This is a genomic window from Streptomyces sp. NPDC102278 (assembly GCF_044766345.1).
Classification (GTDB): domain Bacteria; phylum Actinomycetota; class Actinomycetes; order Streptomycetales; family Streptomycetaceae; genus Streptomyces.
The window spans coordinates 111,576-337,279 of record NZ_JBIWLV010000009.1 but is presented as its reverse complement, the minus strand read 5'-3'; the positions used below and the strand labels follow the sequence as shown (position 1 = coordinate 337,279).

General features: G+C 72.4%; 198 protein-coding genes, 1 tRNA gene, 3 pseudogenes and 1 riboswitch (1 of these 203 only partly in view). Of the genes and pseudogenes, 122 read left to right on the top strand and 80 right to left on the bottom strand.

Annotated elements, in window-relative coordinates; all coding sequences use genetic code 11:
* Nucleotides 1-255: 255 nt before the first annotated feature.
* The 3 genes from ACIRO3_RS23140 to thiO all read right to left on the bottom strand — a co-directional run bounded on the left by ACIRO3_RS23140 (nucleotide 256) and on the right by thiO (nucleotide 2,470).
* The gene (locus ACIRO3_RS23140; RefSeq protein WP_366000559.1) at nucleotides 256-1,050 is read right to left on the bottom strand and encodes a thiazole synthase; all 795 of its coding nucleotides are present in this window, start codon (nucleotides 1,048-1,050) and stop codon (nucleotides 256-258) included.
* 5 nt (nucleotides 1,051-1,055) lie between these two features.
* Nucleotides 1,056-1,256 (bottom strand): sulfur carrier protein ThiS, encoded by a 201-nt coding sequence (gene thiS, locus ACIRO3_RS23135; protein ID WP_361974150.1) that lies wholly within the window; start codon nucleotides 1,254-1,256, stop codon nucleotides 1,056-1,058.
* On the bottom strand, nucleotides 1,253-2,470 hold the full coding sequence (gene thiO / locus ACIRO3_RS23130; RefSeq protein WP_404139616.1) for a glycine oxidase ThiO: 1,218 nt from the start codon (nucleotides 2,468-2,470) through the stop codon (nucleotides 1,253-1,255). The genes thiS and thiO overlap by 4 nt, the downstream gene beginning before the upstream one ends.
* Nucleotides 2,468-2,580, bottom strand: a riboswitch (TPP riboswitch). Its footprint overlaps the gene before it by 3 nt.
* A gap of 91 nt (nucleotides 2,581-2,671) precedes the next feature.
* Between thiO and ACIRO3_RS23125 the strand changes: the two genes are divergently transcribed.
* From ACIRO3_RS23125 to ACIRO3_RS23105, 5 genes are all read left to right on the top strand, one after another.
* Nucleotides 2,672-3,892, top strand: a complete 1,221-nt coding sequence (locus ACIRO3_RS23125) for an NAD(P)/FAD-dependent oxidoreductase (protein WP_404139613.1) — start codon at nucleotides 2,672-2,674, stop codon at nucleotides 3,890-3,892.
* A 117-nt stretch (nucleotides 3,893-4,009) separates the two neighbouring features.
* The gene (locus tag ACIRO3_RS23120; RefSeq protein WP_361774014.1) at nucleotides 4,010-4,375 is read left to right on the top strand and encodes an Rv2175c family DNA-binding protein; all 366 of its coding nucleotides are present in this window, start codon (nucleotides 4,010-4,012) and stop codon (nucleotides 4,373-4,375) included.
* Between the two features lie 80 nt (nucleotides 4,376-4,455).
* The gene (gene thiE, locus ACIRO3_RS23115) at nucleotides 4,456-5,094 is read left to right on the top strand and encodes a thiamine phosphate synthase (protein ID WP_404139611.1); all 639 of its coding nucleotides are present in this window, start codon (nucleotides 4,456-4,458) and stop codon (nucleotides 5,092-5,094) included.
* A 73-nt stretch (nucleotides 5,095-5,167) separates the two neighbouring features.
* Nucleotides 5,168-6,082, top strand: a complete 915-nt coding sequence (gene metF / locus ACIRO3_RS23110; RefSeq protein ID WP_404139608.1) for a methylenetetrahydrofolate reductase [NAD(P)H] — start codon at nucleotides 5,168-5,170, stop codon at nucleotides 6,080-6,082.
* Between the two features lie 50 nt (nucleotides 6,083-6,132).
* Nucleotides 6,133-7,089: a hypothetical protein gene (locus tag ACIRO3_RS23105; RefSeq protein WP_404139606.1), complete on the top strand. Its 957-nt coding sequence runs from the start codon at nucleotides 6,133-6,135 to the stop codon at nucleotides 7,087-7,089.
* A gap of 21 nt (nucleotides 7,090-7,110) precedes the next feature.
* On the opposite strand, the gene ACIRO3_RS23100 is transcribed toward ACIRO3_RS23105, so the two are convergent.
* From ACIRO3_RS23100 to ACIRO3_RS23080, 5 genes are all read right to left on the bottom strand, one after another.
* Nucleotides 7,111-8,523 (bottom strand): phytoene desaturase family protein, encoded by a 1,413-nt coding sequence (locus ACIRO3_RS23100; protein ID WP_404139603.1) that lies wholly within the window; start codon nucleotides 8,521-8,523, stop codon nucleotides 7,111-7,113.
* A 97-nt stretch (nucleotides 8,524-8,620) separates the two neighbouring features.
* Nucleotides 8,621-9,247, bottom strand: coding sequence for a DUF4126 domain-containing protein (locus tag ACIRO3_RS23095; protein WP_404139601.1), 627 nt, complete (start codon nucleotides 9,245-9,247; stop codon nucleotides 8,621-8,623).
* Between the two features lie 96 nt (nucleotides 9,248-9,343).
* Entirely contained in the window at nucleotides 9,344-9,745 is a 402-nt protein-coding gene (locus ACIRO3_RS23090; RefSeq protein ID WP_053676024.1) for a DUF3040 domain-containing protein, read from the bottom strand.
* Between the two features lie 265 nt (nucleotides 9,746-10,010).
* On the bottom strand, nucleotides 10,011-10,769 hold the full coding sequence (locus ACIRO3_RS23085; protein ID WP_361773995.1) for a methyltransferase: 759 nt from the start codon (nucleotides 10,767-10,769) through the stop codon (nucleotides 10,011-10,013).
* A 72-nt stretch (nucleotides 10,770-10,841) separates the two neighbouring features.
* A complete protein-coding gene (locus ACIRO3_RS23080) occupies nucleotides 10,842-11,330 on the bottom strand; it encodes an SAV_6107 family HEPN domain-containing protein (RefSeq protein WP_404139597.1) in 489 nt (162 codons plus the stop codon).
* Nucleotides 11,331-11,604: 274 nt separating this feature from the next.
* Between ACIRO3_RS23080 and ACIRO3_RS23075 the strand changes: the two genes are divergently transcribed.
* The 3 genes from ACIRO3_RS23075 to ACIRO3_RS23065 are packed head-to-tail and all read left to right on the top strand — an operon-like array spanning nucleotide 11,605 to nucleotide 15,276.
* Nucleotides 11,605-12,549 carry an ATP-binding cassette domain-containing protein gene (locus tag ACIRO3_RS23075; RefSeq protein WP_404139594.1) on the top strand — a complete coding sequence of 315 codons (945 nt, stop codon included), beginning with the start codon at nucleotides 11,605-11,607 and terminating at the stop codon, nucleotides 12,547-12,549.
* On the top strand, nucleotides 12,521-14,614 hold the full coding sequence (locus ACIRO3_RS23070; protein WP_404139592.1) for a YhgE/Pip family protein: 2,094 nt from the start codon (nucleotides 12,521-12,523) through the stop codon (nucleotides 14,612-14,614). The genes ACIRO3_RS23075 and ACIRO3_RS23070 overlap by 29 nt, the downstream gene beginning before the upstream one ends.
* 29 nt (nucleotides 14,615-14,643) lie before the next feature.
* Entirely contained in the window at nucleotides 14,644-15,276 is a 633-nt protein-coding gene (locus ACIRO3_RS23065) for a TetR/AcrR family transcriptional regulator (protein WP_053676019.1), read from the top strand.
* Nucleotides 15,277-15,597: 321 nt separating this feature from the next.
* Here ACIRO3_RS23065 and ACIRO3_RS23060 read toward each other — a convergent pair whose 3' ends face one another.
* The 4 genes from ACIRO3_RS23060 to ACIRO3_RS23045 form a co-directional block, all read right to left on the bottom strand.
* A complete protein-coding gene (locus ACIRO3_RS23060) occupies nucleotides 15,598-18,012 on the bottom strand; it encodes a transglutaminaseTgpA domain-containing protein (protein ID WP_404139589.1) in 2,415 nt (804 codons plus the stop codon).
* Complete coding sequence (locus ACIRO3_RS23055) at nucleotides 18,009-19,373, bottom strand: DUF58 domain-containing protein (protein ID WP_404139586.1); 1,365 nt, start codon at nucleotides 19,371-19,373, stop codon at nucleotides 18,009-18,011. The genes ACIRO3_RS23060 and ACIRO3_RS23055 overlap by 4 nt, the downstream gene beginning before the upstream one ends.
* Entirely contained in the window at nucleotides 19,373-20,383 is a 1,011-nt protein-coding gene (locus tag ACIRO3_RS23050) for a MoxR family ATPase (RefSeq protein ID WP_361773976.1), read from the bottom strand. The genes ACIRO3_RS23055 and ACIRO3_RS23050 overlap by 1 nt, the downstream gene beginning before the upstream one ends.
* A 158-nt stretch (nucleotides 20,384-20,541) precedes the next feature.
* Nucleotides 20,542-21,126 carry a beta-class carbonic anhydrase gene (locus ACIRO3_RS23045; RefSeq protein ID WP_404139583.1) on the bottom strand — a complete coding sequence of 195 codons (585 nt, stop codon included), beginning with the start codon at nucleotides 21,124-21,126 and terminating at the stop codon, nucleotides 20,542-20,544.
* A 305-nt stretch (nucleotides 21,127-21,431) separates the two neighbouring features.
* Between ACIRO3_RS23045 and rsmH the strand changes: the two genes are divergently transcribed.
* The 16 genes from rsmH to ACIRO3_RS22965 all read left to right on the top strand — a co-directional run bounded on the left by rsmH (nucleotide 21,432) and on the right by ACIRO3_RS22965 (nucleotide 39,458).
* Nucleotides 21,432-22,361: a 16S rRNA (cytosine(1402)-N(4))-methyltransferase RsmH gene (gene rsmH, locus ACIRO3_RS23040; protein ID WP_404139638.1), complete on the top strand. Its 930-nt coding sequence runs from the start codon at nucleotides 21,432-21,434 to the stop codon at nucleotides 22,359-22,361.
* On the top strand, nucleotides 22,358-22,861 hold the full coding sequence (locus tag ACIRO3_RS23035) for a hypothetical protein (RefSeq protein ID WP_361773967.1): 504 nt from the start codon (nucleotides 22,358-22,360) through the stop codon (nucleotides 22,859-22,861). Before rsmH ends, ACIRO3_RS23035 begins: the two co-directional genes overlap by 4 nt.
* A 108-nt stretch (nucleotides 22,862-22,969) precedes the next feature.
* On the top strand, nucleotides 22,970-24,994 hold the full coding sequence (locus tag ACIRO3_RS23030) for a peptidoglycan D,D-transpeptidase FtsI family protein (RefSeq protein WP_404139580.1): 2,025 nt from the start codon (nucleotides 22,970-22,972) through the stop codon (nucleotides 24,992-24,994).
* A 37-nt stretch (nucleotides 24,995-25,031) separates the two neighbouring features.
* Nucleotides 25,032-26,747 (top strand): UDP-N-acetylmuramoyl-L-alanyl-D-glutamate--2,6-diaminopimelate ligase, encoded by a 1,716-nt coding sequence (locus ACIRO3_RS23025; RefSeq protein ID WP_404139578.1) that lies wholly within the window; start codon nucleotides 25,032-25,034, stop codon nucleotides 26,745-26,747.
* Nucleotides 26,744-28,168, top strand: coding sequence for a UDP-N-acetylmuramoyl-tripeptide--D-alanyl-D-alanine ligase (murF, locus tag ACIRO3_RS23020; protein WP_361773960.1), 1,425 nt, complete (start codon nucleotides 26,744-26,746; stop codon nucleotides 28,166-28,168). The genes ACIRO3_RS23025 and murF overlap by 4 nt, the downstream gene beginning before the upstream one ends.
* Entirely contained in the window at nucleotides 28,165-29,235 is a 1,071-nt protein-coding gene (mraY, locus tag ACIRO3_RS23015; RefSeq protein ID WP_361773958.1) for a phospho-N-acetylmuramoyl-pentapeptide-transferase, read from the top strand. The genes murF and mraY overlap by 4 nt, the downstream gene beginning before the upstream one ends.
* Entirely contained in the window at nucleotides 29,217-30,644 is a 1,428-nt protein-coding gene (gene murD, locus ACIRO3_RS23010) for a UDP-N-acetylmuramoyl-L-alanine--D-glutamate ligase (RefSeq protein ID WP_404139575.1), read from the top strand. Before mraY ends, murD begins: the two co-directional genes overlap by 19 nt.
* Nucleotides 30,645-30,712: 68 nt before the next feature.
* Nucleotides 30,713-32,101, top strand: coding sequence for a putative lipid II flippase FtsW (gene ftsW, locus ACIRO3_RS23005; RefSeq protein WP_361773953.1), 1,389 nt, complete (start codon nucleotides 30,713-30,715; stop codon nucleotides 32,099-32,101).
* A gap of 6 nt (nucleotides 32,102-32,107) precedes the next feature.
* Nucleotides 32,108-33,202: an undecaprenyldiphospho-muramoylpentapeptide beta-N-acetylglucosaminyltransferase gene (gene murG / locus ACIRO3_RS23000; protein WP_404139572.1), complete on the top strand. Its 1,095-nt coding sequence runs from the start codon at nucleotides 32,108-32,110 to the stop codon at nucleotides 33,200-33,202.
* Nucleotides 33,203-33,232: 30 nt separating this feature from the next.
* Nucleotides 33,233-34,075, top strand: coding sequence for a cell division protein FtsQ/DivIB (locus tag ACIRO3_RS22995; RefSeq protein WP_404139569.1), 843 nt, complete (start codon nucleotides 33,233-33,235; stop codon nucleotides 34,073-34,075).
* A gap of 279 nt (nucleotides 34,076-34,354) precedes the next feature.
* A complete protein-coding gene (gene ftsZ, locus ACIRO3_RS22990) occupies nucleotides 34,355-35,560 on the top strand; it encodes a cell division protein FtsZ (protein WP_361773949.1) in 1,206 nt (401 codons plus the stop codon).
* Nucleotides 35,557-36,291 (top strand): peptidoglycan editing factor PgeF, encoded by a 735-nt coding sequence (gene pgeF, locus ACIRO3_RS22985; protein WP_361773947.1) that lies wholly within the window; start codon nucleotides 35,557-35,559, stop codon nucleotides 36,289-36,291. The genes ftsZ and pgeF overlap by 4 nt, the downstream gene beginning before the upstream one ends.
* Nucleotides 36,292-36,294: 3 nt before the next feature.
* Nucleotides 36,295-37,014 carry a YggS family pyridoxal phosphate-dependent enzyme gene (locus ACIRO3_RS22980; RefSeq protein WP_361773944.1) on the top strand — a complete coding sequence of 240 codons (720 nt, stop codon included), beginning with the start codon at nucleotides 36,295-36,297 and terminating at the stop codon, nucleotides 37,012-37,014.
* Nucleotides 37,015-37,180: 166 nt separating this feature from the next.
* Nucleotides 37,181-37,789 (top strand): cell division protein SepF, encoded by a 609-nt coding sequence (locus ACIRO3_RS22975; protein ID WP_361773941.1) that lies wholly within the window; start codon nucleotides 37,181-37,183, stop codon nucleotides 37,787-37,789.
* Nucleotides 37,790-37,849: 60 nt separating this feature from the next.
* Nucleotides 37,850-38,146 (top strand): YggT family protein, encoded by a 297-nt coding sequence (locus tag ACIRO3_RS22970; RefSeq protein WP_030155988.1) that lies wholly within the window; start codon nucleotides 37,850-37,852, stop codon nucleotides 38,144-38,146.
* An 82-nt stretch (nucleotides 38,147-38,228) separates the two neighbouring features.
* Nucleotides 38,229-39,458 carry a DivIVA domain-containing protein gene (locus ACIRO3_RS22965; protein WP_361773937.1) on the top strand — a complete coding sequence of 410 codons (1,230 nt, stop codon included), beginning with the start codon at nucleotides 38,229-38,231 and terminating at the stop codon, nucleotides 39,456-39,458.
* A 284-nt stretch (nucleotides 39,459-39,742) separates the two neighbouring features.
* Here ACIRO3_RS22965 and ileS read toward each other — a convergent pair whose 3' ends face one another.
* Nucleotides 39,743-42,889, bottom strand: a complete 3,147-nt coding sequence (ileS, locus tag ACIRO3_RS22960; protein WP_404139564.1) for an isoleucine--tRNA ligase — start codon at nucleotides 42,887-42,889, stop codon at nucleotides 39,743-39,745.
* Nucleotides 42,890-43,461: 572 nt separating this feature from the next.
* Here ileS and ACIRO3_RS22955 point away from each other — a divergent pair.
* The 5 genes from ACIRO3_RS22955 (at nucleotide 43,462) to ACIRO3_RS22935 (ending at nucleotide 48,067) form a co-directional block, all read left to right on the top strand.
* On the top strand, nucleotides 43,462-44,238 hold the full coding sequence (locus ACIRO3_RS22955) for a TraR/DksA C4-type zinc finger protein (protein ID WP_361773931.1): 777 nt from the start codon (nucleotides 43,462-43,464) through the stop codon (nucleotides 44,236-44,238).
* Nucleotides 44,239-44,358: 120 nt separating this feature from the next.
* A complete protein-coding gene (gene lspA, locus ACIRO3_RS22950) occupies nucleotides 44,359-44,919 on the top strand; it encodes a signal peptidase II (protein ID WP_361773928.1) in 561 nt (186 codons plus the stop codon).
* 53 nt (nucleotides 44,920-44,972) lie between these two features.
* Nucleotides 44,973-45,914: an RluA family pseudouridine synthase gene (locus tag ACIRO3_RS22945; protein ID WP_361773926.1), complete on the top strand. Its 942-nt coding sequence runs from the start codon at nucleotides 44,973-44,975 to the stop codon at nucleotides 45,912-45,914.
* A gap of 38 nt (nucleotides 45,915-45,952) precedes the next feature.
* On the top strand, nucleotides 45,953-46,375 hold the full coding sequence (locus ACIRO3_RS22940) for a GNAT family N-acetyltransferase (protein ID WP_361774041.1): 423 nt from the start codon (nucleotides 45,953-45,955) through the stop codon (nucleotides 46,373-46,375).
* Nucleotides 46,376-46,474: 99 nt separating this feature from the next.
* The gene (locus tag ACIRO3_RS22935; RefSeq protein ID WP_404139559.1) at nucleotides 46,475-48,067 is read left to right on the top strand and encodes a Na+/H+ antiporter; all 1,593 of its coding nucleotides are present in this window, start codon (nucleotides 46,475-46,477) and stop codon (nucleotides 48,065-48,067) included.
* Nucleotides 48,068-48,097: 30 nt separating this feature from the next.
* Here the strand turns inward: ACIRO3_RS22935 and ACIRO3_RS22930 are convergent, their stop codons facing one another.
* Nucleotides 48,098-49,141, bottom strand: coding sequence for a mechanosensitive ion channel domain-containing protein (locus tag ACIRO3_RS22930; protein ID WP_366000598.1), 1,044 nt, complete (start codon nucleotides 49,139-49,141; stop codon nucleotides 48,098-48,100).
* 56 nt (nucleotides 49,142-49,197) lie between these two features.
* Here ACIRO3_RS22930 and ACIRO3_RS22925 point away from each other — a divergent pair, with 56 nt between their 5' ends.
* A complete protein-coding gene (locus ACIRO3_RS22925; RefSeq protein ID WP_361773920.1) occupies nucleotides 49,198-49,767 on the top strand; it encodes a dienelactone hydrolase family protein in 570 nt (189 codons plus the stop codon).
* Nucleotides 49,768-49,830: 63 nt separating this feature from the next.
* On the opposite strand, the gene ACIRO3_RS22920 is transcribed toward ACIRO3_RS22925, so the two are convergent.
* From ACIRO3_RS22920 to ACIRO3_RS22900, 5 genes are all read right to left on the bottom strand, one after another.
* A complete protein-coding gene (locus ACIRO3_RS22920) occupies nucleotides 49,831-50,829 on the bottom strand; it encodes a zinc metalloprotease (protein ID WP_404139557.1) in 999 nt (332 codons plus the stop codon).
* 178 nt (nucleotides 50,830-51,007) lie between these two features.
* Entirely contained in the window at nucleotides 51,008-52,669 is a 1,662-nt protein-coding gene (locus ACIRO3_RS22915) for an alkaline phosphatase D family protein (RefSeq protein WP_404139554.1), read from the bottom strand.
* A 122-nt stretch (nucleotides 52,670-52,791) separates the two neighbouring features.
* Nucleotides 52,792-53,586, bottom strand: coding sequence for a DsbA family protein (locus ACIRO3_RS22910; protein WP_404139552.1), 795 nt, complete (start codon nucleotides 53,584-53,586; stop codon nucleotides 52,792-52,794).
* A 44-nt stretch (nucleotides 53,587-53,630) separates the two neighbouring features.
* Nucleotides 53,631-54,320 carry a hypothetical protein gene (locus ACIRO3_RS22905; RefSeq protein ID WP_361773908.1) on the bottom strand — a complete coding sequence of 230 codons (690 nt, stop codon included), beginning with the start codon at nucleotides 54,318-54,320 and terminating at the stop codon, nucleotides 53,631-53,633.
* Nucleotides 54,321-54,382: 62 nt separating this feature from the next.
* Nucleotides 54,383-55,708, bottom strand: coding sequence for a DUF2252 domain-containing protein (locus ACIRO3_RS22900; protein ID WP_361773905.1), 1,326 nt, complete (start codon nucleotides 55,706-55,708; stop codon nucleotides 54,383-54,385).
* Nucleotides 55,709-55,878: 170 nt separating this feature from the next.
* On the opposite strand from ACIRO3_RS22900, the gene dnaE reads away from it, so the two are divergent.
* On the top strand, nucleotides 55,879-59,421 hold the full coding sequence (dnaE, locus tag ACIRO3_RS22895) for a DNA polymerase III subunit alpha (RefSeq protein ID WP_361974234.1): 3,543 nt from the start codon (nucleotides 55,879-55,881) through the stop codon (nucleotides 59,419-59,421).
* Nucleotides 59,422-59,555: 134 nt separating this feature from the next.
* Here dnaE and ACIRO3_RS22890 read toward each other — a convergent pair whose 3' ends face one another.
* Entirely contained in the window at nucleotides 59,556-59,726 is a 171-nt protein-coding gene (locus tag ACIRO3_RS22890; RefSeq protein ID WP_361773899.1) for a hypothetical protein, read from the bottom strand.
* Nucleotides 59,727-59,948: 222 nt separating this feature from the next.
* Here ACIRO3_RS22890 and ACIRO3_RS22885 point away from each other — a divergent pair, with 222 nt between their 5' ends.
* Genes ACIRO3_RS22885 through ACIRO3_RS22870 form a run of 4 tightly spaced genes read left to right on the top strand, consistent with a single transcriptional unit; the run spans nucleotide 59,949 to nucleotide 63,759 of the window.
* On the top strand, nucleotides 59,949-61,232 hold the full coding sequence (locus ACIRO3_RS22885; RefSeq protein WP_404139636.1) for an NYN domain-containing protein: 1,284 nt from the start codon (nucleotides 59,949-59,951) through the stop codon (nucleotides 61,230-61,232).
* Nucleotides 61,233-61,260: 28 nt separating this feature from the next.
* Complete coding sequence (locus ACIRO3_RS22880; protein ID WP_404139547.1) at nucleotides 61,261-62,301, top strand: ABC transporter ATP-binding protein; 1,041 nt, start codon at nucleotides 61,261-61,263, stop codon at nucleotides 62,299-62,301.
* Nucleotides 62,277-63,068 carry an ABC transporter permease gene (locus tag ACIRO3_RS22875; protein ID WP_404139634.1) on the top strand — a complete coding sequence of 264 codons (792 nt, stop codon included), beginning with the start codon at nucleotides 62,277-62,279 and terminating at the stop codon, nucleotides 63,066-63,068. Before ACIRO3_RS22880 ends, ACIRO3_RS22875 begins: the two co-directional genes overlap by 25 nt.
* Before the next feature lie 34 nt (nucleotides 63,069-63,102).
* Nucleotides 63,103-63,759 (top strand): hypothetical protein, encoded by a 657-nt coding sequence (locus tag ACIRO3_RS22870; RefSeq protein WP_366000590.1) that lies wholly within the window; start codon nucleotides 63,103-63,105, stop codon nucleotides 63,757-63,759.
* 52 nt (nucleotides 63,760-63,811) lie between these two features.
* Here the strand turns inward: ACIRO3_RS22870 and ybaK are convergent, their stop codons facing one another.
* From ybaK to ACIRO3_RS22855, 3 genes are read right to left on the bottom strand one after another with little or no spacing between them, the layout of a single operon-like run.
* On the bottom strand, nucleotides 63,812-64,303 hold the full coding sequence (gene ybaK, locus ACIRO3_RS22865) for a Cys-tRNA(Pro) deacylase (RefSeq protein ID WP_361773884.1): 492 nt from the start codon (nucleotides 64,301-64,303) through the stop codon (nucleotides 63,812-63,814).
* Nucleotides 64,303-65,040, bottom strand: a complete 738-nt coding sequence (locus ACIRO3_RS22860) for an LON peptidase substrate-binding domain-containing protein (RefSeq protein WP_366000591.1) — start codon at nucleotides 65,038-65,040, stop codon at nucleotides 64,303-64,305. Before ACIRO3_RS22860 ends, ybaK begins: the two co-directional genes overlap by 1 nt.
* A gap of 34 nt (nucleotides 65,041-65,074) precedes the next feature.
* Nucleotides 65,075-66,673 (bottom strand): oxidoreductase, encoded by a 1,599-nt coding sequence (locus ACIRO3_RS22855; protein ID WP_404139542.1) that lies wholly within the window; start codon nucleotides 66,671-66,673, stop codon nucleotides 65,075-65,077.
* Nucleotides 66,674-66,799: 126 nt separating this feature from the next.
* Between ACIRO3_RS22855 and hisD the strand changes: the two genes are divergently transcribed.
* Genes hisD through ACIRO3_RS22810 form a run of 9 tightly spaced genes read left to right on the top strand, consistent with a single transcriptional unit; the run spans nucleotide 66,800 to nucleotide 73,724 of the window.
* Nucleotides 66,800-68,122: a histidinol dehydrogenase gene (gene hisD / locus ACIRO3_RS22850; RefSeq protein ID WP_404139540.1), complete on the top strand. Its 1,323-nt coding sequence runs from the start codon at nucleotides 66,800-66,802 to the stop codon at nucleotides 68,120-68,122.
* Nucleotides 68,119-69,225, top strand: a complete 1,107-nt coding sequence (locus ACIRO3_RS22845; RefSeq protein ID WP_361773872.1) for a histidinol-phosphate transaminase — start codon at nucleotides 68,119-68,121, stop codon at nucleotides 69,223-69,225. Before hisD ends, ACIRO3_RS22845 begins: the two co-directional genes overlap by 4 nt.
* A complete protein-coding gene (hisB, locus tag ACIRO3_RS22840) occupies nucleotides 69,222-69,815 on the top strand; it encodes an imidazoleglycerol-phosphate dehydratase HisB (protein ID WP_361773869.1) in 594 nt (197 codons plus the stop codon). The genes ACIRO3_RS22845 and hisB overlap by 4 nt, the downstream gene beginning before the upstream one ends.
* Nucleotides 69,816-69,817: 2 nt before the next feature.
* Nucleotides 69,818-69,985: a hypothetical protein gene (locus ACIRO3_RS22835; protein WP_351385945.1), complete on the top strand. Its 168-nt coding sequence runs from the start codon at nucleotides 69,818-69,820 to the stop codon at nucleotides 69,983-69,985.
* A gap of 5 nt (nucleotides 69,986-69,990) precedes the next feature.
* The gene (gene hisH / locus ACIRO3_RS22830; protein ID WP_361774035.1) at nucleotides 69,991-70,632 is read left to right on the top strand and encodes an imidazole glycerol phosphate synthase subunit HisH; all 642 of its coding nucleotides are present in this window, start codon (nucleotides 69,991-69,993) and stop codon (nucleotides 70,630-70,632) included.
* Nucleotides 70,632-71,360, top strand: coding sequence for a bifunctional 1-(5-phosphoribosyl)-5-((5-phosphoribosylamino)methylideneamino)imidazole-4-carboxamide isomerase/phosphoribosylanthranilate isomerase PriA (priA, locus tag ACIRO3_RS22825; RefSeq protein WP_404139536.1), 729 nt, complete (start codon nucleotides 70,632-70,634; stop codon nucleotides 71,358-71,360). Before hisH ends, priA begins: the two co-directional genes overlap by 1 nt.
* Nucleotides 71,357-71,752 (top strand): RidA family protein, encoded by a 396-nt coding sequence (locus ACIRO3_RS22820; protein ID WP_267800845.1) that lies wholly within the window; start codon nucleotides 71,357-71,359, stop codon nucleotides 71,750-71,752. Before priA ends, ACIRO3_RS22820 begins: the two co-directional genes overlap by 4 nt.
* Nucleotides 71,749-72,504, top strand: a complete 756-nt coding sequence (gene hisF, locus ACIRO3_RS22815) for an imidazole glycerol phosphate synthase subunit HisF (RefSeq protein WP_361773859.1) — start codon at nucleotides 71,749-71,751, stop codon at nucleotides 72,502-72,504. The genes ACIRO3_RS22820 and hisF overlap by 4 nt, the downstream gene beginning before the upstream one ends.
* 17 nt (nucleotides 72,505-72,521) lie before the next feature.
* Complete coding sequence (locus tag ACIRO3_RS22810) at nucleotides 72,522-73,724, top strand: MFS transporter (RefSeq protein WP_404139533.1); 1,203 nt, start codon at nucleotides 72,522-72,524, stop codon at nucleotides 73,722-73,724.
* Nucleotides 73,725-73,753: 29 nt separating this feature from the next.
* Here ACIRO3_RS22810 and ACIRO3_RS22805 read toward each other — a convergent pair whose 3' ends face one another.
* Nucleotides 73,754-74,386, bottom strand: a complete 633-nt coding sequence (locus ACIRO3_RS22805; RefSeq protein ID WP_361773853.1) for a TIGR03085 family metal-binding protein — start codon at nucleotides 74,384-74,386, stop codon at nucleotides 73,754-73,756.
* Nucleotides 74,387-74,478: 92 nt separating this feature from the next.
* Between ACIRO3_RS22805 and hisI the strand changes: the two genes are divergently transcribed.
* From hisI to lgt, 11 genes and pseudogenes are all read left to right on the top strand, one after another.
* Nucleotides 74,479-74,835, top strand: coding sequence for a phosphoribosyl-AMP cyclohydrolase (gene hisI, locus ACIRO3_RS22800; RefSeq protein ID WP_267800838.1), 357 nt, complete (start codon nucleotides 74,479-74,481; stop codon nucleotides 74,833-74,835).
* Between the two features lie 14 nt (nucleotides 74,836-74,849).
* Entirely contained in the window at nucleotides 74,850-76,340 is a 1,491-nt protein-coding gene (locus tag ACIRO3_RS22795) for an anthranilate synthase component I (protein ID WP_404139529.1), read from the top strand.
* A 14-nt stretch (nucleotides 76,341-76,354) separates the two neighbouring features.
* Nucleotides 76,355-77,020, top strand: coding sequence for a TIGR02234 family membrane protein (locus ACIRO3_RS22790; RefSeq protein ID WP_404139526.1), 666 nt, complete (start codon nucleotides 76,355-76,357; stop codon nucleotides 77,018-77,020).
* Nucleotides 77,021-77,120: 100 nt separating this feature from the next.
* Complete coding sequence (locus ACIRO3_RS22785) at nucleotides 77,121-77,372, top strand: HGxxPAAW family protein (RefSeq protein WP_361773842.1); 252 nt, start codon at nucleotides 77,121-77,123, stop codon at nucleotides 77,370-77,372.
* 59 nt (nucleotides 77,373-77,431) lie between these two features.
* Nucleotides 77,432-77,938: a DUF2752 domain-containing protein gene (locus ACIRO3_RS22780; protein ID WP_404139524.1), complete on the top strand. Its 507-nt coding sequence runs from the start codon at nucleotides 77,432-77,434 to the stop codon at nucleotides 77,936-77,938.
* Nucleotides 77,939-78,110: 172 nt separating this feature from the next.
* Nucleotides 78,111-78,920, top strand: a complete 810-nt coding sequence (gene trpC / locus ACIRO3_RS22775) for an indole-3-glycerol phosphate synthase TrpC (RefSeq protein WP_361773836.1) — start codon at nucleotides 78,111-78,113, stop codon at nucleotides 78,918-78,920.
* Nucleotides 78,921-78,926: 6 nt separating this feature from the next.
* Nucleotides 78,927-79,136: a tryptophan biosynthesis modulator TrpM gene (gene trpM / locus ACIRO3_RS22770; RefSeq protein ID WP_365999418.1), complete on the top strand. Its 210-nt coding sequence runs from the start codon at nucleotides 78,927-78,929 to the stop codon at nucleotides 79,134-79,136.
* A gap of 192 nt (nucleotides 79,137-79,328) precedes the next feature.
* Nucleotides 79,329-80,603 (top strand): tryptophan synthase subunit beta, encoded by a 1,275-nt coding sequence (gene trpB / locus ACIRO3_RS22765; protein WP_361773833.1) that lies wholly within the window; start codon nucleotides 79,329-79,331, stop codon nucleotides 80,601-80,603.
* Entirely contained in the window at nucleotides 80,600-81,439 is an 840-nt protein-coding gene (gene trpA, locus ACIRO3_RS22760) for a tryptophan synthase subunit alpha (RefSeq protein WP_404139520.1), read from the top strand. Before trpB ends, trpA begins: the two co-directional genes overlap by 4 nt.
* Before the next feature lie 95 nt (nucleotides 81,440-81,534).
* Nucleotides 81,535-82,329, top strand: a pseudogene (locus ACIRO3_RS22755) (DsbA family protein); the annotation flags it as partial.
* Between the two features lie 358 nt (nucleotides 82,330-82,687).
* Nucleotides 82,688-83,734 carry a prolipoprotein diacylglyceryl transferase gene (lgt, locus tag ACIRO3_RS22750; protein ID WP_404139517.1) on the top strand — a complete coding sequence of 349 codons (1,047 nt, stop codon included), beginning with the start codon at nucleotides 82,688-82,690 and terminating at the stop codon, nucleotides 83,732-83,734.
* Nucleotides 83,735-83,826: 92 nt separating this feature from the next.
* Here the strand turns inward: lgt and ACIRO3_RS22745 are convergent, their stop codons facing one another.
* The 7 genes from ACIRO3_RS22745 to ACIRO3_RS22715 form a co-directional block, all read right to left on the bottom strand.
* Nucleotides 83,827-84,642 carry an HpcH/HpaI aldolase/citrate lyase family protein gene (locus tag ACIRO3_RS22745; RefSeq protein WP_404139515.1) on the bottom strand — a complete coding sequence of 272 codons (816 nt, stop codon included), beginning with the start codon at nucleotides 84,640-84,642 and terminating at the stop codon, nucleotides 83,827-83,829.
* Complete coding sequence (locus tag ACIRO3_RS22740; RefSeq protein ID WP_404139512.1) at nucleotides 84,639-85,919, bottom strand: CaiB/BaiF CoA transferase family protein; 1,281 nt, start codon at nucleotides 85,917-85,919, stop codon at nucleotides 84,639-84,641. The genes ACIRO3_RS22745 and ACIRO3_RS22740 overlap by 4 nt, the downstream gene beginning before the upstream one ends.
* Nucleotides 85,916-86,881 carry a ribokinase gene (rbsK, locus tag ACIRO3_RS22735; RefSeq protein WP_404139510.1) on the bottom strand — a complete coding sequence of 322 codons (966 nt, stop codon included), beginning with the start codon at nucleotides 86,879-86,881 and terminating at the stop codon, nucleotides 85,916-85,918. The genes ACIRO3_RS22740 and rbsK overlap by 4 nt, the downstream gene beginning before the upstream one ends.
* The gene (locus tag ACIRO3_RS22730) at nucleotides 86,878-88,344 is read right to left on the bottom strand and encodes an ADP-ribosylglycohydrolase family protein (protein ID WP_404139507.1); all 1,467 of its coding nucleotides are present in this window, start codon (nucleotides 88,342-88,344) and stop codon (nucleotides 86,878-86,880) included. Before ACIRO3_RS22730 ends, rbsK begins: the two co-directional genes overlap by 4 nt.
* Nucleotides 88,341-89,495, bottom strand: coding sequence for an ADP-ribosylglycohydrolase family protein (locus ACIRO3_RS22725; RefSeq protein ID WP_404139504.1), 1,155 nt, complete (start codon nucleotides 89,493-89,495; stop codon nucleotides 88,341-88,343). Before ACIRO3_RS22725 ends, ACIRO3_RS22730 begins: the two co-directional genes overlap by 4 nt.
* Nucleotides 89,492-90,826 (bottom strand): ADP-ribosylglycohydrolase family protein, encoded by a 1,335-nt coding sequence (locus tag ACIRO3_RS22720; protein ID WP_404139631.1) that lies wholly within the window; start codon nucleotides 90,824-90,826, stop codon nucleotides 89,492-89,494. The genes ACIRO3_RS22725 and ACIRO3_RS22720 overlap by 4 nt, the downstream gene beginning before the upstream one ends.
* A 296-nt stretch (nucleotides 90,827-91,122) precedes the next feature.
* A complete protein-coding gene (locus ACIRO3_RS22715) occupies nucleotides 91,123-92,109 on the bottom strand; it encodes an ADP-ribosylglycohydrolase family protein (protein WP_361773809.1) in 987 nt (328 codons plus the stop codon).
* Between the two features lie 258 nt (nucleotides 92,110-92,367).
* On the opposite strand from ACIRO3_RS22715, the gene ACIRO3_RS22710 reads away from it, so the two are divergent.
* The 3 genes from ACIRO3_RS22710 (at nucleotide 92,368) to ACIRO3_RS22700 (ending at nucleotide 99,500) form a co-directional block, all read left to right on the top strand.
* Nucleotides 92,368-93,099: a VIT1/CCC1 transporter family protein gene (locus ACIRO3_RS22710; protein ID WP_361773806.1), complete on the top strand. Its 732-nt coding sequence runs from the start codon at nucleotides 92,368-92,370 to the stop codon at nucleotides 93,097-93,099.
* Between the two features lie 337 nt (nucleotides 93,100-93,436).
* Nucleotides 93,437-98,047 (top strand): glutamate synthase large subunit, encoded by a 4,611-nt coding sequence (gene gltB, locus ACIRO3_RS22705; protein ID WP_404139501.1) that lies wholly within the window; start codon nucleotides 93,437-93,439, stop codon nucleotides 98,045-98,047.
* Nucleotides 98,040-99,500, top strand: coding sequence for a glutamate synthase subunit beta (locus ACIRO3_RS22700; RefSeq protein WP_361773800.1), 1,461 nt, complete (start codon nucleotides 98,040-98,042; stop codon nucleotides 99,498-99,500). The genes gltB and ACIRO3_RS22700 overlap by 8 nt, the downstream gene beginning before the upstream one ends.
* A gap of 139 nt (nucleotides 99,501-99,639) precedes the next feature.
* On the opposite strand, the gene ACIRO3_RS22695 is transcribed toward ACIRO3_RS22700, so the two are convergent.
* On the bottom strand, nucleotides 99,640-102,567 hold the full coding sequence (locus ACIRO3_RS22695) for an AAA family ATPase (protein WP_404139498.1): 2,928 nt from the start codon (nucleotides 102,565-102,567) through the stop codon (nucleotides 99,640-99,642).
* A 146-nt stretch (nucleotides 102,568-102,713) separates the two neighbouring features.
* Here ACIRO3_RS22695 and ACIRO3_RS22690 point away from each other — a divergent pair, with 146 nt between their 5' ends.
* Complete coding sequence (locus ACIRO3_RS22690; protein WP_404139496.1) at nucleotides 102,714-103,397, top strand: hypothetical protein; 684 nt, start codon at nucleotides 102,714-102,716, stop codon at nucleotides 103,395-103,397.
* A gap of 399 nt (nucleotides 103,398-103,796) precedes the next feature.
* Complete coding sequence (locus ACIRO3_RS22685; RefSeq protein WP_404139493.1) at nucleotides 103,797-105,089, top strand: glycoside hydrolase domain-containing protein; 1,293 nt, start codon at nucleotides 103,797-103,799, stop codon at nucleotides 105,087-105,089.
* A gap of 8 nt (nucleotides 105,090-105,097) precedes the next feature.
* Here ACIRO3_RS22685 and ACIRO3_RS22680 read toward each other — a convergent pair whose 3' ends face one another.
* The 4 genes and pseudogenes from ACIRO3_RS22680 to ACIRO3_RS22665 form a co-directional block, all read right to left on the bottom strand.
* Complete coding sequence (locus ACIRO3_RS22680) at nucleotides 105,098-105,625, bottom strand: pyridoxamine 5'-phosphate oxidase family protein (RefSeq protein WP_404139490.1); 528 nt, start codon at nucleotides 105,623-105,625, stop codon at nucleotides 105,098-105,100.
* 36 nt (nucleotides 105,626-105,661) lie between these two features.
* Nucleotides 105,662-106,390: a VWA domain-containing protein gene (locus ACIRO3_RS22675; protein ID WP_404139487.1), complete on the bottom strand. Its 729-nt coding sequence runs from the start codon at nucleotides 106,388-106,390 to the stop codon at nucleotides 105,662-105,664.
* Nucleotides 106,387-106,632, bottom strand: a pseudogene (locus tag ACIRO3_RS22670) (acyl-CoA dehydrogenase); the annotation flags it as partial. The pseudogene ACIRO3_RS22670 and the gene ACIRO3_RS22675, both read right to left, overlap by 4 nt.
* Nucleotides 106,633-106,642: 10 nt before the next feature.
* Nucleotides 106,643-107,230 (bottom strand): PadR family transcriptional regulator, encoded by a 588-nt coding sequence (locus tag ACIRO3_RS22665; RefSeq protein WP_404139484.1) that lies wholly within the window; start codon nucleotides 107,228-107,230, stop codon nucleotides 106,643-106,645.
* A gap of 122 nt (nucleotides 107,231-107,352) precedes the next feature.
* On the opposite strand from ACIRO3_RS22665, the gene ACIRO3_RS22660 reads away from it, so the two are divergent.
* From ACIRO3_RS22660 to ACIRO3_RS22645, 4 genes are read left to right on the top strand one after another with little or no spacing between them, the layout of a single operon-like run.
* Nucleotides 107,353-108,483, top strand: a complete 1,131-nt coding sequence (locus ACIRO3_RS22660) for an LLM class flavin-dependent oxidoreductase (RefSeq protein WP_404139481.1) — start codon at nucleotides 107,353-107,355, stop codon at nucleotides 108,481-108,483.
* 3 nt (nucleotides 108,484-108,486) lie between these two features.
* Nucleotides 108,487-109,212 carry a glucose 1-dehydrogenase gene (locus tag ACIRO3_RS22655; protein WP_365999332.1) on the top strand — a complete coding sequence of 242 codons (726 nt, stop codon included), beginning with the start codon at nucleotides 108,487-108,489 and terminating at the stop codon, nucleotides 109,210-109,212.
* The gene (locus ACIRO3_RS22650; protein ID WP_404139478.1) at nucleotides 109,209-110,216 is read left to right on the top strand and encodes an alpha/beta hydrolase; all 1,008 of its coding nucleotides are present in this window, start codon (nucleotides 109,209-109,211) and stop codon (nucleotides 110,214-110,216) included. Before ACIRO3_RS22655 ends, ACIRO3_RS22650 begins: the two co-directional genes overlap by 4 nt.
* 40 nt (nucleotides 110,217-110,256) lie before the next feature.
* Nucleotides 110,257-110,991: a class I SAM-dependent methyltransferase gene (locus ACIRO3_RS22645; protein ID WP_404139475.1), complete on the top strand. Its 735-nt coding sequence runs from the start codon at nucleotides 110,257-110,259 to the stop codon at nucleotides 110,989-110,991.
* Between the two features lie 70 nt (nucleotides 110,992-111,061).
* On the opposite strand, the gene ACIRO3_RS22640 is transcribed toward ACIRO3_RS22645, so the two are convergent.
* From ACIRO3_RS22640 to ACIRO3_RS22630, 3 genes are read right to left on the bottom strand one after another with little or no spacing between them, the layout of a single operon-like run.
* Nucleotides 111,062-112,051, bottom strand: a complete 990-nt coding sequence (locus ACIRO3_RS22640) for an acyl-CoA dehydrogenase family protein (RefSeq protein ID WP_404139472.1) — start codon at nucleotides 112,049-112,051, stop codon at nucleotides 111,062-111,064.
* Nucleotides 112,051-113,196 carry an acyl-CoA dehydrogenase family protein gene (locus ACIRO3_RS22635; RefSeq protein WP_404139469.1) on the bottom strand — a complete coding sequence of 382 codons (1,146 nt, stop codon included), beginning with the start codon at nucleotides 113,194-113,196 and terminating at the stop codon, nucleotides 112,051-112,053. Before ACIRO3_RS22635 ends, ACIRO3_RS22640 begins: the two co-directional genes overlap by 1 nt.
* Complete coding sequence (locus ACIRO3_RS22630) at nucleotides 113,196-113,753, bottom strand: enoyl-CoA hydratase-related protein (protein WP_404139466.1); 558 nt, start codon at nucleotides 113,751-113,753, stop codon at nucleotides 113,196-113,198. The genes ACIRO3_RS22635 and ACIRO3_RS22630 overlap by 1 nt, the downstream gene beginning before the upstream one ends.
* 115 nt (nucleotides 113,754-113,868) lie before the next feature.
* On the opposite strand from ACIRO3_RS22630, the pseudogene ACIRO3_RS22625 reads away from it, so the two are divergent.
* The 6 genes and pseudogenes from ACIRO3_RS22625 to ACIRO3_RS22600 form a co-directional block, all read left to right on the top strand.
* Nucleotides 113,869-114,217 (top strand): annotated as a pseudogene (locus tag ACIRO3_RS22625) (acyl-CoA dehydrogenase family protein); the annotation flags it as partial.
* Nucleotides 114,214-114,996, top strand: coding sequence for an SDR family oxidoreductase (locus ACIRO3_RS22620; RefSeq protein ID WP_404139463.1), 783 nt, complete (start codon nucleotides 114,214-114,216; stop codon nucleotides 114,994-114,996). The pseudogene ACIRO3_RS22625 and the gene ACIRO3_RS22620, both read left to right, overlap by 4 nt.
* Before the next feature lie 15 nt (nucleotides 114,997-115,011).
* Nucleotides 115,012-115,626, top strand: a complete 615-nt coding sequence (locus ACIRO3_RS22615) for a TetR/AcrR family transcriptional regulator (RefSeq protein ID WP_404139460.1) — start codon at nucleotides 115,012-115,014, stop codon at nucleotides 115,624-115,626.
* 19 nt (nucleotides 115,627-115,645) lie between these two features.
* Nucleotides 115,646-116,803 (top strand): acetyl-CoA C-acetyltransferase, encoded by a 1,158-nt coding sequence (locus ACIRO3_RS22610; RefSeq protein ID WP_361773761.1) that lies wholly within the window; start codon nucleotides 115,646-115,648, stop codon nucleotides 116,801-116,803.
* A 223-nt stretch (nucleotides 116,804-117,026) separates the two neighbouring features.
* Nucleotides 117,027-117,233 carry a cold-shock protein gene (locus ACIRO3_RS22605; RefSeq protein ID WP_030707191.1) on the top strand — a complete coding sequence of 69 codons (207 nt, stop codon included), beginning with the start codon at nucleotides 117,027-117,029 and terminating at the stop codon, nucleotides 117,231-117,233.
* A 103-nt stretch (nucleotides 117,234-117,336) separates the two neighbouring features.
* The gene (locus tag ACIRO3_RS22600) at nucleotides 117,337-119,007 is read left to right on the top strand and encodes a DEAD/DEAH box helicase (protein ID WP_404139456.1); all 1,671 of its coding nucleotides are present in this window, start codon (nucleotides 117,337-117,339) and stop codon (nucleotides 119,005-119,007) included.
* A gap of 100 nt (nucleotides 119,008-119,107) precedes the next feature.
* Here ACIRO3_RS22600 and ACIRO3_RS22595 read toward each other — a convergent pair whose 3' ends face one another.
* From ACIRO3_RS22595 to ACIRO3_RS22575, 5 genes are read right to left on the bottom strand one after another with little or no spacing between them, the layout of a single operon-like run.
* Nucleotides 119,108-120,067, bottom strand: a complete 960-nt coding sequence (locus tag ACIRO3_RS22595; RefSeq protein ID WP_404139453.1) for a tyrosine-protein phosphatase — start codon at nucleotides 120,065-120,067, stop codon at nucleotides 119,108-119,110.
* 31 nt (nucleotides 120,068-120,098) lie between these two features.
* On the bottom strand, nucleotides 120,099-121,193 hold the full coding sequence (locus tag ACIRO3_RS22590) for an NAD(P)H-dependent flavin oxidoreductase (RefSeq protein ID WP_404139450.1): 1,095 nt from the start codon (nucleotides 121,191-121,193) through the stop codon (nucleotides 120,099-120,101).
* 4 nt (nucleotides 121,194-121,197) lie between these two features.
* Complete coding sequence (locus tag ACIRO3_RS22585) at nucleotides 121,198-121,947, bottom strand: CoA-transferase subunit beta (RefSeq protein ID WP_404139447.1); 750 nt, start codon at nucleotides 121,945-121,947, stop codon at nucleotides 121,198-121,200.
* Nucleotides 121,944-122,810, bottom strand: a complete 867-nt coding sequence (locus ACIRO3_RS22580) for a CoA-transferase (protein ID WP_361974334.1) — start codon at nucleotides 122,808-122,810, stop codon at nucleotides 121,944-121,946. The genes ACIRO3_RS22585 and ACIRO3_RS22580 overlap by 4 nt, the downstream gene beginning before the upstream one ends.
* Entirely contained in the window at nucleotides 122,807-123,556 is a 750-nt protein-coding gene (locus tag ACIRO3_RS22575) for an enoyl-CoA hydratase family protein (RefSeq protein ID WP_404139444.1), read from the bottom strand. The genes ACIRO3_RS22580 and ACIRO3_RS22575 overlap by 4 nt, the downstream gene beginning before the upstream one ends.
* A 56-nt stretch (nucleotides 123,557-123,612) precedes the next feature.
* On the opposite strand from ACIRO3_RS22575, the gene ACIRO3_RS22570 reads away from it, so the two are divergent.
* The 4 genes from ACIRO3_RS22570 (at nucleotide 123,613) to ACIRO3_RS22555 (ending at nucleotide 126,511) form a co-directional block, all read left to right on the top strand.
* Nucleotides 123,613-124,377, top strand: coding sequence for an SDR family oxidoreductase (locus ACIRO3_RS22570; RefSeq protein WP_404139441.1), 765 nt, complete (start codon nucleotides 123,613-123,615; stop codon nucleotides 124,375-124,377).
* A 1-nt stretch (nucleotide 124,378) separates the two neighbouring features.
* Complete coding sequence (locus ACIRO3_RS22565; protein ID WP_361773735.1) at nucleotides 124,379-125,287, top strand: SDR family oxidoreductase; 909 nt, start codon at nucleotides 124,379-124,381, stop codon at nucleotides 125,285-125,287.
* 155 nt (nucleotides 125,288-125,442) lie between these two features.
* Nucleotides 125,443-126,291 carry a Scr1 family TA system antitoxin-like transcriptional regulator gene (locus ACIRO3_RS22560; protein WP_404139438.1) on the top strand — a complete coding sequence of 283 codons (849 nt, stop codon included), beginning with the start codon at nucleotides 125,443-125,445 and terminating at the stop codon, nucleotides 126,289-126,291.
* Nucleotides 126,251-126,511 carry a DUF397 domain-containing protein gene (locus ACIRO3_RS22555; protein ID WP_404139435.1) on the top strand — a complete coding sequence of 87 codons (261 nt, stop codon included), beginning with the start codon at nucleotides 126,251-126,253 and terminating at the stop codon, nucleotides 126,509-126,511. Before ACIRO3_RS22560 ends, ACIRO3_RS22555 begins: the two co-directional genes overlap by 41 nt.
* Nucleotides 126,512-126,720: 209 nt before the next feature.
* On the opposite strand, the gene ACIRO3_RS22550 is transcribed toward ACIRO3_RS22555, so the two are convergent.
* Nucleotides 126,721-127,608, bottom strand: coding sequence for a hypothetical protein (locus tag ACIRO3_RS22550; RefSeq protein ID WP_404139432.1), 888 nt, complete (start codon nucleotides 127,606-127,608; stop codon nucleotides 126,721-126,723).
* Between the two features lie 86 nt (nucleotides 127,609-127,694).
* On the opposite strand from ACIRO3_RS22550, the gene ACIRO3_RS22545 reads away from it, so the two are divergent.
* The 7 genes from ACIRO3_RS22545 to ACIRO3_RS22515 all read left to right on the top strand — a co-directional run bounded on the left by ACIRO3_RS22545 (nucleotide 127,695) and on the right by ACIRO3_RS22515 (nucleotide 136,021).
* Nucleotides 127,695-128,516 (top strand): serine protease, encoded by an 822-nt coding sequence (locus ACIRO3_RS22545; protein ID WP_404139430.1) that lies wholly within the window; start codon nucleotides 127,695-127,697, stop codon nucleotides 128,514-128,516.
* Nucleotides 128,517-128,760: 244 nt separating this feature from the next.
* Entirely contained in the window at nucleotides 128,761-129,423 is a 663-nt protein-coding gene (locus ACIRO3_RS22540; protein WP_404139427.1) for a response regulator, read from the top strand.
* 386 nt (nucleotides 129,424-129,809) lie between these two features.
* A complete protein-coding gene (locus tag ACIRO3_RS22535) occupies nucleotides 129,810-130,148 on the top strand; it encodes a hypothetical protein (RefSeq protein ID WP_404139424.1) in 339 nt (112 codons plus the stop codon).
* Nucleotides 130,145-130,465 (top strand): chorismate mutase, encoded by a 321-nt coding sequence (locus ACIRO3_RS22530; protein WP_266946961.1) that lies wholly within the window; start codon nucleotides 130,145-130,147, stop codon nucleotides 130,463-130,465. Before ACIRO3_RS22535 ends, ACIRO3_RS22530 begins: the two co-directional genes overlap by 4 nt.
* 34 nt (nucleotides 130,466-130,499) lie before the next feature.
* Nucleotides 130,500-133,013, top strand: coding sequence for an aminopeptidase N (gene pepN, locus ACIRO3_RS22525; protein WP_404139421.1), 2,514 nt, complete (start codon nucleotides 130,500-130,502; stop codon nucleotides 133,011-133,013).
* Nucleotides 133,014-133,217: 204 nt separating this feature from the next.
* Nucleotides 133,218-134,615, top strand: a complete 1,398-nt coding sequence (locus tag ACIRO3_RS22520) for a pyridoxal phosphate-dependent decarboxylase family protein (protein WP_404139418.1) — start codon at nucleotides 133,218-133,220, stop codon at nucleotides 134,613-134,615.
* Nucleotides 134,612-136,021, top strand: a complete 1,410-nt coding sequence (locus ACIRO3_RS22515; protein WP_404139415.1) for a lysine N(6)-hydroxylase/L-ornithine N(5)-oxygenase family protein — start codon at nucleotides 134,612-134,614, stop codon at nucleotides 136,019-136,021. The genes ACIRO3_RS22520 and ACIRO3_RS22515 overlap by 4 nt, the downstream gene beginning before the upstream one ends.
* A gap of 52 nt (nucleotides 136,022-136,073) precedes the next feature.
* On the opposite strand, the gene ACIRO3_RS22510 is transcribed toward ACIRO3_RS22515, so the two are convergent.
* Nucleotides 136,074-137,876: a 5'-nucleotidase C-terminal domain-containing protein gene (locus ACIRO3_RS22510; protein WP_361773711.1), complete on the bottom strand. Its 1,803-nt coding sequence runs from the start codon at nucleotides 137,874-137,876 to the stop codon at nucleotides 136,074-136,076.
* 290 nt (nucleotides 137,877-138,166) lie between these two features.
* Between ACIRO3_RS22510 and ACIRO3_RS22505 the strand changes: the two genes are divergently transcribed.
* The 4 genes from ACIRO3_RS22505 to ACIRO3_RS22490 all read left to right on the top strand — a co-directional run bounded on the left by ACIRO3_RS22505 (nucleotide 138,167) and on the right by ACIRO3_RS22490 (nucleotide 142,633).
* The gene (locus tag ACIRO3_RS22505) at nucleotides 138,167-139,447 is read left to right on the top strand and encodes a ricin-type beta-trefoil lectin domain protein (RefSeq protein WP_404139412.1); all 1,281 of its coding nucleotides are present in this window, start codon (nucleotides 138,167-138,169) and stop codon (nucleotides 139,445-139,447) included.
* A gap of 192 nt (nucleotides 139,448-139,639) precedes the next feature.
* Nucleotides 139,640-140,338, top strand: coding sequence for an SIMPL domain-containing protein (locus ACIRO3_RS22500; RefSeq protein WP_404139409.1), 699 nt, complete (start codon nucleotides 139,640-139,642; stop codon nucleotides 140,336-140,338).
* Between the two features lie 273 nt (nucleotides 140,339-140,611).
* Nucleotides 140,612-142,039, top strand: coding sequence for a pyruvate kinase (gene pyk, locus ACIRO3_RS22495; protein ID WP_361773702.1), 1,428 nt, complete (start codon nucleotides 140,612-140,614; stop codon nucleotides 142,037-142,039).
* Between the two features lie 135 nt (nucleotides 142,040-142,174).
* Entirely contained in the window at nucleotides 142,175-142,633 is a 459-nt protein-coding gene (locus tag ACIRO3_RS22490; RefSeq protein WP_404139406.1) for a MarR family transcriptional regulator, read from the top strand.
* Between the two features lie 34 nt (nucleotides 142,634-142,667).
* Here ACIRO3_RS22490 and ACIRO3_RS22485 read toward each other — a convergent pair whose 3' ends face one another.
* Together ACIRO3_RS22485 and ACIRO3_RS22480 are read right to left on the bottom strand one after the other, a co-directional pair.
* Nucleotides 142,668-143,429: a transcriptional regulator gene (locus tag ACIRO3_RS22485; protein ID WP_404139404.1), complete on the bottom strand. Its 762-nt coding sequence runs from the start codon at nucleotides 143,427-143,429 to the stop codon at nucleotides 142,668-142,670.
* Nucleotides 143,430-143,538: 109 nt separating this feature from the next.
* Nucleotides 143,539-143,613, bottom strand: a tRNA-Leu gene (locus ACIRO3_RS22480).
* 99 nt (nucleotides 143,614-143,712) lie between these two features.
* Between ACIRO3_RS22480 and ACIRO3_RS22475 the strand changes: the two genes are divergently transcribed.
* Nucleotides 143,713-144,366: an ANTAR domain-containing response regulator gene (locus ACIRO3_RS22475; protein WP_404139402.1), complete on the top strand. Its 654-nt coding sequence runs from the start codon at nucleotides 143,713-143,715 to the stop codon at nucleotides 144,364-144,366.
* Nucleotides 144,367-144,433: 67 nt separating this feature from the next.
* On the opposite strand, the gene ACIRO3_RS22470 is transcribed toward ACIRO3_RS22475, so the two are convergent.
* From ACIRO3_RS22470 to ACIRO3_RS22435, 8 genes are all read right to left on the bottom strand, one after another.
* Nucleotides 144,434-145,150, bottom strand: coding sequence for an ABC transporter ATP-binding protein (locus ACIRO3_RS22470; RefSeq protein ID WP_053684897.1), 717 nt, complete (start codon nucleotides 145,148-145,150; stop codon nucleotides 144,434-144,436).
* Nucleotides 145,147-146,031 carry an ABC transporter ATP-binding protein gene (locus ACIRO3_RS22465; RefSeq protein WP_361773692.1) on the bottom strand — a complete coding sequence of 295 codons (885 nt, stop codon included), beginning with the start codon at nucleotides 146,029-146,031 and terminating at the stop codon, nucleotides 145,147-145,149. Before ACIRO3_RS22465 ends, ACIRO3_RS22470 begins: the two co-directional genes overlap by 4 nt.
* Before the next feature lie 3 nt (nucleotides 146,032-146,034).
* On the bottom strand, nucleotides 146,035-147,855 hold the full coding sequence (locus ACIRO3_RS22460; RefSeq protein ID WP_404139398.1) for a branched-chain amino acid ABC transporter permease: 1,821 nt from the start codon (nucleotides 147,853-147,855) through the stop codon (nucleotides 146,035-146,037).
* 5 nt (nucleotides 147,856-147,860) lie between these two features.
* Nucleotides 147,861-148,790: a branched-chain amino acid ABC transporter permease gene (locus ACIRO3_RS22455; RefSeq protein WP_053684891.1), complete on the bottom strand. Its 930-nt coding sequence runs from the start codon at nucleotides 148,788-148,790 to the stop codon at nucleotides 147,861-147,863.
* 116 nt (nucleotides 148,791-148,906) lie between these two features.
* Complete coding sequence (locus ACIRO3_RS22450; protein WP_361773685.1) at nucleotides 148,907-150,139, bottom strand: branched-chain amino acid ABC transporter substrate-binding protein; 1,233 nt, start codon at nucleotides 150,137-150,139, stop codon at nucleotides 148,907-148,909.
* 300 nt (nucleotides 150,140-150,439) lie between these two features.
* Entirely contained in the window at nucleotides 150,440-151,084 is a 645-nt protein-coding gene (locus ACIRO3_RS22445) for a Tat pathway signal sequence domain protein (protein ID WP_404139394.1), read from the bottom strand.
* Between the two features lie 106 nt (nucleotides 151,085-151,190).
* Nucleotides 151,191-151,649 carry a hotdog fold thioesterase gene (locus ACIRO3_RS22440; protein WP_365999361.1) on the bottom strand — a complete coding sequence of 153 codons (459 nt, stop codon included), beginning with the start codon at nucleotides 151,647-151,649 and terminating at the stop codon, nucleotides 151,191-151,193.
* Between the two features lie 58 nt (nucleotides 151,650-151,707).
* Nucleotides 151,708-153,978, bottom strand: a complete 2,271-nt coding sequence (locus tag ACIRO3_RS22435) for an FdhF/YdeP family oxidoreductase (RefSeq protein ID WP_404139391.1) — start codon at nucleotides 153,976-153,978, stop codon at nucleotides 151,708-151,710.
* A gap of 169 nt (nucleotides 153,979-154,147) precedes the next feature.
* Between ACIRO3_RS22435 and polA the strand changes: the two genes are divergently transcribed.
* On the top strand, nucleotides 154,148-156,868 hold the full coding sequence (gene polA, locus ACIRO3_RS22430) for a DNA polymerase I (RefSeq protein ID WP_404139388.1): 2,721 nt from the start codon (nucleotides 154,148-154,150) through the stop codon (nucleotides 156,866-156,868).
* 33 nt (nucleotides 156,869-156,901) lie between these two features.
* On the opposite strand, the gene ACIRO3_RS22425 is transcribed toward polA, so the two are convergent.
* On the bottom strand, nucleotides 156,902-157,753 hold the full coding sequence (locus ACIRO3_RS22425) for a DUF4184 family protein (protein ID WP_404139385.1): 852 nt from the start codon (nucleotides 157,751-157,753) through the stop codon (nucleotides 156,902-156,904).
* 217 nt (nucleotides 157,754-157,970) lie between these two features.
* Between ACIRO3_RS22425 and ACIRO3_RS22420 the strand changes: the two genes are divergently transcribed.
* From ACIRO3_RS22420 to ACIRO3_RS22410, 3 genes are all read left to right on the top strand, one after another.
* A complete protein-coding gene (locus ACIRO3_RS22420) occupies nucleotides 157,971-159,287 on the top strand; it encodes a lytic murein transglycosylase (RefSeq protein ID WP_404139382.1) in 1,317 nt (438 codons plus the stop codon).
* Nucleotides 159,288-159,365: 78 nt separating this feature from the next.
* Entirely contained in the window at nucleotides 159,366-159,506 is a 141-nt protein-coding gene (locus tag ACIRO3_RS22415) for an SPW_0924 family protein (protein WP_404139379.1), read from the top strand.
* 12 nt (nucleotides 159,507-159,518) lie between these two features.
* Nucleotides 159,519-160,511: a DUF3068 domain-containing protein gene (locus ACIRO3_RS22410; RefSeq protein ID WP_404139376.1), complete on the top strand. Its 993-nt coding sequence runs from the start codon at nucleotides 159,519-159,521 to the stop codon at nucleotides 160,509-160,511.
* A gap of 9 nt (nucleotides 160,512-160,520) precedes the next feature.
* On the opposite strand, the gene ACIRO3_RS22405 is transcribed toward ACIRO3_RS22410, so the two are convergent.
* Both ACIRO3_RS22405 and ACIRO3_RS22400 read right to left on the bottom strand, forming a co-directional pair.
* Nucleotides 160,521-163,154, bottom strand: coding sequence for an ATP-dependent RNA helicase (locus ACIRO3_RS22405; RefSeq protein ID WP_404139373.1), 2,634 nt, complete (start codon nucleotides 163,152-163,154; stop codon nucleotides 160,521-160,523).
* Nucleotides 163,155-163,158: 4 nt separating this feature from the next.
* Nucleotides 163,159-164,007 carry a class I SAM-dependent methyltransferase gene (locus tag ACIRO3_RS22400; RefSeq protein WP_361773655.1) on the bottom strand — a complete coding sequence of 283 codons (849 nt, stop codon included), beginning with the start codon at nucleotides 164,005-164,007 and terminating at the stop codon, nucleotides 163,159-163,161.
* 409 nt (nucleotides 164,008-164,416) lie between these two features.
* On the opposite strand from ACIRO3_RS22400, the gene rpsA reads away from it, so the two are divergent.
* The 4 genes from rpsA to ACIRO3_RS22380 all read left to right on the top strand — a co-directional run bounded on the left by rpsA (nucleotide 164,417) and on the right by ACIRO3_RS22380 (nucleotide 168,379).
* The gene (gene rpsA, locus ACIRO3_RS22395) at nucleotides 164,417-165,937 is read left to right on the top strand and encodes a 30S ribosomal protein S1 (RefSeq protein ID WP_361773652.1); all 1,521 of its coding nucleotides are present in this window, start codon (nucleotides 164,417-164,419) and stop codon (nucleotides 165,935-165,937) included.
* A 261-nt stretch (nucleotides 165,938-166,198) separates the two neighbouring features.
* The gene (locus ACIRO3_RS22390) at nucleotides 166,199-167,137 is read left to right on the top strand and encodes a PAC2 family protein (protein ID WP_404139369.1); all 939 of its coding nucleotides are present in this window, start codon (nucleotides 166,199-166,201) and stop codon (nucleotides 167,135-167,137) included.
* An 84-nt stretch (nucleotides 167,138-167,221) separates the two neighbouring features.
* Nucleotides 167,222-167,827, top strand: coding sequence for a dephospho-CoA kinase (coaE, locus tag ACIRO3_RS22385; protein ID WP_404139367.1), 606 nt, complete (start codon nucleotides 167,222-167,224; stop codon nucleotides 167,825-167,827).
* Nucleotides 167,828-167,962: 135 nt separating this feature from the next.
* The gene (locus ACIRO3_RS22380; protein WP_361773643.1) at nucleotides 167,963-168,379 is read left to right on the top strand and encodes a tetratricopeptide repeat protein; all 417 of its coding nucleotides are present in this window, start codon (nucleotides 167,963-167,965) and stop codon (nucleotides 168,377-168,379) included.
* A 183-nt stretch (nucleotides 168,380-168,562) separates the two neighbouring features.
* Here ACIRO3_RS22380 and ACIRO3_RS22375 read toward each other — a convergent pair whose 3' ends face one another.
* Both ACIRO3_RS22375 and ACIRO3_RS22370 read right to left on the bottom strand, forming a co-directional pair.
* Nucleotides 168,563-168,820 carry a DUF6343 family protein gene (locus ACIRO3_RS22375; RefSeq protein WP_404139363.1) on the bottom strand — a complete coding sequence of 86 codons (258 nt, stop codon included), beginning with the start codon at nucleotides 168,818-168,820 and terminating at the stop codon, nucleotides 168,563-168,565.
* A 55-nt stretch (nucleotides 168,821-168,875) separates the two neighbouring features.
* Nucleotides 168,876-169,487, bottom strand: coding sequence for a hypothetical protein (locus ACIRO3_RS22370; protein WP_404139360.1), 612 nt, complete (start codon nucleotides 169,485-169,487; stop codon nucleotides 168,876-168,878).
* A gap of 172 nt (nucleotides 169,488-169,659) precedes the next feature.
* On the opposite strand from ACIRO3_RS22370, the gene ACIRO3_RS22365 reads away from it, so the two are divergent.
* The 3 genes from ACIRO3_RS22365 to ACIRO3_RS22355 all read left to right on the top strand — a co-directional run bounded on the left by ACIRO3_RS22365 (nucleotide 169,660) and on the right by ACIRO3_RS22355 (nucleotide 175,301).
* Nucleotides 169,660-171,084 carry a helix-turn-helix domain-containing protein gene (locus tag ACIRO3_RS22365; RefSeq protein ID WP_404139357.1) on the top strand — a complete coding sequence of 475 codons (1,425 nt, stop codon included), beginning with the start codon at nucleotides 169,660-169,662 and terminating at the stop codon, nucleotides 171,082-171,084.
* A gap of 165 nt (nucleotides 171,085-171,249) precedes the next feature.
* A complete protein-coding gene (locus ACIRO3_RS22360; RefSeq protein ID WP_404139354.1) occupies nucleotides 171,250-174,096 on the top strand; it encodes an SNF2-related protein in 2,847 nt (948 codons plus the stop codon).
* Nucleotides 174,093-175,301 (top strand): SWIM zinc finger family protein, encoded by a 1,209-nt coding sequence (locus ACIRO3_RS22355; protein ID WP_404139351.1) that lies wholly within the window; start codon nucleotides 174,093-174,095, stop codon nucleotides 175,299-175,301. Before ACIRO3_RS22360 ends, ACIRO3_RS22355 begins: the two co-directional genes overlap by 4 nt.
* A gap of 646 nt (nucleotides 175,302-175,947) precedes the next feature.
* Here the strand turns inward: ACIRO3_RS22355 and ACIRO3_RS22350 are convergent.
* Entirely contained in the window at nucleotides 175,948-176,502 is a 555-nt protein-coding gene (locus ACIRO3_RS22350) for a hypothetical protein (protein ID WP_404139348.1), read from the bottom strand.
* 163 nt (nucleotides 176,503-176,665) lie between these two features.
* On the opposite strand from ACIRO3_RS22350, the gene ACIRO3_RS22345 reads away from it, so the two are divergent.
* Nucleotides 176,666-177,367, top strand: a complete 702-nt coding sequence (locus ACIRO3_RS22345) for a chaplin (RefSeq protein WP_404139345.1) — start codon at nucleotides 176,666-176,668, stop codon at nucleotides 177,365-177,367.
* Here the strand turns inward: ACIRO3_RS22345 and ACIRO3_RS22340 are convergent.
* Nucleotides 177,364-178,050: a DUF2293 domain-containing protein gene (locus tag ACIRO3_RS22340; protein ID WP_404139342.1), complete on the bottom strand. Its 687-nt coding sequence runs from the start codon at nucleotides 178,048-178,050 to the stop codon at nucleotides 177,364-177,366. The genes ACIRO3_RS22345 and ACIRO3_RS22340 overlap by 4 nt on opposite strands.
* A 139-nt stretch (nucleotides 178,051-178,189) precedes the next feature.
* On the opposite strand from ACIRO3_RS22340, the gene ACIRO3_RS22335 reads away from it, so the two are divergent.
* Nucleotides 178,190-178,558 carry a cupin domain-containing protein gene (locus ACIRO3_RS22335; RefSeq protein WP_404139340.1) on the top strand — a complete coding sequence of 123 codons (369 nt, stop codon included), beginning with the start codon at nucleotides 178,190-178,192 and terminating at the stop codon, nucleotides 178,556-178,558.
* 52 nt (nucleotides 178,559-178,610) lie between these two features.
* Here the strand turns inward: ACIRO3_RS22335 and ACIRO3_RS22330 are convergent, their stop codons facing one another.
* Nucleotides 178,611-180,056, bottom strand: a complete 1,446-nt coding sequence (locus ACIRO3_RS22330; RefSeq protein ID WP_365999378.1) for a WGR domain-containing protein — start codon at nucleotides 180,054-180,056, stop codon at nucleotides 178,611-178,613.
* A gap of 94 nt (nucleotides 180,057-180,150) precedes the next feature.
* Here ACIRO3_RS22330 and ACIRO3_RS22325 point away from each other — a divergent pair, with 94 nt between their 5' ends.
* On the top strand, nucleotides 180,151-180,795 hold the full coding sequence (locus tag ACIRO3_RS22325; protein ID WP_404139337.1) for a uridine kinase: 645 nt from the start codon (nucleotides 180,151-180,153) through the stop codon (nucleotides 180,793-180,795).
* Nucleotides 180,796-180,960: 165 nt separating this feature from the next.
* Nucleotides 180,961-181,632 carry a hypothetical protein gene (locus ACIRO3_RS22320; protein ID WP_404139335.1) on the top strand — a complete coding sequence of 224 codons (672 nt, stop codon included), beginning with the start codon at nucleotides 180,961-180,963 and terminating at the stop codon, nucleotides 181,630-181,632.
* A gap of 83 nt (nucleotides 181,633-181,715) precedes the next feature.
* Here the strand turns inward: ACIRO3_RS22320 and ACIRO3_RS22315 are convergent, their stop codons facing one another.
* Both ACIRO3_RS22315 and ACIRO3_RS22310 read right to left on the bottom strand, forming a co-directional pair.
* Nucleotides 181,716-182,627, bottom strand: coding sequence for a carbohydrate kinase family protein (locus ACIRO3_RS22315; RefSeq protein WP_404139332.1), 912 nt, complete (start codon nucleotides 182,625-182,627; stop codon nucleotides 181,716-181,718).
* Nucleotides 182,624-183,622 (bottom strand): pseudouridine-5'-phosphate glycosidase, encoded by a 999-nt coding sequence (locus ACIRO3_RS22310; RefSeq protein WP_404139329.1) that lies wholly within the window; start codon nucleotides 183,620-183,622, stop codon nucleotides 182,624-182,626. The genes ACIRO3_RS22315 and ACIRO3_RS22310 overlap by 4 nt, the downstream gene beginning before the upstream one ends.
* Nucleotides 183,623-183,919: 297 nt before the next feature.
* On the opposite strand from ACIRO3_RS22310, the gene ACIRO3_RS22305 reads away from it, so the two are divergent.
* Nucleotides 183,920-184,297: a cupin domain-containing protein gene (locus ACIRO3_RS22305; protein WP_361774894.1), complete on the top strand. Its 378-nt coding sequence runs from the start codon at nucleotides 183,920-183,922 to the stop codon at nucleotides 184,295-184,297.
* Between the two features lie 45 nt (nucleotides 184,298-184,342).
* Here the strand turns inward: ACIRO3_RS22305 and ACIRO3_RS22300 are convergent, their stop codons facing one another.
* The 3 genes from ACIRO3_RS22300 to ACIRO3_RS22290 all read right to left on the bottom strand — a co-directional run bounded on the left by ACIRO3_RS22300 (nucleotide 184,343) and on the right by ACIRO3_RS22290 (nucleotide 187,458).
* Nucleotides 184,343-185,647, bottom strand: coding sequence for an MFS transporter (locus ACIRO3_RS22300; protein ID WP_404139628.1), 1,305 nt, complete (start codon nucleotides 185,645-185,647; stop codon nucleotides 184,343-184,345).
* Between the two features lie 277 nt (nucleotides 185,648-185,924).
* Nucleotides 185,925-186,488 (bottom strand): methylated-DNA--[protein]-cysteine S-methyltransferase, encoded by a 564-nt coding sequence (locus ACIRO3_RS22295; RefSeq protein ID WP_404139325.1) that lies wholly within the window; start codon nucleotides 186,486-186,488, stop codon nucleotides 185,925-185,927.
* 61 nt (nucleotides 186,489-186,549) lie between these two features.
* Nucleotides 186,550-187,458 (bottom strand): glycerophosphodiester phosphodiesterase family protein, encoded by a 909-nt coding sequence (locus ACIRO3_RS22290; RefSeq protein WP_361974441.1) that lies wholly within the window; start codon nucleotides 187,456-187,458, stop codon nucleotides 186,550-186,552.
* Nucleotides 187,459-187,680: 222 nt separating this feature from the next.
* On the opposite strand from ACIRO3_RS22290, the gene uvrB reads away from it, so the two are divergent.
* The 4 genes from uvrB to ACIRO3_RS22270 all read left to right on the top strand — a co-directional run bounded on the left by uvrB (nucleotide 187,681) and on the right by ACIRO3_RS22270 (nucleotide 193,770).
* Nucleotides 187,681-189,831, top strand: coding sequence for an excinuclease ABC subunit UvrB (uvrB, locus tag ACIRO3_RS22285; protein ID WP_404139322.1), 2,151 nt, complete (start codon nucleotides 187,681-187,683; stop codon nucleotides 189,829-189,831).
* A gap of 90 nt (nucleotides 189,832-189,921) precedes the next feature.
* Nucleotides 189,922-190,500: a TerD family protein gene (locus ACIRO3_RS22280; RefSeq protein WP_361774909.1), complete on the top strand. Its 579-nt coding sequence runs from the start codon at nucleotides 189,922-189,924 to the stop codon at nucleotides 190,498-190,500.
* Between the two features lie 50 nt (nucleotides 190,501-190,550).
* On the top strand, nucleotides 190,551-192,512 hold the full coding sequence (locus tag ACIRO3_RS22275; protein ID WP_404139318.1) for a TerD family protein: 1,962 nt from the start codon (nucleotides 190,551-190,553) through the stop codon (nucleotides 192,510-192,512).
* Nucleotides 192,513-192,786: 274 nt separating this feature from the next.
* Nucleotides 192,787-193,770 (top strand): TerC/Alx family metal homeostasis membrane protein, encoded by a 984-nt coding sequence (locus ACIRO3_RS22270; protein WP_404139316.1) that lies wholly within the window; start codon nucleotides 192,787-192,789, stop codon nucleotides 193,768-193,770.
* A gap of 25 nt (nucleotides 193,771-193,795) precedes the next feature.
* Here the strand turns inward: ACIRO3_RS22270 and ACIRO3_RS22265 are convergent, their stop codons facing one another.
* The 3 genes from ACIRO3_RS22265 to ACIRO3_RS22255 form a co-directional block, all read right to left on the bottom strand.
* Nucleotides 193,796-195,115 carry an MFS transporter gene (locus tag ACIRO3_RS22265; protein WP_361775220.1) on the bottom strand — a complete coding sequence of 440 codons (1,320 nt, stop codon included), beginning with the start codon at nucleotides 195,113-195,115 and terminating at the stop codon, nucleotides 193,796-193,798.
* A gap of 249 nt (nucleotides 195,116-195,364) precedes the next feature.
* Entirely contained in the window at nucleotides 195,365-196,021 is a 657-nt protein-coding gene (locus ACIRO3_RS22260) for an MBL fold metallo-hydrolase (protein ID WP_361974451.1), read from the bottom strand.
* Between the two features lie 9 nt (nucleotides 196,022-196,030).
* Nucleotides 196,031-196,729: a maleylpyruvate isomerase family mycothiol-dependent enzyme gene (locus ACIRO3_RS22255; RefSeq protein WP_365999386.1), complete on the bottom strand. Its 699-nt coding sequence runs from the start codon at nucleotides 196,727-196,729 to the stop codon at nucleotides 196,031-196,033.
* A gap of 187 nt (nucleotides 196,730-196,916) precedes the next feature.
* Between ACIRO3_RS22255 and uvrA the strand changes: the two genes are divergently transcribed.
* On the top strand, nucleotides 196,917-199,919 hold the full coding sequence (gene uvrA, locus ACIRO3_RS22250) for an excinuclease ABC subunit UvrA (protein ID WP_404139311.1): 3,003 nt from the start codon (nucleotides 196,917-196,919) through the stop codon (nucleotides 199,917-199,919).
* 111 nt (nucleotides 199,920-200,030) lie between these two features.
* Here the strand turns inward: uvrA and ACIRO3_RS22245 are convergent, their stop codons facing one another.
* Nucleotides 200,031-200,681: an NAD(P)-dependent oxidoreductase gene (locus ACIRO3_RS22245; RefSeq protein ID WP_404139309.1), complete on the bottom strand. Its 651-nt coding sequence runs from the start codon at nucleotides 200,679-200,681 to the stop codon at nucleotides 200,031-200,033.
* 68 nt (nucleotides 200,682-200,749) lie between these two features.
* Here ACIRO3_RS22245 and ACIRO3_RS22240 point away from each other — a divergent pair, with 68 nt between their 5' ends.
* Complete coding sequence (locus ACIRO3_RS22240) at nucleotides 200,750-201,355, top strand: TetR/AcrR family transcriptional regulator (protein ID WP_404139306.1); 606 nt, start codon at nucleotides 200,750-200,752, stop codon at nucleotides 201,353-201,355.
* Nucleotides 201,356-201,448: 93 nt separating this feature from the next.
* On the opposite strand, the gene ACIRO3_RS22235 is transcribed toward ACIRO3_RS22240, so the two are convergent.
* Nucleotides 201,449-202,318, bottom strand: a complete 870-nt coding sequence (locus ACIRO3_RS22235; RefSeq protein ID WP_404139303.1) for a carbohydrate kinase — start codon at nucleotides 202,316-202,318, stop codon at nucleotides 201,449-201,451.
* Nucleotides 202,319-202,439: 121 nt separating this feature from the next.
* Here ACIRO3_RS22235 and ACIRO3_RS22230 point away from each other — a divergent pair, with 121 nt between their 5' ends.
* Nucleotides 202,440-202,871, top strand: coding sequence for a Rieske (2Fe-2S) protein (locus ACIRO3_RS22230; RefSeq protein WP_361774933.1), 432 nt, complete (start codon nucleotides 202,440-202,442; stop codon nucleotides 202,869-202,871).
* A gap of 50 nt (nucleotides 202,872-202,921) precedes the next feature.
* On the opposite strand, the gene ACIRO3_RS22225 is transcribed toward ACIRO3_RS22230, so the two are convergent.
* Nucleotides 202,922-203,860, bottom strand: a complete 939-nt coding sequence (locus ACIRO3_RS22225; RefSeq protein ID WP_361774936.1) for a hypothetical protein — start codon at nucleotides 203,858-203,860, stop codon at nucleotides 202,922-202,924.
* A 251-nt stretch (nucleotides 203,861-204,111) separates the two neighbouring features.
* Between ACIRO3_RS22225 and ACIRO3_RS22220 the strand changes: the two genes are divergently transcribed.
* From ACIRO3_RS22220 to pgi, 13 genes are all read left to right on the top strand, one after another.
* Nucleotides 204,112-204,702 carry a papain-like cysteine protease family protein gene (locus tag ACIRO3_RS22220; protein WP_365999390.1) on the top strand — a complete coding sequence of 197 codons (591 nt, stop codon included), beginning with the start codon at nucleotides 204,112-204,114 and terminating at the stop codon, nucleotides 204,700-204,702.
* Between the two features lie 4 nt (nucleotides 204,703-204,706).
* Nucleotides 204,707-205,525: a hypothetical protein gene (locus ACIRO3_RS22215; RefSeq protein ID WP_404139298.1), complete on the top strand. Its 819-nt coding sequence runs from the start codon at nucleotides 204,707-204,709 to the stop codon at nucleotides 205,523-205,525.
* A gap of 230 nt (nucleotides 205,526-205,755) precedes the next feature.
* Nucleotides 205,756-207,771, top strand: coding sequence for an excinuclease ABC subunit UvrC (gene uvrC / locus ACIRO3_RS22210; RefSeq protein WP_404139295.1), 2,016 nt, complete (start codon nucleotides 205,756-205,758; stop codon nucleotides 207,769-207,771).
* Nucleotides 207,768-208,715: an RNase adapter RapZ gene (gene rapZ, locus ACIRO3_RS22205; protein ID WP_053681595.1), complete on the top strand. Its 948-nt coding sequence runs from the start codon at nucleotides 207,768-207,770 to the stop codon at nucleotides 208,713-208,715. Before uvrC ends, rapZ begins: the two co-directional genes overlap by 4 nt.
* On the top strand, nucleotides 208,712-209,758 hold the full coding sequence (yvcK, locus tag ACIRO3_RS22200) for a uridine diphosphate-N-acetylglucosamine-binding protein YvcK (RefSeq protein WP_361774948.1): 1,047 nt from the start codon (nucleotides 208,712-208,714) through the stop codon (nucleotides 209,756-209,758). Before rapZ ends, yvcK begins: the two co-directional genes overlap by 4 nt.
* Nucleotides 209,749-210,744, top strand: coding sequence for a DNA-binding protein WhiA (gene whiA / locus ACIRO3_RS22195; RefSeq protein WP_053681599.1), 996 nt, complete (start codon nucleotides 209,749-209,751; stop codon nucleotides 210,742-210,744). The genes yvcK and whiA overlap by 10 nt, the downstream gene beginning before the upstream one ends.
* Before the next feature lie 153 nt (nucleotides 210,745-210,897).
* Nucleotides 210,898-213,861 carry a M14 family zinc carboxypeptidase gene (locus tag ACIRO3_RS22190; RefSeq protein WP_404139290.1) on the top strand — a complete coding sequence of 988 codons (2,964 nt, stop codon included), beginning with the start codon at nucleotides 210,898-210,900 and terminating at the stop codon, nucleotides 213,859-213,861.
* Between the two features lie 220 nt (nucleotides 213,862-214,081).
* Nucleotides 214,082-215,086: a type I glyceraldehyde-3-phosphate dehydrogenase gene (gap, locus tag ACIRO3_RS22185; protein ID WP_361774955.1), complete on the top strand. Its 1,005-nt coding sequence runs from the start codon at nucleotides 214,082-214,084 to the stop codon at nucleotides 215,084-215,086.
* A 151-nt stretch (nucleotides 215,087-215,237) separates the two neighbouring features.
* Entirely contained in the window at nucleotides 215,238-216,449 is a 1,212-nt protein-coding gene (locus ACIRO3_RS22180; protein ID WP_361774958.1) for a phosphoglycerate kinase, read from the top strand.
* Between the two features lie 5 nt (nucleotides 216,450-216,454).
* Nucleotides 216,455-217,231 (top strand): triose-phosphate isomerase, encoded by a 777-nt coding sequence (gene tpiA, locus ACIRO3_RS22175; protein ID WP_361774961.1) that lies wholly within the window; start codon nucleotides 216,455-216,457, stop codon nucleotides 217,229-217,231.
* Between the two features lie 135 nt (nucleotides 217,232-217,366).
* Entirely contained in the window at nucleotides 217,367-217,597 is a 231-nt protein-coding gene (gene secG, locus ACIRO3_RS22170; RefSeq protein WP_351759472.1) for a preprotein translocase subunit SecG, read from the top strand.
* A 171-nt stretch (nucleotides 217,598-217,768) separates the two neighbouring features.
* Entirely contained in the window at nucleotides 217,769-218,104 is a 336-nt protein-coding gene (locus ACIRO3_RS22165) for an RNA polymerase-binding protein RbpA (RefSeq protein WP_007263454.1), read from the top strand.
* Between the two features lie 176 nt (nucleotides 218,105-218,280).
* Nucleotides 218,281-219,936, top strand: coding sequence for a glucose-6-phosphate isomerase (gene pgi / locus ACIRO3_RS22160; RefSeq protein WP_404139624.1), 1,656 nt, complete (start codon nucleotides 218,281-218,283; stop codon nucleotides 219,934-219,936).
* Nucleotides 219,937-219,994: 58 nt separating this feature from the next.
* Here pgi and pgl read toward each other — a convergent pair whose 3' ends face one another.
* The 5 genes from pgl to tkt form a co-directional block, all read right to left on the bottom strand.
* On the bottom strand, nucleotides 219,995-220,777 hold the full coding sequence (gene pgl / locus ACIRO3_RS22155; protein WP_361774964.1) for a 6-phosphogluconolactonase: 783 nt from the start codon (nucleotides 220,775-220,777) through the stop codon (nucleotides 219,995-219,997).
* 98 nt (nucleotides 220,778-220,875) lie between these two features.
* Nucleotides 220,876-221,925, bottom strand: a complete 1,050-nt coding sequence (opcA, locus tag ACIRO3_RS22150; protein WP_404139284.1) for a glucose-6-phosphate dehydrogenase assembly protein OpcA — start codon at nucleotides 221,923-221,925, stop codon at nucleotides 220,876-220,878.
* Nucleotides 221,922-223,448 (bottom strand): glucose-6-phosphate dehydrogenase, encoded by a 1,527-nt coding sequence (gene zwf, locus ACIRO3_RS22145; protein ID WP_361774970.1) that lies wholly within the window; start codon nucleotides 223,446-223,448, stop codon nucleotides 221,922-221,924. Before zwf ends, opcA begins: the two co-directional genes overlap by 4 nt.
* A 5-nt stretch (nucleotides 223,449-223,453) precedes the next feature.
* Nucleotides 223,454-224,572: a transaldolase gene (gene tal, locus ACIRO3_RS22140; RefSeq protein WP_361774973.1), complete on the bottom strand. Its 1,119-nt coding sequence runs from the start codon at nucleotides 224,570-224,572 to the stop codon at nucleotides 223,454-223,456.
* A gap of 34 nt (nucleotides 224,573-224,606) precedes the next feature.
* Nucleotides 224,607-225,704, bottom strand: the 3' portion of a protein-coding gene (gene tkt / locus ACIRO3_RS22135; RefSeq protein WP_404139280.1) for a transketolase. It continues 990 nt past the right edge of the window; only the last 1,098 of its 2,088 coding nucleotides appear in the window; its start codon lies beyond the right edge, outside the window — the gene reads right to left on this strand; the stop codon is at nucleotides 224,607-224,609.

The following is a 225,704-nucleotide window of genomic DNA, read 5'->3' as shown; positions in this document are numbered from 1 at the left end:
GGGGGGGGGGGGCGGGGGGGCGGGGGGCCCCCCCCCCCCCCCCGCCCCCCCCCCCCCGGGGGGGGGGGCCCCCCCGGGGTCCGGGGCGGTGCCCCAGGTAACCCCGGCTCCGCCGGGCACCGGGCTCCGCCCGGACCCGCGCCTCAAGTGCCGGCGAGGCTGGAGGTGGGCCCGCGCCTCGAACGCCGGCGAGGCTGGAGGTGGGCCCGCGCCTCGAACGCCGGCGAGGCTGGAGGTGGGCGACGGAGCCGGAGGCTAGAAGGCCGGGCGTTCCGGGTCGAGGGTGGCGCGGCCCTCGGTGGGGGAGGAGGCCTCGGCGAAGCGCCGCTGGGGGATGCGTCCCGCGCGACGGGCGAGCCGCCCCGCCGAGACGGCGTCCCGCATCGCCGCCGCCATCAGCGCGGGCGACTGCGCCCGGGTGACGGCCGACGCCAGCATGACGGCGGCGCACCCCAGCTCCATGGCCAGCGCCGCGTCCGAGGCCGTGCCGGCGCCCGCGTCCAGGATCACCGGAACCCCGGCCCGTTCCACGATCAGCTCGAAGTTGTGCGGGTTGCGGATGCCCATGCCGGAGCCGATGGGGGAGCCCAGCGGCATGATCGCCGCGCAGCCCACGTCCTCCAGCTTCCGCGCCAGCACCGGGTCGTCGTTGGTGTACGGGAGCACGGTGAAGCCCTCGTCCACCAGGGTCTCGGCGGCGTCGAGCAGTTCGACCCCGTCCGGGAGCAGGGTGCGCTCGTCGGCGACGACTTCGAGCTTGACCCAGTCCGTGCCGAGCGCCTCGCGGGCCAGCCGGGCGGTCAGCACGGCCTCGCCGGCCGTGAAGCAGCCCGCGGTGTTCGGCAGGACCGCGATGCCCAGCCGGGAGAGCACGGACAGGACCGAGCCCTGCACGGTCGGGTCCAGGCGGCGCATGGCCACGGTGGTCAGTTCCGTGCCGGAGGCGACCAGGGCGCGCTCCAGGACGTCCAGGCTGGGGGCGCCGCCCGTGCCCATGATCAGGCGGGAGGTGAAGGTCCGGCCGCCGAGGGTGAAGAGGTCGTCCGCCATCGCCGTCAGCCTCCCTGGACCGCGGTGAGGACCTCGACCCGGTCGCCTTCGCCGATCTCGGTGTGCGGCCACCGGCCGCGCGGCACCACGGTCTCGTTGAGCGCCGCCGCGACCCCCTTGTGGGCCCGGGTCAGGGTGGCGACCACCGCGTCGAGGGTGGTTCCGGCCGCGACCTCGCGCGGTTCGCCGTTGACGGAGATGGTCATGCGTACGACTCCTGACGTGCCTGGGTGAATCGGCGCGGGGTGAAGGGGCGGGCGACCTCCGGCATGGTGCCGGTGGCCAGCAGTTCCGCCATCACGTCCCCGGTGAGCGGGGTCAGCAGCACCCCGTTGCGGTAGTGCCCGGTGGCCAGGTGCAGGCCGGGCAGCTCGGTGGGCCCGAGCAGCGGGGCGTTGTCGGGGGAGGCCGGTCGCAGGCCGGCCCGGGTCTCGGTCAGCGGGAGTTCGGTGATGCCGGGCACGAGCTCGTGGGCGTCGCGCAGCAGCTCGTAGACCCCGCCGGCGGTGACGGTGGTGTCCCAGCCGAGTTCCTCGCTGGTGGCCCCGACGACGAGTTCGCCGTTCTCGCGCGGCACCAGGTAGACGTGGCTGCCTCGGACGACGGCCCGTACGGTCCGGGAGAGGAACGGCGCGTACGAGGCCGGCACCGTCAGTCGCAGCACCTGGCCCTTCACCGGCCGTACCGGGACCCGCACCTGCGGTGGCACGCCCGCCAAACGGCCGCTGAGCGAGCCCGCCGCGAGCACCACCTGGTCGGCGCGCAGCTCCGTACCGTCGTCGAGCACGGCCCCCGCGGCCCGGTCGTGCAGCACGGTCAACCGGTCGGCGTTGGCCCGGTGGACGCCCACCCCGGCCCGTTCGCAGGCGGCCAGCAGCGCGGCGGCGAGCCGGCGCGGGTCCACCTGGTGGTCCCCGTCGACGCGCAGGCCGCCCCGTACGCCCGGGGCCAGCATCGGTTCCAGGCGCCGGCACTCGCGGCCGGTCAACCACTGTGACTCCAGCCCGCAGCGACGCTGGAGCGCGTGCAGCTCGCGCAGGTGCAGGCGGTCGTCGGAGTCCAGGGCCACGGCGAGGGTGCCGCAGGCGCGGTAGCCGATCTCCAGCCCGCCGGCGGCCTCGGTGAGTTCGGCGGCGAACTCCGGATAGCGGGCGGCGGAGGCCACGTTGAGCCCGAGCAGGGTCTCCTCGCCGTAGTGCAGCTCGGTGACGGCGGCGAGCATCCCGGCCGCGACCTGGGCCGCGCCCCCGCCGGGGTTCGGATCGGCCAGTACGGTGCGCAGCCCGCGCCGGGCCGCCCGCCACGCGACGACCAGGCCGATGACGCCGCCGCCGATGACGAGGACGTCGTGGACGTCGTGACCCGCTTGTCGTGACGAGTGCGATGAACGTGCGGAGTGCGATGAACGCGATGAGTGCATGGGTGTCCAGCCCCTCCCTTCGCCGGCATGACCCGGATCAGGTTCGTACGGTCGGAGGCCGGTCAGCCTCCCTCTCAGCCCGGTGCGCCCGGACTCCCGCGATAGGTACGGTGGCCAGACTAACCCCGGGGCCGGTGCCGGGTAAGGCTGCCTCCCCGCCCGCCATTCCTGACGGAGCGTCAGAAGATTAGGGTGGGTGACGTGAGCGAGCAGACGGAACACACTCAGAGCGGCGTCGTCATCGTGGGCGCCGGAATGGCCGGCGTGCAGACCGCGGTGGCCCTGCGCGAACAGGGCTTCACCGGCCCCCTGACCCTGTTGGGCGCCGAACCCCACCAGCCCTACGACCGGCCCCCGCTCTCCAAGGCGGTCCTGCTGGGCAAGGCCGAGGACTCCGCGTTCGACGTGGACTTCGAGGGGCTCGACATCCGCCTTCGACTGGGGACCGAGGTCACCGGCCTGCGCGCGGGAGCGCGCGAACTCGACACGGAGGCCGGCCCGGTCCCCTACGAGGCCCTGGTCCTGGCGACCGGCGCCGAACCGCTGACCCTGCCCGGCTCCGAGGGAGTCCGGGGCGTCCACCTGCTGCGTACCCTCGACGACGCCGCGCGACTGCGCCCGGTCCTCGCCGCCGCGCCGGCCGTGGTCGTGGTCGGGGCCGGCTGGATCGGCGCGGAGTTCACCACCGCCGCCCGGGAGGCGGGCTGCGCCGTCACCGTCGTCGAGGCGGCGGACCGGGTCCTGGCGGGCGCCCTGCCCGAGGCGGTCGGGGAGGCGATGGGCCGCTGGTACGCGGAGGCGGGCGCGACCCTGCTGACCGGCGCGCGGGTGGCCTCGGTGGAGCCCGGCCGGGTCCTGCTGGCCGACGGCCGGGAACTGGCGGCGGGCGCGGTGATCGTGGGCATCGGGGCCCGCCCCGCCACCGCGTGGCTGGCGGACTCGGGGATCGACCTGGGACCCGACGGCTCGGTCACGGCGGACGCCTGGCTGCGGACCTCGCTGGAGGACGTGTACGCCGTGGGGGACTGCGCCTCGTTCCCCTCGGCCCGCTACGGGGCCAGGCTGCTGGTCCACCACTGGGACAACGCCCTCCAGGGCCCCAGGGTGGTCGCGGCCGACATCCTGAGCGGCGGAACGGACCGCGCCTACGATCCGGTGCCGTACTTCTGGTCGGAGCAGTTCGGGCGCTTCGTGCAGTACGCCGGGCACCACGACGCGGCGGACGAGACGGTGTGGCGGGGCGATCCGAGCGACCCGGCGTGGTCCGTCTGCTGGCTCCGCGACGGGATCCTGGTCGCCGTCCTTGCCGTGGGCCGTCCCCGCGACCTCGCCCAGGGCCGCCGCCTGATCGAATCCGGCGCGCCCCTGGATCCGACCAAGGTCGCCGACCCCGGCACCCCCCTGAAGTCCGCCGCGGCCTGAACCGGAGACGGACACGAGGCGCCGCCGATCCGAGCCGGGGCCGGGCGGCGCCTGCCCCGGCGCCCGGACGGACGGCCCGGGTACCGGCGGCCGGCCCGAGATGGCAGGCTTGTCCCCGTGACCGAGATTGACGCAAAGATCGATGCCCTTGTTCCCGCCTGGCTCTACCTCCCCGACATCGCGGAGATGCTCGACATCGAAGTGACCCGGGTCCGCCAGCTGGTCAAGGAAGGTCAGCTGCTCGCCGTGCGCCGCGGCGAGAACCGCTCCCTCCAGGTACCCGCCCCCTTCATCGACGGCGACAAGGTGGTCAAGGGCCTGGTCGGCCTGCTGACGGTGCTCCGCGACGACGGCTTCTCCGACGCGGAGATCCTGGAGTGGATGTTCACCCCGGACCCCACCCTGCCCGGCACCCCCGCGCAGGCGCTGAGCGAGAATCGCGGCACGGAGGTGAAGCGCCGCGCTCAGGCGCTCGCCCTCTGACCGGCTGATTCGCCGAACCAACCGGTGTACGGGCCGAGCGCGCGGGCCCGTACACCGCCACGACCACGGGGGGTACACCCATGCAGCAGCTGTCCGACGCCCGGCTCTACCTGTGCACGGACGCCCGCAAGCGACAGGGTGACCTCCCCGAGTTCCTCGACGCCGTCCTGGCCGGCGGGGTGGACATCGTCCAGCTCCGCGACAAGGGCATGGAGGCGGGGGAGGAACTGGAGCACCTCCAGGTCTTCGCCGAGGCTGCCCGCCGCCACGGCAGGCTGCTGGCGGTCAACGACCGCGCCGACGTCGCGCACGCCATCGGCTCCGACGTCCTACACCTCGGCCAGGGGGACATCCCCGTTCCCGCCGCCCGCGCGATCCTCGGCCCCGACGTCCTGATCGGCCGCTCCTGCCACTTTGAGTCGGAGGTCGACGCGGCCGTCGCCGAGCCCGGCGTGGACTACTTCTGCACCGGCCCCTGCTGGCCCACCCCCACCAAGCCCGGCCGGCACGCCCCCGGCCTCGACCTCGTGCGCCACGCCGCCTCCCTCACGCAGGACCGGCCCTGGTTCGCCATCGGCGGCATAGACGCCGGCAACCTGGACGAGGTCCTCGACGCCGGGGCCACCCGAGTCGTGGTCGTACGCGCCCTCACCGAGGCGTCCGATCCGGGGGCGGCCGCCGCCGAACTGGCCAAGCGGGTCCGCGCCCGTCTCGTGTAGCCGGGTGTCCAAAAACGTGTCCAATGGGCGGACAGCGCTTCGGCGTCCGCCGGCACGCGTCTAACCTGCCGGTATGGCCCTTGGCACCGCTTCCACCTGGTCGGACCGCGCACACACGGTCCGCGACCTCATCGCGTCCGGGCGCTCGTACTCCTTCGAGTTCTGGGCGCCCAAGACCGAGAAGGGCGAACGCAACCTCTGGAACGCGCTCCGCCGCATCGAGGCGGTGGGCCCCAGCTTCGTGTCCGTCACCTACGGGGCCGGCGGCTCCACGCGCGGAGGCACCGTACGGGCCACCGAGGCGATCGCCGCGAACACCACCCTCACCCCCGTCGCGCACCTCACCGCCGTGGACCAGTCCGTCGCGGAGCTGCGTCACGTCATCGGCCAGTTCGCCGACGCCGGCATCCGCAACATGCTCGCTTTGCGCGGGGACCCGCCGGGCGATCCCATGGCCGACTGGGTCAAGCACCCCGACGGCGTGGACTACGCGGCCGACCTGGTCCGGCTGCTCAAGGAGTCCGGCGACTTCTGCGTCGGCGTCGCGGCCTTCCCCGAGATGCACCCGCGTTCGGACGACTGGGACACGGACATCCGGCACTTCGTGGACAAGTGCCGCGCGGGCGCCGACTATGCGATCACCCAGATGTTCTTCGATCCGGAGAATTATCTGAGGCTCCGCGACAGCGTCGCGAAGGCGGGTTGTGAGACCCCGATCATCCCCGAGGTCATGCCTGTTGTGGGCATCAAGCAGTTGGACCGGCTGCCCCAGCTCAGTACCGCGGTCTTCCCCTCGGCGGTAAAAGACCGCATGCTCGCCGTCAAGGACGATCCGGCCGCTGTACGCTCCATTGGCATCGAGTTCGCCACGGAGTTCTGCGCGCGGCTGCTGTCCGAGGGTGTTCCGGGGCTGCACTTCATCACGCTGAACAACTCCACGGCGACTCTCGAAATCTACGAGAACCTGGGCCTGCACCAGCGGGCCTGAGCGGCCGTCCCCCGTTCCCGCGCCGGCGGCCGCACCGAGAGGGGCCACGCATGGGAATGACGGTCCTCTACACCGCGTTCGGTTTCGTCGCGTTGTGGCTGCTTGCCGAGGTCCTGATGCAGTACAAGGCCCGGCTCCGCTGGCGCCTGCTCGCCTTCGCCGGTTTCGCCGGCGTGGTCGCCGGGGTGGTGCTGCCGTCGGTGCTCGTCATCGCCGTCGGCGCGACCGCGTTCGCGATCGGCCAGACCCTGGTGACGCTCTCCTTCCGCAAGGGCTTCGTGGCCGGTTGGGCGCTGCGCCGGGCCGGAGAACCCGTACGGAAGCAGAGCGGCCGGCGCCGGGGCGCGGGCGGTGCGCGCCCCGAACGCCCGGCGCCCACGCTGGAGGTGACGGGGCTGGAGTACGACGACCGGACGGCCGCCGCCGGCCGCCGCGACGGCGCGGACGCCCCCGACGACTTCGACGACGCGGAAACGAACGTCTTCACCCCGCAGCCGGTCCCCGAGGACACCGGCTCGTACGGTATACAGAGCTTCGCCCCCCAGTACGGCGACCAGCGCGGGTACGCGGACCAGTCGGGGTACGCGGGCCAGTCGGGCCAGGCGGCCGAAACGGCCGCGTTCGCCTCGCCGTTCACCAACGGCGGGCAGGACGGCACGTACGCCCCGCAGTACGACGCGCAGCCCCAGGGCGGCTACGACTACTCCACCGGCTACCCGACGGGTGAGCAGCAGGTCTACGCGGCCTACTCGGACCCGTACATCGGCACCGGCGGCGGCGTCACCCCGTCCCAGACGCAGGACTACGCGCCCTACGCGGACTACAGCGGGCAGCAGTACTCGATGGACACCCCGCCCGGTGGGGTCTGGGTACCGCAGCAGCGGTCCACCGACGAGTACGCCCAGCAGCCCTACCCGACGGACGAGCAGTACCAGCAACAGCAGCAACAGCAGCAGCAGTACCCGTACCAGGGCGGCAGCGGCGAGTACGAGCAGTACCGCTACTGACCGGCCCGGCGCCCGGCCCGGTCAGCGGGAGCCGCGGAAGTCCGCGCCCTCCACGATGAGTCCGGCCACCAGGGCGCCGGTCATGCCCGCGTGGGGGAGTCCGCCGCCGGGGTGGGCCCAGCCGCCGGCGAGGTACAGCCCGGGCAGACCCGTGGTGTTCGCGGGGTGGAGCAGCCGGCCGCCGACTCCCGCGAGCGCGGGCGGCGGCACGGCCCCGTCCAGGGCGCCCGTCGCCCCGGCGATGTCGGCCGGGGTGCGCAGCTCGTGCCACAGCAGCCGCTCCCGCAGACCCGGCACGGCCGGGGCCGCCGCGGCGAGCAGGTCCTGCGCCGAAGGCGTCGTGCCGGGTTCCACCACCGCCTGGACGGTGACGGCCTCGTGTCCGGCGTCGGGCAGGGCGGCGGGGTCGTCGGGCCGAAGCACGGTCAGGTCCGCTCCGACCAGCGTGCGGTGCACGGCGTCGGCGGGTCGGGGCCCGCCGAGGGCCAGGAACAGGGTGTACCGGCCGGGGAGACCCGCCGGCGGGGCGGGAGCCGGGCCGGGCGCCGGCGGGATCGCGAGCGCCCTCGGATCGACCCCGCAGACCACGGCGTCGGCCTCCACGGTGTCGGCGCCCACCGCGCTCGTGCCGGCCAACGAGAGGCCGGCGGCCCGGCCGTCCCGTTCCACGACCCCCCGCACGTCCGCGTCGAAGACGAAGGTCACCTTCCGCTCCAGGCAGCGTTCGTACACGGCCGTGGCCAGCTCCCGGAGGCCACCGCGCACGTACCAGCTGCCGAAGGTCTGCTCCATGTACGGGAGGACCGCCGCCGAGGCGGGCGCGTCCGTCGGACGCAGGCCGTACGCGCGCACCCGCGCGGTCAGCAGTTCCCCGAGCGGCCCGCCCAGTTCCCGTTCGGCCACCTCGGCGAGGGTCGGCGGGCGCCGCCGCAGCAGGCCGCTCTTGCGCACCGCCGGGTAGGGGTCCGCGCCCAGCACCTGCCAGTCGGGGCGCAGCGGCTCCTCCAGCAGCGGGCGGCGGGTGGCGTTCCAGGCGTCGCGGGCGCGCCCGAGCACCCCGTTCCAGCGGTCCCCGGCGCCCGCGCCGAAGGTCTCGTCGAGAACGGCGGCGGCGCCCCCGCGGGAGGCGTTGGGAAGGGTGAGCGAGGTGCCGTCGGGCAGCAGGTGCCGGACGGCGGGGTCCACCTGGACGAGCGCGACGCACTCCTCCAGCGGCTTCCTGCCCGTCTTCACGAACAGGTCGCGGTAGACGGCGGGCAGGTGCAACAGCCCCGGGCCGGTGTCGAAGGCGAAACCGTCGCGCTCGTACCGACCCACGGCGCCGCCGTACGTGGAGCCGCGCTCGTACACCGTCACCCAGTGGCCCGCCACGGCCAGCCGGGCCGCCGTCGCCATCGCGCCCATCCCGGCGCCGATCACCGCAATTCGTGCCATGCGGCTGAGCCTATCGAGCGAACCGGGGGTCCGGGTCGGGGAGGTCGTACGAGGTCAGGGCGGGCGGCGGAGTCCGGTCGGCGCCGGCGCCGGGCGGTCAGCGGGGTGGCGCGCCGGAGGTGTGACGCACCTCGGCGGCCATCCGTTTCTCCTCGCGGCGTTGGGCCCGCCGCCGGCGGTAGCGGCGGATCCGGCTCCAGAGGAAGAACAGCATCGTCAGGCCCGCCGCCAGCAGCACGGCCGCGATGATCGCGGCGGCCTGGGGGTTGAACATGGCGAAGGTGACGATGCCGGCCACCCCGAGGTCCTCGGCGGTGCTGACGGCGATGTTGGTGAACGGTTCCGGCGAGGCGTTGACCGCCATCCGGGTGCCGGCCTTGACGAAGTGGCTGGCCAGCGCGGTGGAACCGCCGACGGCGCCGGCGGCGAGGTCGGGGAGCGAGCCGCTCTGCCCGGCCAGCAGGGCCCCGACCACCGCGCCCGCCACGGGGCGGATCACGGTGTGGAGGGTGTCCCACACCGAGTCCACGTAGGGGATCTTGTCGGCGACCGCCTCGCAGAGGAACAGCACACCGGCGACGATCAGGACGTCGGGGCGTTGCAACGACGCCGGGACCTCGTCCGTGAGCCCGGTCGCGCCGAAGAGGCCGAGCAGGAGGACCACGGCGTAGGCGTTGATCCCGCTGGCCCAGCCGCTGGTGAAGACCAGGGGCAGCACAGTCATTCGGTCATCATGCCGCAGGACGGGTGATCCGTCAGGGAGAAAGGCGAGGGGACGGCCGCCCGTCGGCGGCCGTCCCCTCGCTCATGTCCTGGGGGGCTACTGCCCCTGTTCGTCACGGCGGCGCTGCCACCGTTCCTCGATGCGGGTCATCATCGACCGACGCTGCCGGTTCCGGCCACGGGCCGAACCGCCTGCACTGTCGGAGACGGGCTGCTCGCCGGGCTTGGGTGCCTTGCGCCAACCGGTGACCACGAGAACCGTACAACCCAGCATGACGAGGAAGCCCACCACGCTGATCCACAGCACGTTCGGCACGATCACACCGGTCATGAGGAGCGCGATGCCCACCACAATGCCCGCGACTGCCTGGTAGACCCGTCGCCGGGTGTACGTGCGCAGTCCGCTTCCCTCAAGCGCTGTCGCGAACTTGGGATCTTCGGCGTACAGCGCTCGCTCCATCTGCTCGAGCATTCGCTGCTCGTGCTCCGAGAGCGGCACGGGAGTCCTCCTCATCCGTCGGTCGCGAAGGGTAGCGACCAGGGGTCCCCTTCAGGATAGGCGGGGAATCGCCCCCGTGATACCCGCCCTCTACGCCACGTTCGAAAAAAGCCCTGCGTACAAACCGTACCGTCGCCCGGGCGGTCACTGAGGCGCTTATTCCCCAATGGTCCGTCCGCCATGCCGGCCGGTGTCCTCGATCATACGGGGCCGGCGGCCGGTTCACAGGGTGTCCGCGCATCCGCGTGCGCGGACGCGCCGCAGATCAGGCGCTCTTCTCGCCCAGGACGTGCAACTGCGTGGCGACCGCGTGGAAGGCCGGCAGCTCGGCGGCGGCCTCCTCCAGACGCATCAGCGCCTCCACCGCGCCGGGCTCGGTGTCGACCAGGACGCCGGGCACGAGGTCCGTGAAGATCCGTACACCGTGCACCGCTCCGACCTCCAGGCCGGCTCCACCCACCAGCTCGGTGAGCTGCTCGGCGGTGAACCGGCGCGGGACCGGGTCGCCCGATCCCCAGCGGCCCGCCGGGTCGGTGAGCGCGGTACGGGCCTCGGTGAAGTGCCCCGCCAGCGCGCGGGCCAGCACGGCTCCGCCGAGTCCGGCGCCGAGCAGGCTCAGGATCCCGCCGGGGCGCAGGGCCGCGACCGCGTTGGCCACGCCCTCGGCCGGGTCGTCCACGTACTCCAGCACGCCGTGACACAGCACCACGTCGTACGCGTCCCGGTCGACGACGTCCAGCAGACCCTGGGCGTCGCCCTGGACCCCGCGCACCAGGTCGGCGACTCCGGCCTCGGAGACCCGACGCTCCAGCCCGAACAGCGCGTTCGGGCTGGGGTCGACCACGGTGACCCGGTGGCCCAGCCGGGCCACCGGGACGGCGAACTTGCCGGTGCCGCCGCCGGTGTCCAGCACGTCCAACACGTCCCGCCCGGTCGCCTTCACCCGGCGGTCGAGGGCCTCCTTGAGGACCTCCCACACCACGGCGGTGCGGAGGGAGGCACGGGGGCGGGAAGTGTCCGACACGGCTGATGGCTCCTCGGCGCGGTAAGGGTGAGCGGGCGTGCCCCACCCTATTGCCTCAGGCCGCCGACCAGCTCATCCCGCGTGCGGACGCTCAGGTCGGGGCTGCGGCAGGCCCTGCGTCGGGGTCACCGGTCGCAGGGACAGCATCCGCTCGACCAGGCGCAGGAACATCCCCACCTCGCGGACCAGGTCGTCCGCCTCCCGGCCGGTCGCGGCGTCCGGTATCCCGGCCTCGGCCCGGGCCCGGCGGTCGGCACCGGCGGCGAACAGGGCGCTCCACTCCGTCAACTCCGGCGCTATCTCCGGCAGCACCTCCCACGCGCTGCGGATCCGGGGCCGTCGGCGCGGGTTGGCCGGCTCGGGCCGCCCGCGCGCGGCCAGTACGGCCGCGGCCGCGCGCAGCGCCGCGAGGTGGGCGGTGGCGTAGCGCTCATTGGGCCGGGACAGCCCGACCGCCTCGGTCAGGCCGCGGTGGGCCTTGGCGAGCAGATCGAGGGCGGCCGGCGGTGCCGACGACTTCCTCGGGACGGGGTGGACAGGGGACGGGGACGGTGTGGCCATGACGAACCTCCTGTCGATGCGTGCTGCTTCTGATGCCGGGTACTCGGTCACTGCCTTTCGGGTACTGCCTGTTCGGGTACCGCCGTCGGGTGGTGCTGCCGTGCCGCCGCGTTGTCGCGCTGCGTGAGTCCATCGTGACGCCCGCCACTGACAATCACGGTGACCTGCACTTTTACCCCCGGTTGGGGATCTTCATCCCCCTCTGTGCAACCGGATCCCGCGGAACCTGCTAGTTTTTTGAACTGACCGGTCAGTTCAAAAGAAGGGGGGCGGCGTGGAGAGCTCACACGGGGCGGCCGTCAAGGCCGAGGACTTCGGACTCAAGGGCCCGCGCGGCTGGGTCTTCCGGGGCGTGGGGATCGACGCCGCGCCCGGCTCGCTCATCGCACTCGAAGGCCCCTCCGGCAGCGGCCGGACCTGCCTGCTGCTCGCCCTCACGGGTCGGATGAAGCCCTCCGAGGGCCACGCCGAGATCGGCGGGCACCGACTGCCGAAGAAGATGACCGCGGTGCGGCGGATCGCCGCCCTCGGGCACGTGCCCGGGGTCAACGACCTCGACGAGGCGCTCACCGTCGCCGAGCAACTGCGCGAGGGAGCCATGCTCCAGCGCCGTTACGAGGGTCCCGTGCGGGCCCTGCTGCGCCCGCGCGCGGAGCGCCGCGCCACCACCGCGACCCTGATCGAGCAGGCCCTCGCGGCCGCCGGGCTCGACCCGGCGACCCTGCCCAAGGGACCGCGCACCTCCGTACGCGACCTGGAGCGCCTGGAGGCCGTCCGGCTGTCCGTGGCCATCGCCCTGCTGGGCGGACCCCGACTGCTGGCCCTCGACGACACCGACCTGAAGCTATCGACCGCCGAGCGCGCCGAACTGTGGGCGCTGCTCCGCTCGATCGCCGACCGGGGGATCACCGTCATCGCGGTGTGCGACGAGGCGCCTGAGGGGGTCCTGGTGCTGCGCACGGTCCAGGCCGCGACCGAGCCCCCCGCCGAACCCGACCCGGACCCCGAACCCGACCCGGACCCCGAACCCGACCCGGACCCCGAACCCGAGCCGGACCCCGAGGCCAAGCCCGAGCCCGAGGCAGAGGCCAAGCCCGAGTCCGAGGCCGAGGTCAAGCCCGACACCGACACCGGCGACACCGACACCGCCGACACCGCCGACACCGACGACGACACGAAGGGGGCGGACGATGCGCTCGCCGAAGCTCGCCGCGCTTGAGCTGAAGCGGTTCGGGCGGGGGAAGCTGCCCCGGGCCGCCCTCGTCGCGCTGCTCCTGCTGCCGCTGCTCTACGGGGCCCTGTACCTCTGGTCCTTCTGGAACCCCTACGGCAACCTGAACAAGGTTCCCGTGGCCCTCGTCAACTCCGACCGCGGCGCGACCGTGGACGGCAAGCGCCTCGCCGCGGGCGACGAGATCACCAGGAAGCTGCGCGACAGCAAGACCTTCGACTGGCGCGAGGTCGACGCCGACGAGGCGGCCGAGGGCCTGGAGGAGGGGAAGTACTACCTGTCCCTGACCATGCCCGCCGACTTCAGCGCGAAGATCGCCTCCAGTTCCGGCGCGGACCCCGCCACCGGGGCGCTCCAGGTCCGCACGAACGACGCGAACAACTACATCGTCGGCTCGATCTCCAAGACCGTCTTCTCCGAGGTCCGTTCCGCCGCGTCCTCCAACGCCTCCCGCGGCTTCCTCGACAAGATCTTCGTCAACTTCTCCGACCTGCACGACAAGACCGCCGAGGCCGCCGACGGCGCCGACAAGCTCAAGGACGGCGCCGGCAAGGCCAAGCAGGGCGCCAAGGACCTCGCCGACGGCCTCGACACGGCCAAGGAGAAGACGGGCGAGCTCAACGGCGGGCTGAGGAAGCTGAACACGGCCGCCGGGCAGTTGGAGACCGGGTCCAAGGACCTCGCCGCCGGCACCCAGACCCTCGCCGACAAGGTCAACGGGGCCGCCGCCAAGGCCAAGCCCTTCGTCAGCGACCCGAAGTCCCTGGCCGCCACCGCCGAACTCGTCGCGGACACCGCCCAGGTGGTCAACAAGCACCTGGACTCCTTCGCCAAGAACGCCCCGGCCGCCGCCGCCGTCACCCGGCGGGCCGCGACCGGTGCGGACAAGTACTACACCGCCCACTGCGTCACCCCGGGCGCCGAACCGCACCTGGCCTCCTGCCCGGACCTGAAGCGGGTCAAGGACGACATCGCCGAGGGCGCCGTGCTGGCCGGTGACGTCAACGACGTCGTCAAGGCCTCCGGCACCGACCTGGGCAAGCTCCGCGGTCAGCTGACCGACCTGGAGGACAAGGCCCGCGAGCTGGCCGACAAGGCCCCCGGCCTCTCCTCCGACCTCGACGCGGCCGTCGCCAAGGTCAACGCCCTGAACACCGGCGCCCAGAAGGTCGCCTCCGGCATGGCGCAGCTGCACACCGGCCTGGGCACCGCCTTCACCGGCTCCGGCGCCCTGACCGAGGGCGTGGGCAAGCTCGGGGACGGCGCGCACACCCTCGACAGCGGCATGTACAAGCTGGTCGACGGCAGCGGCGAGCTCGCCGGCGGCCTGCACGACGGCGCCGGCAAGATCCCGGACTACGACCAGCAGGCGCGCGACGCCCGCACCCAGGTCATGGCCGACCCCATCCGGCTCGCCAACCAGTCCCTGCACAAGGCGCCCAACTACGGCACCGGCTTCGCCCCGTACTTCATCCCGCTCTCCCTGTGGGTCGGCGCGATGGTCGCCTACATGCTGATCGCCCCGCTGAACCGGCGGGCCCTGGCCGCCGGCGCCTCGTCCTGGCGGGTCGCCCTCGCGGGCTGGCTGCCCGTGGCCGGCATCGGCTTCGCACAGGTCGCCCTGCTGATGTCGGTGCTCCACTGGGCCCCGGGCCTCGGCCTGGAGATGGCCCGGCCCGCGCTGACCATCGCCTTCCTGATGCTGGTCACCGGCTGCTTCGCGGCGATCGTCCAGTGGCTCAACGCCAAGTTCGGGGCGGCCGGACGCATCCTGGTCCTCGCCGTCCTGATGCTCCAGCTGACCTCGGCGGGCGGCACGTACCCCGTTCAGACCAGCCCGGCCTTCTTCAACTGGGTCCACCCGTACCTGCCCATGTCGTACGTCGTCGAGGGTCTGCGCCGCCTCATCACCGGCGGTGACCTCGCCCCGGTGTGGCGGGGTTCCCTGGTCCTGCTGGCCTTCACGATCGGAGCCCTGGCCCTGACGGCGCTCGCCGCCCGCGGCAAGCAGGTGTGGACGATGAGTCGACTGCACCCGGAACTGAGCCTGTAGAGAGCTGTTGACCTGTGAGAATCAGCGCCATGGAAAGCAGCAGCACCGGTACGGCCGCCGGCGGCGGTCGACGTCAGGCCACCCGGCAGAAGCTCTACGAGGCGGCCGTCACCCTCATCGCCGAACAGGGCTTCTCCGCGACCACGGTCGACGAGATCGCCGAACGGGCGGGCGTGGCCAAGGGCACCGTCTACTACAACTTCGCGAGCAAGAACGACCTCTTCGAGGAGCTGCTGCGGCACGGGGTGGGGCTGTTGACCGTCTCCCTGCGCACGGCGGCCGAGGAGACGGAGGCGCGGGGCGGCACCCGGATCGAGGCGCTCGACGCGATGATCCGCGCGGGCCTGGTCTTCATCGACCGGTACCCGGCCTTCACCCAGCTGTACGTCGCCGAGCTCTGGCGGACCAACCGCACCTGGCAGTCCACGCTGATGGTGGTCCGGCGCGAGGCGGTGGCGGTGGTCGAGGACGTGCTGCGGGAGGGGGTCGAGCGGGGCGAACTCAGCGCCGAGATCGACGTTCCGCTCACGGCGGCGGCGATGGTGGGCATGGTGCTGGTGGCCGCGCTGGACTGGCAGTCCTTCCAGAGCGAGCGGTCCCTGGACGACGTCCACTCGGCCCTGTCGCTGCTGCTGCGGGGCCGGGTGAGCGGCAGCCGCTGACCCCCGGTCGGCGGTGCCGCCCGGGAACGGACCCGGCGTAGAACTGAGTATCCGTACCCAGACCTCCGGATGAGTACGAGTACGGATGGGTTCCCGGCTGCGCGCACAGCAGACTGGGGGCACGGACCGGGCGCCCGGTCCCGCACCGCGGACACGGGGCCGCGGAGCGGGACCGGGCCCTCGTTCCGCGCCGGGAGGAGCACGGGGGACCCGGCGCGACACGAACGCCGGTGCGGCGGGGCTCGGGGGGAACGAGCCCCGCCGCACCGGCGTTCTCGCGTACCCGGGCCCGGAGCCGACCCCGAGGGGTCGGCGGCCGGGTCAGCCCCGGTCGCGCAGCGGGAGCCGGATCCGACCGGAGAGCGCGGCGCCCCGGGCGGTCACGCCCGACCAGCGGGTCGAGGCGGCCCAGGAGAGCCGGACCAGGGACCGGGGCAGCAGCAGGGCCCGTACGCGGGTGCTCCGCGAGACGCTCGCCAGCAGCGCCGAGTGCGCCAGGAGGACGTCGTCCGCCATGCCCTCGTACGCGGTGTCCGCGCCCGGCGGGGCGTACAGGGCCCGTTCCACCGCGCCCGCGACCCGGTGCACGGCCTGCGCCGGCGCGTCCTCCAGCCGACCCAGGACGACCACCCGCCCCGCCGCCCGGCGGGGGGACAGGGCCTCGTCCGGCGGGATGTTCACGTCCCAGGCCGCGTCGCCCAACTCGCGCCAGGCGAGCAGCACGTCGCCGGCCGCCAGCCGCCGCGCCCGGATCCCGCGCCGCCACAACAGGGGGAGCAGGGGCAGCCCCAGGACGAGGATCCCCGCGCCGGTCCAGCCCAGGACGGACAGGAGCGTCACGCCGTCGCCGGCGTCCCCGCCCGGCGCCGGCACGGGCCCGCCGCACTCGCCGAGCTTCTTCAGTTCCGGCGGGCAGTCCTGCGCCTTCGACGGGGCCGACGACGGGGCGGACGCGCCCGGCGAGGGCAGCGCCGCCGGGGCGGACGGCTGCGCGGTCGGCGTCGCGGCCCGGCTGTAGTCCGGTACCGAGATGCCGGACCGGGGGGTCGGCTCGAACCGGGTCCAGCCCACGCCCTCGAAGTACAGCTCGGGCCACGCGTGCGCGTCCCGCAGGGACACGTTCACGCTGCCGTCGGCCTGCCTGGTGCCGGGGGTGAACCCGACCGCCACCCGCGCCGGGATGTTCAGCGAGCGGGCCATCGCCGCCATCGAGAACGAGAAGTGGACGCAGAAGCCCTCCTTGTCGTTCAGGAACCGGGCGATGGCCTGCGAACCCGAACCGGAGCTGACCGTGGTGTCGTAGCGGAACCCGCCGTTCACCGCGAAGAAGTCCTGGAGCTTCACGGCCCGCGTGTAGTCGTCCGTCGCACCCCGGGTGACCCGCCGGGCCGTCTCGGCGACGACCGGCGGCAGGTTGTCCGGCAGCTTCGTGTACTCGGACCGGACCTCGGGGTCCGGCGCGGGGGCCTCGCGCAACCGCGAGGCCGTCGGCCGGAGCAGCAGGCTGCGCACCGTGTACTGGGCGCCCTGCACGTTCTGGAAGCGGTCCTTGCCCAACTGGTCCCCGACCAGGGTCCGGCCGGCCGGTTCGAACCGCCACTTCCCGCCGATGTCCACCCGCGTCGCCGGGTACGGCATCGGCAGGTAGCGCTGCGCGTACGTCTGGGCCGCCGAGACGGTCGTCCGGACCTCCGCCGCGTCCTGCTCCACCGGACCGCCGAGACCCTGCGGCGTCGGCAACCGCTCCGGCACGTCCGTCAGGGGGCGCCCGGAGGCCTCCCACTTGACCCCGTTGAACTCGTCGAGCGCCAGGATCCGCAGGTACTGCTCGGACTGCTGCGGGCTGTCCGTCCGGTACCGCAGCACCACCCGGTTGTCCTGCGCGTTCAGGCTGCCCTGCAGCGACACCAGCGGGTTGACCGCCGAGATCGTCCCGCCGCCCGCGCCGCTGCCCGCACCACCGTCGTCCCCGGCCCCGACCATGCCGCCGCCGAGCGACGGCAGCACCGCCGGCACGGCCAGTGCCAGACCCAGCGTGACCACACCGATCCGCCGGCCGGTGCGCACGGGGGCCACCGCCCGGGTGCCGTCCTTGCCGCCGCCGTAACCGGAAGCGGCCGAGACGCGCCCGTCCGGCGCCGCGCCGAAGACCCGACCCCACTGCGCGAGCCGGTCCCGGCCCTCGGTCAGCAGCAGCATCAGGAAGCCGCAGCCCGCCAGCAGGAAGGAGAACCAGGCGCCGCCCTGTCCGGCCGACAGCCCGGCGGCCACCGAGTACAGCGCCAGCAGCGGCAGCCCGGCCGCCGCGGCCGTCCGCATCGTGACGGCCAGCATGTCCACCAGCAGCCCGATCAGCAGCACCCCGGAGAGCAGCAGCAACCGGATGCCGTCCGTCAGCGGCGCCGGTATGGCGAACTCGCCGACGTCGCGCACGCCCTGCTGGAACAACGACCCGAAGTCCGTGACCAGGTAGCCCAGCAGCCCGCCTGAGGGGGTCTCGGCCTTCCCCGCGAAGAGGAACGCGAGCAGCAGCAGTGTCACCAGGAGCTGCGCCGCCACCGTCAGCGACCGCGCCAGCGGGATCCGCCGGGCCCCGGCCCCCACGGCGCTCTGCACGCCGAGCAGCACCGCGGCCTGCACCAGCCAGCCGGAGGACTCCACCAGCGGGGCCAGTGACCAGGAGGTCAGCAGTGTGGCCAGCATCGCGAAGAGCGTCAGTCGCGCGCGCCCGCTCATCCCCAACCTCCGGAAGTCGCCGTGCCGAGCGGGGCGTTGCCGGCCTGCCGCCACAGATCGCCGAAGGCCACCCCGGGTGGGGCGGCCAGTGCCGTCCAGCCCGCGTCGCGCAGCCGGCCCAGCCGTGTCTCCACCCGCGTGGGCCCGCCCGTCCAGGCCGCGGAGTCCAGTACGAACGCCACCGCGCCCCCGCTGCGCTGCCGCATCCTGCTCGCCATCTCGGTCTGTACGTCGTCCAGGTCGCCCAGGAAGGCGACGAGGAGCCCGTCGGAGCCACCGCCGCCGAAGCCGCCACCCGCCCCGCCGCCGCGGAGCGCGTCGTGGGCCTTGGACAGCCCGCTCTCGTCGGAGTGCCCGACGACCGCGAGGGTGTCCAGCATCAGCCCGGCCGCCTCGGCGGGATCGTGCCCGCCGGAGGAGAATCCGCCGCCGGCGTCACCGGGGACCGAGGTGCCGTTGTCGGTCAGCAGCCGTACCGAGAACCCCTGCTCCAGCAGGTGCACCAGGGTGGAGGCGGCCGCCGACACGGCCCACTCGAAGGCGGAGTCCGGGCCGGCGCCCCGATAGGCGTCCGCCCGGGTGTCCAGCAGGACGGTGGCCTTCGTGCGCTGGGGCTGCTCCTCGCGGCGCACCATCAGCTCGCCGTAGCGGGCGGTGGAGCGCCAGTGCACCCGACGCAGGTCGTCGCCGCGCCGGTACTCGCGCGGGATCACGTCGTCGTCCCCGGCCAGGGCCAGGGAACGCCGGCTGCCGTCACCGTGGCCGTTGGCCTCGCCGGTCAGTCGGACCGCGGGCAGGGCCTCGGTGCGCGGGATGACGGTGAGGGTGTCGTAGGTGCTGAAGGAACGGGTCAGCTCGACCATCCCGAAGGGGTCGGTCAGCCGGAGCTGGAGCGGACCCAGCGGGTAGCGGCCGCGCAGGTCGGAGCGGACCCGGTAGGACACCTCGCGGCGCCCGCCGGGCTCGACCCGGTCCAGTACGAAGCGGGGCCGCGGCCCCAGCACGTACGGAACCCGGTCCTGGAGCATCAGCAGCCCCGTGGGCATCCTGGAGGTGTTGTCCATGCGCAGCCGTACCCGGGCCTCACCGCCCGCGGGCACCCGGCCCGGGGTCAGCCGGCGGCTGCCGGAGACCCGGTGGCGGGTGCGGTGCAGGGCGAGGACGCAGATCAGGGGGAGCAGGGCCAGCAGCAGTCCCACCCGCAGCAGTTCGCCCTGCCCGAGTACGTACGCGCAGGCGGCGGCCGCGATCCCGGCGGCCAGGAACGAGCGGCCGCGCGTGGTCAGCCCCGACAGCGAGGCGCGCAGGCCCGCCCCGCCCCCTCCGGCGCCACCGGCGCCGTCCGGGGCACCGGTGCTCATCAGAAGCCCCGGATGCCCGCGCCGGGCGGCATCTCGCCGCGGGCGTGCGCGGCCGGCACGGGGGTGCGCTGCAGGATGTCGGCGACGACCTGCTCGGCGGTCCGCCGGCTCAGCTGGGCCTGCGCGGTCGGCAGCAGCCGGTGCGCGAGGACGGGGGCGGCCAGCGCCTGGACGTCGTCGGGCAGGACGTAGTCCCGGCCGGCCAGCGCGGCGGACGCCTTCACGGCGCGCAGCAGGTGCAGGGTGGCGCGGGGCGAGGCGCCCAGGCGCAGGTCCGGGTGGCTGCGGGTGGCGGAGACCAGGTCGACCACGTAGCGGCGCACGGGCTCGGCCACGTACACCTCGCGGACGGCCTCTATCAGCTTGACGATGTCGTGGGCGTGCGCGACGGCCTGGAGGTCGTCCAGCGGGGAGAGCCCGCCGTGCACGTCCAGCATCTGGAGCTCGGCCTCCGGGCTGGGATAGCCGACCGAGACGCGGGCCATGAAACGGTCGCGCTGGGCCTCGGGGAGGGGGTAGGTGCCCTCCATCTCCACCGGGTTCTGGGTGGCGACCACCATGAAGGGGCTCGGCAGCGTGTAGGTCGTGCCGTCGATGGTGACCTGGCGCTCCTCCATCGACTCCAGCAGCGCGGACTGGGTCTTGGGGGAGGCGCGGTTGATCTCGTCGCCGATGACGATCTGGGCGAAGATCGCGCCGGGCTTGAACTCGAACTCGCGGCGCTGCTGGTCGTAGATGCTGACACCGGTGATGTCGGACGGCAGCAGGTCCGGCGTGAACTGGATGCGCTGCACCGAGCAGTCGATGGACTTGGCGAGCGTCTTGGCCAGCATGGTCTTGCCGACGCCGGGCACGTCCTCGATCAGCAGGTGCCCCTCCGCGAGCAGGACGGTCAGCGCGAGGCGGACGACCTCTGGTTTGCCCTCGATCACGCTCTCGACCGAGTGGCGGACCCGCTCCGCAGTGCTGGTCAGATCCGCGAGGCTCGCTCGGTCGTCATACGTGGTCACCTGGTTCTCCTCGGCCCTTTCTCCGGGCCGATCACGCTCTTGACGCATGAACCGGCCCACCCCGACACCTCTGAATCGCGAGAGTGCGGACGCCGGCCCGGGAACACTCCCGGGTGGCGTCACCCCGCATTCTTGACGGCGTTAAGGCCTTGTGTCACTCAAGAGGCGGGATCGATCTCCCGCAGGAGCCCGGTGTGCACGTCGAAGACGAAGCCTCGCACATCGTCGCGGTAGGGCAGGAAGGGGTTCGTCCGTACCCGCTGCATCGACTGGCGCACGTCCTGGTCCACGTCCCGGAAGGCCTCCACGGCCCAGGCGGGGCGCTGGCCGACCTCGTCCTCCAGCTCGTGCCGGAAGTCCTCGGTGAGGCTTTCGAGGCCACAGCCGGTGTGGTGGATGAGTATCACCGCGCGGGTGCCGAGCGCCCGCTGGCTGATGGTGAGCGAACGGATCGTGTCGTCGGTGACCACACCACCCGCGTTGCGGATCGTGTGGCAGTCGCCCAGCTTCAGCCCGAGGGCGGCATGCAGGTCGAGGCGGGCGTCCATGCAGGCCACGACGGCGACCTGGAGCACCGGGCGGGCGTCCATGCCGGGGTCGCCGAACGCGGCGGCGTACCGCCGGTTCGCCTCGACCAACCGGTCGGTGACGGACCCACCGGCGGACGCCTGGGCTGCGGACTCTGCGGGAGATGCGGAAGTCGTCATGCATCCGACGTTAGTGGTCACCGCTGGGGGAGGCATGGAGTGAGGAGGGACAAAGAAGGTCAACCGGCCTTGTTGTGAGCTAACCCACAAGGGTGGGCGGGACGCGGCTGTTCGGGTGATTCGCGGCATTCGCGGGTTCCGTACGAGCGGAGCGGACGGCGCGCCGGGCGGTTCGTTGACCGCGGGGACCGTTGCACTAAAGTGACGCGAACCGGCCGGAGCCCGGCCCTCACCGGCCGCCCGGCCCCCTGGTAAAACTCCGCGTGCGCGGCGCGGCGTACGCCTGCCGCGCCGTTATCTGAGAGGGCGCTTTGACTAGCGAGTCCCGACACGTCCCGGTGATGCTCCAGCGGTGCCTGGACCTGTTGGCCCCGGCGCTGGAGAGGCCGGGGGCCGTCGTAGTCGACTGCACCCTCGGTCTCGGCGGCCACAGCGAGGCCCTGCTGACCCGGTTCCCCGAGGCACACCTGATCGGCCTCGACCGCGACAAGGAGGCCCTGCGGCTCTCCGGGGAGCGCCTGGCGCCCTTCGGCGACCGGGTCACCCTGGTCCACGCGATCTACGCCGACCTGGCCGAGGTGCTCGACGGCCTGCGCATCCCCACCGTCCAGGGCATCCTCTTCGACCTGGGCGTCTCCTCGATGCAGCTGGACGAGGCCGACCGCGGGTTCGCGTACGCCCAGGACGCCCCTCTGGACATGCGCATGGACCAGACGACCGGCATCAGCGCCGCAGAGGTCCTCAACACCTACGCCCCCGGCGAGCTGGTCCGCATCCTGCGCCAGTACGGCGAGGAGAAGCAGGCCAAACGGATCGTCTCGGCGGTGGTGCGGGAACGGGACAAGGAACCCTTCACCAACAGCGCCCGGCTGGTCGAGCTGATCCGCGACTCGCTGCCCCAGGCCGCGAAGCGGACCGGGGGCAACCCGGCCAAGCGCACCTTCCAGGCGCTGCGCATCGAGGTCAACGGCGAGCTGTCCGGCCTGGAGCGCGCCATCCCGGCCGCCGTGGACCGGATCGCCGTCGGCGGCCGGATCGCGGTGCTGTCGTACCACTCGCTGGAGGACCGCCTGGTCAAGCAGGTCTTCGCGGCGGGGGCCGCCTCCACGGCGCCGCCCGGACTGCCGGTGGTGCCGGAGAAGTACCAGCCCAAGCTCAAACTCCTCACGCGCGGCGCCGAACTCCCCACGGAGGAGGAGATCGCCGAGAACCGGCGGGCGGCCCCCGCCCGGTGCCGCGGAGTCGAACGGATCCGCGAGGCGCGACTGTGATCAAGCGCGGGGGACGGCTGCGGCCCGGCGTCGCGGCAGGCGGCGGAACCGGTCAGGCGGCCCGGATGCCGTTCGTGCTGTTGGTCGTCGCCCTGCTGGGCGGCGGCCTGATCAGCCTGCTGTTGCTGAACTCCGCGCTGAACCAGGGCTCCTTCCAGCTCACCCAGCTGAAGAAGGAGACCCTCGTCCTGACGGACGAGGAGCAGGCGCTCCAACGGGACGTGGACGGCTACTCGGCCCCCGACGCCCTCCAGCGGCGGGCGCACGAACTGGGCCTGGTGCCGGGCGGCAGCCCCGTCTTCATCGGCCCGGACGGGAAGGTCGCGGGCACCGCCTCGCAGGCGCAGGCGCCGCCCCCGCCGCCCCCCGCGCCGGTCGCGCAGCCGGCGGTGTCCGCAGCGCCCTCCGGCGCCCCGTCCGCCGCGGCGAGCGGCCCGGCCGCGCCGAACCCGGCCGCGTCGAGCGGGACCCCCCAGCCCAGCCAGACCCCTGGAAGGTGACGTCGTGACGCGGACCCCCGCGGGGCTTCTCCCCAGCCCGCCCCCGACTCGTCCGCCGGGCGGCGCCCCGGCCGGAGCCGTCGCGGCGACCGTGTCGGCGGTGGACGCGTGAGCCCCCAGGAGCCGCCCCGGCGGCGGGTACCGGGTCCCGGCCGGCCCCGGCCCACCGTTGGTGACCGGGCCAGGGCCACGGCGCGCCCCGCCTCCCGTCCCGTCACCCGCAGGCCGGCCCCGTCCCGCACGGCCCACACCATCCGGCTCGGGAACCCCAAACCCCGACTGCGCCTCGTCGGCGTCGGGCTGACCCTGGTCATGCTCGCGTTCGTCGTACGGCTGCTCCAGGTCCAGGCCGTCGACGCCTCCGCCTACTCCGCCAAGGCCTCCGAGAACCGCTTCACCAGCTACACCCTGGCCGCCGAACGCGGGGAGATCACCGACCGCAAGGGCGTGGCCCTCGCCACGAGCGTCGACGCGTACGACATCACCGCCGACCCGAAGATGTTCACCGCGCAGGAGAGCAAGGCCCCGGACGCCCCCGCGCAGGCCGCGGCCCTCCTCGCGCCGATCCTCGGCAAGGACGCCAAGGAACTCGCCAAGCTCCTGGAGACCAGGAACTCCCGCTACGTCATCCTCGCCCACCGCCAGACCCCCCAGGTCTGGAACCAGATCAAGGACCTCAAGAAGGTCTTCGCGGACAAGGCGGCCGCGGACAAGAGGAACAACGGCCCCGGCGCCAACGTCATCGCGGGGGTGTTCAAGGAGGACAGCAGCAAGCGCGTGTACCCGAACGGCGACCTCGCCGCCGGGATACTGGGTTACGTCAACGCCGAGGGCAAGGGCGGCGGCGGCCTGGAGTCCTCCCTGGACAAGAAGTTGTCCGGCAAGGACGGCAGCCTCACCTACGCCCAGTCCGGCGGTCGGCGCGTCCCCACCGCGGAGTCCAGCGAGAAGGCCGCCGTGCCCGGCGAGGACATCGAGCTGACCATCGACCGCGACATCCAGTGGGCCGCGCAGAGCGCGATCACCGAACAGGTCGAGAAGTCCGGCGCGGACCGCGGCTACGTCGTCGTCCAGGACACCCGCACCGGAGAGGTGTTGGCCATGGCCAACGCCCCCGGCTTCGACCCCAACGACCTCTCGAAGGCCCGCTCCACCGCCATGGGCAACGCCGCCCTCCAGGACGTCTACGAGCCCGGCTCCACCGCCAAGGTGATGTCGATGGCCGCCGTCCTGGAGGAGAAGAAGGCCACCCCGGCGACCCCCGTCGAGGTTCCCAACCGCCTCCACCGCGGCGACCGCCTCTTCAAGGACGACGTGGACCACCCCACCTGGTACCTGACCCTGAACGGGGTGCTCGCCAAGTCCTCCAACATCGGGACCATCCTGGCCACCGGCCGGCTCGGCGCCACCCAGCCCGAGGCCAACAAGGTCCTGTACGGATACCTGACCAAGTTCGGCATCGGGCAGCCCACCGGCCTGGACTACCCCGGCGAATCCCGGGGCATCCTCGCCAAGCCCGAGGCCTGGTCCACCTCCCAGCAGTACACGATCCCCTTCGGCCAGGGCCTGTCCCTCAACGCCGTCCAGGCGGCCTCCGTGTACTCCACCATCGCCAACGGCGGGGTCCGCATCGAGCCGACCCTGGTCCGTGGCAGCAGGGGACCCGACGGCCGCTTCACCCCGGCACCGGCCCCCGAGCAGACCCCCGTGATCAGCCAGGACACCGCCAAGACCCTCGCCGCGATGCTCGAATCCGTGGTCGACGACCAGGAGGGCACCGGCACCAAGGCGCGCATCCCCGGCTACCGCGTCGGCGGCAAGACCGGTACCTCCAACCGGGTCGACCCGGCGACCGGCCGCTACAAGGGGTACACCGCCTCGTTCGCCGGCTTCGCGCCCGCCGACAGCCCGCGCGTCACCGTGTACTGCGCCATCCAGAACCCCACCAAGGGCAGTTACTTCGGCGGACAGATCTGCGGACCCATCTACAAGAAGGTCATGGAGTTCGCCCTCAAGACCCTCCAGGTCGCCCCCACCGGCACCGCCCCCGCCGGACTGCCGGTCACCTTCGAACCGGGCCCGCAGCCCGCCCCGCAGCCGAGTACCCGGCCCGGCCCGCAGCCCGGCCAGTGAACCCGCCGCCCAGCCAGAAATGCGTGAGGCACCATCAGTGACAACGATCACCCCGAAACCCGGGAACCAGTCGGCCACCGGCCCCGCGGCCGGGACCTCGCTTCGCGACGGGGCCACCGCGCCCGGTACGCTCACCGCCGTGTCCCACGCTGATCAGCCCAGAACCACCCGGAAAGACGCCCCGGCAGTGCCGCCGGGAGCGCCCCGCCCCGTGTCCGTGTGCCCCACCCCGCTGCCCGAGCTCGCGGCCCTGGTGGACGTCGAAGCCACCGGCGAGCCGACGGGTCCGCGGATCACCGGCATCACGCACGATTCCCGTGCGGTGCGCCCCGGCGACCTGTACGCGGCCCTCCCCGGCGCCAAGGCGCACGGCGCGGACTTCGCCGCCCAGGCGGCCGCCCTCGGCGCCGCCGCCGTGCTGACCGACCCCGCCGGCGCCGAACGCGCCGCCGCGACCGGACTGCCGGTGCTCGCCGTCGCCGACCCGCGCGCCCGGATGGGCGAGCTGGCCGCCGCGATCTACGGCCGGCCGGGCGAGGCCCTCCTCCAACTCGGCATCACCGGGACCTCGGGCAAGACCACCACGGCGTACCTCGTCGAGGGCGGCCTGCGCGCCGCCGGCCGGGCCACCGGACTCGTCGGCACCGTCGAGATGCGCATCGGCGACGAACGCATCAAGTCCGAGCGCACCACCCCCGAGGCCACCGACCTCCAGGCCCTGTTCGCCGTCATGCGCGAACGCGGGGTCGAGGCCGTGGCCATGGAGGTCTCCAGCCACGCGCTCGTGCTGGGCCGGGTCGACGGCTGCGTCTTCGACGTCGCCGTCTTCAACAACCTGAGCCCGGAACACATGGAGTTCCACTCCGACATGGAGGACTACTTCCAGGCCAAGGCGCAGCTCTTCACCGAGCGCCGCGCCCGCCTCGGAGTGGTCAACGCCGACGACGAGTACGGCCGCCGCCTCGCCAAGGAGGCGACGATCCCGATCGTCACCTTCTCGGCCACCGGTGACCCGGCCGCCGACTGGCGCGCCGAGGACGTGGTGCTGGGCGCCGCCGACTCCACGCTGACCCTCGTCGGCCCGGACGGACAGCGCGTACGCGCCACCGCACCGCTGCCCGGCCCGTTCAACGTCGCCAACACCGTCGCCGCGATCGTCACCCTCGCCGCCGCCGGCCTCGACCCGCAGACCGCCGCCGACGGCGTCGCCGCGGTCCCCGGGGTGCCCGGCCGGCTGGAACGCGTCGACGCGGGGCAGCCGTTCCTCGCCGTCGTCGACTACGCGCACAAGACCGACGCCGTCGAATCGGTGCTGCGCGCCCTGCGCGAGGTCACCGAGGGCAGGCTGCACATCGTGCTCGGCTGCGGCGGCGACCGCGACACCACCAAGCGGGCCCCGATGGGCGCCGCCGCCGCGCGGTTCGCCGACGTCGCCGTGCTCACCTCCGACAACCCCCGCTCCGAGGACCCCCTCGCCATCCTGGCCGCGATGTTCGAAGGCGCCGTCTCCGTGCCGCCCGCCGAACGGGGCGCCGTCCTCGTGGACGCCGACCGCGCCGCGGCGATCGCCGCGGCCGTCGCGCGCGCCCGGCCCGGCGACACGCTGCTGGTCGCGGGCAAGGGCCACGAGCAGGGCCAGGACACCGCGGGCGTCGTACGCCCCTTCGACGACCGCGAGGTCCTCCGCGCGGCCATCGAGGCGCGCACCGCGGCCCCGCACCACGCAACCACGCAGGCCGAGGTGAACCAGTGATCGCCCTTTCCCTCGCCGAGATCGCCGACATCACCGGCGGGCGGCCCCACGACATACCGGATCCGTCGGTGCGGATCAGCGGGGCCGTGGTCATCGACTCCCGCCAGGTGGAGGCCGGCAGCCTGTTCGCCGCCTTCGAGGGCGAACACGTCGACGGCCACGACTACGCGGAGCGCGCGGTCGCGGCCGGCGCCGCCGCCGTCCTCGCCGCCCGGCCCGTCGGCGTACCCGCGATCGTCGTGCCCGACGTGGAGAAGGCGCTCGGTGCCCTCGCCCGGGCCGTCGTCGAACGCCTCGGCACCGACGTGGTGGCCCTGACCGGCTCGGCCGGCAAGACCTCCACCAAGGACCTCATCGCCCAGGTGCTCCAACAGCACGCCCCCACCGTGTGGACGCCCGGCTCCCTCAACAACGAGATCGGCCTGCCGCTCACCGCCCTGACGGCCACCGAGGACACCCGGCACCTGGTGCTGGAGATGGGTGCCCGCGGAATCGGCCACATCGCCTACCTCACCGGCCTGACCCCGCCGCGCATCGGCCTGGTGCTCAACGTCGGCACCGCCCACATCGGCGAGTTCGGCGGCCGCGAGCAGATCGCACAGGCCAAGGGCGAGCTGGTCGAGTCCCTGCCGTCCGAGGCCGACGGGGGCGTCGCCGTCCTGAACGCCGACGACCTGCTCGTACGCGCCATGTCCGCCCGCACGAAGGCCCGTACGGTCCTCTTCGGCGAGGCCGAGGACGCCGACGTCCGGGCCACGGACGTACGGATGACGGCCGGCGGAACGCCCGCCTTCACACTCCACACACCCTCCGGGTGCGGCGAAGTGACCTTGCGGCTGTACGGTGAGCACCACGTGTCGAACGCGCTCGCCGCGGCCGCCGTCGCCCATGTACTGGGCATGTCCACTCCAGAGATCGCCACCGCGCTCTCCGGGGCGGGCACGTTGTCCCGGTGGCGGATGGAGGTCACCGAGCGAGCGGACGGCGTGACGATCGTCAACGACGCCTACAACGCGAACCCCGAGTCCATGCGGGCCGCTCTGCGCGCGCTTGCCGCGATGGGCGGCCCCGCGCGGGCCGAGGGGGGACGCACGTGGGCGGTGCTCGGTCCCATGGCCGAGTTGGGTGACGCATCGCTGGCCGAGCACGACGCGGTGGGACGGCTCGCCGTCCGGCTCAACGTGAGCAGGCTCGTCGCAGTCGGGGGCAGGGAAGCGTCCTGGCTGCAACTGGGCGCATATAACGAGGGTTCGTGGGGTGAGGAGTCGGTGCTCGTGTCCGACGCGCAGGCGGCGGTCGACCTGTTGCGCAGTGAACTGCGCCCGGGTGACGTCGTGCTGGTGAAGGCTTCCAGGTCGATCGGCCTGGAGCGGGTCGCGCTTGCGTTGCTGGAGCGCGAGGGCGAGGTCGCCGACCGATGAGGCAGATTCTCTTCGCCGGTGTCATCGGTCTGTTCCTGACCCTCATCGGCACCCCTCTCCTGATCAAGCTGCTGGCCCGCAAGGGCTACGGCCAGTTCATCCGCGACGACGGCCCCCGCGGCCACGCCGGGAAGAAGGGCACACCCACCATGGGTGGCATCTCCTTCATCCTGGCGACGCTCATCGCGTACGCCCTGACGAAGGTCATCACCGGTGAGGCGGTGAGCTTCTCGGGCCTGCTCGTCCTCTTCCTGATGGCCGGCATGGGAGTCGTCGGCTACCTGGACGACTACATCAAGATCGTCAAGAGGCGCTCGCTCGGCCTGCGGGCCAAGGCCAAGATGTCCGGCCAGCTGATCGTCGGCATCGCCTTCGCGGTGCTCGCCCTCCAGTTCAAGGACTCGAAGGGGCTGACCCCGGCCTCGACGAAGCTGTCGTTCGTCACGGACTTCGGCTGGTCGATCGGGCCGGTGCTGTTCGTCGTCTGGGCCCTGTTCATGATCCTGGCGATGTCCAACGGCGTGAACCTGACCGACGGCCTGGACGGACTGGCCACCGGCGCCGCCGTGATGGTCTTCGGCGCCTACACCTTCATCGGCGTCTGGCAGTACCAGGAGTCCTGCGCCAACGCGCAGACCCTGACCAATCCGGCCGCCTGCTTCGAGGTGCGCGACCCGCTGGACCTCGCGGTCGTCGCCTCCGCCCTGATGGGCGCCTGCTTCGGCTTCCTGTGGTGGAACACCTCGCCCGCCAAGATCTTCATGGGCGACACCGGTTCGCTGGCCCTCGGCGGCGCGCTCGCCGGCCTCGCCATCTGCTCCCGCACGGAGTTCCTGATGGCGCTCCTCGGCGGCCTCTTCGTGCTCATCACGATGTCGGTCGTCATCCAGGTCGGCTCCTTCAAGCTGACCGGCAAGCGCGTCTTCCGGATGGCGCCACTCCAGCACCACTTCGAACTCAAGGGATGGTCCGAGGTCCTCGTGGTCGTCCGCTTCTGGATCATCCAGGGCATGTGCGTGATCGTGGGTCTCGGTCTCTTCTACGCGGGATGGGCAGCCGACAAGTGACCTCCTGGCACGGCAAGAACATCACCGTCGCCGGCCTCGGCGTGAGCGGCATCAGTGCCGCCCGCGCCCTGGCCGGCCTCGGCGCTTCGGTGACCGTCGTCGACGGCGGCGACAGCGAGGGCCACCGGGCCCGGGCGGCGGAGCTGGAGGCCGCGGGGATCTCCGTGCGCCTCGCGGACGCCACGACCCTGCCCGAGGGCACCGACCTGGTCGTCACCTCGCCCGGCTGGAAGCCCGACAGTCCGCTGTTCGCGGCGGCCGCCGAGGCCGGTGTCGAGGTCGTCGGGGACGTGGAGATCGCCTGGCTCCTGAGGGGCCCCGACGCGGCCCCCTGGCTCGCGATCACCGGTACGAACGGCAAGACCACGACCACCCAGATGCTCGCGTCGATCCTGCGGGCCGCGGGCCTGAAGACCGCGGCCGTCGGCAACATCGGCACCCCGATCATCGACGTGGTGACCGGCGGGGAGGCGTACGACGTCCTCGCCGTCGAGCTCTCCAGCTACCAGCTCCACTGGGCGCCCTCCGTGCGCGCCCACTCGGCGGTCGTCCTCAACCTGGCCCCCGACCACCTCGACTGGCACGGCTCGATGGAGGCGTACGCCGTCGACAAGGGCCGCATCTACGAGGGCAACACGGTGGCCTGCGTCTACAACGTCGCGGACCGGGCCACCGAGGACCTCGTCGTGGAAGCCGACGTCGAGGAGGGCTGCCGGGCGATCGGCTTCACCCTCGGCGCCCCCGGCCCCTCCATGCTGGGCGTGGTCGACGGGATCCTGGTGGACCGGGCCTTCGTGGAGAACCGGCAGAAGAACGCCCAGGAACTCGCGCAGGTCGAGGACGTCAACCCGCCCGCCCCGCACAACATCGCCAACGCGCTCGCCGCGGCGGCCCTGGCCCGCGCCTTCGGCGTCGAACCGCGCGCGGTCCGTGACGGTCTGCGCGACTTCCGGCCGGACGCCCACCGGGTCGCGCACGTGGACGAGGTGGACGGGGTGACGTACGTCGACGACTCCAAGGCCACCAACACCCACGCGGCGGAAGCCTCGCTGGCGGCCTTCGAGCCGGTCGTGTGGATCGCCGGCGGCCTCGCCAAGGGCGCGACCTTCGACGAGCTCGTGCGCAAGTCGGCCGAGCGGCTGCGGGCCGTCGTCCTGATGGGCGCAGACCGGGCCCTGATCGCGGACGCGCTGGCGCGACACGCGCCGCAGGTACCGGTCGTGGACCTCGACCGGACCGACACTGGGGCGATGCTCGCGGCGGTCCGGGAAGCGGCCCGTCTCGCCGAGCGCGGCGACACGGTCCTGTTGGCACCTGCCTGTGCCTCGATGGACATGTTCGCGAACTACAACGAGCGTGGGGACGCATTCGCCGACGCGGTGCGCGAACTGGCCGCCGAGAGCGCCTAGGTCGAACCAGGGCAGGTGTCCTTCCCGACCGGCTGCTCGCCTCGCACGAGTGGAGGGGAAGATCACAGATGCCGGCCAAGCAAGTGCTGCCGGGGCGGCGGCCGTCCGCCGCGAAGGCAGTCAAAGTCGTCAAGGCCGTCAAGGCGCAGGGGCGCAAGCGCCCGGTGATCGGTGGGAAGCGGCCCGGCGGGCGCGGGCCGCTCGCCGGGCTTCGGCGTACGCAACAGCAGTTGCGCAAAGCCTGGGACCGTCCACTCACGGCGTATTACCTGATCTTCGGCAGCTCGCTGCTGATCACCGTGCTCGGCCTCGTGATGGTCTACTCGGCTTCCATGATCAAGGCCCTCCAGCTCGGCCTGGGGGACGCGTACTTCTTCAAGAAGCAGTTCCTGGCCGCCCTCATCGGCGCCGTCCTGCTGCTGGCCGCCTCGCGGATGCCCGTCAAGCTGCACCGGGCGCTGTCCTACCCGGTGCTGGCCGGGACCCTCTTCCTGATGGCCCTGGTGCAGATCCCCGGGATAGGGGTGTCGATCAACGGCAACCGGAACTGGCTCTCCCTCGGCGGCCCGTTCATGCTCCAGCCCAGCGAGTTCGGCAAACTGGCGCTGATCCTGTGGGGGGCCGACCTGTTGGCCCGCAAGGGCGACAAGGGGCTGCTGAGCCAGTGGAAGCACCTGCTGGTGCCGCTGGTCCCCGTCGCCTTCCTGCTGCTCGGACTCATCATGATCGGCGGCGACATGGGCACCGCGATGATCCTGGGGGCCATCCTCTTCGGCCTGCTGTGGCTGGCGGGGGCGCCCACCCGGATGTTCGTCGGGGTTCTCGCGTTCGCGGGTGTGATCATCGCACTGCTGATCAAGACCAGCCCGCACCGCATGGACCGGCTCGCCTGCCTCGGTGCGACAGAACCGGGCAAGAACGACCTTTGCTGGCAGGCCGTCCACGGAACCTACGCCCTCGCGTCCGGGGGATGGTTCGGTTCCGGGCTCGGTGCCAGTGTGGAAAAATGGGGGCAACTGCCGGAAGCCCACACCGACTTCATCTTCGCCATCACCGGTGAGGAACTGGGTCTGGCGGGGACGCTGTCGGTGCTCGCCCTGTTCGCGGCTCTAGGCTATGCGGGTATCCGCGTGGCCGGACGCACGGAGGACTCCTTCGTACGGTATGCCGCGGGAGGCGTGACCACATGGATCACGGCGCAGGCCGTGATCAATATCGGTGCGGTGCTCGGCCTGTTGCCGATCGCCGGGGTCCCGCTCCCGCTGTTCTCCTACGGAGGGTCGGCCCTGCTGCCGACCATGTTCGCGGTCGGACTGCTCATCGCCTTCGCGCGTGAGGAGCCGGCGGCGCGCGCGGCGCTCGCGATGCGGCAGCCGAAGACCGGCCGGCCGCGGACCGGGCTGAGATGGAAGTCGATGAGACGGCGCGTCAAGAAGCGTCCGTCCGGAGAGCGGTGAATTTCGGTGCATGTCGTACTCGCCGGTGGGGGGACCGCCGGCCACATCGAGCCGGCGCTCGCCCTCGCGGACGCCCTGCGCAGGCAGGACCCTTCAGTGGGCATCACCGCCCTCGGCACGGAGCGCGGACTGGAAACCCGCCTGGTGCCGGAACGCGGCTACGAGCTGGGTCTGATCCCCGCCGTACCGTTGCCCCGCAAGCCCACCCCTGAGCTGATCACCGTCCCCGGACGGCTGCGCGGCACCATCAAGGCGGCCGAGGAGATCCTCACGCGCACCAAGGCCGACTGTGTGGTCGGCTTCGGCGGCTACGTGGCGCTGCCCGGCTACCTGGCCGCCAAGCGGCTCGGGGTGCCGATCATCGTCCACGAGGCCAACGCCCGGCCGGGACTGGCCAACAAGATCGGCTCCCGGTACGCGCACGCCGTCGCCGTGTCCACCCCGGACAGCAAGCTGCGGGGGGCCCGCTACGTCGGCATCCCGCTGCGCCGGTCCATCTCCACCCTGAACCGGGCCGCCGTGCGCCCCGAGGCGCGCGCCGCGTTCGGCCTGGACCCCAACCTGCCGACGCTGCTGGTCTCCGGCGGCTCGCAGGGGGCCCGGCGCCTCAACGAGGTGATCCAGCAGGTCGCTCCGACCCTCCAGCGCTCCGGGATCCAGATCCTGCACGCGGTCGGGCCGAAGAACGAACTGCCGCGTGTCGACAACATGCCCGGGATGCCGCCTTATGTGCCGGTACCGTACGTGGACCGGATGGATCTCGCGTACGCCGCCGCCGACATGATGCTGTGCCGCGCGGGTGCGATGACCGTCGCCGAACTCTCCGCCGTCGGGCTGCCCGCCGCCTACGTACCGTTGCCGATCGGCAACGGCGAACAGCGGCTCAACGCCCAGCCGGTGGTCAAGGCCGGCGGCGGCCTGCTCGTGGACGACGCGGAGCTGACGCCCGAATGGGTGCTCAGCCAGGTCCTCCCGGTGCTCGCCGACCCGCACCGCCTCTACGAGATGTCCCGCGCCGCCGCCGAGTTCGGCCGCCGGGACGCCGACGACCTGCTCGTCGGTCTGGTCTACGAGGCGATCGCCGCACGCAGAGCCCGCTGAGGCGGGAGCACTGACCCAGGAGGCACAGGAGTGGCCGGAGCGACGACCGCACAGCGCGGGACACCCGGTTCCGACGGGGACGCCCGCAAGGGCAGGAACCCCGGCCCTCCCAAGCCGGGCAGGCGTCCCAAGTCGCCGAAGGGATCCGGCCCGCGGGGACCCGGCATCAGAAGGCGCCGGGTCCTCGTACTGGCCTCCCTGACCGCCGCGGTGCTCCTCGCCGCCGGCGGCACCTGGGTGCTCTACGGGTCCTCCTGGCTCCGCGTCGAGAGGGTCACCTCCGCCGGCACCGAGGTGCTCACGGCGCGGCAGGTGGTGTCGGCCGCGGCCGTCCCGGTCGGCGCGCCCCTCGTGAGCATCGACACGGACGAGATCGAGAGCCGGCTGCGAGAGCGGCTGCCCCGCATCGATTCGGTCGAAGTGACGCGGTCGTGGCCGCGTGGAATCAGCCTGAAAGTGACGGAACGCAAGCCCGTGCTGCTCATCAAGAAGGGCACGGACTTCGTCGAAGTGGACTCTTCGGGTGTGCGATTCGACACGGTGGCGAAAGCACCCGGAGGCGTTCCCGTCCTCGAATTGGCAGCGGAACGGTCACCCAGCGCCCGTCGTTTCGACGAGCAGCGGCTGCTGCGCGAGGCGGTGGACATCGCGGGCGGCCTCCCCGACGCCGTCGCGAAGGAGACCCTGCAGGTCAGGGTGGAGTCGTACGACTCGGTGGTGCTGGCGCTCACCAAGGGGCGAACCGTGGTCTGGGGAAGCGGCGAACTGGGTGAAGCGAAAGGCAGGGCGCTGACCGCCCTGCTGAAGGCCTCGCCCGGGGCTGACCACTTCGACGTGAGCGTCCCCACCGCACCGGCGGTGTCCGGGAGTTGACGTCGAGTCGAACAGCGACGCACCCTGGTTGGCCAGCGATACGGGTGATCACATAGGGTGAAAAGAAAAACGGGAGGTTCGGCGTGTTCGTTGAACACGCGCTACTTGTCGACTTAGTGTCCTGTTCGGAAGAGTCCAAGGAACAGACACACTCATAACCCTAAACTTCAGGGTTAGGGTTCGGGTCGGCATGTACGAACCGGCCCAATTTCGGCATCAGTCGTCGCAACGCAGGCCCGCGAGGCGGCGACACGTAACTCGAGGCGAGAGGCCTTCGACGTGGCAGCACCGCAGAACTACCTCGCAGTCATCAAGGTCATCGGTGTCGGCGGCGGTGGTGTCAATGCCATCAACCGAATGATCGAGGTCGGTCTCAAGGGCGTCGAGTTCATCGCCATCAACACGGACGCCCAAGCGCTGTTGATGAGCGACGCCGACGTCAAGCTCGACGTCGGCCGTGAACTCACCCGGGGCCTCGGCGCCGGCGCCAACCCGGCCGTCGGCCGGAAGGCGGCAGAGGACCACCGCGAGGAGATCGAGGAGGTCCTCAAGGGGGCCGACATGGTCTTCGTCACCGCCGGTGAAGGCGGCGGAACCGGCACGGGCGGCGCACCTGTCGTCGCCAACATCGCGCGCTCGCTCGGAGCCCTGACGATCGGTGTGGTCACCCGACCGTTCACCTTCGAGGGCCGGCGCCGCGCGAACCAGGCGGAGGACGGCATCGCCGAACTCCGCGAAGAGGTCGACACCCTCATCGTCATCCCCAACGACCGCCTGCTGTCCATCTCGGACCGCCAGGTCAGCGTGCTCGACGCCTTCAAGTCGGCCGACCAGGTCCTGCTGTCCGGCGTCCAGGGCATCACCGACCTCATCACCACCCCGGGCCTGATCAACCTCGACTTCGCGGACGTCAAGTCCGTGATGTCCGAGGCCGGCTCGGCCCTGATGGGCATCGGCTCGGCCCGCGGCGACGACCGCGCCGTGGCCGCCGCCGAGATGGCGATCTCCTCGCCCCTGCTGGAGGCGTCCATCGACGGCGCCCGCGGCGTGCTGCTCTCCATCTCCGGTGGCTCGGACCTCGGTCTCTTCGAGATCAACGAGGCCGCGCAGCTGGTCAGCGAGGCCGCGCACCCCGAGGCGAACATCATCTTCGGCGCCGTCATCGACGACGCGCTCGGCGACGAGGTGCGGGTCACCGTCATCGCCGCCGGCTTCGACGGAGGACAGCCCCCGGCCCGCCGGGACAACGTCATCGGCGCGGCCTCCACCAAGCGCGAGGAGCCCGCCCCGGCTCCGGTCCGCGCCGCCGAGCCGGCCCGCCCGGCCTTCGGCGGGCTCGGTTCGGTCACCCCGCGCGAGGAGCCCCCGGCTCCGGTCGAGCCGGAGCCGGCGAACGAGTTCCCGCCGCCGACCCACGTCCCGACGGCCCGTCCGTACCAGGACAGCCCGGCGGAAGAGCTGGATGTCCCGGACTTCTTGAAGTGATCCTGGGACAGCACGACGAGAACGGCGCGCACTTCGCCTTCACCGACAGGTGGGGCGGGGTGAGCGCCGTTCCGTACGAGGAGCTCAATCTCGGCGGCGCGGTCGGAGACGACCCGGCCGCCGTTCGCGCGAACCGGGCCGCCGCGGCGAAGTCCCTCGGCCTCGCTCCCGAGCTGGTGATCTGGATGAACCAGGTGCACGGCCGGGACGTGGCGGTCGTGGACGGCCCGTGGGACCCGGACCGGGAGCCGATCCCCGCGGTGGACGCGGTGGTGACCGCCCGTCGCGGACTGGCCCTGGCGGTGCTCACCGCCGACTGCGTGCCGGTCCTGCTGGCCGACCCGGTCGCCGGGATCGCGGGAGCGGCCCACGCGGGGCGACCCGGACTGGTCGCCGGGGTGGTGCCCGCCGCCGTCGAGGCGATGGTCGCCCTCGGTGCCGACCCCGGACGGATGGTCGCCCGTACGGGACCGGCGGTCTGCGGCCGTTGCTACGAAGTGCCGGCCGAGATGCGGGACGCGGTCGCCGAGGTGGCGCCGGCGGCGTGGGCCGAGACCAGCTGGGGGACACCGGCCGTGGACGTGGTCGCCGGCGTGCACGCACAGTTGGCGCGGGCGGGGGTGGCGCACACCGACCGCTCCCCGTTCTGCACACTGGAGTCACGGGACCACTTCTCGTACCGCCGTGACCGGGTGACCGGGCGGCTTGCCGGATATGTCTGGTTGGACTGAGGGATGACGGAACGCAAGGCCGAGCTCGCCGAGAACCTCGCGCGGGTCGAGGAGCGCATCGCGTCGGCGTGCGCGGCGGCGGGACGCGGGCGGGAGGAGGTGACCCTCATCGTGGTCACCAAGACCCATCCGGCGAGCGACGTACGACTGCTGGCGGACCTGGGTGTCCGTCATGTTGCGGAGAATCGCGACCAGGACGCCGCCCCCAAGGCCGCGGCCTGCGCGGACCTGGCGCTCGACTGGCACTTCGTGGGCCAGTTGCAGACGAACAAAGTCCGTTCCGTGGCGGGATACGCGCGGGTGGTGCAGTCGGTCGACCGGCCGAAACTGGTCACCGCGCTGTCGGCGGCCGCCTCGGCCGCCGGCCGGGAACTCGGCTGTCTCGTGCAGATCGCCCTCGACGCCGAGTCGGGGGAGCGGGGGGCCCGGGGAGGGGCCGCGCCGGACCTGCTCGCGGAGTTGGCGGACCTCGTCGCCGCGGCGCCGGGACTGCGGATCGACGGCCTCATGACCGTGGCCCCGCTCGCGGGGACGTACGCGGGCCGCGAACAGGCGGCCTTCGAGCGGCTGATGGAATTGTCATCCAGCCTGCGCGCCGACCATCCTGCTGCCACGATGGTGTCGGCGGGAATGAGCGCCGACCTGGAACAGGCCGTGCTGGCGGGTGCGACACATGTACGCGTCGGCACTGCGGTACTCGGCGCGAGACCCCGGCTCGGGTAACGTCGCGAAGAAAGTCGGACCACAGCAGAAAATATGGTCATTCCCGCAGATGAGCGGATAGACCACGTGGATCGCGGGCAGTTGGTGACTTTGGTGACACAGCGACTTTGGTGGCACGGCGACACCTGCGACAGGGCGATCCACCACAGAGCGGAGGACTCGGAGAATGGCCGGCGCGATGCGCAAGATGGCGGTCTACCTCGGCCTCGTGGAGGACGACCGGTACGACAACCCGGGGTACGACCCCGACGACGAGTTCGAACCCGAGCCGGAGCCGGAGCGGGATCGCCGGCGTCAGCAGCCCGCGCACCAACCGCCCGTAACGGACGAACCGGTACGAGCAGTACAGCCCCCGGCACAGCGGGAACCCCTCCCGATGCCGGTGGAAAGCGGACGTCCGGCGCGAATCGCACCCGTGGCGTCCATCACACCTGACCGCACCAACCTGGAGAAGAACGCACCCGTGATCATGCCCAAGGTCGTCTCCGAGCGGGAGCCGTACCGCATCACGACGCTGCACCCCCGGACCTACAACGAGGCCCGTACCATCGGGGAACACTTCCGTGAGGGCACTCCGGTGATCATGAACCTCACGGAGATGGACGACACCGACGCGAAGCGTCTGGTCGACTTCGCCGCCGGCCTCGTCTTCGGTCTGCACGGCAGCATTGAACGCGTGACGCAGAAGGTGTTCCTGCTGTCTCCTGCTAACGTCGATGTCACGGCGGAGGACAAGGCCCGCATCGCGGAGGGCGGGTTCTTCAACCAAAGCTAGACCGATCCGTCAGATACGGGGCCGGGGACACAGTGGGAGCAGGGGAGAGGGAAGCGCGGGATGGGCGTCGCACTGCAAGTGGTCTACATCGCTCTGATGTGCTTCCTCATCGTGCTGATCTTCCGACTGGTCATGGACTACGTGTTCCAGTTCGCACGTTCATGGACACCCGGCAAGGCGATGGTGGTCGTTCTGGAGGCCACCTACACTGTCACCGATCCACCGCTCAAGCTTCTTCGGCGTTTCATTCCGCCGTTGCGTCTCGGGGGCGTGGCACTCGACCTGTCCTTCTTCGTTCTGATGATCATCGTTTACATCCTCATCAGTTTCGTGAGCACCGCTGCGAGAAGCGTGTGAACGATGTGCTTCCCCGCGAATCCGGGGACAGTCCCGATACGGTCTTGCCGACTGCCGACGACTACGTAGAGGTGAAGAAGACATGCCGCTGACTCCCGAGGACGTGCGGAACAAGCAGTTCACGACCGTCCGCCTGCGAGAAGGCTATGACGAGGACGAGGTCGACGCCTTCCTCGACGAGGTCGAGTCCGAACTGACGCGCCTGCTGCGCGAGAACGAGGACCTGCGCGCCAAGCTGGCCGCCGCCACGCGCGCCGCCGCGCAGAACCAGCAGCAGCAGGGCATGCGCAAGCCCGAACCCCAGGACCAGCGTGGCCCCGGCGGCCCCGGCGCCCCCGTGCCCGCGGCCATATCCGGCCCGCCGCAGCAGCAGCAGCCGCAGATGGGCCCGCCCCAACTGCCCGGCGGTCAGCCGCAGCTGCCCCCCGGCCCCGGTGGACAGGGCCCGCAGGGTCCCGGCCCGATGGGCGGCCCCATGCAGCAGCACAACATGGGTGGCCAGCAGCAGATGGGCCAGCCGCAGCAGATGCAGCAGCCCCAGCAGATGCAGCAGATGCAGCAGCAGCAGTCCATGGGCGGCCAGAACCCGCTCGGCCAGCCGATGGGCCAGCAGATGCAGCCGATGGGGCAGCAGATGCAGCCCATGGGTCAGCAGATGCACCAGCAGCAGCACCAGCAGCTCCCGCAGCAGGGCCCCGGCGGCGACAGCGCCGCCCGTGTCCTGTCGCTCGCGCAGCAGACCGCCGACCAGGCGATCGCGGAGGCCCGCTCCGAGGCCAACAAGATCGTCGGCGAGGCCCGTTCGCGCGCCGAGGGCCTGGAGCGGGACGCCCGTGCCAAGGCCGACGCGCTGGAGCGGGACGCCCAGGAGAAGCACCGCGTCGCGATGGGCTCCCTGGAGTCCGCCCGCGCCACGCTGGAGCGCAAGGTCGAGGACCTGCGAGGCTTCGAGCGTGAGTACCGTACGCGCCTGAAGTCCTACCTGGAGTCCCAGCTGCGTCAGCTGGAGACCCAGGCCGACGACTCGCTGGCCCCGCCGCGCAACCCGGCCGGTCCCGCGCTGCCGCCGTCGCCGTCGCCGTCCATGGCTCCGGCCGGTGCGATGGGGCACTCGATGGGCGGCCCGTCCCCCATGGGCGGTCCCTCCCCGATGGGTGGCCCCTCCCCGATGAGCGGTCCGTCCTACGGTGGCCAGCAGCAGATGTCCCCGGCGATGACCCAGCCGATGGCTCCGGTGCGGCCGGCCGCTCCGCAGCCGATGCAGGCGCCGTCGCCGATGCGTGGCTTCCTGATCGACGAGGACGACAACTAGGCGCCGCCGCCGCGTCTGTCGGCAGTCTCTCGGGCCGGGCCCGGTTCCCCTCAGGGGGTACCGGGCCCGGCCCGTTTCCGTGCCCGGACCCGGACCCGTGCCCGGGGGTGCCGGGTGTCGGGGGCGGGGCGGGGGTGCCGTGCGGGACGGTGCCCCGGGGCTCCGCCCCGGACCCCGCGCCTCGAACGCGGGCGGGGCTGGAGGGCGGGGCTGGACGGTGCTCGGCGGGAACGCCGACGGCCCGCGGCTCCCGGGTGGGAGGCGCGGGCCGTCGGGGGCGGGGGTTACGCCTTGCGGAGGCGGAAGGTCAGGCCGAGGGGCTCGTCCGTGAACGGGTCGCCGTAGGACGCGTCGGCCTCGCCGGTGGCGAAGTCCGTCGCCAGGACCTCGTCCGCGATGAGTTCCGCGTGGTCCGTCAGGGCCGTCACGAGCTCCGGGTCCGCCGAGGACCACCGCAGGGCGATCCGGTCCGCAACGTCCAGGCCGGAGTTCTTCCGGGCCTCCTGGATCAGACGGATCGCGTCGCGGGCCAGACCCGCCAGCCGCAACTCCGGGGTGATCTCCAGGTCCAGGGCGACGGTCGCTCCGGAATCGGATGCCACCGACCAGCCCTCACGGGGGGTCTCGGTGATGATGACCTCCTCCGGGGTGAGGGTCACGCGCTCGCCGTTCACCTCGACCGAGGCCTCACCGGAGCGCAGGGCCAGCGAGAGTCCCGCCGCGTCCGCCGCGGCCACGGCCTTGGCCACGTCCTGCACGCCCTTGCCGAACCGCTTGCCCAGCGCGCGGAAGTTGGCCTTCGCCGTCGTGTCCACGAGGGAACCGCCGACCTCCGACAGCGAGGCGAGCGAGGAGACGTTCAGCTCCTCGGTGATCTGGGCCCGGAGCTCGGCCGTCAGGCCGTCGAAACCGACCGCGCCGACCAGGGCCCGGGACAGCGGCTGACGGGTCTTGACGCCCGACTCCGCGCGGGTCGCCCGGCCCAGTTCGACCAGGCGGCGCACCAGCAGCATCTGCCGGGACAGCTCCGGGTCGATCGCGGTGGTGTCCGCGACCGGCCACGTCGACAGGTGGACGGACTCCGGGGCGTCCGGAGTGACCGGGACGATCATGTCCTGCCAGACCCGCTCCGTGATGAAGGGGGTCAGCGGGGCCATCAGCCGGGTGACCGTCTCCACCACGTCGTGGAGGGTCCGCAGGGCCGCCTTGTCGCCCTGCCAGAAGCGGCGGCGCGAGCGGCGGACGTACCAGTTCGACAGGTCGTCCACGAAGGACGACAGCAGCTTGCCGGCGCGCTGGGTGTCGTAGGACTCCATCGCCTCCGTCACCTCGGAGGTGAGCGCGTGCAGCTCGGAGAGCAGCCAGCGGTCCAGGACCGTGCGGTCCGCGGGCGCCGGGTCGGCCGCCGACGGCGCCCAGTTCGAGGTACGGGCGTACAGGGCCTGGAAGGCCACGGTGTTCCAGTACGTGAGGAGCGTCTTGCGCACGACCTCCTGGATCGTGCCGTGGCCCACGCGCCGCGCCGCCCACGGGGAGCCGCCGGCCGCCATGAACCAGCGCACGGCGTCCGCGCCGTGCTGGTCCATCAGCTGGATCGGTTCGAGGGTGTTGCCCAGGTGCTTGGACATCTTGCGGCCGTCCTCGGCGAGGATGTGGCCCAGGCAGACCACGTTCTCGTAGGAGGACTTGTCGAAGACGAGGGTGCCGACCGCCATCAGCGTGTAGAACCACCCGCGCGTCTGGTCGATGGCCTCCGAGATGAACTGCGCCGGGTAGCGCTTCTCGAAGATCTCCTTGTTCTTGTGCGGGTAGCCCCACTGCGCGAACGGCATCGAACCCGAGTCGTACCAGGCGTCGATGACCTCCGGGACGCGCACGGCTTCGAGGGAGCAGCCCTCGTGCGTGCAGGTGAAGGTGATGTCGTCGATGTACGGGCGGTGCGGGTCCAGGGCCGACTGGTCCGTGCCGGACAGCTCGCCCAGCTCGGCGCGGGAACCGACGCAGGTGAGGTGGTTCTCCTCGCAGCGCCAGATCGGCAGCGGCGTGCCCCAGTAGCGGTTCCGGGAGAGCGCCCAGTCGATGTTGTTGTTCAGCCAGTCGCCGAAGCGGCCCTGCTTCACCGAGTCCGGGAACCAGTTCGTCTTCTCGTTCTCCCGCAGCATCGCGTCCTTGACGGCGGTGGTGCGGATGTACCAGGACGGCTGCGCGTAGTAGAGCAGCGCGGTGTGGCAGCGCCAGCAGTGCGGGTAGCTGTGCTCGTAGGCGATGTGCTTGAAGAGCAGGCCGCGCGCGTCGAGGTCGGCGGTCAGCTTCTCGTCGGCCTTCTTGAAGAAGACGCCGCCGACGAGCGGGACGTCCTCCTCGAAGGTGCCGTCGGGGCGGACCGGGTTCACGACCGGCAGGCCGTAGGCGCGGCAGACCGCGAGGTCGTCGGCGCCGAAGGCGGGGGACTGGTGGACCAGACCGGTGCCGTCCTCGGTCGTGACGTACTCGGCGTTCACGACGTAGTGCGCGGGCTCCGGGAACTCGACGAGGTCGAAGGGGCGCCGGTACGTCCAGCGCTCCATCTCCTTGCCCGTGAAGGACTCGCCGGTGGCCTCCCAGCCCTCGCCGAGGGACTTCTCCAGCAGCGGCTCGGCGACGACCAGCCGCTCCTCGCCGTTGGTGGCGACGACGTAGCGGACATCGGGGTGCGCCGCGACGGCCGTGTTGGACACCAGGGTCCACGGGGTCGTCGTCCACACCAGCAGCGCGGCGTCGCCCGCGAGGGGACCCGAGGTCAGCGGGAAGCGGACGTAGACCGAGGGGTCGACGACCGTCTCGTAGCCCTGGGCCAGCTCGTGGTCGGAGAGGCCGGTGCCGCAGCGCGGGCACCAGGGGGCGACGCGGTGGTCCTGGGTGAGCAGACCCTTGTTGAAGATCTCCTTCAGCGACCACCACACGGACTCCACGTACTCCGGGTCCATGGTCCGGTAGGCGTCGTCCAGGTCGACCCAGTAGCCCATGCGGGTCGTGAGCTCGGCGAACGCGTCGGTGTGCCGGGTCACCGACTCGCGGCACTTGGAGTTGAACTCGGCGATGCCGTACGCCTCGATGTCCTGCTTGCCGTTGAAGCCGAGTTCCTTCTCGACGGCCAGCTCGACGGGCAGGCCGTGGCAGTCCCAGCCGGCCTTGCGGGCCACGTGGTAGCCGCGCATGGTGCGGAAGCGGGGGAAGACGTCCTTGAAGACGCGGGCCTCGATGTGGTGCGCGCCGGGCATGCCGTTCGCGGTGGGCGGGCCCTCGTAGAAGACCCACTCGGGGCGGCCCTCGGACTGCTCCAGCGTCTTGTCGAAGGTCTTGCTCTCGCGCCAGAAGTCCAGGACGGCGTGTTCGAGGGCGGGCAGGTCGACCTGGGCGGGTACCGGGCGGTACTGCGGCGGTGTGGTCATGAGGCTGAACTCTTCCTCCGGCGGGATGTCACTTCCGTCCGGAGGGACGAGAGCCTTGTCGCGCTCCCGCGGTACCACCCTCCTTGGCCGTCGGACGGATCCGATGGCCCCCTCATTGGGGTGCGAAGCCGGTTCTACTTCCCGTACGGGGATCCGTGCGGGATCCGTGATCGTGACGGCTTTCTTCCGGCGGCTCCGGGGTGATCCTTCGCATCGCGCTCGCCCCCGGGCTCTCACCGTCCCCGGGTCGCTCCTGGCTGCGTCCGACGCTACTCGTCCCCATCCATGCCTCTCGCTGGGCCCAGTGTACGGGCCGGGGCGGTGCGGGACCGACCGAAATTCCGGGCGCGGCGCGGGGCCGCGCGGCGGGGGCCGCGGTGACCCGGATGGGCGGACGCCCCGGCCCCGGTTCCGGTGGGGCGGGAGGGGCGGATTACCGGGCTGTCGGCTGGGCACAACGGATGCAGGTTGACCTCGCGGGATGCGCGCCCCGTTGCCGCGCGGCCGGCGTCGATTTATCGTTCCGGCACGATTCGCGAGCAATGATCACAGTATGTGAAGGGGCCGCGGCCATGGTGGCGAAGAAGACCGCCGGGACTACCAAGAAGGCTGTCGGGAAGGCTGTCGGAGCCGAGGTCGGAACCGAGGTCGGGGCACCGGCGCCGGCTCCCGCCGACGGGGCGCCCGTGAAGACGGCCGCCGCGCGGAAGGCGCCCGCGAAAAAGGCACCCGAGAAGAAGTCGGCGTCCGCCGCCAAGGTGGCGGCCGCCGAGAAGTCGACGGCGAAGAAGGTCACGGCCAAACCGGCCGCGGCCGAGGGGGCGGCGCATGCCGCGTCAGAGACGGGAGCCCGGAAAGTGGTCGCCAAGAAGAGCACCGGCACGGCCAGGAAGACGGCCGCTGCCGCAACCAGCGGATTGCCCAAGGCGCGGGGCGGCGCGCCGGCCGCTCCCGAAGAGCTCCCCGTACGCCCGGGAGAGGACCCCTGGACGCCGGCGGAGGTCGCCGAGGCCCGGGCCGAACTGGAGAGCGAGGTGCTGCGCCTGAGGGCCGAACTCCAGGCCTCCGACGCGGCCATCTCGGGCCTCATGAGGGACTCGGGCGACGGCGCGGGGGACGATCAGGCGGACACCGGCACCAAGAACATCACCCGGGAGTCCGAACTGGCCCTCGCGGCGAACGCGAGCCTGATGCTGGAGCAGACGGAACGCGCGCTGGAACGGCTGGAGGCGGGCACCTACGGTCTCTGCGAGAACTGCGGCAAGCCCATCGGCAAGGCCCGGATGCAGGCGTTTCCCCGCGCCACGCTCTGCGTGGACTGCAAGCAGAAGCAGGAGCGGCGCCACTAGGGCGGGTCCTGGCCGGGCGGCGGGCGGGCGCCCTGACGTACCCTCGTGTCTCGTCAGGGTCCAGGAACCTGGCAGGGCGGTTTCGCCGGAACCTGGTTCGAGCTAGTTCGAGGGACTCACGTGGCAGAGGCGGAGCGCATCATCGGTACGCCGGAGGTCGGGGACGACACCGAGCCCGAGTCGACCGCGCCCAGGGGGCGCCGGCGGATCGTGGCACTGCTCGTGGTGGCGACGCTGGCGTACCTGATCGACCTCGGCAGCAAGATGCTGGTCGTCGCCAAACTGGAGCACGAGCAGCCCATCGAGGTCATCGGTGACCTGCTGAAGTTCTCGGCGATCCGCAACCCCGGGGCCGCCTTCGGCTTCGGCGAGGCCTTCACGATCATCTTCACCTGCATCGCCGCCACCGTGATCGTGGTGATCGTCCGACTGGCGCGCAAGCTCTACAGCCTGCCGTGGGCGATCGCGCTGGGCCTGCTGCTGGGCGGCGCGCTGGGCAACCTGACCGACCGGATCTTCCGTTCGCCGGGCGTCTTCCGGGGGGCGGTCGTCGACTTCATCGCTCCCGCCCACTTCGCCGTCTTCAACCTCGCGGACTCCGCGATCGTGTGCGGCGGGATCCTGATCGTCCTGCTCTCGTTCCGGGGTCTCGACCCGGACGGCACGGTCCACAAGGACTGATCGCGGGACTGCTCGCGGGAGGGCTCCCGCGTCGAGTCCTGCATACTCGACAGGTGAGTACGATTCCCGAGATCCGAACCCTGCCCGTTCCCGATGGCCTGGAGGGCGAGCGCGTCGACGCCGCCATCGCCCGTATGTTCGGGTTTTCCCGGACGAAGGCGGCCGATCTCGCGGCCGCGGGGAAGGTGTCGGTCGACGGCAGTGTCGTCGGGAAGTCCGAGCGCGTGCACGGTGGCGCCTGGCTCGAAGTCGAGATGCCCGCGCCGCCGCGGCCGATCGAGCTGGTGGCCGAGCCCGTTCCCGGCATGGAGATCGTCCACGACGACGACGACATCGTCGTCATCATGAAGCCGGTCGGCGTCGCCGCCCACCCGAGCCCCGGCTGGACCGGCACCACCGTCATCGGCGGCCTCGCCGCGGCCGGCTACCGGATCTCCACCTCCGGCGCCTCCGAGCGCCAGGGCATCGTGCACCGGCTCGACGTCGGCACGTCCGGCCTGATGGCCGTCGCGAAGTCGGAGCGGGCGTACACCTCCCTGAAGAACCAGTTCCGCGAGCGCGTGGTCGACAAGCGCTACCACGCGCTGGTGCAGGGCCACCCGGACCCGATGAGCGGCACGATCGACGCGCCCATCGGCCGCCACCCCACCGCCGACTACAAGTGGGCCGTGACCCAGGAGGGCAAGCCCTCGGTCACCCACTACGACCTGATCGAGGCCTTCCGCGCGGCATCCCTGCTGGACATCAAGCTGGAGACCGGCCGCACGCACCAGATCCGCGTGCACATGGCCGCGCACCGGCACCCCTGCGTCGGCGACCTGACGTACGGCGCCGACCCGACGGTCGCGAAGCGACTGGGGCTGACCCGGCAGTGGCTGCACGCGGTGCGCCTCGGCTTCGAGCACCCGTCGGACGGCCAGTGGGTCGAGTTCGAGAGCGGCTACCCGGCGGACCTCCAGCACGCCCTGGACGTGATCCGCGCGGAGAGCGAGTGACCTCGTACCAGGTGCGCGTGGCCTCCTGCGACGCCGACATGGCGGCCTGCTTCGCCGTGCGGACCGAGGTGTTCGTGGTCGAGCAGTCCGTGCCGGAGTCGATCGAGTACGACGCGTACGACGCGATCGCGCTGCACGTGCTGGCCGAGGGGCCGGACGGGGAGGCGCTGGGTACCGGGCGGTTGCTGTACGGGCCCGAGGCGCTGGGCAAGACGGGCGCCCCGGAGGTCGGATCCCTCGGGCGGCTGGCCGTCGCGAAGTCGGCGCGCGGACTGGGCGTCGGCGCGGCGCTGGTCCGGGCGATCGAGGCACAGGCCACGAGGCTGGGGTTGACCGCGGTCGACCTGGGCGCGCAGACGCACGCCCTCGCCTTCTACGAGCGGCTCGGATACGAGGCCTACGGGCCGGAGTTCCAGGACGCGGGCATCCCCCACCGCTCGATGCGGCGCCGCCTGCCCTAGGGCCGGTCTTTCGGATCACGCCGGGCTCGCGGGCCCTGGCCGGGCGTTGCGCCGGCGGGGCTGGCGGGGCTCGGCGGGCGGATGGGGCAGGCTGGGGTTGTGGATCAGCTTGCTCTGTTGTTCGTGTTGTTGCTCGGGGCCGTGGTGACCGTACCGCTCGGGGACCGGCTCGGGTTGCCCTCGCCCGTGCTGATGACCATCGGCGGGGTGGTGCTGGCCCTGGTGCCGGCCGTGCCGAACGTCGACATCCCGCCCGAGTACATCCTCCCGCTGGTGCTCCCGCCGCTGCTGTACGCCTCCGTGCAACGCACGTCCTGGCGGCAGTTCGCCGCCAACGTGCGGCCCATCCTCCTGCTGGCCGTGGCCCTGGTCTTCGTGACCACCGCCGCCGTGGCCGCCGTCGCGCACGCCGCCGTCCCCGGCCTGCCCCTCGCCGCGGCCGTCGCGCTCGGCGCGCTCGTCGCGCCGCCCGACCCCGTCGCGGCCACCGCCGTGGCCGGCGCGCTCGGGCTGCCGCGCCGCATGGTCTCCATCCTGGAGGGCGAGGGGCTCTTCAACGACGTCACCGCCATCGTGCTCTACCACGTGGCCGTCGCCGCCGCCGTCAGCGGCAGCTTCTCCTGGCCCGACGCGCTCGGGGAGTTCGTGCTCTCCGCCGTGGTCGCGGTGGCCGTGGGGCTCGGGCTCGGCTGGGCCACGAACCGGCTCATGGGCCGGCTCGGCGAGGTCACCCTGCAGATCGGGCTGACGCTGCTGGTGCCGTTCGTGGCGTACGTGGTCGCCGAGGAGCTCCAGGGCTCCGGGGTGCTCGCCGTGTTGACCACCGCGCTGTTCCTCGCCGAGTACGCGACCGACGCCGACGACGTGCTCGGCCGCCTCGCCGGGCACACGTTCTGGGAGATCGTGGACATGCTGGTCACCGGGGTCGCGTTCGGCCTGATCGGGCTCGAACTGCACCACGTGTTCGGCGTCGCCGGGGACCGGCTGTGGGAGATGGCCGGCTGGGCGGGGCTCGTGGTCGCCGTGGTGGTCGGTGTACGGCTGGCGTGGCTGCTGCCGGCGGGCTGGTTGGCGAAGAAACTGCACAACCGGCGCGACTACGACGAGGAGATCCCGCTGAGCTGGCGGGAGAGCGTGGTCATGTGGTGGGCCGGGATGCGCGGGGTGGCCTCGGTGGCGCTCGCGCTGGCCATCCCGCTGAAGGTGGACGGCGGGGACCCCTTCCCGGCGCGGGACCAGATCATCTTCATCGCCTTCGCCGTGATCATGGCGACGCTGGTCTGCCAGGGGCTGACCCTGCCCTGGCTGGTGCGCCGGCTGGGGGTGGAGGCCGACGAGGACGCGGAGAAGGAGACCGAGCGCCGGCTCGCGATCCGCGCCGCCAAGGCCGCCAAGCGGCGGCTGAAGGAGATCGAGGAGGCGGAGGACCTCCCCGAGGACCTGGTGGAGATCCTGTACCGGCGGGCCTATGACGTGGGGGCCAGGATCAGCCCCGACATGGTCGACGAGGAGCGGCGGGAGGCGTACGCGAAGCGGGTCGAGCGGATCCGGGACGTCCAGCGGATCCAGCGCGAGATGATGTCCGCCGCCCGGCACGAGGTGCTGTCCGCGCGCAGCGAGCCGGGGTCGGACCCGGAGATCGTGGACCGGGTGCTGCGCCACCTCGACGTCCGCAGCCTGCGCAGCCCCTGAGCCTGCCCGGCCCCTGAGCCTGCGCAGCCCTCAGAGGCCGGGGGGCTGGACCGCGTCGGCCGTGTTCACGTGCGGGAGGGCGTAGGGGTGGTGGTCCACCAGCCAGCCGATCAGGCGCTCGCGGACCACGCACCGCACGGTCCAGACGTCGTCGGCGTCCTTGGCGGTGACCGTGGCACGGACCTGGATGGTGTTCGGGGTGGAGTCGGTGACGACCAGACCGCTCCCGCGGCCGTCCCACTCCGGGGTCTCCTTGAGGATCTCCGACAACTGTTCGCGCAGCAGCGGGATCGGCGCCGAGTGGTCGAGGTGCAGGAAGACCGTGCCGGTCATCTGGGCCCCGCCGCGCGACCAGTTCTCGTACGGCTTGCCGGTGAAGTACGAGACCGGCATCGTGATCCGGCGCTCGTCCCAGGTGCGGACCACGAGGAAGGTGAGGGTGATCTCCTCGACCGTGCCCCATTCCTTGTCCACGACCACGGTGTCGCCGATGCGGACGGTGTCGCCGAAGGCGATCTGGAGGCCGGCGAAGAGGTTGCCCAGCGCGGACTGCGCGGCGATGCCGGCCACGATGCCGAGGACGCCCGCGGACGCGAGCATCGAGGCGCCGACCGTGCGCATCGCGGGGAAGGTCAGCAGCATGGCGGCGATCGCCACGACCACGACCACGGCGGTCACGACCCGCTGGATCAGCGTGACCTGGGTACGGACCCGGCGGACCCGGGCGGCGTCGCCGGCGCCGGCCGCGTAGCGCGTGTACGTGGAGTCGACGACGGCGGTGGCGATCCGGACCAGCAACCACGCGGTCGAGGCGATCAGCACCAGGGTCAGGGCCCGGCCCACGCCGTCCCGGTGATCGGTGAGGATCCTGGTCTGGGGGTAGGCGGCCCTCAGCAGGGCCGTGCACAGGACGATCCGGAAGGGCGGACCGCACCGGCGCAGCAGCCCCCACAGGGGCGTCTCGCCGTGGCGGGCGTCGGCCCGGCGCAGCAGCAGGTCGAGGAGCCATCCGGCGACGAGCGTGACGACCACCGCGCCGCCGATGACCACGACGGGACGCAGGACGTTCTCCATATCCATGCCCGTGAACCTAACCGGAAGGGGACCCGGGAAACTGGCACGATGGGGATATGAACATCATGCTCTTCCATTCGACGTACGGGCTGCGGCCCGCGGTGCACGCGGCGGCCGACCGGCTGCGCGCGGCGGGGCACGAGGTGCACGTGCCCGACCTGTTCGAGGGGCGCACGTTCGGGAACGTCGAGGAGGGCATGGCCCACCGGGACGAGATCGGCCGTGACGAACTGCTCAAGCGCGCGATCCTGGCCGCCGCCCCCTACTCGGACCGGGGCCTGGTCTACGCGGGTCTCTCCTTCGGCGCCTCCGTGGCGCAGCACCTGGCGCTGCACGACGAGAAGGCCCGCGGGCTGCTCCTCCTGCACGGCACGTCCGACCTGGACGACGGCGCCTCGGCGGACGACCTGCCGGTGCAACTGCACGTGGCCGACCCGGACCCCTTCGAGCCGCACGACTGGCTGACCGCCTGGTACCTGGGGATGCGCAGGGCCGGGGCGGACGTGGAGGTCCACGGCTACCCGGGCGCCGGGCACCTGTTCACCGATCCCGATCTCGACGACTACGACGCCGAGGCGGCCGAGCAGACCTGGAAGGTCGCGCTGTCCTTCCTCGACGGGCTGTAGGGGACGGGTGCGCGCGAAGGGGCCCGGCCGGGTGGACGTCCGGCCGGGCCCCCGTCACGTGCGTCAGGCCCGGTACGCCGTCCACATGCTCTTCATGCGCGACACCTGGCCGCTCGTGAACTGGTACATGCAGGAGTCGTACGTGTAGTCCATGAAGTTGTGGATCGGGTCCGCGCCGCTCGCGCCGCAGGTGTCGCGGCCGGTCGGGCACTCGAACGCGGCGCTCGCCTCGGCCGGGGTGTCCGAGACGGAGTCGCCGCTGCCCGAGCAGCCGCCCTGGAAGGTGTGGTAGAGGCCGAGCCAGTGGCCGACCTCGTGGGTGGCGGTGTCGCCCTGGTTGTAGTTGGCGGCGGAGCCGCCGGGGATCGAGCTGTTGAGGATGACCACGCCGTCCATCTTGGGCTGGGAGGCGTAGGAGCTCGGGAAGGTGGCCCAGCCGAGGAGCCCGCCGCCGAGGTTGGCGGTGTAGAGGTTCAGGGCGTTCTTGCCGCCCTTGCGCAGGGCGTTCTTCATGTTCTTCTCGGCGGTGGTGCCGTCCGAGACGTTGTACCAGGTCGCGTTGTCGGTGTAGTCGGTCCCGGCCAGTGAGAACTGGAAGCCCGAGTTCACGTTTCCGCTGCCCTGGCCGGCGTAGGCCGAGTTGAGGACGGCGAGCTGGCTGTTGATCTGCGCCGCGGTCAGCTTTCCGGTCGCACCGGAGTGGATGACGTGCACGTAGACCGGGATGGTCGTGGCGGCGGCGGCCCGGGCGCGCATGCCGTCCTGCTGCTGCGGGGTCGACTGGCCCAGTCTTCTCTTGAGGTCGGCGTCCATGGCCTTGACCTGGGCGTCCGTCACCTCGTTCGGGTCGGCCGCCTGGTGGTCGCGTGGGCGGGCGACCCGGGCGTCGGCGGCGGCGCCGGCGGCCTGGTCGAGACATGCCTGTGCCGGGGTCTTGGCGGCGGGCGCCGCGGCGACGGACGTGGGGGCCGTCAGCGGGGCGAACGCCAGGGTTCCGGCCAGAACGGCCGTGCCTGCGATGCGGCGGCGGAGAAGGGGGGATATGCGGGCGAGAGCGCGCACGTGTACTCCTCGCGAAGCGTGGGTGGGGGGTGAGGTACTTCCTCACGCCGGCGCGAGCTTACGTGGGCATGTCATAAGGATGGCAAGATCCCGGCGGTTAAAGATTTGTTGCGTGAGAGACGAAAGGGGCGCCTGGTGTGAACCAAGCGCCCCTCTGAGCAGCAAAATTGATGGAATGTCAGGAAACCGGGCGGTCGGCCCGCTCCACCTTCTGTGTCCCGTTCAGGGTGCGGTACGAGCGGGCCCACGTGGAGCGCGCGTCCTGCCTTCGCTTGTCCGAGATCACGAAGTAGTCCATCTGCGAGCGCTCACCCGTCACGTCCAGGACGCCGTACCCGTGAGCGTCCATGTCCAGCCACTTCACGTGTCGGTTGGCGGCCTTGACGGCGGTCTCGGCGACCAGCGAGGCGGTGTCCGCCGGCACGTGCAGGATGTCGTCGATGTTGTCGGAGGTCACCGACGTCACCACGAACTCGGTCGCCGCCGTGCCCGAGATCGGATACGTCGCCATGTTCACCGGGACGTCGTTCGCCCACGCCATGTGGATGTCACCGGTCAGGAAGACCGTGTTCTTGATCCCGCGGTCCTTCAGGTGGCCCAGGAGCTCCTTGCGGTCGTCCGTGTAGCCGTCCCACTGGTCCGTGCTGATCGCCAGTCCGCCCTCGGGCAGGCCCAACAGCTTCGCGAGGGGCTTCAGCAGGTGCGCGGGCAGCGAGCCGAACGCCACCGGCGAGATCATCACCGAGGTGCCGACCAGCTTCCAGGCGGCGTTCGAGTTCGCCAACCCCGACTTGAGCCAGTCCAACTGCGCCCGCCCGGTGATGGTGCGCTCCGGGTCGTCCACCGCGCCGCTGCCCACCTTGACCTGCTGCGAGCGGAAGGTCCGCAGGTCCAGCAGGTGCAGGTCGACGAGACTGCCGAAGCGCAGCCGGCGGTAGACGGTCCCGGCTATGGAGGCGCGGACCGGCATCCACTCGAAGTACGCCTGCTTCGCGGCGGCCGCGCGGGCCGCCCAGTCCCCCTCGGCGCCCGCGGTGTGGTTCTCCGCGCCGCCGGACCAGGCGTCGTTGGCGAACTCGTGGTCGTCCCAGATCGCGACGACGGGGTGCGCCGCGTGCAGCGCCTGGAGGTCCGCGTCGGTCTTGTACGTGCCGTGCCGGGTCCGGTAGTCGGCCAACGAGACGATCTCGTGCCGCGGCTGGTGCGGGCGCACGACGTACTTCGCCTCGGGGTAGGTCCCTGAGGCGTACTCGTAGACGTAGTCGCCCAGGTGCAGGACCGCGTCCAGGTCGGTGCGGGCGGCCAGGTGGCGGTACGCGGAGAAGTAGCCGGACTCCCAGTTCGCGCAGGACACCACGCCGAAGCGGATCCCCGGCGTGGCCGCGTCGACGGCCGGGGCGGTCAGGGTGCGCCCGATCGCGGAGACGGTCGCCCCCGCGGTGAAGCGGTACCAGTACGGGGTGTGCGGGCGCAGGCCGCGCACGTCCACCTTGACCGTGTGGTCGGTCGCGGCGGTCGCCGTGACGGAGCCGCTCGCCACGATCCGGGCGAAGTCGCGGTCCTCGGCCACCTCCCAGCCCACCGCGGTGTCAGGGCCGAGACCGGAGCCGGGGACGGCCTCGGGGGAGGGGGTGACACGGGTCCACAACAGGACCCCGTCGGGCAGCGGGTCGCCGGAGGCGACGCCGTGCGGGAAGGCGGGGGCGGTCTCGGCCGCGTGGGCGGGAGACAGGCCCAGCGTGGCGATCGGCGCGAGCGCCGCCGCGGCCGCGGCGCCCAGAACCACCGTACGGCGGCGCGGGTTTGTCGCGGCGGGGGAAGAGGAGAGATGACTGGTCACGGGCGGTCATATTACTGACCGGTATACCGTCGGTACAGACGTGGGAAAGCAACGGGCGGACGAACTCCAGGAGTTCGTCCGCCCATTGTCGGGGCCCGAGCCGGGGCCGGGGCCGGGGAGGGTCAGCCCGCGAGGGCCTTGTCGATCGCGGCGGTGTACGCCTCCACCGTCGAGGGGGTCTCGATCTTCTTGCCGTCCATCTTCAGGGTCGGCGTGCCCTTCACGTCGGACTTGTCGAAGACCTTCGACATCTCCAGCGCCCACCGGTCGTACGTGCCGTCCTCGACGGCCTTCTTGAACTCGGCGTTGCCCTTGAGCGCCGGGACCGTGTCCGCGACCTTGATCAGGTAGTCGTCCTCGGCGAAGCTGTCGACGGTTTCCTCGGGGTGCAGGTCCTTGGAGTAGAGCGCCCCCTTGTACGCCAGGAAGGCGTCCGGGCCGACGTTCAGCGCCGCGCCCAGCGCGCTCAGCGCGTTCTTCGAACCCTCGCCCTGGGCGGCGTTGTCGATGAAGGTCGCGCCGAAGTACCGGAGCTTGAACTTGCCCGCGTCCACGTCCTTCTTGATCTGCTCGCCGCCGGCCTGCTCGAAGGCGGCGCACGCCGGGCAGCGGGAGTCCTCGTACAGCTCCAGGGTCTTCTTCGCCTCGGGCTTGCCGATGACGACCGTGGTGCCGTTCTCGCCCGTGGTGTTCTTGGGCTTGACCAGCTCCGCCGAGGCCGCCTTCTCCCAGTGGTCGGGCTGGTTGGCCTGCACGACCGCGTAGCCGACGCCGCCGGCCAGCGCCAAGGTGGCCACCACCGCGCCCGCGACGACCAGTTGGCGGCGCGCCTTGGCCTTCTTGGCCTGCTTCTCGCGCTCGACGCGCAGTCGCTCGCGGGCCGCCGCCTTGTTCGCCTGGCTGTTGCGTGAACTCATCGTGATCTCCGTGGGGTGTGGAAGGGGGGAATGCCGTACGCCTGTCAGACGCTCGCGAGCGTCCCGCGCACGGGCGGTCCCCGCCGACCCACGGAATGTGCCGGGAACCGGGTGCGGGCCCCGGAGCCCGGCCGCGGCGGGCGTGCCCGCCGGCGCGCCGGCCCGGCGATCGCCGAGACCGAGGCCACCGCCAGCAGCAGCGGCCGGAAGGCGAAGGCGGCCACGGCCCGCAGCAGCCGGCCCAGTGCCCGCTCGCCGTAGCGCAGCCACGCGGCGGCCAGCATCCCGATCGCGACGTGCCCGCCCAGCAGCAGCCAGGGCGTCCAGGGCCCCGCCGCGGCCGACAGCGCGCCCGCGTCGCCCACGGGGCCGGGCACGCCGGCCAGCTGCCCGCCGACCGGGGTGCCCCCGCACAGCTCGTCCAGGCCCAGCGCCCGCAGCGGACCGGCGACCGGACCGCCCGCGGGGCCGTAACAGAGGTGCTGCCCGGCGGTGAAGACGGTGTCGGCCGCCAGCTCCAGCGGCACCAGCAACCCGGCGATCGGGCCGAAGCCCCGCTCCCGGCCGGCCAGCGCGAACGCCAGGGCGAACACCCCCGCGAACGAGCCGGCCACCAGCGCGGGAGGCAGCGGCACCCGGGACATGAGGACGTGCGAGCCCGCGGAGAGCAGCACGACGAACGCGCTGAACAGCGCGGCTCGCAGCCCCCGGAGTCCGGTCCCTGATATGTCCATCGCCGCGAGTCTGCCACGACTCCCTGTGAAGAGGAGGCCCCGGGCTCCCCACGCCCTCGCCGTTACGGCGTGATCCGGCCGTTGCGGAACAGGTCGACGAAGATCTGGTGGTCGGCGCGCGCCCGGGCCCCGTAGGCGTGGGCGAAGTCGACCAGCAGCTCCGGGAAGCCCACCTCGTCGGCGGCGATCGCCGCGTCGATGGCCCGTTCCGTGGAGAACGGCACCAGCGAGTGGCCGCTCTCGGCCGCGTCCGCCGCCGCGTGCATCGTCGCCGTGGCCCGACCCAGGTCGGCGACCACGGCCGCGATCTGCTCGGGGTCGTCCAGGTCCGACCAGTCCAGGTCGACCGCGTACGGGGAGACCTCGGCCACCAGCTGCCCGGAGCCGTCCAGCTCCGTCCAACCCAGCCACGGGTCGGCGTGCGCCTGCAGGGCGCGCTGCGAGATCACCGTGCGGTGCCCCTCGTGCCGGAAGTAGTCCCGCACCGACCGCTCGGTGATGTGCCGGGACACCGCCGGGGTCTGCGCCTGCTTGAGGTAGATCACGACGTCGTTCTCCAGGGCGTCGCTGTGTCCCTCCAGCAGGATGTTGTACGAGGGCAGGCCGGCCGACCCGATGCCGACGCCCCGCCGACCCACCACGTCCTTGACCCGGTAGGAGTCGGGGCGCACCAGGGACTCCTCCGGCAGGGTCTCCAGGTACCCGTCGAAGGCGGCCAGCACCTTGTACCGGGTGGCCGCGTCCAGCTCGATGGTGCCGGGGCCCGCCGTGAAGCGGCGCTCGTACTCCCGGATCTCCGTCATCGAGTCGAGCAGCGAGAAGCGGGTCCGCGAGCGGGCGGCGCGCAGGGCGCCCAGCAGCGGACCCTCGGCGGTGTCCAGCGTGAAGGAGGGGACCTCCTCGTGCTTGGCGCCGGTGGCCAGGGCGTGGATCCGCTCCCGGTAGGCGGCCGCGTAGATCCGCACGAGCCCGCTGATCTGCTCGTCGCTGAGCGCCTTGGTGTAGCCGATCAGGGCCACGGAGGCGGCGAAGCGCTTCAGGTCCCAGGTGAAGGGGCCGACGTAGGCCTCGTCGAAGTCGTTGACGTTGAAGACGAGGCGGCCGTTGGAATCCATGTACGTGCCGAAGTTCTCGGCGTGCAGATCACCGTGGATCCACACCCGGCCGGTCCGCTCGTCCAGGTACGGGCCGCCGTGCCGGTCGCGCTCCAGGTCGGCGTAGAACAGGCAGGCCGTCCCCCGGTAGAAGGCGAACGCGGAGGCCGCCATCTTGCGGAACTTCACCTGGAAGGCAGCGGGGTCGGCGGCGAGGAGCTCACCGAAGGCGGTGTCGAACACATCGAGTATCTGCTCGGCGCGCTGCTCGTTCGTCGTCTCGGGAACCGCCATGGCGGGTGCCTCCTGGTGGCGCTGGATCGATCGTGTGCGGATGGTGTGGGACGGGACACCGTCCCTGGGTGTGCAACGGATGACCGTACCCGTCGGTGCCCGTTTTCTGTCACTCGGGAGACGTAGACTTCGAGGCTGCCCCCCCTCACTCCCGCCCGGAGGACTCCACCGTGACCAAGGCGCCGTTCACGCACCTGCACGTCCACACCCAGTATTCGCTGCTGGACGGTGCCGCGCGGCTGAAGGACATGTTCAACGCGTGCAACGAGATGGGCATGTCGCACATCGCCATGTCCGATCACGGCAACCTGCACGGCGCCTATGACTTCTTCCACACCGCGAAGAAGGCCGGGGTCACCCCGATCATCGGCATCGAGGCGTACGTCGCGCCCGAGTCCCGCCGCAACAAGCGCAGGATCCAGTGGGGGCAACCGCACCAGAAGCGCGACGACGTGTCCGGTTCGGGCGGATACACCCACAAGACGATCTGGGCGGCGAACGCCACCGGCCTGAACAACCTCTTCCGGCTGTCCTCCGACGCGTACGCCGAGGGATGGCTCACGAAGTGGCCGCGCATGGACAAGGAGACGATCTCCAAGTGGTCCGAGGGCCTGATCGCCTCCACCGGCTGCCCCTCCGGTGAACTCCAGACCCGACTGCGCCTCGGTCAGTTCGACGAGGCCCTCAAGGCCGCCTCCGAGTACCAGGACATCTTCGGCAAGGGGCGGTACTTCCTGGAGCTGATGGACCACGGCATCGAGATCGAGCGCCGGGTCCGCGACGGACTGCTGGAGATCGGCAAGAAGCTCGGCATCCCGCCGCTGGTCACGAACGACTCGCACTACACCTACGCCAGCGAGGCCACCGCCCACGACGCCCTGCTGTGCATCCAGACCGGCAAGAACCTCTCCGACCCGGACCGCTTCCGCTTCGACGGCACCGGCTACTACCTGAAGTCCACGGAGGAGATGTACGCCATCGACTCCTCGGACGCCTGGCAGGAGGGCTGCGCCAACACCCGGCTGGTCGCGGAGCAGGTCGAGACCGAGGGCATGTTCCAGTTCCGGAACCTGATGCCGAAGTTCGACATCCCGGACGGCTACACCGAGGTCACCTGGTTCCGCGAGGAGACCATGCGCGGCATGAACCGCCGCTACCCGGGGGGCATTCCGGACGACCGGATGAAGCAGGCCGAGTACGAGATGGACACGATCATCTCGATGGGCTTCCCCGGCTACTTCCTCGTCGTCGCCGACTTCATCATGTGGGCCAAGAACCAGGGCATCGCGGTGGGCCCGGGCCGAGGCTCCGCGGCCGGCTCGATCGTCGCGTACGCCATGGGCATCACCGACCTCGACCCGCTCACCCACGGCCTGATCTTCGAGCGCTTCCTGAACCCCGAGCGCGTCTCCATGCCCGACGTCGACATCGACTTCGACGAGCGCAGGCGCGTCGAGGTGATCCGCTACGTGACGGAGAAGTACGGCGCCGACAAGGTCGCCATGATCGGCACCTACGGCACCATCAAGGCCAAGAACGCGATCAAGGACTCCGCCCGCGTCCTCGGCTACCCCTACGCCATGGGCGACCGGCTCACCAAGGCCATGCCCGCCGACGTCCTCGGCAAGGGCATCCCGCTCTCCGGCATCCTCGACCCGACGCACCCCCGCTACGGCGAGGCCGGCGAGATCCGCGGGATGTACGAGAACGAGCCCGACGTGAAGAAGGTCATCGACACCGCCATGGGCGTCGAGGGCCTGGTGCGGCAGATGGGCGTGCACGCCGCCGGCGTGATCATGTCCAGCGAGACGATCACCGACCACGTGCCCGTCTGGGTCCGGCACACCGACGGCGTCACCATCACCCAGTGGGACTACCCGAGCTGCGAGTCGCTCGGCCTGCTGAAGATGGACTTCCTCGGCCTGCGCAACCTCACGATCATGGACGACGCCGTCAAGATGGTGAAGGCCAACAAGGGGATCGACATCGATCTCCTCGGCCTCCCGCTCGACGACCCCAAGACCTTCGAACTGCTCGGCCGCGGTGACACCCTCGGCGTCTTCCAGTTCGACGGCGGCCCCATGCGCTCCCTGCTGCGCCTGATGAAGCCCGACAACTTCGAGGACATCTCCGCCGTCTCGGCCCTGTACCGGCCGGGCCCGATGGGCATGAACTCCCACACGAACTACGCCCTGCGCAAGAACAAGCAGCAGGAGATCACCCCGATCCACCCGGACCTGGAGAAGCCCCTCGAAGAGGTGCTCGCGGTCACCTACGGACTGATCGTCTACCAGGAGCAGGTGCAGAAGGCCGCGCAGATCATCGCCGGCTACTCGCTCGGCGAGGCCGACATCCTGCGCCGCGTGATGGGCAAGAAGAAGCCCGAGGAGCTGGCGAAGAACTTCACCATCTTCCAGGAGGGCGCCCGCAAGAACGGGTACAACGACAAGGCGATCCAGGCCCTGTGGGACGTCCTGGTCCCCTTCGCCGGCTACGCCTTCAACAAGGCGCACTCGGCCGCGTACGGGCTGGTCTCCTACTGGACCGCCTACCTCAAGGCGAACTTCCCCGCCGAGTACATGGCGGGCCTGCTCACCTCGGTCAAGGACGACAAGGACAAGTCCGCGATCTACCTGAACGAGTGCCGGCGCATGGGCATCAAGGTGCTGCCGCCGAACGTGAACGAGTCCGAGCCGAACTTCGCCGCCCAGGGCGACGACGTGATCCTCTTCGGCCTCACCGCCGTCCGCAACGTCGGCAACAACGTCGTCGACTCGATCATCAAGACGAGGAAGGCCAAGGGGAAGTACTCGACCTTCCCCGACTTCCTGGACAAGGTCGAGGCCGTCGTCTGCAACAAGCGGACGGTCGAGTCGCTGATCAAGGCCGGCGCCTTCGACGAGATGGGCCACACGCGCAAGGGCCTGGTCGCCCACCACGAACCGATGATCGACAACGTGGTCGCGGTCAAGCGCAAGGAGGCCGAGGGACAGTTCGACCTCTTCGGCGGCATGGGCGACGAGGGCGCGAGCGACGAGCCGGGCTTCGGACTCGACGTGGAGTTCTCCGACGTGGAGTGGGAGAAGGCCTACCTGCTCGCCCAGGAGCGCGAGATGCTCGGCCTCTACGTGTCCGACCACCCGCTCTTCGGCCTGGAACACGTCCTCTCCGACAAGACGGACGCCGGCATCTCCCAGCTCACCGGCGGCGAGCACGGCGACGGCGCCGTCGTCACCATCGGCGGCATCATCTCGGGCCTCCAGCGCAAGATGACCAAGCAGGGCAACGCCTGGGCCATCGCCACCGTCGAGGACCTGGCCGGCTCCATCGAGTGCATGTTCTTCCCGGCCACCTACCAGCTCGTCTCCACCCAGCTGGTCGAGGACACGGTCGTCTTCGTCAAGGGCCGCCTGGACAAGCGCGAGGACGTCCCGCGGCTCGTGGCGATGGAGATGATGGTGCCCGACCTCTCCTCGGCCGGCACCAACGCGCCCGTCGTCCTGACCATCCCGACGGTCAAGGTGACCCCGCCGATGGTGACCCGTCTGGGCGAGATCCTGCGCCACCACCAGGGCAACAGCGAGGTGCGGATCAAGCTCCAGGGGCCGCGCACCACCACCGTGCTCCGGCTCGACAAGCACCGGGTCAAGCCCGACCCGGCGCTGTTCGGCGACCTCAAGGTGCTGCTCGGCCCGTCCTGCCTGGCCGGCTAGCCGACCGGCGCCGCGGCGCCCACGACACGAGGAAGGGCGCGCCGGGGGGAACCGGGCGCGCCCTTCGTCCTGTCCGGCCGACGAGACGCGGGGGGCCGCGTCGGTCGGGTCGGCTCGGGTCGTTCGTGGCCGAATCAGTTGTGGCCGAACTTCTTTTCCTTGCGCTTGCCGGCCATGTGCATCGGGCTCGGCGCCGACGACGGCGAGGACTCGGGCGTGGATTCCATCGAGCTCTTGCCCGGATCCTGCGACGACGAGCGGTCCTCGGACTTGGCGGGCTGCTGGCGGTTCTTGTTCTTGGCCATGGGAAGCCTCCGTGGGGGGTGTAGGGGCCAGGGCCGCCTTCACACTCACACAGCAGCATAAACCTCGCATTTTGGATCATTACTGCGCGTAGCCGGTGCCCCGGCCCGCGGTCGCCCGGAGATACGCCACGCCGATGATCGAGTTCCGGCCGTCAACCTCCTTGCGGTCGGGCAGACTCGGGGAAAACCTATCGAGGACCCCCAGGGAAGAGGGTGGAACGCGTGGACCGCTGCGTCGTCCTGGTGGACGCCGGCTATCTGCTGGGCGCCGCCGCGAGCCTTCTCGCAGGGGAGCCCTCCCGCTCCCGCATCACCGTCGACCACGCCGCCCTCATCCAGGGCCTGCGCGAACGGGCGGAGGCGGACACCGAACAACCCCTGCTGCGGATCTACTGGTTCGACGGGGCGCCCGACCGCGTGCCCCAGCCCGAACACCGCCGGCTGCGCGTCATGCCCCGCGTCACCGTCCGGCTCGGTGCGCTGACCCGCAGCGACGGCCGCTGGGCCCAGAAGGGCGTGGACGCGGCCATGCACGCCGAGCTCACCGAGCTGGCCCGCAACCGCGCCTGTTCCGACGTGGTCCTGGTGACCGGCGACGGCGACCTGCTGCCCGGCCTGATGTCTGCCAAGGAACACGGCGTCGCCGTCCACCTGTGGGCCGTCCAGGCCGCCGACGGGGACTACAACCAGTCCGAGGACCTCGTCGCCGAGGCCGACGAACGCCGCGTCCTGGACCGCGCCTGGATCACCCGCGCCGTGCGCGCCAAGGACCTCGCCGGCCTGTGCTCCCCGGCCCCCGCGCCACGCCCGGAGATCGCCGCGATCCTCTCCGCGCCGCTGCCCGAGGCGGCCCTGGCCGAGGCCGCCCGCAACGGCGCCTCGGCCACCCCCGCGGACGCCGCCGAGCGCGGCGCGCCCGTACCGCCGCCCGTCGCCGAAGGCGTCCGGCCCGTCCCCACGCCCAAGGACCTGGCCGCACTGCGCGCCCCCGGCGCCGCCCCCGCCGTCCACAACGGCCAGTCGACCGCCCCCGCCGGGAGCGCCCTGCGCTGGTCCTCCGACAAGGGCTGGGTCGACCGGGCGGGGCCGCTCGGGGAACCCGCCGAGACCGCCTCGCTGCCCACCCTCGCCCAACTCACCTCCGCCGAGCAGCGCTGGGCCGACCGCGAGGAGGACATCACCACCGTGGGCGGCGACCCCTTCGAGGTCGGCCAGGTCTTCGCCCGGCGCTGGATGGAACGCCTCCCCGAGAGCGTCCACCTCCAGAAGCTGGCCACCATGTACCCCCGGATCCCGCACCGCATCGACGGGGAGCTGCTGCGCTACGCCGCCCGCTTCGGACTCCTCGCGCACAAGGACGACCAGATCGACGAGCACGACCGCTACGCCATCCGGGCCGGCTTCTGGCGGGAGATCGACGTCCGGGCGGCCGCCGAACACGTGGCCGGTCCGCCGCCCGCGGTGCCCGCGGCGCCCGGGACGCCGGCGCCCCCGGCGGCCGAGTGAGGGCGGAAGCCGCGTAGGCTGCTCCCTCGTGAGTACGGGCACAGCATCAGCGAGGCAGGGCACGGCAGCAGCCGCGGAAGCGGCCTCCGACGTGGTTTGCGCGGTGCGTGACCTGGTCAAGACGTACCCCGCCGTACGCGGCCGGCGCGGCGCGCCCGCCCTGCCCGAGACCCGCGCCACCGACGGGGTCTGCCTGGACGTGGGGCGCGGCGAGATCTTCGGACTCCTCGGACCGAACGGCGCCGGCAAGTCCACGCTCGTCCGCCAGTTGACCGGCCTCATGAAGCCCGACGCGGGCTCCGTCACCCTGCTCGGCCACGACCTCGTGCGCCACCCCGAGCGCGCCGCCCGACTGCTCGCCTACCTCGGGCAGGAATCCACCGCCCTGGACGAGCTCACGGTGTCCCTGGCCGTCGAGACCACGGGGCGGCTGCGCGGACTGGCCGCGCCGGCCGCGCGGGCCGCGCGCGACGAGGTCCTGGAGGAACTCGGCCTGACCGGGATCGCCGGCCGGCCCCTGAAGAAGCTCTCCGGCGGACAGCGCCGGCTGGCCTGCTTCGCCACCACCCTCGTCGGCGAACGGACCGTCCTGGTCCTCGACGAACCCACCACCGGCATGGACCCGGTCGCCCGGCGGGCCGTCTGGACCGCCGTGGACCGGCGCCGTGCCCAGCGCGGCGCCACCGTCCTGCTCGTCACCCACAACGTCATAGAGGCCGAGACCGTGCTGGACCGGGTCGCCGTCATCGACCAGGGCAAGGTCATCGCCTGCGACACCCCGGCCGGGCTCAAGGCCAAGGTCTCCGGCGAGGTCAGGCTGGAACTGGTGTGGCGGACCACCGCGCCGCTGGAGGTGCCGGAGGTCGCGGCGCTGGCCCCGCGGGCCGTCGAGTCGGGAAGGCGATGGGTGCTGAGGCTGGGACCCGACGAGGCGCGCGCCGCGGTCGCCGCCGTGACCGGCAGCCCGGCCTTCGCCGCGCTCGACGACTTCACTCTGGCCACGCCGAGCCTGGAGGACGTCTACCTGGCCCTGGGCGGGCGCGTATCGAAGGGGCTGGTCAAGTCGTGAGTGCCGCCGCTGTCGGAGTGCTGGCTCCCCGAGCCCGCTTCTTCCCGGCGCTGGCCGCCGTGTACCGGGCCCAGTTGTCCCGGGCGCGCGTGGCGCGGATCCCGCTGCTGTTCGTGGCCACCTTCCAGTCCGTCGGAATCATGATCCTGATGCGGGGCGTGGTCGACGGGGGCTCCGAGGCCCGCGCCGTCGTCGCGGGCTCGTCCGTCCTGGTCGTCGCCTTCGTCGCGCTGAACCTGCTCGCCCAGTACTTCGGGCAGCTCCGGGCCAGTGGCGGGCTCGACCACTACGCGACCCTGCCGGTGCCGCCCGCGTCCGTGGTGCTGGGCGCCGCCGCCGCGTACGCCTCCTTCACCCTGCCGGGGACCCTGGTCACCGCCCTCTTCGGCTGCGCGCTGTTCGGGCTGCCGATGGGCGGGCTGTGGATCCTGGCCGCCGTGGTGCCGCTCGCCGGCGCCGCGCTGGCCGGACTCGGTGCCGCGCTGGGGCTGCTGGCCCCCCGACAGGAACTGGCCACGCTGGCCGGACAGCTCGGCATGTCGGCCGCGCTGCTGCTGGGCGTCCTGCCGCCCGAGCGGATGCCGGAGGTCGTCGTGTGGGCGCGGGACCTGCTGCCGTCCACGTACGGCGTCGAGGCCTTCGCCCGTACCTTCGAGCCGCACCCCGACTGGGCGGCGGTCCTCCTCGACCTCGGGGTGTGCGCGGTGGTCGGCGCGCTGTCCCTCGCCGTCGCCACCTGGGCGTACCGCCGCGCGGCGGTCCGCTGAGGCCGGTGCCCGCCGCACCTGGCACGATGTGGGGGTGACCGAAGCCGTGACCCCGCCGCCGTCCCCGTTCGACCCGCCGGCGCCCCCGCCCGAGAAGCCGCGCGACGCCGCCGGGGGGATCACTCCCGCCGACATCCGCGACGGGGCCACTGTCGCCCTCGTGGTGGCGGTGGCGGGCGTACTGCTCGGGGTGTTGTGGGCCTGGCTCGCGCCCAGGGTCCAGTACGTCTCCAACGGGGAGGCGGTCTTCCTGCGGGACACCGAGAGCGAGGCCCGGATCGGGTCGGACGCCACCTTCCTGCTGATCGCCGCCGGATTCGGGCTGCTGAGCGGGGTGGGAACCTTCCTGTGGCGACGCCGGGGCGGTGTCCCGCTCGTCGTCGGACTCGCGATGGGATCCTGCTTCGCCGCGCTGGTGGGGTGGCGACTGGGCCTGTGGCTCGGCCCCACGTCCGACCTGCCGGCGGCCGCGCTGAAGGCGGGCAAGGGCGTGCCCTTCGACGCGCCGCTCCAGTTGCTGGCCCACGGGGTGCTGCTGGTGTGGCCGATGGTCGCGGTGGCCGCCCACCTGGCGCTGACGGCGGCGTTCTCGCCGAAGGACCCCGAGCCGGACCTGGAGTGGTACGGGGCGCCGTACCCGCCGGCGCACGCCCACGCCACCGACCCGTCGCCCGAGCCGCCCCGCCCCTGACCACACCGCCCCTGACACCGCGCCCGACCCCGCGGGGTCGGGCCGGGCGGGCTTACGGGCGGGAGATGGGGGCCAGGACGGCCCCCAGGAGCTGCGCCAACGTCGCCGGCGGGAGTTCGACCTCCAGGCCGCGGCGCCCCGCCGAGACGCAGATCGTGGGGTGGTCGGTCGCCGACGCGTCGAGCACCGTCCGCAGCCGCTTGCGCTGACCCAGCGGGGAGATGCCGCCCAGGACGTAGCCCGTGGTGCGCTCCGCCAGCGCCGGATCGGCCATCGAGGCCCGCTTGGCGCCCACGGCCGCCGCCAGGGCCTTCAGGTCCAGCGATCCCGACACCGGGACCACCGCCACCGTGAGCACCCCGTCCACGTCCGTGACGAGCGTCTTGAACACCTGCGTCGGGGACACCCCCATCGCCTCCGCGGCCTCCTGGCCGTACGAGGGGTGCGCGGGGTCGTGCTCGTAGGCGTGCACCGTGAACCGCGCCGCCGCCGCGGTGAGGGCCGCTATCGCCGGGGTCGCCGCCCCGGACTTCTTCTTCGCCATCAGTTCGGGCTCGTCGGCGCGCGCGTCAGGTCCACCGCGGGCAGCGACGGCAGGTGCCGGATCACGGCCGTCTCGGCGCGCAGCAGCTTCAGTTCCTCGGCGAGCCGCGTCGCCGTGTCCGGCGCCTGGAGCAGCCGCTGCTTCGCCGGGATGTCGAGCACCGCCGCCGCGGCGACCAGGTACGAGACCACCGACGGCTCGTCCGGCAGCTCGGCGCCCGTCAGCGACCGCTCACGGGCCCCCGCCAGCCGCTTCTGGTAGTTCCGAAACGCCCGCAGCACACCCTCGGCCAGCGCTCCCGCGCCCTCGCCCGAGTCCTCGGGGAGTTCCTCCAGCTCCGCGACCAGGAACGGCCCCGACGCGTCGACCGACAGCAACCGGACCCGGGAGGTCCCGGTGGCCAGCACCTCGAAACTGCCGTCCTCACGTTCCCGGATGGTCGCGGCGTCCGCGACGCAACCCACCCGGTGGAACGCCTGGATCGGGTCCGAGCCGAAACCGGCCGTCGGGCCCCGCTCGGGCAGCGCCGTCGGGTCGGGCAGACCGGGCGCGGTCGGCGCGACCTCCCGGCCGTCGCGGATCGCGACGACGGCGAAGCGCCGCGGCTCGTCCTCGCCCGTCTTCAGCAGTTCGCGCATCATGGCGCGATAGCGCTCCTCGAAGATGTTCAGCGGCAGCACGAGGCCGGGGAACAGCACCGAGTTCAGCGGGAAGAGTGGCAGGCGAACGGTGGTCACGAGGCACAGGGTAGTGGCCTCGGGGCCGCCGCGGTCACCCCCGCCGCAGGAGCCGCGAGGCGCCCGCCGCCACCGTCGTGGCCAGGATCCACCCCAGCACGACCAGGGCCGCCGCTCCCCACTGCCAACCACCCCGCAGATCCCACTGCCCCTCCTGGCCGAAATCGACGACCGGGAGCAGCAGGTCGAGCGCGTACAGGGCGGCGTTCCAGTGCGGATGCTCGTCCGTCTTGATCGCGGGCGGGTCGAGCCGGGAGAACAACAGCGAGCCCGCCGCCCACAGCACCGCCATCCACAGCGCCGCCCGGCCGGGACGGTAGCCGTACACCACCGTCCAGTCCTGGAGGTACCCCCAGGCCCTCGCCGCGGGCGGCAGCGTGGCCCGGCGCCGGCGCTGCTTGGCCAGCAGCACCATCCGGGCGTCCGCGTCCTCGCCGCTCGCCCGCAGGACCGCCGCGAGCCGCTCGTACGGCTCCGGCGAGTAGTCGGGCGTCGCGGCCTCCACCCAGGCCAGCCGGCGGGCCAGCGGGAAGTGACCCCGGGGCGCGAGCATCTCGTACGAGCAGCCCTCCATCGACAGCCGGCCCGGGCCCGGCCAGCTGGTCGACATGTCGACCAGCTTGACCACCTTGGCCCCGGACAGCACCACCCGCCCCCGCTCCGGCTGCTCGCCGACGAACCGCAGCTCCGGCGTCTGGATCCGCCGCAGGGAGAGCTCCTGCTCCTGGGACAGCAGGAACCGGGCCCCGTAGAAGTCGATCGCGTCGCCGAAGCGCCCGTCGTCCAGCCGCATCCCGCCCTCGCACTCGAAGGCCTGCGCCCGCCGGCCCCCGAGCGGGGTCTCGCCCAGCCCGTACGGGGGCGTGTGCGTCCCGGAGTCGCCGGGGGAGTGGTCCAGGGCGACCGAGGTCAGGTACAGGGTCCGCTCCACGGTCAGCTGCGGGGCGTTCAGCGCGCGCCGCCCCGACGGGTTGCGCAACCGGGCCCCGCGCAGGCTCATCGACACGCCGACCTTCGCGCCGCGCAGACTGACCTCCCCGTACGCCTCCAGCATCTCGCCCTGGAAGTCCTGCGCCACGGCCATCCCGTCCGCGGCGATCGCCCGCCCCTTGTTGTCGCGCTGCACCACCGCCTGGCTGATCAGCAGGTCGGTGCCGATCTGCGCGTCGGTGAGCCGGATCCCCCGCGCCACCCGGCACCGCGGCAGGTGCAGATCGCCCTCGGTGTGCAGCCGGGCCGCCTCCAGCCGCGGTATCGCGCAGTTGACCAGGCGCAACGTGCCGAACCGGGCCTCGGACAGCTGGATCTCGCTGTCGAAGCGGCAGGACTGGAACTCCACGTACGGCTCGACGGTCCCCCCGGACAGGTCCAGCCGCCCGCTGATCCGCACCCCGCGCAGCTTCAACGAGGCCACCCGGCCCGGCACCGGCGGCGGGCCGTGGAGCAGCAGCAGGGCGACCGTCCCGGCCCGCACGGTGCGCTCCGGACCCCAGACCCGGTCGGAATGCGGGTCGTCCCGGCCGGCGGCGCGCGCACTGAGGTCGCAGACACCGCCCGTCCGGTAGGCCCGCCACATCCGCCGTTCGGCGGCGGTCGCGTCGGCGGGTTCCCCGCCCGCGCGCACCTCGGTCATGGCGGTCCCCCTCCGCTCGTCCGTCACACCCAGGGGAACGCTAAGGGGCGCCGGTGACGTCCGGGGCGTGTATCAGCCAGTGATACGGGCGAACGATGCCCGGAGACGGTCTGAGAGAATTGGCAGGTGATCTCTCGTATCGACCTGCGCGGTGACACCCTCCCCGAGGGTGGAGCCCTGCGCGATCTGCTGCCCCGTGCCGAGTTCGACGTGGAAGCCGCCCTGGACAAGGTGCGGCCCATCTGCGAGGACGTCCATCATCGTGGCACGGCGGCGCTGATCGAGTACGCGCGGAAGTTCGACGGGGTCGAGCTCTCGCAGGTCCGGGTGCCCGCGCAGGCCGTCAAGGCCGCCCTGGAGCAGTTGGACCCGGCCGTGCGCGCCGCCCTGGAGGAGTCCATCCGGCGCGCCCGGATCGTGCACCGAAACCAGCGCCGCGACGAGCACACCACCCAGGTGGTGCCCGGTGGAACCGTGACCGAGAAGTGGGTTCCGGTCGAGCGGGTGGGCCTGTACGCGCCCGGCGGCCGTTCGGTGTACCCGTCCTCCGTCGTGATGAACGTGGTGCCGGCCCAGGAGGCGGGCGTCGAGTCCATCGCGCTCGCCTCCCCGCCGCAGAAGGAATTCGACGGTCTGCCGCACCCCACGATCCTCGCCGCCTGCGCCCTGCTCGGCGTGGACGAGGTGTACGCGGCCGGCGGCGCCCAGGCCGTCGCGATGTTCGCGTACGGCACGGACGAGTGCGCCCCGGCGAACATGGTGACCGGCCCCGGCAACATCTGGGTCGCCGCCGCCAAGCGCTACTTCACCGGGAAGATCGGCATCGACACCGAGGCCGGCCCCACCGAGATCGCCGTCCTCGCGGACTCCACCGCCGACCCGGTGCACGTCGCCGCCGACCTGATCAGCCAGGCCGAGCACGACCCGCTGGCCGCCGCCGTCCTCGTCACGGACTCCGTCGAGCTCGCGGACGCCGTGGAACGGGAGCTGGAGCCGCAGGTCGCCGCGACCAGGCACGTCGAGGACCGGATCAAGCCCGCCCTCGCCGGCCGGCAGTCCGCGATCGTGCTGGTGGACAGCCTGGAGGACGGCCTCAAGGTCGTCGACGCGTACGGCGCCGAGCACCTCGAGGTGCAGACCGCCGACGCCGCCGCCTGGGCCGCCCGGGTCCGCAACGCCGGCGCGATCTTCGTCGGCCCCTGGGCCCCGGTCTCCCTCGGCGACTACTGCGCGGGCTCGAACCACGTGCTGCCCACCGGCGGCTGCGCCTGCCACTCCTCCGGCCTGTCCGTGCAGTCCTTCCTGCGCGGCATCCACATCGTCGACTACACGCGGGACGCCCTCGCCGAGGTCACCCACCACGTGGTGACGCTGGCCGAGGCCGAGGACCTGCCCGCGCACGGCGCGGCCCTCAAGGCGCGCTTCGGATGGAAGGTCCCCCAGGCATGACCGGCATCGACGACCTCCCCATCCGGGACGAACTGCGCGGCAAGACCCCCTACGGCGCCCCGCAGCTCGACGTGCCCGTCCAGCTGAACACCAACGAGAACCCGTACGCGCTCCCCGAGGAGCTGGTGCGGCGCATCGCCGAACGCGTGGCCGACGCCGCCCGCACCCTCAACCGCTACCCCGACCGGGACGCCATCGAGCTGCGGACCGAGCTGGCCGCCTACCTCACCCGTACCGGCAAGCACCCGGTCGCGCGCGAGAACGTCTGGGCCGCCAACGGATCCAACGAGGTCCTCCAGCAGCTGCTCCAGACCTTCGGCGGCCCCGGCCGCACCGCGATGGGCTTCGAGCCCTCGTACTCGATGCACGCGCTGATCGCCCGCGGCACCGGCACCGGATGGATCTCCGGCCCGCGCCGGGACGACTTCACCATCGACCCGGAGGCGGCCGAGCGGGCCATCGCCGAGCACGCGCCGGACGTCGTCTTCATCACCTCGCCCAACAACCCCACGGGCACCGCGGTCGCGGCGGAGACGGTCCTCGCCCTCTACGAGGCCGCCCAGGCGGCCAAGGCCTCCCTGGTCGTCGTGGACGAGGCGTACGTGGAGTTCAGCCACCGCGACTCGCTCCTCCCGCTGATCGAGGGCCGGCCCAACCTGGTGGTCTCCCGGACCATGTCCAAGGCCTTCGGCGCCGCCGGGCTGCGGCTGGGCTACCTGGCCGCGCACCCCGCCGTGGTCGACGCCGTGCAGCTCGTACGCCTGCCGTACCACCTGTCGGCCGTCACCCAGGCGACCGCGCTGGCCGCGCTGGAGCACACCGACACCCTCCTCGGCTACGTGGAGCAGCTCAAGGCCGAGCGCGACCGCCTCGTCGAGGAGCTGCTGACCATCGGCTACGAGGTCACCGAGTCCGACGCGAACTTCATCCAGTTCGGGAAGTTCGACGACTCCCACACCGCTTGGGAAAAGATCCTCGACCAGGGCGTCCTGGTCCGGGACAACGGCGTGCCGGGATGGCTGCGGGTCACCGCGGGCACCCCGGCCGAGAACGACGCGTTCCTGGAAGCGGTTCGCGCACTGAAGAAGGAGCAGCACGCATGAGCCGCATCGGACGGGTCGAACGGACCACGAAGGAGACCTCGGTCGTCGTCGAGATAAACCTCGACGGCACCGGCAAGGTCGACGTCTCGACGGGCGTGGGCTTCTACGACCACATGCTCGACCAGCTCGGCCGCCACGGCCTCTTCGACCTCACCGTGAAGACCGAGGGCGACCTGCACATCGACAGCCACCACACCATCGAGGACAGCGCGCTGGCGCTCGGCGCCGCCTTCAAGCAGGCCCTCGGCGACAAGGTGGGCATCTACCGCTTCGGCAACTGCACCGTCCCGCTGGACGAGTCGCTCGCCCAGGTGACCGTCGACCTGTCCGGCCGCCCCTACCTCGTGCACACCGAGCCCGAGAACATGGCGCCGATGATCGGCGCCTACGACACGACGATGACCCGGCACATCTTCGAGTCCTTCGTCGCGCAGGCCCAGATCGCCCTGCACATCCACGTCCCGTACGGGCGCAACGCCCACCACATCGTGGAGTGCCAGTTCAAGGCGCTGGCCCGCGCCCTGCGCTACGCGGCCGAGTTCGACCCGCGCGCCGCCGGGATCCTGCCCTCCACGAAGGGCGCCCTCTAACCGTGACCGGCCTCAACACCATCCTGATCGTCGTCGGCCTCTTCCTGGCCGGCGGGGTCTACTCCTTCCACAAGCAGAAGATGCCCCTGTCGCTGGTCATCCTGCTCGCCATCGGCTCCGCGATGTGTCTCGCCGCCGGAGTCCTGCGGATCCAAGGAATCTGGGAGTGAGCGCCTTGACCCCCACCAAGAAGGTCGTCGTCTTCGACTACGGCTTCGGCAACGTCCGCTCCGCCGAACGCGCCCTCGCGCGCGTCGGCGCCGACGTCGAGATCACCCGCGACTACGACAAGGCCATGGACGCCGACGGACTCCTCGTCCCCGGCGTCGGCGCCTTCGCCGCCTGCATGCGGGGCCTCAAGGACGCCCGCGGCGACTGGATCATCGGCCGCAGGCTCTCCGGCGGCCGCCCCGTCATGGGCATCTGCGTCGGCATGCAGATCCTCTTCGAGCGCGGCATCGAACACGGCGTGGAGACCGAGGGCCTCGACGAGTGGCCCGGTACGGTCGGACCGCTCAAGGCCCCCGTCGTCCCGCACATGGGGTGGAACACCGTCGACGCGCCGGCCGACAGCCAGGCCTTCGCCGGCCTGGACGCGGACGCCCGCTTCTACTTCGTCCACTCGTACGCGGCGCGCGACTGGAGCCTGGAAGTCACCAACCCGCTGATCCGCGCACCCAAGGTCACCTGGGCCACGCACGGCGAGCCCTTCGTCGCGGCGGTGGAGAACGGGGCCCTGTGGGCCACCCAGTTCCACCCCGAGAAGTCCGGCGACGCCGGGGCCCGGCTCCTCACCAACTGGATCGAGACCCTCTGATGCCGAAGACCCTTGAACTCCTCCCCGCGGTCGACGTCCGCGACGGACAGGCCGTCCGCCTCGTCCACGGGGTGTCCGGCAGCGAGACCTCCTACGGCTCCCCGCTGGAGGCGGCCCTCGCCTGGCAGGCGTCCGGCGCCGAATGGCTCCACCTGGTCGACCTCGACGCCGCCTTCGGCACCGGTGACAACCGCGCCCTGGTCGCCGAGATCACCGGCGCCATGGACATCAAGGTCGAACTGTCCGGCGGCATCCGCGACGACGCCTCGCTCGCCGCGGCCCTCGCCACCGGCTGCACCCGCGTCAACCTGGGCACCGCCGCCCTGGAGACCCCCGAGTGGGCCGCCCGGGCCATCGCCGAGCACGGCGACAGGATCGCGGTCGGCCTCGACGTGCGCGGCACCACCCTCAAGGGCCGCGGCTGGACCAGCGAGGGCGGCGACCTCTACGAGACCCTCGCCCGCCTGGACTCCGAGGGTTGCGCCCGCTACGTCGTCACCGACATCGGCAAGGACGGCACGCTGACCGGCCCCAACCTGGAGCTGCTGCAGAACGTCTGCGCCGCCACCGACCGGCCCGTCGTGGCCTCCGGCGGCATCTCCTCGCTGGACGACCTGCGGGCCCTGTCCGCGCTCGTCCCGCAGGGCGTCGAAGGCGCCATCGTCGGCAAGGCCCTGTACGCCAAGGCCTTCACCCTGGAAGAAGCCCTGAAGGTGGTCCGCGCATGAGCTCTCCCGACCAGGTACGACGCATCTCCTCCGGTGGCGCTTACGAGGACGTCATCGGCTACTCGCGCGCCGTACAGCTCCCCAACGGCCTGGTCCTCGTCTCCGGTTGCACCGCCGCCGACGGGGGCGGCCCGTACGACCAGGCCATCACGGCCTTCGGCGTGGCTTTCAAGGCCCTGGAGCAGGCCGGGCTCGGCCCCGAGCACGTGGTGCGCACCCGCATGTACCTCACGCACGCCCGGGACGTGGAGGATGTCGGCCGCGCCCACAAGGAGCTGTTCGACGCGGTGCGGCCCGCCGCATCCATGATCATCGTCTCCGGTTTCGTCGACCCCTCCATGGTCGTCGAGGTGGAGGTCGAAGCCTTCGGTCCCTCAGGAGCCACCGCATGACCCTCGCCGTACGGGTGATCCCCTGCCTGGACGTGGACAACGGCCGCGTGGTCAAGGGAGTCAACTTCCAGAACCTGCGCGACGCCGGCGACCCGGTGGAGATGGCCAAGCTGTACGACGCCGAGGGCGCCGACGAGCTGACGTTCCTCGACATCACCGCCTCCTCCGGCAACCGCGAGACCACCTACGACGTGGTGCGCCGCACCGCCGAACAGGTCTTCATCCCGCTGACCGTCGGCGGCGGCGTGCGCACCGCCGACGACGTCGACAAGCTGCTGCGGGCGGGCGCCGACAAGGTGGGCGTCAACACGGCCGCCATCGCCCGCCCCGAGTTGATCCGGGAGATCGCCGAGCGGTTCGGACGACAGGTGCTCGTGCTGTCCGTGGACGCCCGGCGCACCGCCTCCGGCTCCTTCGAGGTCACCACCCACGGCGGCCGGCAGAGCGCCGGCATCGACGCCGTCGAATGGGCCCACCGCGCGGCCGAACTGGGCGCCGGGGAAATCCTGTTGAACTCGATGGACGCGGACGGTACGAAGGACGGCTACGACACGGAGATGATCGCGGCCGTGCGCAGGCACGTCACGGTGCCGGTGATCGCCTCCGGCGGCGCCGGCAGACTGGAGCACTTCCCGCCGGCCGTCGAGGCCGGCGCGGACGCGGTACTCGCCGCGTCGGTGTTCCACTTCGGCGACCTGCGCATCGGCCAGGTCAAGGACGCGCTGCGGGGGGCCGGCCACCCGGTGCGCTGACGCCCCGGGGGGCTGCATTGAACCGGAACACATGGCGCTGGCTGGCCGCCTACGCCGCCTCACTGATCGGCGACGCGATCTACTTCCTCGCCCTCGGCTGGACCGCCGCGCACGTGGCCGGCCCCGCCGAGGTCGGGCTGGTCATGGCGGCCGGCGCCGTCCCCAGGGCCCTGCTCATGCTGGGCGGCGGGGTGGTCGCCGACCGCTTCGGTCCCCGGCTCGTGGTCGTCTCCTCCGACGCCGTGCGCTGCGCGGTCATCCTCGCGCTGGCCCTGATCGTCGCCCTCGCCTCTCCGGGGCTGTGGGTCCTGGTGACGGTGGCCCTCGTCTTCGGGGCCGTGGACGCGCTGTTCATGCCGGCGGTCGGGGCGCTGCCGCCCCGTATCGCCGGCCCCGGGCAACTCGTGCGGGTCCAGGGGCTGCGCAGCCTCGCCGAACGCGTCGGGCACACCGCGGGTCCGCCGGTGGCGGGTCTCGCGATCGGCCTGGGCGGGGTGGGGGCCGCCTTCGGCGTGGCCGCCGCGCTGTTCGGGCTCTCCCTGGTGCTGCTGCTGGCCGTACGGATCGCCCCGACGGCGCGGGACGCCGAGGATCCCGCGGCGGGGCAGAGCCCCTGGCGGCAGTTGCTGTCCGGGCTCGCCTACATCCGGCGGCACCCGGTGATCGGCCCGCTGACGGTGTCCGGCGCGCTGAGCCAGCTCGGCACCTCCGCGCCGCTGACCCTGGGACTGATCCTGCTGGCCGAGGAACGGGGCTGGGGCGCCGGCGGGGTCGGCTGGATCATCGGCGCCTTCGGGGCCGGCGCGGCGTCCAGCGCCCTGGTCCTGACACTGGTGCCCAGGTTCCCCCGGGCGGGGGCGGTGCAGAACCTCACGCTGATCGTCGGCTCGGCCGGCATCGGCAGCCTCGTCCTGGCCCCCGGCCTGTCGACGGCGGTCGTCGTCGCGCTGGTGACCGGGCTGGTCTGCGGCATCTGCGGAGGCCTGGCCGTCGCCCTGATCCAGACCTCCACCGACGCCGCGTACCTGGGCCGGGTCAGCTCGGTGATGGCCTTCACGGCGGTGGGCCTGGCCCCGCTGTCCTACCCGGTCTTCGGCCTGGCGGTGGACCTGTGGGGGATCACCCCGGTGTTCCTGGCCGGTGGCCTGCTGAGCATGGCCGGGGCGGTGGTGGGCACCTCGGCCCGGGAGGTCCGCCGGGCGGAACTCGCCTTCGCCTGACCGCCACCCCCGCGCCCGCTTGCCGCGCGCTACAGGCCCAGCTGCGCCGTCGTCAGCTTCGCGACGGCCTCCGCCGGGCCGTCCAGCTCCACCGCCGCCGAGGACTGCCGGCCGAAGCAGAACAGCGTGAGTTCGCCCGGCTCGCCCGTGACCGTCACCACCGGGGTGCCCTTGTGCGCCACCGTCGTCTGGCCGTTCGGGCGGCGCAGGACCAGACCCACCGGGGAGCGGCGCCCCGTCAGCCGGGCCAACTTCTCCAGGCGGGACCAGAGGGAGTCCGAGAACACCGGGTCCAGGGCGCGCGGCGTCCAGTCCGGCTGGGCCCGCCGGACGTCCTCCGCGTGGACGTAGAACTCCACCGCGTTGGCCGCCTCGTCGATCTGCTTCAGGGAGTAGAGGGACATCTTCGGCGGGCCGGTACGGATCAACCGGATCAGTTCCTCGTACGGCTTGGCCGTGTACTCCTCCATCACCTTGTCCAGCCGGGTCTTCAGCACGTTCAGCAGGAGCCCGCCCGCCGCGTCCGGGCGCCGCTCGCGGACGACGACGTGCGCCGCGAGTTCCCGAGCGCGCCAGCCGTCGCACAGCGTCGGCGCCTGGGGCCCCGCCGACTCCAACAGGTCGGCCAGGAGCAGTCGTTCACGCTTCGCATGGGTAGACATGCGGGCCAGCCTACGGCCGGAACCCGCCGCGCGCCCGCCCATCTGGTGGACGGCGCTCCGTGATCGTCGCCTTCGCCCGGCACAATGGCCTCATGAGTACGACCTCCCTCGACCCCGCCATCGCCGCCCGTCTCAAGCGGTCCGCGGACGGTCTGGTTCCGGCCATCGCCCAGCAGTACGACACCGGTGAGGTGCTCATGCTCGGCTGGATGGACGACGAGGCCCTGCACCGGACCCTGACCACCGGGCGCTGCACGTACTGGTCCCGCAGCCGCCGGGAGTACTGGGTCAAGGGAGACACCTCCGGCCACTTCCAGCACGTGAAGTCCGTCGCCCTCGACTGCGACGCCGACACCCTGCTCGTGAAGGTCGACCAGGTCGGGGCCGCCTGCCACACCGGCGCCCGTACGTGCTTCGACGCCGATGTCCTTCTCAGCGACGCCGAATAGGTAGGTCCCACGCCATGGATCTTGAGACGTTCCGCAAGCTCGCGGTCGACCGCCGCGTGATCCCCGTCAGCCGCAAACTGCTGGCCGACGGGGACACGCCGGTGGGGCTCTACCGCAAGCTGGCCGCCGAACGCCCCGGAACCTTCCTCCTGGAGTCCGCCGAGAACGGCCGCTCCTGGTCCCGCTACTCCTTCGTCGGCGTCCGCAGCGACTCCACCCTGACCGTCCGCGAGGGCCGGGCCCACTGGATCGGCACCCCGCCGGTCGGCGTCCCCACCGACGGCGACCCGCTGGAGGCCCTGCGCGCCACCGTCGAGGCCCTGCACACCCCCCGCGACATCGCCGGCGGGATGCCGCCCTTCACCGGCGGCATGGTCGGCTACCTCGGCTACGACATCGTGCGCCGCCTGGAGCGCATCGGCGAGCACACCGCCGACGACCTGGAGCTCCCCGAGCTGACCATGCTGCTCACCTCCGACCTGGCCGTCATGGACCACTGGGACGGCACGGTCCAGCTCATCGCCAACGCCATCAACCACAACGACCTCGACACGGGCGTGGACGAGGCGTACGCGCACGCGGTCGCCCGGCTCGACGCCATGGAGGCCGACCTCGCGCGGCCCGCCCCGTACGTGCCCACCCCGCTGCCCGCCTCCGAGCTGCCGGAGTACTCCGCCCTGTGGGGCGGCGAGAAGTACCAGGCGGCCGTGGAGGACGTGAAGGAGCGCATCCGGGCCGGCGAGGCCTTCCAGGTGGTGCCCTCGCAGCGGTTCGAGACGCCCTGCGAGGCCTCCGCGCTGGACGTCTACCGGGTGCTGCGGGCCACCAACCCCTCCCCGTACATGTATCTCTTCCGCTTCGAGAACGGCTTCGACGTGGTGGGGTCCAGTCCCGAGGCGCTGGTCAAGGTCGAGGACGGCCGGGCCATGGTCCACCCGATCGCCGGCACCCGGCACCGCGGGGCCACCCCGCAGCGGGACAACGAACTCGCCGAAGAGCTGATGGCGGACCCCAAGGAACGCGCCGAGCACCTGATGCTCGTCGACCTCGGCCGCAACGACCTGGGCCGGGTCTGCGCCCCGGGGTCGGTGGAGGTCGTCGACTTCATGTCGATCGAGCGCTACTCCCACGTGATGCACATCGTCTCCACCGTCACCGGCCGGCTCGCCGAGGGCAAGACCGCCTTCGACGTGCTCACCGCCTGCTTCCCGGCCGGCACCCTGTCGGGCGCGCCCAAGCCGCGCGCCATGCAGATCATCGAGGAGCTGGAGCCCACCCGCCGCGGGCTGTACGGCGGTTGCGTCGGCTACCTCGACTTCGCCGGGGACTCCGACACGGCCATCGCCATCCGTACCGCGCTGCTGCGCGACGGCACGGCGTACGTGCAGGCCGGGGCGGGGGTCGTGGCGGACTCGGTGCCCGAGCTGGAGGACCTCGAATGCCGCAACAAGGCCGCCGCGGTGCTGCGCGCGGTGGGAGCGGCGAACCGCCTCCACCGCGGCTGAGGGCGTAGGGGATAGTGGGGTACGTGAGTGCCCTACCCCCGCCCCGAAACGATGCCGACGCCCCCGGGACCGAAGAGGTCCCGCCGGGCCCCGAGAACGGCGCGGGCCGCCGCAGCGTGGCCGTCGCCCTGCTGTTCGGCGCGCTCGGCGCCACCGTCGTCCTGCTCGCCTCCGGCCGGATCTGGGCCGAGGGCCGGGCGGCCGTCGGCGGCGGTTCGCTGCCGCTGAGCGCGGACGGGCGGGCCGTCACCGGCCTGCCCGCCGCCCTGGCCATCGTCGCCCTCGCCGCGCTGGTCGCCGTCTTCGCCGTCCGCGGCAGGAGCCGGCGGCTGGTGTCCGGGCTGCTCGCGCTGAGCGGCCTGGGCGCCGCCCTGGCGGCCGTCTTCGCCGCCGACGACCACCGGGCCCTGGACGAACAGGCCGCCAGGACCACCGCCGACACCGCGGCGCGGGTGGTGGGACTCACCCATACGGCGTGGCCGTACGTCACCGCCGTCGGCGGGGCCCTGATCCTGCTCGCCGGCCTCCTGGCCCTGCGCCACGGCCGGAACTGGCCCGCGATGGGCGGCCGCTACGAACGGGACGGCAGCCCCCGCGCCCGCACGCCCGCGCCCGTGGACCCGGACCGGCCCGAGGACCTGTGGAAGGCTCTGGACCGGGGCGAGGACCCCACCGGCTGACGGGACCCCCCGTGAGCGGGCGCCGCGTCCGGTGCGGGACAATGGGCACCGAGCGTTCGACACAGCACGTGACGTGCGACAGAGCAACGAGGAGCAACTCATGGCGGGCACGAGCCACGGACACACCCCGGCCGCCTGGACCGGTGTCATCATCGCCTTCATCGGTTTCTGCGTCTCCGGCGCCTTCATGGTGCTCGCGAACCCGCTCGGGTTCTACGCCGGCCTGGTCGTCGTCGTCCTCGGCGGTGTCGTCGGCATGGCGATGAAGGCCGCCGGCATGGGCGCTCCGAAGGCGGCCCACAAGGACCTCGCCGAGGTCATCGCCGCGTCCAAGGTCCCCGCGAGCGTCTGACGCGCGAGGACCGGGAGAAGCGGCGGAAGGCGCGGCCCTGTCGGGCTGCGCCTTTTGTCATGACCGGAGAGAATCGCCGCGTGGACCCCTCCCGCACCCCTCCCGCCGCGCGTCCCGCCCCCGGACCGGCCGTCCCCCCGTACGTCCCGACCGCCCCGGCGCGGGCCTCCCGGGCCCGCTCGACGACCGTTCCCGTCCTCACCCTGGCCGGGGTCGTCGCGGCCTTCGCGTACGTGGGCGCGGTCGACCCCAACGAACCGGGGCACTACCCGGTCTGCCCGCTGTTCCGGCTGACGGGCATCCTGTGCCCGGGCTGCGGCGGGCTGCGCAGCGCCCACGCCTTCGCGCACGGCGACCTGCTCACCGCCCTCGGCGCGAACGCGGCGGCGGTCGTCGGCTACCTCCTCTTCGCCGCGTTCACCGCCGTGTGGCTGGTGCGGGCCGCGCGCGGCGCCCCGGCCCCGCGGATCGCCCTGAAGCCGGCGTACTGGTGGGTTTTCGGTGTTCTGATGCTGACTTTCGCGATTGTCCGCAATCTTCCCGTCGGGTCGGCCCTGGCCCCCTGAGGCCCGGGCGGCAGCCGGAGGAACCCCCTGTTCCGACTGTCCAGTCCCTGGGAAACGACGATGTTCGTGCGGAGGCCGCGGCGACCTGCGGATACCATTTGAGTGCTGACCTTGCAGTGATACGTGTCTGCAAGGCGGCCGACCGTCATCGACCCGGAAGGGGGCCGCTCGCGTGAGTGTGCTCGACGAGATCATCGAAGGGGTCCGCGAAGACCTTGCCGAACGGCAGGCCCGCGTGAGCCTCGACGAGCTCAAGGAGCGTGCCGCCAAGGCGCCCCAGGCCAAGGACGGTGTCGCCGCCCTGCGCGGCGACAGCGTCAAGGTGATCTGCGAGGTCAAGCGCTCCAGCCCCTCCAAGGGCGCGCTGGCCGCGATCGCCGATCCGGCCGGGCTCGCCGCCGACTACGAGGCGGGCGGTGCGGCGGTCATCTCCGTCCTCACCGAGCAGCGCCGTTTCGGCGGCTCGCTGGCCGACCTGGAGGCCGTCCGCGCCCGCGTGGACATCCCGATCCTGCGCAAGGACTTCATCGTCACGGCGTACCAGCTCTGGGAGGCCCGCGCCTACGGCGCCGACCTCGCGCTGCTGATCGTCGCGGCCCTGGAACAGGAGGCCCTGGTCTCCCTCATCGAGCGCGCCCAGACCATCGGTCTGACGCCGCTCGTCGAGGTCCACGACGAGGAGGAGGTCGAGCGCGCCGTCGCCGCCGGAGCCAAGATCATCGGTGTCAACGCGCGCAACCTCAAGGACCTCAAGGTCGACCGCTCCACCTTCGAGCGCGTCGTCCAGGAGATCCCCGACCACATCGTGAAGATCGCCGAGTCCGGCATCCGCGGACCGCACGACCTGATCGCCTACGCCAACGAGGGCGCCGACGCCGTCCTCGTCGGGGAGTCCCTGGTCACCGGACGCGACCCGAAGGCGGCCGTGGCCGACCTCGTCGCCGCCGGCGCCCACCCCGCCCTGCGCCACGGGCGGAGCTGACCCTCCGTGCCGCCCTTCCGCTCCCTCGTCCGCACCCGACCGGGCCCCGGCCCGGCCGCCGTGCCGACGACGCACGCGCCGCTGGCGCGCGGCTGCCGCCCCCGCGGCTGCCGCGCCCCGGCCCGGCGCGTGCACGGGCGGCGGGTGCGCTACGTGATCGGCTCCGAGCCGGGCCAGGTCAACGGCATGCGATGGCGCGGCGCCCCGGCGCCGTAACGAAGACCACGCCCGTCCGGTACCGCAGGTACCCGCCGGGTGGTCCCGTACGGCCCGCCGTCCCGAGCCGCCGGCTCCGGGCGCGGGTCGCTCCGTCCGTACCCTCCCCACCCCTCAGCGGGGTGCGCGTGGTGCGGGCCGACGGCGCAATACGGTGAAGTCCTCCCGTCGCACCCCGTAGGAGTAGTGGCCATGTCCACCAGCTCGTTCTTCATCCCGGACCCCGAGGGTCACGTCCCCAACGCCGAGGGCTACTTCGGCGACTTCGGCGGCAAGTTCATCCCGGAGGCCCTCGTGGCCGCCGTGGACGAGGTCGCCGTCGAGTACGAGAAGGCCAAGGGCGACCCGGCCTTCGCGGCCGAGCTCGACGAGCTCATGGTCAACTACACCGGCCGGCCCAGCTCCCTCACCGAGGTGCCGCGGTTCGCCCTGCACGCGGGCGGCGCGCGGATCTTCCTCAAGCGCGAGGACCTCAACCACACCGGCTCGCACAAGATCAACAACGTGCTGGGTCAGGCACTGCTGACCAAGCGCATGGGCAAGACCCGCGTCATCGCCGAGACCGGAGCCGGCCAGCACGGCGTGGCCACCGCCACCGCCTGCGCCCTCTTCGGCCTCGACTGCACCATCTACATGGGTGAGATCGACACACAGCGCCAGGCCCTGAACGTGGCCCGGATGCGCATGCTGGGCGCCGAGGTCATCGCCGTGAAGTCCGGCTCCCGGACGCTCAAGGACGCCATCAACGAGGCCTTCCGCGACTGGGTCGCCAACGTCGACCGCACCCACTACCTCTTCGGCACGGTCGCCGGCCCCCACCCCTTCCCCGCCATGGTCCGCGACTTCCACCGGGTCATCGGCGTCGAGGCCCGCCGGCAGATCCTGGAGCGCGTCGGACGGCTGCCCGACGCCGTCGCGGCCTGCGTCGGCGGCGGCTCCAACGCCATCGGCCTGTTCCACGCCTTCATCCCCGACGCCGACGTCCGCCTGGTCGGCTTCGAGCCCGCCGGACACGGCGTCGAGACCGGAGAGCACGCCGCCACGCTCACGGCGGGCGAGCCCGGCATCCTGCACGGCTCCCGCTCCTACGTCCTCCAGGACGAGGAGGGCCAGATCACCGAGCCGTACTCGATCTCGGCGGGCCTGGACTACCCGGGCATCGGCCCGGAGCACTCCTACCTCAAGGACACCGGCCGCGGCGAGTACCGGGCGGTCACCGACGACGCCGCGATGCAGGCCCTGCGCCTGCTCTCCCGCACCGAGGGCATCATCCCGGCGATCGAGTCCGCGCACGCCCTGGCGGGCGCCCTCGACCTGGGCAGGGAGCTGGGCAAGGACGGGCTGATCGTCGTCAACCTGTCCGGTCGCGGCGACAAGGACATGGACACCGCCGCGCGGTACTTCGACCTGTACGACACCGACGGCGAAGTCGCCGAGAACGAGTTCTCCGAGGGGGACGACAAGTGAGCGCCACGCACGGGACCGGCAACATCGAACTGCTGAGCGCGACCCTCGCGAAGGCGAAGTCCGAGGACCGTGCCGCCCTCGTCGCCTACCTGCCGGCCGGCTTCCCGACCGTCGACGGCGGCATCGAAGCGGTCAAGGCCGTCATCGCGGGCGGCGCGGACATCGTCGAGATCGGGCTGCCGCACAGCGACCCGGTCCTGGACGGCCCGATCATCCAGACCGCCGACGACATCGCCCTGCGCGGCGGGGTCAAGATCGCCGACGTGATGCGCACCGTGCGCGAGGCCCACGAGGCCACCGGGGTCCCGATCCTGGTCATGACGTACTGGAACCCCATCGACCGCTACGGCGTCGAGCGGTTCACCGCCGAGCTGGCGGCGGCGGGCGGCGCGGGCTGCATCCTGCCCGACCTGCCCGTGCAGGAGTCCGCGCTGTGGCGCGAGCACGCGACGAAGCACGGTCTGGCCACCGTGTTCGTCGTGGCCCCCAGCAGCCGGGACGCCCGCCTGGCCACCATCACCGATGCCGGTTCGGGCTTCGTCTACGCGGCCTCCCTGATGGGCGTCACCGGCACCCGCGAATCCGTCGGCAACGAGGCACAGGCGCTCGTCGAGCGGACCCGCGCCACCCCCGGCGCCCGCCGCGGCCTCCCGGTCTGCGTCGGCCTGGGCGTCTCCAACGCCGCGCAGGCGAAGGAGGTCGCCGCCTTCGCCGACGGGGTGATCGTCGGCTCGGCCTTCGTGAAGATCCTGCTCGACTCCCCGGACCCGCACAGCGGGCTCGCCGGAGTGCGCGCGCTGGCGGCCGAGCTTGCGGAAGGCGTACGCAGGTCCTGACGCGGGACGGGCCCCGAGCGGGGTTCTGTAGCCCGATCGGGTGGAAGTGGGAGCGGGGAGGCACGAGAGTGCCTCCCCGCTTCGTTTGGCCGAACGTGAGCGACAAGAACGACGACGGTGCGAACCGCGATGCGACGAAACGATCGGCCCGGGAGCGACTCCTCGTGGAGCGCGAGCGGCAGAAGACCCGGGACAAGCGCCGGCGGACCCTGATCGTGTCGGCGGCGGTGGTCGGCGTACTGGGCCTGGCCGCCGTCGTAGGCCTGATCGCGGCCAACACCGGGAAGTCCGGCGACTCCGCCAAGGGCCCGGTGGTCGCCCCGTCAGGGGCCGTGGGCAAGGACGCGCTCGCGATCCGGACGGGCAAGGACGCGGCCGCGTCCCAGCTGACCGTCTGGGAGGACTTCCGCTGCCCGGCCTGCAAGGCCTTCGAGGACAACTACCGGGCCACCGTCCACGAGCTGGAGGGGAAGGGGCTGCTCAAGGTCGACTACCACCTGGTCACGCTGATCGACGGGAACATGGGCGGCACCGGCTCCCTGAAGGCCGCCAACGCGGCCGCGTGCGCCCAGGACGCCGGGAAGTTCCCCGCGTACCACGACGTCCTCTTCCAGAACCAGCCCGAGGAGGTCGACGACGCCTACGGCAAGAACGCCAAGCTGCTGGAGCTGGCCGGGAAGGTGGAAGGGCTGGACACCCCCGCGTTCCGCGCCTGCGTCGAGAAGGGCGAGCACAACGCCTGGGTCGGAAAGTCGCAGGAGGCCTTCCGCGAGGGCAAGTTCCGGGGCACCCCGACGATCCTCCTCGACGGGAAGGACATCTTCGCCGACCAGGCGAACCCGCTCACCCCGCAGAAGTTGAAGGCGCAGGTGGAGGCCGCGGCGAAGGGCGGCGGATCGGCCGCCCCGAGCCCGAAGGCGTCCGGGACGGGCAAGAACGGGTCGAAGGCCTCGCCCTCGTCTTCGTCCGGGCTGTCGTCCTCGACGTCGACCCGGTCCTCGTCGACCGGGTCCTCGTCGACCGGTTCCGCGTCGACCGGTTCCGCGTCGACCGGGTCCGCGTCGGCCGGTTCCGCGTCGAGGTCGGGCTCGACCGCGGGGAGCCAGGCCGGTTCCGCTTCCGTCTCACGGGGGGCCGGCGAGGACTGAGAGGCCTGCGGGGAGGAAGTGGCGTCCCTGTATCGATTCAGCCGAGGTTGCCGGGCGGGTTGCGGTCTGCACCGCCCGGCAGGGTAGCGTCGGTCCTGCCATGGAACTTGCCTATATCCCCAGCCCGTCGACCGGCGTGATCCATCTCGGACCGATCCCGCTCCGCGGCTACGCGTTCTGCATCATCATCGGCGTCTTCGTCGCCGTCTGGCTCGGCAACAGGCGCTGGATCGCGCGCGGCGGAAAGCCGGGCACGGTCGCGGACATCGCCGTGTGGGCGGTGCCGTTCGGCCTTGTCGGCGGTCGCCTCTACCACGTCATCACCGACTACCAGCTCTACTTCGGCGAGGGCCGCAACTGGGTCGACGCCTTCAAGATCTGGGAAGGCGGCCTCGGCATCTGGGGCGCGATCGCGCTGGGCGCGGTGGGCGCCTGGATCGGCTGTCGACTGCGCGGCATCCCGCTGCCGGCCTGGGCCGACGCCCTGGCCCCCGGCATCGCGCTGGCCCAGGCCTTCGGACGCTGGGGCAACTGGTTCAACCAGGAGCTCTACGGCCGCGCCACCGACCTGCCGTGGGCGGTGGAGATCAGCGAGGGCCCGAACCGGGTCGGGGGGACCTACCACCCCACCTTCCTGTACGAGTCCCTGTGGTGCATCGGCGTCGCCGCCCTGGTGATCTGGGCCGACCGCCGCTTCAAGCTGGGACACGGCCGCGCCTTCGCCCTGTACGTCGCCGCGTACTGCGTCGGCCGCAGCTGGATCGAGTACATGCGGGTCGACGAGGCGCACCACATCCTGGGCCTGCGGCTGAACGTCTGGACCTCGATCGTCGTCTTCCTGCTGGCCGTGATCTACCTGGTGCTGTCCGCGAAGCTGCGGCCGGGCCGCGAGGAGATCGTCGAGCCGGACCGCGGTCCCGCGGCCGGGCCCGCGAAGACCCCGACCGACGCCGCGGACGCCGACGCGAAGGACGCGGAGGCGAAGAGCGAGCCCGGGGACACGGCGCCGAGCCTGGTCAAGGCCGAGGACGCGCCGAAGGACACCGGGCCGACGGACACCGCGCCGAAGGACGCCGAGGCGAAGGACGCGGGGCGGGCGGACGCGGAGTCGGCCCCCGGCACGGCCTCCGAGGCCAAGAAGGTCTGACCGGTCCGGACCGAGGGTCCGTGATCAACGGAAGAAGGGTGTCGCGCTCGCGCGGCACCCTTCTCCCGTTGCCGACGGGGTCGACCCACGGCCTACACCCGGTCGCCGCGGCGGGAGAGGGTCAGGGTCCGGTGGGCCGCCGCGACCACGGCCGGGTCCACGAACCGGCCGTCGGGGAGGGCCAGCGCGCCCGGAGTGGCCCGGGCGGCGCTGACGATCTCCTCGGCGGCGCTGACCTCTTCCGGGCCGGGCACGTAGGCCCGTTCGATCACCGGGAGCTGGCGCGGGTGGATCGCGGCCCGGCCGAGGAAGCCGAGGGCCCGGCCGTGCGCGCAGGAGACGGCCAGCGCCTCCAGGTTCCGGATGTCGGGGAACACCGACTGCGCGGGCGCGACCAGTCCCGCGGCCCGCGCCGCGACCACCACCCGGGAGCGCGGCCAGTCCAGGCCCGCCTCGGCGCTGACGTTCAGGTCGGCCCGGAGGTCCGCCTCACCGAGGGAGAGGCCGCGCAGCGCCGGGTGGGCGCGCGCGATCTCGTACGCCCGCTCCACGCCCAGGGCCGACTCCAGCAGGGCGTACAGGGCCACGCCGCCGGTGCGGTTCGCGACGGCGGTGATCTGCTCGGGGGCGGCGATCTTCGGGAGCCGCAGCCCCGACAGCCCCCGGAGCCCGGTGAGGGCGCTGAGGTCGGCGCCGGCCCAGGGCGAGTCCAGGGCGTTGACCCGGACCTGCACGGGCACCGGCGGCCGGTCGACGAGCAGTTCGGCGGTCGCGGCCCGGGCGTACTCCTTGCGGGACGCCGAGACCCCGTCCTCCAGGTCGACGATGACCGAGTCGGCCCCCGAGTGCAGGGCCTTCCAGACCACCTCGGGGCGGTCGCCGGGAGCGTACAGCCAGGTGAGGATCACAGGACTCCGTCCTTCGCGAGTGCGGTGATCTCGGCCTCGGTCAGGCCGAGTTCGGTGAGGACGGCTTCGGTGTCCGCGCCGTGGGGGCGGCCCGCCCAGCGGATGGAACCCGGGGTGTCGGACAGCCGGAACAGCACGTTCTGCATGCGGAGTGGCCCGAGTTCCGGGTCCTCCACCTCGGTGATCGTGCCGAGGGCCGCGTACTGCGGATCGGCCATGACGTCCCGTACGTCGTAGACCGGGGCGACCGCCGCCTGGGCGTCCTCGAACGCGGCGATCACCTCCTGCGCCTTGTACCGGGCGATCCAACCGCCGACCGCCTCGTCGAGTTCCCGCGCGTGCGCGGCCCGGCCGGAGCCCGTCGCGAACCAGGGCTCAGCGATCAGCTCCGGTCGTCCGACGAGCCGCATCACGCGCTCCGCGACGGACTGCGCCGAGGCGGAGACGGCCAGCCACCGCCCGTCCGCGCTGCGGTAGGTGTTGCGGGGCGCGTTGTTGGTGGAGCGGTTGCCCGTGCGCGGCTGTACGAAACCGAGCTGGTCGTACCAGAGCGGGTGCGGGCCCAGCACCGTCAGGATCGGCTCGATGATGGCCAGGTCCACCACCTGCCCCCGCCCGGTGCGGTCCCTGCCGGCCAGCGCCGCCATCACGGCGTACGCGGTGGTCAGCGCGGCGATGGAGTCGGCGAGCCCGAAGGGGGGCAGCGTCGGCGGACCGTCCGGTTCGCCGGTGATCGCGGCGAAGCCGCTCATGGCCTCGGCGAGGGTGCCGAAGCCGGGGCGGTGGGCGTACGGGCCCTGCTGGCCGAAGGCCGTCACGCGGGCCAGCACCAGCCGCGGGTTGGCGGCGGACAGTTCCGGCCAGCCCAGACCCCACTTCTCCAGGGTTCCGGGACGGAAGTTCTCGATGATCACGTCGGCGCCGGCGGCGAGGCGCAGCAGGGTGTCCCGGCCGCCGGGGGTGGACAGGTCGAGGGTCATCGTCCGCTTGTTCCGACCGAGCAGTTTCCACCAGAGGCCGACCCCGTCCTTGGCGGGGCCGTGTCCGCGCGAGGGGTCGGGGCGGACCGGGTGCTCGACCTTGACGACCTCCGCGCCGAAGTCCCCGAGGAGGGTGGCCGCCAGCGGCCCGGCGAACAGGGTGGCGAGGTCCAGGACGCGCAGCCCGGCGAGGGGGCCGGTGACCCGGTCGGAGCCCGCGCCGGGGCCGGGGTCGGAGGCGGTGGCCGGCGCGGGCGCGGGCGTGTGCGGGAGTGCGGAGTGCGGAGTCCGGGTCACGAGGCGCTCCCGGTGGCTCGGCCGGCCGTCGCGGCGGTGCCGGCTCCGGCCTCCGGGCCGGTGTCGGGCGCGGTCGCGGCGAAGGCGTCGGTCTCGGAGCGGGTCGGCATCGAGTCCTGGGCGCCGGGCCGTTGCACGGACAGCGCGGCCGCCGCCGAGGCCCAGCGCAGCGCCTCGGGCATCGGGCGGCCCTCCCCGACGGCCACGGCGAGCGCCCCGACGAAGGTGTCCCCGGCGGCGGTGGTGTCCACGGCCCGCACCCGGATCGCCGGCAGGGCCAGCGGCTCGCGCCCCCGCGCGGCGAACAGCACCCCGGCCCCACCGAGGGTGATCACCACCTGCGGCACGCTGCGCAGGAGCGCCTCGGCCGCCCGGTGCGGGTCGGTGAGGCCGGTGAGGGCCGCCGCCTCGTGCTCGTTGGGCACCAGGAGGTCGGTGACGCCCAGGAGTTCGGCGGGCAGGGGCCGGGCGGGCGCCGGGGTCAGGATCGTACGGACACCGTGGGCGCGGGCGGCGCGGGCCCCGGCGAGCACGGCTTCCAGGGGGAGTTCGAGTTGCAGGAGCAGGGAGTCGGCGGAGCCGATCCGGGAGTCGTCACCCGCCTCCAGGCCGGTGACACGGGCGTTGGCGCCGGGGATGACGACGATGCTGTTCGCGCCCTCGTCGTCGACGGTGATGTGGGCCGTGCCGCTGGCCCCCTCCACCGTGCGCAGGGCGGCCGTCTCCACGCCGGCCGCGGCGAGCGCGGAGCGCAACCGTACGCCGAACTCGTCCGCGCCGACCGCGCCGATCATCACCACCTCGCCGCCGAGGCGGGCGGCGGCCACGGCCTGGTTGGCGCCCTTGCCGCCGGGGACCGTGTGGAACGCGCGGCCGGTGACGGTCTCCCCGAGGCGCGGCGCCTTGGAGACGTAGGCGACGAGATCCATGTTCGTACTGCCGAGCACGGCGATGGCCATCATGAGCGGGCTGCCTCCTGAGCGGTGAGGTGGGCGAGTGTGTCGAAGCCGACGCCGTCGAAACCGGGCACGCTGGTGGCGAGACGGTTGCCCAGCGGCGCCGTCCAACGGCGCGGGAGCCGCTCGGGCGACCCGGCGAGGAGTCCGGCGAGGGAACCGGCGGTCGCGCCGTTGGAGTCGGTGTCCCAGCCGCCGGACACGGCGTTGCAGACGGACCGGGCGAAGTCGCCGTCGGCGTGGGTGAGCGCCGCCGCGATCAGGGCCGTGTTCGGGAGGGCGTGGACCCAGTGGTGACGGTCGTAGCGGGCGTGGAGGCGGTCCACGACCCGGTCGAAGTCGCGGTGCCGGCCCGCCGTGTCGATGCCGAAGCGGACGGCCTCGGCGAGGCGCGAGCGGGGCGGTACGACGGCCAGTCCGGCCCGCAGCGCGCCGTGCACGTCGCCGAGACCGCCGGCCGCCTCGGCGACGGCCGCGGCGACGAAGAGGGCCGCGTAGACGCCGTTGCCGGTGTGGGTGAGGGCGGCGTCCCGGTGGGCCTGGGCCGCGGCGGCCACCGGGTCGTCCGGGTTGGTCCAGCCGTGGACGTCGGCGCGGATGAGCGCGCCGATCCACTCGCGGAACGGGTTGTGATGGGTGGCGGTCGCCGGGGGCTCCAGGCCCTGGAGGAGGTTGCGGTAGGCGACGCGCTCGGCGGTGAAGGTCCGGCCGGCGGGGAGTTCGTCGAGCCAGAGCCGCGCCACGTCGGCGGTGGTGAAGGCCTTGCCGTGGCGCTGGAGCAGGAGCAGGTTCAGCAGGGGGTAGTTGAGGTCGTCGTCCTCGGGCATGCCGTCGATGTTCTCGCCGAGGGAGGTCGGGGCTGACCTGCGGTTCCAGGGGTGGGCGGCCAGCAGTTCCGGCGGGACGCCGCGGGCGGTGAACCAGTCGGACAGCGGCCAGTTGCCGGCGGCGCGGGCGAGGGCCCGGATCCCCTCCAGGGGGAGCTTCTCCACGGGTTTCCCGAGCAGGCACCCGACGGCGCGCCCGAGCCAGGCGGCCTCCAACCGGGCGATGTAGGCGCGGGGCGGCGGTGGCGGTGGCGGCGGCGGTGGTGGTGGCGCGGTGCGGTCGGCGAGCGCGCGGGGCCGGGGTTCGGGCGGGGGCCGGTCGCCGGGGCGGGGCGGCGGGGGAGCCGGCGGCCAACTGGAGCGGATGGCGGCCCAGGTCTCCGGCTCGTCGGCGGCCAGCGGCGAGGGCAGGGCGGCGAGTTCGGACAGCAGCCGGCCGGCGAGGGCGCGGAGCTCCGGCGGCGCCGGGGCGGTGGAGGCGCCGGCGCGGGCCGGGGCCACGCGGCCCCCGGCGGCGAGCCAGGCGCGCAGCAGCGGTTCCGCGTTCCGGCCGTCCTGCGCCGCCTGACGGAACTCGTGCCCGACCAGGTCCTCCGGCTGGACCCAGGTCAGGCGTACCGGGCACGCCGCGGGCCCGCTCACCGCGGCGTCGCGATCTCGGCGAAGGCCGCCTCGTGGGCGCGGCGCCGGTCCCGGTCGCGGTCGAAGACCTCGCGGGCCACGGCCGTCAGCGCGGCGGCCGGCGCGTGCAGGTCCAGCCGGCTGGCCTCCGCGACCCGCTTCGCCCAGCCGGCGGGGACCGCGGCCTCGCCGCCCAGGGCGCCGGCGATCGCCCCGGCCATGGTGGCGGTGGAGTCGCAGTCCCGCCCGTAGTTGACCGCCCCGAGCACGGACGCCTCGTACGCCCCGTCGGCCACCAGCAACATGCCGAGCGCGACGGGCAGTTCCTCGATCGAGTGCAGCCGCGAGGGCCGGCGCGCGCCGAGCGAGGGCGTGCGGTAGTCCGGGCCCACCGAGTCGTACGGGGCGACCGCCGCGCGCAGCGGGATCAGCGCCGACTCGAAGTCCCGGTACCGCACGGCCACTTCGCACACCGCCGCGATGGCCTCCCGGGTGCCGTCCTTCGCCAGCGACAGGGCCGTCTCGACGACCGACGCCGCCGTCGCGCCCGGCAGGCACGCCGCCGCCACCGCGGCCGCGAAGACGCCCGCCGCCTCCCTGCCGTACGAGGACTGGTGCGCGCCCGCGACGTCCAGCGCCTCCGCGTACGCGGCCGCCGGATGGCCGGCGTTGACGAGCCCGACCGGGGCCATGTACATCGCGGCGCCACAGTTGACGATGTTGCCGGAGCCGGCCTCGCGGGGGTCCGCGTGGGCGTAGTGGAGCCGGGTCACGATCCACTTCTCGGCCAGGAAGATCCGCTGGAGGGGCAGGGCCTCGGCTTCCAGCTCCGGGATCCAGCGGGGGTTCGTCATGAGGTCCGGCACGAGGTGGTCGGCGACGGAGTACGCGTCCAGGTGGTCCCGCACGCTCGCGTAGACCCGTACCAGGGCGTGCGTCATGAGGGTGTCGTCGGTGACGTGCCCGTCGCCCTTGTGGTAGGGCGCGATGGGGCGGGCGGTGCGCCAATCCTCGTACCAGGGGCCGACGATGCCGTGCACCCGACCCCCGTGCCGTTCGACGATCCGGTCCGGGGACCAGCCCTCCACCGGACCGCCGAGTGCGTCGCCGACGGCGGCGCCGATCAGGGAGCCGGCCACCCGGTCGTCGAGCGAGAGGGGGGTGTGCGTCATGTCCGAATCATCCCTTGGGCGTTGGGGTTTTTGGGGGAGGTGAGCTCCGTACGGGTGAGGAGCGCGGCGAGTTCGACGAGATCGGTACCGGCGAGGCGGGGCAGGGCGCAGCCGGACAGGGTGCGGCAGGCCTCGCGCCAGGCGGCCGGGAGGGAGTCGCCGCCCCCGAGCGCGCCGGCGAGGGCGCCGGCCAGGGCGGGGGCGGAGTCCGCGACGCGGGAGAGGCAGGCGGCCGCCGGGACGGCCTCGCAGACCCTGCCGCGGGCCGCGGTGGCCAGGGCGAGGGCGACCGGGACGGTTTCGGCGGCGGCGATGCCGTAGCTGTACACGTGATCGACGATCTGGTGCTCCAGCAGCGGGACGATGGCGAAGGCGCCCCCGCCCGGCTCGGCGCGGGCGAGCGCGAGGGCGTGGCGGGCGTTGCGGCCGATCTCGGTGGAGGCGGGCAGCTGTTCGAGGGCGGCGTCCACGGCGGCGTCGACGTCCGCGCCCGTGAGGGCGGTGGCGATGGCGGCGGCCATGGCCCGGGCGCCGTGCACCCCGTCGCCGTCCTGCGTGTACCGGGCGTCGAACTCGGCGAGGTCGGCCGCGGCGCGGGGGTCCCCGGGGTGGACGACGGCGAGGACACAGGCCCGGACGCAGGCGGCGTCGTCGAAGTAGTGCGGGTTGTCGTGGCCGGTGGCGGGCGGGCGCAGCCCGGCGGCCAGGTTGCCGAGGCCCGCGCGGACGGAGATCCGGGCGCGCAGGGGCAGTACGGCCGACTCGACCTCGGGGGCGCGCTCGGCCGCCGCCGCGACCTCGGAGGCCAGGGCGTTCCACGCCAGGTCGATGGCGGCGCGCATCCTGCGGGACCGGCTGAGGTCGCTGAGCAGGACGCCGGCCGCCGTCAGCACGGACTCGGCGGCGAAGGCGGCCCACTCGGCGTCGTCGGACGGCCCGAGGCGCAGCGGCTCCGGGGGCTGGTTGAGGGCGATCGGGACGGGGAGGGTGGTGGTGGCGTTCTGCTCGGCGAAGGTGTCGAGTTCGCGGGTGAGGCGGCGGGTCCACTCGGGCATCCGGCTGGCCCGGTGCCGGGCGGCCGGCCACCCGGCCGCGTCGCCCGCGGCGAGGCCGAGGAGGAGCCCCTCGATGCGGCGCGGACCCGTCGGCCCCGCCGTGGTGGACGCGGCGCCGGGCGCCTCCCCGGGAGGCGGGGCGGCGAGGGCGGTGGTGCCTGGCCTCGGGTTCGGCGTCTCGACCGGGGGGTGCCCGCCCCGGGGGCCCCGGCCCGCGACCGTGGCCGGCGGGGGCGGACCCCCGAACGCCGCCGGCGAGGGGGCGGTGCCCGACACGGGAACGGTGCCCCACACGGGGACGGTGCCCCACACGGGAACGGGCACGAGGGCGGGGGCGGTGGCGAGGGCGGGGGCCGTGACGGGCGCGGAAACGGGGACGGGCGTGGGAACGGGGACCAGGGCGGGGACGGGGTCCGGGGCCGGCGGCGCGGTTTCGGCGCCCCGATCCGGTGCGGGAGGGGTGGCGGGAGGGCGGGGGAGGCCCGGCTGCGCGGGGGAGGGGGGCGGGGGCGTGGCGCCCGCGCCGCGGGCCCCGGCGGGCTCGGCCGCGTCCGGGGTGTAGGGGGAAGGGCTCATCGGGGGGTCTCGGCTTCCGGGGTGAGGAGGTCCGCGATGTCCAGGACGTGGTAGCCGCGCATCGAGGGGAGGCAACTGCCCCGGACCGGGCCGATGGCCGCCGCCCAGTCGGCGGGGATGGAGGGGATGCCGGACATCGCGCCGGCCAGGGCCCCCGCCACGGCGGCCGTGGTGTCGGCGTCCCGGCCCATGTTCACGGCCGTCAGGACGGAGCCGGTGAAGTCCCCGCGGCAGGCGGCGAAGGCGCCGAACGCCAACCCCACCGCCTCGGGGGCCAGGTCCGTCCACGGATAGCCGCCGATGACCACCGCCGAGCGCACCGCCCGTTCGCCGCGCGGGGCGGCGGTGACGGCCCGGCGCAGGGAGCGGGCCGTCCAGGAGTCGGACGGGATGACGGACAGGGCCGCCGAGACCACGGAGGCGGGCGAGCCGCCGGCCATGGCCGCCGCGACGCCCGCGGCGACGGCCTGGCCCCCGTAGATGCCCTCCCCGTCGTGGCTCACCGAGCCGTCGATGGCCACCAGCCGGGCCGCCTCCGCGGGCCGGCCCGCGGCGAAGACGCCGAACGGGGCCGCGCGCATGGCCAGCCCGTCCGACCAGGCGTGCCGGTGTTGCGCCGAGATGGGGGCCGCGAGCCCCCGGCGGAGGTTCTCCAGGGTGCCGCGTTCGGAGAAGCCGGCTCCCCGGAAGGGGCCCTCGTCCAGGTCGGCGATCCAGTGGTGCCACGCCCGCTCGACGTGGGCCACGGTCAGCGCGGAGCCGTGCCGGGCCAGCAGCAGGCCCGAGAAGATCGCGTACTCGGTGTCGTCCGTGCCCGCCGGGTCATCGGACACGAAGCCCTCGATCCGACCCCACTTCGCCCGGATCTGCGAAGGCTTCATGTTCTCCGCCGGGGCGCCCAGCGCGTCACCCACCGCGAGCCCCAGAAGAGCGCCCCTGGCTCGTTCGAGGAGGACCTGCGGATTGCATGCAATCAGCTCCATGGCGCGCCTCTCCACTTGATGGGACTCATGATGAGCCCTTGGGGGATTTGTGCCATGGCATGTGGTTTGTCGCTCGCCGCGAAACACCACCCGGGCGCCCCCGTCACCCGGTCGCCGGCCCACGAAACCGCAGGTAAGTACGGCCTTCCTTGCCGGCGGAGAGCCAAAATCGTGCGTAGTTTCGAGGTGTTCAGGGGGAGTGGGTTTCTGCGCGTCGCCCGCGCGCGCCCATTCGCAGGAAAAGGGGAGATTCACCGCATGTCCATCATCGACACCGAAGCACCGCTTCACACCGCCCACCGCGACAACCACACCCACCGTGACGTCAACGGCGGATGGCTGCGGCCGGCCGTGTTCGGGGCGATGGACGGACTGGTCTCCAACATCGCGCTGATGACCGGAGTGGCGGGCGGCGCGGTCGCCCCGCAGACGATCGTCATCACGGGGCTCGCCGGTCTGGCCGCCGGCGCCTTCTCGATGGCGGCCGGCGAATACACCTCGGTCGCCTCGCAGCGCGAGCTGGTCCTGGCGGAGCTCGACGTGGAACGTCAGCAGCTGCGCAAGCACCCGATCGACGAGATGGAGGAGCTGGCCGAGCTCTACGTCTCGCGCGGCGTCGCCCCGGCCCTGGCCCGCGAGGTGGCGATGCAGCTGTCCCGCGACCCGGAGCAGGCGCTGGAGATACACGCCCGCGAGGAGCTGGGCATCGACCCCGACGACCTGCCCTCGCCGCTGGTCGCGGCGGTGTCGTCCTTCGGCTCGTTCGCGCTGGGCGCGCTGCTTCCCGTACTGCCCTACCTGCTCGGCGCGACCGCCCTGTGGCCGGCCGTCCTGCTCGCGCTGATCGGGCTCTTCGCCTGCGGCGCGGTCGTTTCCCGGGTCACCGCCCGCTCCTGGTGGTACAGCGGACTGCGGCAGCTCGTCCTGGGTGGCGCGGCCGCCGGTGTGACGTACATCCTGGGAACCTGGATCGGCGGCGCCGTAGGCTAACCGGCGCGAGAGTGAGACACTATGCGGTACACAACATAAGTAGTCCGTTACCCGGCGGTTTCGATTCCGTGTCCGCGGGGCATCAGGACAGGGCGTCGGGCAATGGTGCCCGCTCCGTGCCGGGACCAGCCGCGGCCCGTGACGCGTCCGCAGATGTTCATGAGATCCAAGAGGCCTCCCAGCAGGTCCCTTCTCCCCCTTCGGGCATGTCCGCATGTTGGAATGCGATATCCGCTTCTCGGGATTGCCGTCATCATGTAACCTGCACGAAATTTTGCAGAGGGCCAACGTCGTCCCTCGGCCATGCACATATGCCACGACGACGACGGGAGAGCCGATGCGTTCCGCATCCACGCACTCCGCGACCGGCCTCAGCACCACCGCCTGGTCGCCCATGGACGGTCGCCCCGCCCAGCAGGGCATGTACGACCCGCGCAACGAGCACGACGCCTGCGGCGTCGGCTTTGTGGCCAACCTCAGCGGCGAGGCCAGTCACACGCTGGTCGAGCAGGCGCTGACCGTATTGCGGAACCTCGAACACCGCGGCGCCACCGGCTCCGAGCCCGACTCGGGCGACGGCGCGGGGATCCTGTCCCAGGTGCCGGACGCGTTCCTGCGCGAGGTGGCCGGTTTCGAGCTCCCCGAGGCCGGCGCGTACGCCGTCGGCATCGCCTTCCTCCCCGCCGACGGCACCGCACAGGCCGTCGCCGTGGAACGCATCGAGGCCATCGCCGTCGAGGAGAACCTCACGGTCCTCGGCTGGCGCGAGGTCCCGGTCACCCCGGACCTGCTCGGCAACGGCGCCCGCGCCACCATGCCCTCCTTCTCGCAGCTGTTCGTGAGCAACGGGGCGAGCGGCATCGAGCTGGACCGCAAGGCCTTCGTGCTGCGCAAGCGTGCCGAGCGCGAGGCCGGGGTGTACTTCCCGTCGCTCTCCGCCCGCACCCTCGTCTACAAGGGCATGCTGACCACCGGCCAGCTGGAGCCCTTCTTCCCCGACCTGTCCGACCGTCGCTTCGCGTCGACGCTCGCCCTGGTCCACTCCCGGTTCTCGACGAACACCTTCCCGTCCTGGCCGCTCGCCCACCCGTACCGCTTCGTCGCGCACAACGGCGAGATCAACACGGTCAAGGGCAACCGGAACTGGATGAAGGCCCGCGAGTCCCAGCTCGCCTCGGACGTCTTCGGCGAGGGCGACCTCGACCGGATCTTCCCGATCTGCACCCCCGACGCCTCCGACTCGGCCTCCTTCGACGAGGTCCTGGAGCTGCTCCACCTCGGCGGCCGGTCGCTCCCGCACAGCGTGCTGATGATGATCCCGGAGGCGTGGGAGAACCACGCGTCCATGGACCCGGCCCGCCGCGCGTTCTACCAGTACCACTCCACGATGATGGAGCCCTGGGACGGCCCGGCCTGCGTCACCTTCACCGACGGCACCCAGGTCGGCGCGGTCCTCGACCGCAACGGTCTGCGCCCCGGCCGCTACTGGGTCACCGACGACGGCCTCGTCGTCCTCGGCTCCGAGGTCGGCGTGCTCGACATCGACCCGGCCAAGGTCGTCCGCAAGGGCCGCCTGCAGCCCGGCAAGATGTTCCTCGTCGACACCGCCCAGAAGCGGATCATCGAGGACGACGAGATCAAGGCCGAGCTGGCCGGCGCCGCCCCCTACGCCGAATGGCTGGAAACCGGCGAGATCGAGCTCGAAGACCTTCCCGAGCGCGAGCACATCGTCCACACCCACGCCTCGGTCACCCGCCGCCAGCAGACCTTCGGCTACACCGAGGAAGAGCTGCGCATCATCCTCGCGCCGATGGCCCGCACGGCCGGCGAGCCGCTCGGCTCCATGGGCACGGACTCCCCGATCGCGGCCCTGTCCGAGCGCCCCCGGCTGCTCTTCGACTACTTCACGCAGCTCTTCGCGCAGGTCACCAACCCGCCGCTGGACGCGATCCGCGAGGAGCTCGTCACCTCGCTGCTGTCCTCGGTGGGCCCGCAGGGCAACCTGCTGGAGCCGACCGCCGCGTCCTGTCGCAGCGTCACCCTGCCCTTCCCGGTGATCGACAACGACGAGCTCGCCAAGCTGATACACGTCAACGCCGACGGCGACATGCCGGGCATGAAGGCCGCCACGCTCTCCGGCCTCTACCGGGTCTCCGGCGGCGGCGAGGCACTCGCCGCCCGCCTGGAGGAGATCCGCGGCGAGGTCGACGCGGCCATCGAGAACGGCGCCCACCTGATCGTCCTCTCGGACCGTCACTCGGACGCCGAGCACGCGCCGATCCCGTCGCTGCTGCTCACCGCCGCCGTGCACCACCACCTCATCGCCACCAAGCAGCGCACCCAGGTGGGTCTGCTGGTCGAGGCCGGCGACGTCCGCGAGGTCCACCACGTCGCGCTGCTCATCGGCTACGGCGCCGCCGCCGTCAACCCGTACCTCGCCATGGAGTCCGTCGAGGACCTGCTGCGCGCCGGCACCTTCCTGTCCGGCCTGGAGCCGGAGCAGGCCATCAAGAACCTGATCTACGCGCTCGGCAAGGGCGTCCTGAAGGTCATGTCCAAGATGGGCATCTCCACGGTCGCCTCCTACCGCGGCGCCCAGGTCTTCGAGGCCGTCGGCCTCGACCAGGAGTTCGTCGACACCTACTTCGGCGGCACCGCCACCAAGATCGGCGGCGCCGGCCTGGACGTCGTCGCCAAGGAGGTGGCCGCGCGCCACGCCAAGGCGTACCCGGTCTCCGGCATCGCCGCCACGCACCGCGCGCTGGAGATCGGCGGCGAGTACCAGTGGCGCCGCGAGGGCGAGCCGCACCTGTTCGACCCGGACACGGTCTTCCGCCTCCAGCACGCCACGCGCAATCGCCGGTACGACATCTTCAAGCAGTACACCGACCGGGTGAACGAGCAGTCCGAGCGCCTGATGACGCTCCGCGGCCTCTTCGGGTTCAAGACCGGCGAGGCGGGGGACCGCCCGTCGATCCCCGTCGACGAGGTCGAGTCCGTCGCCGACATCGTCAAGCGGTTCTCCACCGGCGCCATGTCGTACGGCTCCATCTCCAAGGAGGCGCACGAGACCCTCGCCATCGCCATGAACCAGTTGGGCGGCAAGTCCAACACCGGTGAGGGCGGCGAGGACCCGGACCGCCTGTACGACCCGGCGCGCCGCTCGTCCATCAAGCAGGTCGCCTCCGGCCGCTTCGGCGTCACCAGCGAGTACCTGGTCAACGCGGACGACATCCAGATCAAGATGGCGCAGGGCGCCAAGCCCGGCGAGGGCGGCCAGCTGCCCGGCCACAAGGTCTACCCGTGGGTCGCAAAGACCCGGCACTCCACCCCGGGCGTCGGCCTGATCTCCCCGCCCCCGCACCACGACATCTACTCCATCGAGGACCTGGCTCAGCTGATCCACGACCTCAAGAACGCCAACCCGGCGGCCCGCATCCACGTGAAGCTGGTCTCCGAGGTCGGTGTCGGAACGGTCGCCGCGGGCGTCTCCAAGGCCCACGCGGACGTCGTCCTCATCTCCGGCCACGACGGCGGAACGGGCGCCTCGCCGCTCACCTCGCTCAAGCACGCGGGCGGCCCCTGGGAGCTCGGCCTCGCCGAGACCCAGCAGACCCTGCTGCTCAACGGGCTGCGCGACCGCATCGTGGTCCAGACGGACGGCCAGCTCAAGACCGGCCGCGACGTGGTCATCGCCGCGCTGCTCGGCGCCGAGGAGTTCGGTTTCGCGACCGCGCCGCTCGTCGTCTCCGGCTGCGTCATGATGCGCGTCTGCCACCTGGACACCTGCCCCGTCGGCATCGCCACCCAGAACCCGGTCCTGCGCGGGCGCTTCTCCGGCAAGCCCGAGTTCGTCGTCAACTTCTTCGAGTTCATCGCGGAGGAGGTGCGCGAGATCCTCGCCGAGCTGGGCTTCCGCACCATCGAGGAGGCCGTCGGCCACGCCGAGCTCCTCGACACCAGCAAGGCCGTCACGCACTGGAAGGCCCAGGGCCTCGACCTGGAGCCCCTCTTCCACGTGCCCCAGCTCCCCGAGGGCGCGGTCCGCCACGCCCTGATCGAGCAGGACCACGGCCTGGAGAAGGCGCTCGACAACGAGCTGATCAAGCTCGCCGGCGACGCGCTGAACGCCGCCACGGCCGAAGCGGCCCAGCCGGTCCGCGCCCAGGTCGCGATCCGCAACATCAACCGGACCGTCGGCACCATGCTCGGCCACGAGGTCACCAAGAAGTTCGGTGGAGCGGGCCTGCCCGACAACACCATCGACCTGACCTTCACCGGTTCGGCCGGCCAGTCCTTCGGCGCCTTCCTGCCGCGCGGCGTGACGCTGCGCCTGGAGGGCGACGCCAACGACTACGTCGGCAAGGGCCTCTCCGGCGGCCGTGTCGTGGTCCGCCCGGACCGCGGCGCCGACCACCTCGCCGAGTACTCCACCATCGCCGGCAACACCATCGGCTACGGGGCCACCGGCGGCGAGATGTTCCTGCGCGGCCGCACCGGCGAGCGCTTCTGCGTCCGCAACTCCGGCGCCCTGGTCGTCTCGGAGGGCGTGGGCGACCACGGCTGCGAGTACATGACCGGCGGCCAGGCCGTCGTCCTCGGCGAGACGGGCCGCAACTTCGCGGCCGGCATGTCGGGCGGCGTCGCGTACGTCATCGACCTCGACCCGAACAACGTCAACGTCGGCAACGCCGGCGCCGTCGAGACCGTCCTCTCCGACACCGACAAGCAGTGGCTGCACGACGTGGTGCGTCGCCACGAGGAGGAGACCGGCTCGACCGTGGCCGCGAAGCTCCTGGCCGGCTGGTCCGTCGCGGTGGACCGCTTCAGCAAGATCATCCCGACCACGTACAAGGCAGTGCTCGCCGCCAAGGACGCCGCTGAGCTGGCCGGACTCTCGGAGTCCGAGACCACTGAGAAGATGATGGAGGCGGCGATCAGTGGCTGACCCGAAGGGCTTCCTCACCACCCCGCGCGAGACCGCCTGTTCCCGTCCCGTGGCCGACCGGCTCAAGGACTGGAACGAGGTCTACGTCCCGGGCTCACTGCTCCCGATCATCAGCAAGCAGGCCGGCCGCTGCATGGACTGCGGTATCCCGTTCTGCCACAACGGCTGCCCGCTGGGGAACCTGATCCCGGAGTGGAACGACTTCGCGTACCGCGAGGACTGGTCGGCGGCGTCCGAACGCCTGCACGCCACGAACAACTTCCCGGAGTTCACCGGGCGGCTGTGCCCCGCGCCCTGTGAGTCGGCGTGCGTGCTCGGCATCAACCAGCCCGCCGTCACGATCAAGAACGTCGAAGTCTCGATCATCGACAAGGCCTGGGACAACGGCGACGTCACCCCCCAGCCGCCGGAGCGCCTGTCCGGCAAGACGGCCGCCGTCATCGGCTCCGGCCCGGCGGGTCTCGCCGCGGCCCAGCAGCTGACCCGGGCCGGGCACACCGTGGTGGTGTACGAGCGCGCCGACCGCGTCGGCGGCCTGCTGCGCTACGGCATCCCCGAGTTCAAGATGGAGAAGGTGCACATCAACCGCCGCATCGAGCAGATGCGCGCGGAGGGCACCAAGTTCCGTACGGGCATCGAGGTCGGCCGGGACATCACGGCCACCGACCTGCGCAAGCGGTTCGACGCGGTCGTCGTCGCCGCCGGCGCCACCGTCTCCCGCGACCTGCCGGTCCCGGGGCGCGAACTCAAGGGCATCCACTTCGCGATGGAGTACCTGCCGCTCTCCAACAAGGTGCAGGAGGGCGACTTCCTCGCCCCGCCGATCACCGCCGAGGGCAAGCACGTCGTCGTCATCGGCGGCGGCGACACCGGCGCGGACTGCGTGGGCACCGCCCACCGCCAGGGCGCGGCCTCGGTCACGCAGCTGGAGATCATGCCCAAGCCGGGCGAGGAGCGGAACCCCAACCAGCCCTGGCCGACCTTCCCGATGCTGTACAAGGTCACCTCGGCGCACGAGGAGGGCGGCGAGCGGGTCTACTCCGTCTCCACCACCCACTTCGAGGGCGACGAGGACGGCAACGTCCAGTCCCTGCACCTCGTCGAGGTCGCCTTCGAGGACGGCAAGCTCGTCCAGAAGGCGGGCACCGAACGCGTCCTCCCGGCGCAACTGGTCACCCTCGCCATGGGCTTCACCGGCACCGACCAGGAGAACGGCCTGGTCCAGCAGTTCGGCCTGGCCCTCGACGCGCGCGGCAACATCGAGCGCGACGCCTCGTACGCGACCAACGTGGGCGGCGTCTTCGTCGCCGGCGACGCGGGCCGCGGCCAGTCGCTCATCGTCTGGGCCATCGCGGAGGGCCGCTCGGCCGCCCGCGGCGTGGACCGCTTCCTGACGGGCGCGAGCGCCCTGCCGTACCCGGTCAAGCCGACGGACCGTTCCATCACCGTGTAACACCGACGGTGCCCCTTCCCCCGGGCTTCCCGGGGAAGGACCCCTCATACGGCCCGTACAACGACGTGCGGAAACCCGACACCGCGCCCGCCATGTCCCCGACCAGGGATGGCGGGCGCTGTGGCGTTCGGGGGCGGACTCAGCGGGGGGTCGAGCGGGCTGTCAGGGCTGCCAGGGCCGAGCGGCTGGTGACGCCCGTCTTGTGGAAGATGTGCGACAGGTGGGTGTCCACCGTGCGCGGGCTCAGGCGCAGGCGGGCGGCGATCGCCGGGGTGGTGAGGCCCTCCGCGACCAGGGCGGCGATCTGCTGCTCGCGCCGGGTGAGGGCGGGGAAGCGCGGGCCGCCGGCGGGCGGGGACGCGGGGGGAACCGGGGCCGGGCCGGGGGCCGGCGCGGGGACCGGCGGCGGCTCGGGCGTCGGGGGGCGGGCCAGGTCCGCGAGGCCCGTCAGCAGCCCGGCCCCGCCCGCCGCGGCCAGCCGGTGGCCCTGTTCCCACAGGGGCGCGGCAGCCGCCGGGTCACCGGTGAGGGAGGCCCCGAGCAGCAGCGACAGGGCCTCCCACAGGGTGGCGCCCGAGCGTCCGGCCTCCTCGGCGGCCCGCAGGAAGGACCCGGCCGCCCCGACCGCGTCGCCCCGGGCCGCCAGGACCTGACCCGCACAGCGCAGCGCCGCGGCCCGCTGAGCGGGCAGGTCGAGCAGGTCCGCGTCCCGGCGGGCCCGGGCGGCCCACGTCCCGGCGGCGGACAGGTCGCCCTCGGATACGGCGGCGGTGACCAGGGCCTCCAGGAACAGCGGCCGCATCGACGGCTGGAGCCCGGTCAGGTCCGGTCCGCCGCCGGCCCGCAGCATCGCGGACCGGGCCCGCCGGGGATCACCCCCGTGCAGCGCGGCGTAGCTCAGGACGCACCACGCCAGCGAGGCCCACCAACTGGTCCGGGGGCCGGCCGCGGCCACGGCCTCCTCGGCGACGGTCAGCGAGGTCCGGTCGCCGGGCGGCAGCGCGGCGATCAGCACCTGCGCCTTGTTCGACAGGACGAGCGCGAGCAGTTCGTCGCTCCCGATCCCGCGGGCGATGCTCTCGGCCTCGTCGACCAGTTCCAGCGCCGACACCAGCCGGCAGGTGGTCATGTGGACGATCGCCTTGCAGAGCAGCAGGTGCGGCAGCAGGTGCAGGGGACCGCTGCGCCGGGCGATGGTCAGCCCCCGGTCGGCGTGCCGTTCCGCGTCGGCGTACCGCTCCAGGTAGAACTCGGCCCAGCCCAGCCGCGCCAGCGGTTCGCACAGGTCGGCGAGGTCCCGGTCGGTCAGTGCGTCCACCCGGGCCCCCGCGCGGTCGGTGAACTCCCGGGCGGCCGCCAGGTTCCCCTCGTACGCCTCGCCGAGCGCGGCGATCGCCAGCGCCGTGGCCGCGGCCGGCTCGTCGCCGAGGGTCCGGGCCAGCTCGAAGGTCCGCTGTACGTCCGCCCGCACCGTCGGGTAGGCCGAAGCGTGCGGGGCGGACGAGCCGAGCTCCATGCCGAGTGCCACCGCGTCGGCCGGGCCGGGCGCGGGAGTGCGGGACAGCTCGCGACGCAGCAGCGACACGGCGGCCGGGTAGTGCCCCAGGTGGCGTTCCATCGAGGCGCACAGGGTGACGGCCGCCGTGCGCACCCCGCCCGCCTCGCCCGCGTCCGCGTCCGGCACCTCGGCGATCACCTCGTGCAGCAGGTCCCGGCTCTCACGCAACGCGCCGCAGACACTCAACGCCCGGGCCCTGCGCAGCCGCAACTCCCGCCGCCGCACGGCGTTGTCGGGCGTGTCCGGGAGCACCCGCAGCACCACCTCCAGCCAGTGCGCGCAACTCGCGGGGGCCGTCGTCGCGGACTGCTCGGCCGCGTCCAGCAGCACGGCCGCGAGTTCGGGGTCCCAGCGGGCGGCGAGGGCCCGCTCCACGTGCTGGGCGCGCACGGCGGCCGAGGCGCCGGCCCCGGCCAGCGCCTCGGCCGCCCGCCGGTGCATGCCGGTACGACGCCGGTGCTCGGTGTTCTCGTGGATCACGGTCCGCAGCACGGGATGGCGCAGCGACCAGCTGTCGCCCGGCCCGGGCCGCAGCAGGTCGCGGCGGGCCAGCACGGCCAGGTCGGCGTCGAGCCGGGCCGCGTCGGGCACGGCCGCGATCAACGCCAGCAACGGCGCCGTGGCCTGGTCCCCGAGTACGGCGACGGCCTCGGCGGTACGCCGCTGCGCGGCGGTGAGCGGGGTCAGTTCGTCGAGGAGCAGCGCGGCGAGTCCGCCGTCGGGGACGGCCGCGCCGGTCTGCCCCTGGAGCAGGGCCAGGAAGTACAGCGGGTTGCCCTCGCTGGCGGCGTACAGCCGGGCGGCCCGGGCGGGCGCCAGGCCGGGTACGAGGTCGGGCGCGAGCTGCGCGACGCAGGCCTCCTCGGGGAGCGGTCCGAGGTCCAGGCGCAGCACGGCGGCGGTGTCCACGCCGCGGGTGAGGGCGGCGGCCAGCGAGGGAGAGGTCTGCCGGTCCCGCCGGGCCACGGCGATGACCACCGGGGTGCGCGGGGGGTGCCGCACGAGGTGGTCGAGCAGCTCCAGCGAGGCCGGGTCCGCCCAGTGGAGGTCGTCGAGGGCGATGAGCAGGCCCGGTCCGCCGCGGCCCAGGCGGGTGAGCAGCCGCCCGGCCGCCCGGTGCACGGCGAACCGTTCGGCGTCCGCACCCACCCCGCCGGCGCCCACCCCGCCGGCGCCCACCCGGCCGGCGCCCACCCCGCCGGCGCCCACCCCGTACAGGACGGGAGCGGCGGCCTCGGCGTCCGGCCCGTGCGGTGGCCCGGCGTCGAGGTCGGTGAAGGCGTCGGTGAACACCCCGAAGGGGATGTGCCGCTCGAACTCGGCCGCCCGGCCGCGCAGTACGGTCATGCCCCGGTCGGCGGCCCGCGCGCACAGCTCCGTCAGCAGTCGGCTCTTGCCGATCCCCGCGGCGCCCGTGAGGTCGACGACGCCGGGGGCGCCGCCGTCGAGCACCTCGACCAGGTGCCGGAGTTCGGCGGCCCGGCCGACCAGTGGAGTCCTGCGCATCATCAGCCCCCGAGTCGACGCCGGCCCGGACCGGTACACCCGGATTGTCTCCCCTGCGGCCGCCCTACGTAGGTGGTTCCACGGATGTGGGGTCGCGGGCGGGCTGTCACGCTCGGAACCACTCCGGCCGTGTCTGACGAGGAGGCCGCATGCGTCGATCACGCGTACTCGTGGTGCCGCTCCTGACCGTTCCCGCGCTGGCGCTCGCGCTCGCGGGCTGCGCGGGCCAGGGACCGACCCGGTCCCTGCCGTCCGATCCGCTCGTGCCCGGTACGGCGACGCCCTCCACCGCCGCTCCCACGCCCACCCCGACACCCACGCCCACCCCGACCCCCTCGCCGACACCGACGTGCACGGTCACCTCCGGCATGGGCGCGCAGGAGAAGGCCGGCTACCTCAAGGCCCTCCGGAGCAAGGACCGCCCGGACTACAGCGCCCTGTTCATGACGGACACCGGGGTGTACCTGAGCCTGAAGGACGGCAAACGGCCCTGCGAGGTGGTGGAGGTGAAGGTCGGCCACTTCCGCGTCGACATGACCCGGGCCGAGGACAGGCCGGGCTTCTCGTTCTCGTACACGCCCATCAACACCGTGATCGTCAAGGTCGGGCCGCGCGACGGATTCGCCCCGGGGAGCGTCCCCCCGCCACCGCAGGGGTGCGGGGGCACGCTGTCCGTCCTGTACGTCGGTGACGAGATCACCGAGGACGACCTGCCGGACCAACTCCGGCTCCCCGGCGCCGACTCCCCGATCGACTGGACGCTGGTCGTGCTCCCCGCGGACCGCGCCCTCGACGGGGTCTTCCAGCCGCCGGCCGGCGTAGGGGGCTGCTGAGCCGGCCCGGGGGACGGCGCGCCGTGGGGGTGTGCGCCGACCGCCGGGCCACAGGGCCGCTTCCTCGGCGGGGGAGCGGGGAAACACGACGGGCGGTACCGCTGGGGGGGCGGTACCGCCCGCCGTGACGGGGCGCCGTGCCGGCCGCGGTGGAGGGGCCTCGTACCGCCCGCCGTGACGGGGCCGGGCCCGGTTCGCTCGTGCGGGTGACGCGCCGCGGGGGCCGCGGGAGCGCCGGTCCCGCGGCGCGCGGGCCGGACGCCGTTCAGGGGTTCGGCGGGGCCGGATCCGGGGGAGGGGCGCCGCCGGCCCCCGAGGACCCGGCCGTAGGCCGTACGGCCCATGTGCGCCGCGTTCCGCCGCAGTTGAGGGGCGTCGCCGTCTGGTAACTGTGGCCCCATGCCCTCCCGAATGCTGCTGCTGCGCTGTCTGCTGGGCGCCGCCCTGCTCCTGCCCGCCCACGCCGCGGTCGCCGTCACCGGCACCGCCGGCGAAGGACGCACCGTCGACTACCGAGGGCTGCGGCTCACCGTCCCCGCCGACTGGCGGGTCGTCGACCTCGACCGGACCCCCGACGCCTGCCTGCGCCTCGACCGGCCCACGCTGTACCTCGGCCACGCCGGGACCCAGGCCGAATGCACCGGCCGGGCCGCCGTCACCCGCGCCGACACCCTGCACCTGGAGCCCCTCGACGGGGCCCCGCCGCGCGCGGACGTCCCGACCCTGAGGGCGAACCCGGGGGTCCCGCTGCCGCGGACCGAGGGCGACAGCAACGAACTGCGGTACGCCCTGCGGGGGCCCGGGGTGATGGCCACCGTCTCGTACGGCACCGGACCCGACGCGGTACGCGGCCTCCTGGAACGGGCCCGCCGCACGCCCGCCGGCGCCCCCGAGGCCAAGGTCGACGCCGTGGCCGCCGCCCTGCCGGCGCCCCGTACCGCCCAGGAACCCTTCACCGGCCTCGGCTTCGACGCCTGCACCGCCCCGACCCAGTCCGCGATGAACGCCTGGCGGCAGGGTTCGCCCTTCGGCGCGGTCGGCGTGTACATCGGCGGCCCGGCCCGGGCCTGCGCCCAGCCGCGACTGACCTCCGGCTGGATCCACAAGCAGACCGAGGCCGGCTGGCACCTGATGCCGATCTGGGTGGGCCCGCAGCCCTGGCGCAGCAACACCACCGGGCTGTCCACCGACCCCTCCCGGGCCAACGACCAGGGCCTCGCCGCCGCCGAGGGCGCCGCCGACGCGGCGCGGTCACTGGGCCTGGGCCCGGGCACGCTCCTCTACAACGACCTGGAGCACTACACCGACCGGGCCACCTGGGACGCCCCGGTCGTGGCCTACCTCACCGCCTGGACGGTGCGGCTGCACGAGCTGGGCTACAAGTCGGCGGCCTACGTGCACGCGGCCTCCGGGGTGCCGGCGCTGAGCGCGCACCACCACCAGGCGCCGCAGGCCATGCCGGACGTGCTGTGGGTGGCCCGCTGGAACCTCTCGGCGTCCGTCTCGGACGCCGACCTGGGCCTGCCCACCGGGACGACCAAGTGGGCGGGCCCGCGCCGGGCCCACCAGTTCCGCGGCGGTCACGACGCCACGTACGGCGGGGTGACGATCAACATCGACCGCAGTTGGATCGACGTCGATCCCCGGCTCCTCGTCGTTCCCGGGACGCTCGGGATCGGCCCCCTGGCCTGACGGGCGTCTCAGCCGTCCGAGGGGCCCCCGGCCGGGTCCTCGCGCGGCGGTTCGTCGTCGTTGCCCCGGCGCAGGGTGCGGACGCCGTGCTCCGGGGTCCACGTCCGCACCACCAGGTCGTCGCCCTCGACGGTGATCCGCACGATCTCCGTCAGGTCGGCGTGGAAGAGGTGGAAGGGATGCGGGGTCTCGGTCTCCTCCGCGTACCGGTGGAGCTCCGGCGGATCCACCAGCTCCAGCGCCCGCCCGGAGATCCGCACGTCCCCGCCCTCCATCTCCTCGCCGGGACCCGGATTGGAGTGCAGGGCGAACCGGGGGTCGCGCTGGAGGTCCCTGGCCTTCATGGAGCCGGCCATCATGCCGAGCCACAGCTCCCCGCCGCGGATGTCCACGTTCAGTCCGGCCAGCCGGGGCGAACCGTCCTTGCGGAGGGTGCCGAGGACATGGTGCGGGTGCTGCGCGAAACGGTCCCGGACGGCCGCCGCGAACTGCGGCTCCGCCGCCTCGAACACGGCCCAGTTGTTCGTCGTCGTCATCCCTCCATCCAAGCGCGGATCGCGCGGCGCCGCCGCTCAGACGCGCACGATGCCGGCCTCCCGGGCCGCCGCGAGCCAGGACGGGAACTCCGCGACCAGCCGGTCGTACAGCACGTCGTCGGGGACCCGGCGCGGGTCCTCGCCGGCGTGGAAGTAGCCCGCGTTGTCGACGACCCGCTTCGAGGGGACGGGGAGTTCGTCGAGGCGGCGCAGGAAGTCGAACTGGGTACTGCGGGTGTTGCCGAAACCGACGAACTGCCAGAACAGCGGGAGCCGGGCGGCCTTGCAGAGGTACCGCTCCGCCAAGGCCTTGTTGATCGGTCCGCCGTCCGTCTGGAACACGACCAGCGCGGGGTCCCCGGCGCCGGACTCCAGGTAGTGGTCGATCACCCCGTCCATCGCCAGGTGGTAGGCCGTCTGGCCCATGTGGCCCAGGCTGTCGGCGATCGCGGTGACCCGCCCCTCGTGTCGGCCGAGTTCGACTTCCTCCACGGCGTCGATCTCCGTGGAGAAGAAGACCACCGGGACCCGCCCGTCGTCGTCCAGGTGCGCGGACAGCCCCAGCACCCGGTCGGCCAGGGCCTGGACGCTTCCGTCGCGGTAGTAGGGCCTCATCGATCCGGAGCGGTCCAGTACCAGGTAGACCGCGGCGCGTTCTCCCTCCAGTCCGTGCTTGCGGAGTGATATGCCGGCGCTCTTGTACAGGTTGACGAGCGCCGGAGCCGCCTCTCGCATCTTCCCGAGACTGATCGCGCTGCCGGTCATGGGGCCGAGATTACGGCAGCACCCGCCGCCGTGAACCCGATTCGGGCGGCCAGCCGCTCCCGTTGCGCGGACGGTGCTCCGAAGAGCCGCCCCGAGCCGTGGGCCCGTTTGAGGAACGTGTGCGCCTCGTCTTCCCAGGTGATGCCGATGCCGCCGTGCAGCCGGATCATCTCGCCCGCCACGTACGTACCGGCCTCCGGGCAGGCGGACCTGGCCGCCGCGGCGAGGTCCGGCGGGGCCTCGGCGGACGACCTACGGCTGCGTGCCGCGCCCCGCCGCGAGTGCCTCGATGTCGTCCAGCATCGCGGCCGCCAGGTCGCGTTCGGAGGCGTAGTACCGCTCGGCCCACTTGAGGGTCAGCGTCGGGTACGCCCAGGACGCCTCGCCCTTGGCGCCCTCCACGTCCGCCACCGCGCGGCGGCGCATCTTCTCCGCGAACTCCCGGTGCTGGACCAGGACTTCGCGCATCTGCTCCGGCTCCAACAGGTGGCCCAGCCACAGCCGGAGCATCGGTCCGTGCTTGAGCACCGGCGGGTCGACCGGTGCCTCGCGCGCCCATTGCCGTACGGCCGCCATGCCCTCGTCGGTGATCCGGTACACGCGCTTGTCGCGGGTGCCGGTCTCCTGGGCGACGAGGCGAGAGGAGGCGTAACCGGCCTTCTCCAGCCGCTTCAGCTCGCTGTAGATCTGGCTGAAGGACGGGCTCCAGTAGAAGAAGCGCAGCGACCAGTCCGACCACTTCTTCAGGTCGTAGCCGGAGAGCTCCTCGCCGAAGGAGAGCAGCCCGAGCACCGCCCAGCTGGTCGCGGGGAGGTCGCGCTTGTTCGTCTCGTCTGCCACGCGCGCAGTCTACGACCGGTCCGCGCGGTCCCCCTTCCCTCGATGGAGTGTGACTGCTAGGAGTATTCCTAATAGGAATGTGTGTACTCCATCCTGCAGTACCCGGACGGAGGGACCCCACCGTGAAGTTCTCGATGATCTTCGAGGCGCAGCTCGTCGAGCCCACCCCCGAACGCGAACGCCAGGTGATCCACGACTGCGTCGAACAGGCCGTGTACGCCGAGGAGATGGGCTTCGACCGGATCTGGGCGGTCGAGCACCACGCCCTGACCCAGTACGCGCACATGAGCGCCTCCGAGATCTTCCTGACCTGGATCGCCGCCCGGACTCGGCGGATCCGCATCGGCCACGGCGTCGTCACCATGCCCTTCGGCCACCAACACCCCGTCCGCGTCGCCGAGCGCGCCGCCATGCTCGACGTCCTCTCCGGCGGCCGCGTGGACATCGGCGCCGGACGCGGGGCCACCCGCCAGGAGATGTCCATGTACGGGGTCCGGCCCGAGGACACCTACCCGCAGATGGAGGAGGCCCTGCGGATCTTCTCCGCCGCCTGGCGGGAGGAACGGTTCGAATGGCACGGCTCCATCGACGTCGGCCCCGACGCGATCCTGCCCCGCCCCGTACAGGACCCCCACCCGCCGCTCTTCATGGCCTGCTCCAAGCACGACACCCTGGGGCTCGCCGCCGAACCCGGCACCGGGGCGCTCGTGATGGGCTTCGCCGGGGCCGACGACGTCCGCGCCATGCGCAAGGTCTACGACGAGGTCATCGCCGGCCGCACCGGCGAGCGCCTCGTCTCCAGTGAGGTCAACGACCACTTCTGCGCCCTCTGCCCGACCATCGTCCTCGACGACGCGGAGCGGGCCCTGCGCCTGGGCACGCGCGGCCGGCGCTTCTTCGCCGAGTCGATCGCACACTGGTACGGCAACGCCCCCGCGCCCACCGGCTACGCCGAGGAGGACGGCGCCGCGGACCACGTGGCCGCCCTGGCGAAGGGCCGCGAGGAACTGGTCGCCACGTTGCACGAGGCCCACATCCCGGCCCGCCCCGTGGACACCGGCACCTACAACGCCGACCACGCCTACGGCAGCGCCGACACCGCCATCGCCTACGTGGAACAGCTGCGCGAGACCGGGGTCGACGAGGTGACGTGCCTCATCCAGATGGGCACGGTCCCCCAGGAGGCGTGCATGGAGACCATCCGCCAGTGGGGCGAGAAGGTCATCCCGCACTTCCGTGCCCTGGAGGGCTGAACCGTGATCCCACTGGACGGCAAGGTCGTCGTCATCACCGGCGCCGGGCGCGGGCAGGGCGCCGCCGAGGCCCGCCTGTGCGCGGAGGCGGGAGCCCGGGTCGTCGTCACCGACATCCGGGAGGAGGAGGGCCGCGAGGTCGCCGCCGCCCTGGGGGAACAGGCGCTGTACGTCCACCACGACGTGGCCGAGGCCGACGGCTGGGCCCGGGTCGTGCGGGAGGCCGTGGCCGCCTTCGGGACGATCTCCGCACTCGTCAACAACGCCGCCCTGTGGCGCACCGCCCACGTGGAGCGGCAGTCCCTCGCCGACTTCGAGGCGCTGCTGCGGGTGAACCTTCTCGGCCCCTTCCTCGGCATCCAGGCCGTCGCCCCGGTGCTGCGCGCCGGCGGGGGCGGCTCGATCGTCAACGTCTCCTCCACCGCCGGACTGGTCGGCATCCCGGGCCACGCGGCCTACGGCTCCACCAAGTTCGCCCTGCGCGGGCTGACCCGGTCGGCCGCCCTGGACCTGGCGGGCGACGGGATCCGGGTCAACTCCGTGCACCCGGGCGCCATCGACACCCCGATGATCTCCGCCGTGTCGGACAAGGACTGGTCCCACGTGCCGCTGGGCCGCATGGGCCGGCCCGAGGAGGTCGGGGAACTGGTCCGCTTCCTCTGCTCGGACGCCTCCTCGTACGTCACCGGCGGCGAGTTCACCGTGGACGGGGGGACGACGGCCCGATGAGCGACTCCCTCTCGCCCGCCGCCCGGCGGCTGTGCGACCTGATGGCCGCGGCCTTCCCCGGCCCCGGCGACCCGCACGCCCTGCGGGCGGCGGTCGCCGCCGGCGGGCGCGCCCCCGGGCCCGCCGTGGCCGACGTGCACGACGACGACGCCTGCGGGGTCCCGGTCCGTGTGTACGACCCCCGCCCGGGCCCCGACCCCGGGGCCCCGGGCCGCCCGCTCGTCGTCCACTTCCACGGCGGCGGCTGGGTGATGTGCGGCCTGGACACCCACGACGCCGGCTGCCGCAGGCTCGCCGCCGCCTCGGGCGCGGTGGTCGTCTCCGTCGACTACCGGCTCGCCCCGGAACACCCCTGGCCGGCCGCGCCCGACGACGCGCTGACCGCGCTGCTGTGGACCCGCTCCCGAGCCGCCGAGCTGGGCTGCGACCCCGACCGGATCATCGTCGCCGGGGACTCCAGCGGAGGCACCCTGGCGGCCGTGACCGCACTGCGGGCCCCCGAACTCGTCGCGGGGCAACTGCTGTTCTACCCGCCACTGGACGCGGCCATGGACGCCCCGTCCGTGGCGACGTACGCGCGGGGGTACTTCCACACCGCCGCCCACATGGCCTGGTACTGGGACCAGTACGGCGGGGACCCCGCGCACCCGCACGTCTCGCCGCTGCGCGCCCCCGACCTGACCGGACTGCCCCGCACCCTGATCGTCCTCGCCGACTGCGACGTGCTGCGGGACGAGGGTCTCGCGTACGCGCGACGGCTGGGGGAGGCGGGCGTGGACTGCGCCGTCCAGCTCCACCCGGGCGTCTTCCACGGCTTCCTGGGCACACCGCTGCCGGCCGCCGGCGCGGCGTACGCGGCGGCCGCGGCGTGGATCAGTGGCTGGGCGGCCGAGGGGCCGGGGCCGAGCGGCCGAGGGGCCGGGGCCGAGGGGCTGAGGGGCCGGGGGTCGGGGGCCCTGGGACATGGCGCGGGTGGTGTCCGGCGCCGCGCCGGGCACCGGTGAACCACTGTCGAGGATCGGCGGCGGCGCGGAGAATGGGCCCATGCCGACCACATCCCGCGCTCTCTCCTTCGACGCCGCCGCCGCGCTGTACGCCGCGCACCGGCCCGCCTACCCCGACGCGCTCTTCGACGCCCTGGAGGAGCTGAGCGGCCGCCCGCTCGCCGACTCCCGGGTCGCGGACGTGGGCGCCGGGACCGGGATCGCGACGGCCCTGCTGCACGCCCGCGGGGCGCGCGTCGTCGCCGTCGAACCCGGCGACGGGATGGCCGCCGAACTGCGCCGCGCGCACCCCGGGATACCGCTGGTGCGCGGGGACGGTGACCGACTGCCGCTGGCCGGCGGCGTCTTCGACCTGCTCACCTACGCGCAGGCCTGGCACTGGACCGACCCCGCCCGCTCCGTCCCCGAGGCCCGCCGCGTGCTGCGGCCCGGCGGCGCGCTCGCGATCTGGTGGAACGACATGGACGAGTCGGTGCCGTGGGTCGCCGAACAGGCCGCGCGGATCCGGACCCTCTTCGGCGCCGGGGGCGAGTCCTTCCGCACGCTGCCCGCCGGCATCGACTCCGGCTTCCGCGCCCGCACCGTGCCCTGGTCCCGCCGGATCACCCTCGACGAGCACCTCGCCAACCTCGCGAGCCACTCCGCGTTCCTGCTCCTCGGCGAGGCCGGCACCCGGGAGTTCACGGACCGGGAGCGGTCGGTGCTGAGCGCCCTGTTCCCGGACGGGACGGTGGAGGAGCCGTACGTGGTGAGCCTCCACGTGGGCATCCTGTGACGGGGACCGTGACGGGGACCGTGACGCGTGCGCCCCGCGGGCACGGGTACGGGCACGGCCGCGGCGACCGCTACCGGCGGGCGGCCCCGAGCACCGCCGCCCGGCACGCCGCCGGCGTCCCCCACGCGTCCCGCAGCGGGCGCGCCTTGCGCAGCCACAGCGACAGGTCCAGCTCCTCGGTGTAGCCGACCGCCCCGTGGAGCTGGAGCGCCGTCATCGCCGCCGCGTACGCGGCCTCGCCCGCCGCGAGCTTCGCCGCCGCGACCTCGCCCGGATCCAGCGACAGCCCGGCCGCCCACACCAGCGGCCGGGCGAACTCCAGGCCCAGCAGGGTGTCCGCCAGCCGGTGCTTGACCGCCTGGAAGGAGCCGATCGGCGTACCGAACTGGGTGCGCTGCTTCGCGTACTCCACCGTCCGTGCCAGCAGGGCCTCCCCGACGCCCAGGCACTGCGCCGCCGTCAGCAGCCGCGCCCACCGCAGGGCGCTGTCCGCCGCCGCCGTCACCGCCGGCCCCCGGGCGAGCAGTTCACCGCCCCCGGCCGGGGGGCGCGACAGCCTGCGCGCCGGGTCCGTCGACGGCAGGACCGGGGCGCCGTCCGGGTCCGCCAGCCGCAGTTCGCCGTCCCGCGACACCGTGAAGCAGGAGGTGGCCGCGTCCGCGTCCAGGGCGTACGGGGCCGCGTCCGGCAGGGTCAGCGAGGCCGAGGCGCCGCCCGAGAGCAGCCCCGGGAGGAAGCGCTTCGCCGGCCCCTCGTCCCCCAACCCCGCCAGTAACACCGCCGCCGCGACCGTCTCCACCACCGGCCCCGGCGCCCCGGCCCGCCCCAACTCCACGAAACCGAGGGCCGCTTCCAGTGGCAGTGGCCCGAGCCCGTCGTGTTCCTCGCCGGCGGCGAGCGCGAACAGGCCCGTGTCGGCGAGGCGGGACCACAGGGCCCGCCCCGGCGCGTGGTCCCCGGCACCCCAGGCCCGTACGGTCGCCGGGACCTCGGACGCGTCGAGCAGCCGGCGCAGCGTCCGGACGAACTCGCGCTGCTCGTCGGTCGGCAGGAAGCGCATCAGCGGCGGCCCTTCGGAAGGCCGAGCAGCCGCTCGGCGATGATGTCGCGCTGGATCTCGTTCGTCCCGGCGTAGATCGGCCCGGCCAGGGAGAAGAGCCACGGTTCGGCCCAGTCGCCGTCCGCGCGTTCCGCGTCCGCGCCCAGCAGGTCGAGCGCCGTCTCGTGCAGGGCGATGTCGTACCGGGACCAGAACACCTTGTTCAGGCTGGACTCGGCGCCGATGCTCTCGCCCGCCGCGAACCGCGCGGCGTTCCCCCAGGTGAACAGCTCGTACGCGCGCGCCCCCACCAGCGCGTCCGCGACCCGGTCGGACAGCGCGGTGTCGGCGGGATCGCCGGCCTCCCGCCACAGCCCGAGCAGTCGGTCCGCCGCCGCCAGGAACCGGCCGGGGGAGCGCAGGGTCAGGCCCCGCTCGTTGCCGGTCGTGGACATCGCGATCCGCCAGCCCTGCCCCGGCTCCCCGATGACGTCCTCGTCCGGGACGAACACCCGGTCCAGGAAGAGCTCGGCGAACGCGGGCTTGCCGTCCAACCGGCCGATCGGCCGCACCGTCACCCCCGGCGCCCGCAGGTCGAACATCAGGTAGGTCAGCCCCTGGTGGGGTTTCGGGGCCTGGGGGTCGGTGCGGAAGATGCCGAACGCGCGGTCCGCGAACGCCGCCCGCGAGGACCAGGTCTTCTGCCCGGACAGCAGCCAGCCCCCCTCCGTGCGGACCGCCCGGGACGTCAGGGAGGCCAGGTCGGAGCCGGACTCCGGCTCCGACCAGGCCTGCGCCCAGATCACCTCGCCGCTCGCCATGGACGGCAGCACCCGCGCCCGCTGCTCGGCCGTCGCGTGGTCGAACAGGGTGGGGGCCAGCAGGTTGATGCCGTTCTGGGAGACCCGGCCGGGCGCGCCCGCCGCCCAGTACTCCTCCTCGAACACCAGCCACCGTTCGATGTCCACGCCCCGGCCGCCGTACTCCTCGGGCCAGGACACCACCGCCCAGCGGTCGGCGTGCAGCCGGGCCTCCCACTCCCGGTGCGCCGCGAACCCCTCGGCCGTCTCCAGGGAAGGGAGCGGGGCGGCCGGGACGTGCCCGGCCAGCCAGGCCCGGGCCTCCTCGCGGAAGGCCTCCACCTGCGGCGTGTGGGTGAGGTCCATCAGCCGTTCGCCCCCTTCGTCACGGCGTCCCGTGTCACGGTGTCCCGCGCGGCGCCCCGCGTCGCGGCGTCCTTCATCGCGCAGACGTTCATGCCGCCGAGGGGGCCCGCCGCCGTTTCGGCGTTGTGCGCGTGCGCCAGGTGGTGCAGCCCGAACACCGAGTCCATGCCGGTGTGCAGGCCCTGGAGGTCCTCGGCCTGGTTGACCGCCCGCTTGGTCAGCGCCAGTCCGAAGCCGGGCATCTCGGCGATCCGCCGCGCCGGCCGGTCCGTCTCCCCTGCCAGCCCGGCCCGCCGTTCGAAGGGCAGGTGGGCGTCGCGCCCGGGGGTGCCGATGTCGTGACCGGCGGAGAAGTGCCCGCCCGCCCCGGCCAGGACGACCACCTTCACCTCGGGGTCGTCGGCGGCGCGGTGGAAGGCGTCGTCCAGGGCGTAGGTCATCGCGCTGTTCTGGGCGTTGCGGTAGCGCGGGCGGCTCATGGTCACGCGCGCGACGGGGCCGCGACGCTCGTAGAGCACCGGCGGCCCGTCGGTCTCGGGGGCGCGGGCAGCGGACATCGGCACATCCTTCCCTAACAAGTGTTTGGTAGGTTAACGTACGGCCATGAGCGGCGTCGAGGAGTTCCGCACCGAGGTTCGGAGTTGGCCACGGGCCCACCTCACCGGCGAGTTCGCCCACGGCACCGAGGAGCAGCAACGCCGCTTCCTCCCGCCGATCCGGGCCGTGCGGGAGCTGTGGTGCCAGGGCTACGGCGAACCCGACGCCGGCTCCGACCTCGCGGGCGTCCGCACCCGCGCCGACCTGCGCGACGGCGCCTGCCCGCACCGACGCCGCGCACGTCGTCGGCGCCCCCGGCGACGGCTGGGCCGTGGCCATGACCACCCTCGGCTTCGGACGCGACGACCGGCAGCGGCTCTTCCCGTTCTCCCGCGCCGACACCATCTACGCGGGCTCGGACGAGATCCAGCGCACCATCATCGCCGAGCGGATCCTCGGCCTTCCCAAGGAGGTACGGGCGTGAACGCACCCGAGTACGTCACCGGGCACGGGCTGCTCGCCGGCCGGACCGCCGTGATCACCGCCGCCGCCGGGGCCGGCATCGGCGGCGCCACCGCCCGCCGCTTCCTGGAGGAAGGCGCCCGCGTCCTGATCGGCGACGCCCACGCCCGCCGCCTCAAGGAGACCGAGGACGCGCTGGCCGCCGAGTTCGGGACCGACCGGGTCGACTCCCTGCCGTGCGACGTCACCGACGAGGACCAGGTCCGGTCCCTGTTCACGCGCGCCGAACAGACCCACGGCGGCCTCGACATCGTCGTCAACAACGCCGGACTCGGCGGCACCGCCGCCCTGGTCGACATGAGCGACGACCAGTGGGGCCGGGTCCTCGACGTCACCCTGAACGGCACCTTCCGCTGCACCCGGGCCGCCCTGCGCTCCTTCAAGGCCGCCGGCGCCGGCGGGGTCGTCGTCAACAACGCCTCCGTCGTCGGCTGGCGCGCCCAGACCGGCCAGGCCCACTACGCCGCCGCGAAGGCCGGGGTGATGGCGCTCACCCGCTGCGCAGCCCTGGAGGCCGCCGAGTTCGGCGTACGGATCAACGCGGTCGCCCCCAGCCTCGCCATGCACCCGCACCTGGTGAAGGTCACGAGCGAGGAACTCCTCGCCGAACTCACCGCCCGCGAGGCCTTCGGCCGGTACGCCGAACCCTGGGAGGTCGCCAACGTCATCGTGTTCCTGGCCAGCGGCTACTCGTCGTACATGACCGGCGAGACCGTCTCGGTCAGCAGCCAGCACGCATAGGTCGACAATGGGCGCGTGCCGACGAACAAGAAGAAGCCACAGGTGACCGCGTCCCCCGAGCGCAGACGGGAGCTCCTCGACACCGCCGCCGAGGTCTTCGCCGCGCAGGGCTACAACGCCACCACCGTGCGCAAGATCGCCGATGCCGCCGGAATGCTCGCCGGCAGCCTCTACTACCACTTCGATTCCAAGGAATCGATGCTCGACGAGATCCTCTCGGCCTTCCTGAACGAGCTGTGGGAGGGGTACGACACCGTCCTCGCCGCCGGTCTCGGCCCCAGGGAGACCATCGAGGCCCTCGTCACCGAGTCCTTCCGGGAGATCGACCGGCACCGCGCCGCCGTCGCGATCTACCAGAAGGAATCCCGGCACCTGTCCGCGCAACCCCGCTTCCACTACCTCTCCGACTCGCAGCAGAAGTTCGAGAAGGCCTGGCTGGGGACGCTGGAGCGCGGAGTGGCCGGCAAGGTCTTCCGGGCCGACCTGGACATCCGCCTCACCTACCGCTTCGTGCGCGACACGGTGTGGGTCGCGGCCTCCTGGTACCGGCCGGGCGGACAGCACAGCCCCGAGGAGATCGCCCGCCAGTACCTGTCGATGGTGCTGGACGGGATCGCCCTGCGTACCTGACCGAACCAGAGGAGTCCCGATGCCCGAGGCCTACATAGTCGACGCCGTACGCACCCCCGTGGGACGGCGCAGGGGAGGCCTGGCCGGGGTGCACCCGGCCGACCTCGGCGCCCACGTCCTGCGGGCCCTGATGGAACGCTCCGGGGTGGACCCCGCCGCCGTCGAGGACGTTGTCTTCGGCTGCCTCGACACCGTCGGGCCGCAGGCCGGCGACATCGCGCGGACCGCCTGGCTCGCCGCCGGCCTCCCCGAGGAGGTCCCGGGGGTGACCGTGGACCGCCAGTGCGGCTCCTCCCAGCAGGCCGTCCACTTCGCGGCCCAGGGCGTGCTGTCCGGCACCCAGGACCTCGTCGTCGCCGGCGGCACCCAGAACATGTCGATGATCCCGATCGCCTTCGCCTCGCGGCAGGCCGCCGAGCCGCTCGGCCTCACCGAGGGCCCGTACGCGGGATCGGCGGGCTGGCGGGCCCGGTACGGCGACGCGCCCGTCAACCAGTTCCACGGCGCGCAGCTGATCGCCGAGAAGTGGGGGATCTCGCGCCTCGACATGGAGGAGTTCGCCCTGCGCTCCCACCGGCGGGCCCTGCGCGCGATCGACGAGGGACGCTTCGAACGCGAGATCGTGGCGTACGGGGACGTCCGCGTGGACGAGGGCCCGCGCCGGGACACCACCCTGGAGAAGATGGCCGGCCTGAGGCCCGTGGTCGAGGGCGGCACCATCACGGCGGCCGTCTCCTCCCAGGTCTCCGACGGCGCCGCGGCCATGCTGATCGCCTCCGAACGGGCCGTCGCCGAACACGGCCTGCGCCCCCGGGCCCGCGTCCACCACCTGTCCGTACGGGGCGAGGACCCGATCCGGATGCTCTCCGCCCCGATCCCGGCGACGGCGCACGCCCTGAAGAAGACCGGGCTGTCGCTGGACGAGATCGACCTGGTGGAGATCAACGAGGCCTTCGCCCCCGTCGTGCTGGCCTGGCTGAAGGAGACCGGCGCGGACCCGGCGCGGGTCAACGTCAACGGCGGGGCCATCGCGCTCGGCCACCCCCTGGGCGCCACCGGCGTCAAGCTGATGACCACCCTGCTGCACGAGCTGGAGCGCACCGGGGGTCGCTACGGCCTCCAGACCATGTGCGAGGGCGGCGGCCAGGCCAACGTGACGATCATCGAGCGGCTCTGAGGCGCCCGCGACCGGACCCGCTCCGGGGCGCTCCGGCGCCCTGGAGCCCAGGTCACAGACCCGCGGGGGCGCGGGTGCGCCGGCGTGTGCTAGCTTAGAGCTCGTTGCAGTTGTGGTACCCATGAACTTTATGTGCGCCTGACGGGAATGCTCCGACAGGCGCTTTAATTGTTTTTACCGGGATCTCCGGATGGGGCCCTTGCCGCCTATTCAGGAGATTCAAATGGCACTTGGCACCGTGAAGTGGTTCAACTCGGAAAAGGGCTTCGGCTTCATCGAGCAGGACGGTGGCGGCCCGGACGTCTTCGCCCACTACTCGAACATCGCCACCCAGGGCTTCCGTGAGCTCCAGGAGGGCCAGCGCGTGTCCTTCGACGTCACCCAGGGCCAGAAGGGCCCCCAGGCGGAGAACATCCTCCCCGCCAACTGACGTAATCAGCACGCCGGGGTCCGCACCGTGAAGGTGCGGGCCCCGGCTTGTCTGCTGTTTCGACTGTTTGTTTTACCTGCCGGTTTCAGGAGGGCTTTCTCGCATGACCAGCTCCAGCTCCGCACGACCCAGCCGCCGCCCCACCCGGGGTCGAGGTGCGGCCCAGGGACGTCCGAAGGCTGGCGCGGGACGGCAGAAGTCCGCCCCCGTGGCCAGGCCCCAAGAATTCACCATGCCCGAACCGCTGACCCCGGCCCTGCCGCCGGTCACCGCGTTCGAGGACATGGGCATGCCCGAGGCGCTGCTGAAGACCCTCGCCGCCCAGGGCGTCACCGACCCGTTCCCGATCCAGTCCGCCACGCTGCCGAACTCGCTCGCCGGCCGTGACCTGCTCGGCCGCGGCCGTACCGGCTCCGGCAAGACGCTCGCCTTCGGCCTGGCGCTGCTGGCCCGCACCGCCGGTCGCCGCGCGCAGCCGAAGCAGCCGCTCGCACTGGTCCTCGTACCGACCCGCGAGCTGGCGCAGCAGGTCACCGACGCCCTGGCCCCGTACGCCACGGCCGTCAACCTGCGCATCGCGACCGTCGTCGGCGGCATGTCGATCAACCGGCAGTCCGGCGCGCTGCGCCGCGGCTCCGAAGTGCTCGTCGCCACCCCCGGCCGGCTGAAGGACCTCATCGACCGCGGTGACGCCGACCTCTCGCAGGTCTCCATCACGGTCCTCGACGAGGCCGACCAGATGACCGACATGGGCTTCATGCCGCAGGTCACCGCGCTGCTCAAGCAGGTCGAGGCCGACGGCCAGACCATGCTGTTCTCCGCGACGCTCGACAAGAACATCGACAAGCTCGTCAAGATGTTCCTGCACGACCCGGTCGCCTTCTCCGTCGACCCCTCCGCGGGCGCGGTCAGCACGATGGAGCACCACGTCCTGTACGTCATGGACGAGACCGACAAGAAGGCCGTGGCCACGCGCATAGCCGCACGCGACGGCCGGGTGATCATGTTCGTGGACACCAAGCGCGGGGTCGACCGCATGGTCAAGAAGCTCCTCGCCGACGGCGTCCGCGCCTCCGGCCTGCACGGCGGTCGCTCCCAGCCGCAGCGCAACCGGACCCTGGACTGGTTCAAGACGGGCGAGGTCACCGCGCTGGTCGCCACCAACGTGGCCGCCCGCGGCATCCACATCGACGACCTCGACCTCGTCGTCAACGTGGACCCGCCCACCGACCACAAGGACTACCTGCACCGCGGCGGCCGCACCGCCCGCGCCGGCGAGTCCGGCTCCGTCGTCACCCTGGTGCTGCCCGACCAGAAGCGCGACATGACCCGGCTGATGTCGGACGCCGGGATCTCCCCGCGGACCGCGCAGATCAAGTCCTCCGACGCGGAGCTGTCCCGGCTGACCGGCGCCAAGGAGCCCTCGGGCGTCCCCGTGGTGCTGGACGTGCCGCAGCCCACCCCGCCGAAGCAGCGCAGCGCCGGCCGCTCCGGCGGCGGCTCCACCGCGGGCGGCGCGCGTCGTCGTTCCGGTGGCGGCCAGGGCGCGGCGGCGGCCTCGACCACCGCGGGCGGCGGCGACCGTTCGCGTCGGGCCCGCTCCGGCGGCGGCCAGGGCGGCGCCGGCCAGTCCGGCGCCCGCGCCCAGGGCGCCCCGGCGGCCTCGCGCGGTCAGGGCGGCGGCGGCCAGGGCGGTGCCCGCACCGGCGGCGCTCCCGCCGCGCGGCGTCGCTCGGGCGGTGGCCGTCCGGCGGCCGGGCGCGCGGGTTCCTGACCCTTCGCCTCACGAACACACCGGTACGCCGGGCGGCGCGGAAGACGCGCCGCCCGGCGTACCGTCGTTCCGGGGCCGGGCGCCCCTTCGACGACGGGGCCTACCGGACCATCCTGGCCTGGAGCTTCGCCAGCGTCCGCAGGTCCAGGCCGAGGCCGTCCGTGAGGTAGCCGTAGAAGCCTCCGTAGTCCGCCTCCATGCGGGCGGTCGCGGCGGCGAGGTAGTCCGGCCGGACCTCCTGGAGCGGGATCAGCAGGTCCGGGTTCTGCATCCGGCCCGACTGCTTGAGGCCGGCCCGCACCTGGGCGTCGTACGCCGCGCGGAAGGTGTTCGAGGCGAGGTAGTCGCGCTCGGCGGCGCCCTCGGGAACGGCGAGGGCGCGCAGCAGGACGTAACTCATCCAGCCCGTGCGGTCCTTGCCCGAGGTGCAGTGGTACAGCAGCGGGCCCTGCCCGCCGTCGGCGATCTCCCGCAGCGTGGTCGCGAACTGCGCCCGGTTCTCGGGGCTCGTCACGAACGTGCGGTAGATGTCGCGCATGTAGGCCTCGGCGCGACCGCCGCCGAGCATCTGTTCCTGCGTGGCGGGGTCCCCGCTGGCGATCGCGCCTACCAGGGTCGCGTACAGGCCCAGGTCGCTGACGGGGCGGGCGGTGGAGACGAGCCCGGCGGGCAGTTTGTCGGCGCCGTCGTACTGGACCTCCATCGGGATGCGGAAGTCGACGACCCTGCGCAGACCGAGGCCGGAGACGGTGCTGAGGTCGGCCGGGGTCAACTTGCCGAGCGCGTCGGAGCGGTAGACCAGTCCCTGACGGACCTGCCCACCGGTCCAGGTGCGGTATCCGCCCAGGTCGCGGACGTTGACCGCGCCCTGGAGGGGGATCTGGCGGATCGTTTCCGCCGACGGGCGGTGGTGCGCGGCGAAAGCGGCGGAACCGGTGACCGCGGCGGTACCGGCGGCTGCGCCGGGCGCCGGTGCGGCGTACGCGGCGGCGGGCAGGAGCCCGGCGGCGAGGGCGGTGGTGAGCACCGAGGTCGCCAGGCGGATTCGGGCACGGCTCATCTGGGGCGACTCCTGTAACGGAGAAGGGGGATCACCCTGGTGGTGGCAGGGTGCCGAGCGAGTGCGGGGGGAGCGGGGGGTGGAGGTCGTGCAGTCGGTCCAGCACGGTGTGGGCCTCGGCCATGACCCGGGCGACGAGCTCCGCACACGACGGAAGATCCTCGATCACGCCCGCGACCTGGCCCGATGCCATGACGCCGAGGTCCGTACGGCCCTCGACCATGGACGCCTTGAGGAGCATGGGGGTGTTCGCGGCGAGCAGGACCTGGCTCCAGGACAGGTCCTTGCCGTGTTTCATCGCCAGGCCGTCGCGCACCATCTGTGGCCAGGACAGCACCGACAGCTTCCGGAAGCCGGCCGCGTGCCGCACCGCCTTGGCGAGGGCCCGCGCGCGACCCGCCCGTTCCAGGGAGACGACCAGTTCGCTGCGGAGCATCCGGTGCGGCAGCCCGTCGACGGCGGTGGTGACGGTGACGTCCTTGACGGTGGCCCTCAGGTACTCGGCCTTGACGGCGTCCGGGACGGTGGAGTCCGAGGTGAGCAGGAAGCGGGTGCCCATCGCGATGCCCGCCGCCCCGTACGACAGCGCCGCGACCAGGCCGCGGCCGTCGTGGAAACCGCCCGCCGCGATCACCGGGATGCACACCGCGTCCACGACCTGCGGCAGCAGCACCGTCGTGGCCACGTCCCCGGTGTGTCCGCCGCCCTCGCCGCCCTGCACGATCACCGCGTCGGCGCCCCACGCGGCGACCTTCTCGGCGTGCCGTCGGGCCCCGATCGAGGGGATGACGACCACGCCCGCGTCCTTGAGCCGGGCGATCAGTTCCTTCGAGGGGGCGAGTGCGAACGAGGCGACCCGGACCCCCTCCTCGACGATCAGCCGCGCCCGCTCGGCCGCGTCCCCGGCGTCCGCGCGCAGATTGACCCCGAAGGGTGCGTCCGTACGGGACTTCACCTCGCGGATCGCCGCACGCAACTGCTCCGTCGTCATCGTCGCCGAGGCCAGGATCCCCAGCGCCCCCGCGTTGGCCGCCGCCGACACCAGCCGGGGGCCGGCCACCCAGCCCATGCCCGTCTGCACGATCGGGTGGCGGACCCCGACCAGTTCGGTGAATGCCGTCTCCATCCCGTCAGACCCGCACTTCCCGCTCGCGCAGCCCCTTGGGGTCCACGACCTCCCGGATCAGCCGCAGTTCCTCCGGCGTCGGCTCCCGCGTGTACGGGACCGCGCCGGCGATCGCGAGTTCGAAACCGGTGGCCTCCCGGACCTGCTCGACGCTCACGCCCGGATGCACGGACACCAGGCGCATGGCGTGGTCCGGGCCGGTGAAGTCGAAGACCCCGAGATCGCTGACCACGCGAGGCAAGCGGTGGAAGCGGGTCGCCCCGGCCGCCTGCGCGCGGTCGTAGCCGACCCCGCAGACCATGTCGACGCGCTCCACGAACACCCGGCGGGAATGCCTGGGGATCCAGTAACTCACCGGATTGTTCAAGGTGTTGACGGGCGCCCCGCGCACTCCGAGGAGCTGGCGGGTCGGCCGCTCCCAGTCCCCGACGCAGGAGATGTTCTGGTTGCCGTACCGGTCGATCTGGCTCGCGCCCATCATCACGTGCCGCCGGCCGCCGGTGACCATCGTGAGGTGACGGCGGTACGGCAGCCAGCCCTCGGGAGTCCCGTCGAGCCCGACCAGCGTGGCCTCGCCGTCGGTCAACAGCAGGTCGGGGGAGAAGGTCCGCTTCGCGAGGCGGGCCCCGAAGGACGGGATCAGGCCCATCGGGGAGGCGAGCACCTCGCCGTCGCCCCGCCAGGCCTCGGCGCAGGCGATCACGCAGTACTCGGCGCGACTGACGTCGGCGCCGGCCGCCGGCTCTGTGCTCACTGCTGCTCCTCGTGCCAGGTCCGCACGGCGGACTGGTAGTCGTGCTCGCTCGCGCCGGAGAGGAACCGGGCGGCGAACTCGGGCCAGGGGGTGCTCGCGTACAGCTTCTGGAAGGGCTCGTCGCGGTCGTGGTCGGGCACGCAGGAGGTGAAGTGCGCGCCGTTCGGGGTCTCCACGACCCCGGTGACGGAATGCCGGCTGACCAGCAGGGACTGTGGCGGACCGGCCTTGGACAGCTCGGCGGTCTCGACGAGCCGCTCGCAGGAGACGTACGCGGCGTCCGCGGCCTCGCAGAACAGGTCGTCGAAGTACGGGTCGGGGCCCAGGTACTGGGCGTTGCCGAGGCGATCGGCGCGGTTGAGGTGGACGAGCGCGGCGTCCAGGCGCAGCGCGGGGACGGCGACGAACTCCTCGCCGTCCTCGTAGGGGGAGGTGACGGTCCGCAGGTGTGGGTTGACCCGCATGACGTCGGAGCCGAGTCCGGCGCGGACGGGCAGGAAGGGCAGCCGGTTGGCGGCGGCGTGCAGCCCCCACATGAACATGGCCTCGTCGAGCTCGGTGAGGGCGAAGGCGCCGCGCTCGCGGGCCGCCCGGTAGTGCGGCTCCAGCGGGATCGAGTCAAGGGTCACGAAGGGGGTGACGAGCCGGCGGATCCGGCCCGCGGCGGCCAACAGGCCCACGTCGGGGCCGCCGTACGCGACCACGGTCAGATCGGTGATCTCGGAACGGAGCAGTGCCCGCACCAGGGCCATGGGCTTGCGCCGCGACCCCCAGCCGCCGATGCCCACCGTCATGCCGCCGCGCAGCCGCCCGACCACCTCCTCGGGGGACATCACCTTGTCCGACGCCGGTGTGCCGCTCATGCCTGGTCCGCCTTTCCGAAGGTGTCGCGGACCCGGTCGGCGACCCCGCCGAGATTGGCCTCGAAGGTGAAGCCCTGCTCGAAGCGGTAGCTGCGCCGCACGTCCACGGGGTCGATGCCGTTGATGGCGGCCTTGGCCAGCCGGATCAGCAGGCCGTCCTTGCGGGCGATCTCCGCGCCGAGTTCCAGCGCCGCCGCCCGCAGCCCGGCGGGCGGGACCACCTTCCACACCGAACCGTGCGCGTGCAGTTCGGCGGCGCTCACGGTCCGCGAGGTGTAGTACAGGGTGCGCATCAGGTGTTGGGGGACGAGGCGGGCCAGGTGGGTGGCCGCGCCGAGCGCGCCCCGGTCCAGTTCCGGCAGTCCGAAGACGGCGTCGTCGGAGGCGACGATCGCGTCGGCGTTGCCGACCAGGCCGATCCCGCCGCCCAGGCAGAAGCCGTTCACGGCGGCGACGACGGGGACCTCACAGTCGTACACGGCGGCGAAGGCCTCGTAGCAGCCCCGGTTGGCGCCGATGAGGACGTCGTGGCCGGTGTCGCGCTGCATCTCCTTGATGTCCACGCCGGCGTTGAAGCCCCGGCCCTCGGCGGCGAGGACGACGCACCGGACGTCGGGGTCGCGACCGGCGGCGCGCAGGGCGTCGGCCAGCTCGAACCAGCCTCGTACGGGCAGCGCGTTGACGGGTGGGAAGTCGACTGTGACGAGTGCGATGCCCTTGTCGGGGCCGGAGGTGGAGACACCCATGAGCGGATCAGCTACCTTTCCACCAAACATTTGTTAGGTGAGGAAGGTAGCAGCCGATGGAGCTCAACGGGAGGGTCGTCGTCGTCACCGGCGGAACCCGGGGCGTCGGCGCCGGCATCGCGCGGTCGTTCCTCGCGGCCGGCGCGGAAGTGCTCGTCTGCGCCCGCCGACCACCGGACGAACCGGTGGCCGCGGCGGGCCGCACGGCCGCCTTCACGGCGCTCGACCTGCGCGATCCGGCCGCCGTGACGGAGTTCTTCGCGGCGGCCGCGCACCGGTACGGGCGGCTCGACTGCCTGGTGAACAACGCGGGCGGCACCCCCTACCGGCTGCTGGGAGAGGGCGACGCCGAACGGCACGCGCGGGTCGTCGAACTGAACCTGGTGGCCCCCATGACCGCCTCACTGGCGGCGTACCCGTGGCTGCGCGACTCGCGCGGCTCGGTCGTGATGATCGCCAGCGTCAGCGGCACCCGCCCCTCACCCGGCACGGCCGCCTACGGCGCGGCCAAGGCGGGACTGGAGAACCTGGCCCGGTCCATGGCCGTGGAGTGGGCGCCCGAGGTACGCGTCAACTCGCTGATCCTCGGCATGGTGCGCACCGAACTGTCGCACCTGCACTACGGGGACGAGGCGGGGATCGCCGCGGTCGGCGCGACCGTGCCGCTGGGGCGACTGGCCGACCCGACGGACGTGGGCGAGGCGGCGGTGTTCCTCGCCGGGGACCGGGCGGGATACGTGAGCGGCGCGAGCCTGCTCGTGCACGGGGGCGGCGAACGCCCGGCCTTCCTGGACGCGGCGACAGTCAACAAGGAGAACTGACATGGGACTTGCCGAAGGACGTGTGGTCATCGTGACGGGCGCGGGTCGGGGGCTGGGCCGCGCCCACGCGCTGGCCTTCGCGGCGGAAGGGGCCAAGGTCGTCGTCAACGACCTGGGCGTCGGGCTCGACGGGCTGCCCGGCCCGGACGGTCCCGCGGCCCGGGTCGTCGAGGAGATCCGCGCGCTGGGCGGGGAGGCGCTGGCGCACGGCGGGGACATCGCCACCTCGCGGGGCGCGGCCTCGCTCGTCGCGGACGCCGTCGCCGGCTTCGGGCGGCTGGACACCCTCGTCAACAACGCCGGCTTCCTGCGGGACCGGATGCTGGTCAACCTGGACGAGGACGACTGGGACGCGGTGATGCGCGTACACCTGAAGGGGCACTTCCTGCCCCTCAAGCACGCCGCCGCGCACTGGCGGGCACAGGCGAAGGCGGGCCGGCCCGTCGCGGCGCGGGTGGTCAACACCTCCTCGGGCGCGGGACTGCTCGGATCGGTGGGGCAGGGCAACTACAGCGCGGCCAAGGCCGGGATCCTCGGCCTGACGCTGGTCGCGGCCGAGGAGATGGGCCGGTACGGGGTCCAGGTCAACGCCATCGCCCCGGCGGCCCGCACCCGGATGACGCAGGAGACCTTCGCCCGGACCATGGCGGCGCCGGCGGCCGGGGAGTTCGACGCGATGGCCCCGGAGAACGTGTCGCCGCTGGTGGTGTGGCTGGGCTCGGACGCCTCGGCCGGGGTGAGCGGCCGGGTCTTCGAGGCGGAGGGCGGCCGGATCACGGTCATGGAGGGCTGGCGGCCGGGCCCGACGGCGGAGCGCGGCGAGCGCTGGACCCCGGCGGAGGCGGGGGAGGCGGCGACGAAGCTCCTGTCGGCGGCGGAGGCACCGCAGCCGGTGTACGGGGCGCGGTAGTCCGGGGCGACGCGCCCCCTCCCCTCCCCTCGACTTCCCTCGAAGGGAGGGGAGTCGGGGGATTCACGCCACCTCGGCGCGCAGGTCTGGTTACGCTCGGCCACGGACTGGACCCGACCGAACGCCGCACGGCGCGAGCATGGGGGTGACCGCCCGTGGTCAACATCCGCAACCTCGATCCCAGCGCATCGCCGCTGGACTACTACGGCTCCGAACTGCGCCGGCTGAGGGAGGACGCCGGGCTGAAACAGGGACAGCTCGGCGACATCATCTTCTGCGCGGGCTCCCTGGTCGGACAGATCGAGACGGCGAGGAAGGTACCCACCCGCGAGTTCTCGGAGCGGGTGGACGCGGCGCTGGTGACGGGCGGGGTGTTCTCCCGGCTGGTGGGGCTGGTGCTGCGGAGTCAATTGCCGAGCTGGTTCCAGGCGTACGCGGAGATGGAGGCCAAGGCGGCGTACATCTCCTCCTTCCAGGCGCAGTTGGTGTACGGGCTGTTGCAGACGGAGGAGTATGCGCGAGCCCTGCTCGGTGTGGACCGCCCGGGCCAAGTCGACGAGCTGTTGGCGGCCCGAATGGAACGGCAGCGAATCCTGAAGCGGGACAACCCGCCCGCCCTGTGGGTGGTGCTCGCCGAGGCGGTGTTGCACCAAGAGGTCGGCGGGCGACCGGTCATGCGGGACCAACTCGCACACCTGTTGACCTTCCTCGACCATCCCTGGGTGAAGATCCAGGTGCTGCCCTTCTCGATCGGGCAGCACACGGGAATGATGGGTTCTTTCAACCTCCTGCGGTTCGACAGCGACCCTGACCTGTTCTATGAAGAGGGCTATGCGGACGGGCACATGACCGCCAACCCTTCAGTGATCAGGGAGCGTTCGGTCGGATACGCTCGATTGCAGGCCGGGGCACTCTCGCCTGAGGACTCGGCTCAGCTGATCGCCCGCGTAATGGAGGAGCGCTATGGGGACAAGCCCGAACCTGACGGACGCGGCGTGGCGTAAGTCGTCGTACAGCGGCACCACCGGCGGCGACTGCGTCGAGTGCGCCCCCCTGGGCGCCACCGCCTGGCGCAAGGCCTCGTACAGCGGCTCCGGCGGCGGTGACTGCGTCGAGGTCGCCCCCCGGCCCTGCCTGGTCGCCGTGCGGGACTCCAAGGTTCCCGACGGCCCCGTCTTCACCGTCGGCCGCGCCGCCTTCGCCGCCTTCGTCGGGGCTCTGTAGGCGTCGGGGGGGCGTCCGCGCACAGAGAAAGAAGCTCCGGGCCCGGCCCCCTGGCGAGGGGTCGGATCCGGAGCTTCTCTCGTGCGATGGAGTATGACTACCCGCTCCATCCGCCCGCTGAACCGCAGTCGGCCCGTCATGTTGTCCGCAATCTGTTCCGAGACCGCCGGCGCGGGTTCCGGGCCGGATGCGGGAGCGCCGGCGCCGGTTCAGGTGTCGCACTCCAGGATGGTGTGGCACAGCCCGCAGCGGGCCCGGACGGGCCCGCCGACCGGCAGCCGCAGCCCTTGCCGGCACACCGGGCACGGGAAGCTCACCCGCGGCCCGTCGGCGTGCGGCTCGAAGCGGTACGCGGCCCGGGGCGCGGCCGATCCGGCCCGGCGGTCGCGGGCGTAACGGAGCCGTTCCGGCCAGGGCGCGGTTGCCAGCGGGGCGCGGCGATGGTCCCGGGCCGCGAGGGCGCGACCGCGCACGTACGCCTCGTACGCGCGGGGACTGGTGAACCGGGTGGAGAGGTCCTCGCCGATCAGGTCGCCGCGCTTGGCGAGGACGTAGCCGAACTCCTCCGGGGTGAGGTAGCCGAGCTTCTGGTGCGTCAACTCGTCCTCGCGGTACGCGTCGAGGAGCAGCCAGCCCGCACCGAGATAGGCGGCGGTGGTGTCGGTGAGGATCTCGTTGTCCTCGGTGGTGGGGAACCGCAGGTCCAGGCGGTGCAGCAGGACGTGGGCGACCTCGTGGGCGAGCGCCGCGGCGAGGTCGCGGCGGTGGGTGCGGAAGCGTTCGTTGACCTCGACGAAGTACTCGGGCCCCGGGCCGAGTTCAACCGTGGCGGCCTCCGTCATCACCCGGTAGCCGATCACCAGCCGGGCATCGGGCAGCCGCAGCCCGCGCACCATCGCGCGGGCCACGCGCTGCGCCCCGAGGTGGGGATCGTCGTCGGGGGAGAACACCGCGTCCGCGGCGGGGAAGCCGGCGTCGTAGGCGCGGATCCCGTCGTACGACAGACGGCGGAAGAGGGCCGTCAGAGCGCGGTGAACCGTGCCCAAGTGCGGAAATCCGTGCTCGACCGGGCTGCCGCGCCCGTGGTTCTGCGTCATGCGGGCCCCCACGCCGAAAGTTGTCCGAAAACGCCTTCTTGATGTCGGCCACACGCGCGATGTGTCATGGACTCGTCATTCACCCGATGACGACACGCACGGCCCAACCCCCCACGAAAGGCAGTGTGTCGACTGTGTCCACCCTTGCCACGACCATCAAGCGCGCCCTCGCCGTCGGCGCCGTCGCCCTGGCCGCCGTCAGCCTCCAGCCCGGCTCCGCCACCGCCTCCCAGGCGCCCGTCGTCGGCGGAACCCGCGCCGCCCAAGGCGAGTTCCCCTTCATGGTCCGCCTCTCCATGGGCTGCGGCGGCGCCCTGTACACCCAGCAGATCGTCCTCACCGCCGCGCACTGCGTGAACGGCTCCGGCAACAACACCTCCATCACCGCCACCGCCGGCGTCGTCGACCTCAACAGCTCCAGTGCCGTCAAGGTCAAGTCCACCAAGGTGCTCCAGGCCCCCGGCTACAACGGCAAGGGCAAGGACTGGGCCCTCATCAAACTCGCCAAGCCCATCAACCTGCCCACCCTCAAGATCGCCGAGACCAAGACCTACGACAACGGCACCTTCACCGTCGCCGGCTGGGGCGCCACCCGCGAAGGCGGCGGCCAGCAGCGCTACCTCATGAAGGCCACCGTCCCCTTCGTCTCCGACGCCTCCTGCCAGAACGCCTACGGCAGCGACCTCGTCCCCGCCGAGGAGATCTGCGCCGGCCTGCCCCAGGGCGGCGTCGACACCTGTCAGGGCGACTCCGGCGGCCCCATGTTCCGCCGCGACGCCGCGAACGCCTGGATCCAGGTCGGCATCGTCAGCTGGGGCGAGGGCTGCGCCCGCCCGAACTACCCCGGCGTCTACTCCGAGGTCTCCACCTTCGCCACCGCCATCAAGAACGCAGCGGCGACCCTGTGACCCACCCTCGTCCTTCCGGCCGAACCGGGCAGCCGGGAAACCGCCGGAAGGACGAGGCGCCCCACCCCCCGCGCACGTGACGTCGGACGAACCACCGCGGGGCCGGCACACCACCGTCCCGGCCCCGCGCCACCCTCCCGACGGCCCGCCGAGCGGTTGCGGGACGACCCGCGCACCGGCCCCATGGAACGGATCCCTCCGGGACGACACCATCGGCAGTGGGCGACAGTGGGGCAGGCGACGCATGACGGTCAGAGTGGTCATCGCGGACGACCAGGAGATGGTCAGGACCGGCTTCCGGATGATCCTCGAAACCCAACCGGACATCGAGGTCGTCGCGGACGTCGTCGACGGCGGGGCGGCCCTCGCGGCCGTCGCCGCCCACCGGCCCGACGTGCTGCTCCTCGACATCCGCATGCCCCGCCTCGACGGCCTCGAAGTCACCCGGCGCCTCGCCGGCCGGGACACCCCGCGCATCGTCATCGTCACCACCTTCGACCTCGACGAACACGTCCACGAGGCGCTCCGCGGCGGAGCGTCCGGCGTCCTCCTGAAAGACGCGAGTGCGGCCATGCTGGTTGAAGCGGTCCGCGCGGCCGCCGTCGGCGACTCCCTCGCCTCACCCGCCATCACCGTGCGACTGCTCCGCGACATGGCCCACGCCCCCGCTCACGCCCCCCGAGCCGCCGCGCGCCGCCCCGCGGAACCCCTCACCGAACGCGAGGCGGACGTCGTGCGCCGCCTCGCCCGAGGCCTGACCAACGCCGAGATCGCCGGCGAACCCTTCGTCTCACTGTCCACCGTCAAGACCCACCTGGCCAACGTCCAGACCAAACTCGACGCCCCCAACCGCGTCGAGATCGCCGCATGGGCCTGGGGAAGCGGCCGCGCCGCCGGCGCGACGTGACCCCCCGCCCCATGCGCTTCGCGCCCCCGCCGTCCGACGCGCCGCCCGCCCCGGCCCCGGGGCCGTGGTGTCCCCTGCCGTCCGACGCGCCGTGAGCCTAGGCCCCGGGCCGTGGTGTCCCCTGCCGTCCGACGCGCCGCGCGGCCCGGCCCCCGGGCTGTCGTGTCCCCTGCCGTCCGGTGCGCCGTGAGCCTAGGCCCCGGGCCGTGGTGTCCCCTGCGTCCGGCGCGCGGCGAGCCCAGGCCCCGGGCTGTCGTGTCCCCTGCCGTCCGACGCGCAGCGCCCCCGCCCCCGGGCCGTCGTGTCCCCTGCCTTCCGGCGCGCCGCGCGGCCCGCCCGTCACCCTCCACATCGAGGAAGGGCTGGAAACCCGGCTCCCCGCCGACGTGGCCGCCACCGCGCACCGCACCGTCCCCGCCGGCCTCGACGTCCGCGTCCGGGACGACGGAGACCACCCCGCCCGACTCTCCGAGAACGCCCGAAGCGGCGGCTACGGCCTCGCCGGAATGGCCGAGCGCGCCGAGGCCCCCGGCGGCTCCCTCACCGCCGGCCCCGCCCCCGAAGGCGGCCGGCTCGTCACCGCCACCCCGCCCTTCCAGGCCCTGGCCGCCGGCCCTGCGGGCCCGTCCGTGCCCGCCGGCCGCCGCCATGCCCCCGCCGGCCGTCTCACCCGTCGAGGTGCCGAGGAACCCGCCGCGTCCGCCACGTATTCTCGGGAACCATGAACCACAGCGACACCGACGAGGCCCACGAGAACGTCACCGCCGAACTGTCCCGCCTGCGCGACAGCATCGACAACATCGACGCGGCCGTGGTCCACATGCTCGCCGAGCGCTTCAAGTGCACCCAGCAGGTCGGCCACCTCAAGGCCCGCCACCAGCTGCCGCCCGCCGACCCGGGCCGCGAGGCCAGCCAGATCGCCCGCCTGCGCCAGCTCGCCGAGAACGCCAAACTCGATCCGGCCTTCGCGGAGAAACTCCTCAACTTCATCATCGCCGAGGTCATCCGCCACCACGAGACGATCGCGGCCGGCGAGGAGTAGGCGCCCCTGGGGCCCGCCCGCCCCATCAGGCAGCATGGGCCCCATGTCCGCATTGACGCGCAGCGAAGCGCAGCTCCGAGCCCGGCTCCTCGACGTCCACCACTACGACGTCACCCTCGACCTCACCACCGGTGACGAGACCTTCGACTCCACCACCGTCATCCGGTTCACGGCCCGCGCCGCCGGTGACACCTTCGTCGAGCTGAAACCGGAAGAACTGCGCTCCGTCGAGCTCGACGGCCACCCCGTCGACCCCGCCGGCCTCACCGGCAACCGGCTCCCGCTCACCGGGCTCACCCAAGGCCCCCACGAGCTGCACGTCGGCGCCCGCATGAACTACTCCCGCACCGGCGAGGGCCTGCACCGCTTCACCGACCCCGCGGACGGCGAGACGTACGTCTACTCCCAGATGTTCCTGGACGACGTCCAGCGGGTCTTCCCCGCCTTCGACCAACCCGACCTGAAGGCCGTCTTCGCCTTCACCGTCACCGCCCCCGCGCACTGGACGGTCCTCGCCAACGGCATCACCACCCGCGTCGCCGACCGCGACGAGGACGGCGCCGGCACCTGGACCTCCGCCCCCACCCCCGCGATCTCCACCTACCTCGCCGCGATCGCCGGCGGCCCCTGGCACACCGTGCGCACCGACCACGCCGGCCTGCCCTTCGCCATCCACTGCCGGCGCTCCCTCGCCCCCCACCTCGACGCCGACGCCGACGAGATCCTCTCCGTCACCACCGCCTGCTTCGACCGCTACCACGAGAAGTTCACCGAGCCCTACCCGTTCGACTCCTACGACCAGGCCTTCGTCCCCGAGTTCAACGCCGGCGCCATGGAGAACCCCGGCCTGGTCACCTTCCGCGACGAGTTCATCTTCCGCTCCGCCGTCACCGACACCGAACGCCAGGGCCGCGCCATGGTCATCGCCCACGAAATGGCCCACATGTGGTTCGGCGACCTCGTCACCCTGCGCTGGTTCGACGACATCTGGCTCAACGAGTCCTTCGCCGAATACATGGGCTACCAGACCCTCGTCGAAGCCACCGGCTTCACCGACACCTGGACCGAGTTCGGCATGGAACGCAAACCCTGGGGCTACGAGGCCGACCAACGCCCCTCCACCCACCCGGTCGCCCCCGCCCCCGAGGACGTCCCCGACACCGCCTCCGCCCTCCTCAACTTCGACGGCATCTCCTACGCCAAGGGCGCCTCCGCCCTGCGCCAACTCGTTGCCTGGCTCGGCGAGAAGGACTTCCTCGCCGGCATCAACACCCACTTCGCGCGCCACAAGTTCGCCAACGCCTCCCTCGCCGACTTCGTGGACTCCCTCGCCGCCCACACCGGACGCGACGTCCACACCTGGGCCGACACCTGGCTGCGCACCACCGGCGTCGACACCCTCACCCCCCGCGTCGAGGCCGGCGACGCCGGCTGGACCCTGACCGTCGACCACCACGGCAGCCGCCCCCACCACCTCGCCGTCGGCCTCTACGACCGCGACCCCACCGGCGGCCTGGAACTGCGCCAACACCTCGACCTGGACGTCCCGAGCGCCGACGTCGTCTCCGCGAGCGGCCCGCGACCCGACCTGATCCTCCTCAACGACCAGGACCTCGGCTACGTCAAGATCCGCTTCGACGCCGTCTCCGAGGAAACCGCCCTGCGCGAGCTGTCGCGCGTCCCCGGCCCCCTCAGCCGCGCCGTCGTCTGGAACTCCCTGCGCGACATGGTCCGCGACGGTGAACTGGAACCCGAGGCCTACCTGGAGACCGCCCACGCCCACCTCGCCGAGGAGAACGACCTCGCGATCGTCCAGGGCGTCCTCGGCTTCGCCCGCAACCGCGTCGCCGCCCACTACGTCGCCCCCGGCCGCCGCACCGCCGCCCTCACCACCCTCACCGCCATCGCCCGCGCCCTGCTGCGCCGCACCGAGGACGGCTCCGACCCCGGCCTGCGCCTCGCCGCCGTCCGCGTCCACATCGACAGCGCCACCCAACCCGACACCCTCGCCGCCTGGCTCGCCGACGGCACCGTCCCCGGCGGACCCGAACTCGACCCCGAACTGCGCTGGCGCGTCCTCGCCCGACTCGCCGTCCTCGGCGCCGTCACCGACACCGACATCGACGCCGCGCTCGCCGACGACCCCAGCGCCACCGGCGAGGAAGGCGCCGCCCGCTGCCGCGCCGCGCTCCCCACCCCCGAGGCCAAGGCCGCCGCCTGGCAGCGCATGTTCCACGACGACTCCTTGTCCAACTACCTCTTCAAAGCCACCGCATCCGGCTTCTGGCAGCCCGAACAGACCGAACTCGTACAGGACTACGTCCCGCGCTACTACCCCGAGGCCGTCGCCCTCGGCGCCCGCCGCGGCCCCGCCATCGGCCAGGCCGCCGGCCGGTGGGCCTTCCCCTCACACGCGATCGACGAGGCCAACCTCCGCGCCGGCCGCGCCTGCCTGGAGGACGCCGACATCATCCCGCTGCTGCGCCGCCAGCTCGTCGACCAGCTCGACGACCTCGCCCGCGCCCTGCGCGTCCGCGGCAACGGCTGACCGCGGCAGCGGCTGACCGCGCCGGCGGATGATCGGGGCTGACCGCCGGCCCGCACACGGGAACGCCCCGGGGCGAGTCCGACCGAACACCCGGCCGAGACCGCAGGAGCGGACAAACCCCGGCGGTTACCCCATTCGGGTCTGATCGTTGTGCTGGGCGGGGACGACCAGGCCGTCCCCGCCCGCCTCCGCGAAGGACACCGGATGACCCCGCCGCCCGGCACCCCGCCACCGCCGCCCCCGCTCGCCGGAGGCCACGGCGGCGCCGACGCCCTGCGGCCCCTCCTCGACACCGTCCTCGACGCCCTGCGCAGCGGCGCCGCCGAACGCGACGGCCCCCTCCCCGCCGGCGGCCCCGCCCCCGTCACCGCCCGCGTCACCGCCGCACTGGGCGAGGTGCTCCCCACCCGCGGCTCCGGCGACCACGAAGCCCTGCGCACCCTCGTCCACACCCTCGCCGCGGGCGCCGCCGACCCCGCCGACCCCCTCTGCGCCGCCCACCTGCACTGCCCGCCCCTCGCCGTCGCGGTCGCCGCCGACCTCGCCGCCGCGGCCCTCAACCCCTCGATGGACTCCTGGGACCAGGCCCCCGCCGCCTCCACCATCGAAGCGCTCCTCACCCGCGCCCTCGCCGCCGAGTACTACGACACCCCACACCCCGACGCACTCGTCACCACCGGCGGCACCGAGGCCAACCAACTCGCCCTGCTCCTCGCCCGCGAACGCCACGGCCCCCGCCTCACCGTCGTCCACGGAGCCAACGCCCACCACTCCGTCCCCCGCTCAGCCTGGCTCCTCGGCCTGCCCCCCACCGTCACCGTGCCCACCCCCGCCGGCGTCCTCGACCCCGCCCGCCTCGCCGAAACCCTCACCCGCGCCGGCGGCCCCGTCCTGGTCACCGCCACCGCCGGCACCACCGACGCGGGACTCGTCGATCCGCTGGAGCCCCTCGCCGACCTCTGCCGACAGCACGGCGCCGAACTCCACGTCGACGCCGCCTACGGAGGCCTCCTCCAACTGAGCCCCCACCACCGCCACAAGCTCACCGGGCTCTCCCACGCCCACTCCATCACCCTCGACCTGCACAAACTCGGCTGGCAACCCGTCGCCGCCGGCCTCCTCGCCGTCCCCGACACCCACCTGCTGGCCCCCCTCGGCCACCAGGCTGACTACCTCAACGCCACCGACGACACCGAAGCCGGCCTCCCCGACCTCCTCGGCCGCTCCCTGCGCACCACCCGCCGCCCCGACATCCTCAAGATCGCCGTCACCCTGCGCTCACTCGGCCGCGACGGCCTCGCCCGGATCATCGACCTGACCTGCGCCGCGGCCCAGCACCTCGCCGAACTCCTCGAAGCACACCCCGCCTTCGAACTCCACGCCCACCCCACCATCAGCACCGTCCTCTTCCGCCCCACCGCCATGGACGACGAGCAGCTCGCGGGCCTGCGCCGCACCCTTCTCCTCGACGGCGCCGCCGTACTCGGCCGCGCCACCGCCGACGGCCGCCTCTGGCTCAAGGCCACCCTGCTCAACCCCCACACCACGGCGGGGGACCTGGACACCCTCGTCACCCTCCTGGAAGGCAGCGCCCACCGATGACCGCGCAACTCGACACCCCCCACGACCTCGTCGGAATCGGCATCGGTCCCTTCAACCTGTCCCTCGCCGCCCTTGCCCACGGCCTCCCCAGACAAGGCGTCGGCGAACTCGCCACCGCCTTCTACGACCAGCGCAGGGACTTCCGCTGGCACCCCGGCCTCCTCATCGACGGCGCCACCCTCCAAGTCCCCTTCCTGGCCGACCTCGTCACCCTCGCCGACCCCGCCAGCCCCTGGAGCTTCCTCAGCCACCTCAAGCACAAGGAGCGGCTCTTCCCCTTCTACTTCGCCGAGCAGTTCCACATCCAGCGCTCCGAATACGACGCCTACTGCCGCTGGGTCGCCGAACGCCTCCCCGGACTCCACTTCGGCCACCAGGTCGACGCCGTCCGCTGGAACCCCGAACGCGAGCTCTTCGAAGTCGACTTCACCCAACTCGACACCGACGGCGAAGCCGAGGCCCTCGGCCGCACCCACACCCGCAACCTCGTCCTCGGCCTCGGCACCGCCCCCTACGTGCCCGAACCCCTGCGCCCCCTCGCCGAGGCCCCCACCGTCCCCGTCATCCACTCCTCGGAGTACCTCGACAACCGCGCACGCGTCCTGGCAGCCGCACACGTCACCGTCATCGGCTCGGGACAGTCCGGCGCCGAGGTCTTCCTCGACCTGCTCCGCGCCCGCCCCGCCGGCCGCGAAGGCCTCACCTGGCTCGCCCGCACCGACGCCTTCGCCCCCATGGAGTACTCCAAGCTCGGCCTGGAACACTTCACCCCCGACTACACCCGCTACTTCCACGCCCTCCCCGAAGCCGTCCGCGACCGGCTCGTCCCCGCCCAATGGCAACTCCACAAGGGCATCGACGCCGCCACCATCGCGGCCATCCACGAAGAGCTCTACCGGCGTACCCTCCACGGAGGCTGGCCCGACGCCGTCCTCACCCCCGGAGTCAGCGTCCGCACCGCCGGCCGCGTCGCGACCACCAAGGTGGAACTCCACCTCGAACACACACAACAAGGCGCCCGCTCCCGCCTCACCACCGACGCCGTCGTCCTCGCCACCGGCTACCGCGAACGCCCCCTCACCAGCCTCCTCGCGGGACTCGACCCCTACCTGCGCAAGGACTCCGCCGGCCGCCCCCGCATCGACGACCGCCACCGCATGGTCCTCGACCCCGCCGTCACCGGCAGCGTCTTCGTACAGAACGGCGAACGCCACACCCACGGCGTCGGCGCCCCGGACCTCGGTCTCGCCGCCTGGCGCAGCGCCACCATCCTCAACACCCTCACGGGCAAGAACCCCTACCCCCAGCCCGCCCGCACCGCCTTCACCACCTTCGGCCTCGACCAGCGGGAACACACCCGCCCCCATCCCGCGGGCGAGCTGCTCCCACTGGTCGAACACCCGTAGGCCCTGTCGCCACCGCGGCGACAGGACCTGGCCGGCCCTCACGGACCCCCGACTAGAAGACCGGCACCCCGGCCCGCGTCAGCCGCCAGTCCACCGAGGCGAACAGCGCCGGGTCCACCGTCCCCTTCGCCTTCACCCACTGGATGATCACGTTGCGGATCTCGTCCGAGTTGGCCCACAACTGCCTGGCCTGCGGAACGTGCGGGAAGTTGCCGCCCCCGGAGGCCCGGTAGTTGTTCACCGCGAACACGAATCGCGCCGCCGGGTCCACCGCCTTCCCCTGGAAGGACAGGCCCGTGATCCGCGAACCCACCGGCTGCGCGATGTCCACGTCGTACGTGAGCCCGTACACCGCGTCGTAGTTGTAGTCCGGGATGTTCTCCGCGTTCGTCAACTTCGCCGGATCCACCGGAGCCCCCGGCGCCGTCTGCGCGTAGTACCGCGCCGAGTACTCCAGGTAATCCTTCACCTGCGCGCCCGTCAGCAGCCGCGCCTCCAGCGTGTTCTCGAACGGGTACAGCCCCGCGGCATCCTTGATCGTGATCTGCCCGGCCGGGATCGCCGCCGTCCGCGAGAAGCACGACGCCTGCGACAGCACCGGCAGCGCCGCCCACTCACCGCCCGCCAGCGCGGCCTTCACCGTCTCCGCCTGCACGTGGTTGATCAGGTCGATGATCGGCACGTCCTTCACCGGACCGTCCGCCGAGGACATCGCCTGCGTCGACGTCCCGATCACCTGGTTCACGTAGCCGACGACCTTGCGGTGCTCGTCCGACAGCAGCCGGACGATCTTCGGGTCCTCCGCCACCTCGTTCGAGTTCAGCACCCGCGCCGACACCTTCGCCACCGACCAGGAACCCTTCGACCAGGTCAACTCGAAGTCGAACAGCGTCAGCCGCTGCCCCCACTTCAACGGCTCCGACAGCACCACGTCCTTGCCGGTCGCCTTGTTCTTCACCCGGTACTCCGGGATCTCCGTGTGCGCGTGCCCCACCAGGATCGCGTCGATCCCCGGCACCTGCTCGGCCACCAGGGCGGCCGCGTTCTCGATGTGCGGCAACTGGTCCCCGTAGCTGGAGGTACCGCTCGAACCCGAGTGCGCCGACACGATCACCACGTCCGCGCCCATCGAGCGCAGCTTCGGCACGTACTTCGCCGCCTGCTCCTCCAGCCCCGGGAACGTCATCTTCCCCTGCACGTTCGCCTTGTCCCAGATCGCGATGCCCGGGTTCGTCAGCCCCAGCACCGCCACCTTCACGTCCCGCCCGCACGGCGTCCGGAGCCGGTGGACGCTGTACGGCGCGAACGCCGGTCGCAGCGTCTTCGCGTCCAGCGCGTTCGCCCCCAACAACGGGAAGTCGCACTGCTCCTCGAACTTGCGCAGCACGGGGATCCCGTAGTTGAACTCGTGGTTGCCGAGCGCCGCCGCGTCGTAGCCGATCGCGTTCATCGCCTGAGCCATCGGGTGCACCGGACCGCGACGCGCCGTGATCGGGTCGACCTTCGCGTAGTAGTACGACAGTTGGGTTCCCTGGATGGTGTCACCGGCGTCGATCAGCAGCGTGTTGCGCCGACCCTTCTGCGCCCGCACCCCGTTCACCAGCGTGGAGATCTTCGCCAGACCGACGTCGTTGTGGGCCTTGTCGTCGAACTCCTTGTCCGTGAAGTAGTCCCAGTTGAAAACGTTTCCGTGCAGGTCGGTCGTGCCCATCACGGTGAACGAGTACGTGCGCGGACCAGACCCCTTCGATCCGTCCTGGGCGGCGGCTGCCGGAGAGCTCGTGGCCCCCGCCAACGCCACGGCCGCACCCGTCGCCGCCGTGCTGCCGATGAAAGTCCTACGGTCGAACGCCATGCCATCTCCCCTTTTGAGGCGTGAACAACGCGCGTAGATTCTGACCCACGGGTAACAATGCGCAACACCCCCGCCAGGTTGCGATCCGGTGACCGACGCACCGCCGGGTCGGCGCGCACGTCTTGACGCACCCGTCCCCACGCGACTTGAATCAAGTCTTGAACTAAGCGGCGCGCGGACGCCCCACGCTCTTCCGCGCGTCGGCTCGTCGTGCGGTTCGGCGTGCGGCTTGTCATGCGCATGTCCCGCAGATCGCCCCCCACCGCCCCCACGAGAAGTGAAGAGACCCCGTGCCCCCACGCACCGCATCCCTGCGCGCCACCGCCTTATGCGCCCTCGCCCTCCTGAGCTGGAGCGCCGTCACCGCCCCCTCCACCGCGGCCGGTGAGGCGGCCCCCCGACCGGCCGCCGTCACCACCACCGCCACCGCGGCCGCCGCCGGATTCTCCGACACCTTCGACGGCCCCGCCGGAACCGCCCCCGACCCGGCCAAATGGCAGACCGAGACCGGCGACAACGTCAACAACCACGAACGGCAGTACTACACCGCCGGCAACGCCAACGCCGCCCTCGACGGCCAAGGCCACCTCGTCATCACCGCCCGCCGCGAGAACCCCGCCAACTACTCATGCTGGTACGGACGCTGCGAGTACACCTCCGCCCGCCTCAACACCTCCGGCCGCTTCACCCAGACCTACGGACACGTCGAAGCCCGACTCAAGGTCCCGCGCGGCCAGGGCATGTGGCCCGCCTTCTGGATGCTCGGCAACGACATCGGCCAGGTCGGCTGGCCCGCCTCCGGCGAGATCGACATCATGGAGAACGTCGGCTTCGAACCCTCCACCGTCCACGGAACCCTCCACGGACCCGGCTACTCGGGCTCCGGCGGCATCGGCGCAGCCCACACCCTCCCCGGCGGCCAGGCCTTCGCCGACGCCTTCCACACCTTCGCCGTCGACTGGGCACCCGACTCCATCACCTGGTCCGTCGACGGCACCGTCTACCAGCGCCGCACCCCCGCCGACCTCGGCGGCCGCGCCTGGGCCTTCAACAAGCCCTTCTTCCTGATCCTCAACCTCGCCGTCGGCGGCTACTGGCCCGGCGACCCCGACGCCGGCACCACCTTCCCGCAGCAACTCGTCGTCGACCACGTCCGCGTCACCACCTCCGACAGCGGAACCGGCCGCACCGGCCCCGTCACCGGCCTCGCCGGCAAATGCGTCGACGTCGCCGGCGCCAACTCCGCCAACGGCACCCCGATCCAACTCCACGACTGCAACGGCACCCCCGCACAGCAATGGACCGTCGCCGCCGACGGCACCCTGCGCGCCCTCGGCAAATGCCTCGACGTGACCGCCGGCGCCACCACCGACGGCACCCCCGTCCAGCTCTACGACTGCAACGGCACCCCCGCCCAACGCTGGGCCCTGCCCGCCGCCCGCGACATCGTCAACCCGCAGGCGAACAAGTGCCTCGACGTCGCGGGCAACAACCCCGCCAACGGAACCCGCCTCCAGATCTGGACCTGCGGCGGAACCCCCAACCAGAAATGGACCGCCCCCGCCCCGTAGGCCCGTAGCCCCGTCGGCCCGTAGGTCCCGTACCGGACGGCCCCCACACCGCCCCCGCGCCCCTGTCCCGCCCGACCGGCGGAACAGGGGCGCCGGGGCGGTGCGGGGGCCGTCCGCCCGCATACCGGCCGCCCCAGGCCGAAAGACCCCGGACCTCCGCCACACCCGGGGCGACAGTGCGACAGTGAAACCATGACTCACGAGGCCACACCCCAGCCGTACGGAACCCCCGAGGTGCCCCGCGTCGCCGTCTGCGGCGAAGCCCGCATCGAAGTCGACCCCGAGATCGCCCGCGTCGGCATCACCGTCAGCGCCCGCGGCACCGACCGCCGCTCCGCACTCGAAGACCTCACCCGCCGCAACACCGCCGTCCTCGACCTCATCAAGGGCTACGGCGACCCCGTCGAGAAGCTCGAAACCGGCACCTTCTCCATCACCCCCGAACTGACCCGCCACGGCCGGGGCGAACGCGTCCGCGCCTACCACGGACGCGTCACCATCACGGCCGAACTCAACGACTTCACCACCCTCGGCGAACTCACCACCCGCCTCGCCGACCTCGAACTCACCAGCGTCGACGGCCCCTGGTGGGCCCTGCGCCCCACCTCACCCGCCCACGGCCAAGCCCGCCGCCAAGCCGTGCTCGAAGCCGTCCAACGCGCCCGCGAATACGCCGAGGCCCTCGGCGCGAACCTCTCCGCCCTCGTCGAACTCGCCGACCTCGGCGCCGAGAACGCCTCCCCCTACCCGCAGGCCGGCGGCGGCATGCGCACCATGGCCTTCAGCGCCGCCGAGGACGCCACCGCCCCGCCGCTGGACCTCGAACCCCAGCGCCAGACCGTGTACGCCCAGGTGAACGCCCGCTTCACCATGACCCCGCCGCAGCTCTGAACGACGCGCACCCGAGCGCGTCACCCGACGGGGCGAGGAGCGCCCGACCCGACCCCGCGACGTCAAGGACGGGACGGCCGGACCCGGCCACCGAATCGGTGAACGAACCGCCGCCCCGAGACCGGGAAAACCCCCACGAACAGTGCTCCGGGGGTGCTCATCAGAGCACCCCCACGCACATTCAACTCATGTCAACAAGCTTTCGCCCAAAGGTTGTTGACCGGACACCCGGAACCAATTTCCTACTCCCTGGTAGGGGCATACGCTCGACTCATGCGTCGAGCAAAAATCGTATGTACCCTGGGCCCCGCCACCGACTCATACGACCAGATCAAAGCCCTGGTCGAAGTCGGAATGGACATCGCCCGCCTCAACCTCAGCCACGGCACCTACGCCGAACACGAGGAGCGTTACCACCGCGTGCGCAAGGCGTCCGACGAGACCGGCCGCAGCGTCGGCATCCTCGCCGACCTTCAAGGCCCGAAGATCCGCCTCGGCCGATTCCTCGAAGGCCCCGTACTCCTTGAACGCGGCGACGAGTTCACCATCACCGTCGAAGACCACGAGGGCGACCGACACACCTGCGGCACCACCTACAAGGGCCTCGCGGCCGACGTCTCCATCGGCGAACGCATCCTCGTCGACGACGGCCGCGTCACCCTCCAGGTCATCGACGTCGACGGACCCCGCGTCCGCACCCTCGTCATCGAAGGCGGCATGGTCTCCGACCACAAGGGACTCAACCTCCCCGGCGTCGCCGTCTCCGTCCCCGCCCTCTCCGAGAAGGACATCGAAGACCTCCGCTGGGCCCTGCGCACCGGCGCCGACGTCATCGCCCTCTCCTTCGTCCGCAGCGGCCGCGACATCGACGACGTCCACCGCATCATGGACGAGGAAGGCCGGCGCCTCCCCGTCATCGCCAAGATCGAGAAGCCGCAGGCCGTCGAGAACATCGACGACATCGTCGCCGCCTTCGACGGCATCATGGTCGCCCGCGGCGACCTCGGCGTCGAAATGCCCCTCGAACAAGTCCCCATCGTCCAAAAGCGCGCCGTCAAGCTGGCCAAGCGCAACGCCAAACCCGTCATCGTCGCCACCCAGATGCTCGACTCGATGATCGAGAACTCCCGCCCCACCCGCGCCGAGGCCTCCGACGTCGCCAACGCCGTCATCGACGGCACCGACGCCGTCATGCTCTCCGGCGAGACCAGCGTGGGCAAGTACCCCATCGAAACCGTCGCCACCATGGCCCGCATCGTCGAAGCCGCCGAAGAGGACATCCTCGAAAAGGGCCTCCCGCCCCTCACCGACCGCAACAAGCCCCGCACCCAGGGCGGAGCCGTGGCCCGCGCCGCCGCCGAAATGGGCGACTTCCTCGGCGCCAAGTTCCTCGTCGCCTTCACCCAGAGCGGGGACACCGTCCGCCGACTCTCCCGCTACCGCTCACCCATCCCGCTCCTCGCCTTCACCCCTGACTCCGCCACCCGGTCCCAACTCAACCTCACCTGGGGCGTCGAGACCTTCCTCGGCCCCCACGTCGACTCCACGGACGCCATGGTCGCCCAGGTCGAGGAGGAACTCCTGCGCATCGGCCGCTGCGTCCCCGGCGACATCGTCGTGATCACCGCCGGCTCGCCCCCCGGCGTCACCGGCTCCACCAACCTCGTCCGCGTCCACCACATCGGCGACCCCGTCCGCTGACCCACCCGCGCCCGCGCCACCCCGCACGCACCGCACCACACACACGCACGCACCACGCACGCACCGCACCGCGTCGGGCCCGCCCGACGCGGTCCCCTTGACCTCAAGTCCACTTGAGTTCCTACGCTCCGGAACATGACGACCAAGCAGTACACCCAGGACCAACTCGCCGCCCAGGCCATCGGCCACTGGAGCGGCGAAGCCGCCAAGCACGTCATCGGCAGCCTCCGCGCCGCCCTCGCCGAAGAGGACCTCACCCAACCCCACTGGTGGATCCTCAACCACGCCGCCGGCGCCCCCGCCACCTGGCAACGCCCCGCCCTCACCGACAGACTGACCCGCTACGCCGACCCGGGCACCGACTTCGAAGCGGTGTACGACGACCTCACCGCCCGCGGCTGGCTCGTCGAGACCCACGGCGCCCTGACCCTCACCGTCGAAGGCGAAGCGGGGCGCCTGCGCGCCCACGACCGCAACGCGGCCGTCCACACCCGGATGCGCGAGGGCATCGACACCGCCGCCTACGCGGCCACGATCGACGTCCTGCGCCGCATGGTCGCCAACCTGGGCGGGGACGGGGACCTGCCGTCCTAGGGGCGCTCCCCGACGCTCCGGCCCGATGCGCGCGTCAATGCTTCGGCCCGATGTGCGCGTCCATCAGCGCGACGCAGTCCCTCCTGGCGACGGACACGTTGAACGGAACACTGCCCCGGGCCAGGACCGTCCACCGGACCCCGACCCTGGTCAGCGTGTCGGTACAGAGGCGCCGGATGTCGTCCGAGGTGTTGGTGAAGAAGTACCGCGGGTACTCGTACCGCTTCGACACCCCGCCCACGATCCGGGTGGTCCAGTTGGTGATCCGGCACCCGTCGGAGTGGATCAGTCCCCGCAGGAACTCCCAGGGACACGCGTCCACGATCTCCTGTTGCCAGTCTTCGAGGACGATCCGCCGCTCGTGCTTCTTCCCGGGCCCGTGCTGCGGGAACAGGCAGGTCCAGTGGTGGCCGTACGCGGTCACGGCCACGCAGCCCCGCCTCTGTTGCACGGAGACCTTGTCGCCCGGCCGAACCGCCAGGATCGCGGCCCGGCAGCACTCGATGAGACCCGGCCACGCGTCCGCACACGCTATGCGGAGGTACTGCCCGCCACGGGGGTGCGGGCTGATGCATCCGTCGCCGAGGTAGAGGCCGAGCAGGTACGCGTACGCGGCCTGCTCGGCCGGCCCCCGGCAGGGCGTGGCGTGGTGCAGGAGTCGGGGAAGGGGTTCCAGCCGGGACTGCCAGGCGCGGATAGCGGACCGGGAGACCCCGGTCTCCCTGCTGACGGAGTTCACGCTGCGGTCGCCGGTCAACAGGCCCAGGACGCGCACGCGCGTCGCGATGTCGTACATGCGCCCGACTCTGCTGCGTTTCACGGGCCGGGCGGTGCGATCACAGCCGGCTTCGCCGGAAAGAGTGATGGTCACGCGAAGATCGCGTGACCATGGAATGCAAGCAAAGTGCCCCAGGTGGGATTCGAACCCACACTGTCCGCTGTTTGAGAGCGGCCTCTCTGACCAGTTGGAGTACTGGGGCCTACGAAACAAAGGCTCCGAGGAGCCCTGTGCGAGACCACCTTACCGCAGGTGGGTAGGCTCAGGGGAGCTTGTTATGCCCCGTATAGAGGAGCCCTCCGTGACCGCCGAGCACGAGTCGACGCCCACGCCCGACGCCGACCAGTCGCACGTTCCGCCGCTGACGACGCGCGTCGTCATCGCCGAGGACGAGGCGCTCATCCGTCTCGACCTCAAGGAGATGCTCGAAGAGGAGGGGTACTCCGTCGTCGGCGAGGCCGGCGACGGCCAGACCGCCGTGGAGCTGGCCCGCCAGCACCGCCCCGACCTGGTGATCCTCGATGTGAAGATGCCCGTCCTCGACGGGATCTCCGCGGCCGAGAAGATCGCCGAGGAGTCCATCGCCCCGGTCCTGATGCTGACCGCGTTCTCGCAGCGCGACCTGGTCGAGCGGGCCCGTGACGCGGGGGCCATGGCGTACCTGGTGAAGCCGTTCAGCAAGAGCGACGTCGTGCCGGCCATCGAGATGGCCGTGTCGCGCTTCGCGGAGCTGCGGGCGCTGGAGAAGGAGGTCGCGGACCTCTCGCTGCGGCTGGAGACCCGCAAGCTGGTGGACCGGGCGAAGAGCATCCTGCAGACCCAGTACGGGCTGACGGAGCCGGCCGCGTTCCGGTGGATCCAGAAGACCTCCATGGACCGCCGCATGTCGATGCAGCAGGTCGCCGAGGCGGTCATCGAGGACGCCGAGGAGAAGAAGAACGCCGCGAAGGGCTGACGGCCCGGGTACGCGTGAGGCCCGCCACCGGGATCCGGTGGCGGGCCTCACGCGTGTGGTGCGGGGATCAGTCCTCGCCGAGGTACGCCTTGCGGACGTCCTCGTTGACGAGCAGTTCACGGCCGGGTCCGGAGAGGACGACCTTGCCGATCTCCATCACGTGGCCCTTGTCGGCGAGGGAGAGCGCCGCCTGGGCGTTCTGCTCGACGAGCAGGATGGTGGTGCCCTGTGACTTGAGCTCGGCGATGGTGGCCATGATCTTCTGCATCATGATCGGGGAGAGGCCCATGGAGGGCTCGTCGAGCATGAGCAGCTTCGGGCGGGACATGAGCGCGCGGCCCATGGCGAGCATCTGCTGCTCGCCGCCCGACAGGGTGCCGGCGGCCTGCTTGCGACGTTCGCCCAGGATGGGGAAGAGGTCGTAGGCGCGCTGGACGTCCTGCTGGATGCCTTCCTTGTCCTTGCGGAGGAAGGCGCCGAGGAGGAGGTTGTCCTCGATGGTCATGCGCGGGAAGATGTGCCGCCCCTCGGGGGAGTGGGCGAGCCCGAGCGCGACGATGTCGTGCGCGGGGATCTTCTTGAGGGACTTGCCCTGGAACTTGATCTGGCCGCCGCGCGGTTTGATCAGGCCCGACAGGGTGCGCAGGGTGGTCGTCTTGCCGGCGCCGTTGGTGCCGATGAGGGTGACGATCTGGCCGGCGTCGACGCTGAACGAGATGCCCTTGACGGCTTCGATCTTGCCGTAGGCGACGCGGAGGTCCTCGACCTCCAGGAGTGCGGTCACCGGTCTTCTCCGTCCGTGCTGGTGGTGCTGTGCGCCTCGGCGGCCTCGACCTCCGCGACTTCCTCGGCGCCGGGGGCGCCTTCGAAGGGTTCGCCGAGGTAGGCGGCGATGACGCGCTCGTCGCTCTGGACCTCGGTGGCGGTGCCCTCGATGAGCTTCTCGCCCTGGACGAGGCAGGCGACGCGGTCGCAGAGGTTGAAGATGAAGCGCATGTCGTGCTCGATGACGAGGACGGCGATGCCCATGTCCCGGATCGCGAAGATGAGTTCCTCGGTGGTCCGGGTCTCCTGCGGGTTCATGCCGGCGGTGGGCTCGTCCAGGAGGATGAGGCCGGGGTCGCTGGCGAGCGCGCGGGCGATCTCCAGCTTGCGCTGCTCGCCGTAGGGCAGGTTGCGCGCCAGGTGGTCGGCCTTGTGCTCCAGGCCGATGAACGTCAGGAGCTCCATGGCCTTGTCGCGGCTGGCCTGTTCCTCCCGGCCGAAGCTGGGCAGGCGCAGCAGGGCGGACCAGAGGCCGACCTTGGTGCGGGTGTGGCGTCCGACGAGGACGTTCTCCAGGACCGTCATGTTGTTGAAGAGACGGATGTTCTGGAAGGTGCGGGCGACACCGGCCGCGGTGACCTTGAACGACTTGGGGGGCAGGACCGTTCCCTTGTACCGGACTTCGCCCTCGGTGGGGATGTAGAGGCCGGTGAGGCAGTTGAAGAAGGTGGTCTTGCCGGCGCCGTTGGGGCCGATGAGTCCGACGATCTCGCCGCTGCGGACGGTCAGGTCGACGTTCTTGACGGCGGTGAGGCCGCCGAAGCGCATCGTGACGCCGCGTGCGTCGAGGACGGTCTCCGCCGTGGTGACGGCGGGGGTGTCGGTGGTGGTGGTCGTCATGGGTCAGACCCCTGCCTTACCGAGGACTGTGGGCGCTTCGAGCGAGTCGTGGAGTTCGAGCTGGTTGCGCTTGTTGGGGATGAGGCCCTCGGGGCGCAGGCGCATCAGGACGATGAGTGCGACGCCGAAGACGAGGAGCTGGTACTCGCCCAGGAACTGGAGCTTGTTGGGGATCAGGAAGAGCAGTGATCCGCCGACGAGGGGTCCGGAGATGGTGCCCATGCCGCCGAGGACTACCGCGGCGAGCAGGAACGCGGAGTTCGGGGGTACGGCGTTGGCGAAGGTGTACTGGTCGGGGGTGACCGTGTACTGGACGTGGGCCTGGACGGCGCCGGCGAGGCCGGCGAGGGTGGCGCCGAGGGCGAAGGCGATGAGCTTGACGCGGAAGCCGTTGATGCCCATGGCTTCGGCGGCGGTCTCGTCCTCGCGGATGGCGACCCAGGCGCGGCCGATGCGGGATTCGGCGCTGCGGCGGAAGACCAGGACCACGATCAGGGTGATGAGCAGCATCAGCAGGAAGTAGTTCGCGAACCTGCCGATGGTGAATCCGGCGATGGTGTGTGCCGCGCCGAAGTCGAACCCGAAGAGGTTGATGTTCGGGATGTTGGCGATGCCGTTGGGCCCGTTGGTGATGTCGGGGCCGGAGACGCCGTCGAGGTTGTTCATGGAGATGCGGAAGATCTCACCGAAGCCGAGGGTGACGATGGCGAGGTAGTCGCCGCGCAGGCGCAGCGTGGGGGCGCCGATGAGGACACCGAAGATCATCGATGCGACGGCGCCGGCGAGGAGTGCGGCCCAGAAGGGGAAGTGGACTCCGAAGGGGGAGTTGGGGGAGCCGGAGACCAGGGCGGCGGTGTAGGCGCCGACGCCGAGGAAGGCGACGTATCCCAGGTCGAGGAGGCCGGTGAGGCCGACCACGATGTTCAGGCCGAGTGCGACGGTGGCGAAGATCAGGATGTTGACGCCGAGGTTCGCGTACTGGTCGTCGGTCTGGGTGAGGGGGAAGGCGGCCGCGGCGGCGAAGGCGCCGACGAGGGCGACGTTGCGGTGCCGGGCGGTGAGGGTGCTCAGTCGGGCCATGAGGCCCGCCTTGTTGATCGCGGCGGCGCCGAATCCGGCTGTGATCAGGAAGCCGACGAAGAGTTCCTGGTACGGGGTGGTGATGCCGTACGTGAACACGAAGAGGGCGAGGCCGAGGACGGCGGCGATGAGGAGGATCTCGACCCAGGCGGGGAGCACGCGGGCCGGCTTGACGGGGCCGGAGACGAAGGCGGCCTTGAAGGTCGTCCAGTGGTTTCCGGCGTTGTGCTTGAACTTGTCCCGGTCGCTGTCGTCCGGGTCGGGGCCTTCGAGTACGGGGCGCTCGAAGGGGAGCGCGAAGGCGCCGATGACGGCGGCGAGGCTGGCGAGGGCGGCGACGCCGGCGCCGGGTTCGAGGTCGACGAGTGCGCCGAGCTCGACCACGATGGCGATGGCGGTGTACCAGGTGGTGACGAAGGCGGCGAGCGCGGCGAGTTTGATGGCCGCGTCGGTGCCTGCGGGGGCGATCCAGCCCAGGCCCTTGACTCCGTAGGAGGCGAGGGCGAAGAGCGTGGTGAGGGCGCCGCCGATGAGGACGAGCCACTGCATGCCGCCGGGGTAGCCGTAGACGGTGAGGTCTCCGGGGAAGGCGGCGGTCCAGGTCCAGGCGAGGAAGGCGGAGACGACGGTGAGGGCGCCGCCGGCGGTGGCGAGGGCGCGGCCCGTCTTCTCGGGGAGGGGGATGAAGCCCTTGTTCTGCGGTGCGGTGGTCGTCGTCGCGGTTTCCGCGGTGATGGTCGTCATGGTTGTCACACCCTGTCCGCCACGCGCTGGCCCAGCAGGCCTTGCGGCCGGAAGAGGAGCACGAGGATGAGAAGTACGAACGCCCAGGTGTTGCCCCAGGACTGGCCGCCGAGCTGTTCGAAGCCGGGGATGTCGGCGACGTAGGCGGTGGTCAGGGTTTCGGCGAGACCGAGGACGAGACCGCCGACCATGGCGCCGTAGATGTTGCCGATGCCGCCGAGGACGGCCGCGGTGAAGGCCTTGAGGCCGAGCAGGAAGCCCATCTTGAACTGGACTTCGCCGTACTTGAGGCCGTAGGCGACGGCTCCGACGGCGGCGAAGACGGCTCCGAGGGCGAACGCGGTGGTGATGATGCGGTCCGTGTTGATGCCCATGAGCTTGGCGGTGTCGGGGTCCTGGGCGGTCGCCTGCATGCCGCGGCCGGTACGGGTCTTCTTGACGAAGAAGCCGAGGAAGGCCATGGAGACGGGGGCGGCGATCATGAGGAAGACGTCACCGGTCTGGATGGTGATGCTGCCGAGGTGGAAGGGGCCGCCGGGGATCTCGGGGAAGACCAGGGAGCTCGTGGCGCCGGGGAACCAGGCCCATACCGCCTGCTGGAGGGCGATGGAGAGGCCGATGGCGGTGATGAGGGGGGCGAGGCGGGGTGCGCTGCGCAGGGGTCGGTACGCGAAGCGTTCCGCTGCGACGGCGATGGTGGTGGCCACGAAGACCGCGCCTATGAGCATGAGGGGCAGGGCGACCCACATGGTGGTGCCGGTGGGGAGCATCAGCCAGACCGTGAGGGCTCCGAACCCACCGGTCATGAAGATCTCGCCGTGGGCGAAGTTGATGAGCTGGACAATGCCATAGACCATCGTGTAGCCGATGGCGACGAGCCCGTACATGGATCCCAGTAGCAGGCCGTTGACCAGCTGTTGCGGCAGTTCGTGCACCGCAGGTCCTCCGAGTCTTTCGACGGATGTGACACCGCGCGGGGCGCTATGGTGCGCGCCCCGCGCGGCAGAGATGGTGTGCCGGCAGGCTGGTGATCAGAGGCCGGCGGGTGGGATCAGCCCCCGAAGGTGCCGGACTCGACGGACTTCCAGTCGGTGCCCTCGACCTTGTAGACGGTGAGCTGCTTGTTGGTCGCGTCACCGAACTCGTCGAAGGAGACCTTGCCGGTCACGCCGTCGAAGGAGACCTTCTGGACGGCTTCGAGGACCTTGGCGCGGGCGTCGGTGGGGAGCTTGCCGTCGTTGGCGGCGACGGCGGCCTTGACGCCTTCGATGATCGCCCAGGCGGAGTCGTAGGAGTAACCGCCGTAGGCGGCGAAGGGCTCCTTGAAGCCGGCCTTGGTGTAGTTGGCGATGAATTCCTTGGCGGAGGGCAGGCTCTCGACGGGCGCGCCGACCGAGGTGGCGAAGTCGCCCACGGCGCCGGCGCCGGCGAGCTCGACGTACTTCTTGTCGTAGATGCCGTCACCGCCGACGAGCGGGATGTTGGCGCCGGAGGCCTTGATCTGCTTGCTGAGCGGGCCGGCCGCCGGGTACTCGCCGCCGTAGTAGACGACGTCGGCGCCGGAGCTCTTGACCTGGGTCACGACGGCCGAGAAGTCCTTGGACTCGGGGTCGATGTGGCCCTCGCCGGCGACGGCGCCGCCGAGCTTGGTGAACTCGCCCTTGAAGGTTCCGGCGAGGCCGGCGCCGTAGGTCTTCTTGTCATCGATGATGAAGACCTTCTTCTTGCCCGCCTTGTTGAAGAGGTACTGCGCCGCGAACGGGCCCTGGATGGCGTCCGTGGTGGCGGTGCGGAAGTAGCTCTTGTAGGTGCGGGTCTTCTCGCCGGTGGCCCACTTGGGTCCCTGCGAGAGGGAGGGGCTCGTGTTGGCGGGGGAGATCTGGACGAGCTTGGCGTCGTCGAAGACCTTCTGCATCGACTCGGAGACCGAGGAGTTCAGCGGGCCGACGACGCCGACGACGTCCTTGTTGGCGGTGAGCTTGGTGGCGTTCTGCTGGCCGGAGGAGGCCTGCGCCTGGTCGTCCAGCGCCTCGATCTTGAAGGTGACGCCGGGGACGGTCTTCTTCTCGTTGGCCTGGCGCACCGCGAGGTCGACGGAGTTGCGGATGCCGAGGCCGAGGGCCGAGAGGTCACCGGTGAGCGGGGCGTCGACGCCGATGACGACCGTGGCGGTGGCGCCGCCGGCGGTGTCACCACCCTTGTCGTCGCGGGAGCCACAGGCGGTGAGGGTGAGGGCGCCCGCGGCGAGCGCGGCGGTCACGGCAATGAGAGAACGCTGACGCACGATCAGTCCTTTCCTGGCACTGCGTCCCCCGTGGGACGCACCGTGTCGAACGCGGGGAACCGAACTGAAAGGAATCCGGTGGTCGCGGTGACTGGCCGTGACTCTAAGCGGGACTTCGGACGTTATGGAGGGCTGAGGCCAATGATGTGACTCTCTTGTTATGCCACGGCGTAATACATAGCGGATCTCTGTGGGTGGAACGGGGGAATTCCGGCCGGTTCGTCTTGTCCGCATGGTGAGATGCGGCAGGACCGTTGGCCGGTTTAAGTACTGACTTTCCAGGTGTCTGGGGGGTTTTGCTCATGACGGCGGGGCGTCGGCCGCGTCTCGATCTTCGGGACAGGCCCTGGTCAGGGCGACGGAGAGATCCCTGGCATATCGGTCACCCGGGATGTAACTGTGCCGCTCTTTCCGAAATCCATTACTGAGGGTCACTTCCAGGAAAGGGAGTCCGGAATTCCGTGCCACATGCACGCAGTCGGTCGCCAGAATGCGGACGACGAGCTCGCGCGCTTCCCCCGCACCCACCGTGACGGGCAGCGGTGGCCGGATCATCACGCTCAGTGCCCGGGAAGGTTGATCGATCCCCTCCACCGCGACGGGGCCCGCGGAGGCGTTCCGCACACGCACAGTGAACGCGAAGGCCCCGTCCGGAGGGGGAGGTTCCACCGGTTCGAGGTAGGTCAGGGAGATGACCTGGGACGGCGCCGGAGGGACGTACGCGGCGGGGTGCGGGCGGTCCGCGTACACCCGCAGGGCGCCCGCGGTCACCACGGCCGCGCAGGTCAGCCCGCCCAGGACCAGGACGGCCCGCCGGTGGCGCGCGTAGCGGGCGCGGGCCCACCGGGCGGCGGCGGGCCCGGCGCGGCCGGTGCCGGCGTCGTCGTGGCTCTCGTGGCCCGCGGTGCCCTCGCCGGGCTCGACCGGGCCGATGCCCCCGCTCATGTCGTCGCCCGGGCGGCCGTGACGCGCGGCGGCGCCGGTCCGGATCCCATGTGGGAACGCTAGACCGGCGCCGGGAAGCGCACAACGGCCGGTGCCGGAAACGGTGTTACGAGTCCGTGTCGCGCAGGAGGCAGGTCAGGCGGGCGGTGCAGACGCGCTTGTCCTGGTCGTCGGTGATGACGATCTCGAACGTGGTGGTGGAACGGCCCCGGTGGACGGGCGTGGCGACGCCCGTGACCAGGCCGGAGCGGACACCGCGGTGGTGGGTGCAGTTCAGGTCGACGCCGACGGCGATCTTGTTGATGCCGCCGTGCATCATCGCGCCGATGGAGCCGAGGGTCTCGGCGAGGACGGCGGAGGCGCCGCCGTGCAGGAGTCCGTAGGGCTGGGTGTTGCCCTCGACGGGCATGGTGGCGACGACCTTGTCGGCCGAGGCCTCCAGGATGCGGATGTCCATGCGTTCGCCGAGGTGGCCCGCCGAGAACAGCGCGGGCAGGTCGATGCCCATGGCCGTGTACTCGTCGAGGACCTCCTGCGGGAACTTCACGGTGTGCTGCTCGCCCATGGGTCGGCTCCGTTCGTGTGTCAACGTTCGTTAACCAGCTTGTCCTGAGGTCGTTCTATCAGGCCGGTTCGAAGCGCACGACGACGGACTTGCTCGCGGGGGTGTTGCTGGTGTCCGCCGTGGAGTCGAGGGGGACCAGCACGTTGGTCTCCGGGTAGTAGGCGGCGGCGCAGCCGCGGGCCGTCGGGTAGTGGACGATCCGGAAGCCGGGGGCCCGCCGCTCCACGCCGTCCTTCCACTCGCCGACGATGTCGGTGTACGCGCCGTCGACCAGGCCCAGCTCGGCCGCGTCGAGCGGGTTGACCATGACGACGCGACGGCCGCCGGTGATGCCCCGGTAGCGGTCGTCGAGGCCGTAGATGGTGGTGTTGTACTGGTCGTGCGAGCGCAGGGTCTGGAGCAGCAGTCGGCCCTCGGGAACGCGCGGGTACTCCACGGGCGCGGCCGTGAAGTTCGCCTTCCCGGTCTTGGTGGGGAAGCGACGCTCGTCACGCGGGGCGTGCGGCAGCCGGAACCCCTCCGGGCGCGCGGCGCGCGCGTTGAAGTCCTCGAAGCCGGGCACGACCCGGGAGATCCGGTCGCGGACGGTCGCGTAGTCCCGTTCGAACTCCTCCCACGGGGTGGCCGAGGCGGCGCCGAGGACGGCGCGGGCCAGGCGGGCCACGATCGCGGGTTCGGAGAGCAGGTGCGGGGAGGCGGGGGTGAGGTTGCCCCGGGAGGCGTGAACCATGCCCATGGAGTCCTCGACCGTGACGAACTGCTTGCCGGAGGCCTGTACGTCCTTGTCCGTGCGGCCGAGGGTGGGCAGGATCAGGGCCCGTCGGCCGGTGACCGCGTGGGAGCGGTTGAGTTTGGTGGAGACGTGGACGGTCAGGCGGGCGCGGCGGATCGCGGCCTCGGTGACGGCGGTGTCGGGGGTGGCGCCGACGAAGTTGCCGCCCATCGCGAAGAGGACCCTGGCCTCGCCGTCGCGCAGCGCCTCGATGGAGCGGACCACGTCGAAGCCGTGCCGGCGGGGCGAGGTGATGCCGAACTCCCGGTCGAGGGCGTCGAGGAAGGCCGGCGCGGGCCGTTCGAAGATCCCCATGGTGCGGTCGCCCTGGACGTTGGAGTGGCCGCGGACGGGGCAGACGCCTGCGCCGGGACGGCCGATGTCGCCGCGGAGCAGGAGGAGGTTGACGACCTCGCGGATGGTGGCGACGGAGTGCTTGTGCTGGGTGAGGCCCATGGCCCAGCAGACGATCGTGCGCTTCGAGGCCAGGATCATGGCCAGGGCGGCCTCGATCTCCGGGCGGGTGAGGCCGGTGGCGGTGAGGGTCTCCTCCCAGTCGGTCTTCGCGGCCGCCGCGGCGAGCTCCTCGTACCCGTGGGTGTGCTCGCGGATGAACTCTTCGTCGGTGGCGCCCGCGGTCTCGATGACGAGCTTGTTGAGGAGCCGGAAGAGGGCCTGGTCGCCGCCGATGCGGATCTGGAGGAACAGGTCGTTGAGGGCGGTGCCGCGGAGCATGCCGAGAGGGGTCTGCGGGTTCTTGAACCGTTCCATGCCGGCCTCGGGCAGCGGATTCACCGAGATGATCTTCGCGCCGGCGGACTTGGCCTTCTCCAGGGCGGAGAGCATGCGCGGGTGGTTGGTGCCCGGGTTCTGGCCCGCGACGATGATCAACTCGGCCTGGTGGAGGTCCTCCAGGGAGACGCTGCCCTTGCCGATGCCGATGGTCTCGTTCAGCGCCGAGCCCGAGGACTCGTGGCACATGTTGGAGCAGTCCGGCAGGTTGTTGGTGCCGAACTCGCGGGCGAAGAGCTGGAAGAGGAACGCCGCCTCGTTGCTGGTGCGGCCCGAGGTGTAGAAGAGGGCCTCGTCGGGGGAGTCGAGCGCCGTCAGCTCCTCCGCGATGATCGCGAACGCCCGCTCCCAGGTCACCGCCTCGTACCGGTCGCCGCCCTCGGGCAGCAGCATCGGCTCGGTGATCCGGCCCTGCTGCCCCAGCCAGTACCCGGAGCGCTGCTCCAGCTCGGCGAGCGGGTGCGCGGCGAAGAACTCGGGGGTGACCCGGCGCAGCGTGGCCTCCTCCGCGACGGCCTTCGCGCCGTTCTCGCAGAACTCGGCGGTGTGCCGCTTCTCGCCCTCGGGCCAGGCACAGCCCGGACAGTCGAAGCCGTCCTTCTGGTTGACCTTGAGGAGGGTGCGCGCGGTACGGGCCACGCCCATCTGCTCCTGGGCGATCCGCAGCGTGTGCCCGATGGCCGGCAGCCCGGCGGCGGCGCGCCCCGGGGGCGCGATCCGGGGCGCGTCCTGTACGGGATCACCTGCGGGCGGCTTGGTGGCCATGTCGCTCCCCTTCGAGCATCGCAGCGGCGCCGCTGCGTCCATCCGAGTACTCCCGCGATCCTGTCACGCCCGCGCCGGCCCGCCGACGGTGTGCCCGGCCGGCCCGGTGCGCGGGCGGGCGGCGAAGGCCCGGACGGAATTGTCGGAGCGGACGCCTAGGATCGGGGGCGTGGCAGATTCAGCATCGAAGAAGACCGACCAGACGACCGCAGCGGACCGCCCCCGCCTGATGCTCATGGACGGGCACTCCCTGGCGTACCGGGCGTTCTTCGCGCTGCCCGCGGAGAACTTCACCACCGCGACCGGCCAGCCGACCAACGCCATCTACGGCTTCGCGTCGATGCTGGCGAACACGCTGCGCGACGAGGCGCCCACGCACTTCGCGGTGGCGTTCGACGTGTCCCGCAAGACGTGGCGCTCGACGGAGTTCCCCGAGTACAAGGCGAACCGGTCCAAGACCCCCGACGAGTTCAAGGGGCAGGTCGAGCTGATCGGCGAGCTCCTCGACGCGATGAAGGTGCCGCGCTTCGCCGTCGACGGCTTCGAGGCCGACGACGTGATCGCGACCCTGGCGACGCAGGCGGAAGCCCTCGGCTTCGACGTGCTGATCGTCACCGGGGACCGTGACTCCTTCCAGCTCGTCTCCGAGCACACCACCGTCCTCTACCCCACCAAGGGCGTCTCCGAGCTGACCCGCTTCACCCCGGAGAAGGTCGAGGAGAAGTACGGCCTCACCCCGCAGCAGTACCCCGACTTCGCGGCGCTGCGCGGAGACCCCTCCGACAACCTCCCGGGCATCCCCGGCGTCGGCGAGAAGACCGCCGCCAAGTGGATCACCCAGTTCGGCTCGTTCGCGGAGCTCGTGGAACGCGCCGACGAGGTCAAGGGCAAGGCCGGGCAGAATTTCCGCGACCACCTCGACGCCGTCAAGCTCAACCGGGTCCTGACCGAGATGGTCAAGGACGTCGAGCTGCCCCGGACCCCCGCCGACCTGGGCCGCACCGCCTACGACCGGGCCGCCGTCACCGGCGTGCTGGACGTGCTGGAGATCCGCAACGCCTCCCTGCGCGAGCGACTGCTCGCCGTCGACCCGGGCGCGGCCGAGGAGGAGCCGCCGGCCCCCGTCGCCGCCGTGGAACTGGACGCGTCCGTCCTCGGCACCGGCGAGCTGGCGCCCTGGCTGGAGGCCCACGCGGGCGGACCCCTCGGCGTCTCCACCGTCGACGCCTGGGCGCTCGGCCAGGGCGACGTCGCCGAGGTCGGGCTGGCCTCGGCGGGCGGCGCCGCCGCCTGGTTCGAGCCGTCCTCGCTCGACGAGAGCGACGAGCGGGCCTTCGCCGCCTGGGCCGCGGACGCCGCCAAGCCCAAGGTCGTGCACAACGCCAAGGGCCTGATGCGGGTCTTCCCCGAGCACGGCTGGACGCTCGCCGGCGTCACCATGGACACCGCGCTCGCCGCGTACCTGGTCAAGCCGGGCCGCCGGTCCTTCGCACTGGACGTGCTGTCCATGGAGTACCTGCACCGCGAGCTGGCACCCGCCGCCGCCGACGGGCAGCTGGCCTTCGGCGCCGACGACACCGCCGAGGCCGAGGCGCTGATGGCGCAGGCCCGCGCCGTCCTCGACCTGGGCGACGCGTTCACCGCGAAGCTGGCCGAGGTGGGCGCCGTAGAACTGCTCCACGACATGGAGCTGCCCACCTCCGAGCTGCTGGCACGCCTGGAGCGGGCCGGCATCGCCGCCGACCGGGACCACCTGGAGGGCATGGAGCAGCAGTTCGCGGGCGCCGTGCAGCAGGCCGTGAAGGAGGCGCACGCCGCCGTCGGCCACGAGTTCAACCTCGGCTCGCCCAAGCAGCTCCAGGAGGTGTTCTTCGGCGAACTGGACCTGCCCAAGACGAAGAAGACCAAGACCGGCTACACCACCGACGCGGACGCGCTGGCCTGGCTCGCCGGCCAGACCGACCACGAACTCCCCGTGATCATGCTGCGTCACCGGGAGCAGGCCAAGCTCCGCGTCACCGTCGAAGGCCTGGTCAAGTCCATCGCCGCCGACGGCCGCGTGCACACCAGCTTCAGCCAGACCGTCGCCGCGACCGGCCGGCTGTCCTCCACCGACCCGAACCTGCAGAACGTTCCGGTGCGCACCGACGAGGGCCGCGCCATCCGCCGCGGCTTCGTCGTCGGCGAGGGCTACGAGTCGCTGATGACGGCCGACTACAGCCAGATCGAACTGCGCGTCATGGCCCACCTGTCCGAGGACGAGGGCCTCATCGAGGCGTTCGCGACCGGCGAGGACCTGCACACCACCGTCGCCTCCCAGGTGTTCGGCGTGGAGCGCTCCGAAGTCGACGCCGAGATGCGCCGCAAGATCAAGGCCATGTCGTACGGACTCGCCTACGGACTCTCCGCGTTCGGGCTGTCCCAGCAGCTCAACATCGAGCCCGGCGAGGCCCGCGGCCTCATGGAGACCTTCTTCGAGCGCTTCGGCGGGGTGCGCGACTACCTCCAGCGCGTCGTCGAGGAAGCCCGCGCCACCGGCTACACCGAGACGGTGCTCGGCCGCCGCCGCTACCTGCCCGACCTCAACAGCGACAACCGGCTGCGCCGCGAGGCAGCCGAGCGGATGGCGCTGAACGCCCCCATCCAGGGCACCGCCGCCGACATCGTGAAGGTCGCGATGCTGCGCGTGGACAAGGCGATCACCGAGGCCGGGCTGACGTCGCGGATGCTGCTCCAGGTCCACGACGAAATCGTCCTGGAGATCGCCCCCGGCGAGCGGAAGAAGGTCGAGGAGCTGGTGCGCCGCGAGATGGGCGCCGCCGTCGAACTCCGTGCCCCGCTCGACGTGTCCGTGGGCGTCGGACCCGACTGGGAGTCCGCCGCGCACTGACCCCTCGTACGGCCGCCGCGACGCCCGCTCCCGTCACGCCACGGGGGCGGGCGTCCGCGCGTCCTCGTCGTCGGCACTCCGATCGCCCCGCCGGCGCAGCCGCACCAGGGCCCCGTACAGCGGCAGCGCCACGATGAGACCGCCGCCCGCGCCGAAGCAGACGGTCGGGATGATGTCGAGGGGCGTACGGATCCGGTCGAAGAACGTGAAGAAGCGGATCACCCGCATCGTCACCCCGACGGCCACGCACCCCACGACCAGCGCGATCGCACCCCAGACCTCCGCCCGGCCGAGCACCGGCACCGACGCGGGAACGGGGGAGAGCGGCAGCCGGCGCAGCGCCGTCACCGTGAACCACAGCAGCGCGCACGCGGCGAACGCCGAAGTGCCGTACTGGAGGTACGAGTAGAGCGGCAGCCCGAACGCGAGGGGCTCGCCCAGCGACGGCAGCGCGTTCGTGCCCCACCGGTCCAGGTGCGTGAAGCTGTCCCACACCACATGGGTCAGGGACCCGAGAACCGCCGACAGGTAGAACCACAGCGCGAGCGAGGGCCGTCGACGATCCCGCCAGGACTCGCCCCGCACGAAGGTGTACACGCGGCCCCGCCGGGCCCGCGGCAGCAGCGCGACCAGCGGTTCGCGCAGCAACAGCCAACAGGCCGCCAAGGCGGCGGTGAGGACGGCGTCGGCGGTCAACACCCCGGGGATCGAGTGGGTGAAGTCCCCGTACCGCATGACGCCGCCGACGATCGCGTCCAGGAAGTAGAAGACGTCCGGCGCGAACGAGCCGAGGACCAGGGCGCAGGCGACGAGCGGGCCGCGAGCCCGACCGCTCCGGCGGACCGCCGGAAGGACGGCGGCCGCGTGGCTGAGGGTGAACGGCATGGCGCCTCTCCTGGTCCTCGGGAGACCCCCCGGACCCGCCCGGGAGACGTCCCCGCTTCGGTTCTTTACTTCGGTCAATGCGCGCGGAACGGTCCGCACAGTATGCGTGACCTGCGCAGGGACGTGGGGAAGTGGTGAATTCGGCCCACGGATGGCTGCCTTGTGCAGCCGGTTGACGTAGGGTCACGCGCACGTCGAGGGGGAGGGGGGTCGGCTCATGCCGTCTCGAATAACGGCCCGGTGGGGACACGGACCGCGCAGGGGCGCCGCCGCCGTGATCTCCGCGCTGGTGATCGCCGCCATGAGCGCCTCGCAGGGTCCGGCCGTCGGGAGCGAGGACCGGGTCAGCGCGGCCGGCGCGAGCGCGACCGGCCCCGGGGGGACCGCCACGCCGAACGACGCCGGAGGCGACTCCAGCTACTACACCGAACTGCCGCCCCTGATCAGCCCGCAGCCGCCCGCGCTCCTCCTGCCCGCGCAGGACGACCCGACCGCGTCCCCGCAGCCGGCGCCCACCGCCTCCGAGGTCCCGCGCACCGAACCCGTCGCGATCGGCGACGCCGAGGGCGCGCAGGGGATACCGGCGAGCGTGCTGGCCGCGTACCGGCGGGCCGAGGCCGAGGTGGGCCGGACCGACCCCGGATGCGGGCTGCGCTGGCAACTCCTCGCGGCCATCGGCAAGGTCGAGTCGGGTCAGGCCCGCGGCGGCCGGGTGGACGCCGCCGGCACCACACTGCGACCGATCCTGGGACCCGTGCTCGACGGGAACGGCTTCGCGAACATCTCCGACACCGACGGCGGCGCCCACGACGGCGACGCGCGGTACGACCGGGCCGTCGGGCCCATGCAGTTCATCCCGTCCACGTGGGCTGCATGGGGCCAGGACGCCGACGGCGACGGCCGGCGCAACCCGAACAACGTCCACGACGCGGCGCTCGCCGCCGGGCGCTACCTCTGCGCGGGCGACCGCGACCTGCGGGTGGGCGCGGACCTGGACCGGGCGGTGCTCTCCTACAACCGGTCCGGGGAGTACCTGCGGACGGTGCGGTCCTGGTTCACGTACTACCTGAAGGGCGCGCACGAGGTCCCGGACGGCTCCGGCCCCGGCGCGGCGGCGCCGGCGGTGACCAACCCCCGCCCGACCCCGGCCACGACGCCCGCCCCGAAACCGGACCCCAAGCCGACGCCGACGCCCAAGCCGACGCCGACGCCGACGCCCAAGCCGACGCCCAAGCCCAAGCCGACGCCGACGCCGACGCCCAAGCCGACACCGGACCCGACGCCCAAGCCGACCCCGGACCCGACGCCGACGCCCAAGCCGACCCCCACACCCACACCCACACCGACGCCGACCCCTACACCGACGCCGACCCCCACACCGACCCCGAAGCCGACCCCGACCCCCACCCCGAAGCCCAGCCCGACGGCGAGCGCCGAGCCCACCGCGTCCCCGAGCGCCGGGCCCACCGCGTCCCCCTCGGCCTCGGCGAAGCCGAGCCCGACGGCCACCCCGCCCGCCACGGAAACCCCGTAGCCGAACGGTTCTCATCTCGCCCCCGCGTTGCTACGGTGCCCCCTCCCTGACGCCCCATCAGATACCGGAGGCACCGGCATGCGCGCTCTCGTCGCCGCCGCCATCGGGCTGGTCGCCGCGCTGGCCCTCGTCTTCGCCATCACGGCGTTCGGGGTGCCGGACGGCACGACCTCGCCCAAGCCCCTGCTCACCACCGCGCCCCCCGCGCCCGGAAAGTAGAGGAGGCCCGCCATGCGACGCAGAGCGAGCCTCGTCCTGCTTGCCGTTGCCGTGTTCTGCGCGGCCCTCGCACCGCTACTGCGCTGGTACGCGTACCCCCGCCTCGCCAAGATCCCGCCGGGGCAGTACCAGGAGATGGTCCTGGAGGCCAAGGGCGCGACCCTCCTCGACTACACCGCCGGCATGACGCCCAAGAAGGTCGACAAGGTCACCATCGTCCAGACCCTCAAGGGCAACGTCGAGGCGTCGAAGGAGATCGAGGCGAGCGCCGGCAAGGACGTGGTCGTCTGGGACACGCTCACCCACATCATGGGCCCGGACGGGAAGATGGTCTCCCAGATCCCCGAGCGCTACGTCTTCGACGCCCACACCCAGGACCCGGTGCACGCCACCGGCGAGATGGTCGACGGCGACCCCGTCAAGCGCGAGGGCATCGAGTTCAAGTGGCCGTTCTTCACGGAGCCGCGCGACTACCTGTACTTCGACGCCCAGACCCGCGGTTCCTCGCCGATCCACTACGTCGGCCCGCGCACCTTCAAGGGCATGGACGTCTACTACTTCGAGCAGACCATCCCCTGGACCAAGGTGGCGCTGCCGAAGAAGATGCCGATCGAGGGCATCGACCCGAAGACGTTCGAGCAGAACACCGGCACCAGCCTCTGGTACACGGCCAAGGCGATGTTCTGGGTCGACCCGGTGACCGGGGCGCCCGTCAACGCCGAGCAGGACATCCGGCAGGAGATGCGCGGCGGCATCGCGGCCGGGGCCCAGGACGGCCGGCTCACCGTCTTCGCCGGGCACGTGACGATGCGCGAGGACTACGCCGAGTACACCCGCGAGCTGGTCGCCGCGAACCGCGTCAAGGTCCTCGCCCTGCACACGTACGCGCCCCTCGGCCTCGCCGTCGGCGGGCTCGCCCTGTTCGGCCTGGCCCTGTGGCTGGAGGCGCGCGGCCGGCGGCCCGAGGACCCGATGGGCCATCGAGCCACCCGGGCGGCGCCCTGAACCACCCGGTCAGCGCCCGAGCCGGGCGTTGGTGTGCCGGGTCGGCTCGGCCGTCGCCGGGTCCTGCGGCCACGGGTGCTTGGGGTAGCGGCCCCGCAGTTCGGCGCGGACGGCCTGGTAGCCGCCGGCCCAGAAGGACGCCAGGTCGGCGGTGACCGCCGCCGGCCTGCCGGCGGGCGACAGCAGGTGGACGAGTACGGGAACCCCCGCCACCCGGGGCGTCCGGGCCCACCCGAACAACTCCTGGAGCTTGACCGCCAGCACCGGTTGCTCGCCCGTGTAGTCGACGCGGACGCGTGAGCCGCTGGGCACCTCGATGCGTTCCGGGGCCAACTCGTCCAGCCGGCCGGCCTCCCCGCCGGCCCAGGGCAGCAGCCGGTTCAGCGCCTGCCCGGCATCGATCCGGCCCAGGTCGGATCGGCGCCGGGCCCGGGACAACTCGGGCTCCAACCACTCGTCGGCCCGCTCCACCAGCGCCCGGTCGTCGGCCACGTCGGGCCACGCGCCGCCGAGCGCGCGGTGCAGGAACCCGAGGCGGGCCCGCAATGCCCGCGCGTCCTGGGACCAGCGCAGCAGACCCAGCCCCTCCGCGCGGAGCCCGTCGAGCAGGGCGCCCCGCACGAGCGCCGGATCGGGGTCCTTCAGGGGGCGCGCCGCGAGTTCGATCGCCCCGAGCCGGGTGACACTGCGGGCCACCAGGTCACCGCCCTCCCAGCGGACCTCCTCGCCCGACCGGAAGAGGTGCCCCGCGGCCGCGCGGGCGGTGTCCTCGTCGAGCGGGGCGGCGAGCCCGACCCGCGCCGACGCCGCGTGCGGCGGCCGGTCGGCGACGGCCACCGCCAGCCAGGGCGCGCTGCGCAGCCGAGAACCGTCACCGAGCGTCGCGGCCGTCCCCGACGCCATCAGGAAGGCCCCCTCGCCCCTGGCCCTCGCCACCCGCTCCGGGAACGCGAGCGCGGCCACCAGCCCGGCGGCGGCGTCGTCCGAGAGCGGACCCCGCCCCACCGGACCCGGCCCCACCTGAGCCTGTTCCACCGGACCTCGCCCCACCGCCGCCTGAGCCGGTTCCACCGGACCCGGCCCCACCGGAGCGCCCGCCGGTGCCGCCGTCTCCCGCGTCGGCGCGGGCCCCGGCTCCTGCGCGGCCCGCTCCAGCCGGCGGACCTCCGTCCGCCACCGGTGGCCGTACGCGTCGCCGCCCTGCCGGGCCCGCCGCCAGGCGCCCGCCAGATCGTCCCCGTACTCCCGCGGCGGCTCCTCGCTCAACAGGGCCACCAGCTCCGCCGCCCGCCGCGCCCCGAGCGCGGCCGCACCGTCCAGCAGCGCGCGCGCCAACCGCGGGTGCAGCCCCAGCCGGGCCATCCGCAGCCCCCGCGCCGTCGGTCGCCCGGCGGCGTCCACCGCGCCCACCGCGCGCAGCACCTCCCGGGCCGCGCCCATCGCCCCGGCCGGCGGTGGATCCGGCAACGCCAGCCCGGCGGCGTCCGGGTCGCCCCAACAGGCCGCCTGCAACGCGAACTGCGCCAGGTCCGCGATCCGGATCTCCGGCGCGGGAAACGCGGTCAACCGGGCGTCCTCGGCCTGCGACCAGCAGCGGTACACCGCCCCCGGCGCCTCCCGGCCGGCCCGGCCCGCCCGCTGACGGCCCGCCGCGCGGGACGCCCGTACCGTCGCCAGCGCGCCCAGCCCCCGGGCGTGGTCCACCCGGGGCTCGCGGGCCAGCCCCGCGTCCACGACCACCCGGACGCCCGGCACGGTCAGGCTCGACTCCGCGACCGCCGTCGACAGGATCACCCGGCGGTGCTCCGCCGGCCGCAGCGCCGCGTCCTGGACCGCCGCCGGGGCGCGGCCGTGGATCTGCAACACCTCGGCGTCGACCCCGCCCAGCTGCCCGGCCACCCGACCCAGCTCACCCACGCCCGGCAGGAAGCACAGGACATCGCCGGAACGTTCCGCCAGTGCCCGCCGCACCACCGACGCCACATGCGTCAGCTGCGCCGGATCCACCCGCAACCCGTGCGGCGGCCGTACGGGACGCGCCGGCGGCGCCCACACGACCTCCACCGGATACGACACGCCCGCCGTCTCCACCACCGGCGCGCCCCCCAGCACCCGCGACCACCCGGCCGCGTCGGTCGTCGCCGAAGCCGCCACCAGCCGCAGCTCCGGGCGCAGGGTCTCGCGTACGTCCACCAGGAAAGCGGCGACGGTGTCGGCGTCGAGATGGCGCTCGTGGCACTCGTCCAGGATCACCACGTCCACCCCCGCCAGCTCCTGGTCCCGCTGGAGCCGCTGGAGCAGGACGCCCGTGGTCACCACCTCCACCAGCGTGTCGGGGCCCACCACCCGCTCCCCGCGCACCGTGAAGCCCACCGAACCGCCGACCGTCTCGCCCAGCAGCCACGCCATCCGCCGCGCCGCCGCCCGCGCCGCGATCCGACGCGGCTCGGCCACCACGACCCGGCGCGGCGGCGCGCCCTCGGCCCGGGCCGTCAGACCCGCGAGGACCAACGGCACCAGAGTCGTCTTGCCGGTGCCCGGCGGTGCGCACAACACCGCCGCGCCGTGCCCGTCCAGGGCGGCCACGAGCGCGGGCACGGCGCCCCGTACGGGGAGGGAGTCGAGTTCGGCGCGGCGGATCACGGGATCAGTCCCTTTCGCAGACGAAGATCGCGGTGCCGGGGATCAGGTTGCCGCGCAGCGGGGACCAGCCGCCCCACTCCTGACTGTTCCACTCGGGCCACTGCGGCTCGACCAGGTCCACCAGGCGGAACCCGCCCGCGACCACGTCCCGGACCCGGTCGCCGATCGTCCGGTGGTGCTCCACGTACAGCGCCTCGCCCCGCTCGTCCTGCTCGACGTACGGGGTCCGGTCGAAGTAGGAGGCGGCCACCGACAGCCCCTCCGGCCCGGGCTCGTCGGGGAACGCCCACCGCACGGGGTGGGTGACCGAGAAGACCCAGCGGCCGCCGGGGCGCAGGACGCGGTGCACCTCGCGCATCACGTTCACCGGGTCCGCGACGAAGGGGACCGCCCCGTAGGAGGAGCAGGCCAGGTCGAAGGAGGCGTCGCGGAAGGGCAGCCGCCCCGCGTCGGCCTCGACGAGGGGGATGTCGTCACCGATCCGCAGGGCGTGCTGGAGCTGGCGGTGCGAGAGGTCCAGGGCGACCGGGCGGGCCCCCTGGGCGGCCAGCCAGCGCGAGCACTGCGCGGCGCCCGCGCCGATCTCCAGGACGTCCCGGCCCGCGAGGGAGGCCGCGGGCCCCAGGAGCGCGGCCTCGGCCTCGTCGAGTCCCTCGGGGCCCCAGACGAAACGGTCGTCGCCCAGGAACGCGCCGTGATCGCTCTGGTACTCGTCGGCGTTGCGGTCCCACCAGCTGCGGCTGGCGCGACTGCTCTCCGCCTCCGACGCGTCACGGCGCGTGGCCTCGGCGTCGTCCCCGGCGCCGCCGTCGGCTCCGAGCGCTTCTTCGTGGGCGTAGTCCTCTTGGTTCATGGGGCCCGTCGTCGTAGTCTGCGAATGTCTGGGTGGCCGTCGTGGTGGCCGCGGGCGTCGCCGACGCACGCGCACCTCCGCGGACGTCTCGGGATTCGTTCGGGAAACCCCATCGGGGCCTGCCCGCACACGAATTGTGCCGGTTATGCGGCGATCCGCCCGGGGTGTGCGCCTTCGCGCATTGACCCTGCTGGGCTGCCCCCGTATGCTACAAGTTGCGCTGCGAGCCTGTGCTCCTCAGACCTAGCAGGCTGCGCTTGCATCTGTTGATGTCCCCTCGGTTTTCGAGGCCCTGCCGCCACAGCGGAAGAGGGGCCTCCTTGGCTGTCCGGCTTAGGCAGATGCCGATAAGGGCTCCCGGCGTAGCAGTACCTACGACTTTCTGTCCGTAACCGGAGCCCTTTCCCACATGACGAGCAGCACCGAGACCACCGCCACCACCCCTCCGCAGGTAGCGGTCAACGACATCGGCGACGCGGACGCGTTCCTCGCGGCGATCGACGAGACGATCAAGTACTTCAACGACGGCGACATCGTCGACGGCGTCATCGTCAAGGTGGACCGGGACGAGGTTCTCCTCGACATCGGTTACAAGACCGAGGGCGTGATCCCGAGCCGCGAGCTCTCGATCAAGCACGACGTCGACCCGAACGAGGTCGTCAAGGTCGGCGACGAGATCGAGGCCCTGGTTCTCCAGAAGGAGGACAAGGAAGGCCGTCTCATCCTGTCCAAGAAGCGTGCTCAGTACGAGCGCGCCTGGGGCACGATCGAGAAGATCAAGGAAGAAGACGGCATCGTCACCGGTACCGTCATCGAGGTCGTCAAGGGTGGTCTCATCCTCGACATCGGCCTCCGCGGCTTCCTGCCGGCCTCTCTCGTCGAGATGCGTCGCGTCCGCGACCTCCAGCCCTACGTGGGCAAGGAGCTCGAGGCGAAGATCATCGAGCTGGACAAGAACCGCAACAACGTGGTCCTGTCCCGCCGCGCCTGGCTCGAGCAGACCCAGTCCGAGGTTCGCCAGACGTTCCTCACCACCCTGCAGAAGGGTCAGGTCCGCTCCGGCGTCGTTTCCTCGATCGTCAACTTCGGTGCCTTCGTGGACCTGGGTGGCGTCGACGGTCTCGTGCACGTCTCCGAGCTGTCCTGGAAGCACATCGACCACCCGTCCGAGGTCGTCGAGGTCGGTCAGGAAGTCACCGTCGAGGTCCTCGACGTGGACATGGACCGCGAGCGCGTCTCCCTGTCGCTGAAGGCGACGCAGGAAGACCCGTGGCAGCAGTTCGCCCGGACCCACCAGATCGGCCAGGTCGTCCCGGGTAAGGTCACCAAGCTGGTTCCGTTCGGTGCGTTCGTCCGCGTGGACGAGGGCATCGAGGGTCTGGTCCACATCTCCGAGCTGGCCGAGCGCCACGTGGAGATCCCGGAGCAGGTCGTCCAGGTCAACGACGAGATCTTCGTCAAGGTCATCGACATCGACCTCGAGCGTCGCCGGATCTCGCTGTCGCTGAAGCAGGCCAACGAGTCCTTCGGTGCCGACCCGGCGTCGGTCGAGTTCGACCCGACCCTGTACGGCATGGCCGCGTCCTACGACGACCAGGGCAACTACATCTACCCCGAGGGCTTCGACCCCGAGACCAACGACTGGCTCGAGGGCTTCGACACCCAGCGTGAGACGTGGGAGCGCCAGTACGCCGAGGCGCAGGTCCGCTTCGAGCAGCACCAGGCCCAGGTCATCAAGAGCCGTGAGGCCGACGAGGCCGCCGCTGCCGAGGGCGCTGCCGCCCCCGCCGCCGGTGGCAACGCCGGTGCCGGTGCCGGTATCTCCGGTGGTTCGTACTCCTCCGAGGGTGCGGACGAGACCTCCGGCGCCCTGGCGTCGGACGAGGCCCTGGCCGCCCTGCGCGAGAAGCTGGCCGGCGGCCAGAGCTGATCGCAGCAGCGCGTCACGCCCTCGCGCCTCGGCGCGAGAGCGGGCTGAGCTGAGCTGAACGACAAGGCCCGTCCCCTTCGGGGGGCGGGCCTTGTCGCGTTCGTCGGGGATGCGGCGCTTCACCCCGCCGACATCCGGGCATCCATCCCGCGCGGTGCGGAAGTTCGTGGCATTGCGTTCTCGTGAAGGCGGCCAACTGGGGAATGGTGGCGCCTCCTTGGACGTTCTTGGCAGAGAACACGGCGAGGAGGAGTGGTGGCGGTGCTTGATCCACAGGGTTTGTACGAATGGGACGCCAAGGGCCTGGCGGTGGCCGACCTGGCGCTTGCCCAGGACTCGGCCGGGCTGGTCATGCTCTACCACTTCGAGGGGTACATCGACGCGGGTGAGGCCGGCGAGCAGATCGTGGAGCGACTCCTCGACACGCTGCCCCACCAGGTCGTGGCCCGCTTCGACGCGGACCGGCTGGTGGACTACCGGGCCCGGCGCCCGCTCCTGACCTTCCAGCGCGACCACTGGGCGGAGTTCGAGGAGCCCGAGCTGGAAGTGCGCCTGGTCCAGGACGCCACCGGCGCGCCGTTCCTGCTGCTCTCCGGCCCCGAACCCGACGTCGAGTGGGAGCGCTTCGCGCTCGCCGTCCGGCAGATCGTCGAGCGCCTCGGCGTCCGGCTCTCCGTCAACTTCCACGGCATCCCGATGGGCGTTCCGCACACCCGTCCCGTCGGCATCACCCCGCACGGCAACCGGACCGACCTGATGCCCGGACACCGCAGCCCGTTCGACGAGGCCCAGGTGCCCGGCAGCGCCGAGTCCCTGGTCGAGTTCCGCCTCGGCCAGTCCGGGCACGACGTGCTCGGGGTCGCCGCCCACGTACCGCACTACGTGGCCCGCTCCCCGTACCCGGACGCGGCGCTGACCGTGCTGGAGGCGATCACCGCGGCGACCGGACTGGTCCTGCCCGCCGTGGCACACGCCCTGCGGACCGAGGCCCACCGCACGCAGACCGAGATCGACCGCCAGATCCGCGAGGGCGACGAGGAACTGGTCGCCCTGGTCCAGGGACTGGAGCACCAGTACGACGCGGCCGCCGGCGCCGAGACCCGGGGCAACATGATCGCCGAGCCGGCCGAGATCCCGTCCGCGGACGAGATCGGGCGCGAGTTCGAAAGGTTCCTGGCGGAGCGCGAGGGCGAAGGCTGACCCGGCCCGCCCGGGCCCCGGGCCGTCTCCTTCGGCCCTGACCGACCGGATCCGCCGGAGACGAAAGGGCCTAGGCTGCCGGGCATGCTGAAAGTAGGACTGACAGGCGGAATCGGCGCCGGCAAGAGCGAGGTCTCTCGACTGCTGGCGGGGTACGGGGCGGTCGTCGTCGACGCGGACCGCATCGCACGCGAGGTCGTCGAGCCGGGGACACCCGGGCTCGCGGCCGTCGTGGCGGCGTTCGGGGAATCCGTGCTGACCCCCGAGGGGACGCTGGACCGGCCGCGACTCGGGTCGCTCGTCTTCTCCGACGAGGAGAAGCTGCGGACGCTGAACGCGATCGTGCACCCGCTCGTCGGGGCCCGTTCCGCCGAACTGGAAAGGGCGGCGGGCGCCGACGCGATCGTGGTGCACGACGTGCCGCTGCTCACGGAGAACGGCCTGGCGACCCTCTACGACCTGGTCGTCGTGGTCGACGCGTCGTCGGACACCCAGCTGGACCGGCTGACCGCACGGCGCGGCATGACCGAGGACGAGGCGCGGTCGCGGATGGCGGCGCAGGCCACCCGGGAGCAGCGGCTGGCGATCGCCACGCTCGTCATCGACAACGACGGGCCGCTGGAGGCGCTGGAACCGCAGGTGCGCAAGGTGTGGGAGGAACTCGCCGCGCGGGCCGCCGCCGGGGAGTGAGTGGCGGGCGGCGCGGGAAGAACCCTCCGGCGCGTGCCGGACGCCCGGGAACAGCGGGCGCGGGCACGGGCGTTGAACATGTCCGCGCTGAACATGTCCGCGTTAGGCATGTCCGCAGAGGGAAGGAAAGACACCGTGTCCGACACCACGCCGCCGCAGCCGCCGTCCGCCTCGTCCCCCTCGGGTTCTCCCGGCTCCGCGAGCCCGGAGACGCACGTCATCGACTACCGGGCCGCCGAGCACCTGTTGGCCGCCCGTGATCCGCGCGGAGCCGTGCGACTCCTCGACTCGGTCATAGCTGCCCACCCGGAGAACACGGGGGCCCGGCTGCTGCGCGCGCGGGCCTTCTTCGCGGCGGCGCAACTGCGCGCGGCCACGCTCGAATTCGAACTGGTGCTGGAGCGGGAGCCGGACAACGCGTACGCCCACTTCGCGCTCGCCCGGACCCACGAGCGGTCCGGGCGGCGCGAGCAGGCTCGCAAGCACTTCCGGCTGGCCGCGGCCCTCGATCCCCAACCCGAGTACCTGGCCGCGGCCCGCTTCGAGGAGTGAGCGACCCCCGGCCACAGCACTAGGCCGTCTCTTTCGGATCTTGCCGGGGCCGCGGTGTCCGGTGCCGCCCCTGGCGGTGTTGTCGGGGCACCCGAGTACGTCCAGTACACGGGTGCCCCTCCGCCTTGCCGGGCACGGCGCCGGACACCGCGACCCCGACCGACAAGATCCGAAAGAGACGGCCTAGTCGCGGGGAGGCTCGTACGGAGGGACGCCCGGGCCCGGCTGGTAGTGCGGGCCCTGGTGGATGTGGTGCACCACCACCGCCAGGTCCACCGCCGCTAGCAGGACGATCACCCCACAGGCCGCCGCCCACCCGGGACGACCGGCCAGCGAGAACGCGACCGTCCCGGCGGCGGCCCAGATCAGCCCCCACAGACTCAACCAGAACCGCAGCCGCAGCGGGCTGCGGGCGGTCACCGGCTCGTTACCGGAACGCATGGCCATCGCCTCGGATCGTCGCAGGCCCCGGGTCCATGGTCCCACCATCGGCCGGTCAGGGGTTGAGCTTGTTCACCGCCGTGGTGGTCGTCTTCTTGAACGCGGGCACGGGCGCGTCGCCCAGGTGGCCCATCTGCCCCCACTTCACGACGGTCACGGTGACGCCGTCGCGGCCGATCCCGTACAGGTGGACGCCCGGCTCGGAGTCCGGGACCGAGGTGTGCACCCCGTAGACGTGCGCGCCCTCCTCGACGGGCAGCTTGCCGTAGTCCTGCCAGGAGGCCGTCCCACCCGGAGTCGTCCGCAGCCAGTCGGCGGCGCAGGCCGCGACCTTGCGCTCCAAGGCGGTCGTGAGCTTGGCGGCCGCGGCGTTCGAGGCGGTCCGCACGGAGATCTGCGTCGCGCCGGTGTCGTAGTCGGTGCCGAAGGCGCGGTGCCAACTGCCGGCCGCGGGCAGTGCCCCCTCCAGACAGAACGGGGCGGACTCCGGCAGGCCCTTGGTGACCTTGCCGGCGTACCAGGGGGACGAGGGATGCGGCGGCAGGTCGGTGCCGCTGAGGAATCCGGGCGCCGCGGCGGCCGCGGTGGCGGTGGCCGAGGTGGCGAGGAGCAGCGCGGCGGCCACGGTGGCGGTGGCCGCGAAGGCTGTGGTGAAGCGTCGGAGCATGGTGGTCGGGTCCCCGTTTCCGGTCGGTGTGGCTGTCCGGTGAAGAGCTTCCACCCGAGGCGGGATCGCACGCTACGGATTGGGGCGGATTCGGGACACTGGAACGCCCTTATGGCCTTCCACCTGGGGGAACATGCTGGGGTGGAACGGTTTCACGGGACGGGGGGACGTCGTGGGCGAGGCGGAACGGTCGGCGGAGGCGGAGAACTTCGCACGGCTGATGCGGGAGCTGAAGGAGCGCGCGGGGCTCAGCTACGGCGTCCTCGGACGCCGGCTGCACACCAGTACCTCGACCCTGCACCGGTACTGCAAGGGGGAGGCGGTCCCCGCGGAGTTCGCGGTGGTGGACCGCTTCGCGCGTGCCTGCGGGGCCGGCCAGGAGGAGGCGGTGGAACTGCACCGGGCGTGGCTGCTGGCCGACGCGCGACGCCGGGCGCCGGCGGAGGCGGTACCGGTGGTGGTTCCCGCGCCCGTGTCCGCACCTGCCTCCGAGCCCGAGCCCGAGCCCGAGCCCGAGCCCGAGCCCGAGCCCGAGCCCGAGCCCGAGCCGGACCGGGATCCCGAGCCGGAGCCGGAGCCGGGGCCCGAGCCCGAGCCGGACCGGGATCCCGAGCCGGAGCCGGAGCCGGTGGGCGTGGTTTCGGGGGCGCCGTCGCCCTGGTACCGGCGGCGGGCGGTGGCGGTCGCCGGCGCGGGACTCGCGGTGAGCGCGATGGCGGTGGCGGTGCTCGCGGCGGCCGGGCCCGAACGGGGCACGGCCGGGGTGACGGGCAGCGGCGCCCCGGCCGCGAGCGTGCCGTCGATTCCGCCCTCGTCCACGGCCTCGCCCTCGAACGCGTCCGGCGGTCCGAGCCCCTCCGCGTCCTCCTCCGCCCCGCCCCCGGCCTCCGCCGCGGGATCGGCGCCGGCCTCGAACCCGACCGGCGGCCCGGTCCCGCGGAGCCCCTCCGCGCAGGCGCCCGCCGGCGGCGGGACGCCGGCGGATCCGGCGCCGCCGCGGGCGGTCGTACGTTCCCACGTGTGGGCCGCCGGCTGCGACCACGCCTACCTCTCCGCACGGGAACCGGCGGCCGTGCCCCCGCCTCCGGTGGAGGCGGACGCCGCCGCCTGGGCGCGGTCCCAGCGGGCCGTGCACGCCGGGAGCCAGATCGTCGAGGTCACCCTGCACGGGGCGGGGGAGGGGGCCGTGGTCCTCCAGGGCCTGGAGGTCCGGGTGGCCGCCCGCCGCACCCCGCCCGCCTGGAACGTCTACCAGATGTCCCAGGGCTGCGGCGGGGGACTGACCCCGGCCACGTTCGCGGTCAATCTGGACGCCCCCAGGCCGCTGGCCCGGCCCGTCGCGGGGAACGACGCCGGCGAGGCGATTCCCGCGCCGGCGTTCCCGATGCGGGTCTCGGCGGCCGAACCGGTCGTGCTGCGGGTGGAGACGGCCACCACCGGCTGCGACTGCGACTGGTACCTCGATCTCCGCTGGTCCGGCCCCTCCGGCTCGGGCACCCTGCGCCTGGACGACGACGGCCGCCCATGGCGCACCAGCGCCCACCCGGGCCGTCCGGTGTACGGCTTCGCCGCGGAGCGGTCCCGCTGGTCGCGCTGAGGCGGGCACCCGGCTCCGGCCGCCCCGTTCCGTCCCGTCCCGCCCCGTCCCGGCCGCGCGCGGGGCCGCCGGCCGCCGCCCGGCCGGGCGGCGGCGCTGTCAGTGCCCCCACCTAGACTCGACGGCAGACGCGACCGCCGCCCACCGGGAAGGGAGGAACACCCCGTGACACCGCCACCGCCGCCCCCGGCGGACCCTCTCGTCCCGCTGTTGCGGCACGCCGCCGTGTTCCTCCCCGACGCCGTTCCCCGCCGGGGCCGGCTCGTCTTCTGGGCGCCCGACGGCGCCCCCCTGCCCGAGGTCGGCACCCCGCATCCGCTGAACGTCGTCCGCCCGCACGGGAGCGGGGTGCGCGCCCGGATCGTCCCGGCCGTGGCCCTGCCCGTCGTCGAAGCGCTGCCCCTGCTGGTCCGGGCCTCCCGCGACCGGGCCGTGGCCTGCGCTCCCGCCGCGCGGGCCTGGGCCACCGCCGCCACCCAGGCGCTCAGCCTGGTCGCGCGCGGCCGGCTGCTGCCCGGGGTCACCCCCGAGGGCGTCGACGCCTGGCGGGCCGGCCCCCTCGACGCCGAGGACGTCGGGTACCTGCGCGCGGTCGCCGCCGCCCTGCCCCACGAGGCGTACGCCGTACCGCTCGCCGGCCGGCGCCCGACGACGCTCCCCGAACCGGAGGCCCTGGTCCGGGCTTTCCTGGACGCCGTGGCCGACAGCCTGCCCCGTACCCCGGCGGCGTCGGTGGCCGCCGGGCGCCCGTTCGCCGCGTGGGAACCCCAGCCGGTGTCCGGGATACGGGAGTGGGCCACCCAGGTCGCGGCAGGCGCCGACACCGGGGTGGGGATCTCGCTGCGGCTCGACCTGTCCTCCTTCCGGCTGTTCGACGAGGCCGAGCCCGAGGACGTGCGGCGCGCCGGGGCCGCCGTGGTCCAGGTCCACAGCCTCGCGGACCCGACGCTCGTCGCCGACGCGGCGACCCTCTGGGCCGGTACGGCTGCCGCGGGATTCGGTCCGCGGGCGCGGATCGACGCCGCGCTGGCCCTGCGCCGGGCCGCCCGGGTGTGGCCGCCGCTGCTGCGCCTGCTGGACCAGCCGGTGCCCGACGCGCTGGCCCTGTCGGATCCGGATCTGGAAGACCTGCTGGGCGCCGCCGCGACCCGGCTGGCGAGCGCGGGGGTCCTGGTCCACTGGCCGCGCGAGTTGGCCCGTACGTTGTCCGCGACCGCCGTCGTGCGGTCCACCGCGCCCGGCTCCGCCACCGACGGCACGGCCTTCTTCGACGCGGGGCAGCTCTTCGCCTTCTCGTGGGAGCTCGCCCTGGGCGGCGACCGGCTCACCCCGGGGGAGATGGACGCGCTCGCGCAGGCCCACCGGCCCGTGGTGCGGTTGCGCGACCAGTGGGTGCGGGTGGATCCGGAGCTGGTGCGCAAGGCCCGCAAGCGGGAGTTGGGACTGCTGGACCCGGTGGACGCGTTGGCCGCCGTACTGACGGGGACCACCGAGGTCGAGGGCGAGCCGGTCCAGGCGGTCCCCGTGGGGGCGCTGGCCGCGCTGCGGGAGCGCCTCACCGGCGAACTCGCGCCGTTGCCGCAGCCCGCCGCGTTGAAGGCCACCCTGCGCGACTACCAGGCGCGGGGGCTGGCCTGGTTGGACCTGATGACCTCGCTCGGTCTCGGCGGCTGTCTGGCCGACGACATGGGCCTGGGCAAGACGGTGACGCTGATCGCGCTGCACCTGCACCGGGACCGGGCGGAGCCGACCCTGGTCGTCTGCCCGGCGTCGTTGCTGGGCAACTGGCAGCGGGAGATCGAGCGGTTCGCCCCCGGCACCCCGGTCCGCCGGTTCCACGGCGCCGGCCGCAGCCTCGACGGGCTCGACGCGGCCGGCGGGTTCGTGCTCACCACGTACGGGACGATGCGCGCCGGCGCCGCCCGGCTGGCCGAGCAGCGCTGGGGCATGGTCGTCGCGGACGAGGCCCAGCACGTGAAGAACCCGCACTCGGCGACGGCGAAGGCCCTGCGCACGATCCCGGCCCCGGCCAGGGTGGCGTTGACGGGCACCCCCGTGGAGAACAACCTCTCCGAGCTGTGGGCGCTCCTCGACTGGACCACACCGGGGCTGCTGGGCCCGCTCACCACGTTCCGGGCCCGCCACGCCCGCCCGGTGGAGCACCAGTCGGAGGAGGACGGCGGCAACGACGAGGCGGTCGCCCGACTGGCCGCGCTGGTACGCCCCTTCCTGCTGCGGCGCAAGAAGTCCGACCCCGGCATCGCGCCCGAGCTCCCGCCGAAGACCGAGACCGACCACCCCGTGTCGCTCACCCGGGAGCAGGCTTCGCTCTACCAGGCGGCGGTGGACGAGGCGATGGCCGTGATCGAGACGAGCGAGGGCATCGAGCGACGCGGGATGATCATGAAGTTGCTGGCCTCGCTCAAGCAGATCTGCAACCACCCCGCCCAGTACCTCAAGGAGGAGCGGCCCCGGATCCCGCACCGGTCGGGCAAGCTCGCGCTGTTGGACGAGTTGCTGGACACGATCCTGGCCGAGGGCGGCTCCGTGCTGATCTTCACGCAGTACGTGACGATGGCCCGCATCATCGAGCGACACCTGGCGACCCGCGGCATCGCGCACCAACTGCTGCACGGCGGCACCCCGGTGGCGCGCCGGGAGGAACTCGTGGACCGGTTCCAGGCGGGCGAGGTGCCGGTGTTCCTGCTGTCGCTGAAGGCGGCCGGCACCGGCTTGAACCTCACGCGCGCCGGTCACGTCGTCCACTTCGACCGCTGGTGGAACCCGGCCGTGGAGGAGCAGGCCACCGACCGCGCGTACCGCATCGGCCAGACCCAGCCCGTCCAGGTGCACCGGATCATCGCGGAGGGCACCGTCGAGGACCGGATCGCCGAGATGCTGGAGGCCAAGCGGGCCTTGGCCGACGCCGTGCTGGGCTCCGGCGAGTCGGCGTTGACCGAGCTCTCCGACCGCGAGCTGGCCGACCTGGTGTCCCTGCGGAGGCCCGAATGATCACCGCGCGGGACGATCGCCGGCGCACCTTCGAGACCGTGCCCGCCGGGGTGGAGGCGATGACCTGGTGGGGCCGGGCCTGGGTGGTCGCGCTGGAGGAACGCGCTTCGGACGCGGCCCGCCTCGCGCGGGGGCGCACGTATGCCGCCGAGGGCCACGTCGACGCGGTGACGATCACCCCCGGTCGGATCGTGGCGTACGTCCGGGGGAGCCGGGCCCGCCCGTACCGCACCGAGCTGGCGCTGCCGGCCTTCACGGACGCCGAGTGGGGCGAGGTGCTGGAGACGGTGGCCGCCGACCCGGCGGCTCTGGCCGCGCTGCTGGAACGGGAGGTTCCGGAGTCCCTCGCGGAGACGATCCTGCCGGGGCCGGGAGAGCCGGCGGCACGCTGCTCCTGCCCGGACGTGGGGCGTCCGCCGTGCAAGCACGCGGCGGCCCTCTGCTACCGGGCGGCCCGGCTGCTGGACGAGGACCCGTTCGTGCTGCTGCTGTTGCGCGGGCGCGGGGAGCGGGAACTGCTGGAGGAGCTGACCCGGCGCAACGCCGCCCACGCCGCCCGCGAACAGCCCGACACCACCCCCGACTTCCCCGGGGTCCCCGCCCGCGCGGCGGTGGCCCGCACCGCGCTGCCTCCGCTGCCGGCGCCGATGGCGGCCCCGGTCGCCCCCGGACTGCCGCCCGCCTACCCGGCCGACCCCGCCGCACCCGACCCGCTCGCGCTGGACCAGCTCGCGACGGACGCGGGCGCCCGGGCCCTCGCACTGCTGGCGACCGGCGAGGACCCGATCGCCGGCCTCACCCTGTGGCAGGACGCCGTCCGGCTGGCCTCCGCGCACCCCACGGCCGGCCTGACCGGCGTCGCCCGCACCCTCTACCGGGACCTGGCCCGCGCCACCGGCCGGACCACCACCGACCTGGCCCGGGGCGCGGCCGCCTGGCGTCAGGGGGGCCTGCCGGGCCTGTCCGTCCTCGACGAACCCTGGGACCCGCCGGCCGGCCCCTTCGACCGGGCGCGCCCGGCCCTGCTCGCCGCGGGCCGGGGCCCGTACCGCCCCGACCGCAACCGCCTGACCGCCGGGAACCGTCAACTCCGGCTCAGCCGCGAGGGCCTCTGGTACCCCTACGAGTCCCGCTTGGGCGACGCCGACTGGTGGCCCTCCGGCCGCCCGTCCACGGACCCGGTCGACGCCGCCCTGCGGCGCTGAGCGCCCCGACAGACCGGGACCGGTGCCGCGAGGTGGAGCATGCGGCCCCGGGCGCCGTCCTGCGGTGTCCGTCGACCCTTCCTCGGCGTCCGCGAGGGCTTCGGCGAGCGTCGTCAGCCGCGTCCGGCCGGCGGCCGAGCCTGTCGGCGCGGCTCGACGACGTCCGGCCGCGACGCCGGGGCGTCGGTCCGGGACGTCGGATCGCGAGTGTCGGGGCGTGGCGCCAAGGCATCGGGCCGGGACGTCGGTCCGGGGCGTTGGGGTCGTCAGGCGGGGCCGTCAGGCCGGGACGTTGGTCCGGACTGTCGGGTCGTCGGTCCGCGCGGGCGGGTCAGGGCGGGGCGGGACGTCGGTTCGGGACGTTGGGTCGTGATGCGGGGCCGTCAGGCCGGGACGTCGGTCCGGAGCGTCGGGTCCGGTCCGCGCGGGCGGGTCAGGGCGGGGCGGGACGTCGGTCCGGGACGTTGGGTCGTGATGCGGGGCCGTCAGGCCGGGACGTCGGTCCGGAGCGTCGGGTCCGGTCCGCGCGGGCGGGTCAGGGCGGGGCATCGGTCCGGGGCATCGGTCCGGGACGTCGGAGACACCGGGGCGGTCAGGCCGGCGCGGCGTGGTGTGGGGTGTCGGGCCGTCGGTCCGCGCGGGCCCGTCAGGCCGTGGCGTCGGGCCGTTCCAGGCGCGCCGCCCAGCGGGTGAGCGTGGCGAAGTCGCGGTCGCGGAGCCCGTGGCGCGGATGGACGCGCAACAGCAGGGCCGGAGCGGGGTGATGGGCGGCGACCCAGGCCCGGTCCAGTGGGTTGATCATGTCATCGACCCAGGCGAACGGACGGCCGGCGGCCCAGGCGAGGAGCGGGCGGGTCTTCCAGGAGAGACCGTCGGGATCATGGGCGAAGAGTTCCGGCCATTCGATCACGGGGAGATCGCCGGGCAGCCCGATGTGCGGGGCGATCATGGTGTTGGCCTGGTGCATCCAGGTGGTCGCCCAGGCGAGTTCGTAGGGCAGGGCCAGCAACCGGGCGCCGTGCGCGGGGTGCAGGCGGACCCGGAGCCCGCGTCGGGCGCTGCGCGAATCCGCGGCGCGACGGGACATCCAGACCTCGGGACGCATCCGGTGGCTGTCGTACCCGCGCAGTCCGGCGAGCCGCGACCGGAAGGGGTTGAGGGGGCCGTCCACATCGAGGAGAAGCAGCGGGCTTTTCATCATGCGATATGCATTACCCCGTACACGATGGGGTGAAATGCTCATCGCCGCTATAACCCGAATGGGGTTACGGCGTTGTTTCCGGTGCGGGCGAGACGCCCGCGGACTCCTCCGGAAGGCGGGAAAACTGATGCGTCACAGTCGTCGCAATGGCTTGATCACGGCGGTGGTTGCGGGAGGTGGACTGGCGGTCGCGGGGGTGGGTGGCCTCGCCTACGCCGATGCGGACGCGGGCGGCAGAGCCGTGGGCTCCCCGGGCCTGCTCGCCGGGAACCTGGTGCAACTGCCGGTCAATACACCGGTGAACGTGTGCGGGAACACCGTGAGCGTGGTCGGGCTCCTCAACTCCGCCACCGGAAACCGCTGTGCGAACACCTCCCAGGGCGACGGCGCCCGCTCCGGTTCGGGTGCCTCGGGGCAGGGTCACTCCTCGTCCTCCACGAAGGCCGGTACCGCCAACGGCGGCGGAGCGGTGGCCGACGGTCAGACGCAGGGTTCCCCCGGACTGCTCTCCGGCAACGGCATCCAGCTCCCCGTGGACCTCCCGCTGAATGTCAGCGGCAACTCCGTGAACGTGGTCGGAATCGGCAACCCCTCCAGCGGCAACATCTCCGTCAACGGGGGCAAGCCCAGTGGCGGCAAGCCCGTTCAGCCGCCCGTCGTCGTCACGCCCCCCGTCACCCCGCCGGAGCCCGTCACGCAGGTGAAGCCGCCGGCGCCGCAGACCCCGCAGACGCCGCCCCGGCACACCGAAGCCCTCGCCCACACCGGATCCGACGGCCTCGGCTACCTGGTCCCCGGCAGTGGCGCGCTGCTGCTCGGCGGAGCGCTGCTGTACCGCCGCTTCCGCGCGCAGGGTTCCGTCTAGGCCAGGGCCGTCCAGGCCCGGACCGGCTCTCCGGGCGCCGTCCGCCAGCCGTCCAGGATCGCGTCGATCCGCTCCGCCAGCCGTGCCCGGGCGGCGAACCGCGGTACTCCCGCCATGAGCAGGGCGTCGTACTCGGTGTCGAGGTGCCGCACGGCCGCCCGTACCGCCACGGACACCGCCTGTTCGTCCAGGGCCCGGCCGGCGGCGGTGCGGCCCACCCGGCCGCTGCCGCGCAGCGAGGCGTGCGTCGCGATGGCCCGGGCGCGTTCCTCGGGGCAACCGGGGAACAGCCGCCGGATCTCGGCGGTGAAGGCCGCCGTGAAGCGGACGTCCTCGGCCGCGCGCCGCAGCCGGTCGCGGTCCCGGCGGCGGGCCCGGACCTCGGCGTCCGCGAGGCAGGCGCGCTCGGCGCGCGCCAGCGCGGCCCGCTCGACCAACAACCCCTGGCGTTCGTAGCGGTGGCGGCGCTTGTGTCGGCGCACCACCACGGCGGAGAGTGAACTGGCCTCCCGCGCGCGCCGGGTGAGCGCCGCGTCGCCGCGCGGCAGGTAGACCAGGTGTCCGAGGTCGACGCAGTCCAGACAGCGGGGCACCCCCGCCTCCCGGACGAGGAGGCGCAGCGGGCCCTGCCGGCACTCGGCGCAATGGATCCGCTTGTGCGACTCGAAGACGACAAGACTCATGACGAGGTGATACCGCGCCCCGGTGCTTATATCACCTTGTAGAGAAGGGTTGTTGTCCTTTCATCAGTTCTTCCTCGACCTCATGATCTCCTCCTACCGTGAGGCGGCCGGGCCGCGGCGGCCCCGTGGAGGAGGACCGATGGGCGGACGGCAGGCGACGGCACGACGGCCGAGGGCGAGCGGGCGATCGGACCTCACGGGTCGGGAGATCGTGATCGAGTCCGGGCAGTGCACGGGATGGCACTACCACGACGTACCGCTGATGGCGGCGGTCACCTCCGGAACGCTGACCCGGATCCTGGACGACGGATCCGTCGAGACGCACCCGGTGGGCAGCACCTTCGTCGAGCCCCCGGGCATCGACCACGTCCACCTCGGCCGCAACCTCGGCAGCGAGCCGGTCGTGCTGCACGTCACCTGCGCCCTCGGTGCGGACGCCCGTTGGTCCGTGGACACGCCCGCCCCGTACGGCGCCACGCCCTGCCCGTGCCCGGGCCACGCCCGGTGAGTCACCGACTCCGGCCGGGCGGGCGCGGCGCGCCCCGCGCTCCGCGACCGGCTCAGACCAGTCGGCGTATCTCCCCGCGCACCCGGTAGAAGCCGCCGGACGACGCGTGCAGCCCCTCCACCACGTAGCGGGCGCCGGCCTCCCGGATCCCGCGCGGGAACTGCACGTTCCAGCCGGGCTCGAAGCCGTCGGACACCACCTGCACCCGCGTCCGCCCGCCCTGCTGGACGCACTCCACCACCACCCCGCCCGCCGGCGCCGCGGCCACCGAGACCGTCGCCACGGCCGAGGCGGACGCCGCCGGGGTGAACACGGGCAGCGCGGCGGCCGACTTGACGTCCAGCGCCGTCGGCACCGAACCCTGCTGCGCGGCCGCGATCGCCTGTTCGCTCGCGTCCACGCACACCAGCGAACCGTCCGTGGTGACCAGGTACAGCCGTCCGTCGAGGTACTGCATGGACAGGGCCGACCCACTGCCCGTGCGCAGCTTCCACAACCGCCGGCCGTCGGCGTCGAAGCAGTACACGGAGGAGGAGAGGTCGCCCGCGAACACGTGCCGCCCGTCCGGCGAGGTCGCACACGAGTACACCGCCGCGTCACACCGGTACGAGGCCTCGACCGCGCCCGTCGCCTTCGACAGCCGCTGCACCGTGTTGCGCCCGGTGCCCGCGTACACGGCGTCGTCCTCCTGCCAGCCGAACAGCACCGAACCGTCGGTCGCCGTGTGCCACAACTCCCGCCCGCCGTCCGGGGCGTAGGCCGTCACGCCCTTGCTGTGACCGTGGTAGACCGCCCGCTCGTCGGCCCGCACCATCCAGGCGTTGGATCCCGACGAGCGCCGCGACCACTGGAACTCGTCCTCGTGGTCGATGACGGTCAGGCCACCGCTGCGGTCGGACACGTTCAGCACGCCCTCGCGGATGTCGAGCCAGAAGATGTCCACGTCCGCGGCGATGTCGTACGCCCCGAACGGCACCTTCGACGACAGGTCGTACACCGTGCCGTCGTCACAGCCCGCGTAGATCCAGAACTCGTCCGCCACCAGGCACTTCACCCCGTCCGGCAGCGAGTACCGGGCCAGCACCTCGCCGCCGTGGCTCAGCGTGTAGACGTCTCCCGCCTGGTTGCCGACCCAGCAGCGGTCCTCGTCCACATGGATCCCGAACGCCGAGGAGCCCGTGCGGAAACGCCACAGCACCGGGGCCACCGCGCGCGCCGTCGACGGGGCCGAGGTCACCTGCCTGCGGGTCACCGACCGCGCCGCGCGGGCGCCGCGAACCGCCGGGGCGTAGCCCTTGCGGACCTTCTCCCCGACCTTCTTCGCGGCGGCCGCTCGGGCCTTCTCCACCGTCGGGAAGGAGGAGTTCTGCACCTGGCCCTCCGCGCCGATGCGCCCGTACCGCACGGTGACGGACGTGCCGTCCACCGTCACCTCGTAGAACTTGTGCGCCCCGCCGTCGTCCTGCGACAGCTCCATGTACGTCGTCTCGCCGGCCATGACAGACCCCTCCCCGCGGTCGGGCCGACGACTTCCGTTTCGCGCCGGTGATCCCTCGTGGAAAAAGCTAGGACCCGCCACTGACAATGGCCTCGTGCAGTTGGAAGCGATCACATGGCAACGGATGGCCGAGCGGCTCGCCGGTCGCCTGGAGAACCGGTCCGAAGACCCCGAACGGGGACCCTGGCAGCGGGTGGGCATCGACGGCGCGCCCGCCGCCGGAACGGACGTGCTCGCGGACCGGCTCGCCGAGGAACTGCGCGGGCGGGGCCGGCCCGTACTGACGGTCCCGGCCGACGGGTTCCTGCGGCCGGCCTCCCTCCGCTTCGAGTTCGGACGGCAGGACGTGGACGCCTACCTCGGCGGCTGGTACGACACGGCCGCCCTCTGGCGCGAGGTGTTCGGGCCCACCGACCCCGGCGGCACCGGCCGGGTGCTGCCCGACCTCTGGGACCCGGCGACCGACCGGGCCACCCGCAGCCCCTACGTCGAACTCCCGCCGGGCGGCGTACTGATCGTGCACGGACCGCTGCTGTTCGGCCACTGGTTCCCCTTCGACCTCGGCGTGCACATCCGCCTCTCCCCGGGAGCCCTCGCCCGCCGGACGGAGGAGTCCGCGCGCTGGACCCTGCCCGCCTTCGCCCGCTACGAGGCCGAGACCGACCCGGCGGCCCTGGCCGACGCCGTGGTCCGGGCCGACGACCCCCGCCATCCGGCCTGGACGGGACTCGCGGACTGACGCCGAGGCATCCGCCGGGTCACGGACGTCCGGGGTCGGCAACAGCGCGATTCCCGGACGGTGACGAACGGGAATCGGCCATCGCCTCGGCCGACACCGCGGGCTACGTTGTCGCCACGCTTCGACGGCGGCCACCTGGTGGCGCCTTGGCAGAGGGAGACGGCAATGGGCGGACGCGGCGAGACGATCGAGGGACCGAGACGGTCGCGGGGGTGGACGCTCGGCGCGCTCGCCCTGTGCGCGGCCCTGACCCTCACCGCCTGCAACGGCGACGACGGCAGCGCCGGAGCGGCGGGTACGACACCCGGCGCGAGCCCGGCCGGCCCGAGCACCTCCCCGACGACGAACCCGACCGCGACCGCCACCCCGGCCGGGGCCGGTGGCGCCGAACCCTCGGCGTCCGCCCCGAAGCCGAGTGCCCCGAAGCCGAGCGCCCCGACCACCGCCAAGGCGACCCCGGCGGGGAAGCCGAAGTCGCCCGCGCCCACCTGCGGCCACACGATGCCGATCTCGCCCGACGAGATCGCCGTCAACCGCTACACGCCCGAGGGCGGCTTCCACAGCCTGATCGTCAAGCACGGCAACTGGGGGTGCGGCGCCCCCGACTCCGACGGCGCCCCCTTCGAGACGGTCGGCAAGGAGACCTTCATCCCGATCCGGGACGACGCGAAGATCACCGCCGTCACCCCGATCGTCGAGAGCACGGAGAACAAGCCGATCACCCTCGACGCCCTCATCGAGTGGCTCGTCGCCCACCCGAACCAGGGCCTGGTGTTCCGCTACCACCTCGGCGGCACGGGCGCGATCGACACCCTGGACCAGGTGTTCACCCCGTGAGCCCGCCCCGGGGCGGCCCTGGCCGACCCGCCCCGGGTCCCTTCGACACCGGTCCCGGCCGGGCGGTGCGCAGGGGAGCGGCCCTACGGACGCCCGCCCAGCCGGGTGACCGCCACCGCGGCCGCCCGGCAGCCCGCGCGGGCCGCCCCCACCGGGGCCGCGCCCGCCAACCGGGCCGCCAGGAAACCGCCGGTGAAGGCGTCCCCCGCCCCCGTGGAATCCACCGCCTCGACGGCTTCGGCGTCGACCTCGGCCGTGATGCGCCCGTCCTCGGCGATCAGCGCCCCGGCCGCGCCCCGGGTGACCACCACCAGCGGCACCCGGCGGCTCAGCGCCACCGCCGCCCGGGCCACCCCGGCCGGCTCCGGAAGCCCCGCCAACAGGCGGGCCTCGTCCTCGTTCGGCAGCAGTGCGCCCGCCCCGGCCACCGCCGCCAGGAAGCGCTCCGGGCCCAGCGCGGCCAGGAACCCCGCCGAGGCCGGGTCCACGCTCACCGGCACCCCCCGGGTCCGGGCCGCCCTCAGCGCCACCATCGCCAACTCCCTGCTGCTGTCCGCGAAGAACAGGTACCCCGACAGGTGCAGGTGCGCGGCCCCGTCCAACAGGGCCGGCGTCCAGTCGGCCGGGCACAGCCGCAGGGACGCCCCGCTGTCGGTCAGGAAGGTCCGCTCCGCGTCCTTGCCGACCAGCGCCACCACCGTCCCGGTCGGCTCCGTCCGGTCGACGACCAGTTTGGGTCGGACCCCCGCGTCGACCAGCGCCCGCTCGTGCCACCGCGCCGCCTCGGCGCCCACCCGCGCCAGGATCCGTACCTCCGGGGCGCCCTCGTGCGCCGCCCAGCAGGCGGCGTTGCCGCCCGCCCCGCCGGGCAGGGTACGGATCCGGGCGAGCGTGTCGGTGGCCGGTGCGAGCGGTTCCGTGTGCACCGCGACCACGTCCGTCACCACGTCCCCGACGACGAGCAGCGCCCCCGGCGCACCCCCCGCCCCGCTCACGCCCGGGCCGCCCAGGCCCCCGCGATCCGGGCCCCGAGCCGGACGTTGCCCCGTACCGCCGCCAAGTTCGCCTCCAACGAGGCGCCGCCGGTCGCCCGTACCAGGAACCCCAGCAGGAACGGCGTCACCGCCTGCCCCGTGATGCCCCGCTCCCGGCACGCGTCGAGGGCCTCCGCCAGCACCCGGTCGTGGAGGTCCGGGTCCAGCTGCTCCGCCTCCGCCACCGGATGGGCCACCAGCAGCGCGGACTCCGGTCCGCCGAGCGCGTCCTGAGCCGCCATCACCGCCGCCACCTCCTCGGGCCGGTGCACGGTCCAGTCCACCGGCTCGCCGGAACTGGACAGGTAGAAGCCGGGGAAGCGGTCCGTCCCGTACCCGAGCACCCCGACCCCCAGGGTCTCCAGCCGTTGCAGCGTGGCGGGCACGTCCAGGATCGACTTCACCCCCGCGCAGACCACCGTGATCCGGGTGCGCGCGAGCAGGGAGAGGTCCGCCGACTCGTCCTGGGTGTGGGCGAACTCCCGGTGCACCCCGCCCAGCCCGCCCGTGGCGAACACCCGCAGGCCGGCCCGCGCCGCCAGGAAGGCCGTCGCGGAGACCGTCGTCGCCCCGGTGGCACCCGCCGCCAGGGCGGGCGCCAGGTCCCGGTGGCCGAGCTTGCGCACGTCCTCGCCGCCCGCGATCCGCTCCAGTTGCCTTTTGTCGAGGCCCGCGTAGGCCACTCCGTCCACCACCGCGATCGTCGCGGGAACCGCGCCCTCGGCGCGGACCAGGGCCTCCAGTTCGGTGCCCACCGCCAGATTGCGGGGGCGCGGCAGGCCGTGCGCGATGATCGTCGACTCCAACGCGACGACGGGCCTCCCGGCGGCCAGCGCCTCGCGGACCTCCTCCGACAGGACGGGCACCGGGGTCGGGGCCGGCGCCGAGGTCGGCGCCTGGGGCGGGGCCGGGACAGCGGACGCGGACGGGGGCGCGGATGCTCTGTGCTGTGACATGCCCCCATCCATGGCACCCGACTCGCGCCCCCAAACGCGCTCCCGCCACTCCCCCGCGAACCTGTCCGAGTACCGTGCCCCGGGCGGCCGCCCGGCCTCCCCCGGGAACCGGCCGGACGCCACGACCCGACACACCCGGACACCCGCGCGGACGACTCCGGCCCGCATCCGCCGCCCTGGCCGAAACCCGACGGATCTCCGACCCGGCGGGGTGGACAGGATGCCTCGTTCGGCGCGTCCGCGCTGGACGCTCTGGTCGCCCCGACGCGAGGCACGACCCGATTAGGCTGGCGCGCCATGAGCACCCGTGATCACCGCGCAGCCCCCGCCTCCTTCGCCGTCTCCGTACCGGACTTCCCGGACGCGGAACTGGAGGTGGAGGAGCTCGACCCGGCCCAGATCGTCTCCGGCACTCCCGTCGTCACGGGCAAGGTGCTGTGGGAGGCCGAGGACGGCTCGCAGATCCGGGGAATCTGGCAGATCACCCCCGGTGTGGTCACGGACACCGAGGCCGACGAGCTGTTCGTGGTGGTCGGCGGGCGCGCCACCATCGAGGTCGAGGGCGGCGACACGCTGGAGGTGGGACCCGGCTCCGCGTGCGTGCTCAGGGAGGGCGACAAGACCACCTGGACCGTCCACGAGACGCTGCGCAAGGCCTACCACATCAGCTACTAGACAGCACCGGACCCCGCCCCCCGGGGCAGCCGGACCCGGGGCCGGCTACGTGCCCGCGCCGGCCTTCGCGGGGACCGGGTGGCGGCGCGCCGTGAAGAGGGCCAGGGCGGCCATCGGCAGCAACAGCGCCGCGCCGATCGCGTTGAGCCAGCCGTATCCCGCCCGGGCCATGACCAGGCCGGCGGCGGCCCCGCCCAGACCGGCGGCCGCGTTCATCGTGAGATCGCTCAAGCCCTGGACGGCCGCCCGCGCGGGCTGCGGTACGGAGTCGGTCAGCAGGGCCGAGCCCGAGACCATCCCCGCGGACCAGCCGAGACCGAGGAGGAACAGGCCGAGCGCGGACTGCGCGTGGCTCGGTCCGGCCGTACCGGCGAGCAGCGCGGCGACCGACAGCAAACCGGCCGCGAGCCCGATCACGGACAGCCGTCCGATCCGGTCGGCGAGCCACCCCATGACGGGGGAGAAGGCGAACATGCCGGCGATGTGACCGCTGATCACCAGTCCGACGAGCTCCAGGTCGGCGCCGTGGTGACCGAGGTCCACCGGGGTCATGACCATGATCGAGACCATGGTGGTGTGCGAGACCGCGACGGTCAGCAGGGCGAGCCTGGCGCGCGGCGATTCCCGGACGGCCGTGAATCCGGCGCGCAGCGAGCGCCCGGCCCGGGTCTGTTCCCCGGGCGCCAGCGCCCGGGCGGTCAGCAGCGGATCGGGGCGCAGCAGGACGCCGATCAGCGTGCCGGTGAGGACGAAGACGGCGCCGGCCCACACGAAGGGGCCCGCCGTCTCGGGTATCGAGGTGCCGGCGAAGCTGTGACTGGCCGGCGCGGAGAGGTTCGGGCCGAGCACCGCGCCGATCGTGGACGCCCACACGACCACGGAGATCGCCCGCGCGCGGCGGTCGGGCGCCGCGAGGTCGGCGGCGGCGAACCGGGCCTGGAGGTTGGCGGAGGACGCCGCGCCGAAGGCGGCCATGCCCACCAGCAGGAGCGGGAAGTTCCCGATCGTGGCGGCCAGCACGACCAGGGCCGCGCCGGCGGCGCCGATGGCGTAGGCCAGGACCAGACCGGGACGGCGCCCGCGTGCGGTCATCAGCGCGGCGAGCGGCAGCGAGAGCAGCGCGGTGCCGATCACGGAGGCGGTGGAGGCGAAGCCCGACATCGCCTCGGTGCCGCTGACCTCGGTGGCGAGGACCGGGGCCAGCGCGATGCTGATGGGCACGCCCAGGCCGCCGAGCATCTGAGCGGCGATCAGCACGGCGGAGGTGCGCCGCCGCAACCGGGGGAGGTCCGCCGCCGCGACCGGGGGCGCGGTGCGTTCGGTGCCGGGGGAGACCGTCACCGCCGACACCCCCTCGGCGGCCTCGGCGGGCGTGCGGACGCGGGAGGGCCGGGTGCGGCGGCGGGAGTGTTCACCGCGGCAGTGTGCCACCCCGTACCGCGAGGTGGAACCGGGTATCGGAGCCCTCGGGACGGCGCGCGGGCGCGCGCCCCGCGTGCACCCGGCGCGCACCCGCGGCGCCGCGCCGCGGCCGGGCTTCAGAACAGCGATCCCGGGGCGCCAGAACAGCGGTCCCCGGGGCGGCAGAACAGCGGTCCCCGGGCGTCAGGACAGCGGTCCCCCGGCGTCAGAACAGTGGTTGCGGAAGCACGCCCTCCAGCGCGAGCAGCAGCCGCTTGGTCTCCACCCCGCCGCCGAAGCCGCCGATCCCGCCGTCGTTCTCCACCACCCGGTGGCAGGCCACCACCAGCGGCAGGGGGTTCGATCCCATGGCGTTGCCCACGGCCTGGGCCGCGCCCGGCTGCCCGACCCGCGCGGCGAGTTCCCCGTACCCGACGACCGACCCGTAGGGCACCGAGCGGTCCAGCTCCCGTAGCACCTGACGGTTGAAGCCGGAGCTCAGCCGCCAGTCCAGGGGCAGCTCGAAGCGGCGCAGCGAACCGGCGAGGTAGGCGTTCAGCTGGCGTACGGGTTCGGCGAGCAGGACCTCCTCGCCCGGCGCCGGCCGCCGGGCGTCGGCGCCGAGCCGGGAGACCAACGAGCCGATCATCTTCTCGACGCGGTCCGGTCCGGCATGGAACTCGACCCGGACCAGCCCCTCGGGGGTCGCCGCCAGGAGCAGGGGCCCGATGTCGCCGGTGACGACCGTCCATTCGAGGTGCGGCCCGCGGGGCCGTTCGGAACTGTCCACCCGTCCACCGTACGGCGCCCCGCGGCCGGCGAGGACGGGTTCGCCCCGGTCGGGGCGGGGCTCAGTACCAGCCCACCGCCCTGCGGACGACGTCGGGCGTGTTGGTGATGATCCCGTCCACGCCCATCTCCTGGACCTTCCGGGCGGTGGCCGCGTTGTCCACGGTCCAGGTGTCCACCTCCATGGTCTTGCCGTGGGGGCCGCGCAGGGCGTGCACGGCCGCCACCCAGTCCGCCGAGAGGGTGGTGTGCCAGGGGTTGATCCGGTCGGTGAAGGCGGCGTAGCGCGGCAGCTCGGCCACGGTGGGCGTGCCCAGGAAGGCCGTCACCAGTTCGGGGCGCAGGTCGTGCACGATCCGGATGGAGTCGGCGCTGAAGCTCTGCACCACCAGCCGATGGTCCGCGCGGTTCTTGTCGAGCCAACCGGTGGCGTCCAGCAGGTTCAGGGTCTCCCGTTCGATCCCGGGGTAGATCTCCGGCCTCTTGATCTCCAGCAGCAGCTTCTGCTGGTTGCGCCGCACCCGGGCGAGGTACTCGCGCAGCGTCGGCACCGTGGCGCCCTCGTACTGCTTGTCCTTGCCGAACCAGCTGCCCGCGTCCAGCACCGCGATCTCGTCCGCGGTGAAGTCCTTGACCAGCCAGGGCTTGCGATCGGGGAACACCTCCTCGACATCGGTGGTGCGGGCCAGGTTGTCGTCGTGGACCACGACCAGTACGCCGTCCTTGGTGCGCTGGACGTCGTTCTCCACCCAGTCGATGCCCATCCGCATGGCGAGGTCGATCGAGGCCAGCGTGTTCTCCGGGGCGTACGCCGAAGCCCCCCGGTGGGCGTAGACCACGGGGGGGCCGGCCGCGACCGGGCCGGCCCCCGAGGCGGGACCGGACGCGGTGGCCGAGGTGGCCGTGCCCAGCACGGAGAGGGTGAGGCCCAGGACTGCGGCGGCCACGGCGGCTGGTCGGACGACGTACATGTGCGTTCTCCTCGGGTCGTGAGCCCTGCTCCTGCCGCAAACGGGCGCGGAGCGGCAGACGTTGCGGCGATGCACTTCACGGAGTTTCGCGATCATCATGGGGTTGAAGATCACCTTGCCGCCACCGAACTACGACAAACGGACCGGAATGGAGCAGACCCGCCGGAGCCCCGCGAGCGCGTGCCGGGCGTGAGTGTCAGTGGGGGGTCGTACGGTTGAGGCATGCGGCCCGTATCGAAGATCGAACGCACGGTGGCGCCTTTCGAGGTCGTCAGCCCCTACCAGCCCAGCGGCGACCAGCCGGCGGCCATCGCCGAGCTGGAAAAGCGCATCCGTGCAGGTGAGAAGGACGTCGTACTGCTGGGTGCGACCGGCACCGGCAAATCGGCGACCACTGCCTGGATGATCGAGAAGCTCCAGCGACCGACGCTGGTGATGGCGCCGAACAAGACCCTCGCCGCCCAGCTGGCGAACGAGTTCCGCGAGCTCCTGCCGAACAACGCCGTCGAGTACTTCGTCTCGTACTACGACTACTACCAGCCCGAGGCCTACGTACCCCAGTCGGACACCTACATCGAGAAGGACTCCTCGATCAACGAGGAGGTGGAGCGGCTGCGCCACTCCGCGACCAACTCGCTGCTGACCCGGCGCGACGTCATCGTCGTCGCCTCCGTGTCCTGCATCTACGGCCTCGGCACCCCGCAGGAGTACGTGGACCGGATGGTCTCCCTGAAGGTCGGCGAGGAGTTCGACCGGGACCAGCTGCTGCGCCGGTTCGTCGACATCCAGTACACGCGCAACGACGTGGCCTTCACCCGCGGCACCTTCCGGGTCCGCGGCGACACCATCGAGATCTTCCCGGTCTACGAGGAACTGGCCGTCCGCATCGAGATGTTCGGCGACGAGATCGAGGCGCTGTCCACCCTGCACCCGCTGACCGGCGAGGTCATCAGCGAGGACCGCGAGCTGTACGTCTTCCCCGCCAGCCACTACGTCGCCGGTCCCGAGCGCATGGAGAAGGCGGTCGCCGGCATCGAGGTGGAGCTGGCCGACCGGCTGGCCGAGCTGGAGAAGCAGGGCAAGATGCTGGAGGCCCAGCGGCTGCGCATGCGCACCACCTACGACCTGGAGATGATGCGCCAGATCGGGTCCTGCTCCGGCATCGAGAACTACTCGCTGCACATGGACGACCGCGAGCGCGGCTCCGCCCCGAACACCCTCATCGACTACTTCCCCGAGGACTTCCTGCTCGTCATCGACGAGTCGCACGTCACGGTGCCGCAGATCGGCGCGATGTACGAGGGCGACGCCTCCCGCAAGCGGACCCTGGTCGACCACGGCTTCCGGCTGCCGTCCGCCCTGGACAACCGGCCGTTGAAGTGGGAGGAGTTCCAGGAGCGGATCGGCCAGACCGTCTACCTGTCGGCCACCCCCGGCAAGTACGAGCTGTCGCGCGGCGACGGCTTCGTCGAGCAGATCATCCGCCCCACCGGCCTCATCGACCCCGAGGTCGTCGTCAAGCCCACCGAGGGCCAGATCGACGACCTGGTGCACGAGATCCGCCGGCGCGTCGAGAAGGACGAGCGCGTCCTGGTCACGACGCTCACCAAGAAGATGTCCGAGGACCTCACGGACTACTTCCTGGAACTCGGCATCCAGGTCCGCTACCTGCACAGCGACGTGGACACCCTGCGCCGCATCGAGCTGCTGCGCGAGCTGCGGGCCGGCGAGTACGACGTCCTGGTCGGCATCAACCTGCTGCGCGAGGGCCTCGACCTGCCCGAGGTCTCGCTGGTGGCCATCCTCGACGCGGACAAGGAGGGCTTCCTGCGTTCCGGGACCTCCCTGATCCAGACCATCGGCCGCGCGGCGCGCAACGTCTCCGGCCAGGTCCACATGTACGCGGACAAGATGACGCCGGCCATGGAGAAGGCCATCGACGAGACGAACCGGCGCCGCGAGAAGCAGATCGCCTACAACACGGCGAACGGGATCGACCCGCAACCGCTCCGCAAGAAGATCAACGACATCGTCGCCACGATCGCCCGTGAGGAGCTGGACACCGAACAGCTGCTCGGGACCGGCTACCGACAGGCGAAGGAGGGCAAGGGGGCCGCCAAGGCCCCGGTGCCCGCGCTCGGCGGCAAGGCAGTCGGGGGCAAGGCGGGTGGAAAGGGTGCGAAGGGGGCCAAGGCCGCCGGTGCTCCCACGGACCGCCCCGCCGCCGAACTGGCCGCGCTGATCGAGCAGATGACCGAACGGATGCGGGGCGCGGCGGCGGAGCTCCAGTTCGAGGTCGCGGCCCGGATCCGCGACGAGGTGGGCGAGCTGAAGAAGGAGCTTCGACAGATGAGGGAAGCGGGCCTCGCCTGACGTGGGGGCTGTCAGTAGGGTTGGGCGACAGCCGCAGGTACACGCTGCGACCCGCCGACATCGGGGCGGGCCATGGAGAGGGGACATCACGTGACGGTCAACATGACCAAGGGTCAGGCCATCAGTCTGCAGAAGGCGGACGGAGGCACGCTGACGGCGGTCCGGATGGGGCTCGGCTGGCAGGCGGCGAAGCGTCGGGGGCTGTTCGGGTCGCGGACCCGGGAGATCGACCTGGACGCGTCGGCGGTGCTGTTCGCCGACAAGCAGCCGGTGGACGTCGTGTTCTTCCGGCACCTGCAGAGCGACGACGGTTCGGTCCGCCACACCGGTGACAACCTCGTCGGCGGCGTCGGCCAGGGTGGGGACGACGAGGCGATCCTCGTCGACCTCCAGCGCGTGCCGGTTCACATCGACCAGATCGTCTTCACGGTGAACTCCTTCACCGGGCAGACGTTCCAGGAGGTGCAGAACGCCTTCTGCCGCATCGTCGACGAGACCAACGGCCAGGAGCTGGCCCGCTACACCCTCGACGGCGGCGGCGCTTACACCGCGCAGATCATGGCGAAGGTGTCCCGCGCGGGCGCCGGCTGGCAGATGACGGCCCTCGGAAACCCGGCCAACGGGCGGACCTTCCAGGACCTGATGCCGTCGATCCTGCCGCACCTGTAGACAGCACCGGACAAGAGCAAAGAGAAGAAGGCACGGGGGAGGGCTGCACGATGACGGCCGAACTGGTCCGGGGGCAGAACCACCCCCTGTCCAAGAGCAGGGTGGAGATCAGGGTCTCGGCGGGCACGCCGGTACTGGCCCTGGTCTCGACCGGCGACGACGAGGGCCGGTCGACCGGACCCGAATCGCTGGCCCACCCCGGTGCCCGGGCACTGCCGGGCCTCGAGGTGCCGCAGACGATCGCGGGCGGGCACCGCTTCACCGTCGACCTCGACGCCGTCGCCGAAGCCGTGCACCGGCTCCGGGTGGTGCTCGTGCTGCCGCCCGGCGGCCCGGTGCGCTTCGGCGCGGTGCCGGCCTCGTACGTCGCCGTCGCCGAACCGGAGGGCGCCGAGCTCGCCGGGTACACGCTGACGGGCCTGGAGTCCGAGACCGCCGTGGTGGCCCTGGAGCTGTACCGGCGTCAGGGCGCGTGGAAGGTCCGGGCCGTGGGCCAGGGGTACGCCGGGGGGCTGAGCGCCCTGCTGGTCGACGCCGGGCTGCCCGCGCCGGCCGCCGCCGAGCTGGCCGCCGCGGCCACGGGACTCGTGGCCTCGGGCGACATCACCCTCGCGGCCATGCCGACCGGGGCCGCCCCCACCGTCCCGCGCGGCCTGCGGGCCCCGCTGGACGCGGCGCCCCCGACCCCGCAGGCTCCCGAGCCGCCGGACCCGATCCCGGTCTCCGACGTACCCCTCGCGGCCGGCTCCGGTCCGGCCGGCGACACCGCGGGCGGCCCGCCGAGCATCAGCTACGCCCACCCGCGCCGCCGCCGCACCAGCACCGAGCCGCCCGAGCCGGCGCCGCGGGCCGCCGAACCGGACGAGCCGGGCCGGCCCCCGCGCCCCGTCGCGGGCGACGCCAGTGGCTGGTCCATGGACGAGCGGCTCTACAACCAGGTCTGGGGCATGTTCGAGGACATGGCCCGCACGGTCGCCGCCTACCGCAGCGCCGTCGAGTTCGCCGACTCCCGCATGGACCGGGAGCTCGACGAGGCACTCTCCGACCCGCGCCACCGCCTCGGCGGCTCCGGCGACGGCGCCCGCGCCACCGCCCGGGCACGGCGCGAGGAGCTCGTGGCCCAGGCCCGCGCCGTGCTCGACCGGGACCTGGCCCAGCTGGTCGCCGAGTCCGAAGTCGTCGAACCGGCCCTGCCGGCCGCGTACGCCCGCTGGGACAATCCCGTCTGGCACGCCCCCGGCACCCCCCGGGAGAACCCGCTCGCCCTGCGCCTGGGCGACCTGTCCCTGCCCGAGCGACCCGAACTGCGCATTCCGATGCTCATGCGGGTGCCGCTGGAGCGGGGCCTGTGGATCGACAACGGCCGCACCGGCTCCGAGGCCGCCATGGCCATGGACACCGACCGCCTGCGCCGGGCCGCCATGGACATGGCCGTCGCGCATGCCGTCCGGCTGCTCGCGGTCCACCCCGGCGACAAGTACTCCGTGCACGTCATCGACGCCGCCGGGGCGGGCGCCGCCTCGCTGGCCCCGCTCGTCCGCTCCGGGGTGCTGGCCGGGCCGCCCGCCTCCGGGGCCGCCGGGGTCACCCAGACCCTCGCGCGGCTGACCCGGCGGGTGGACCTCGTACAGATGGCGCTGCGGGCCGGCGCCCCCGAGGACCTGCCGCCGGACCTGGACACGGCCGAGCAGCTCTTGATCGTCCATGACTTCCCGCACGGCTTCGACGACCGTTCCGTCACGCAGTTGCGCTACCTCGCCGACGAGGGGCCGGCGGTCGGCGTGCACCTGCTGATGGTCGCCGACCGTGACGAGGCCTCCGCGTACGGGCCGCTGCTCGACCCCCTGTGGCGCTCGCTGATGCGACTGTCCCCGGTCCCCGACAGTCATCTGGCGGACCCCTGGGTCCATCACGCGTGGACCTTCACCCCGGATCTGCCCCCGCAGGGCAGCCGGGTCCTCGACCAGGCACTGAACCGCATATCGGAGGTCCGGCGCAGCGCCCGCCCGTGAGTCGCGGGGCAGGTCGCGGACCGTTTCATGACGGGTGTGTGACCTGCCACTGACCCTTTCTTGGGATTCTCTTTACCTTTGCCCGGTCCGGCGGGTACTCTGGTGCACGCGGAGGGGAGTATTCCTGCTACCTGCTACGGCGTACCCGTCAATACGGACCGCAATCGGTCCCGGGGCGTCGGCCCGAGGCCTCCAGGCCATCCGGGTGGAAGAGACCTCCGGCAGCGATGACGCTGACGAAGTGCTGAGCCATCCCGCCGGAGGCGTGTAGACAGTGGACGTTTCATTCAACTTGTGGTTGCTGACCATTCTCGGTTTGGGCATCCTGATCGGCGCCGATTTCTTCATCGGCCGCAAGCCCCATGACGTTTCCATGAAGGAAGCGGGCATCTGGACGGTCGTCTGGATCGCCCTCGCCGGACTCTTCGGCCTCGGCCTGCTCTTCTTCGGCAACGGCCAGGCGTCCCAGGAGTTCTTCGCCGGCTTCATCACCGAGAAGTCGCTGAGCGTGGACAACCTCTTCGTCTTCGTCCTGATCATGGCGAAGTTCGCGGTGCCCTCCCAGCTCCAGCAGCGTGTCCTGCTGATCGGCGTACTGATCGCCCTGGTACTCCGCGCGATCTTCATCGCCGCCGGCGCCGCGATCATCACCAACTTCTCCTGGGTCTTCTACATCTTCGGCGCGTTCCTGATCTACACCGCCTGGAAGCTCATCCAGGAGGCCCGCGGGAACGACGAGGAAGAGGAGTTCGAGGAGAACCGCCTCCTCAAGACCATCGAGAAGAAGTTCGGCGTCGCCGACCGCTACCACGGCACGAAGCTCTTCATCCGGAACAACGGCAAGCGCATCATGACCCCGCTGATGGTCGTCATGCTCGCCATCGGCACCACCGACGTGCTGTTCGCCCTGGACTCGATCCCCGCGATCTTCGGCCTCACCCAGGACCCGTACATCGTCTTCACCGCCAACGCCTTCGCCCTGATGGGTCTGCGCCAGCTGTACTTCCTCATCGGCGGACTGCTCAAGAAGCTGGTCCACCTCAGCTACGGCCTGTCCGTCATCCTCGGCTTCATCGGCATCAAGCTGGTGTTGCACGCACTGCACGAGTCCGGACTGCACGTCCCGCAGATCTCCATCCCGGTCTCCCTGGGCGTCATCTGCGGCGTGCTGGTGATCACCACCATCACCAGCCTGATCGCCTCGAAGAAGCAGGCGGCGGCCGAGGCCGCCGCCGACTCGAAGACCATCGACGCCTAGCGATCGAGGTCGGGAGTCCGTCGACTCACACGGGGGCGGCCGCTTCGGCCGCCCCCGTTCGCGTGCCCCCGGCCGCCTTCGAGGCCCGAGCGCCGAGCACCGTCGGATTCGTCTCCGGCAGCAGCGCGAAGCACCCCAGGCTGACCAGGGCGATCACGGTCAGGTACACCGCCACCCCCCAGGGCGGACCCGAACCGTCCGCCAGCGCCGTCGCCACGATCGGGGTCAGCGCCCCGCCCAGGACCCCGCCCAGGTTGTAGCCGACGGCCGCCCCCGTGCAGCGGATCCGCGGGGCGTACAGCTCGGGCAGGTACGCGCCCACCACGGCGAACATCGTCACCATGCCCAGCAGGGCGACGACACAGCCCAGGGTCATCAGCAGCGGATCCGCCGTGCGCAGCAGCGCGACGAAGGGGAACATCCACACCGCGCACAGCGCGCAACCGGCCAGGCACAACGGTCGACGCCCCCAACGGTCGCCGCACAGCGCCACCAGCGGGGTCGCCAGGCCCTTCAGGGCGACCGCCGCCATGACACAGGCCAGCATGACCGTACGGTCCACCCGCAGGTGCTCGGTGGCGTACGCCAGGGACCAGGTGGTGACCGCGTAGAAGACGGCGTAACCGATCGCCAGCGCCCCGCCGGTCAGCAGGAGCAGCCGCCAGTGGCCCCGCACCACCTCGCCGAGCGGACTCCGCGCGCGGCGGCCCGTCTCGGCGAGCGCGCGGAACTGCGGGGTCTCCTCGACCGAGCGCCGCAGCCACAGCCCGGCCAGGGCCGGCACCGCGGCGGCCCAGAACGGGACGCGCCAGCCCCAGGCGGTGAACTGCGCGTCGGTCAGGGTCGCGGACAGGGTCAGCATCAGACCGTTGGCCAGCAGGAACCCCACGGCCGGGCCGGCCTGCGGGAAGCACGCCCACAGCCCGCGCCGGTGCTCGGGGGCGTGCTCGGCGGTCAGCAGCACGGCGCCGCCCCACTCGCCGCCGAGCCCGAGCCCCTGGAGGAAGCGCAGCAGGAGCAGCAGGAGCGGCGCGGCGATGCCGATGGACGCGTACGAGGGCACGCAGCCGACCGCCACCGTGGCGAGGCCGGTCAGCAGCAGGGAGCCGAGCAGGACGGGCCGCCGGCCGTACCGGTCGCCGATGTGGCCGAAGACGGCCGAACCGAGGGGGCGGGCCAGGAAACCGATGCCGAAGGTGCCGAAGGCGGCGAGGGTTCCGGCGAGCGGGGAGAGGGACGGGAAGAACAACGGCCCGAGCACGAGGGCGGCGGCCGTGCCGTACACGAAGAAGTCGTAGAACTCGATGGCGGTGCCGGCCAGGGACGCCGAGGCGAGCCGCAGCATCGAGGGCGGTGCCGAGGAGGGGGCGGGGGAGGGGACTTGTCGCATGGTGCGGGAACTACCCCGCCCCACGTCCTCGGGACGTGCGTTCGGCCATCATCGACCGGAAGGAGTGCACCCCGTCACGGTGTTGACCGGGTTCCGAACAGCCGGGTTCCGACCGGCCGGGTTCCGAACGACCGGGTTCCGGACGACCGGGCTGCGAACCGCCGGCGGCCGGCCGTCGGATGCCGGGCGGCCGCCGGGGACCGGCTACCAGCCGCGCTCGCGCCATTCGGCCAGGTGCGGCCGCTCGGTGCCGATCGTGGTGTCGTTGCCGTGACCCGGGTAGACCCAGGCCTCGTCCGGCAGCCGCTCGAAGAGCTTGTGCTCGACGTCGTCGATGAGCTGCGCGAAGGCCTTCGCGTCGCCCGAGGTGTTGCCGACGCCGCCCGGGAAGAGGCAGTCGCCGGTGAACACGTGCGGGTGCCCGTGCGGGTCGTCGTAGACCAGGGCGATCGAGCCGGGCGTGTGGCCGACCAGGTGCCGGGCGGTCAGTTCGACGCGCCCCACCCGGATCGTGTCCCCGTCCCGGACCGGCACGTCCGTGGCGACCGGGATGCCCTCGGCGTCGAAGGCGCCCGCGTACGTCCGCGCGCCGGTGGCCTCGACCACGGCCTCGAGCGCGCCCCAGTGGTCGCCGTGCCGGTGGGTGGTGACCACGGACGCGATCCCGCCGTCACCGATCAGTCGCAGGATCGTCTCCGGCTCGGCGGCCGCGTCGATCAGCAGCTGCTCGTCGGTCGCCCGGCAGCGCAGCACGTAGGCGTTGTTGTTCATCGCGCCCACCGCGACCTTGGAAATCATCAGGTCCGAGAGTTCATGCACGTCGGCCGGACCGCCGACCTTCACCGCTCCGCTGTAGGTCATGTGTCGATCCTAGAGCGGCGGGAGAGCGGGGAGGGATCCGCCGTCCACGGTCAGGTGCGCGCCGCGGTCGCCGCGCCCGGCCAGCCAGCCCAGCAGTTCGGCGCCGGTGCCGGACACGGTGACCGGGGCGCCCTCGCCGCCGCCGATGTGCCAGGTGCGGCCGGAGTCGCCGGACCCGAGCACCAGGGTCACCGGCGGGACCTCCGGGCGGCCCGACCAGCGGTCGGCCAGGAACGCGATCTCACGGGCCGTGAACTCGTCCGGGAGGTCGGCGAGCCCGTACCCGATGCCGAGGTCGACGTGGTGCAGCTCGACCTCCACGAGCCGGCGGAAGGGGATCCGGGCGGCGGAGTCGGTGACGCCGTTGCGCAGCTCCACGGTCCGCGACCAGTCCTGCGGGAGGTCGCAGGCGGCCTGGTAGCGGTCCGCGGAATTCCGGAGGTCCTCCAGCTGTTGGAGGAGGGGTCGGCCGGAGTCGCGCTCGATGTCCGCGTCGCGGGCGGCGCCGCTCACGTACATCGGTCGGCCTTCGACGACGTTCACGAGGGCGTCGGCGTTGCGTGCCAGGTGGGCCAGGACGTGGCCGCGGGTCCACCCGGGGAGGAGTGACTCCTCGGCCAGGGCGGCGTTGTCCAGTTTCGCGGCCGCGGTCAGCAACCGATCGGTGGCCTCACGCAGGGATCGCAGGTCGTGCACATGATCAGTCATGGTTCCGAGCCTAGTGCTGACAAGGGCCCCGCCACACGATCGGGTGAACCGGTCTTGCGCGTGCCGTAAATCGAATGTGCGTGCTATACGCTCGGAAGTCCACTCATCAATCCCATCGCAGAGGCGCCCCCCATACCCTGGGACGGGGGCCCGTGCCCCCGCTCTCTCAAGAAAGGTGCGGACCGGCGTGACCGACCGTCTCATCGTTCGTGGCGCTCGCGAGCACAACCTGAAGAACGTCTCGCTCGACCTGCCCCGCGACTCGCTCATCGTCTTCACCGGACTCTCCGGGTCGGGCAAGTCCTCCTTGGCCTTCGACACGATCTTCGCCGAGGGGCAGCGCCGCTACGTCGAGTCGCTCTCGTCGTACGCCCGCCAGTTCCTCGGCCAGATGGACAAGCCCGATGTCGACTTCATCGAGGGCCTCTCCCCGGCCGTCTCGATCGACCAGAAGTCCACCTCGCGCAACCCGCGCTCGACCGTGGGCACCATCACCGAGGTCTACGACTACCTCCGCCTGCTCTTCGCGCGCATCGGCAAGCCGCACTGCCCCGAGTGCCGCCGGCCGATCTCAAGGCAGTCGCCGCAGGCGATCGTCGACAAGGTGCTCGCGCTGCCCGAGGGCAGCCGCTTCCAGGTCCTGTCGCCGCTGGTGCGCGAGCGCAAGGGCGAGTTCGTCGACCTCTTCGCCGACCTCCAGACCAAGGGGTACAGCCGGGCGCGGGTGGACGGCGAGACCATCCAGCTCTCCGAGCCGCCCACGCTCAAGAAGCAGGAGAAGCACACCATCGAGGTGGTCATCGACCGCCTCACCGTCAAGGAGGGGGCCAAGCGCCGGCTCACGGACTCCGTGGAGACCGCCCTCGGCCTCTCCGGCGGCATGGTCATCCTCGACTTCGTCGACCTCGCCGAGGACGACCCCGAGCGTGAGCGGATGTACTCCGAGCACCTCTACTGCCCCTACGACGACCTGTCCTTCGAGGAGCTGGAGCCCCGCTCCTTCTCCTTCAACTCCCCCTTCGGCGCCTGCCCCGAGTGCACCGGCATCGGCACGCGCATGGAGGTCGACCCGGACCTGATCATCCCGGACGAGGAGAAGTCCCTGGACGAGGGCGCGGTCTCCCCGTGGTCCCTCGGGCACACCAAGGACTACTTCCAGCGCCTGATCGGCGCGCTCGCCGGGGAACTGGGCTTCCGGACCGACATCCCGTGGGCGGGTCTGCCGCTGCGGGCCAGGAAGGCCCTGCTGTACGGGCACAAGACGCAGATCGAGGTCCGCTACCGCAACCGGTACGGGCGCGAGCGGGCGTACACGACGGCCTTCGAGGGCGCCGTGCCGTTCGTCAAGCGGCGGCACGCGGAGTCCGAGAGCGACGCCAGCCGCGAGCGCTTCGAGGGCTACATGCGCGAGGTGCCCTGCCCGACCTGTGAGGGCACCCGGCTCAAGCCGATCGTGCTCGCGGTCACCGTGATGGACAGGTCCATCGCCGACGTCGCCGCCATGTCGATCAGCGAGTGCGCGGACTTCCTGGGCCGGCTGCGGCTCGACGCCCGCGACAAGAAGATCGCCGAGCGGGTCCTCAAGGAGGTCAACGAGCGGCTCCGCTTCCTCGTCGACGTCGGCCTGGACTACCTCTCGCTGAACCGCGCCGCCGGCACCCTGTCGGGCGGCGAGGCCCAGCGCATCCGGCTGGCCACCCAGATCGGCTCCGGCCTGGTGGGCGTGCTGTACGTCCTGGACGAACCCTCCATCGGCCTGCACCAGCGGGACAACCACCGGCTGATCGAGACGCTGGTGCGGCTGCGCGACATGGGCAACACCCTGATCGTGGTCGAGCACGACGAGGACACCATCAAGGTGGCCGACTGGGTCGTGGACATCGGCCCCGGCGCGGGCGAGCACGGCGGCAAGGTGGTGCACAGCGGTTCGCTCAAGGACCTGCTGAAGAACACCGAGTCGATCACCGGACAGTACCTGTCGGGCAAGCGGGCCATCCCGCTGCCGGACGTCCGCCGCCCCGTGAACGGGGAGCGCCGGCTGACCGTCCACGGCGCCAAGGAGAACAACCTGCGGGACATCGACGTGTCCTTCCCGCTGGGCGTCCTCACCGCGGTCACGGGCGTCTCCGGCTCCGGCAAGTCCACGCTGGTCAACGACATCCTGTACACCCACCTGGCCCGCGAGCTCAACGGCGCCCGGTCCGTCCCGGGACGGCACACCCGCGTGGACGGGGACGACCTCGTCGACAAGGTCGTGCACGTCGACCAGTCGCCGATCGGGCGGACGCCGAGGTCCAACCCGGCGACGTACACCGGTGTCTTCGACCACGTGCGCAGGCTCTTCGCGGAGACGATGGAGGCGAAGGTGCGCGGCTACCTGCCGGGCCGCTTCTCCTTCAACGTCAAGGGCGGCCGGTGCGAGAACTGCTCCGGTGACGGCACGATCAAGATCGAGATGAACTTCCTGCCGGACGTGTACGTCCCGTGCGAGGTCTGCCACGGCGACCGGTACAACCGGGAGACGCTGGAGGTCCACTACAAGGGCAAGTCCATCGCCGAGGTCCTCGACATGCCGATCGAGGAGGCGCTGCACTTCTTCGAGGCGGTGCCGACGATCGCCCGGCACCTGAAGACCCTGAACGAGGTCGGGCTCGGTTACGTCCGGCTCGGTCAGTCCGCGCCGACGCTGTCGGGCGGCGAGGCCCAGCGCGTGAAGCTGGCGTCCGAGCTGCAGAAGCGGTCGACGGGGCGGACGGTGTACGTCCTGGACGAGCCGACGACCGGCCTGCACTTCGAGGACATCTCGAAGCTGATCAAGGTGCTGTCGGGGTTGGTGGACAAGGGCAACTCGGTGATCGTCATCGAGCACAACCTCGACGTCATCAAGACCGCGGACTGGGTCATCGACATGGGCCCCGAAGGCGGCTACGGCGGCGGCGTGGTCGTCGCCGAGGGCACCCCGGAGCAGGTCGCGTCGGTCGGGGCGAGCCACACCGGCAAGTTCCTGCGCGACATCCTGGGCGCGGACCGGGTCTCCGACGCCGGATCGGCTCCGGCCCGGAGCGCGGCGAAGAAGCCCGCGGCGAAGAAGGCCACCGCCAAGAAGGCCGCGGCGCCCGCCAAGAAGACGGCGGCGGCCAAGAAGGCGGCGGCCCCGGCGAAGAAGACGACGAGGGCCCGCAAGGCCTAGATCGAAAGAGGGGCGCCCGCGTACGGCTTCGTGTGCGGGCGCCCCTTCGTCATGCCCGGGCAGGCGGACGGGCCGTCGGGTGGCCGGCAGCGTGCGCGCGCAGGGGGGCGATCAGGCGGCGATGCCGACCGCGTGGCCGATCGTCATCGGATCGGCCAGGGTGGTCAGGAGTGCGTCCGCGACGTCCGCGCGGGCGATGGACTTGCCACCGGGGACATTGGCATCGAGGGCCCGTCGGTACGTGCCCGTGCGGGGCCGGTTCAGCAGGCGTGGCGGGCGGACCACCGTCCACTGGACATCGCCCGCCGCGATGGCCGCCTCCATCACCGCCAGGTCCGCGTACAGGTCCCGCAGCACCCGCCGCAGGATCGGGTAGACCACTACCCGGGTCAGGAAGCCGTCCCGCGAGTCCGGCGGGCCCAGCGGGGCGGCGCTCACCGCCGACACGCGCCGCACCCCGGCGCGGGCCATCGCCGAGACGATCGACCGCAGGGCCGGGCCGGCGATCGGGGTCAGCCGGGCCTGCTTGTTGTTGGCCGAGCCGAGAGCCGAGACCACCGCGTCCCGCCCCGTGACGAACGGGAGCAGGGCCTCCTCGTCCGTGAGGTCCCGCACCACGGCCACCTGGAGGCGGTCGTGCGCCGGCACGTCCAGCCGCGCCGGGTCGCGTACGACGGCCGTCACCTCGTGACCCGCGCCGAGGGCCTGCCGGACGACCTCGCGGCCGACCCCGCCCGTGGCCCCGAACACCGTGAGTCTCATTGCGAACTCCTGCCCCGTTGATGGTGGGTGAGTATTCACTCACCCCCGTTCCCCCTTAGAGTGAGTGAATGCTCACCCCCACGTCAAGCCGCCCCACGCCGGAGCGTCTGCTGGACGCCGCCGAGACGCTGATGCGCACCAGCGGGCTGGCCAACGCCACCACCAAGGCCATCGCCCGCGAGGCCGGCTGCTCGGAAGCCGCGCTCTACAAGTACTTCGCGAACAAGGAGGAGCTGTTCGTCCGCGTGCTCATGGAGCGCAGGCCCAACGCCGCCGCGCTGATGGCCGCGCTCGCCGGCGACCCCGGGGAGCAACCCGTCGAGGACCGACTGGGCGACATCGCCCGCCACGCCTCGCTCTTCTACGCCGACGCCATGCCCATGGCGGCTTCGCTCTTCGCGGACCCCGCCCTGCTCATCCGGCACCGCGAGGGCGTCCGTGAGATCGGCGCCGGACCGCACGTGATGCTCGACGCGCTGACCGGCCACCTGGTGCGCGAGCGCGACCGCGGGCGGCTGCGCCCCGACGCCGATCCGGCCGCCGCCGCCGCCCTGTTGCTCGGCGCCTGCTTCCAGCGGGCCTTCTTCCTGCACTTCTCGGGGGCCGACGTGGTGCGGCCGGTCGAGGAGTTCGCCCCGGCCCTGGCGCGCACCGTCTGGGCCGCGCTGCGCTGAAGGGCCCCGCGGCCCCGCTCCGCGGCCTCACCGTGCGGGGGTGTCGCGGTGGGCGGTGGGGTCGTCGGGCGCCGGCGTCGGAGTCCGCCCCCGTCAGAGTTCGCCCGCGTAGGGCGGTTCCGCGCCCGCCCGTGTGCAGGTCACCGCCGCCGCGCGGGCGGCGTACGCCAGTACCTCCGGCCAGTCCACCGGACCCGGCCGCCCGGTCAGCCGGTGCAACAGCGCCGCGTTGACGGTGTCGCCCGCGCCGATCGTGTCCACGACGGGCACCCGCAGTCCGGGCACGGAGTGCTCCGCGCCCGCCCGCGTCCACACCGTCAGGCCCGCACCGCCCCGGGTGAGCACCACTGCGGACGGTCCGGCCGCCAGCCAGTCCGCGACCCGGCCGCCCAGCCAGGCCGCGTCCTCCTCGGAGAGCTTGAGGATCGACACGTGGGGGAGCCGGCGCAGGAAGCGGTCCCGGTAGGCGTCCGCGTCCGGGATCAGCGCCGGCCGGATGTTGGGGTCCATGAGGGTGGTCAGCCCGCGCCCCGACTCGCGGCGCAGCAGGGCGTCGTAGGCGCTCGCGCCGGGCTCCAGCACCAGGGAGCAGGTGCCGAGCGCGAGGGCCCGTGCGCCGGGCGGCAGGGCGGGCGGGAGGGCGAACAGCCGGTCGGCCGTGCCCTCGGTGTGGAAGACGTAGGCCGCCGAGCCGTCCGGGGCGAGTGACGGCACGGCCAGCGTGGTCGGTTCGGGGCCGCGTTGGACCAGCGAGAGGTCCACCCCGGCGGCCCGGAGGCCGTCCAGCAGCGAGACGCCGAAGCCGTCCGTCGACACCCGGGAGCAGAAGGCGACGTCGGCGCCGAGCCGGCCCAGCGCGAGCGCGGTGTTGTACGGTCCGCCGCCCGGCCGGGGCAGCAGGGCGCCCGGCGGCTCCGCGACGGGCACCAGGTCGATCAGGGCTTCTCCACCGACGACGATCACGCGGGGGAAGGTATCCCATCGGGCGCGGGTATCGTCGGGTGGGCCGAACCCCACGCCCAACCCCACCGAACACCCCACCGAACACCACGCCGAACCCCACGCCGAATCCCGGGAGAGTTCCATGTCCGCGTCGCAGTCCGCCGCCCGCCGTACGGTCCTCAAGGGCGCGGCCGCGCTCGCCGGGGCCGCGGGCGCCGGGATGACCCTGGCGGCCTGTTCCACCGAGACCAACAGCGGCGGCGGCTCCCCGGCGGTACCGACCGAGCCGGTCGAACTGGGCGCGACGAGCGAGGTCCCGGTCGGCGGCGCGAAGCTGTTCCGGGAGCGCAAGCTCCTCGTCAGCTGCCCGGCGCAGGGCCAGTACAAGGCGTTCAGCGCCCAGTGCACGCACGCCGGATGCGTCCTGGACAAGATCGTCGAGGGTGAGGGCAACTGCCCCTGCCACGGCAGCCGTTTCGACGTGGCCACCGGCAAGGTGCTGCGGGGCCCGGCCGCCGCCCCGCTGCCCGAGGTCCCGGTGAAGGTCGAGGGCGGCAGGCTCATCGCCGGCTGACCTCCGCTCCGCAACGGACGAAGGAGCCGCCGGCGGGCGAGCGGACCGGCCTACTCCCAGTCCCAGGCTATGCCCAGGATCCCGCGCCGCACCCCCTCCTCCAGCAGGTGTACCGCCCGGTGCCGGCCGCTCGGGGTCAGGTCCGCGAGCCCGTCGCGGCGCGCCCCCGGCCCGCTCCGGCTGAACCGCCGGCAGCGCACGGGCAGGGCCGCCTCGTCGAAGCGGACCTGGAGCATGTACTGGCCGCCGGTGTAGCTGAAGCCGCGCACGTACTCGGTGCTCCGGCCGCCCGTGCCGTCCTCGAAGCCGTAGCCGAAGACGTACGTGTCGCCCGCGCGCAGCCGCGCGTCGAAGAGCAGCTCGGCGACCACCACCTCCGCCTCCCGGTGCCACCGGACCCGCCCCGTCCGGCAGTTCTCCTCCGCCCGCACCCGGATCCGGGCCGGGTCGCAGCCGGGGTCGCCGTGGTGGACGGCGAGGTAGCGGTCGACGCCGTCGCGGTGGGCGCGCACCACGTGCTGCGAGACCCTGCCCACCAACTCGCCGTCGGCGCCGATCCGCACCCGCTCGTGGTGGCCGACCGTGTGCAGACCGCCGTCCGACGGCAGCTCCAGCGCGGCCAGCAGCTCCTCCACCGCGGCTCCCACGCTGACCAGGGACCGGTAGGAGCGACCCGGTGGGCGAATCGTTTCAGCGGAGCCGCCCCCCGGCGCGTCCAGCAGACGTGACAGGGTGCCCCCGGGCAGCTCCAGGATCTCCTCCAGCGCCTCCACGGCCCTCAGGGACTCGGCGCGGCGCGGACGCCGGGCGCCCTGCTGCCAGTAACTGAGGCTCGTCACACCGAGCTTGATGCCGCGCGCGGCGAGCCGGTGCTGCACCCGGTGCAGGGGCAGGCCCCGGGCCGTCAGCGCGGCCCGCAGGGCGAGGTGGAAGGGGCCCGCGCGCAGCAGTCGCGGCAGGTCGTGGGCGCTGTCCGCGGTCGGGCGCATGGCGGAAACCTCCTGTGAACGTTCACGCGTCACGGGGCGGGAGACCGCGTCCGGGACGCCCGGGATTCAGGTGGGCCCTGGTGAGCGAGGGTGGACGGAGGGCGGCCGTTCACATTCCGGTTGCCCCGTTCACACGGTGATGTCACCGCGTATTGAAGCGTGTTGACCTGATCGCGACAACACCCCGATGCTCCTCCACAGCGTCCGGACGCGCTCCTCCGATCCCCACTCTCCACCTCGGGAGGAACGCGATGCGCAAGCCCAACCGGCGGCTGTCCCCGGCCGCCCTCCTCATCGCCCTGCTCTTCGTCCTGTCCACCGGCACCGCCACCGCCGTCGACGCCGGCACGGAATCCGCTCTCGCCTCCAAGCGCCTGAACATCACCATGCAGGCCCAGCAGAAGACCAACTGGTGCTGGGCCGCCGGCGGCAACACGATCGCGACCTGGTTCGGCCGCGCCTACAGCCAGAACCAGTTCTGCAACGCCGCCTTCAACCGCCAACAGGGCACCGAATGCCCCAACAACCAGGCCACCCTGGGCAACGTCCAGACCGGTCTGCGCTGGGCCGGCGTCAACTCCGGCTCCTACGTGACCGGCTGGCTCCAGTACTCCACCGTCCAGACCGAGATCAACGCCGGTCGGCCCATGGAGACCCGCATCCAGTGGTCCAACGGCGGTGGCCACATGCACGTGATCTACGGCTACGACACCGCGAACAGCTGGGTCTACTGGGGCGACCCCTGGCCCTCCAGCGACCGCTACAACTGGGCCTCCCACGCCTGGTACGTCGACAACGACACCTTCTCCTGGACCCACTCCCTCTACCGGATCGGAGCGTGACGCCGTGACCGCCGCACCCCTGCGCGCCGCCGCCGTCGCGGTCCTCGCCGGCGCCTGCCTGCTCCTGTCCCCGCAGGCCCAGGCGTCCCCCGTGCCGCAGCCCCCGGTCGCCGGAGCCGACGTCCGGCAGGCCGCCCGACAGGCGGCCGTCGCCCCCGACACCCTGGCCACCCTCGCCCGCTTCTTCGCCCGGGAGGGCAAGGTCGGCCTCACGGAGGCCAAGCCCCGCATCGAGGGCGAGACGATCCCCGTCAACCACCTCTCCCCGGACTTCGTCGCCGGCAAGGCCGGGGCGCCCGTGGCCCGCCTGGAGTTCCTCGCGAGCGAGGCCGTCTCCTCGGACGGGCAGCGGGCCGCCCTGTGGACCGCCCGGACACCCGCCGGCTGGCAGGTGGTGAACATCGCCACCGGAGACGACGAGTTCCGCTATGCCGGGCTCGGAGCGGAGAAACTGCCCGGCGGCACCGTGTTCCGCGAACCGCAGATCGACGCGTGGTACGTGGCCCGGGGCGACCGCGTGCTGCCGCTCGACGAGGACGCGGCGCGGGCGGTGGGCGCCACCGGGACGAGCCTGGCCGGCTACCGGGCACGCGTCGCCAAGGCCTACGGCGACAAGCTGCCCGGCTCGGCCTACGCCAGGGACGGCCGGGCCGGCGGTTACGCCGAACCCGCCGCGGCGACGGCGGCCCGCTCCACCGGGTCCTCCCCGTCCCCGGCCTCGTCCCCGGTCCTGCCGACGGCCGGGGCCGCCGGGGCCGCCGGGGCGCTCGCGCTGGCCGGCGTCGGGATCCTGCTCCTGCGCCGCCGCGCGGTCCGCCCGTAGGGAAGGCCCGCGGGACCCGGCCCTCCGCCAGGGGGCCGGGTCCCGCGGGCGCCGGGCGGCGCCCCTCCCCGGGCGCCGCCCGCGCCGGGCGGCGCCCCTCCCCGGGCGCCGCCCGGAAACCGCCGCGCCGGGCCCGCGGCCGAAAGCCGCCGCGCCGGGTCCGCGGCCGGGTACCGGCGGGGCCGGTGCCCGGGGGCCCGTTGTCGGCCGTCGCCAGTAGGGTGGTTGGCATGGCCGACCCTTCCAGCTACCGCCCCAAGCCGGGGCAGATCCCCGACTCCCCGGGGGTCTACAAATTCCGCGACGAGCACCGCCGGGTGATCTACGTCGGGAAGGCCAAAAGCCTGCGGCAACGCCTGGCCAGCTACTTCCAGGACGTCGCGGGCCTGCACCCGCGTACCGCCACGATGGTCACGACCGCCGCCTCCGTCGAGTGGACCGTGGTGTCCACCGAGGTCGAGGCGCTCCAGCTGGAGTACTCCTGGATCAAGGAGTACGACCCCCGGTTCAACGTGAAGTACCGGGACGACAAGAGCTACCCCTCCCTCGCCGTCACCATGAACGAGGAGTACCCCCGGGTCCAGGTCATGCGCGGGCCCAAGAAGAAGGGCGTGCGCTACTTCGGCCCCTACGGGCACGCCTGGGCCATCCGCGAGACGGTCGACCTGATGCTGCGCGTCTTCCCCGTGCGCACCTGCTCCGCCGGGGTGTTCAAGCGATCCGCCCAGATCGGCCGGCCCTGCCTGCTCGGCTACATCGGCAAGTGCTCCGCGCCCTGCGTGGGCCGGGTCACCCCCGACGAACACCGCGACCTGGCCGAGGACTTCTGCGACTTCATGGCCGGCCGCACCGGCACCTACCTCACCCGCCTCGAACAGCAGATGCGCGAGGCCGCCGAGGACATGGAGTACGAGAAGGCCGCCCGGCTGCGCGACGACATCGGGGCCCTGCGCCGCGCCATGGAGAAGAACGCCGTCGTGCTCGCCGACGCCACCGACGCCGACCTCGTCGCCGTCGCGGAGGACGAGCTCGAAGCCGCCGTGCAGATCTTCCACGTACGCGGCGGCCGGGTCCGCGGCCAGCGCGGCTGGGTCACCGACAAGGTCGAGGCCGTGGACACCGCCGGGCTCGTCGAGCACGCCCTCCAGCAGTTGTACGGGGAGGAGAAGGGCGAGGCCGTCCCCAAGGAGGTGCTGGTCCCGGCACTGCCCGAGGACACCGCCGCGCTGAGCGAGTGGCTGGCCGGGCGGCGCGGATCCCAGGTGAGCCTGCGCATCCCCCAGCGCGGGGACAAGAAGGCCCTCATGGAGACCGTCCACCGCAACGCCCTGCAGTCCCTCGCCCTGCACAAGACCAAGCGCGCCGGCGACCTGACCACCCGCTCCCGGGCCCTGGAGGAGATCGCCGAGGCGCTGGACCTGGACGGCGCGCCGCTGCGCATCGAGTGCTTCGACATCTCCCACCTCCAGGGCGACGACGTCGTGGCCTCGATGGTCGTCTTCGAGGACGGCCTCGCACGCAAGAGCGAGTACCGGCGCTTCCAGATCAAATCGTTCGAGGGACAGGACGACGTCCGTTCCATGCACGAGGTGGTCTCGCGGCGCTTCCGCCGCTACCTCCAGGAGAAGCTCAAGACGGGCGAGTGGTCACCCGAGGGCGCGCAGGACGGCGAGGTCCCGGCCGAGGACGACGGCCGGCCGAAGCGGTTCGCCTACCCGCCGCAGCTCGTGGTGGTCGACGGCGGGCGGCCGCAGGTCGCCGCCGCCAAGCGGGCCCTGGAGGAGCTGGGGGTCGACGACGTCGCCGTGTGCGGCCTGGCCAAGCGGCTGGAGGAGGTGTGGCTGCCCGGCGAGGACGACCCCGTCGTGCTGCCCCGCACCAGCGAGGGCCTGTACCTGCTCCAGCGGGTCCGTGACGAAGCCCACCGGTTCGCCATCCAGTACCAGCGCAGCAAGCGCGGCAAGCGCCTGAAAGCGAGCCCGCTGGACGACGTGCCCGGGCTCGGCGAGAGCCGCAAGCAGGCCCTCGTCAAACACTTCGGTTCGGTGAAGAAGCTGAGACAGGCGACAATCGACCAGATCTGCGAGGTCCCGGGCATAGGTCGCAAGACGGCCGAGACCGTGGCCGCGGCCCTCGCCCACGCGGTTCCCGCCGGTCCTGCCGTCAACACGGCGACAGGAGAGATCATGGAAGACGAGACCCCCGCGCCCGCGGGAGCATCGTCCGAACGGGGGACCGAGCAATGACCGAGCACGAGACCACGCACGACCGAGACGGAGCACAGGTGAGTACGGGCACGACAGTGGAGCCCGGCGAGGCCGCCGAGGCGGCCATCCCCGAGCTGGTGATCATCTCCGGGATGTCCGGAGCCGGCCGCAGCACCGCGGCGAAGTGCCTGGAGGACCTCGGCTGGTTCGTCGTCGACAACCTCCCCCCGGCGCTCATCCCCACCATGGTGGAGCTCGGCGCCCGCTCGCAGGGCAACGTGGCGCGCATCGCCGTCGTCGTCGACGTCCGCGGCCGGCAGTTCTTCGACGCGCTGCGCGAATCCCTCGCCGACCTCGAAGGCAAGGGCGTCACCCGGCGCATCGTCTTCCTGGAGTCCTCCGACGACGCGCTGGTCCGCCGCTTCGAGTCGGTCCGCCGCCCGCACCCCCTCCAGGGCGACGGCCGCATCACCGACGGCATCGCCGCCGAACGCGACCTGCTGCGCGAGCTGCGCGGCGACGCCGACCTCGTCATCGACACCTCCAGCCTGAACGTGCACGAGCTGCGCGCCAAGATGGACGCCCAGTTCGCGGGCGACGAGGAGCCCGAGCTGCGGGCCACCGTCATGTCCTTCGGCTACAAGTACGGCCTCCCCGTCGACGCCGACCTCGTCGTCGACTGCCGCTTCATCCCCAACCCGCACTGGGTCCCGGAACTGCGCCCCTTCACCGGGCTCAACGAGGAGGTCTCGGGCTACGTCTTCAGCCAGCCCGGCGCCAAGGAGTTCCTCGACCGGTACACCGAGCTGCTCCAGCTCATCGCCACCGGCTACCGCCGCGAGGGCAAGCGCTACGTGACCATCGCGGTCGGCTGCACCGGCGGCAAGCACCGCAGCGTGGCCATGTCCGAGAAGCTCGCCGCCCGCCTCGCCTCCGAGGGAGTCGAGACCGTCGTAGTGCACCGGGACATGGGGCGCGAGTGACCGGACGGAGCCTGAGACTGCGCCGCCTGCGCCGTCTCACCCCCGGGCGCGGCGGGGACGGCGCGGGCCGTCGCCGCGGCGCCACGCCGAAGGTGGTCGCCCTCGGCGGCGGCCAGGGCCTGTCGGCCTCCCTCGCCGCCCTGCGGCGGATCACCGGCGACCTCACCGCCGTGGTCACCGTCGCCGACGACGGCGGATCCAGCGGCCGGCTCCGGGAGGAGCTCGGCGTGCTGCCGCCCGGCGACCTGCGCAAGGCGCTGGCCGCGCTCTGCGGCGACGACGAATGGGGCCAGACCTGGGCCCGCGTCATCCAGCACCGCTTCCAGTCCCGCGGCGACCTGCACGAGCACGCCGTCGGCAACCTGCTGATCGTCGCCCTGTGGGAACAGCTCGGCGACCCCGTCCAGGCACTCGACCTGGTCGGCAAGCTGCTGGGCGCGCAGGGTCGCGTGCTGCCGATGTCGGCGGTGCCCCTGGAACTCCAGGCACTGGTCAAGGGGCACGATCCGGCCCGCCCGGACGACGTGGACACCGTCCGGGGGCAGGCCACCGTGGCCCTCACCCCGGGCGAGGTGCTCTCCGTACAGGTCGTGCCCGGCGACCCGCCGGCCGTGCCGGAGGCCGTCGCGGCCGTGCTCGACGCCGACTGGGTGGTGCTCGGTCCGGGGTCCTGGTTCTCCTCCGTGATCCCGCACCTGTTGGTGCCCGAACTGCTCGACGCGCTCGTCGAGACGAAGGCCCGCAGGGTCCTCTCGCTGAACCTCGCGCCGCAACCCGGGGAAACAGAGGGCTTCTCTCCGCAGCGTCATTTGGAGGTTTTGGCCCGACACGCCCCTAAACTCGCCCTGGACGTGGTGCTGGCCGACGAGGCCGCCGTGCCCGACCGCGAGTCCCTCTCCGATGCCGCGAAACGGTTCGGTGCCGCGGTCGAGCTGGCGCCGGTTGCCAGGCAGGACGGCTCTCCGAAGCACGACCCGGAGCTGCTGGCCGCCGCGTACGACCGTATTTTTCGGATGCATGGAAGGATCGGCCCATGGCGATGACGCCTGCGGTGAAGGACGAGATCTCTCGCCTGCCCGTCACCCGGACCTGCTGCAGGAAGGCCGAGGTCTCGGCGATCCTCCGGTTCGCCGGTGGCCTGCACCTGGTGAGCGGCCGCATCGTCATCGAGGCGGAGCTGGACACGGGGGTCGCCGCCCGGAGACTGCGCAAGGACATCCTGGAGATCTTCGGCCATTCCTCGGACCTCGTCGTGATGGCTCCCGGCGGGCTGCGCCGCGGCAGCCGCTTCGTCGTGCGCGTGGTCGCCGGCGGGGACCAGCTGGCACGCCAGACGGGCCTCGTGGACGGCCGGGGGCGCCCCATTCGGGGCCTTCCGCCCCAGGTGGTCTCCGGGGCCACCTGCGACGCGGAGGCGGCCTGGCGCGGTGCCTTCCTGGCCCACGGCTCCCTCACCGAGCCGGGTCGGTCGTCCTCCCTGGAGGTCACCTGCCCCGGCCCGGAGGCCGCCCTGGCCCTGGTGGGCGCCGCCCGCAGGCTCTCCATCGCCGCCAAGGCGCGCGAGGTGCGCGGGGTCGACCGGGTCGTCGTCCGCGACGGCGACGCGATCGGCGCCCTGCTCACCCGACTGGGCGCGCACGACTCGGTACTGGCCTGGGAGGAGCGGCGGATGCGGCGCGAGGTCCGCGCCACCGCCAACCGACTGGCCAACTTCGACGACGCCAACCTGCGCCGCTCCGCCCGCGCCGCGGTGGCCGCCGGAGCCCGGGTCCAGCGGGCGCTGGAGATCCTCGGCGAGGAGGTCCCCGAGCACCTGGCGGCGGCCGGCCGGCTGCGCATGGAGCACAAGCAGGCCTCCCTGGAGGAGCTGGGCGCGCTCGCCGACCCGCCGCTGACGAAGGACGCGGTCGCCGGCCGGATCCGTCGCCTGCTGGCGATGGCCGACAAGCGGGCCCAGGACCTGGGCATTCCGGGCACCGAGTCGAACCTCGACCTCAGCGAGGAACTGGCCGACAACATGGCCGGCTGACCCGCCCGACCGGGCCGGAGCCCGCCGCGCTCCCCGGGTGCCCGCACGAGTGATCGTGCGGGCACCTTTCGGTACGCCCCATTGACATGCGCATGGGCGGTCGTGAGCCTGTCGTCCGAACGCTTTCGTGGCAGACGACGCCCAGGGGGGCACATGAGGCACCGCGCGAGATCGATCCTCGCCGCAAGCGCACTCGTCTTCGGAACCACACTGGCCGCACTACCCGTCGCGGCCCAGGCGCAGCCCGCCGCGGAGGACGGCTCCGCCGCCTCCGACGAGGTGCGCGTCTACGACGCGGAGATCACCCGCGAACAGGTCCCGCTCGTCCTCGCCGCCGGCCAGGACGCCCACGAGCTCGCCGAACGGGCCCCCGAGCACGGGACCGCCAAGGTCGAACTCTTCCTGACCGCCGCCCAGGCAAAGGAACTCGCGGCCCGGGGCGTGAAGCCGGTCGAGCGCGAGGTCGCCGCCGGCGCGACGGCCCGCGGGAAGGCCGCCGGCGACGGGGTGTTCCGCCCGTACAGCGGCAAGGGCGGCCTCCAGGAGGAGATCCTGCGCACCGCGCGGGAGAACCCGGCGCTCACCAAGGTCGTCTCCATCGGCAAGACCGTCCAGGGCAAGGACATCCTCGCCCTGAAGGTCACCAAGAACGCCAAGAAGGGCAAGGACGGCGACAAGCCCGCCGTCCTGTACATGTCCAACCAGCACGCCCGCGAGTGGATCACCCCCGAGATGACCCGGCGGCTGATGCACCAGACCCTCGACGGATACGGCAAGGACGCCCGGATCACCAGGCTGGTCGACTCCACCGAGCTGTGGTTCCTGCTCTCCGCCAACCCGGACGGCTACGACCATACCTTCACCGCCGACAGCGCCCGCCTGTGGCGCAAGAACCTGCACGACAACAACGGCGACGGCAAGATCACGGCGGGCGACGGCGTCGACCTCAACCGCAACTTCGCCTACAAGTGGGGCTACGACAACGAGGGTTCCTCGCCGAACCAGGCGAGCGAGACCTACCGCGGCCCCACGGCCGGCTCCGAGCCGGAGACAGCGGCGCTCGACCGGTTCGAGAAGCGCGTCGGCTTCGAGTACGCCATCAACTACCACTCCGCGTCCGAACTGCTCCTCTACGGAGTCGGCTGGCAGGTGGCCACCCCGACCCCCGACGACGTCGCCTACAAGGCGCTCGCCGGAACCCCGGAGAACTCCGCCATCCCGGGCTACCACCCACAGCTCTCCTCCGAGCTCTACACCACCAACGGCGAGGCCGACGGACACGCCGCCAACGCCAACGGCGTCATGATGTTCACGCCGGAGATGACCACCTGCCAGACGGCTTCCGCGAGCGACCCGAACGACCGCTGGAAGCCCGAGGACTGCGCCTCCGGATTCAACTTCCCGGACGACGAGAAGCTGATCCAGGCCGAGTTCGCCAAGAACGTCCCCTTCGCGCTGTCCGTCGGCGAGAGCGCCGCGCGCCCGGACCAGCCGACGTCCTCCGTCGGCCTGAAGGCCGCCGACTTCACCGTCGACCCCTTCACGACCTCCTACGTCGCCCGCGGCGAGGACCAGACGGTCGCCGTCACCGCCCGCAAGGCGCTCAAGGACAAGGAACTCAACTTCCGGATCAACGGCGGTCGCACCCACGACGAAGGGCTCAAGGCCTGGAAGGGCGGCGAGACCTACGGAGGCGAGGACAACAACTGGTTCGACGAGTACCGGGCGAAGGTCGACGGCGCCGAGCCGGGCGACAAGGTCGAGGTCTGGTTCACCGGCCGCGACCGTTCCGGCAAGCGGGTCTCCAGTGAACACTTCACGTACAGCGTGGCCGAGCGGCCCCGGGCGGACGTCCTGGTGATCGCGGAGGAGGGCGCCCCGGCCCAGCACGCGCGGACCTACGTCGACGCGCTGCGCGCCAACGGGCGGTCCGCCGCCGTCTGGGACGTCGCCGTCCAGGGCGCCCCGCACCCCCTCGGAGTCCTCTCGCACTTCCGCACGGCCGTCCACTACACGGGGGCCAAGAGCCCCGGTGGTGACACCCAGCTGGCGCTCCGCGACTTCCTCAACGAGGGCGGCAAGCTCATCGAGGCCGGCGAACTGGCCGGCGGCAACGCCCAGGTCGGGCCCGCCGTCACCAACGACTTCAGCCAGTACTGGCTCGGCGCCTACGGCCGGGCCGGCGTGAGCGCCCCCACCGGCTTCACCGGAGCCGGCGGCCTCGCCGGCGCCGCCGGCGGTCTCGGGGACGCGGCGGGCAACCCGCTGAACGCGCCCGGCTCCTACACCGTCACCTCGGACACCCTGCCGGCCGCGCAGTTCCCGCGGTTCAAGAGCGCCCAGGCGGGCCGGTACGCCGGGGTCGTCAACCCGTACGCCCCCCACGCCGGCGCCGGGATGGCCTCGGCCCTGCACACGGACGACGACTGGAAGCGGCTGACCCGCACGCTGGACCTGACCCAGGTCTCCGCCGCCGACAAGCCGGCCCTGCGGATGGCCCTGAACTGGAACACCGAGGAGGGCTACGACCACGCCGCCCTGGAGGCCCGCACGGCCGGCGGGGACGACTGGACCACCCTGCCCGAGGCGAACGGTCTGACCAGCGCTGCTGTCCCGACCGAGTGCGAGGGCGGCTTCCTGCTGAACGGCCACCCGTTCCTGCGGCACTACCTCACGCTCGACGGCGCGGGGTGCGCCCCGCACGGCACCAGCGGGGCCTGGAACAGCTTCACCGGATCCTCGGGCGGTTGGAAGCAGGCCTCCTTCGACCTGAGCGCGTACGCGGGCAAGACCGTCGAGGTCTCGCTGTCGTACGTCACCGACCCGGGATCGGGCGGCCGCGGCGTCTTCGCGGACGAGGCGCGCCTGAACGTGGGCGGAGCGGACCAGGCCGTCGAGGGGTTCGAGACCTCGCTGGGTGCCTGGACCGCCGGACCCGCACCGGCCGGAAGTCCCGACGTTCCGGGCGATTGGTCCCGGTCCGGGGAGCTGTTCAAGTCCTACGCGGCGGTGACTACGCGTGACACGGTCCTGGTCGGTTTCGGCCTCGAACACCTGCCGACCGCGAAGGACCGAGCCGTACTCGTCGGTAAGGCGCTCCGATCACTGAACCACTGAGCCCCACCCCGTCCGCCGCTCACTTTGAGTGACGGGGGACAAGGTCCCGGAGGTCCCGCGCCGGCGCTTGCGGTGCAGGACCTCCCTGGCGGACAAGGGTGTGTCAGTCCCCGGCCGATGTCACTCCGAAGCTCACGGAGAGGTAGGGTCGTAAGCGGTCGGGGACATCCCATACAGCTCGCCGGCGGACAGGCCGGCGCACCAACGAGGAGATCGGTTCGTGACGATCCGCGTAGGCATCAACGGTTTTGGCCGAATTGGCCGCAACTACTTCCGTGCGCTCCTGGAGCAGGGAGCGGACATCGAGATCGTCGGTGTCAACGACCTGACTGACAACGCCACCCTGGTGCACCTGCTCAAGTACGACACCATCCTGGGCCGCCTCAAGCACGAGGTCTCCCACACCGCCGACACCATCACGGTGGACGGCAACACCTTCAAGACCTTCGCCGAGCGCGACCCCGCGAACCTCCCCTGGGGCGAGCTGGGCGCCGACATCGTCATCGAGTCGACCGGCATCTTCACGAAGAAGGCCGACGCCGCCAAGCACATCGCGGCTGGCGCGAAGAAGGTCCTCATCTCGGCTCCGGCCAAGGACGAGGACATCACGATCGTGATGGGCGTCAACCAGGACAAGTACGACGCGGCCAACCACCACGTCATCTCCAACGCCTCCTGCACCACCAACTGTGTGGCGCCGATGGCCAAGGTCCTCCTGGAGAACTTCGGCATCGTCAAGGGCATGATGACGACGGTCCACGCGTACACGAACGACCAGCGCATCCTGGACTTCCCGCACTCGGACCTGCGTCGCGCCCGCGCCGCCGCCGAGAACATCATCCCGACGACCACCGGTGCCGCCAAGGCCACCGCGCTGGTCATCCCGGAGCTGGCGGGCAAGCTCGACGGCATCGCGATGCGCGTCCCGGTCCCCACCGGTTCCGTGACCGACCTGGTCATCGAGCTGGAGCGCGAGGTCACCAAGGACGAGGTCAACGCCGCGTTCCAGAAGGCCTCCGAGGGTCAGCTCAAGGGCATCCTGGACTACACCGAGGACGCGATCGTCTCCTCCGACATCGTGAACTGGCCGTACTCCTGCACCTTCGACTCCTCCCTGACCATGGTCCAGGGCAAGCAGGTCAAGGTCATCGGCTGGTACGACAACGAGTGGGGCTACTCCAACCGCCTCGTCGACCTGACCGTGTTCGTCGGCGAGCGGCTCTAAGGGTCACCAAGGTTTCAGGGCAAGGCACCACGATGTAGGCACAGGGCTCGGGCAGCGCGATGAAGCGCTGTGCGGGCCCTGTGGCTTGCCTCGTCCCTCTCGCCCCGCACGGGCACAAGGCCCTGCGTGGGGAAAAGGAGCAGAAAGACACATGAAGACGATCGACGAACTTCTCGCCGAGGGCGTCTCCGGCAAGCGGGTCTTCGTCCGGGCCGACCTCAACGTGCCGCTGGCCGAAGGCAAGATCACCGACGACGGCCGCATCCGCGCCGTCCAGCCGACCATCGCGAAGCTCGCCGAGGCCGGCGCCCGCGTGGTCGTGGCCTCGCACCTGGGCCGCCCCAAGGGCGCCCCGGACCCGGCCTTCTCGCTGGCCCCGGCCGCGGTCCGGCTCGGCGAACTGCTCGGCAAGGACGTCGCGTTCGCCACGGACACCGTCGGCGCCTCCGCCAAGGAGACCGTCGCGGCGCTCGCCGACGGCGATGTCGCCCTCATCGAGAACCTGCGCTTCAACGCCGGCGAGACCTCGAAGGACGACGCCGAGCGGGGCGCCTTCGCGGACGAGCTCGCCGAGCTCGCCGACGTCTACGTCGGCGACGGCTTCGGCGCCGTGCACCGCGCGCACGCCTCGGTCGTCGACCTCCCCGCGCGCCTGCCGCACGCGGTCGGCTACCTCATCGCCGCCGAGATCGACGTCCTGAAGAAGCTGACCGCCGACGTCAAGCGTCCGTACGTGGTCATCCTCGGCGGCGCCAAGGTCTCCGACAAGCTCGCCGTCATCGACGAGCTGCTCGGCAAGGCCGACCGCATCCTCATCGGCGGCGGCATGGCGTACACCTTCCTCTACGCCAAGGGCCACGAGGTCGGCATCTCCCTGCTCCAGAAGGACCAGGTGGACGTCGTCAAGGAGTACATGGAGCGCGCCGAGGCCAACGGCGTGGAGCTGGTCCTCCCGGTCGACATCCTCGCCTCCACGGACTTCCCCGACCTCAAGGGCAAGACCCCCGCGAAGTTCATCACCGTCGACGCGGACAAGATCCCCGCCGACCAGGAGGGTCTGGACATCGGTCCCAAGACCCGCGAGCTGTACGCGTCGAAGATCGCCGACGCGGAGACCGTCTTCTGGAACGGTCCCGTGGGCGTCTTCGAGCACCCCGACTACGCCGGCGGCACCCGCGCGATCGCGCAGGCCCTCGTCGACAGCGACGCGTTCACCGTCGTCGGTGGCGGGGACTCCGCCGCCGCCGTGCGCACGCTCGGCTTCGACGAGAACGCTTTCGGCCACATCTCGACCGGTGGCGGCGCCTCCCTCGAATACCTCGAGGGCAAGACGCTCCCCGGCATCGCCGCACTGGAGGCCTGAACCAAGTGACTTCGCGTACCCCGCTGATGGCGGGCAACTGGAAGATGAACCTCAACCACCTCGAGGCCATCGCGCACGTCCAGAAGCTCGCGTTCGCCCTGGCCGACAAGGACTACGACGCCGTCGAGGTCGCGGTGCTGCCGCCCTTCGTCGACCTGCGTTCGGTCCAGACCCTGGTCGACGGCGACAAGCTGAAGATCAAGTACGGCGCCCAGGACATCTCGGCGCACGACTCCGGTGCCTACACCGGCGAGATCTCCGGCCCCATGCTGTCGAAGCTGAAGTGCGCGTTCGTGGCCGTCGGCCACAGCGAGCGCCGCCAGTACCACGGCGAGAACGACGAGATCTGCAACGCCAAGGTCAAGGCCGCCTTCAGGCACGGGATCACACCGATCCTCTGCGTCGGCGAGGGCCTGGACGTCCGCAAGGCCGGCGAGCAGGTCCCGCACACGCTGGCCCAGGTCGACGGCGCACTGAAGGACGTGCCGGCCGAGCAGGTCGAGTCCATCGTGATCGCGTACGAGCCCGTCTGGGCGATCGGCACCGGCGAGGTCGCCACGCCCGAGGACGCGCAGGAGGTCTGCGGCGCGATCCGCGGTCGCCTCGCCGAGCTGTACTCCCAGGAGCTGGCCGACAAGGTCCGCATCCAGTACGGCGGCTCGGTGAAGTCGGGCAACATCGCCGCGATCATGGCGCAGCCCGACGTCGACGGCGCGCTCATCGGCGGCGCCGCGCTGGACGTGGACGAGTTCGTCAAGATCGTCCGGTTCCGCGACCAGTGACCTGTGTGAATATCGCAGCGAGTATGCGGTAGGGCGGATCCGTCGTACCCTTGCGGGGGCCAGGAGGCTGAACCACCAGCCACTGGCCCCCGCGCACATCCCGGAAAAGCCAGAAAGTAGGAATCAGCCGTGATTATGGGGTTCTCGATCGCCCTGATCGTCTTCAGCGCCCTGCTGATGCTGCTCGTGCTGATGCACAAGGGCAAGGGCGGCGGCCTTTCCGACATGTTCGGCGGCGGCATGCAGTCGTCGGTCGGCGGTTCCTCGGTCGCCGAGCGCAACCTGGACCGCATCACCGTCGTGATCGGTCTGCTCTGGTTCGCCTGCATCGTGGCGCTCGGTCTGATGATGAAGTCGACCAGCTGACCGTTCCGGCCATTCCGGCGGTCCGGCGGGCTCCTCCCGGCCTATCATGGGCCTTTGCGGGGGCGGTCCTTCCAGTTCCTGGACGGTCGCCCGGTCTTCCGTGACTCGGGCGCCCGCGGCAGCGGACCTCCCCTCGCACTCCGCGGCACCATCACGCAGGGAGTTACGACCGTGGCAAGTGGCAACGCGATCCGTGGCAGTCGGGTCGGAGCGGGGCCGATGGGCGAGGCCGAGCGCGGTGAATCCGCGCCCCGCCTGCGCATCTCCTTCTGGTGCTCGAACGGGCACGAGACGCAGCCCAGCTTCGCCAGTGACGCGCAGGTGCCGGACACCTGGGACTGCCCGCGCTGCGGGTTCCCGGCCGGTCAGGACCGGGACAACCCGCCGGCCCCACCGCGTACCGAACCGTACAAGACGCACCTGGCGTACGTGCGGGAGCGGCGGACCGATGCCGACGGCGAGGCGATCCTCGCCGAGGCCCTCGCCAAGCTCCGCGGCGAGATCTGAACCGTTCGAACCTCGGCCTCCGGCCGGTTCGCACTCGAGAGTGACTTGGGGCCCGGCCCCGCGGAAGACACGAACCCGCGGGCCGGGCCCCTTTGTGCGCGTTGGCCCCCTTCACATCCCTTAGGTTGGGGCGTGGCGGGGCACAACAGGACGGAAGAAGTGGGTTGATGTCCGAGATGAACGCAGACACCCGTACGAGGCTGAACCGGACACCCGAGTGGCTCGCACTCGGCAAGCACCGGGAAGAGCTGGGGCAGACGCATCTGCGGGAGCTGTTCGAGGCGGATCCGAGCCGGGGCACCGGCTATACCCTGCGGGTCGGCGACCTGTACATCGACTACTCGAAACACCTCGTGACGGACGAGACGCTCGCGTTGCTCCGCGAACTGGCGTCGGCGACCGGCGTGGCCGAGCTGCGCGACGCGATGTTCCGCGGCGAGAAGATCAACACGACCGAGGACCGGGCGGTCCTGCACACCGCCCTGCGCGCCCCGAAGGACGCGGTGATCGAGGTGGACGGCGAGGACGTCGTCCCCGGCGTGCACGCCGTCCTCGACAAGATGGCCGCCTTCTCCGACCAGGTCCGCTCGGGTAAGTGGACCGGTTTCACGGGCAAGCGCATCAAGAACGTCGTCAACATCGGCATCGGAGGCTCCGACCTGGGCCCGGCGATGGCGTACGAGGCACTGCGCGCCTTCGCCGACCGCGGCCTCTCGCTGCGTTTCGTCTCCAACGTGGACGGCGCCGATCTGCACGAGGCGGTAAGGGAGTTCGACCCGGCGGAGACGCTGTTCATCATCGCGTCGAAGACCTTCACCACGATCGAGACCATCACCAACGCCACCTCGGCCCGTGAGTGGCTGCTCGCGGGGCTGGGCGGTGACCAGAGCGCCGTGGCACGGCACTTCGTGGCGCTGTCCACCAACGCCGAGAAGGTCACCGAGTTCGGCATCGACCCGGCCAACATGTTCGAGTTCTGGGACTGGGTCGGCGGGCGCTACTCCTTCGACTCCGCGATCGGCCTCTCGCTGATGATCGCGATCGGCCCGGACGCGTTCGGGGAGATGCTGGGCGGCTTCGCGGCCATGGACCGGCACTTCCGGACCGCGCCGCCGCAGGAGAACGCGCCGCTGCTGCTGGGCCTGTTGGGGGTCTGGTACGGCGGGTTCTTCGACGCGCAGTCGCACGCGGTGCTGCCGTACAGCCACTACCTGTCGAGGTTCCCGGCCTACCTGCAGCAGCTGGACATGGAGTCCAACGGCAAGTCGGTGGACCGGGACGGCAACCCGGTGGACTGGCAGACCGGACCGGTGGTGTGGGGCACGCCCGGCACGAACGGGCAGCACGCGTACTACCAGTTGATCCACCAGGGAACGAAGATGATCCCGGCGGATTTCATCGGGTTCGCCCGGCCGGTGGCGGAACTCTCCGCGCCGCTGAAGGCCCAACACGACCTGCTGATGGCGAACTTCTTCGCGCAGACGCAGGCGCTGGCCTTCGGCAAGACCGCCGAGGAGGTGCGGGCGGAGGGCGTCGACGAGGCGCTGGTCGCCCACAAGACGTTCGCGGGCAACCACCCCACGACGACGATCCTCGCGACCGAGCTGACGCCCGCCGTGCTGGGGCAGCTGATCGCCCTGTACGAGCACAAGGTGTTCGTCCAGGGCGCGGTGTGGAACATCGACTCCTTCGACCAGTGGGGAGTCGAACTCGGCAAGGTGCTCGCCAAGCGGGTGGAGCCGGCGCTGACCGAAGGCGCGGACGTGGAGGGCTTCGACGCCTCGACGCGGGCCCTGATCGCGACGTACCGCTCGCTGCGCGGCCGGGCCTGACCCGGGGCGGGGGTGCGGGGGCCCGGCCTCCGCACCCCCGCCGTTCGGGCGCGGACGGTCAGGCCGAGGCCGGCGGGTACATGTCCGACGGGAGCTTGGCCGCCGCCGCGCGGTCCAGGAGCCACAGGGTGCGGCTGCGACCGTGGGCCGCCGCCGCCGGAGCCTGGACGTCGCCCGCGCCGCCGAGCGCGAGGGCCACCGCGCCCGCCTTGTCCTCCCCGGCCGCCAGCAGCCAGACCTCGCGGGCCGCCCGGATCGCCGGGAGGGTCAGCGAGACCCGGGTCGGCGGCGGCTTCGGGGCGCCGTGCACACCGACCACGGTGCGCTCGGTCTCGCGGGACGCCGGGTGCTCCGGGAACAGCGACGCCACGTGGGTGTCGGGACCGACGCCCAGCATCAGCACGTCGAAGCGGGGGACCGGGCCGTGGTCCTCCGGGCCCGCCGCCTTCGCGAGTTCCGCCGCGTAGGCCGCCGCGGCGGCGTCGACGTCCGCCCCGTACGGGCCGTCCGAGGCCGGCATGACGTGGACGCGCGCCGGATCCACCGGCACCGCGTCCAGGAGGGCCTCACGGGCCTGGACGTGGTTGCGCTCGGGGTCGTCGGCGGGGACGTACCGCTCGTCGCCCCACCACAGGTCCAGCCGGGACCAGTCGATCGCGTCCCGCGCCGGCGCGGCCGCCAGCGCCGCGAGCAGGCCGTTGCCGTTGCGGCCGCCGGTCAGCACCACCGAGGCGCTGCCGCGGGCCGCCTGCGCGTCCACGATCTTCGTGATGAGCCGGGCCGCCGCGGCCTGGGCCATCAGCTCCTTGTCCCGGTGGACGACGACCTGGGGAGTCGTCATACCCATGTGCGTGCCGCCTTCTTGCTCGTTGCTGCGGGGAAATGGCTCGGCCGCCGGCCGGACTCCCTCGCGGGCGTCCGGCCGGCGGCCGTGGTGCGTCACTGCTTGGCCGGGGCCTTCTTGGCCGGAGCCTTGGCGGCCGGCTTCGCCGGCGCCTCGGCCGCGGGGGCCTCGGCCTTGCCGGCGGAACCCTCGGCCTTGCCGGCCGGGGACGCCTTCTTCGCGTCCAGCCGGTCCACGCCGAACTTCAGCGAGGCCTCGTACGTGTTGTCCGGGTCCAGCCGGCGCAGTTCCTCCGCCAGCAGCTCGGCCGTGTCACGGCGCTTGAGCGCCACCGCGCGGTCGGGCTGACCCGGCATGCACAGCGTCGCCAGCGCGCCGTCCGCCCGGTCCAGGACGATGACGCCGTCCGTGGTCTCCAGCCGTACGGCCGTGAGGCCGGGGCCGGCGGAGTGGGTGCGCTTGACCGGTACCCCGAGGCGGTCCGCCAGCCACATGGCCAGCAGCTCACAGCTCGGGTTGTCGTCCTCGCCCTCGACGGTCGCCGAGACGACCGAGACGCGACTCTGCTGGTCGAGCGCCGCGGCCAGCATCGAACGCCACGGGGTGATCCGGGTCCAGGACAGGTCCGTGTCACCCGGCGCGTACGCCTGGGCCCGGCTGCCGAGTGCGGCGATCGGGCTCTCCGAGGCGTACGTGTCCGAGATCCGGCGCTGTCCCAGCGAGCCCAGCGGATCGCCCGCCAGGTTCGCCGGAGCGCCCTCCGGCCACCAGACCACCACGGGGGCGTCGGGCAGCAGGAGCGGGAGAACCACCGACTGGGCGTGGTTGACCAGTTCGCCGTGCATGCGGAGCACGACCGTCTCGCCGGAGCCGGCGTCCGCACCGACACGGACTTCCGCGTCGAGACGGGCGTCGCGGCGACTGCGCGGCGAGCGGCTGACCCGCTTGACCACGACGATGATCCGCGAGGGGTGCTCGTGGGACGCGTCGTTCGCCGACTTGAGCGCGTCGTACGCGTTCTCCTCGTCGGTCACGATCACCAGCGTGAGGACCATGCCGATGGCCGGCGTGCCGATGTCCCGGCGCGCCTGCACCAACGCGGCGTTGATCTTGCTGGAGGTGGTCTCCGTAAGGTCGATCTTCATGGCCGGCGCCAGCTCCGTCCGTCTCGTGCGAGCATCTCGTCCGCCTCGACCGGTCCCCAGGTGCCCGCCGGGTACTGCGCGGGCTTGCCGTGCTTGTCCCAGTACTGCTCGATCGGGTCGAGGATGTTCCAGGAGAGCTCGACCTCCTGGTGACGCGGGAAGAGGTTCGCGTCACCCAGCAGGACGTCGAGGATCAGCCGCTCGTACGCCTCGGGGCTGGACTCCGTGAAGGACTCGCCGTAGGCGAAGTCCATCGTGACGTCCCGCACCTCCATGGAGGTGCCGGGCACCTTGGAGCCGAAGCGCACCGTCACGCCCTCGTCCGGCTGGACCCGGATGACCAGGGCGTTCTGCCCCAGCTCCTCGGTCGCGCCCGACTCGAAGGGGAGGTACGGGGCCCGCTTGAAGACCACCGCGATCTCCGTCACCCGACGGCCCAGGCGCTTGCCGGTCCGCAGGTAGAACGGGACGCCCGCCCAGCGGCGGTTGTTGATCTCCAGCCGGATGGCCGCGTAGGTGTCGGTCTTCGACTTGGGGTCGATGCCGTCCTCTTCGAGGTACCCGACGACCTTCTCGCCGCCCTGCCAGGCGGCCGAGTACTGGCCGCGCACGGTGTGCTTGCCCAGGTCCTCGGGCAGCTCCACGGCGGTCAGCACCTTGAGCTTCTCCGCCACCAGCGCCTTCGGGTGGAAGGAGCCGGGCTCCTCCATCGCGGTGAGCGCGAGCAGCTGGAGCAGGTGGTTCTGGATGACGTCACGGGCGGCGCCGATGCCGTCGTAGTACCCGGCGCGGCCACCGATGCCGATGTCCTCCGCCATGGTGATCTGCACGTGGTCGACGTACGACCGGTTCCAGATCGGCTCGAACATGGTGTTGGCGAACCGGAGCGCCAGGATGTTCTGGACGGTCTCCTTGCCGAGGTAGTGGTCGATCCGGAAGACCTCGTCACGGGGGAAGACCTCGTGGACGACCTTGTTGAGCTCTTCCGCGCTCTTCAGATCGTGGCCGAAGGGCTTCTCGATGACGGCGCGCCGCCACGAGCCCTCCTTCTGCGCCAGACCGTGGTCCTTGAGCTGCTGGACCACCTTGGGGAAGAACTTCGGCGGGACCGAGAGGTAGAAGGCGAAGTTTCCGCCGGTGCCCTGGGCCTTGTCGAGTTCCTCGATCGTGGCCTTGAGCGTCTCGAAGGCCGCGTCGTCGTCGAAGTCGCCCTGGACGAAGCGGCAACCCTGGACGAGCTGTTGCCACACCTCCTCCCGGAAGGGGGTGCGCGAGTGCTCCTTGACCGCGTCGTGCACCTCCTGGGCGAAGTCCTCGTCCTGCCACTCGCGGCGGGCGAACCCGATGAGCGAGAAGCCCGGCGGGAGCAGGCCGCGGTTGGCCAGGTCGTAGACGGCAGGCATCAGCTTCTTGCGCGACAGGTCACCCGTAACGCCGAAAATGACCAGGCCGGACGGCCCCGCGATGCGCGGGAGCCGCCGGTCCTGTGCGTCACGAAGCGGGTTCGCTCCGTTGAGAGACAAGGTGTTCAGGCCTCCGTGGGGGCGAGGCGCTCGAGCTCCGCCTCGGTCGACTTCAGCAGGTCGTTCCAGGACGCCTCGAACTTCTCGACGCCCTCGTCCTCCAGCAGCTGAACGACATCGTCGTACGAGATGCCCAGCTTCGCTACCGCGTCGAGGTCGGCGCGCGCCTGCTCGTAGGTGCCGCGGATGGTGTCGCCGGTGACCTCGCCGTGGTCGGCGGTGGCCTCCATGGTGGCTTCCGGCATGGTGTTCACGGTGCCGGGCGCGACCAGGTCCACCACGTACAGGGTGTCCTTGTAGGCCGGGTCCTTGACGCCGGTCGAGGCCCACAGCGGACGCTGCTTGTTGGCGTGCGCCTTGTCCAGGGCGGCCCAGCGCTCACCGGCGAAGACCTCCTCGAAGGCCTCGTAGGCCAAACGGGCGTTGGCGAGGGCCGCCTTGCCCTTCAGGGCCTTCGCCTCGTCGGTGCCGAGGTCGTCGAGACGCTTGTCGATCTCGGTGTCCACGCGGGACACGAAGAACGAGGCGACCGAGTGGATCTTGGAGAGGTCCAGGCCCGCGGCCTTGGCCTTCTCCAGACCCGCCAGGTACGCCTCCATGACCTCGCGGTAGCGCTCCAGCGAGAAGATCAGCGTGACGTTGACGCTGATGCCCCGGCCGATGACCTCGGTGATCGCCGGCAGGCCGGCCTTGGACGCCGGGATCTTGATGAGCGTGTTCGGGCGGTCCACCAGCCAGGCGAGCTGCTTGGCCTCGGCGACGGTCGCCGTGGTGTTGTGGGCGAGACGGGGGTCGACCTCGATCGAGACCCGGCCGTCCTGACCGTCCGTCGCGTCGAAGACGGGGCGCAGGATGTCGGCGGCGTCGCGGACGTCCGCCGTCGTGATCATGCGGATCGCCTCTTCGACGCTGACCTTGCGGGCGGCGAGCTCCGTGAGCTGCTGCTCGTATCCGTCGCCGCTGCTGATCGCCTTCTGGAAGATCGACGGGTTGGTGGTGACACCGACCACGTGCTGCTGGTCGATGAGCTCGGCGAGGTTGCCGGACGTGATGCGCTTGCGGGACAGGTCGTCCAGCCAGATCGCCACGCCCTCGTCGGAGAGGCGCTTGAGTGCGTCTGTCATGGGAATTGCATCTCCTACTGGTCGTGTACCGGTGTCAGCGCGCGGCGGCGGTGAGGGACTCTTGGGCGGCGGCGGTCACGGCCTCGGCCGTCAGACCGAACTCGCGGAACAGCAGGGCTCCGTCGGCGGAGGCACCGAAGTGCTCCAGCGACACGATCCGACCGGCGTCGCCTACGTAGCGGTGCCAGGTCAGACCGATGCCGGCCTCGACGGCGACGCGCGCCTTGACGGCGGGCGGCAGGACGCTGTCCTTGTACGCCTGGTCCTGCTCCTCGAACCACTCGACGGACGGCATCGAGACCACGCGGGTCGGGATGCCCTCGGCCTGGAGCGCCTCGCGGGCGCCGACGGCGAGCTGGACCTCGGAGCCGGTGCCGATGAGGATCACCTGCGGCTCGCCGCCCTCGGCCTCGAAGAGGACGTACCCGCCCTTGGCGGCGTTCTCGTCCCGCTCGTAGGTGGGCACGCCCTGGCGGGTCAGCGCCAGACCGTGCGGGGCGCCCTTGCCGAACACCTTGGTGTGGCGGCGGAGGATCTCGCGCCAGGCGACGACGGTCTCGTTCGCGTCCGCGGGGCGGACCACGTTCAGGCCGGGGATGGCGCGCAGCGCGGCGATGTGCTCGACCGGCTGGTGGGTCGGGCCGTCCTCGCCGAGGCCGATGGAGTCGTGCGTCCACACGTAGGTGACCGGCACGTGCATCAGCGCGGAGAGGCGGACCGCGTTGCGCATGTAGTCGGAGAACGTGAGGAACGTGCCGCCGTAGACGCGGGTGTGGCCGTGCAGCGCGATGCCGTTCATGGCCGCGGCCATGGCGTGCTCGCGGATCCCGAAGTGGATCGTGCGGCCGTACGGCTGGGCGCCCGGGAGCGGGTTGCCCACCGGCAGGAACGAGGAGTTCTTGTCGATGGTGGTGTTGTTGGAGCCGGCGAGGTCCGCCGAGCCGCCCCACAGCTCCGGGATGACCGCGCCGAGGGCCTCCAGGACCTTGCCGGACGCGGCGCGGGTGGCGACGCCCTTGCCGGTCTCGAAGACGGGGAGCTTCTCCTCCCAGCCCGCGGGCAGCTCGTTGGCGTTGATGCGGTCGAACTCGGCCGCGCGCTCCGGGTTGGAGGTGCGCCAGGCGGAGAAGTC

Excerpts from the sequence above, each read along its gene's own strand:
- ACIRO3_RS22905 (WP_361773908.1), bottom strand. The coding sequence starts at position 54,320 with ATGGACATATCAGGGACCGGACTCCGGGGGCTGCGAGCCGCGCTGTTC.
- opcA (WP_404139284.1), bottom strand. The coding sequence starts at position 221,925 with ATGAAGATCGACCTTACGGAGACCACCTCCAGCAAGATCAACGCCGCG.
- ACIRO3_RS23095 (WP_404139601.1), bottom strand. The coding sequence starts at position 9,247 with ATGACTGTGCTGCCCCTGGTCTTCACCAGCGGCTGGGCCAGCGGGATC.
- ACIRO3_RS23100 (WP_404139603.1), bottom strand. The coding sequence starts at position 8,523 with ATGGCACGAATTGCGGTGATCGGCGCCGGGATGGGCGCGATGGCGACG.
- ACIRO3_RS22515 (WP_404139415.1), top strand. The coding sequence starts at position 134,612 with ATGACCGCGCAACTCGACACCCCCCACGACCTCGTCGGAATCGGCATC.
- ACIRO3_RS22930 (WP_366000598.1), bottom strand. The coding sequence starts at position 49,141 with ATGGAGAACGTCCTGCGTCCCGTCGTGGTCATCGGCGGCGCGGTGGTC.
- ACIRO3_RS22695 (WP_404139498.1), bottom strand. The coding sequence starts at position 102,567 with ATGATGCGCAGGACTCCACTGGTCGGCCGGGCCGCCGAACTCCGGCAC.
- ACIRO3_RS22580 (WP_361974334.1), bottom strand. The coding sequence starts at position 122,810 with ATGAGCGGCACACCGGCGTCGGACAAGGTGATGTCCCCCGAGGAGGTG.
- ACIRO3_RS22180 (WP_361774958.1), top strand. The coding sequence starts at position 215,238 with ATGAAGACGATCGACGAACTTCTCGCCGAGGGCGTCTCCGGCAAGCGG.
- ACIRO3_RS22465 (WP_361773692.1), bottom strand. The coding sequence starts at position 146,031 with ATGACGACCACCACCACCGACACCCCCGCCGTCACCACGGCGGAGACC.
- ACIRO3_RS23080 (WP_404139597.1), bottom strand. The coding sequence starts at position 11,330 with ATGGCCACACCGTCCCCGTCCCCTGTCCACCCCGTCCCGAGGAAGTCG.
- ACIRO3_RS22520 (WP_404139418.1), top strand. The coding sequence starts at position 133,218 with ATGACCCCGCCGCCCGGCACCCCGCCACCGCCGCCCCCGCTCGCCGGA.
- ACIRO3_RS22690 (WP_404139496.1), top strand. The coding sequence starts at position 102,714 with ATGCGTCGATCACGCGTACTCGTGGTGCCGCTCCTGACCGTTCCCGCG.
- ACIRO3_RS22675 (WP_404139487.1), bottom strand. The coding sequence starts at position 106,390 with ATGACCGGCAGCGCGATCAGTCTCGGGAAGATGCGAGAGGCGGCTCCG.
- pepN (WP_404139421.1), top strand. The coding sequence starts at position 130,500 with ATGGGCCCCATGTCCGCATTGACGCGCAGCGAAGCGCAGCTCCGAGCC.
- ACIRO3_RS22820 (WP_267800845.1), top strand. The coding sequence starts at position 71,357 with ATGAGCTCTCCCGACCAGGTACGACGCATCTCCTCCGGTGGCGCTTAC.
- ACIRO3_RS22350 (WP_404139348.1), bottom strand. The coding sequence starts at position 176,502 with ATGATGAAAAGCCCGCTGCTTCTCCTCGATGTGGACGGCCCCCTCAAC.
- ACIRO3_RS22490 (WP_404139406.1), top strand. The coding sequence starts at position 142,175 with ATGACGACCAAGCAGTACACCCAGGACCAACTCGCCGCCCAGGCCATC.
- ileS (WP_404139564.1), bottom strand. The coding sequence starts at position 42,889 with ATGACCACACCGCCGCAGTACCGCCCGGTACCCGCCCAGGTCGACCTG.
- ACIRO3_RS23060 (WP_404139589.1), bottom strand. The coding sequence starts at position 18,012 with ATGAGCGGGCGCGCGCGACTGACGCTCTTCGCGATGCTGGCCACACTG.
- ACIRO3_RS23055 (WP_404139586.1), bottom strand. The coding sequence starts at position 19,373 with ATGAGCACCGGTGCCCCGGACGGCGCCGGTGGCGCCGGAGGGGGCGGG.
- ACIRO3_RS22190 (WP_404139290.1), top strand. The coding sequence starts at position 210,898 with ATGAGGCACCGCGCGAGATCGATCCTCGCCGCAAGCGCACTCGTCTTC.
- ACIRO3_RS22715 (WP_361773809.1), bottom strand. The coding sequence starts at position 92,109 with ATGGAGCTGATTGCATGCAATCCGCAGGTCCTCCTCGAACGAGCCAGG.
- ACIRO3_RS22645 (WP_404139475.1), top strand. The coding sequence starts at position 110,257 with ATGCCGACCACATCCCGCGCTCTCTCCTTCGACGCCGCCGCCGCGCTG.
- ACIRO3_RS22900 (WP_361773905.1), bottom strand. The coding sequence starts at position 55,708 with ATGGCGGTTCCCGAGACGACGAACGAGCAGCGCGCCGAGCAGATACTC.
- ACIRO3_RS22680 (WP_404139490.1), bottom strand. The coding sequence starts at position 105,625 with ATGACGACGACGAACAACTGGGCCGTGTTCGAGGCGGCGGAGCCGCAG.
- ACIRO3_RS23140 (WP_366000559.1), bottom strand. The coding sequence starts at position 1,050 with ATGGCGGACGACCTCTTCACCCTCGGCGGCCGGACCTTCACCTCCCGC.
- ftsW (WP_361773953.1), top strand. The coding sequence starts at position 30,713 with ATGCCGGCCAAGCAAGTGCTGCCGGGGCGGCGGCCGTCCGCCGCGAAG.
- ACIRO3_RS22440 (WP_365999361.1), bottom strand. The coding sequence starts at position 151,649 with ATGGGCGAGCAGCACACCGTGAAGTTCCCGCAGGAGGTCCTCGACGAG.
- ACIRO3_RS22590 (WP_404139450.1), bottom strand. The coding sequence starts at position 121,193 with ATGGAGACGGCATTCACCGAACTGGTCGGGGTCCGCCACCCGATCGTG.
- ACIRO3_RS22240 (WP_404139306.1), top strand. The coding sequence starts at position 200,750 with ATGCTCACCCCCACGTCAAGCCGCCCCACGCCGGAGCGTCTGCTGGAC.
- ACIRO3_RS22410 (WP_404139376.1), top strand. The coding sequence starts at position 159,519 with ATGCGACGCAGAGCGAGCCTCGTCCTGCTTGCCGTTGCCGTGTTCTGC.
- uvrC (WP_404139295.1), top strand. The coding sequence starts at position 205,756 with ATGGCCGACCCTTCCAGCTACCGCCCCAAGCCGGGGCAGATCCCCGAC.
- ACIRO3_RS22225 (WP_361774936.1), bottom strand. The coding sequence starts at position 203,860 with ATGCGCCCGACCGCGGACAGCGCCCACGACCTGCCGCGACTGCTGCGC.
- ACIRO3_RS22260 (WP_361974451.1), bottom strand. The coding sequence starts at position 196,021 with ATGACCTACAGCGGAGCGGTGAAGGTCGGCGGTCCGGCCGACGTGCAT.
- ACIRO3_RS22340 (WP_404139342.1), bottom strand. The coding sequence starts at position 178,050 with ATGAGTCTTGTCGTCTTCGAGTCGCACAAGCGGATCCATTGCGCCGAG.
- ACIRO3_RS22245 (WP_404139309.1), bottom strand. The coding sequence starts at position 200,681 with ATGAGACTCACGGTGTTCGGGGCCACGGGCGGGGTCGGCCGCGAGGTC.
- ACIRO3_RS22545 (WP_404139430.1), top strand. The coding sequence starts at position 127,695 with ATGACGACACGCACGGCCCAACCCCCCACGAAAGGCAGTGTGTCGACT.
- ACIRO3_RS22600 (WP_404139456.1), top strand. The coding sequence starts at position 117,337 with ATGACCAGCTCCAGCTCCGCACGACCCAGCCGCCGCCCCACCCGGGGT.
- thiO (WP_404139616.1), bottom strand. The coding sequence starts at position 2,470 with ATGCACTCATCGCGTTCATCGCACTCCGCACGTTCATCGCACTCGTCA.
- hisI (WP_267800838.1), top strand. The coding sequence starts at position 74,479 with ATGAGTACGACCTCCCTCGACCCCGCCATCGCCGCCCGTCTCAAGCGG.
- ybaK (WP_361773884.1), bottom strand. The coding sequence starts at position 64,303 with ATGGCGAAGAAGAAGTCCGGGGCGGCGACCCCGGCGATAGCGGCCCTC.
- ACIRO3_RS22635 (WP_404139469.1), bottom strand. The coding sequence starts at position 113,196 with ATGGACCTCACCCACACGCCGCAGGTGGAGGCCTTCCGCGAGGAGGCC.
- ACIRO3_RS22610 (WP_361773761.1), top strand. The coding sequence starts at position 115,646 with ATGCCCGAGGCCTACATAGTCGACGCCGTACGCACCCCCGTGGGACGG.
- rapZ (WP_053681595.1), top strand. The coding sequence starts at position 207,768 with ATGACCGAGCACGAGACCACGCACGACCGAGACGGAGCACAGGTGAGT.
- ACIRO3_RS22435 (WP_404139391.1), bottom strand. The coding sequence starts at position 153,978 with ATGGCCACCAAGCCGCCCGCAGGTGATCCCGTACAGGACGCGCCCCGG.
- ACIRO3_RS22605 (WP_030707191.1), top strand. The coding sequence starts at position 117,027 with ATGGCACTTGGCACCGTGAAGTGGTTCAACTCGGAAAAGGGCTTCGGC.
- pyk (WP_361773702.1), top strand. The coding sequence starts at position 140,612 with ATGCGTCGAGCAAAAATCGTATGTACCCTGGGCCCCGCCACCGACTCA.
- ACIRO3_RS22725 (WP_404139504.1), bottom strand. The coding sequence starts at position 89,495 with ATGACGCACACCCCCCTCTCGCTCGACGACCGGGTGGCCGGCTCCCTG.
- ACIRO3_RS23045 (WP_404139583.1), bottom strand. The coding sequence starts at position 21,126 with ATGCCTCCCCCAGCGGTGACCACTAACGTCGGATGCATGACGACTTCC.
- ACIRO3_RS22265 (WP_361775220.1), bottom strand. The coding sequence starts at position 195,115 with ATGCTGCGGCTCGCCTCGGCGTCCCTGGCCGGCACCGCCATCGAGTTC.
- ACIRO3_RS22530 (WP_266946961.1), top strand. The coding sequence starts at position 130,145 with ATGAACCACAGCGACACCGACGAGGCCCACGAGAACGTCACCGCCGAA.
- ACIRO3_RS22685 (WP_404139493.1), top strand. The coding sequence starts at position 103,797 with ATGCCCTCCCGAATGCTGCTGCTGCGCTGTCTGCTGGGCGCCGCCCTG.
- hisF (WP_361773859.1), top strand. The coding sequence starts at position 71,749 with ATGACCCTCGCCGTACGGGTGATCCCCTGCCTGGACGTGGACAACGGC.
- ACIRO3_RS22485 (WP_404139404.1), bottom strand. The coding sequence starts at position 143,429 with ATGTACGACATCGCGACGCGCGTGCGCGTCCTGGGCCTGTTGACCGGC.
- ACIRO3_RS23065 (WP_053676019.1), top strand. The coding sequence starts at position 14,644 with ATGGAAAGCAGCAGCACCGGTACGGCCGCCGGCGGCGGTCGACGTCAG.
- ACIRO3_RS22220 (WP_365999390.1), top strand. The coding sequence starts at position 204,112 with ATGCGCAAGCCCAACCGGCGGCTGTCCCCGGCCGCCCTCCTCATCGCC.
- ACIRO3_RS22230 (WP_361774933.1), top strand. The coding sequence starts at position 202,440 with ATGTCCGCGTCGCAGTCCGCCGCCCGCCGTACGGTCCTCAAGGGCGCG.
- metF (WP_404139608.1), top strand. The coding sequence starts at position 5,168 with ATGGCCCTTGGCACCGCTTCCACCTGGTCGGACCGCGCACACACGGTC.
- ACIRO3_RS22375 (WP_404139363.1), bottom strand. The coding sequence starts at position 168,820 with ATGCGTTCCGGTAACGAGCCGGTGACCGCCCGCAGCCCGCTGCGGCTG.
- ACIRO3_RS22795 (WP_404139529.1), top strand. The coding sequence starts at position 74,850 with ATGGATCTTGAGACGTTCCGCAAGCTCGCGGTCGACCGCCGCGTGATC.
- hisB (WP_361773869.1), top strand. The coding sequence starts at position 69,222 with ATGAGCCGCATCGGACGGGTCGAACGGACCACGAAGGAGACCTCGGTC.
- ACIRO3_RS22370 (WP_404139360.1), bottom strand. The coding sequence starts at position 169,487 with ATGCTCCGACGCTTCACCACAGCCTTCGCGGCCACCGCCACCGTGGCC.
- murD (WP_404139575.1), top strand. The coding sequence starts at position 29,217 with ATGGGCAGCCGACAAGTGACCTCCTGGCACGGCAAGAACATCACCGTC.
- trpB (WP_361773833.1), top strand. The coding sequence starts at position 79,329 with ATGTCCACCAGCTCGTTCTTCATCCCGGACCCCGAGGGTCACGTCCCC.
- ACIRO3_RS22510 (WP_361773711.1), bottom strand. The coding sequence starts at position 137,876 with ATGGCGTTCGACCGTAGGACTTTCATCGGCAGCACGGCGGCGACGGGT.
- pgl (WP_361774964.1), bottom strand. The coding sequence starts at position 220,777 with ATGACGACTCCCCAGGTCGTCGTCCACCGGGACAAGGAGCTGATGGCC.
- rbsK (WP_404139510.1), bottom strand. The coding sequence starts at position 86,881 with ATGATGGCCATCGCCGTGCTCGGCAGTACGAACATGGATCTCGTCGCC.
- ACIRO3_RS22555 (WP_404139435.1), top strand. The coding sequence starts at position 126,251 with ATGGGGACAAGCCCGAACCTGACGGACGCGGCGTGGCGTAAGTCGTCG.
- ACIRO3_RS23105 (WP_404139606.1), top strand. The coding sequence starts at position 6,133 with ATGGGAATGACGGTCCTCTACACCGCGTTCGGTTTCGTCGCGTTGTGG.
- priA (WP_404139536.1), top strand. The coding sequence starts at position 70,632 with ATGCCGAAGACCCTTGAACTCCTCCCCGCGGTCGACGTCCGCGACGGA.
- thiS (WP_361974150.1), bottom strand. The coding sequence starts at position 1,256 with ATGACCATCTCCGTCAACGGCGAACCGCGCGAGGTCGCGGCCGGAACC.
- ACIRO3_RS22910 (WP_404139552.1), bottom strand. The coding sequence starts at position 53,586 with ATGAGTTCACGCAACAGCCAGGCGAACAAGGCGGCGGCCCGCGAGCGA.
- rsmH (WP_404139638.1), top strand. The coding sequence starts at position 21,432 with ATGCTCCAGCGGTGCCTGGACCTGTTGGCCCCGGCGCTGGAGAGGCCG.
- ACIRO3_RS22310 (WP_404139329.1), bottom strand. The coding sequence starts at position 183,622 with ATGTCACAGCACAGAGCATCCGCGCCCCCGTCCGCGTCCGCTGTCCCG.
- ACIRO3_RS22785 (WP_361773842.1), top strand. The coding sequence starts at position 77,121 with ATGGCGGGCACGAGCCACGGACACACCCCGGCCGCCTGGACCGGTGTC.
- tal (WP_361774973.1), bottom strand. The coding sequence starts at position 224,572 with ATGACAGACGCACTCAAGCGCCTCTCCGACGAGGGCGTGGCGATCTGG.
- ACIRO3_RS22965 (WP_361773937.1), top strand. The coding sequence starts at position 38,229 with ATGCCGCTGACTCCCGAGGACGTGCGGAACAAGCAGTTCACGACCGTC.
- ACIRO3_RS22925 (WP_361773920.1), top strand. The coding sequence starts at position 49,198 with ATGAACATCATGCTCTTCCATTCGACGTACGGGCTGCGGCCCGCGGTG.
- ACIRO3_RS22975 (WP_361773941.1), top strand. The coding sequence starts at position 37,181 with ATGGCCGGCGCGATGCGCAAGATGGCGGTCTACCTCGGCCTCGTGGAG.
- ACIRO3_RS22330 (WP_365999378.1), bottom strand. The coding sequence starts at position 180,056 with ATGGCCGGCGAGACGACGTACATGGAGCTGTCGCAGGACGACGGCGGG.
- uvrB (WP_404139322.1), top strand. The coding sequence starts at position 187,681 with ATGCGGCCCGTATCGAAGATCGAACGCACGGTGGCGCCTTTCGAGGTC.
- ACIRO3_RS22575 (WP_404139444.1), bottom strand. The coding sequence starts at position 123,556 with ATGGGTGTCTCCACCTCCGGCCCCGACAAGGGCATCGCACTCGTCACA.
- rpsA (WP_361773652.1), top strand. The coding sequence starts at position 164,417 with ATGACGAGCAGCACCGAGACCACCGCCACCACCCCTCCGCAGGTAGCG.
- ACIRO3_RS22970 (WP_030155988.1), top strand. The coding sequence starts at position 37,850 with ATGGGCGTCGCACTGCAAGTGGTCTACATCGCTCTGATGTGCTTCCTC.
- whiA (WP_053681599.1), top strand. The coding sequence starts at position 209,749 with ATGGCGATGACGCCTGCGGTGAAGGACGAGATCTCTCGCCTGCCCGTC.
- ACIRO3_RS22595 (WP_404139453.1), bottom strand. The coding sequence starts at position 120,067 with ATGAGCCGTGCCCGAATCCGCCTGGCGACCTCGGTGCTCACCACCGCC.
- ACIRO3_RS22355 (WP_404139351.1), top strand. The coding sequence starts at position 174,093 with ATGATCACCGCGCGGGACGATCGCCGGCGCACCTTCGAGACCGTGCCC.
- ACIRO3_RS22460 (WP_404139398.1), bottom strand. The coding sequence starts at position 147,855 with ATGACGACCATCACCGCGGAAACCGCGACGACGACCACCGCACCGCAG.
- ACIRO3_RS22420 (WP_404139382.1), top strand. The coding sequence starts at position 157,971 with ATGCCGTCTCGAATAACGGCCCGGTGGGGACACGGACCGCGCAGGGGC.
- ACIRO3_RS22550 (WP_404139432.1), bottom strand. The coding sequence starts at position 127,608 with ATGACGCAGAACCACGGGCGCGGCAGCCCGGTCGAGCACGGATTTCCG.
- lgt (WP_404139517.1), top strand. The coding sequence starts at position 82,688 with ATGGAACTTGCCTATATCCCCAGCCCGTCGACCGGCGTGATCCATCTC.
- ACIRO3_RS22780 (WP_404139524.1), top strand. The coding sequence starts at position 77,432 with ATGACCGGAGAGAATCGCCGCGTGGACCCCTCCCGCACCCCTCCCGCC.
- pgi (WP_404139624.1), top strand. The coding sequence starts at position 218,281 with ATGAACGCAGACACCCGTACGAGGCTGAACCGGACACCCGAGTGGCTC.
- ACIRO3_RS22710 (WP_361773806.1), top strand. The coding sequence starts at position 92,368 with ATGTCCATCATCGACACCGAAGCACCGCTTCACACCGCCCACCGCGAC.
- ACIRO3_RS22640 (WP_404139472.1), bottom strand. The coding sequence starts at position 112,051 with ATGCGCTTCCTGCCGACCGACGAGCAGCGCGAGTTCGTCCGGACGCTG.
- ACIRO3_RS22425 (WP_404139385.1), bottom strand. The coding sequence starts at position 157,753 with ATGCCGTTCACCCTCAGCCACGCGGCCGCCGTCCTTCCGGCGGTCCGC.
- ACIRO3_RS22305 (WP_361774894.1), top strand. The coding sequence starts at position 183,920 with ATGAGCACCCGTGATCACCGCGCAGCCCCCGCCTCCTTCGCCGTCTCC.
- gltB (WP_404139501.1), top strand. The coding sequence starts at position 93,437 with ATGCGTTCCGCATCCACGCACTCCGCGACCGGCCTCAGCACCACCGCC.
- ACIRO3_RS22565 (WP_361773735.1), top strand. The coding sequence starts at position 124,379 with ATGGGACTTGCCGAAGGACGTGTGGTCATCGTGACGGGCGCGGGTCGG.
- ACIRO3_RS22415 (WP_404139379.1), top strand. The coding sequence starts at position 159,366 with ATGCGCGCTCTCGTCGCCGCCGCCATCGGGCTGGTCGCCGCGCTGGCC.
- ACIRO3_RS23070 (WP_404139592.1), top strand. The coding sequence starts at position 12,521 with ATGCGCTCGCCGAAGCTCGCCGCGCTTGAGCTGAAGCGGTTCGGGCGG.
- ACIRO3_RS22290 (WP_361974441.1), bottom strand. The coding sequence starts at position 187,458 with ATGTACGTCGTCCGACCAGCCGCCGTGGCCGCCGCAGTCCTGGGCCTC.
- ACIRO3_RS22845 (WP_361773872.1), top strand. The coding sequence starts at position 68,119 with ATGACCGGCATCGACGACCTCCCCATCCGGGACGAACTGCGCGGCAAG.
- ACIRO3_RS22445 (WP_404139394.1), bottom strand. The coding sequence starts at position 151,084 with ATGAGCGGGGGCATCGGCCCGGTCGAGCCCGGCGAGGGCACCGCGGGC.
- ACIRO3_RS22940 (WP_361774041.1), top strand. The coding sequence starts at position 45,953 with ATGGCGGCCTGCTTCGCCGTGCGGACCGAGGTGTTCGTGGTCGAGCAG.
- ACIRO3_RS22650 (WP_404139478.1), top strand. The coding sequence starts at position 109,209 with ATGAGCGACTCCCTCTCGCCCGCCGCCCGGCGGCTGTGCGACCTGATG.
- ACIRO3_RS22855 (WP_404139542.1), bottom strand. The coding sequence starts at position 66,673 with ATGACCGAGGTGCGCGCGGGCGGGGAACCCGCCGACGCGACCGCCGCC.
- ACIRO3_RS22540 (WP_404139427.1), top strand. The coding sequence starts at position 128,761 with ATGACGGTCAGAGTGGTCATCGCGGACGACCAGGAGATGGTCAGGACC.
- ACIRO3_RS22570 (WP_404139441.1), top strand. The coding sequence starts at position 123,613 with ATGGAGCTCAACGGGAGGGTCGTCGTCGTCACCGGCGGAACCCGGGGC.
- ACIRO3_RS22890 (WP_361773899.1), bottom strand. The coding sequence starts at position 59,726 with ATGGCCAAGAACAAGAACCGCCAGCAGCCCGCCAAGTCCGAGGACCGC.
- ACIRO3_RS22500 (WP_404139409.1), top strand. The coding sequence starts at position 139,640 with ATGACTCACGAGGCCACACCCCAGCCGTACGGAACCCCCGAGGTGCCC.
- secG (WP_351759472.1), top strand. The coding sequence starts at position 217,367 with ATGGGGTTCTCGATCGCCCTGATCGTCTTCAGCGCCCTGCTGATGCTG.
- ACIRO3_RS22980 (WP_361773944.1), top strand. The coding sequence starts at position 36,295 with ATGACGGAACGCAAGGCCGAGCTCGCCGAGAACCTCGCGCGGGTCGAG.
- ACIRO3_RS22335 (WP_404139340.1), top strand. The coding sequence starts at position 178,190 with ATGGGCGGACGGCAGGCGACGGCACGACGGCCGAGGGCGAGCGGGCGA.
- thiE (WP_404139611.1), top strand. The coding sequence starts at position 4,456 with ATGCAGCAGCTGTCCGACGCCCGGCTCTACCTGTGCACGGACGCCCGC.
- ACIRO3_RS22275 (WP_404139318.1), top strand. The coding sequence starts at position 190,551 with ATGACGGCCGAACTGGTCCGGGGGCAGAACCACCCCCTGTCCAAGAGC.
- ACIRO3_RS22255 (WP_365999386.1), bottom strand. The coding sequence starts at position 196,729 with ATGACTGATCATGTGCACGACCTGCGATCCCTGCGTGAGGCCACCGAT.
- ACIRO3_RS22805 (WP_361773853.1), bottom strand. The coding sequence starts at position 74,386 with ATGTCTACCCATGCGAAGCGTGAACGACTGCTCCTGGCCGACCTGTTG.
- ACIRO3_RS22320 (WP_404139335.1), top strand. The coding sequence starts at position 180,961 with ATGGGCGGACGCGGCGAGACGATCGAGGGACCGAGACGGTCGCGGGGG.
- ACIRO3_RS22400 (WP_361773655.1), bottom strand. The coding sequence starts at position 164,007 with ATGAACCAAGAGGACTACGCCCACGAAGAAGCGCTCGGAGCCGACGGC.
- ACIRO3_RS22955 (WP_361773931.1), top strand. The coding sequence starts at position 43,462 with ATGGTGGCGAAGAAGACCGCCGGGACTACCAAGAAGGCTGTCGGGAAG.
- ACIRO3_RS22630 (WP_404139466.1), bottom strand. The coding sequence starts at position 113,753 with ATGTCCGCTGCCCGCGCCCCCGAGACCGACGGGCCGCCGGTGCTCTAC.
- mraY (WP_361773958.1), top strand. The coding sequence starts at position 28,165 with ATGAGGCAGATTCTCTTCGCCGGTGTCATCGGTCTGTTCCTGACCCTC.
- coaE (WP_404139367.1), top strand. The coding sequence starts at position 167,222 with ATGCTGAAAGTAGGACTGACAGGCGGAATCGGCGCCGGCAAGAGCGAG.